Origin of the sequence: Wohlfahrtiimonas chitiniclastica DSM 18708, assembly GCF_000375345.1 — a bacterium.
Classification (GTDB): domain Bacteria; phylum Pseudomonadota; class Gammaproteobacteria; order Cardiobacteriales; family Wohlfahrtiimonadaceae; genus Wohlfahrtiimonas; species Wohlfahrtiimonas chitiniclastica.
In genome coordinates, this window is sequence record NZ_AQXD01000003.1 from 1 (window position 1) to 230,686 (window position 230,686).

Consider the following 230,686-nt stretch of genomic DNA (forward strand, 5'->3'; position numbering starts at 1 on the left):
TTTTTTTCAGCGAGGGAAACTAAACAACCATCTCAACCTCTCAAAACCCTTCAAACTCACCGCTTTTCAGCAGCGCCTCGTTCAGAAGAGGTGCTCATTATAGATAAATTCAGAGAGGTGTCAACACCCTTTTTCAATTAATTTTAAAGTATTTCACAAAGATCATATTTAACAACAAGATAAAGTATAAAAATAATTGAAATTATTGTGCACTGAGTTCTATAAAGCGCGCCACCGTCATCTTTTCTGTGCCATAAAATGCATTTAATGCCTTTAAAAAACGTGCGGCACGGGGCGGAATGTCATCATTTGCCAACATTTTGATCACATTTTGGCGCACACTTTCACGAAATGCCACATGATCAGGCTCAAAATCGCCCTCTAAATTATCGCAACTGACATAAAACGGTACATTCGTCGCCAAACAAAAGAGCCAATCCACCGATTGCGGACGAATCTCCATCCGTTGAAATTGATTTTGCTGATCTTCCGTGCGCCCATCTGGGCAATACCAATAGCCATAATCTTCCAATAAACGGCGCGCCTGCCCTGCAATGCACCAATGTGAGGTTTCGTGCAGCGCGCTGGTAAAATAGCCATGGGCAAAGACAATTTGATGATATGGCACCGCATCATTGGCAGGAATATAAATGGGCTCATCCTCCCCTTTCACCAATAGAGTATTGAATTCATCGTAAAACTCATCCTTAAATAGACGAATCAAATCCTGATAATCATGCACTTTGCCACCTTTATCCATAAAAAAATCCCCAACGAGTGGGGATTATAATCAATTGTTCAATTTGTTACAGTTAGAATGCTGCTTTGAAGATTGCAATCACTTCTGCTTCATCGCCTTTGCGTGGGTTCGTAAAGGAGCAAGCATCTTTCAATGCGTTTTCTGCCAAAATGGTGAAATCTTCTTCTTTCGCGCCTAAATCTTTTAAGCCTGCAGGAATGCCCACATCTTGACTTAATGTACGAATCGCTGCAATTAATGCTTTTGCACCTTCTTCATCACTCATCGCGCGAGTGTCGATGTCAAAGCATGCCGCTAAATCTTTTAAGCGCCCTGCCGCCACTTTTGCATTGTATTCTTGTACGTGTGGCAATAAGACTGCGTTACATACACCATGTGGTAAGTCATAAAAACCACCGAGTTGGTGTGCCATTGCGTGCACATAACCTAAAGATGCGTTGTTAAATGCCATGCCTGCTAAAAATTGTGCGTAAGCCATTTGTTCACGGGCATGCATATTTGCGCCATCATTCACTGCATCGCGTAAGTTTTTATGAATGAGCGCCACTGCTTTAACCGCACAAGCATCTGTGATTGGTGTTGCCGCTGTGGATACATAAGCCTCAACCGCATGCGTCAATGCATCCATCCCTGTGGCAGCTGTTAATGATTTTGGCATGCCTTTCATCAATTCAGGATCATTCACGGATAATAATGGTGTGGTGTGCGCATCCACAATCGCCATTTTAATGTGGCGTGATTCATCTGTAATGATACAGAAATAGGTCATTTCAGAAGCGGTACCCGCAGTCGTGTTAATAGCAATCAATGGCAACTGAGGTTTTGCTGATTTATTGATGCCTTCATAATCGTTGATTTTACCGCCATTCGCTGCCACTAAAGCAATGCCTTTAGCACAGTCATGTGGAGAACCGCCACCTAACGAGATGATGGCATCACAATGTTCTGCTTTTAAAATCTCCAAACCTTCTTCCACATTTTTCGTGGTTGGGTTCGGCTTAGTGCCTGAGTAAACGGCAGATTCAATGCCTTTATCTTTCAAACCTTTTACAACTAAGTCAATGATACCTGCGCCTTTTAAGCCTTCATCACTCACGATTAAGATTTTTTTAAAGCCTTGGGCTTTAATGTCGTCATACGCGAGATCGAGTGCACCTGCACCCATAATATTTTTAGAAGGCATTAAGAATTGTGTGGCCATAATATACTCCTTACGTTTAAAGAGGTGATTGAATAAAACTTTATTATTGTCTGACTACTCTTCACTATACAGAAGTGATCTGCCATTGATCCTGAGCTAGATCATACTTTATGTTAATTTTAGTAACCTTGTGCCCTATACTGTTGATAGTATTGTAACACTTTTGGTACATAATTCATCGTTTCTTTATAAGGCGGAATTTTATTGCCATATTTACGCACAGAGCCTTCACCGGCATTATAGCCCGCTAAGGCAAGCGAAACATCCCCAAAATAATCCAGCAACCAACGCAAATAAGCAGCGCCACCGCGCATGTTTTGAATGGGATCATAAGGATCATCCACCCCAAAACGTGCCGCTGCAGCTGGCATCAATTGCATCAATCCTTTTGCACCCGCATGAGAAATAGCATTTGGATTATAAGCTGATTCCACCGTAATCACCGCATGCAACAGCGCTGGCTGTAAATCATATTGGCGGGCAATCATGGTGATGTAAGGCGCAAAGCTGTCACGCCCTTTCATAGTGGGCAACGAAGGGGGCGGACGAAGAATGGGATTAACCCCTGCAGCTTCAATGCCATGATTGGCAAAGGCGCGAGGGCGCGGGAAATCCCCTTGGAACTCAGAGCCATCAGACACCATCGTCACCGTGCGGCTAAAGCGCGGTGCATTGAGCAATTGCTGCACATCTTCCACCGCATTGTCTTCTTCCATAATGGGCGAGAGTCGTTTCACAAGCGCCCCGCCCTCAATCGGATGATTCACATAATGGGTTTGCCCAAACTCATCTAAATACGAATAAATGTCGGCATACGCAACGAGCGGCATCAACGTCAAGACGCTGGCTCGAAGGATGCTTTTGATGATCATAGAGCGTTGGCTCACAACACTTAACGACGCTTAAACAACAAATCCCAAACGCCGTGACCTAAGCGTTCGCCGCGGGCTTCAAATTTTGTTTTTGGTCTAAAGTCAGGGCGCGGCGCAAAGCCTTCATGACAGTTTTCAAAATCAGGATGCGCCGTTAACACTTCCATCATCTGTTCTGCATAATTTTCCCAATCAGTGGCTAAATGTAAAATGCCGCCTTTGCTCATTTTTGTCGCCAATAAATTCATGAATTCAGTTTGCACCAAGCGACGTTTATGGTGTTTTTTCTTGTGCCAAGGATCTGCAAAAAAGATTTGCACACGATCAAAGCTGCCATCTTTAATTTTATGTTTGAGTAATTCCACTGCATCTTCATTGGCAGCACGTAAATTGGTCAAACCGCGCTTTTCAACTTCTAACAATAAATGCCCAACGCCCGGACGATGCACTTCTACGCCCAAAAAGTCACGTGTTGGCGCAGCTTCTGCCATTGTGGCTAAGGATTCACCATTGCCAAAGCCAATTTCTAAAGTGCGTTCTGTATTCGTGCGCCCAAAGAGCTGATCTAAATCGAGCACATCCCCTAAATCTTCTTCGCGCAATAAATATTCGCTGCTCTCTAAAACGCGCTCTTGCCCTGCTGTCAAACGCCCTTCGCGTTTCACAAAACTGCGCACTTCACGCATATAAACCGGCTTTTCTGTATTATCCATAAGTTCTTTCGACATATTGTTTCACAATCTCTATAAATTCATCTGCAATTCGGTCACCTTTTAACGTCACCGTTTTTTGTCCATCTTCGTACACAGGTGCCACCGGTGCTTCACCGCTGCCGGGCAAACTGATGCCAATGTTCGCTAATTTTGATTCACCAGGACCATTGACCACGCAGCCCATCACCGCAACCACCATTGATTCAACACCTGGATACGTGCCTTTCCATTGAGGCATCACTTCATCTAAGTAACCTTGAATGTCTTGGGCTAAACGTTGGAAGTAATCACTGCTTGTGCGCCCACAACCTGGGCACGCCGTCACTTTCGGTGAAAACAAACGAAGCCCCAAGCTTTGCAAAATGTCTTTACCCACCATCACTTCTTCAGTGCGTGGCGCCCCTGGCAATGGCGTTAAAGAGACGCGAATGGTGTCGCCAATGCCTTGCTGCAAAATCACGGACAACGCCGCCGTCGAGGCCACAATGCCTTTAGTGCCCATACCAGCTTCCGTTAAACCTAAATGGAGCGGTAAATTCGTTTGCATCGCCATGCGCTGATACACGGCGATCAAATCTTGGCATTGACTCACTTTGACAGATAAAATCATCTGATCATCACGAAGCCCCAAAGATTTGGCATACGCAACGCTCTCTAATGCTGACACAATCATCGCCTCACGCATGATCATCTCATTACTCAGTGGCACCGCGCGATCCTGATTTTCGCTGAACAATCTAGCCAATACAGCTTGATCTAAACTGCCCCAATTGACGCCAATGCGCACCGGCTTTTGAAATTTCACCGCCGCTTCAATCATGGCAGAGAACTGCTCATCACGCTTTTGACCGCGCCCCACATTACCCGGATTGATGCGAAGTTTCGCCAACGCTGCCGCGCATTCTGGATATTTCGTCACCAAACGATGGCCATTGAAATGAAAGTCGCCAATGACTGGCGTATCGTACCCGCGCTTTAACAATTCATCGACAATTTTCGGCACAGATTCAGCCGCTTTTTCGGTATTGACGGTGATGCGCACCAACTCAGAGCCCACATCCGCCAATTCAATGATCTGTTGTGTGGTGGCCGCGACGTCTTCGGTATCTGTATTGGTCATCGATTGCACACGGATGGGATAATCCGACCCAATGCCGACCTTCCCAACCATCACTTGCGTGGTTTGACGTCGTACAATTGTATTAGTCATTAGAGAGACAAATCCTACTCAAAATAAAGCGTTTATTATCGCTAAGTGCACCTTATAACTCAAGAAGAGAAAATTCCACAAAGATGATTTCAAGGTTACAATGGGTGACTTTTTACCAACAGGGAGTTGTTTTATGAGTTATTTAGCATTCAAGGCTTGGCACATCATCGCGATGGTGACGTGGTTTGCAGGTCTCTTTTATCTACCGCGCTTATTTGTGTATCACGCCATGAACAAAGATCCACAAACAAATGAAACCTTTAAAGTGATGGAGCGTAAATTGGCCATCATGATGGACATTGGCGCCTTTTTCACCATTGCATTTGGTATCACCATGATTGTTAAAAACCCAGCCCTTTTAAAAATGGCATGGTTACACATTAAATTATTATTGGTGGTATTTTTAGTGGCTTATCATGTGATGTGCCGCATCTATGTGAAAAAATTCCGCTTAGACCTCAACAAGCACACCCATAAGTTCTACCGCTTATTCAATGAATTGCCAACGGTACTCCTTGTGGCGATTGTTTTATTGGTGGTGTTAAAACAACCGATGTCTTTTAGCTAACACTCAATCAGACATAACAAAAAAGCCAAACAATCGTTTGGCTTTTTGATGCGTCATGCATTCATTAATCAATGTGATCTTTTAATAACGCAAGCACGCCTAATGTACAAATCAAAACTTTACCCGTCGTGAGGGTTAAATAGACTTTTTTATCTTTAACATTGATCAAGGTGATGTGTTCAATGGCTACAAATGAATACTGGCTACGATGCGCGGCGCCCACAATAATCTCTCGACCCGTGTCACGGTCAACCGTTCCCAAAATATTAACTGTAACGAATTTCATATAGTTCCTAACCTTTTTGATTTTCTGTTATTACAATTCGTTTAATTCTGTAATACACTTGCCTTTCAATCAGACGATTATAAACCAATCGAACTCAAATATCCTAATGAAATAATTACCTTCCGTAATGATCTCAGTAAGGCGAATTAAAACAAATAGTTATGAAAATTATCGAACCATTGACCTCTAAACTCGAAGGCAGAGTGCTCATTGAGGCATCCGCAGGCACCGGCAAAACATACACCATCACCACACTTGTGATTCGTTATCTGCTGGGCATTGGCGTTGCGCCCCTTCGCTTAGAAGACATTCTCATTGTGACGTTCACTAAGGCTGCCACCGCTGAGCTGCGCGTGCGCATCTACAGCCGAATTTTAGAGGTGCAAGAGGCATTTAAAACAGGCCACAGTGAAGATCAGCTGATTATGGAGATGCTCAAGATCGTCCCACAGACTGAGCATTACAAAGCCCGCCTCATTCTCAAAGAAGCAGAACGCCTGATGAGTGATGCGAACGTATTCACCATTCACAGCTTTTGTCAGCGCTTTTTGAGCCAAAACCCTTTAGATTCCCATTTACCCTTTGATGTGCGCCTTGAAACCTCAGACACGGAACTGAAAACCCAAGCGGCCAAACAGTTTTGGCGCGAGGAGTGTTATTTCTTCTCAGAGCGTTTAGCGGCCATTGCCTTTCCTGTGTATAAAACGCCTGACCATGTACAAACCATGGTGTCGCCTTTTTTATCTGTGGCCGATACTTTAATCGCCCCTGACAATCTCTTTGCTTTAGAAGATGCCGTATTCAATGCCTTTAATGAGGATGGCGAGCAAGACACCAATCAAATCAAAACCTTGCTCTGGAGCTATGCCACCAAAGCTTTTGACCGCATCTTTTTACGCATCAAAGGCAAACATGGCGTGTTGTTTTTCGATGACCTCATTCATGAAACGGCTAAACTCGTCCGACAAGCCACACCAACGCAACTTGCACACATTCAAAAACGTTATCAAGTGGCGATGATCGATGAATTCCAAGATACCGATCACACGCAATATGAGATTTTCTCCACCCTCTTTGGTCACAGCAAAGAACGCACACTCTTGATGATTGGCGATCCTAAGCAATCCATTTATAAATTCCGCGGGGCGGACATTCACACCTATTTACAAGCAAAAGCAGCCGCTGAGCACAGTTATTCGCTGGGCACCAATTACCGTTCAAGCGCCGCCTTAGTCAAAAGCGTCAACGAACTCTTTGAGCAAACGCCCTACCCCTTTTTAAATGAAAACATTCCCTTTCAGCCGGTGAGTACGCCAGAGAAAGCAGCGCTGAGTTATCTCTCCATTGATGATGAGCCTCAAACTGGCATCACGATTGCCCATTTATCGGGTGACAACAATAAAGGCACATTTCAAGCGGCAACAGCGCATTACATTGCACAGCGCATCAAGTGCCTACTCAAAAGCGGTCAAATCCATAAAGATGGCACCCGCCGCTCGATTGAAAACAATGACATCACCATTTTGGTGCGTGATAAAAATGATGCCACCACGATTTTAAAAGCCCTTCGCGCAGAGAATCTACCGGCGGTGTACCTTTCTGATAAAAATAAAGTCTTTAAGAGTGAAGCGGCGCACCTCATTCATCTCTTTTTAAAAAGCTTACTAAACCTACGCAATCAAGAATTAATGAAGCAAACGTTTGCCTCTTTGCTCTATCAATTCACCTTGCAAGATCTACACAATGTGCTCCATGACCATTTGCAATATGAGTCTTTACTCTCCGAGCGCGAACAGTGTTTAGAGGATTGGGAACGCTTTGGCATCATTCCGATGGTGGATAAATTCCTCCATCGCCATGGACGCATTCACCGTTTTCGTAATCATCCGGAATTTGACCGCATCATGACGGACATTCGCCATGTGTGTGAATTACTACAAGCCCAAAGCTTGTTAGCGCCCACAAAAGAGGCATTGCTTGACTGGCTCAATCTACAAATGCAACTGCCCGATGAAGGCGGCGATGAAACCGCCGGTGGCAGCTATAGTTTGCGTTTAGAAAGTGAGATGAATGTCATCACCATCATGACCATCCACAGCTCAAAAGGGCTGGAGTTTCCCATCACATTTGTGCCTTCAAGCCTAGAAACTCGTAACATTAAGCCGCCCTTTATTGTCGATGACCCAAAAGATCCAAACCTAAAAACCATTGACTTTCAAGCCAACCCTGACTTTGAAGCCGATGCCCTCACAGAAATGCAAGCTGAAAACATGCGACTGCTGTATGTGGCGCTCACGCGTGCAAAATATTATTGCGAGATTGCCTTGTCAGAAAATTTTCTGTCTGGCAAAAGCAACATCAATGCCAACATTGTGTATGCCAAGCTTTTTGATCATCCTGGCAATGAACCCTTTACGCTTGAAGCACTCCGTCAACTTCAGTCCATCAATGTCATCACCATCAATGAGACGCCAAGCGTTCACTACGATCCGCCGCCTGTGGTCAACGATGTTTTAAGCGCCGCCCATTTTCATGGACACATTAATCGTCGATGGAACATCTCTAGCTTCACGCAATTGACGCGCCATGCACCGAACTCCTATTTTGCCGATAACCTCAGCGATGAATCCCCCATTGACCCTGACAGTGAACCTGATGTTCTGCCCGATGAAGCGCTGCCTCCTTCCATCTTCACCTTTCCAAAAGGGGCACAAACGGGCACATTCATGCACACTTTATTTGAAAAATATGCACCCCAGGCCATTTTTGAAGACAATCGACTCGCTGACCTCATCACAAAAAGCGCCTTGCCAGAAACCGTCACCACGCAATTAGAGCTGTGGATACCCATTTTAGAAGCCTGGCTCACTAAAATTTTTGCCCATCCCCTGTTGCCTCATTGCACCTTTGGGGATGCGCTGCAGACAAACGCTCTGCATGAATTGGAATTTCTCTTTCCAGTGGCACATTTAACGCCGGAGCGCTTCAATGATTTTTTAAATCAACACCGTGAGCAAACTGCCGAGCTTGATTTTTTCACACTCGAAGGCATGATGAAAGGCTTCATTGACCTCATTTTTATGCACGAAGGGAAATTTTACATCATCGATTATAAAACCAATCACCTTGGCAATACACTTGAGGATTATCAGCACGATGCGCTGCACCAAGCGATGCTTGACAACTATTATGATGTGCAATACCTCATCTATACCGTGGCATTGGTCCGTTATTTACGTTTTCGCATGTCAGATTTTGATTATGATCATCACTTTGGCGGCGTGTTTTATCTCTTTGTGCGTGGCATGACAGATACCGGTGATACAGGCATCTATTACACCTTGCCAAGCCGTGATCACATCAACGCCCTAGATCAATTGATGGAGCAACCATGAGCGATTTATTAACGTATGCCCAATCATCAGGCTTTTTCACAAGCATTGATTGCCATTTTGCCAAAACCCTCAGCAAAACGGATCCAAAATTACAGTTACTGGCCCTCATTGTGAGCCGCGCTTATGGCTCAAAGCACACCATGGTGCCGCTGCACTACATTTATCATGAACGATGGTTCACCGGCTTTGATGCCCAAAAGATGGATGAATGCATGACAACCCTCAAACATTTGGCCGGCATTGACGCCATTGAGGATTGGGCGCCGCTGTTTGCTTGGATCAAGCAACAGCCTCATTATCCTTTAGCGATTGCCAATAATGGCGTTTATTTGGCTAAAAATCTCCATTACGAAACCATCATTGTGGATTTTTTAAAGCGCCATCAAGACAGCGATGCGAACATGCCAAGTGATGGCACCATCGATCTTTTGCATCAACTCTTTCCCCGCAGTGATGAGATTGATCATCAAAAAATCGCCGCTGTCAATGCACTCCTTTCGCCAACCTCCATCATTTCCGGCGGGCCTGGCACCGGCAAAACCACCACGGTGATTCGCATTTTGATGCTGCTCCTCAATGAGCATCCGAATTTACACATTTCACTTGCCGCCCCCACGGGGAAAGCAGCGGCACGCTTGAGTGAATCCATTGAAAAGCAAAAAACTGACTTTACAGCCCAGCGGCCAGAACTGACCCATTTACTGGATAAAATCCCCAGTCAAAGCACCACGCTGCATCGCTTATTGAGTTTTAACCCCAATCAAATCAAGCCGCGTTATCATGCATATCATCCTTTGCCCACCGACCTCATCATTATTGATGAGGCCTCGATGATTGATCTCTATATTTTTAATCTCTTGATTGAAGCTTTACCGCCGCATGTGCGCATCATTATTTTGGGCGATAAAGATCAGCTGGCCTCCGTGGAAGCCGGTGCCATTATGGGGGAGATTTGCCAAAACATCGGTTATGATGCCAAGCGCCTTGCCCTCATTGAAAACATCATGGGGCAATCTTTAGCCGCCGAATTTACCCCAAAGGATGTGCCGCTTAATAATGTGACGCTGTTAACCAAAAGTCATCGTTTCTCTGAGCATTCAGGGATTGGGCAATTGGCAAAAGCTGTCAATGAGCAGCATGCCCGCAGTTTCATGCCAATTGTGGCGCAATTTCCCGCTGAACTCACCTTCATCAATACTGGAGAAGTGGGCAACTGGCGCACGCTCATTCATGCACTACTTGCTGATTATGTTGCACTCTGCCAAAACAAAGCTGAGCCACGCGTGCTCTTTGATGCGTTACAAAAGGTGCGCATTTTATCCGCCATCAATGTGTCAGAGTTCGGCACCCATGCGCTCAATGAATACATCAGCACCACACTGTTTAACGCTGATGGCAATGGGCTTTATCACGGGCAAGCCATCATGATTTTGCAAAATGATTATGTCAATCACATCTTCAATGGTGATGTGGGCATCATCACAGAGGACAATGGGCGCATCATCGCCTATTTTGAAAGTGACAATGGCGAATTAAGGGCGCTGCCAGTGCAGCTCTTGCCCCATTATGAAACGGCTTTTGCCATGACGATCCATAAATCCCAAGGCAGTGAGTTTGATCATGTGATGCTGGTATTGCCTGATTTTTACAGTAAAATCCTCACCAAAGAGCTGCTCTATACAGGCATTACACGCGCTAAAAAACAGCTCACATTGATGGGTACGCCGCGCATCATCGAAACCACCATTCGCAATCATACTGAGCGATTCAGCGGCATTGGGGCGCAGTTAAACAGATACTCATAAAATAGGTTAACAACTTCATATTTTTCAAGTAAGATCAAAAAAAGCCATCAAGCTTTGAATGATCCATATAAATCACTGAAAAATGAGGATAAAATGATTTTACTGCGTTCTGCAACTATTTGTTTATCCATCGCTTTAGCGATGGCTTCAGTGACAACTGCACGTCCGTTGTCTGAAATTAAAGAAAGTGGCACATTAAAAGTCGGAGTTCCTGGCGATTACGCACCTTTAGCTTTTTATGATGAAACTAAAACACTCGTAGGTTTCGATATTGATCTTATCAATGATTACGCTAAAAAAAATAACCTACGCATTGAATTTATGACCACTTCATGGCCAACCCTCAGCCAAGATCTAAAAAACAATCAATTTGATATTGCAGTTGGTGGTATTACATATACAGATAAACGCGCAACAGAATTTTTATTGTCCAATGAAATCCTACCTAATGGAAAAATCGCATTAGCACGCTGTTCAATTTCTGAAAAACTTAACAATTTTGATAACATCAATCAACCATCCATTACATTGGTTGTCAATCCAGGTGGTACAAATGAATCATTTGTAAATGAACGCATTGATCAAGCAAATATCGTACGCGTAAAAGACAATTTTGATAATTTACAAGCCCTACGTGATCAAACTGCCGATGTCATGATTACAGATTTAATTGAAGGAAAATATTATCAACATAATGAGCCCAATGTCCTATGCATGGCCACAACTCAACCATTTGACCAGACAGAAAGCTATAAAGCCTACATGATGAATCAAGATGATGGCGAACTACTGAACAGTGTCAATCAATGGTTAAAAACTACTGACTTATCAATATTTACCCAAAAGTGGGGTATGTAAGGTTAGCTGCTTTAACAATTGAGCACGGGCACGCCAATCCGGTAAAAAATGCGTCATGAGCGCTTTAAAACGGTGATTGTGACTGGCTTCTAATAAATGAGTGAGCTCGTGCACAATCACATACTCTAAACACTCTTGTGGATATGCGGCAAGATAAACATTGAGCCAAATGCGCTGAGCGCGCGGATTGCATGTGCCCCAGCGCGTTTTCATTTTTTTAAGGCGCCATTCGCTTAATGTCACGCCCATGATGAGCAACCACTTTTCTAATAATGGGGGAATCGCCCCATTCAATGCTTTCCGATACAGCGCTTCGATATCCTCGTCCCCCACATAAGGTTGCCCCCAAAGATAAACGCCATCTGTGGTTTTTGCTGCATCAAATGCCGCAAGCTTTGTTAAAACCCAAGGCTCATGATGCAGCAAAGCGGCCTCAAGAACCGCTTGTGATAAATGCTCTGGCGCACTGACGCACACTTGACCATCGCGTTGAATGCGAATGTATAAATGCTTGATGGGCTTTTTGATCACCACCCAATCAATATTGGTCATATTACGCTGGTATACCGCTGTGGAAGCGGAACACAGAATCCGGCGTTAAAATCGCCGCCTTTTCCACTTCTCCAAAGAACGCAATGCGCTCGTCAATCGATTGCCCAGCATATTGCGCCGCTAATTTTAAATAATCCTGATAATGGCGCCCTTCTGATTTAATCAATGCATTGTAAAAATGGTTGAGCTCATCATCTAAATGTGGTGCAACACGGAAAAAACGCTCACACGAACGCGCTTCAATGTAGGCACCGATGATCAAAATATCCGTCAAACGTTCTTTCGCCGTTTTGCGTAAATGCTGACGTAAGCGATCTGCATATTTAGAGGCCTCTAAATAGCGATACGTCACATTGCGCTTTTTCATGATGGCGGCAACTTGCTCAAAATGACGCAACTCCTCACGCGCTAAGCGGGACATTTTATGCTGTAAGTCCTCAAGCTCTGTGTATTTCATAATGAGATTGAGTGCGGTAAATGCCGCTTTTTTCTCACAATTGGCATGGTCAATGAGCAAAATATCCATGTTTTCTGGCTTCTTTGCTTCATCAATCCATGCTTGTGGTGTTTCACACTGCAAAAATGTTTCAATTTCAGGTAACAAAACCGCCATTACACTGCTTCCTTCGCCAAAGTTTGTAAAAAGATGATGATGGCATCGGACTCATATAACCACGTTGTGGAGTTGTCCGGATTGATGATGTACAAGCATGGCACTTGGCGCTTGCCGCCATTTTCCATTAAACGTTTTTCTGCTGCGGGTTCTTTGGCATCAATGAGCTCAATGTTTAAATTCAAACGGCGAATCTCACGGCGCACTTTTACGCAAAATGGGCACGCATGATATTGATATAACTTTAATTTAGCTGTGGCTTCATCTAGTTTTTGTTGCGCTTCTACTGAACGCGCCATCGGCGTCGGTGCTGTGATGGCATCGACAGCTAAAATGATTTTCCCTAAAATCCAACGAATGGCTTTCATCATAATGTTTTCTCCTTATTCATCTCTTGCCACAATGTCCAAGCTTTGTAGCCACCTTCTAAATCGTACACTTCGCTAAAGCCTTCCTCTAACAGGATATTGCGGGCTTTTTCACTGCGATTGCCTGAGCGGCAAAACAGATACACCGGCTCATTTTTATTGAGGGTTTGAATGTTTGCTCTGAAATCATCGGCTAAAAAGTCGATGTTTTGTGCATTGTCTAACGTGCCTTCACTGAATTCTGCGGGCGTGCGCACATCAATCAATTGCTGAGTACTTTTTAATGCCGCATAATCAGAAGGCTGCTGCAAATGACTCTCCGCCATGGCAAAACCCGTTTGCAGGGCAAATGTCGTCATCAACACGCATAATAATCGTTTCATACTCTTTTTCTCCATCCTTCATACAAGGCTGACAATAACATCAAGCTCACCACCACAATGAATGCCGTAAAGATCATCAACATCCATTCTGCCATATTCATGCCCATCAACTGCCATGTGTCTTCCCCACAAATGCCAAACTGCTGAAAATGTGACGGCACCCAACGATTCATCGGCAGCCCAAAAGGGAAATCTGCATTCGTTAACGAGCAGCTGCTTGTGAAGGGATTATAATCAGGGCTCAGGCGATCTAAAATGATGCGCTCTAACTGATAGCTGTAGAGCCAACCTTTCACCAATGCCCACAAAACGCCCACATAACCCACCACTTTACAGATCAGCGCACGGGGATGAATGGCAGCAATCATGGCAAACACAAACGCCGCCACCAAGGCAAAACGGATGTACACACACTTTTCACAGGGATCTTGCTTTAAATGCCCTTGAAAATAGTACACCGCCACCAACTCAAGTCCAAGCGCCATAAAGCCGCCAAACAACCAAAGCCAACGTTGATTTTGCCATGCTGCCAACTGTTTCATTCAGCTTGATCCGTTTTTTGTTGATTCAAAGATTCAATCACTGCTTCTAATGCTTCAACGCGCTGCTTTAATGCATCAACTTCGCTGCGGGTTTTTAATAAAATCTTTTGTTGGATCTCAAACTCATCTTGCTTAGCAAACTTAAAGTTTGGCAAGAGGTTTTCCATTTGCGTTTTGACCATATTTTCGATCTCTGCATGTGTATTTTTGAGGCCTTCAGGTAATGATTCTTGAATTTTACCGGCCATGCTTTGTAAGAAATCTTTTGGCATTGTGTCCTCACATTTCGGATAAAAAAGCCCATTATACGCTAAAGCTTACTGCCATCGTACCAATAAAGATAAAAGTCCTGCGGCAATGAGTGGCCCAACGGGCACACCATTAAAGAGCGCAACGCCGATGATCGTTCCAATCAAAAGTTCTGGCACATACATCGGGCGCGCTTCTAATAACGTTGCACCTTGCGAGCCGAGCCAAGCCACCGCAATGCCCATGATGATTGCCATCACCGATTGCCAATTTTTTAAATTCCCAAGCACCTCAAGCGGATTGATTTTGCCACTTGCCAATGGCGACATGACACCAATTGTGAGCACAATCACGCCAAGCCATAAGCCCTTTTTTTCCACCCATGGCAACAATTGATTGAGCGGCGTTATTTTCATCACAATGAGCACAAGCATCGCAATCAATACAGTGTCGTTTTTACTCAACAGCCCAAGCCCTGCAATGATGATTAAAAACAGTAACGTAAAATCTAGATGTGCCATGGATTTGATCGGTCCTTTTTTCATGAAGTGCGTCTCCTAATGCTGCCCCATTCTAACTGATCCGTTGAGGGCTGCAAAACAGAGATGAAAAATCAATTCTACCGCTGATTCTTCATCATCAAATCGAGGGCTTCCCACACTTTATTGAGGCGCTTTTCTGACACTGGCACCGCCGTTTTCATTGGCTGTGCGAATAAAGAGACAGCAAGTTCCTCAATCATCCAACGATATTCCACCACTTCAGGGATGTTGCCAAACTTCTCCACCGCTTTTGCAAGTTGTGATAGATGGTTGGCAATGATCTTAGCATGAGCCTCATCACGGCTGATGTTTTGGCTAAAGCGCTCGACACGCACCGCCATCGCTTTTAAATAACGCGGCAATTGTGCACGCCAAAAGGCAGGTGTTTCACTGATGAAGCCAGCATAAATGAGGCGATCTTTCGCTTTTTGAATGGGCTTATCAATCAATGCGCGATTCATCGGGTGCAACGCACGCAGCGCATCGGAGACTTTTTCACTCTCCATAAAGATTTCAATCACCAGTTTTGTCAAATCAGTGGCTTGACGCACAATGCCTTTACGCATCGTATCAATGAGCTGATTGAAGGTTTTTGCATCGCGCGGCAACGTGGCTTCATCGAGATAATCGCGAATCACCGCCTTCATCAAATCCTCTTTTAAAATCGTCTCATTGCCCACTTGCCTAAACATCAACGCGAGCTTGCCAAACTGCGGCCATTGCTTTTGTAGGTACTTCACCTCTTGGCGAAGGGCTTTTAAACTGAGCTCAATCAAAGTGTGTAAATGTGCACGGCTCGCTTCACTTTGTCGATCATAAAGTTTTGCTTTGAGTCCATCTTCTGACGCTTCAAGCGCCACGTAACCAACCAATTGAATGCCATTGCGCGTAAATTTCACCTCTGGCTCAATCACCCAATTGTCATCAGTAAAGGGACGAGTTTGCGGTTCACTGTGCACCACCTTTTCAGCCGGCACAGCTTTTTTGCGCTTTTTCGATGGGGATTCTGTCGCCACCAATTGCTGGAAGGCTGATTCTGCCTTGTGGGAGAATTTCTTTTGCAATGCATCAAGCTCGCGCCCTTGCCCAAGGGTTTTGCCACCGGCATCAATGATGCGAATGTTCATCCGTAAGTGCTTTGGTAATGCTTTTTCATCAAATTCATGGGGCTCAATCTCAATGCCACGCAAACGCTGAATGATGGTTTGCAGCTGAAAATAGAGATTGCCTTCGGCAAATTCAATGGCATTAAAAATCTCTGCGGCAAAATCTGGCAGCGGCACAAATTGACGGCGATAACTTTTAGGCAATGTGCGCAGCAACTCCGTAATTTTCTCTAAAATCAAACCATGAGAGAGCCAATCTAAACGGGTTTGATCCAATAAATTCAGCGCGGCTAAGGGCACCAACAGCGTCATGCCATCATCTTCTGCCGCAGGATCAAAAAGATATTGAGCATTGAGTTTTAAGCCATTAAGCTCTAGCACCTCTGGAAACTCTTCTAAATTCAGATCCTCATCATGGGCTAAAATGTCGCGCTCTGAGAAAATCAGCGCATCATTATTCGCTTTGACTTGGCACCATTTCTCCAGCTTTTTAACGCTGTAACAATCCTTTGGCAAGCGCGCATCGTACCATTCATAGAGCACCACTTCTTCCGCTAAAATGTCACGGCGGCGGGTTTTATCCTCCATCGTTTCCACTTTTTCAATGGTGGCACGATTTTTACGATAAAACGCTGCACGCGTGGCAATGTCATCTTGAATCAAGCCTTCTTTGATCATCAATTCGCGGGACAATTCAGGATTAATGGCGCCAAAGCTCACTCGACGATTGCGAATGATGGCTAAATTGAAGAGAAATACCGTCTCTTCTGCCACCGCTTGCCCCTGCTTTTTGCTCCAATGCGGTTCATTGTATTGAGATTTAATTAAATGGCTGCCAATGATCTCTAGCCATTCAGGCTTAATGCCTGCACACATGCGCGCATACACTTGGGACGTTTCCACAATCTCCATCGCCATCAACCATTTTGGTGGCTTTTTATATAAGCTTGAGCCAGGGAAAATGCGGAACTTTTGTCCCATTGCGCCTTGATAAGCGCCCTCTTCACCCAATGCACCAATGTGATCTAACAAACCCACCAATAAGGATTGATGGATCAAATCACTGTTAAAGGCAGGAAAATCATAATCACCCGTTTGTGTTTCTGCCAATGTTGGCAAATCATTGAGGCGCACATCACTTGATTTGAGCATCTCGCGGATCTGCTGATAAAGCTCAAACCATTCACGCATGCGCATAAAAGAGATAAAATGCTGACGGCACAATTCACGCAAATAAGATTGAGAGTTGCCCTTCACCGTGTTTTGATACCAGAACCATAAATTCAAATAGCCCATAAAGTCGGACTGTTTATCCTTAAAAAGGCGATGCTTCTCATCGGCAGCTTGTTGTTTATCAATCGGACGTTCATTTGGGTTTTGGATGGATAATAGCGCCACCAAAATCAACATCTCGTGTGCCACGCCTAGCTCTGCGCCTTTAAAGATCATCGCGCCAAAGCGTGGATCAAGTGGCAGCAGTGCCAATTGGCGCCCTAAGCGCGTCAAACGGCTTTGATCATCAATCGCTTTGATCTCTCGAAGCGCCATGTAACCCTCTTTGATCTGACGGGCTTCTGGCGGTTCAATAAAGGTAAAATCTTCCGGATTGCCTAAGCGCAAATGCGCCATTTGTAGAATGACGGATGCCAATTGCGTGCGCTTAATTTCAGGATCTAAAAAGAGCGGACGCGCCTCAAAATCCTCGCGGCTAAATAAACGAATGGCAATGCCTTCGCTCACACGCCCACAACGACCGCTGCGCTGATTTGCAGAAGCTTGGGCAATCGGCTCAATCAACAAGCGCTGCAAGCGTGAACGCGGGCTATAACGGCTGATGCGCGCAATGCCTGAATCAATCACATATTTAATGCCCGGCACGGTTAAAGAGGTTTCGGCAACGTTGGTCGCAAGCACAATGCGCAGTTTATGATGCGGTTTAAAAATGCGATTTTGCTCAGCATTGCTTAAACGGGAAAAGAGCGGCAACACATCATAATGCCGTGAAAATTCTTTAGACAATACATCGGCAGCATCACGGATTTCGCGCTCCCCAGGTAAAAAGACCAAAATATCCCCAGGTTGCTCTGTGCTCAGCTCATGCACCGCTGCGGTGATGCCTTCAATGAGGCTTAAGTCATCACCTTCGCTCTCTTGAATGAGCGGGCGATAACGAATCTCCACAGGATAAGTGCGCCCTGATACATTGATAATGGGCACAGAATGGTGCGGTGTTTTAAAAAATGTGGCAAATTTCTCAGGATCAATGGTCGCCGATGTAATGATGACTTTCAAATCACGGCGTTTTTCTAAAATGCGTTTTAAAATGCCAAGCAAAAAGTCAATGTTCAATGAGCGTTCATGGGCTTCATCGATGATGATCACTTCATATTGATTCAGATAAGGATCTTTGGTGAGTTCTGCGAGCAAAATACCATCGGTCATGAGTTTGACAGTGGTCTCTGGCGCTGTTTGATCGGCAAAGCGCATCTTATAACCCACAAAGCCGCCAATGGGCACATGCAACTCTTCTGCGATGCGATCGGCAACACTGCGCGCCGCTAAACGTCTTGGTTGCGTATGGCCAATCAGCCCACGCGCACCTAAACCAAGTTCTAAACAGAATTTCGCCAATTGCGTGGTTTTCCCTGAGCCTGTTTCCCCGCACACCACAATGACAGGATGCGCCTCAAGCGCCGCTTTGATCTCATCGCGCGCCGCATAAATGGGTAAAGATTCATTGTAATTAATCTCGGGAAACGCCGCTTTTTTGGCAAGCACGCATTCAGCGGAAGTCATCATATCCGTTGCCAATGCCTCTAAGGCTTGTGGCTCATCACCGCGCGATTTTTTTAATGTGTGTAATGCTCGGCGAAAGGTGTGGGCGCGTTTGCACTCAGTGTTCGGCAACAGTTCAAACAGAGATGATAAAGAAATTTGACTCATGGCTCATTCAATCAGTATGAAAATAAGCCCATAGGATAGCACATAAAAAAACTCTAACTCGAACGTGTCGAATTAGAGCTTGTTCAGATAAAAAAACTAAAAATTATTTAGCTTTTTTTGCAGAACCGTTCACCGCATCTTTCAAGCCTTTACCAGCTTTGAATGCAGGTACTTTAGAAGCTTTGATTTCAATTGTTTTAGATGGGTTACGTGGATCGCGACCTGTGCGTGCTGCACGATCACGTACTGAGAAAGTACCAAAACCGATCAACGTTACGCTATCACCAGCTTGTAAAGTTTCTTTGATTGTTTCCATTACTGCATCAACTGTTTTCGCAGCTGATACTTTGCTAATTTCCGCTTTTTCTGCAACCGCAGCAATCAATTCTGTTTTGTTCATAAAATACCTACCTAGTTTATTATCACATTTGAATGACTGCTCCCCTATTCTGGGGAGCTCAATATGCTTTATACGTTGCAATTACTGGCGAGTCAAGAAATTTTAGCAGTGTTTTTCAACACTCTTGACGTTAGTCACAGGCACAGAAAAGTCATTTAAACCGCTATATCGTTGAAATCCTTCATTTTTCTCGATATTTTTCACAAAAGCATGAGAAACCACCTCATAAAAATGTGACACCGGAATAATGGTCAATTGAGCCTTGATTTCTGTCGGTACGTCTTCTAAATCCTTCACATTTTCCTCAGGAATGAGCACCTTTTTAAGGCCAGCACGGGCAGCCGCGAGAAGCTTTTCTTTCAAGCCGCCAATGGCTAAAATATGACCGCGCAATGTCACTTCACCTGTCATGCCAATGTCCGCACGAATCGCTTGATTCAACAAGGCTGATAAAATGGCAACCGTGATGGCACCACCAGCGCTTGGCCCATCTTTTGGCACAGCACCTTCTGGCGCATGCACATGAATGTCGATCTTATCGGCAAAATCATCCGCTAAACCATAAGATTTCGCGCGGGCACGAATGAGGCTCATGGCGGTGCGCATGGATTCTTTCATCACATCGCCTAAGCTGCCTGTCGTAATGAGATTGCCTTTCCCCGGCATCACTTCCACTTCAATGCCAAGCAATTCACCGCCTAATTGCGTCCAAGCCAAGCCATTGACATAGCCCACTTGATCCTCTTTTTCCTTCACGCCAAAACGGAAACGCGGCACACCTAAATATTGTTCAAGCAATGCTTTGGTCAATACAATGGTTGGATGCTCACTGACCTTCACTTTTGCTTTGCCTTTCCCTTTATGAGCAGCTTCACCAGCTTTAAGGATGTCTTTAATCGCTTTACGGCAGATTTTCGCAATTTGACGATCTAAAGAGCGTACGCCGGCTTCTTTCGTATATAAACGAATGATGTCGAGCAATAGATCATCCGAGATCTCAATGGCATTCTCTTTTAACTTGTGCTCTTTTAACTGCTTTGGCAACAAGTAATTTTTCGCGATGTCGAGTTTTTCAAGTTCTGTGTAACTTGATAATTCGATGATCTCCATGCGATCACGCAAAGGACCTGGAATGTTAAAGCTATTGGCCGTTGCGATGAACATCACTTCTGATAAATCCACATCTACATCTAAGTAATGATCATTGAATGTTGAGTTTTGCTCAGGATCTAACACTTCAAGCATGGCATGGGCAGGATCACCTTTGTAATCAGAACCCATTTTGTCGATCTCATCTAAAAGCATCAACGGATTTTTGGTTTTTGCTTTTGCCAGCATCTGCACAATTTTACCCGGCAATGCGCCAATGTATGTCCGGCGATGACCACGAATTTCTGATTCATCATGCACGCCGCCTAAACTCATGCGCACCAATTCACGCCCGGTGGCTTCAGCAATTGAGCGCGCCAATGTGGTTTTACCCACGCCCGGCGGGCCAATTAAACATAAAATATTGCCCTTCACGCTTTTCGTATGATTCGTGACCGCTAAATATTCTAAAATGCGATCCTTCACTTTATCTAAGCCTGAGTGATCTTGATCTAAACGCTCTTCTGCTTTAGTGATGTCATATTTAAGACGCGAGCGCTGATTCCATGGCATTTTCAATAGCCAATCGATGTACGTGCGCGCAACGGTGCCTTCTGATGACATCGCCGGCATGGATTTTAAGCGTTTGAGCTCAAGCAATGCTTTCTCTTCTGCCTCTTTTGGCATTTTTGCCGCAATGATCTGCTCTTCGAGCTGATCTAACTCAGATAAACCGGTGTCATTTAGATCATCAAGCTCGCTACGGATCGCTTTGATCTGCTCGTTTAAATAGTATTCGCGCTGATTCTTGCTCATCTGTTTTTGCACAGAGGCTTGAATGCGGTTTTGTGTCTCAAGCACATCCACTTCATAGGTGAGCTGAGAGACTAAATTTTTCACCAATTGCCCAATCGTATCCTCTTCAAGGATCTCTTGCTTTTTCGCAATCGATACAGGCAAATAGTTGATCACCTTCACGGCTAAACTATATAAATCTTCTTCATTTTTCAGATGCTTTAAGAGATCTTCTGGCACTTTTGTGAGGCTTGCCACATTGTTAAAGAGATTGCGAATGACATTGCCATACACTTTTGCTAGGTTTTCGGACAAATCTTCTTCAACGGGCACCACTTCATAATCAGCCATACAATGATCATTCTCTTCATCATCTTTTGCTGCCACTTGTGTAATGCCATGTAATTTAACGCGCTCTTCAGTTTCCACGAGCACTTTATAGGTACCATCTTCGATCTGCACTTTTTGGATAATGCGCCCGATCACGCCTGTACCGTAAACACTCTCCATGTTCACAGTTTCGCTATCCATTGAAATATGAGTCACTAAGATAACTTCATTATTAAAATGCTCAGCAGCCTGTAGTGCACCCATAGATAGAGGGCGACCAATTAAAAGTGGTACGGTTAATGTCGGAAACACCACCAAATCACGAATTGCAATCATTGGACGCTGATGAACTTCTGGGGAATGTGACATAATATAATAACGACTCCAAAATAATTTTTAGATAACGATCGGTAAACTTTACCATCGTAACTGATTTTTTAAATCATACAATTTAAATTTCACACTTGTATATGAATGGTGGCAACACCATTAAAATTCAATCTTTATTGAGAATATTTTATCAAAATGAACGCATTTGAACTCAACAGTCACTATCAGCCCGCGGGGGACCAACCGCTTGCCATCCGAAGTTTGATCGATGGATTAAACAATGGCTTAGCGGCACAAACGCTGCTTGGGGTTACCGGTTCAGGCAAAACCTTCACCATGGCGAACATTATCGCACAAACGCAGCGCCCTGCCATCATTTTGGCGCCAAATAAAACATTGGCCGCCCAGCTCTATGGCGAAATGAAAGCGTTTTTCCCAAATAATGCCGTGGAATACTTTGTCTCTTACTACGATTATTATCAACCGGAAGCTTATGTGGCAGCATCGGACACTTACATTGAAAAAGATGCGTCCGTCAATGATCACATTGAGCAAATGCGCCTCTCTGCCACGAAGGCAATTTTAGAGCGCAATGACACCATCATTGTGGCGACGGTTTCCGCCATTTATGGGCTTGGGGATAAAGATCATTATATGAAGATGATTTTGCATCTCTCCGTCGGTGAAGTGATCGATCAGCGCAGCATCTTAAAGCGCCTTGCTGAACTGCAATACACCCGCAATGATACCGTATTAGAGCGCGGGCATTTTCGTGTGCGTGGTGATGTCATTGATGTATTCCCCGCAGAAAGTGAGCGCTATGCTGTACGCATTGAATTGTTTGATGACGAGGTGGAGCGCTTAAGCTTTTTTGATCCATTAACAGGACACATTGAGCGCAAAGTACCCCGTTTAACCGTTTATCCTTCCAGCCATTATGTGACGCCAAGAGAAACCTTGTTAGGTGCGATTGATGGCATTAAGGCGGAACTTGTGCAGCAGCTTGAACATTTACGCGCACAGGATAAATTAGTGGAAGCCCAGCGCCTTGAGCAACGCACGCGTTTTGACCTTGAGATGATTGTGGAATTAGGCTATTGCCAAGGCATCGAAAACTATTCCCGTTATCTCTCCGGCAGAAATCCTGGTGCCGCGCCGCCCACGCTGTTTGATTATCTTCCTGACAATGCGCTGCTGTTCATTGATGAATCCCACGTCACCATTCCGCAAATTGGCGCGATGTATAAAGGGGATCGCTCCCGTAAAGAGAATTTGGTCACTTATGGCTTTCGCTTGCCTTCAGCACTCGACAATCGCCCATTGCGATTTGATGAGTTTGAAAAACTGATGCCTCAATCCATATTCGTTTCAGCAACGCCAAGCACCTATGAAGCTGAACATGCAGACAACATCGCCGAACAAGTGGTGCGCCCCACAGGATTGCTTGATCCCATCATTGAAGTGCGCCCGGCCGATACACAAGTTGATGATGTGTTGAGTGAAATTTACAACCGCGCGGCTAAAAATGAGCGCGTGCTCATCACCACCTTGACCAAACGCATGAGCGAGGATTTGACGGACTTTTTAAGTGAGCATCAAGTGAAAGTACGATATTTGCACTCGGACATTGATACCGTCGAGCGCACCGAGATCATCCGTGATCTGCGCTTAGGTATGTTTGATGTGTTAGTGGGCATTAACCTGCTGCGTGAAGGGCTCGACATTCCCGAGGTTTCCCTTGTGGCGATTTTAGATGCGGATAAAGAGGGCTTTTTGCGCTCTGAGCGTTCGCTCATCCAAACCATTGGGCGCGCGGCGCGCAATTCAGAAGGTAAAGCGATTTTATACGCCAATAAAATCACCAAAGCGATGGCCGTTGCCATTGAGGAGACGGAAAGACGGCGCGCAAAGCAGGAAGCATACAATGCGCTTCATGGCATTACGCCCACAACCGTGCATAAAAAAGTGGCGGACATTATGGAAGGCGCCCGTGACATCACTGAACAAAATGATGAGCGACAAATTTGGTCACCTGACATTGATCTCCATCAAGTGCAAGATCCCAAAACTGTCACCGCTCAAATTGCAGTGCTTGAAAAAGCGATGATGGAACACGCGAAAAACCTAGAATTTGAGGAGGCTGCCCGCGTGCGGGACCAAATCGAGCACCTTAGACGCACGCTCATTTAATCTAAGCAATAAAAAACCCCGCGAAGCGGGGTCTTTATTAATCATAAAACTAATTATTATTGTTCAGCAATTTGAGTACGACAATTCGTTGGCAACCATTTAGTCACAATTGCATCCCCTTTAGCTCTACAAACCCATTTAACAGCGCCTTGGTTAGCAGCAGCATCAGCAATCACAGGTGCGATTGTTAAAACATCGTCACCAGCAGCAGCAGTAGCAGCGGTCTTATGTCCAGCTACACCTTTAGTACCTGTTACTTTCTCATTATATTGGATATAAATATTAGTTACATCGTCAGCAGCAGTCTTTACAGCAGCATCTTTAGCACCTGTATCCAAACCAATATTAACAGAGCTAACTGATTGACCTGTAATTAGATCACCTTCAGGAAGCTGAGCTTCAGCATTATCTTTCGCCCAAGTGCCAGCAGTAGTATATTGCTCAGTTGCAGCAAGTTTAGCAGCTGTAGCCAATGACATACCTTCAGAAACATATGTACGTTTTGTGTAATCTTGGTATGCAGGCAATGCAAACATAGATAAAATACCGATGATGGCAACAACGATCATTAACTCAATTAATGTAAAACCTTTTTGTAACATAACAACTCCTAAATAAATTAGTTTAAAATTAATATTAGTCTGTCAGACATGCTTTTAATAAAGCACAAACCATGCCAATAATATATTTTATATAAATATCAATAAGATAAAAATGAGGTGACTGAATTGCCGCCCAATTTTGGTCTAAGGAGTGACAAATTTTGTCAGCCAATCTTGGATGAGCCACTCTTGTTTGACAGTGGTATCCGATAAATGCATCAAGCGAATGAACGCATCATAAAGTTCCATCAGCTTTTGTGGTGCAATTGCATTGAGCCCTGCAATGTTGCCCTGCCCCTTTAATGCTTGTGAGAGCCACAAATGAATGGCATGACTGGCAAGCGCCCAATTTTTTGTCATGATCTCCACAAGCTCAGGATTATAAATGGGCTGCTGCACAAATTTATCAAACTGTTTTTGCAGTGTTGTCACTGTGTCTAAGCCATCGCTCGCTAACAATGCTTGAGCTTGTAAAGGGCGATTGTAGCTCAGCGCCATTGCTTGCTCGATGATGGGAGGCGCGGTATTTGGCAATGTTTGGCAAAGCCAGTCAAATGCCAAGGCAGTATCATGCAGCGTCAAAGGTAAACGTTGACAACGACTGGTGATGGTGATGGGTAATTTTTTGGGATAATTGCTCACTAAAATCAAGTAGCAATTGGGCGTCGGCTCTTCTAACGTTTTTAACAGCGCATTGGCCGCATTGACATTCATCTCATCGGCATTGTGGATCACGATCACTTTACGCCCCGTTTCACTGGTCATTTGCGCAAATTGAATGAGCTGACGAATTTGGTCAATCTTAATCACTTGGCTTTTTTCTTCCGTCATCACAGCTAAATAATCCGGATGATTGCCGCGCTTTAACCACACACAACTTTGGCACTGCCCGCACGGCTCATGATGGGTGCGATTTAAGCACAACATGCTTTGTGCCACATCTTCAGCAAACTGTTGTTTACCAATGCCTTGCTCACCGAGCATCAAAAGAGATTGCGGAAACTGCCCATGATCATAACGCGCCATTAACTCGGCTAAGGGCTGATCAAACCATGGCAATGAATGAAACGAAAGGGCTTGACTCATAGCAGCGGTTGCAACTGTTTTGTGATTTGCAAAGTGATCTCATCAATGCTTAATGCCGCATCAATGCGTTTAAATTGTGCCGGTCGCTTTGCGGCTTGCTCAGCATAGCCACTACGGACTTTGTCAAAAAAGCTCATGGCTTCTTGCTCAAAGCGATCGAGCGCATGGCGTTTTTCAGCGCGCGCCATACCTTCTGCCACATCAATGTCAAACCACAATGTGCAATCAGGGCGCAATGTGCCTTGCAGCCAATCTTCTAAATAGGCAATGCGGGAGACATCAATGGCGCGCCCTGCGGCTTGATAAGCATACGTTGCCTCTGTAAAGCGATCACACAATACCCAATCGCCCCGCAATAATGCCGGCTGAATCACCTGTTCAATGTGCTCTTTACGTGCGGCGAACATGAGTAATAATTCTGTTTCTGCCGTCATGTCATCATTTAAGAGTAAAGCACGAATCTTTTCAGACAAAGGTGTACCGCCCGGCTCTCTTGTGGTGATGACGGTTTTACTCTGCGATTCAAGCCAAGCTTTGAGCAATGGAATTTGCGTACTTTTGCCCGCGCCTTCCGTGCCCTCAAACGTAATGAAACGTCCTGTTTGCATGTTTAATTTCCATTATTTAAGCGCGCTCGATAATTGCGAACCGCTTGATTATGCTGCTCTAACGTTGCACTAAAAATATGCTCGCCCGAGCCATCGCCTTTGGCCACAAAGTAAAGGCTATTGCCCTCTTTAGGATTCGCTGCCGCATACACCGCCGCAACGCTTGGCATTGCAATCGGCGTTGGGGGCAAGCCATTACGCGTATAAGTGTTATATGGTGTATCGCGCTGAAGATCACTGCGATAAATCGTACCGCGATAGCGATCACCTAAACCATAAATCACCGTCGGATCTGTTTGTAAGCGCATGCCTTTTTGTAAGCGGCGCACAAAGACACCGGCAATTTCTGGGCGCTCATGGGCAACGCCTGTCTCTTTTTCAATGATCGAAGCGAGCGTTAATAATTCATGTTGATTCTTGATGGGTAAGTCTAAATCACGCTTTTCCCACACTTGATTGACAAACTGCTGCATGGATTCATAACTGCGCTTTAAAAGCTCAACATCCGTATACCCGCGCGGAAAGAGATACGTTTCCGGCATGAAGTAACCTTCATACGGCTGCCCTTTGTAACCAATAAATGCCATGATTTCATCGGGCGTCGCATCTTTTGGAATGGTTTGCACAATGTTCGGATGATTGATCATCGCATCGCGCATCTGTTTAAAATTCCAACCTTCCACCAAAGTAAAGCCGTATTGCATGCTGCGCCCTTTGATGACATTCGTCCAAAAATCCGCTGGTCGCATTTGATCGGTGATCTCATACTCACCGGCTTTAATGTCACTGAGTGTGCCGGTTAAGCGGCCATAGATTTTAAGGAAATTAGGATCCGTCGAAGGGATTTTCGCTTTTAATTCACGCAATAATGCATCGCTGTTCATGCCCGGTTTCACTTCCACCAAAATAGGCGTTTCGGTGGTGATCATGGGCGTTTTCATGTACGTTAAAAAGTTGTACCCAAATTGTGCGAGCCACAAAAAGAGCCCCACAAAGACCGCCAATAAAATGGCGCGCGAGAGCACATATTTAACGATGAACAGCAATGCTTTTTGAAGATAATGCAACAGTGATGCCATTAATCTTGCATCCTAGAGAAGATCAACGTGCCATTTGTGCCGCCAAAGCCAAAGGAGTTAGAGATGGCAACATCAATTTTGCGCGCTTGCGCCGTATGTGGCACCAAGTTGAGATCACACCCTTCATCCGGATTGTCTAAGTTAATGGTGGGCGGTGCAACATTGTCACGAATGGATAAAATCGCAAAGACAGCTTCAATCCCGCCAGCGGCACCTAATAAGTGACCGGTCATGGATTTTGTTGAGCTCATGGCCAGTTGATAGGCATGCTCACCAAAAATGGATTTTACAGCAGTTAATTCTGCCATGTCACCGAGCTTTGTGGATGTACCGTGCGCATTGATGTAATCAATGGCATCTGGATTCATTTTTGCATCATTCAATGCCATTTGCATACAGCGCGCTGCGCCTTCACCGTTTTCCATTGGCGAAGTGATGTGATAGGCATCACTGGTGGCACCAAAGCCCACCAATTCACAGTAAATGCGTGCACCGCGTTTTACAGCATGTTCGTAAGATTCTAAGATGATGACGCCGGCACCATCGCCAAGCACAAAGCCATCACGGTCTTTGTCCCACGGACGAGAGGCTTTTGTGGGTTCATCATTGCGAGAAGATAAGGCACGCGCAGCGGCAAAACCACCGATGCCTGTTGGGGTTGTGGCCATCTCTGCACCACCTGCGATCATCACATCGGCATCTCCATACGCAATCATGCGGGCTGCTAAACCAATGGAATGTGTCCCTGAGGCACATGCCGTCACAGCAGAAATGGAAGGGCCTTTAAATCCTGTCAAAATGGATAATTGACCAGGCAACATATTGATGATTGAACGTGGTACATAAAAAGGACTGATTCGATTCGGGCCTTTTTTCAATAAAGTTTCGCAGTTATCTTCAATGCCAGGCAAGCCACCAATGCCAGAGCCGAGCATCGCACCGATACGATCTGCATTGGCATCTGTGATTTCAAGACCTGCGTCTTTAATCGCATCCACCGCAGCGCCAATCCCGTATTGAATGAATAGATCCATACGTTTGGCATCTTTCGGATTCATGTATTTTGATACGTCAAAATCTTTGGTTGATGCCGAAAAAGTGACCGGATACCCTGTTGCATCAAATGCAGTAATGGGTGCAGCACCACTCACTCCAGCTAAAATATTCGTCCAAGCCGATTCCACAGTATTACCCAATGCAGAAACGATGCCTAAGCCTGTGACAACTACTCGCTGTTTCATAACCGATTTCCTTAATGTTTATATGATAAAAAAATAGAACGGTTTCATAAAACCTTTGAGTCCTATGAGAACCGCTCTATCGACAATTCTGACCAGATTATTCAAATTATGACATTGAATAAATTATTTATCTAAGTTTGCTGTCACGTAGTCAATTGCTTGTTGAACTGTTGTGATTTTTTCAGCTTCTTCATCTGGGATTTCACAATCAAACTCTTCTTCAAGAGCCATTACCAACTCAACTGTATCTAAAGAGTCCGCGCTTAGATCATCAATGAAAGAAGATGAATTTGTTACTTGATCTTCTTTCACTTGAAGTTGTTCCATAACAATCTTCTTAACACGTGCTTCGATATCGCTCATAATTTTAAAAATCCTTAACTTAATAAAAAATATAGGTATCAAATTACCAAATTGTATTTTAGAAAAAATGTTGCACAAAGTCCAAGACTTTTTCAAGTCCTGCACTATGGCATGTACATTCCACCGTTCACATGGATCGTTTCGCCAGTGATGTAACCTGACTCATCCGCCACTAAAAACTTCACTGCATTGGCAATATCTTCAGGTTGACCGAGCATATTCATTGGAATATTTTTGAGTAATGACTCTTTCACTGCATCTGGCAGATCTTTTGTCATATCGGTGTCAATAAACCCGGGCGCAACGCAGTTTACAGTAATACCACGGCTTGCAACTTCAATGGCCATGGATTTTGTAAAGCCGATCACACCTGCTTTTGCCGCTGCATAGTTCGTCTGCCCAGCATTGCCTGTTACACCCACGATGGAGGTAATGTTCACAATGCGGCCAAAACGCGCTTTCATCATATCGCGCATCACTGCTTTCGATAATTTATAAATACTGGTTAAGTTAGTCGTGATCACATCAGACCAATCTTGATCTTTCATTCTCATGAGTAACTGATCTTTTGTGATGCCTGCATTGTTCACCAATACAGAGATCGCGCCATGTTTTTCAGTGATGGCTTTTAAGACTGCATCAATGCTTTCGCTCTCTGCAACATTCAATACAAGCGCATCGCCATTGTCGCCTAAGAAGCCTTGAATGGTTGCCACACCATTTTCTGATGTTGCGGTGCCCACCACAAAGTAGTTCGCTGCCACTAAAGCTTCGGCAATTGCTTTACCAATCCCGCGAGTTGCGCCTGTTACCAATGCAATTTTCTTTTCTTGACTCATAAAAAACCTCTATTAACCACAACGTTCAACCACCATCTCTAAATCCTCTTTCACTTGCGTGACAGGATCAAAAGGTGATGTTTGTTCCATTAATCGAATGCTCAATTGCTGCTTATTGCCGCTGAACTCTGGGTAGATCATTTTATCTCCCATGTCTAGGCGCACCAATTCAGCGTCCCATTTTACCGTTTTGTAAAATAGTCCTTGTTTAAAATGGCACACTTCTTGATCTGACAAAGCGCGCAATATCGATAAAACATAATTCAATGCTTTTTCTGTGGGCGCAAACTGCTTAAACCAACGATCCATGTGCTCTAAACGTAATCCGTGCTCAAAACGCAACCAATGATGGAGATTTGGCAAATCAAATGCGCCCAATCCGCCGGTCATTTTCAAACGCTGACGAACCACATTTAAAAAGATGTTTTCTTTGACTTCATCAAAAGCTTTCACGCTGCCAAAGACTAAATCTTGGCTCAGTTCTTTCATCTCTTGACGCTGTGCGTCACTGATCTCTTCTTTATATTGCAAACGATCTAACTGTTTGATCATCTCAATTTTTAAATTATTTTTCGAGATCACTTCCACTAAATCCACCAATGCCGACAATGCTGCAATCGTGCTAAATGGATTGTCATACTCAATGTGCGACTGGCTCTGTTTAAACAGCATCTCCGCACGCAACAAACGGCGAACACCCTCACTGAGAGGAAATTCATAAATCATAAATCATGTCACCCTATTCTTAGATGGTGCTAGACTATACTGTTTATCTAACTGTTTCAATACTTTTTGCGTATATTCAGCATTCGTATTGAGGATGATTGTATTCGCTAAAGCCCTGCGCGCTTGATTGCTTGGTTGAGAATCAATGATGCGTTTTGCCAAGGTTTCATCAATGTGATCACGCGCCATCACGCGCTCAAGCTGTATTTCTTCATCCACTTCAATCACAAGAATTTGATCGGCCAGCGCGACATATGGCGAGCCTGCATGCAATAGAGGCACCACCACTAAATCATATGAGCCATCGCCTGTACCCAATAGATCTTGAACCCGCTGATGAATCAATGGGTGCATAATATTTTCCAGCGTCGTTTTATGGACGGGATCACTGAAAATCAATGCGCGCAATTGAACGCGGTCAATCACACCTTCTTTAAAAATTCCATCGCCAAAGGCAGCTTTAACCGCTGTGAGCGCTGTTTGAGAATAGGAATTGCCATCTTTTTGTAATAATTGACGCGCGATGACATCTGTATCAATCACATGGGCATTGAGCGTGCCCAAATAATTAGAGGCCAATGTTTTGCCAGAAGCAATGCCGCCCGTCAGAACGATGATCTGTCGATCCATCATGAGGCAAGATAGAAAAAGGTGTGGGGCTCAATGCCAAAGAGCACAATCAACAAGGCAGCGAGCGCTAAAAATGGCCCATACGGAATCATACGATTTTTAGAAATCATCATCACCGCAATGCCCACGATCGCACCACTGATGGAAGAGAGCAAAATCACATTAAAGAGATTGCCTAAACCCAGCCATGCGCCAAGGGCAGCCAAGAGTTTAAAGTCGCCATTGCCCATGCCATCACGACGCAAAATAAGGCGCGCCACTTGATTGATGAACCATAAAGATAAATAACCGACGATTGCACCTAAGAAGGCTTCCTGAAAATTGACATGAATCCAACCATAAAAACTCGACAATAAGCCAAGCCACATCAATGGTAAAGTCAATTGATCCGGTAATACATAGAATTTGAGGTCAATCAATGACAACGTCATCAAAATCCACATAAAAAAGACAAAGAGCGCGCCATTTAAATCTAAACCCGTCACGTAAATCACGGCAACTGTTAATAATCCACTGAATAACTCAACGAGCGGATATTGCACAGAAATAGGAGCATGACAGCCTGAACATTTGCCCCTTAAAAAGAGCCAACCTAAGACAGGAATGTTTTCATACGCGCGGATTTTATGCCCACAGTTTGGGCAGCTTGATGCAGGCGTTGCTAAATATAACAATCCTTTTGCCGGCAATACATCGTGCTTTGTTAAGAGTTGATCAGCATTGTTACGGGACAAAATGCGATCTAAAATCGGAATGCCACTTTTAAAACGATCGGGCTTTGCCGCCTCTTCACGCAAAAACTCTGAAATCACACGATAATCTTGATCAAACAGAATTTTAGGCAAACGATAGGCAACAACATTCAAAAAGCTGCCAATGGCAGCTCCGAGAATAAAAATTAAGATGAACAAGGGAATTTCTGCTTGCACTACATACCTTCAGCCATACTAAAGAGCGGTAAATACATCGCCACAACAATACCACCAACGAGCGAACCTAGAATCACAATCAAAATCGGTTCAATCATCGACATCATCGCGCCCACGGCATTGTCGATATCTTCCATGTATAAGTTTGAAACTTTATTTAACATTTCAGATAAGTTACCGGATTTTTCACCAATGCCCACCATGTAGCTCACCATATCGGGGAACATTTTTGATTGACGCATCGCAAAGTTTAACTCTTGCCCGATGGAGACGTTCGCATTAATTTTCTCAATTGCTTCTTTAAATACAGAGTTGCTTGTAGAATCAGCAACCGTTGTTAAGGCTGCAATCATTGGCGTACCTGCCTCATACATCGTCGCCAACGTACTTGCAAAGTTTGCACTGTTAGACAATACAATTAAATTACCGAAAATCGGGAGTTTAAGCACCACTTCATCGAATTTGCGTTTGAATTTTAAATTCGTGCGCAGTAAACGTTTAAAGAGATAAATGAAGACGCCAATGCCCATTAAGGTATAAATGAAGCCCCATGAGCGAATCCCTTCTGAAATGTTTACAACAAATTGCGTTGCGCCAGGTAATTCCCTGCCCTGCTCTTTAAACATGTCCGCAAAGACAGGCACCACTTTCCATAAAATTAAAGCGGTGATGCTCAACGCAATGAAAATAACGATGGCAGGATAGACCAATGCTTTTTTGATGGTCTTTTTAATGCGACTTGATTTTTCTAAGAAATCCGCAAGTTGCGCTAGAATGATTTCAAGTGTCCCTGAACGCTCACCGGCAGCCACTAAGCCCACATAGGTGCGATCAAAGATAAAAGGATGTTTTGCTAAAGCGTTCGACAAGCCACCACCGCGATCAACGTCGGTTTTGACTGTATACAATAATTCACTTAAAGCAATTTTAGATGCGCCTGAAGCCTGCATAGAGAGCGCTTCAGATAACGGTAGACCTGCTGCTAACATCGTCGCCAATTGGCGCGTGAAGAGCATAATGTCATCGGGCTTAACCTTACCGCCCTTACCTTTTTTGACTTTAGCTTTGACAATTTTGAGTGGTTGAATGCCTTGGGCGTTTAATAGAGATCTCACCTTAGTGGGAGACGCTGCTTTTAATACACCCTCAACACGATTACCTAACTTATCACGACCAACCCAATTATAGTCGACTTCTTTTCGATTATCTAAAGCCATAGGTTTCCATTCTTTATTAGTATAATGGTACCGACGCCCGGACTTGAACCGGGAAGCCTTTCAGCACTACCACCTCAAGGTAGCGTGTCTACCAATTCCACCACGCCGGCAATTAACTCAAACAGTATATATTAATTTTTCTATTTGTCTGCATAATTAATGCGCGATTTGCACATTAATTTATTTTGTTGAATTTTCTACAGGATCAACAGAAGGAACAGACAGATCTTCAATCGTTGGCACAATCGATACAGCTGGCACATCTAACACGCTCTCGCCTTCAACTGTGGCTTTTTTGCCATACAAGACCATCATGGAAAAACTGGTGAGGAAAAACACCACCACTAACCATTTTGTCATGCGTGCTAAAAAGTTACTTTTACCGGCAGCACCAAATACTGTACCAGAAGCTCCGCTACCAAAAGCCGTTCCTGCGTCTGCGCCTTTGCCGTGTTGAATCAAAACCAATCCGACAATACACAAAGCCACAATAACGTGAATCACTGTAATGATTGTTGTTAATACCATATTAAACCTTCAATGTTACTCAACACTTCGAATAATTTGTGAAAATACATCTGGTTTCAATGAAGCGCCGCCCACTAACACGCCATCAATATGGCTCATGGCCATATATTGTGCGGAGTTATCAGCTGTGACACTTCCACCATATAGAATACGTAAAGAATCGCGAATACTATCACTTTTACCAATTAATGTACAGAAAATAAACGCGTGCACTTCGTTGGCAATCTCTGCACTCGCTGACTTGCCTGTACCAATTGCCCAAACGGGCTCATAAGCCACAACAACGTTCTCAAATGCTTCCATGCCAATGCGCTGAACAACACTATTTAGCTGCGCTTCAATCACACTTTTCCAAGCATCGCTTTCGCGCTCTTCAAGGGTTTCACCCACACATAAAATTGGCGTCAAACCATTCTTAATGGCAAACTCTACTTTTTCTGCCACCACATCATTGGTTTCGCCAAAATATTGACGACGCTCTGAGTGACCGACAAGCACATATTGACAACCAATGTCTTTGAGCATTTTGCCAGAGACTTCACCGGTATAAGCACCTTGATCAAATTTTGCTAAATTTTGTGCACTGAGCTGAATTTTACTCTCTTTTGCCCACAATGCCACTTGAGGCAAATACACAAAAGGTGGCGCGATCACCACATCGTGATTGCTTTGATCGGCAGCATCTTTAATGCCATCGACGATGGTTTGAGCGAGCGCGATGTCGCCATTCATTTTCCAGTTTCCTGCAATCAACTTTTTCTTTTTCATAAGGCACCTATACATGTCTATTTTTAAAAGCCATTGTATGTTACTGCATTGTCACATTTTTTTATAGCCCCATAGGTTTATATTCCCTCAAAACCATGTAAAATGGGCACCTTATTTTTATTTTCCTGATGGCAGATGGACAAATTATGATACCAAAACGACTAAAGTCACTCTTCTCTTGTGATCTTTCAATCGACCTCGGAACAGCGAACACACTCATCTATGCTCGCGGACAGGGCATCATTTTAAATGAGCCGTCCGTTGTGGCTATGGAAAAAGATAAAAAAACAGGCCGTGAAAGAGTCGCCGCTGTCGGTCATGAAGCTAAACGCATGCTCGGCAGAACGCCAGATGGCATCGATGCTTACCGCCCTTTAAAAGATGGTGTGATTGCAGACATCGAGCGCACAGAAGACATGCTCGGCAGCTTCATCAATCGCGTATTGCATAAACGTGCCTTCATTAAACCCACGCCACGCATCATTGTTTGTGTACCATCAGGTGCGACCCATGTGGAAAAACGCGCCATCAAAGAAGCCACAGAAGCATCCGGCGCGATTGATGTTAAATTGATTCCTGAACCCATGGCCGCTGCCCTTGGCGCAGGCATTCCGGTTCACGAAGCCACCGGCTCAATGATTTTAGACATCGGTGGTGGTACCTCTGAAGTCGCGGTGATCTCCTTAACAGGGATTGTATATGCCAACTCCATTCGCATTGGCGGTGACCATTTTGATGAAGCCATTATTCAATATGTGCGCCGTAATTATGGCATGCTCATTGGTGAGCCAACCGCTGAACGCATCAAGCAAGATGTGGGCACAGCCTATCCACTCAATGAAGTGTTAGAGACACAAGTGCGTGGCCGTAACTTAAGCGAAGGCATTCCGCGCACATTTACCCTCACGTCCAATGAAATTTTAGAAGCCTTGATGGAGCCATTACAAGGCATCGTCAGTGCGGTGCGTTTAGCCCTTGAGCAAACACCCCCAGAATTGGCGGCTGACATCTCTGAACGCGGCATTGTCATCACCGGTGGCGGCGCGCTTTTACGCAACATCGATCTACTCATCTCGGAAGAGACAGGGTTAGATGCCATCATCGCAGATGATCCATTAACCTGTGTGGTGCGTGGCGGTGGTAAAGCCCTAGAAATGCAAGGCATGTATGGTTTAAACGCATTTGCACTTGAATAAATTGAATGACACAATCAAGCGCGCAAAAAAAGCAACTGATTCCGAACCAGAGCATCATCACCATTAAAATGGTGATTGCTGTGCTCGCGTCAGTTGTTTTGTTATATTTAGATGCGCGCACGCTGCACACGATGCCCATTAAATCATCAGTCAATGCGGTCATTTATCCCATTAAATTATTGGCAGAGTTGCCAAGCTCACTCGGCAAGCAGATTAAAATCTGGGCCAGTGATAAAAAAGAGCTCATCGACACCATCGAGCAATTACAAAATCGCCAATATATTTTAGAGTTTGAAGTGCAGCGCAATGCAAGTTTACTGGCTGAAAATCGTCGTTTACGTATGCTATTGCGCTCTTCAAATACGTTGCAATATCCCTCGATCATTGCAGAGATCATGAGCACAAACACCAACCCTTATCGCTTCATTGTTGAGCTCAATCGCGGCAGCAATGATGCCGTTGAAGTGCATCAACCCATCATTGATACCTCTGGCGTCATCGGGCAGATCATTGAGGTCAATCCCCGTTCAAGTAAAGCGATTTTAATCTCAGATCCTCAACACATTTTTTCTGTGCAAGTCAATCGCAATGGCATCCGCGGTCTTGCCCAAGGCACCGGCAACAGTCAATCATTAAACATTTTAAACATCCCCATAGATGAAGACATTAAAGTGGGGGATTTATTGATCTCTTCAGGCTTAGATCAACGCTTCCCACAAGGTTATCCTGTGGCGATTGTCACCAGCATTGAGCATGATCCCACCAATCACTTTGCCAAAATCAGCGCAAAGCCCACCGCAGAACTCAATAAAACGCGCGAAGTCTTGGTGCTCAAATCCATCGAACCTGATTTATCCCCACTGCCTGAGGCTGCGGCACAATGAAGTACTATATTTTATTGATTGTTTCCATTGTATTAGGGTTGTCGTTAGAGCTCATTTCGCTCTCAAATTACCTTGAACCCTTTCGCCCACAATTTTTATTGATGATCACGCTCTTTTGGCTCCATTACACCAAAAAACAATTCAGCATCCTCTCTGCGTGGAGTGTGGGTTTACTCTTAGACATCACCCTCTTTTATCCGCTTGGGCTCAATGCACTCATTTTCGCCATCACCGCTTACATCACAAAGCGCCACAACAAATGGCTCAACAGAATTTCCATCGGTCAGCTATCCTTAGCTTTTATGGGCTTTTATGTGTTACAAGTGTTACTCTCATTGATCATCAATAACATGGTGGGCAACACCAATGAGTTTAACTTCTGGATGTTTGGTTCCATTGTCACCTCCGCCCTCATTTGGCCATTGATTCTGACGTTATTGAACGAAGCTTGTCATATACTGAAGATCCCTTCTCGATAAAAACGTATGGTATTTTTCTCTAAAGTCATTGCGCGAAAAAAACGAAGTAAAGCAAAATTACAGATCATTTTTCGCAATCGCGTCCTGTTCATGCTGATCATCATCATTGCATGCTTTACGCTGCTGCTGACGCAGCTCTTTCATTTGCAAATCAATTTGCACCATAAATATGCCACCATGTCGGACTCTAACCGCATCCAGCTCATTCCGATGCCGCCAACTCGTGGACAAATCTTTGATCGCAATGGTGTGGTGCTCGCCACAAATGTGCCCTCATTTAATCTGACCATCACGCGTCAAAACACCTCAAAACCAGTGGCAGAGATCATCGAAACACTGTCGCAATGGGTGGATATTTCTGAGCAAGAGCTCAATAAATATTATCGCACCGATCGCGTCACTGCTCGCCAAACACCTGTGCCCTTAAAAGAGCAGCTCACTGAAGCTGAGATCAATCGCTTATCGGTCAATCTCTATCAGCTCGATGGCGTGGACATCTCCTCCCAACTCACGCGCTTTTATCCTGAATATAATACGGCGGTTCATGCACTCGGCTATGTTGGGCGGATCGATCAAAACGACATGAAGGACATCGAGGCAAAAAACATCCAAAACCAATACCTTACCCTCACTCACATTGGTAAAAAAGGAGCAGAAAAAAGCTTTGAAGATGTTTTGCGTGGCACCATGGGTTTTGAAGAAGTGGAAACCAACTCCAATGGCCGCATCATTCGCCGTTTAGAACAAACATTGCCAACGCCAGGGCGTGACATCTATCTGACCCTAGACATGCGTCTACAAAAAGTGGCAGAAGAGGTGCTCGGTGATCACACAGGTGCCATTGTGGCATTTGATCCCAAAACTGGCGAAGTGCTTGCGTTTGTCTCAAAGCCTAATTACAACCCCAATCTTTTCGTCAATGGCATCAGCCATAAAGACTTTGATGATTTAAACAGCAATCCTGATAAACCTTTCTTAAATCGAGTCATGCAAGGGCGCTATCCGCCAGGCTCCACCATTAAGCCACAAATTGCCTTAGCCGGTTTAGAGGCAGGCATCATCACGGCAACCTCCCACATCAATTGCCAAGGCTTTTTCCAAGTGCCTGGCAATAAACATAAATTCCGCGATTGGCGCCGTTGGGGGCATGGGAAAGTGAATTTATACCTATCTCTCGTGCAATCGTGCGATGTTTATTATTATGATCTTGCTTATAAAATGGGCATTACACCCATGACGGATTTTTTAAAGCAGTTCTATTTAGGCCAGCCCACTGGCATTGATTTACTGGGGGAAAGCCGCGGCGTGCTGCCGACGCCTGAATATAAACGTTTGAACTTCAATCAACCTTGGTTTGATGGGGAAACCGTCACGGCGGGCATTGGGCAAAGTTACTGGCTGACCACGCCCTTACAAGTCAACCAAGCCACCACAATTGTCGCCCAGCGTGGCAATGCATTTGTGCCCCATATTTTGCATTCCATCCGCAATCCTAGCACCAATGAAATGGTGATCAATGAACCCGTGCCCATTGAACCCATACACGTCAGTCGCCCTGAATATTGGCAAAGTATCATCGATGGCATGGTGGGTGTTGTGCATGACAATAAAGGCACTGCGCGGCGCATCGCCACCGGTTTAAATTATAAGATTGCCGGTAAATCAGGGACCGCACAAGTCAAATCCATTGCCCAAAATGCTGTTTACAATAAAGATGCATTGGCGAAAAAACATCATGATCATGCATGGTTCACAGCCTTTGCCCCAGCGAATGATCCTAGCATTGTGGTGACAGTCTTTTTAGAAAATGGCGGATCGGGCTCAGGCGTTGCCGCGCCGCTCGCTAAAGAGGTGATCCATGCCTGGATGACGCACTTTAAAGCCCCCCTACAAACCCCTAAAACCAATGCAAAGGCAGGTGAATAATGCAACGCTTTGACGCACATCTCGCCCCTAGACCCAAAGGTTTATTGGCGCTTTTTCATTTAGACACCACGCTATTTTTACTGCTATTGACCGTCTGCGCCTGTGGCCTTGCGATTTTATACAGTGCCTCTGGCGGTAACTTTAACATTGTACAAGCCCAAGCGTTACGCATGATCATCGGCATCATCGCCATGATGATCATCGCTTTCATTCCGCCTCATGTGATCAAAAGCCTAACGCCCTACTTTTTTGGCATCACCCTCATTGCGCTTGCCCTTATTTATGTGGTGGGCGTTGAGGTCAATGGCTCACACCGTTGGCTTGATTTAAAGGTGGTGCGTTTTCAACCCTCTGAATTTGCTAAATTAGCCGCCCCAATGATGGTGGCATATTTTCTGAGCAATCGCAGTTTACCACCGAGTTTTATCAACATCATATTGGCACTCATCATCACCCTTGTGCCCTTTGCATTGGTGTTGCGTCAGCCCGATTTAGGCACAGCGCTTTTGATTCTCTTTGCCTGCATCACGGTGCTTTTTTTCAGTGGTTTATTGTGGCGTTACATCATCGCAACCCTTGTGATTGTCGGCAGTGCGCTGCCGTTTGTGTGGGAATTTGGGTTACAAACCTATCAAAAAAGCCGCATTTTAACGCTGCTCAATCCTGAATCTGATCCGCTTGGCAAGGGTTATCAAATCATTCAATCTAAAATTGCCATTGGCTCAGGCGGCATGTATGGCAAAGGCTGGCTGAACAGCACACAAGCCTCCTTAAAATTCCTACCAGAATCCTCCACCGATTTTATCTACGCCATCACCGCTGAAGAATTTGGTTTTGTGGGCATCGCCTTTTTGTTATCCTTGTACTTTATGATCATTTTGCGTGCCTTTTACTTAGTCAATCGATCCACAACGCCCTTTAATAAACTGATTGGCGGATCAATTACGGCATGCTTCTTCTTTTACATCTTCGTCAATGCTGGCATGGTCAGCGGTTTATTACCAATTGTGGGCGTGCCATTGCCCTTCATCAGTTACGGGGGCACATCCATTGTGACCTTGTTCATCTCATTTGGTATAATCATGAGCATTTTCGCCCACCCCGAGCCTAAAAAAGAAAAGGAATACACAACGTGAAACGACTCAATCTATGGTTAGCCTGTTCAACGATCCTATTCATCAGTGCATGCTCAACCGCACCGACACCAACGCGCACAGCACATCCTGAGCAAGCGGTGCCCCGCGCACAAACTCATTTAGCAGAACGGGCAGATGTGGCAAATTTCATTGAAAAAACCCATCAATCCACCGGCATTGATCAAGCATGGCTCACACAAACCATGAACCGTGCATCCATTAAACCCACGATTGTTGAGGCGATGAATCGCCCTGCGGAAAAAATGAATTGGGGTCGCTATCGCCCTATTTTCATGACAGAACAGCGCATCAATCAAGGGGTGGCGTTTTATCATCAATATCAATCCGCCTTAGAACGTGCTGAACGCGAATATGGCGTCTCTGCTTCTGTGATTGCCGCCATCATTGGTGTAGAAACCGGTTATGGCACCAATAAAGGCAATTGGGCTGTTGTAGATGCACTCGCAACCTTGAGCTTTGAATATCCGCGTCGTGCTGAGTTCTTCTCTAAAGAACTTGCCAATTTCCTTAAAATCGCTTACAGCATGAAACGTGATCCCTTCAGCTTTAAAGGCTCCTATGCTGGCGCAATGGGTTATCCGCAATTTATGCCCTCAAGCTATTTACAATATGCGGTTGATTTTGATGGCGATGGCGTGAAAGATTTATGGGACAATCCTGTGGATGCCATTGGCTCTGTGGCCAACTATTTATCTAAACATGGTTGGCAGCGCAATGGTCCATTGATTGCTAAAGTCGATGTCACCAATCCTCAGGCAGTGGCCAGCTATTTCCAACGTGGGCGCGTATTGCCACCGAAAACAAGCCTAGCGAAGCTTAAATCCTTAGGCGTTAAAACCAATCTGACCACCACTCTACCTGTGACTTTGATGGACTTTGAAGTCTCCCCAAATCATTATGAATATTGGTTAGGTTTCCATAACTTCTATGTGATCACCCGTTACAACCACTCAAATATGTATGCGTTGGCGGTTTCTCAATTGGCCAATGCCATCAACGAAAGAAAATAATGATGCGTAAACCTCTGTTACTTGTCGCCGCTTTAGTCCCGCTCATCATTGCAGGCTGTAGCAGTGCACCAAAAACCGAACAAAACAGCCATGGTGCCGTGCCGAAAAAAGAGCCTGTCAGTAAATATGGCAACCCGAAAAGCTATCAAGCCCTTGGGCAGACGTATCATGTCAAAGAAACCTCAAAAGGCTACAGCGAAACGGGCATTGCTTCTTGGTATGGGAAAGATTTCCATGCTAAGCGCACTTCAAGCGGCACGCCTTATAATATGCATGCTTATTCAGCGGCGCATCGCACATTGCCCATCCCCACTTATGTGCAAGTGACGAACCTTGAAAATGGTAAATCCGTCAATGTGCGCGTTGATGATCGCGGACCTTTTGCGAAAGGCCGCATCATTGATCTGTCCTATCAAGCCGCTAAAGATTTGGGCATGATCGGCAAAGGGACAGCGAAAGTGCGCGTGGTGGCATTAAAGCCTTACCAACACTTAAACTCTGAAAAAGCAGCCTATGGGCACACATACATTCCAGAAGCCACCGATGTGATCTCCGATTCCCATGGTGATCCTTTGGTCAATAATGATGCGCCAATCTTGCCAAAGCATGATGCTAATGGCAATTACACCATTCAGCTCAATGCTTACAGCAGCCCTTACAATGCGAGCAATTTTAAAGAGCAAATTCAACAAGCCTATCAATTACCCACCGAAGTTCATTACGACGGACAGTTTTACCGCGTGATTGTTCATCGTTATAATACCCAACAAGCAGCCGATGAAGCAGCATTGGCCCTCAAAAAAGAGGGTTTATCGGCAAAAACCTTCCACATTCAGTCATAAACATAGAGTCGATTCATGAAAAAAATTCTACTGGTTTGTCTTTCGATTTTTTCAACTGCGAGCTTTGCTCAGCAATTGCCCCCGATTCACGTCAATGTCCCCGTCAAAGCATGGGTGATCATGGATTATGACACTGGCGAAATCTTAGCCGATTACAATGGCAAAGAGCGCCTTGAGCCTGCAAGTGTCACTAAAGTGATGACAAGCTATCTCATCGCCGAAGCGTTAGACAAAGGCGTCATTGCGCCCGATGCTAAAGTGAGCATCTCGCCATATGCCCAATCTCAAGAAGGTTCACGCATGTTTGCAGAAGCTGGCACACAGATCACCGTGCATGATTTAGTGCTTGGCCTTGTGATTCAATCAGGCAATGATTCATCGATTGCTTTAGCGGAATATTTACGTGGCAGTGAGCCAAATTTTGCCGTTGAGATGAACAAAAAAGCCAAAGAACTTGGCATGAATGACACCAATTTCATGAATGCTTCAGGTTTACCGCATCCGAATCATTACAGCAGCGCCTATGATCTTGCCGTTTTGTCGCGCCATTTGATTCAAGATTTCCCAGAACATTATGAAATCTACTCACACAAATCCTTCACATGGAATGGCATCACGCAAAAGAACCGCAACACTTTATTGTGGACAGACCCAAGTGTGGATGGCATCAAAACAGGTCACACCCGTTCAGCGGGCTATAACTTAGCCTCAAGCGCCATTCGTAATGGCTTTCGCGTGATTGTTGTGGTGCTTGGCACAAACAGCGAAAAAGAGCGCGCTCAGTTATCGACAGAGCTTTTGAACTATGCGTTTATGAACTTTGAGCACAAAAAATTATACGATGCTGACCAGGTCATTTTACAATCCCCCATTCATGAAGGGGAAAGCAACAGCGTGAATTTAGTGTCGGATAAAAACATCTACATCACTTATCCGCGTGGTCAATATGACAATTTACGTGCAAGCGTTGAGGTGAAAAAACCCCTCATTGCGCCTGTCGAAAAAGGTCAAAAAATTGGCGAATTCATCGTTAAAAATGGCACACAAACCATTTTAAACACCCCACTTTATGCACAAGAAACCGTCGAACAAGCAAGCTTTATGAAGCGTTATTGGGATCAGTTTAAATACAAATTCCAAAACAAATTCCAAAAGCTAAAAGCACAAATCATGTGATCGAAATAACTCGAACTATTTGTAGTAAACTTGTAGCATTCTTGTATAATATTCAACTTTATTATTTAACTTTATTACACTGACACTCATCCTGGAGATTGAAATGATCGATAAGATTAAGGCCTTTTTGCAATCACACAATATTGTAGCATCGGAGATTATTTATAATCCGAGTTATGATGTGCTGTTTGAGGCAGAAATGGATCCATCATTAACTGGCTATGAAAAAGCAACCTTAACCAATCTAGGTGCGCTGGCAGTGGATACAGGTATTTTCACTGGTCGTTCCCCAAAAGATAAATTCATCGTCAAAGATGCAACCACTGAAAACACTTTATGGTGGAATGGTACCGGTGGCGTTAAAAATGATAATGATCCCATTACGCAAGAAGTGTGGACAGAGTTAAAAGATGTGGTCACGCATCAATTGACAGGCAAAAAACTCTACATCATCGATGCATTTTGTGGTGCAAACAAAGACACACGTTTAAGCGTACGCTTCATCACAGAAGTGGCATGGCAAGCACATTTTGTGAAAAACATGTTCATTCGTCCAACGGAAGAAGAGCTCAAAACATTTGAACCTAACTTCACCGTGATGAATGGCGCAAAATGTACTGATGAAAACTGGAAAGAACACGGTTTACACTCAGAAAACTTCGTGGCATTTAACTTAACTGAAAATGTTCAATTGATCGGTGGTACATGGTATGGCGGCGAGATGAAAAAAGGTCTCTTCTCTGTCATGAACTACTTATTGCCATTAAAAGGCATTGCCTCCATGCACTGCTCTGCAAACGTGGGTAAAGATGGCGATGTGGCGATTTTCTTTGGTTTATCTGGCACAGGTAAAACCACATTGTCGACAGATCCAAACCGCGAATTGATCGGTGATGATGAACACGGCTGGGATGATGATGGTGTGTTTAACTTTGAAGGTGGCTGCTATGCAAAAACCATCAATTTATCTAAAGATCACGAACCTGAAATTTATGGCGCGATCCGCCGTGATGCATTGTTAGAAAACGTTGTGGTGTTAGAAGATGGCACAGTAGATTTCAACGATGGTTCTAAAACAGAAAATACGCGTGTGTCTTACCCGATTAACCACATTGAAAACATTGTGGAGCCGATCTCTAAAGCAGGTCCTGCACAAAAAGTGATCTTCTTAACGGCGGATGCATTTGGCGTGTTCCCACCGGTGTCTAAATTAACCCCAGAGCAAACGCAATACTACTTCTTATCAGGCTTTACTTCTAAAGTTGCCGGTACAGAACGCGGCATTACTGAGCCAACACCCACATTCTCAGCATGTTTTGGCGCGGCATTCTTATTGCTTCACCCAACACAATACTCAGATGTATTGGTGAAGAAAATGCAAGAATCAGGCGCAGAAGCTTACTTAGTGAACACAGGTTGGAACGGTACAGGCAAACGCATCTCATTGAAAGATACGCGCACCATCATCAATTCCATCATCAGTGGTGAAATTGATCAGTTGCCTTCTAAACATATTCCTATCTTCAATTTAGAAGTGCCAACTGAATTGCCAAATGTTGACCCTAAATTGTTAGATCCACGTGATACGTATGCCAATGCCGCTGAATGGGAAGCAAAAGCAGATGATTTAGCGAGCCGCTTCATCAAAAACTTTGCCCAATACACAGACACAGATTTAGGCAAATCTTTAGTGGCTGCAGGTCCACAAAAAGATTAATGCATCTCTAATCTAATAAAAAACCCTCAATGTTGAGGGTTTTTTTATGCTCATCGATTGAGCTTTAAGATTTTAAATTGATGATCCTCATCAATCTTCGTCAATTGTAGCCCTGTGCCTTTAATGAGGTGCTCGACTTTTAAAAATCGATTCATCACAAGCCACGCTTGCCCTTTTCTAGTGAGCAAACGCTCAATGGTGGCTAAGAACTTCAATGTTAAGGCTTCAGAGGTGTCAAAACCTTGATGAAAAGGCGGATTACACACAATCATTTCAAAGCTGCGATCAGCTAAAGTCTGCCCGCAATCAGCCAAAATCACTTCACCTTGTACGCCATTTTCTGCAAAGTTTAAGCGGCACATCTCAACTGCGGTGACGTTATTGTCCGTCGCCACATAATGGGTTGCCGGAAAGTGCTGCGCTAAACGCAGAGCAATCAAACCATTGCCGCAGCCTAAATCTAATACTGTCGTTGGCAAAGTCGAAAGATTCTCTAACATCACATCGCACAGCCATGCACTGCCCGCATCGATCTTCTCTGCCCCATACACACCTGCTTTGCCCACAATCATTAAACCTAAATCATTGGCAACATTGAGGGTGTTTTGATAGCCACGATCTTCAATCGCCGCTGCGTTGGCCGTAGTGACGCTAAACTCTGCAATGCGTAGCCCTTTGCCTAATAACTCTTGCTCAATAAGTTCACCGGTGGCTTTTTCAATCTTTTTAAAGGTGTTTTTAATTCCTTCATCGTTAAAGCCCACGCAAATTAAGCGCCCATTTCGCTTTAAGACACGCAATGATTCACGCACCATATGATTGAGCAATGCTTTGGATTTAGGCACGCGCAAATACACTGCATCAATGCTATGATCGGCGTACGATGCGCAATCATAATCCGATAAATTCACCGTGCAATGCTCAGCTAAGTAATCTGCAATGTCAATGCGGTTGGTGATGGCATCTGTCACATTGATCATCAATGGGCGATTTGCCACATCATAATTTTCATCCACAAACCAAAGACTTTGATCAAAGGTTTGATGGGCAGCGCGCTGATAAAGGGCGCTAAATGCATCTTGCATCATGCAAACTCCTCAATCTCTGCTTCTGTTAATACTCGGTAATCCCCTTCAGCGAGATCGCCAAGGGTGATGGCACCAATTTGTAAACGGTGCAAATCAATCACTTCATTGTCCACAGCTTTGAGCATGCGTTTGACTTGATGGAATTTGCCTTCACAAATGGACAGCTCAATTTCATTGTCTGCTAAACGCACCACTGTCGCGGGCAATGTGGTTTCACCATTGCCAAGGGTGACGCCTTTTTCTAAGGCAGCAATGGCCTCATCTGACAATGGCATTTGTGTCATCACGCGATAACGCTTAAAGCAGGCTTGGCTTGGGTGCGCGACTCTGTGCGACCATTGACCATTATTCGTGATGAGCACTAAGCCCGTGGTGTCCACATCTAAGCGCCCTGCGCAATGCATCTCCACATGGCTAAAATCTTCTAACAATTGATAAATGGGAATGCCGCCATCATGAATGTGGCTAGACACATAACCCTTCGGTTTATTGAGCATCCAATAGTAGAATTCTTGGTAAACAAGTGGCTCTTGGCCATAAAAAACTCGATCCACAGCAAGATCGAGTTGATGTTTTGCTTGTTTGACCATTTCCCCATTGACGCTCACTTGTTTGCTTTTAAGAATGCTTCTGGCCGTTTGACGAGAAACCCCTAAAGTCTTTTGTAGGAATTGATCTAAACGCATAAATTATGGGACATACGCAATCAGTTCAACTTCGCACAATACATCTTTTGGCAAACGCGCCACTTCGAAGCATGAACGTGCAGGCAAGCTTTCACCTAAATAATGAGCATAGATTTCGTTAAATGCTGCGAAATCTTCCATATTGTCTAAATAGCAGGTGGCTTTGATCACTGTATCAAAGCTTGCGCCAGCTTCTTCAAGCACGGCACGTAAATTTTCAAATACGCGCTGGGCTTGAGTTTTCACATCATTGCCCACAACAGCGCCGCTGTCTGGATCTAATGGGATTTGACCCGATGTGAACAATAAATCTTTAAACACTTGTGCTTGTGAATAAGGGCCAACGGCTTTTGGCGCTTTTGGTGAATCAATCACTTTTTTCATCATAGTCTCCATATCATTAACTTAAACAAGACCGCATCATTAATCCGTGGTGACACGCAATAACTCATCGATGCTGGTCACCCCTTCTACTACTTTTTTGATGGCAGATTGACGAATGCTATCCACCCCTTCTAAACGAGCCTGTTCTGCAATATCAACGGCACTCGCTTTGTCTAAAATCATGCGCTCCATGGTATCAGAAATGGGCATCACTTCATAAATACCGACGCGACCTTTATAGCCTTTGTTACACATCTCACAGCCCACAGGACCATAAATTTGTCCCGCAGCTTGCATCGCAGAAAAGCCTAAGCTTTCCAACACTTTTGACTCAATGCGCACCGGCTCCTTACAGTAAGAACATAAACGGCGGGCTAAGCGCTGCGCGATGATCAAATGCACAGTTGAGGCAATATTGAAAGTTTCCACGCCCATGTTGATCAAACGGGTGAGGGTTTCAGGCGCTGAGTTCGTATGCAAGGTTGATAACACCAAGTGACCCGTTTGCGCCGCTTTAATGGCAATGTCCGCCGTTTCTAAGTCACGAATCTCACCCACCATGATGATGTCCGGATCTTGACGCAGGAAGGATTTCAATGCCGCCGCAAAGTTCAGCCCCACTTTTGGATTCACTGGCACCTGATTGATGCCCTCTAAGTTGATCTCAACAGGATCTTCTGCAGTGGAAATATTGGTGGTCGGCTGATTGAGAATGCCTAAACAGGTGTAAAGCGTCACCGTTTTACCAGAACCTGTGGGCCCTGTGACCAAAATCATCCCTTGTGGCTTTTGAATGGCTTCTAGAATGTTTTTCTTTTGAATGTCACTGAAACCCAAAATCTCAATGTTAAGGTTCGCAGCCGAGCTGTCTAAAATACGCATAACAATCTTCTCGCCCCAAAGGGTCGGACAGATGCTCACACGAAAGTCAATGATGCGGCCTTTCAAATCCACTTTAATGCGACCATCTTGTGGCACGCGTTTTTCAGTGATGTCTAATTGGGACATGACTTTAATACGCGCCGCAATTTGATCTCTAAAGCTATCTGGCGGTGTATACACCTCTTGCAAGACGCCATCAATGCGAAAGCGCACGCGATAACTGTGTTCATACGGTTCAAAGTGCAAATCCGATACGCCGCGCGTAATGGCATCGGCCAATACGCCGTTAATGAAGCGCACGATCGGCGAATTGTCTTTATCACTCATTAAGTTATAAGTGACCGATGCATCCGGATCTGTGGTTTCTTCTTTCTTTTGCGTCTCCATTTGGGTGAAGATGCTTTGCAACTTCTCACGGTTCACGCCGCCATACGATTCAAAGTGTGCCACCAATTGCATGGGCGCCACTAAAATGGGCTCAATGATGGCGCGTGACTTAAAGCGCAATGTTTCAAGCATGCGGCTATCCGTCGGATCCGCCACCGCCACATAAAGCGTGCCATTTTTCATACGAAGTGGAAACACAAGGTTTTTTTCCATCTCTTCTGTGGACAACAGCTCAGGCGGTTTTGTGCGTAGATCAAACGCTCTAAAGTCAAAACGCGGCAAGTTTGACAAACTTTGCGTCACTTCAAACAGCGCTTGCGGCGCAATGTTCAAGGTGATCAATGCTCGCATTAAGGAGCATTTATCGGCCTGCATGATGGTATCGGCTCGGTCTAAGTGCGCTTCGGTCACCAATCCTTTTTCCATCAATGCCTTCACAAGGCCATTGTGCATCAATCGCATCAATGAAGGACTCTTCGGTTGCGCTGCATCATTCGTATTATTTTGCGTTGGATTTATAGCCACACCAGATTCTCACTTTTAAAGGTCAATCGATTCATGGGTTTGATTATAGCGAATTATTGCCACCTTAGAAATAGAGATGCACTCTTTCTTCTAGGGGCGTTGGGTGTATAATGGTTTCCTTTTGGATATGGTAGATGAATGATTGAGCTGACTTTTCCAGACAACAATGAACGCCTCGCAAATCTCTGTGGCAATTTAAATGCCCATTTACATTTAGTGGAGAGACATTTTGCTGTGGAGATTGCCAATCGTGGCACTCAATTTAAAATCATTGGGGAAGAAAAAGCCGAAGCTGCGGCAAAATTGGTTTTAGAACACCTTTATGATGCCACAGCGGAAGAAATTTTAGATGAAGACGTGGTGCGTTTAACCCTTCATGGCGCGAACTTTGATGTTGCCTCTGCCATCAATACGGCACACACTCAGCGCAAAGAGGTGGTCTTAAAAAATAAGCGTGGCATGATCCGCGGGCGCAGCCTCAATCAACAACAATATCTCAATGAAATTTCAGAAAATGCCATCAACTTTGGCATTGGCCCTGCCGGTACCGGTAAAACATTTTTAGCGGTGGCCTCGGCCGTGGATGCCTTAGAGCGCCAAACCATTCGCCGCATCATTTTAGTGCGCCCTGCGGTTGAAGCCGGCGAGCGTTTAGGCTTTTTACCGGGTGATTTGACACAAAAAGTCGATCCATATTTGCGCCCTTTATATGATGCATTGTATGAAATGCTTGGTTTTGAAACGGTGCTCAAACTCATCGAGCGCAACGTGATCGAGATTGCCCCCCTTGCTTTTATGCGTGGTCGCACTTTAAACGATGCCTTCATTATTTTAGATGAAGCGCAAAACACAACCGTTGAACAGATGAAAATGTTCCTCACCCGTTTAGGGTTTAACTCAACAGCGGTGATCACAGGCGACATTTCCCAAATTGACTTACCTAAACATGTCAAATCAGGGCTTAAAAATGCCATGCATGTGCTTGAGGGCGTCGAAGGCATCTCCATGACGTTCTTTGATTCAAAAGACGTAGTGCGCCATCCGCTTGTGGCCAAAATCATCAATGCCTATCAAAAGGCTGAGGACAACAGTCATGAGTGATTTAGTGTTAGATGTACAAAATGCATCCACCCATCCAAGCATCCCAACGGATGATCAATTGGCTGTTTGGGTCAATAATGCCCTGTCCTTCATCGCCATTGATGAGCCAACTGTAGAGCTCACCATTCGTTTTGCAGATGATGAGGAGATTCAAGCCCTCAACCACACCTATCGCGCCAAAGATAAGCCCACCAATGTACTCTCTTTTCCTTCAACATGTAATCTGCCAGAGAGTGATGTCTATTTTCTTGGGGATTTAATCATCTGTTTGAGCGTGGTGGAAGCGGAAGCCATTGAGCAAGAAAAAACCTTCGACCATCACTTAGCCCACATGGTGACACATGGTGTCTTGCACCTTTTAGGCTATGATCACATCATCGATGAAGAGGCCGAAGAGATGGAAAGTTTGGAAATTGAGATTTTAGAGGCGTTATCCATCAAAAATCCTTACGAAATTTGAGTATAATGTCACCTCCTAGGAGGTAGACATGTCATTTAACCCATTAACCATTACATTTTTCTTATACATATTTGCGATGATCGCCATTGGCTTCATCGCTTATCGCGCCACGCAAAATTTATCCGATTATATTTTAGGGGGTCGCAGCCTCGGCAGTGTGGTCACGGCATTATCTGCCGGCGCCTCTGACATGAGCGGCTGGCTCTTAATGGGCTTACCCGGTGCGATTTATTTAGCAGGCTTATCAGAATCATGGATCGCCATCGGCTTAACCCTCGGTGCGTATTTAAACTGGCTATTTGTGGCAGGACGCCTTCGCGTCTTTACTGAATTCAATAACAATGCCTTAACATTGCCAGACTATTTTCATAGCCGTTTTGAAGATGACAAGCGCTTATTGAAAATTTTTGCTGCCCTCATCATTCTATTCTTCTTTTTGATCTACTGTGCTTCTGGCATTGTGGCGGGTGCGCGCTTATTCCAAAGCACCTTTAACATGAATTATGATACGGCTCTTTGGGTGGGCGCTTTGGCAACCATTTTATATGTATTCATTGGGGGCTTTTTAGCCGTCAGTTGGACAGACACCATTCAAGCGACTTTGATGATCTTTGCCTTGCTTTTATTGCCCACCATGGTGATCCTCTCCTTGTCTGACCTTCCGCAAACGATGGAGATCGTATTAAAAGAAAATCCTAACTTCATGAACATCTTCCACAACATGACCACCATCGGCATCATCTCCCTTTTAGCATGGGGATTGGGTTATTTTGGTCAGCCACACATTTTGGTGCGCTTTATGGCGGCTGAATCTGTGAACACCATTCCAAAAGCCCGCCGCATCTCCATCACCTGGATGGCCTTGTGTCTATTTGGCGCCATCTGCATTGGCTTTTTTGGCCGCGCATACTTCACGCAAAATGCAGCCATTGCTGGCATCGTCAATGGTGATTCTGAAAAAGTCTTTATGGAATTGGCCAAATACCTACTCAATCCTTGGGTGGCAGGCATTGTGTTATCCGGTGTATTGGCAGCAGTGATGAGTACGTTGAGCTGTCAGCTCCTTGTATCATCAAGCGCCTTAACTGAAGATTTATACAAAGGATTCTTTAGACGCAATGCCTCAGATAGAGAGCTTGTGTGGGTCGGTCGCTTTATGGTGTTCATGATTGCAGCGATCGCCATCTTCATTGCCAAAGATCCAAACAGTAAAGTCTTATCCTTAGTTTCCTACGCTTGGGCAGGCTTTGGGGCAGCATTTGGTCCTGTGGTGATTTTATCCCTCTTATGGAAAGGCATGACGCGTAATGGTGCTTTAGCGGGCATGATCGTGGGTGCATTGTCGGTGATTGTGTATAAAAACATCGTCCCGATTTACATCTCTATCACTTATGGCGGCTTAACAGATGATCAATACCAAAACATCAGCCAAGGCCTATTTGACAGCGTGCCGATTTTATCATTGTATGAAATCATCCCAGGCTTCATTTTAGCCACGATCGCCATTGTGGTGTTCAGCAAAATCGGTCAACCTGCATCAAAGTCTATGCAGCAGCGCTTTGATGATGCCACAAAAGCTTACTTACAATAATCCTTGATTTGCCCCTTCATTGGGGCAATTTTTTAATGGAGATTTTTTATGAAAAGTGTTGGCATCATTGTTGTATTTTACAATCTCTCTGATTATGTCACATCTTGCTTAACGGCAATCGCTGAGCAAAGTCATGCAGATTTTACCTGCTACTGCATTGATGATTGTTCCACCGATGACACATTTGTAAAGCTCACGGCCTTTAGCGAAAAAGATCCACGCTTTGTGGCCATACAAAATGAGCGCAATTATGGCTCACCGTGCCATTCGCGCAATGTGGGTCTAGAAAAAATACAACAGTGCGATTACTTCATGATTCTCGATGGCGATGATTTGCTGCATCCTGAGGCTTTACAAGTGAGCTTATCCGTCATTGAATCCTCTGACACCCTCGATTGCGTGGCGTTTGATAAGGTTTTATTCAGTGATGAGGATCACATTCAGCCCGTTGCGATTCCTTCGCCTTTGCCTGTGACGGTTTATTCCGATGGCTTTGTGCGCTTTTTAGATAAAGATGCCCATTCGCCGCAAGCAAATGTTTGGAATAAACTCTACCGAACCGAGCGCTATCGTCATGAGCGCTTTTGTGAAGAGATCTTCTATGAAGATGATGTGCTCTACACACTGCAAATCCTCGCAAACACGCGCGATTATGCCTTCATTGATTTGCCGCTCTATTTTTATCGCAGACACCCAAGCAGTGTGACGTCAAGTTTAAAACACCAACGTTATCTCAATGATGCCACGCGCCGCCTGCAATATACGTATGATTACTTTTTTAAAGCGCCGCGCATTTCTCAAGCAATGGCTGCACGCCTTAAACAACAGATGGCAGAGGATGCGTATCGTATGCTTGTGAGCAAGATCATCCGTAAAACTAAAGAACCTGAACTCAAAGCCGTGCTTTTCCCGATTGCTCAAGCAAACTTTACCCACTTAATCACAGAACAAATGATCGATTTACAGGATTTATCCTTCATCAAACGCATCATTGCCAAGCGCTTTTTAAACAACCACATCAAATCCGCTTGGCTGCTTGCAAAAATTTTTGGCTGATGCATAAAAAAACCGTTGAATCATCAACGGTTTTTTATTCAATTCACTTCATTAACGCTGCTGTAAACGCAAAGCGTCAATGCGCTCTTCTAATGGTGGATGCGTACTGAATAAGTTCGCAACTTTACCAGAGATGCCAAATGCAGCCATATTGCCCGGCAAATCTTCGTTCGCATGACCGCGCTGTAAGGCTTGCAATGCACCAATCATTTTATCGCGCCCTGCTAAACGTGCGCCGCCTTCATCGGCTTTAAACTCACGCTTACGGCTGAACCACGCCACAATGATGCTCGCTAAGAAGCCAAAAATGATCTGCAATACAAAAGAGACAATGAAGAATGTGCCGCTGTTTTCAACTGGTGCTTCATCATCATTATTCCCTTGTAAGGCTGATGTGATGATGTTCGCCACAATGCGTGATAAGAAGATCACAAAGGTATTCACCACGCCTTGGATTAAAGTCAATGTCACCATGTCACCATTGGCAACGTGGGCAACTTCATGACCGAGCACCGCTTCGATTTCATCTCGATTCATTGTGTGCAATAAACCTGTGCTGACAGCAACAAGGGCTGCATTTTTATTCGCACCCGTTGCAAAGGCATTCGGATCAGCTGATTCAAAAATACCCACATCCGGCAAACCAATGCCCGCTGCTTTTGCTTGGCGATGCACTGTGTCCACAAGCCATGCTTCCATTTGGTTAGAAGGTTCCGTAATAATGTGCACACCCATGCCATGGATGGCCATTTTTTTTGACATCAACAAAGAGATGATGGAACCTGTAAAACCCACCACCGCTGCGGCAAGCAACATTGGCAATAAACCTTGACCACCGTTTAACGCACCGCTCAAACCCGTAACAGATAAAATCACTGTGATGACTGCAATCACCGCAACGTTCGTCACTGTCCATAATAAAATACGTTTAAACATACAATTCCCTCTTAAAAACTCAATCGATTCATTAATGCCATCAGTTTAGTCTATTTTCAAGTGCCTCGTCAGCCTTACGGCGTAAAAATCTTTCGCGTAAGCCCAAGATCAAAGGCACCCAAATCAATACTGCCCAAAAGCTGCCATAAAATGCCACATGGGTATTGATCGGCATCATGGCGATGAACGCCACCGCCAACCATACTGAAAAATAGGGGGCAGACAACAACAGCCACAATACACTCAGCACCACAACGAGGTAACAGATAAAGCCCAAAGTACCCGTTTCTGACAATACTTCTAAACCATGAAAATGCGGGAAAAACGCCTCATCATGCGCGCCTTTTAGCTCTTGGGGCTGCTCTGTAAAGGTTTGATGAAAGCTGCCTGTGCCTGCGCCAATCACAGGATATTCTTGATAATGTTTCCAAGCAAATTCCCACAACACTAAGCGTGCCGAAGATAGTTTATCAAACCATTCATAACTGCCAAATTCCACAGTGGCTGCACCATTTGGATTCACCAAGCGATTTTTCACCATCGGAATTTGTGTGATGCCCCCTGCAACAACGACACACAATCCCAATGCCACAATGACACGCTTCCAAGAGATCTTTTGATGAATCAACAACCACAACAGCAATAATCCACCGCTGACCAATAAAGAGACCCAACCTGCGCGCGCACCGGCCACAAAAATGGCGATCAAAGCACAGGCTGTAATGACTAACCATGCAAAGCGTCCGCGCTCTTTAGCCACAAAGCTCTGATAAGTTTGATAGAAGATGATGGGCGTTAATGTGCCGAGCACATAGCCTAAATGGTAAAACTGAAAGAGCCCCATAATGCGTTCGCGATCACGACTCGCGCCCGTTAAATGATAACCGGTGAGCCATTCAATCACAGCATCCACAGAGATCAAGGCAATGAAGCCCAACACGGCCCAGCGAATTTTCTCCACAGAACTTTGTGTTAAGACAATCGCCAACCCGCCAATGAAGAAAAAGCGGCTGATATTGAGCACAGTGCGCCAACTATCTTTCGGGGTTAAACTACCAATGGCAGAAATCACCACCGGCACAAACAGCAGTAAAAACAGCCATAAAAATTGGGATGATTTTAAGTAATTGATCACTTCACAGCGATGGCGAATCAATACATAAATGCCCCATAAGGCCGTGGCGATCACAACGCCATTAAAAATCCCCATCTTGGCAATGTATAGCCAAAACATGGCGGAGAAGAAAAAAATGGCCACCTTTTGTGGTAAGCCGCACGATTTCTCTAATGTCATTCAAAAAGCCCCATTGCTAATAATTGTTGTGCCACGCGCCCCGATTCGTTTAAGCGCGTGCTCATTAAATGTGGTAATTGCTGTAAATTTTCCGCCATTTTACCGGTTAAGCCCGCCACTGCAATCACTTTTGTATCACAGCCTGCACTTAAAGCCTCAAACACCATGGAGACAGAATCTGCCGTTACCCATGCATGTTGACTCTCTAGTAACGTTTTAGGCAGCCAATCACTTGGTAAATTTGCCACATCATGGCACTCAATCGCGGCTTTTAATGCCTCTGGCATCTTGTTTAAAAAGTCAGCAGGTGTGCGCCTTGACGTGGATAAAATCATCCGGCCATCAGCCGTTTTCACCCAATCGATGAGCTGCTGATAAATGTCTTCATTACGCCAAGCGCAATGTTCACTCGGACCACCAATTAGAATCACCGTTTGTGGGATTTTATCGACTGCTTGAAGGGAAAGCACATTCATCGCGCCTTCTGTCACCAATACATTTTGACCGGTCACATGATCATGACGCGGCACAATGCAATGATCAAACCATGATTTTGGCAATGAGGGTTTCATGATGACAATGCTTTTAGCCTGATAACGCAAGCGATAATAGAGTAAGGCAAAATGTGTGCGATGCCCTGCCCCAATGACGATGGCATTTTTCTCAATGGATGATGCGCATTTTCCACCGCTCAATAGACATTGCCATAAGGAAAATACTGGCAACCATGTAATGTTGGCAGGCACGAGCATTTGCAATGCTCTGGCTAAACCTTCCGTTTGGCGCTGATGCCCCATTTTGCCATCTGTGATGCAATAAATTTGTTTGACCATGTTTTTTCGCCCCATAAACAAAAACCCTAGAACAAGCTAGGGTTTTTGCTGAGATGATTCGAAAATTATTTCGCTTTGATTGTAAGTTTCTCTTTAATACGAGCTGCCTTACCTTCAAGATTACGAAGATAGTAAATCTTCGCTTTACGAACATCACCGCGACGTTTAACGCTTAATGATGCGATCAATGGGCTGTATGTTTGGAACGTACGTTCTACACCAACACCATGAGAAATTTTACGAACTGTGAAAGCAGAACCCATACCGCGATTACGCTTAGCGATCACTACGCCTTCGAATGCTTGAACACGTTCACGGTTTCCTTCTTTAACTTTTACATTAACGATAACCGTATCCCCTGTTGAAAACTCAGGAAGTTCACGGTTCATCATCTCTTGCTCTAATTGCTGTACGATATTCATAATTGATAAACCTATTACTCAAAACCAACTATTTGGTAACCATAAAAAGGAAAGCATTGTATACCATTTAAAATTAAATTGCATATTTTTTACATCATACGCAATAAAATTTAAACAAATAGATCAATCGCTCCCTCACCTTCGCGGATAATTTCTGGCACACCAGATGTTAAATCAATCACTGTCGTGGGCAAGTGACTACAGTCACCGGCATCAATGATTGCATCGACGCGTTTTTCTAACAAATCCTCGATCTGATAAATTTCCCGTAAATCTTCCGCCGAATAGTTAGGCAAGGTCACTGTTGTGCTCAACAAAGGCTCGCCTAACGCTTCTAACAAATCCTGAGTGATCTTATGCTTTGGCACGCGTAAACCAATGGTTTTACGTTTGGGCGTCAATAGTTTTTTCGGAATGTCTTTCGACCCCTTTAAAATGAATGTATACGCCCCCGGTAACACCGCGCGCAACAAACGATATTGACTGTTATCCACCATGGCATACGTGGCCAATTCTGATAAATCACGACACACCAAAGAGAAAAAATGGTCATCATCCACCTCACGAATTTGGCGAATGCGTTCCATACCACTTTGATTTCCAAGCATACAACAAAAGCTGTAACTAGAATCGGTCGGATAAATCACAATTCCACCCGCACGCAAAATCTCCACCGCTTGATTGATCAAACGCGCTTGGGGATTGTCAGGATGAATGTGCAAAATCATAATAACCTCAAAATTATTGTGTCTATTTTTGATACGACTGATAATTCAGCGCCAACCATTGTAACGCAATAATGGTGGAAGCGGTTTGAATTTCTCCATTATTGAGACGATTCATGGCTTCGGTGCGGCTGATGACAAAGGCTTCAATGTCCTCTTTCTCCTCACAAAGCCCATAATAACCGCCTGCTGCGGATAAATCACACACCGCTGCAAAAAGATACATGTATTCATTGCTGCCGCCCACAGATGGAAAAAATTCACCAATGTGACGCAAATGTGTCAGCGATAAACCGGCTTCTTCATACGCTTCACGCACTGCAACATCTTTCACATCTTCCCCAGCTTTATCAATGAGCCCTGCGATCAATTCAACCACCCACGGATGCTCAGTGTGCCCGATCGCTGCGATGCGAAGCTGACGAATCAATAACACTTGATCCGTCACAGGATCATACGGCAACACCGCAACGGCATCTTTGCGCACAAAGATCTCGCGGCGCACATCCTCAATCATCTCGCCTTCAAAGGTTGGATGATCAAAAATGAGCTCATCCACTTTATAAAAGCCATCAAACAAGCGTTTATAGGATTTAACGTGAATCTTAGCTTGATCTGGCGCTGACATTTTATACTCCGTATTGTGCGCGGTATGCTTTCATATTTGCCAATGTTTCGGCATGCTCACCGCTTTGTTCTAAATATTGGATCAAATCGCTCATGGTGATCAATGCGCTCACATGTAAGCCGAACGTTTCGCGAATCTCTTGGACGGCAGACAATTCTGTTTTGCCGCGCTCTTCACGATCAAGCATCAACACAACCGCTGTTGGCTTTGCGCCTGCTTTTTCGATCAATTCAATCGATTCACGGATGGCTGTGCCTGCCGTCATCACATCATCGATCAATAACACATTGCCCGTTAATGCAGAACCCACAATCATGCCGCCTTCGCCATGATCTTTCGCCTCTTTGCGGTTAAAGCTCCAAGGATAGTTTTGACCAAATTTGTTATACAATGCAGAAACCGCAGATGAGACCAATGGAATGCCTTTGTACGCAGGGCCAAACATCATGTCAAATGACAAACCTGCCTCGTTGATCATCGTGGCATAGAATTCACCAAGCTTTGCCAATGCTTCACCTGTATTGAATGCGCCTGCATTGAAAAAATACGGGCTGACGCGGCCTGATTTTAAAGTGAACTCGCCGAACTTTAACGCATTGTATTGAATCGCTAATTCGATGAATGCTTTTTGATGATCCTTCATAATAAATCCTAACTCAACTGATACACGAAAAAAAAGCCATGAACCCATGGCTTACAAATTTTTTAACGGATTAGCGACCCCAAGTTCTCACTTGTCCGCTGTCAATGTGGACAAAGTTAGAGCGGCTATAGTAACCGACGCCGCCTGCTTTCAATGAAAGCGCTGCACGTCTGATGTTTGAAGTTGCTGTGCCTGGCATTCTGATGTCAATGGCACGACCACGCATGTGGAAGCTGTTTTTCGCCACACCACCTTGCTGACGGCTAAGCATCGCATTTGTTTGTGGTGAACGATAACCGCTGAGTGCATGTGTCGGCTTGTGATAACCTAATTGCAAGCGAAGGGCATACAATTGATCTAACACGTGTGGGTCATAGAGTTTTGCGCTCTTTGTGCGGCGATCACGCAATGCCCAAGAAATTTCATCTAAGGATTCACGGATGTAACCTTCACCAGGGATCCAGTAGATCACACGGGTGGTTTCCCCTAAAGCAGGCGTATAAATTCTCAACTCGCGTTCTTTTGTCACTGCTTCTTTCGCAAGCGAAGGTTGCATCGCAAACACGCCCATAAGAGATGTTGCGGCCAATGCGCCTGTGGTGAGTTTTAATAAATTACGGCGATTTTCACACACTAATTCATTATGTGCAGTAATGTATTGCTCATAGAACAAGGTGTCATCAACCGTTTCAATGATCGATGGCTGGTTGTCGTTGAGAGTATTCATGCTACCTCTTTTCTAATTTTGAATGTGTCACACGTGTTGAATGATGTCAAAAATGACAAGATGACTTCGCTATAAATTCAACAAATTACGAAGATTCTAACGAGAACGATTCATAGTTGCAAGTAAAAATTCGCAATCGATGCCTGCATAATTAAAATTTCATGATCTATGTTAGAATTATCGCCCTTTATTCAGTCCATCATTAGGAAACCTGTCAGCACCATGGATGATCAACAAATTCAGCAACTTAAAATCCCACCGCACTCCATAGAAGCAGAGCAAGCCTTGCTTGGCGCCCTGCTTTATGATGCAGAAGGTTGGCAACGCATTGATGGACGCATCAGTGCCATTGACTTCTATCGTGGGGATCATCGTTTAATTTTCACCACCATTCAAGCATTGGCTGAAGATGGCAAACCGATTGACATTTTGACGGTGGCCGATCACTTAGCGCAGCAAAATAAATTAGAAGATGCAGGCGGCCGTACTTATTTAGCAATGCTCGCCGCTGAAACAACCGGCGCGACAAACATCACGGCCTACGCTGACATCATTCGTGATCGCTCCATTGTTCGTCAGCTCATAGGTGCTGGTTCAAAAATTGTGGACACAGGTTTTAATCCAGATGGTAAAACCACCGCAGAGATGCTTGAAGATGCCGAAAAAAGCGTATTTTCCATCGCAGAGCAAGGCTCAAAAGCTGGCGAAGGTTTAGTCGGCATCAATACTGTTTTGCAAGCCTCCCTTCAGCGATTAGATGAACTCGGTAAAATTGAAGATGGCATCACCGGTGCACCCACGGGCTGGACTGAGTTTGACAACATGACGTCAGGCTTACAAAACGGCGATATGATTGTGGTTGCAGGTCGTCCTTCGATGGGTAAAACCACGTTTGCCATGAACATTGTTGAGGCGGTTGCCTTATCCACTAAAAAACCCATTGCCGTTTTCAGTATGGAGATGCCCGCAGAGCAACTCGTGATGCGGATGTTCTCATCCCTTGGGCGCATTGAACAAACCAATTTACGTTCCGGCCGTTTAGATGCCCATGAAATGCAGCGCTTGGTTTCTGCCACAAAGCAGCTCAATCAAACCCGCATTTTTATTGATGATCAGGGCGGCTTAAGCCCCTCTGAAATGCGCGCCCGTGCCCGTCGTCTTAAACGTGAAGAGAAAGATTTAGGGCTCATCATGGTGGATTACCTGCAATTGATGAAAGTCCCCGGTTTAGGCGAGCAACGTGTTGCGGAGGTGTCTGAAATTTCCCGTTCACTTAAACTGATGGCGCGTGAATTAGAAGTGCCCGTGATTGTGCTCTCGCAGCTCAACCGAAGCCTTGAGCAACGTCCTAATAAACGTCCAATTATGAGTGACTTACGTGAATCCGGAGCGATCGAGCAGGATGCCGACTTAATTTGCTTTATTTATCGCGATGAAGTATACAATCCTGAGAGTCCCGACAAAGGCGTCGCGGAAGTGATCATTGGTAAACAACGTAACGGCCCAATTGGCACCGTTAAATTAGCATTCCAAGGCAAATACTCTCGCTTTGCAAATTTGACCACCATCGACTATAACAATATGGCGGGTACAGACGAATAACAATGTCAATAACTTAACTTTATGGAGCACTTTTTATGTCAGATAATCAAGAATTAAAACAAACATCTACACAGCGTTCTTCGGCAGTTTATGCATGGTCCCTCGTGGTGTTATTGCTTGCAGGGGCAGGCGTGGCATGGAAAATGGGCGCCATAGAGTTTCGTTCAGCCAATGCTCTAGAAGCAGAATCCACGGTGACAGGCATTGAGACTGATGACATCAACATCATTGAAGAATGCACCGATGACAGCAGCACCGCCCTACTTGAAAAAATTTTAGCCCAAGGCATTCCTGAACTTGTGAAAAGCTCATCACCAAATGCCACCTTAACCATTCAAAATTATGCGTATAATCAAGAGCTTTACTTTGATCCTAATCGCAACAAACGCTTGTGTGGCGTGCTTGCGCAATATAAAGTGGAAGGGCCAAATGTCCCCACAGACGTTGAGAATCCCTCCATCGTCTATGAGGTGATTTATGAGCTTCAAAAAGAGCCGGATCAATCCATCAAACTCAGTACCTTCAGACAGCGCATTACATCCTCGAATTTACAGGGTGAAAAACCGACAAATATTGAGCAAAATTAATTAATTACTTCGTGCAAATACGGATAATTAAAAAAATATGATAGGATGACCCGACTTAATATATTAACTGCAATTTTAAGGTGTACACATGACACAAAATATTATTGTCCTCAAGGAATGTGCAGCTCAGGAGAAGCGTGTTGCGCTTGATCCTTTAGTTGCCAAACGTTTCAGTGATCTCGGATTCTCTGTAACTGTCACGCCAAATGCTGGCAAGCAAGCTTTCTTCCCCGATGAAAGTTACCAAGATGTTGCGGTCAAAGCCCCAACATTTAGTGAAAATGATATTGTCCTTTGTGTGCAATCCCCAAGCTTAGACACCATCGAAGCCCTTGCGCCAAACTCCATTTTAGTGGGTTTACTCAACCCTTATCAAAATGCAGATGTGGTCAAAGCGCTTCAAGCGAAAAACATCACGTCATTTGCGATGGAATTGATTCCAAGAATCACACGTGCTCAAAGCATGGATGCCCTCTCCTCTCAAGCCACCATTGTGGGCTATGAAGGTGTATTGATGGCCGCTTCCTTGTCACCACGTTTATTCCCAATGTTAACCACAGCGGCAGGCACCATTCGCCCTGCAAAAGTTGTGGTCATTGGCGCAGGTGTTGCAGGCTTACAAGCCATTGGTACCGCACGCCGCTTAGGTGCACAAGTGGAAGCCTATGACATTCGCCCTGATGCGAAAGAACAAGTGGAATCTTTGGGTGCTAAACTCATTGATACAGGTGTCAATGCAGCGGGTGAAGGCGGTTATGCCCGTGAGTTAACAGAAGAAGAAGTGGCCATGCAAGCGGCTGCCCTTAAAAAACATTTGAGTAAAGCCCATGCGGTGATCAGCACAGCTGCCATTCCGGGTCGTAAAGCGCCTGTGATCATCACAGAAGATATGGTCGAAGAGATGCCAGCAGGTTCTGTCATCATCGATTTAGCAGCAGAAACAGGCGGCAACTGCGCATTGACGCAAGTGGGTAAAATTGTGCAATACAACAATGTCACCATCTCTGGCCCTGTGAATGTTGCTTCTCGCGCAGCCCTTCATGCATCAGAAATGTATGCAAAAAACATCTTTAACTTGCTCTCACCTTTTATGGCCGAGGGACAATTGACTTTAGATTATGACGATGAAGTGATCGCGCAATGCCTCTTAACGAAAGATGGCAAAATCGTGCATGAACGCGTTCGTCAAACATTGGAGAAATAATCATGATTACACTTTTCGTCATCGCACTTGCGGCGATTGTGGGGTTTGAAATCATTTCAAGGGTGCCTGCAATCTTACACACGCCGTTAATGTCCGGTTCTAACTTTATTCATGGCGTCGTTTTAATTGGCGCAATGATCGCACTTGGCGAAGCTGAGGGCTTTTGGCAAACAACTTTAGGTTTCATCGCAGTGATTTTTGGTGCAGCAAATGCTGTGGGGGGTTACGTTGTGACCGAACGCATGCTCGAAATGTTTAAGCCAAGCGATAAAAAGGGGAAATAAACAATGAGTGGATTATTACAATTTATCGTTAATCTTGGCTATTTTGCCACGGCGATCACTTTTATTTTTGCGCTCAAACGCATGAGCCATCCTTCAACAGCACGTTCAGGGATTGTTTGGGCAGGTTACGCGATGGCTTTTGCCACCCTCATCACCTTCATTCATCCTGATGTGCATAGTAACTACTTACTCATCATCATCGCCATTTTAATCGGTGGCATCATTGCGAACATTACGGCAAAAAGCGTCAAAATGACGGACATGCCACAAATGATCGCCATTTATAACGGTGTGGGCTCAGCCTCTGCAGCATGTATTGCTGCCATCACATTGCTTCGTACAGGCACATTGGTGGAATTACACAGTGGCGCAGACTTTAGAAGCGTACCGCCTATGCTGTTGTTAGCGGGCATTGGTGGTTTAATCGGTGTGATCTCCTTTACTGGTTCCATCATCGCATGGATGAAATTAGACGGTCGCATGAACAAAACCGTGCGCATCAAAGGTCGTAACCTCATCAATGCAGGTTTATTGATGGCAGCCATTTTATTTGTGATCATGCTGGCTAATGTGGCACCCGATGCCACACACCCAGATTACTTCTATGTGGTTTTATTGTTTGTGGTGGCATCTGCATTAGGCATTTTGATCGCCATTCCAATTGGCGGCGCGGACATGCCTGTGGTCATCTCTTTATTCAATGCGTTAACAGGTTTAGCTGTGGCATTTGAAGGGATCGCAACCCATAACTACGGCTTAGTGGTTTCCGGTATGGTTGTGGGTGCAGCGGGTTCTTTATTGACCATTTTAATGGCCAAAGCGATGAACCGTTCATTGTCTAACGTATTGTTCTCTAACTTTGGTGATGCACAAGCCAGTGCTGAAGAGATCACGGGCAGCTTAAAGCCAGTGGGCGCAGGCGATGCAGCGATGACCATGGCGTATGCGCAAAAAGTCATCATCGTTCCGGGGTATGGTTTAGCAGTGGCGCAAGCGCAGCACAAAGTGGCTGAATTGACAAAATTGCTTGAAGATAAAGGCGTGGATGTGAAATTTGCCATCCATCCTGTGGCCGGTCGTATGCCAGGACACATGAACGTATTGCTTGCAGAAGCTGGCATTCCTTATGACTTGATCTTTGACTTAGATGAAATCAACGATGAGTTTAAAGACACGGATGCGGTTTTAGTGATCGGTGCAAACGACGTTGTGAACCCTGTGGCACGTACAGATAAATCCAGCCCAATTTATGGCATGCCAATCTTAAATGCGGACATGGCAAAACAAGTGTTTGTGATTAAGCGCGGTCAAGGCGCGGGCTTCTCTGGCATTGAAAACCACCTCTTCTACCTCGACAATACCAACATGGTGTATGGCGATGCTCAGAAGATGGTCAATGATATGATTGCTGCAGTTAAATCTGTGTAATCAGTTCTGCATCATTAAAAAAGCCGACAATGTCGGCTTTTTTATTGTCTAAATTTCATCAATCAATTTATGCAATGACCATGGGATTGATTAAATCATAACAAAAACGCACCACACTCATCGCAGCTAATTGCGAGGTTTTCGGGTTATCCTTAAGGGGATCACCTTCAATCACCAATGCTAATTGCCCAAAAGCGCCGCGTGCCTTCACTTGATGTTGATTGCGACCAATATTCGGATCTGCAGTGAGCTCCACTGTTGTTTGATCCATGCCAATGCCTGCCAACGCAAGGGTTGCTGCCACATTGGTATTGGCAGGAAATAGCTGAGCAGCCTCCCGAGCAGTCCCACGATAAAATGTGACCGCGTCTGTCAATTCAGATAAATTCACCAAATGCTCCGCATGGCTCCCTTGCCAACCGGCAGGCGGCTTTCTGCCTTGATAGATCACTTCATCTAAGCCTGCATGCTTCGCAGCACTCAATGCATCAACACCTGCAATCGCCCCAGATAAAATATGCAAACGGCTGCCATATTTTTCCGCGGATGCCACCATCGATTGCTGCCATTGATCATCTGCAAATGCACCGACAGAAATGATGCCAATCGGCACGCCAAAGGCAATGGCTTTCGGTAAATGCATTTGTAGGGCACTTTGCCCTGCCACTTCAATCACCGCATCGGGCGCGCCTTGAATGTCATCAATATTTGACACCACTTGAATGTGGCTACCCACTTCATGCTGCACCGCTTGAACCTTGCCCTCACGCACCACCAACCATCGAATGGCCATCTCTTTAGGCAATGCTTGCATCACCACTTTTGCCATTGCACCATAACCCACCATCAGAATTTGCATTCACTCTCCCGCAATTTAGTCGCTCAATCTTTTATGATCTTTGTTAGAATAGCACTTTTGTAATATCACCTCGATCTTATGACTTTGCCTAAATAATGAAGCTGACCCCCGAGCAAGATGCGATTCTTGCAATTGATGCCAACTTAAAAGTGAATGCGGTTGCTGGCTCTGGCAAGACAACCACCATCGTTGCCTATGCAAAATCCCGTCCGCTTGATGCTCGGATCCTCTATTTAGCCTTTAACCAAACCGTCAAACAAGAAGCGATGATTCGCTTTCGTGACGCACAACTGTACAATGTGACGGTGGAAACAGCCCACTCATTGGCCTATCGTTATATTGTGCGCCGCGGTGGTTATCAGATCAAAAATAATGGTTATAGCCTGCCTGAGATCGTTCAGATTTTAGAGCTTGGGCAATCGATGCCCATGCAGCGCGCTTATTTAATGGCGCACCACATTGATCAACTGATGATGCTCTATTGCAATAGTGCCATCCGAAGCGCTTCTGAGCTTGATTACGCAGCCACTTTGAGCGATGCGAAAGCTAAAGCCTTTGTCAATAATAATCACCATGAAATCACTGAACACACGCGCACGTGGATGCGCAAAATGAATCAGGCTGACATTGCCATCACCCATGACTTTTACCTCAAAAAATTCCAATTATTGAGCCCACAATTGCCCTTTGATTACATTTGCTTTGATGAAGGACAAGATGCATCGCCTGTGATGCTGGACATTTTCTTAAAGCAACCTGCGAAAAAAATGATCGTCGGGGATCGTCATCAACAAATTTACAGTTGGCGTTATGCCGTCAATGCCTTGGAGGAGACAGACTTTGTCACCTTCCCTTTAAGTTGTAGCTTTCGATTTTCTTCAGACATTGCCCAATTAGCGCAATCAATCTTGGCATGGAAATCCCATCTACACATCAAAGAAGATGCCAAAATCGAAGGCATGGGCAACCGTGCAAACCAACATCAAAAGATTGTCCTCGGGCGCACCAATTTAGGCTTATTGCGTGAAGCCATTCGTTATATTCATGATCCATCCCTCACAGGTAGCCTTTACTTTGAAGGCAGCATTCATGCTTATACCCATACGGAGGAAGGCACATCCCTTTATGATGTGGTGAATTTACATTTGGGCAAATTCGATAAAATCCATAGCCCGATGATTAAAACCTTCCCAAGCCTTGAAGCCCTTGAGGAATATGCCGAAACCACCAATGATGCACAACTGAAAATGCTGATTGAGCTTGTGAGACTCTATGGCGCGAATATCTTTAATGTCATGAAAAAGCTCAAAGCGCGTTTAGTGGATAAAGAGGACAAAGCCACGGCAGATTTAGTCTTTTCAACGGTTCATCGCAGCAAAGGGCTTGAATATGATGAAGTCTATTTAGTGGAGGATTTCATTACAGAAGATGAAGTCAAACGCTTAGCAAAAAGCGCAGATGCCAGCCAAATCCTTAAAATCATTGAAGAGATTAATCTCTTGTATGTCGCCATCACGCGCACAAAACACACGTTATACATTGCCGAATCAATGTTGCCGAAAGATTTTCCTAAGCTGCCTGGCATTCGCATCATGAGTCCAAAGCAGCGTGTCAATTATTTACAAGAATTTTATCGTCTCGGGAGGCCATAATGTGGACCATTTATCATAATGACAATTGTTCTAAATCTCGTGCAGCATTGGCGCTGCTGACAGAAAAAGGGGTGACATTTAATGTCATCAACTACTTAAAAACCCCACCAAGCCTTGCGACATTGACAGAGATTGCCGGTTACCTTGATCACAACATTGATGCCATGGTGCGCATGAAAGATGATGCATTTGCCCCTGTTAAAGATCAATGGGCAACTTGGTCAGATGCTGAAAAACTTGCCCATTTAGCCGATAACATCGCCCTACTAGAACGCCCGATTGTGGTGACGGATGATCACCGTGCGAAAATTGGTCGCCCGGATCATACAGCGCTCCTAGAACTTTTTGAGGAGAATGCTCATGCGTAGTTTTTTCATCATTGGCGGATTGATGTGCGCCCTTGCCGTTGCCTTTGGCGCATTTGGTGCGCATGCGTTAAAACCGATGTTTAACGAATATCAAATGAGTTTATGGGAGCGCGGCAATTATTATCAAATGATTCATGGCATTGCCATTCTTTTATCGGCATTGGCAGCCTATTTATTTCAAACCCAACGTTATTTTTTCATTGCCAGCGCACTCTTCACGCTTGGCATTGTGTGCTTTGCCGGTAGCTTATATGCGATCGCATTGACGGGCATCACAGCATTCGGAATGGTTGCCCCCATTGGCGGCATCTCATTGATGATTGCGTGGTTATTATTTTTGATCGGCTGTTTTAAATTTTCTTCAAACATTGTTATTCCTAAAGGGGCTTAAATATGTTGGATGCAATTACTGCACTTTCTCCACTCGATGGTCGTTATTCACGCCAAACCTCACCATTACAAAAACTCATGAGTGAATATGGCTTAGTGAAAGCTAGAATCACTGTAGAAATTGAATGGTTCATCGCATTGTCTGAAAATGCAGGCATTCCTGAAGTGCCTGCATTCTCTAATGACACCGTGCAGTTGTTGCGCGACATTTATCTAAACTTTGCGCCAAGCGATGCTAAAGCCGTCAAAGAGATCGAAAAAACCACCAATCATGATGTCAAAGCGGTGGAATATTGGTTAAAAGATGCGTTCCGTTCTGTCCCTGAAGTGGAGCAATACTCTGAGTTTTTACACTTTGCGTGTACTTCTGAAGACATCAACAACTTATCCTATGCATTGATGCTTAAAGAGAGCGTCAATGATGTGATGATGCCAGAATTGGCCAACATCATCGCAACGCTTCGCACAATGGCACACACATTGGCAGACATTCCATTGTTGTCACGCACACATGGACAATCGGCCACACCCTCAACGCTTGGTAAAGAGATGGCCAACGTAGTGTATCGCTTAGAGCGCCAATACAAAGCCCTTGAGAACTTTGAGTTCTTTGGCAAAATCAATGGTGCTGTCGGTAACTACAATGCGCACATGGTGGCTTATCCAGATGTGGATTGGGAAAACCACGCCATGACATTGGTGGAAAAACATTTAGGTTTAAGCTTCATGCCCTATTCAACACAAATTGAACCGCACGATTATGTGGCGGAACTCTCTCACATCATGAGCCGTTCAAACACCATCATGATCGACTTAGCGCGTGACATTTGGGGTTACATCAGCCTTGCTTACTTCAAACAAAAAGTGATCGCAGGTGAAGTCGGTTCATCAACGATGCCGCATAAAGTCAATCCGATTGACTTTGAAAATGCAGAAGGCAACTTTGGCATTGCAAACGCCCTATTCACTCATTTTGCAGAGAAATTACCAATCTCAAGATGGCAACGTGATCTCAGTGACTCAACGGTGTTAAGAAGTTTAGGTTCTGCCTTTGGTTACACCATGATCGCTTATAAAAGCCTACAAAAAGGCTTGTCTAAATTAGAAGTCAATGAAGCGAACATTCATGCGGATTTAGATCACAACTGGGAAGTCCTAGCTGAACCGATTCAAACCGTAATGCGCCGCTATGGCATCGAAGCACCGTATGAAAAACTCAAAGCCTTAACCCGCGGTCAAAAAGTGGATGCGGCAAAATTAACAGCCTTCATCGACACGCTTGAATTACCAGAAGATGTGAAAGTGGAATTGAAGAAATTAACGCCACACAACTACATTGGTCAAGCCGCAGCATTGGCAAAACGTATTTAATATCCAATATTATGGAATCATAAGAGGCTGAATTTTCAGCCTTTTTTATTGCCAATAAAATTAAATGCCGGAAATGAAAAAACCCTGCACAATGTGCAGGGTCTTCATCAATTGGCGCGCCCAGAAGGAGTCGAACCTCCGACCGCCTGGTTCGTAGCCAGGTACTCTATCCAGCTGAGCTATGGGCGCATTCTCAAAAGAGGCAATCATTATAGCGTGATTTTTAAATCTGTCAAACAAATGTTTCGATCATTTTTCATCCGCTCAATACCAAAAAACCCTACACTTTCGTGCAGGGTTTCTATCAATTGGCGCGCCCAGAAGGAGTCGAACCTCCGACCGCCTGGTTCGTAGCCAGGTACTCTATCCAGCTGAGCTATGGGCGCTTGTCTCAAAAGAGGGGCTCATTATAGCGTAATCTCCGGCGCTGTCAAACTTTATTGCGCCTATTTTTTGAGCATGTCCGCCAATCCTGCAAAAGGATTATGTTTTACCTCAACTTTTTCATCTTCGCTGACATGATATTTTGCACGCAAAGCTTCCTCTTGGCGCTGATGCTCATTGTCATGGCAATACAAACACAACAATTCCCAGTTGCTGCCATCAGGCGGATTGTTGTCATGATCATGATCGCGGTGATGCACCGTCAATTCAAATAGATTGCTGCGATCAAACTCACGCGCACAGCGACCACAAATCCACGAGTACATTTTAAGGGCACGTTCACGATAACCTGCGGCACGCTGATCCGCCTCTTTTCTCGCTTTTGCCACAATTTCATCTAAGCGACTTTTTGACATCGTCACCATTACACACTTCCTTTTAACACACGTTGTTTCTCGATGTTCCATTCGCGCTCTTTGATGGTTGCGCGTTTGTCATGATCTTTTTTACCTTTCGCCAAACCAATTTCCACCTTCACCATGCCTTTTTTCCAATACATTGCCAATGGCACGATGGTGTAACCTTTGCGATCCATGCTACCCATCAAGCGATCAATCTCATGCTTATGGAGCAACAATTTACGCGTGCGGATCGGATCAGGATGCACATGGGTCGATGCCGACATCAACGGTGCAATGTGCGCCCCAAAGAGAAACGCCTCACCATTTTTAAAAGTGACATACGCCTCTTTCATCTGCGCTTTGCCGGCGCGAATGCTTTTGACTTCCCAACCTTCTAAGCTGATGCCTGCTTCGATCTTCTCTTCGATGAAATAATCATGAAAAGCCTTTTTATTCGCCGCAATCTGCGGATTGAACGCAGGTTTACTTTTTTTACTCATTGAATTCATTCCTTCAACATTTTAATGCTGTAACATGCTCATAATCTAACATATTGCGCGATCTTTGAGAATTTATCCCCACAAAATTATGTGCTTCTCGTATTTGTGCCTATAATAGGGAATCATCATTTATTGATCAATAAGGATACAGCAGTTGAGAAGCCAACGTTTACACAAAGATGAACGCCATGAACAGTTATTGTCGGTTGCCAATCAGATCATTCGTGAAGAAGGCACCGAAGCCCTCACTTTGATCACATTAGCGGATAAAGCAGGCGTCACAAAACCCATCACCTATCGTCATTTTGGCAATCGTAAAACGCTGCTTCACATCCTTTTTCAGCAAACTTATACACAAGTGGCTGAAACCATGCAGCAACAAATCCTCAAAGATGCCACTTGCCTTAAAGATGCGGTGCGCATTTTTGCCGGCACTTGCATCAATTGTATGGACAATCATGGCAAAGAGTTCTCTGCCATCATCTCTGCCCTCAAAGCGTATCCTGAATATGAACAGATTGATCTAGAAGTCCAAGACTTTTATTGCAATACGCTTCAATCTTCCCTTGCCCCATTTTTACCCGAAGGCTACCAAATTCCAAAGCTCACTTTGATCATGATCTATGGCGCCACCAATGCCGCAGGCGGCATGCTGCTCAATGGCTTGATCACCAAAGATGAGATGGTTCACAATGTCACCCGTTTAATCTGTACGCAATTAGCGCATGGCTGCGACCATGCAATCAACCCTAAGGAGTAATGTTATGGCGGATTTATTGATCACTTTAACGCAACACGAATCGAATGCAAACAATGTCACCATCGCTTTTACGATGGGCAATGAAGCCTTAAATAAAGGCTACAGCGTGGACATTGTGCTGCTCTCGGATGCTGTGGCTTTAGCACAAAAAGGCTATGATGAGAAAATTGACATTGGCGCACCCTTTAAAGCGCTGCATGAGCTCTTGCCTACCTTTTTACAAGCGGGCGGCAAACTGAAAGTGTGTAAGACTTGCATGATCCACAATGGCATCAAAGAAGAGGATTTACTCAAAGATGCCCTCATCATCACAGCGCCAGATGTGATTGATCTTTTAATGGAATCTAAAAAATCATTGCAGCTCAATTAATTGCTAAACTTTAAAGCCATATGAAAAAACCTCAGCATGCTGAGGTTTTTTATCATCTTAAATATATGTTCAATTATAAAAATTCAGGCAATTGTCCTAAATCATCTTTGGCAATCTCAGCGTCATCAATGCGTAAATATTCCGCATCTCCAATGATCACTAAATTCACCGCGTGCATTGGCGTCCACACTTTTTGATTTTTCGCATAATGCGCCGTGGCAAAGGCAATCTTTTGTGTTTTCAATAGATCACACAACAATGATTTGATGGCGTAACGTGAACTTTTCACGGAAATTTTGCCCGCTTGATCAACATCGACACGTCGAATTCTCGCGCCTGCAATGTTACCTTGAGCATCTTTTTTAATTTTATAGATATAAAAATCAGCAGTTGTCATTCTTTTTTTCCTTAAGATGATCTGTCCATTTGGCACAGAAATCATTGTGTCACAATGAAATTTAAATATTAGGCAATAAAAAAGCCCTTGAAACAAGGGCTTAATTACATTATCTGGCGGAGAAGGAGGGATTCGAACCCTCGATACGCTATTAACGTATATCCGCTTTCCAGGCGAACGCCTTCAGCCACTCGGCCACTTCTCCATTAATGCTTGAGGGCAGAAATATACCCGATTTAAAACCAAATAGCAAATTATTGGTTGATCGTATATTTACCACTTCGGATGCCGACATTCGGAACCTTATGATATTTCTCAAAATAATCATACCCTTCTTTCAACTCTAACCAAAAAGCATAATGGGGCGAATGTTTCTCTCGGCTCAAGCGCGCATCCGTCATTTTAAAGGGAAACACATGCACCGGCACAGAGCTTTGACCACGATTCAATGAAGCGGCCACCAACTGATAGATCTCATCCATTTGCTGATCAGTCATCGCATAGCAACCCACAGAGACACAATCGCCATGCACCATCAAATAGTCGCCCGTATAACCTTTAAAACGGTCATATTGATTCGGAAAACCTAAATCAAATGATTTGTAATATTGGCTATAGGGATTGAGCGCGCGACGCGTCACCTGATAAAAACCTTCAGGAGATACCTTATCGCCCTGCCGTTTCTTTGGCCCTAAAGGACCTGAGTAATAGCAAATGGGATAATTGGTCAATTGCTGATATTTGCCATGTTTTTCATACCAAATTTCAAGCATGCGTTCTTCTTTAAAAATGCGCACAAAAATGGGATCACCCTTTTTCGCACGAATGCTCTTTAAGCGCTGCTCAAGGGGTGCATCCGTCATATACGGCGCACGAGAAGGTGTGCTGCATGCGACAATGATCCACACACAGCACAAAATTAAAATGTTCTTCATACAATCCTATGGCGAGCGTATTTATTGAAGATAACTCAATACCGCATCGTGCAATGCGCCATTTGTTGCCACGATGTTTGTGCTCTCTAAGCTCAAAGGCTGACCCGCTAAATCTGTCACTTTTCCGCCCGCTTCCGTCACGATGATGGAAAGTGCTGCAACGTCTAAAATCGTCACATCAGATTCCACCACAATGTCCACTTTGCCAGCAGCTGTGTAATGATAATGCAAGAAGTCGCCAAAGCCGCGCGTGCTGTTGATCGCTAAGAGCAATTGGCCATAGTTTTGCCATTTTGTGCTGTCTTTTGCCAATGATTTAATGTTGCCTGAGGAAAATACGGCATCTTTTAATTCAGTAATGTCGCTCACATGTACGCGCTCACCATTGATGAATGTGCCATTGCCTTTTGTGGCATAAGCCATTTCTCCTTCGCCAAAGCATGGCGCCGATGACACACCTAAAATGATCTCACCTTTGTACATCAACGCAATTTGTGTGGAGAAAAATGGACGGCGGCGAATAAAGGCTTTAGTCCCATCAATCGGATCAATGAGCCACTGATAATCGGACTCTGGATTGATCATGCCACCTTCTTCACCCCAAAATCCATGCTCAGGAAAATTTTCAACAATAATTGATCTGATCAGGGTTTCCACATTAACATCGACCTCGGTAACTGGTGTATAATCACCTTTAATCGTAATGTTAAAACCTTGTGCTTCGTACGCTTTACGAATCATTTTTTTAGACTCTTGTGCGGCTAAAAGTGCAACCTTTAAAAACTGTTCCATATTTTCCTCAATATTAAGATGTAAACTATGACAAAATGACATTACCTTGCCCAATTAAGCACAAAATTAACGATCATTTTTTTACTTTCTGTTAGAATTGAGACCAACTCTTCACAGACAAATGTAAAAAGATAAAAATTACATGGAGTATTATATGTCAACAATCTCTTTTTCAATAGCACCAGACATCGCGCCACAACGTCTACCAGGTTGGTATATCTTTGCGACATGGCTATCAAAACAGATCAACACCCCCATTACAACGACTGACTTCTCATCTTTCGAAAAACAAAAACAAGCGTTATTAGATGGCAAAATAGATTTCTTATACGCCAATCCATACGATGCTGGCTGGCTTGTGCGTGAACAAAAGTTCATTGCCTTAGCCCAACCGACAAGTGATGTGGCAGAAGTGACCATCGTGACGAAGGTCAATGGTGACATTCAAGAAGTGGTGAATATTCCAAAAGGTGTCAATGTTGCAGCGGCAGACAATGCGGATCTTCGCATGTTAGGCGCCATTTTATTAGAACCTGCGAACCTGACTAAAGAAGATTTTACCTTTGTGGATGTGAGCAACCATATTTTAGCCATCAAAGCGTTATTGTCTGGCAAAGCGGACATTGCGATGATTCCCACTAAAATTTTCAATGGCCTCAGTAAAACGATTGCCAATGATCTTAAAGCGTTGGTATCAACCCAAGCACGTGACATCGAAAGCGTTGCCCATTGCTTTGTGCTCTCACCACAAATGGCTGAGTTTGCAGAGCCCATCAAACAAGTGCTCAAAGAGATGAAAAACTTGCCCAATGGTCAATCCATTTTAGATGATATTGGCGTCACGGATTGGAAAATCCTTGAAAATAAAGATGAAATTGCCTTTATGATCGATTTGATCTACGCATTACAAGTCTAATATTCTTCGGCAATAAAAAAGCGATCCATGGATCGCTTTTTTCATGTTCAGATTTTTTTAATCTTTCAACATCGGGAAACCTAAAGCTTCACGGCTGTTGTAATATGCTTCTGCCACTGATTTGGCCAATTCACGCACACGTAAAATGTAAGATTGACGTTCTGTCACGGAGATTGCTTTACGCGCATCTAACAAGTTAAAAGTATGCGATGCTTTTAACACCATTTCATACGCTGGCAATGCCAATTTTGCTTCAATCAAGCGTTTGGCTTCTTTCTCATAAAAACTGAATGCCGTTAATAAGAAATCCACATCCGCATGTTCAAAGTTATAAGTCGATTGTTCCACTTCATTTTGATGGAACACATCGCCATACGTGACGATGCCAAATGGACCTTCTGACCACACTAAGTCATAAACGCTCTCTACATTTTGTAGATACATCGCCAAGCGCTCTAAACCATAGGTGATTTCACCCATTACAGGTTTACACTCTAAGCCGCCCACTTGTTGGAAATAGGTAAATTGCGTCACTTCCATGCCGTTTAACCACACTTCCCAGCCTAAGCCCCAAGCGCCAAGCGTTGGAGATTCCCAGTTATCTTCCACAAAGCGCACATCATGCACTTTGGTGTTGATGCCAAGCACATTTAACGACTCTAAGTAGAGCTCTTGGAAATTCGCAGGCGAAGGTTTGATCACCACTTGGAATTGATAGTAATGCTGCAAGCGGTTAGGGTTTTCACCATAGCGGCCATCGGTTGGGCGACGAGAGGGTTGCACATAAGCAGAAGCCCAAGGCTCAGGGCCTAATGAGCGTAAGAATGTCGCTGAATGGAATGTACCTGCGCCCACTTCCATGTCGTAAGGTTGTAAAACCACACAGCCATGTTCTGCCCAGAATGTTTGTAGTTTGAGGATAATTTCCTGAAATGTTAATACTTTTGACATAATTCCGTTATACCTTAAAAAATTGACGACATTATAGCGAGTTCAACCCCATTTAATCACTTTTTTTGAACAATGATAACTGAACTTCGCGCAGATCATCTTTAAAACTCTTCTCCACTGTATCATCTTCAAAGGGCTTAATGGCCATTGCACTCTTATCTCTAAAGCGCAATTCACTTTGTGGCACAGGGACTTCAATGTTATTGACTTTCAATGCAGTATCAATCGCCCACATATATGCAGCATGTACGCTGTTTGGGCGTTTAACTGCACGCGCGGTGAGCCACACAACGAGCTCAAATTCATAATAATAATCCCCAAAGCGATTGAGCCACACGGCAGGATTGCGCCCTGGAATCCCTTTTAAAGTGTGCGGCACCTCTTCTGCGTATTTAAGCACTGCTTCACGCACCAATTCTTTATCCGTGCCATAGGCCACCCTAAATGGATAACGAATGCGGCGATGGGGCTCTGTGAGCGTCCAGTTGAGCATTTTGGTGTTGATGAGCTCTGAGTTTGGAATCACAATCTCCACATTATCATTGTCCGCAATGATTGTGGCACGCACGTTAATCGCGCGCACTTCCCCACGCAAATTACGGTCTTGTAATTCAATGAAGTCACCCACTTTAATCGAGCGCTCAAACAAAATGATCAAGCCTGACACAAAGTTATTGACGATCGATTGCAACCCAAAACCCAGCCCGATTGCAAGCGCACCGGCAACCAAAGCAAAGTTCGTAAAGTCAATCCCAATGATGGTGAGCCCACCTAAAAATCCTACCAAAATGATGGAATAATAAGTTAAACGCCCTGTTAAATAGAAGGCAGGCAATTTATCTCCGCCATTGCGATTGCCCACACGCAGTAACAATTTATTGAGCCAAAAGGCAATCCACCAAGAGACGAACAATACCACCACAAAGCGCACCAAACCGCTTGCCGTCACGGGCGTTTCACCCACTTTAAAGAGGGATGTGGAAGTAGATTCTTTAGCCGTTTTCCAAGCATCGCTTAAAAATAAGCGCGCTTTGTAATACGTATTGCGCCAGCCGCCACTTAAGGCTAAGACCTTTTCTTTAGTCAGGCGCGAAACATAATTGCTGTCCTCAATCAACACATTCAAACGCTGCAAAGTGATGGAGGTGTCTTGAATGAGATTTGAGCGATCTTGAATGATGTTGCGCAAAAAGAGGGATTGCTCACCATCGGCATGCGATTCAGCCAACAATTCTGTGGAACGAATGCGCTCAATCTCATTTTGCTCTGTACGGCTGATGGCTTTGGCATTGAGCTCACTGAGCTCTTTATCATATCGGCGCACCATTTTCATGGCTTTTTCATTGTCTGAATGGCCATCAAAGAGCAATTGCAGGAGATTTTCTTCCATCTTATACAGCACAATTTGCGCTTGAATGGTGGCCAAATGCACTTGTGTATTGAGGACACGTAACTCACGATAACGGGCAACGGCGGCATCTTCTTTAGTGCCAGAAGAATCCATCAAGGCGGCAAATTGCTGCTCACGGGACAATTTAGCCGACAACTCCTGCATTCGCTGCTCGGATTGATTGATGGCATCACGCAGCTGCTGAATCTCCGTTTCTGAGGTGACCAAGCTATTGACCGCAACACCCATCACCATTTTGACATCATCTAACTGCTTTAAAATGCCTTCAAGCTCAATTTTAATGGCTTTATAGCGCTCATCGATCAACACAGCATCTGTTTGTAACTGAATGATGTTGAGCCCTTCATGGAAGCGGTGACTGTCAGTGCTCGTCATTTCTAAATAACGGGCTAAACTGGTGTTGAGCTGACGATCAAGGGCACGCAACTGCTTTTCATATTCGCTCACTTCTAAGCGAAGGCGCTGGGCATTGCCCTCTAAATCCCGCTCCTGATGCATCAAATCAATGAGCTGTTTAATGCTGTATTGCTGAGCAATGACGATTTTAGCAACGTTGGTTTTCTTCACAGACTTACGTTTAAACGCTTCATAGGCCGTTAAGTTTGCAGAAATTTGATTCACCACCGTTTGATACTGTTTTTGCTCTTCTGCGGGCAATTGAGCAATTTGCTCACTCACATGTTTGGTGAAAGCCTCAATTGCCCCTTTTAAATCATCTTCATTTTTACTTGAAAAATATCCCCACCATGTGGCGCTGAGCTTTAAGGGATCTGGCAATTCATGTTGTTTGGTTTCGCTCTTCTCGCCCCCTAAACCATCTTTGAGAATCGTATTGATGGGTAACGCTTGGCTCATCGCAATATTCGTAGGCAGATCAATGAGTAATCCACAGAACATCAAGGATAGCAAAGCCACGATTCTTTTGTTCACATAACCACCTTATTCAAAATATGAGCGCCCGATAATGATTGCGTTATTCGTTTTTTCTAAAGCAAAAAGACAAAGAGCTAGTATTATATACTTCATTTGAGTAAAATTGCAGAGTTTAACTCTGTCATGACATATGTTTTTGACCATTCCATTACTTTACAATTAACCGAGGAATATTGTGGCAAAACGCAAAACTGGCGATGAAAGCATTGAAAGTAAACTCACCTCAATCGAACAGATGATTGAGCAGCTTGAGTCTGGTGAATTGAGTTTAGATGAGTCGTTAAAACTCTTCACAGATGGCACACTGCTCATTCAAGATTGCCGCACATTATTAGATCAAACGGCTCAGAAAATTGAAGCCATCACCCAAAAAGATGCTGACAAAACACCAAAAATCACGCCACCTTTTAGCGATGATATCTTTGATGATTCCGCCAATCATGATGACATTCCCTTTTAATGAGATAGCCTTTGAGTATAACCATGTTCGAATTTAGAGAAGCCTTCGAGTGCTATCTAGCACAATACTTAGATCAACTGCCCACCGTGCCTTTATTGAAAGAAGCGATGAGCTACAGTGCACTCGATGGTGGTAAACGCATTCGCCCATTGCTCGTCTTTGCGGGCGGACAATTGAGCGGTGCAGACAATACCGCGCTATTGCCAATTGCCGCGGCCATTGAAATGATCCATTGCTATTCATTGGTGCACGATGATCTCCCTGCGATGGATGATGATGATTATCGCCGCGGCAAACTCAGTAACCACAAAGCCTATGATGAAGCCACCGCCATTTTAGTGGGCGATGCATTATTGACCGAAGCCTTTGCCCTCCTTGCCCATGCGGATGTTTACAGTGCTGAGCAAAAAGTTGAACTCTTTAAACTATTGAGCACAGCCTCCGGCGCGCTTGGCATGATCAAAGGTCAATTTTTGGACATGCAAGCGGAGCATCAACCGATCACATTAGAAGGCTTGCAAGAGATTCATCTCCATAAAACCGGCGCACTCATCAAAGCGAGCATTTTAATGGGCCATTTAGTGGGTCCGCAATTTAACCGTGCAGCCTTTGATCAGTTGGCAATTTATGCAGCGAAAGTGGGCTTAATGTTCCAAATTCAAGATGACATTTTAGATGCCACAAGCACCGCAGAAGTGCTCGGCAAAAGTGTCGGTAAAGATGCGGCACAAGAAAAAGCCACATATGTGAATCTTCTTGGCATTGAAACGGCACAAGATTATATGAATCGCTTAACGACAGAAGCCTTGTCGATGCTCGCGCCCTTTGATGCCGCGGCCGATGCCCTCAACACTCTTACTCATTATGTGATCGAAAGGCAGAATTGATATGTCACTTTTGAACCAAATTCAAACACCGCAAGATCTTAAACGCTTATCGATGCCAGAGCTTGAGCAGCTGACGGCTGAGCTGCGCCAATTTTTGATCGACAGCGTGTTGAAAAGTGGTGGACACTTTGCCTCTGGCCTTGGCGTCATTGAATTGACAGTGGCATTGCATTATGTGTTTGATGCGCCGAATGATGCCATCATTTGGGATGTGGGGCATCAAGCGTATCCCCATAAAATTCTGACAGAGCGCCGCGAACAGCTCAACACCATTCGCCAAAAGAATGGTTTAAAGCCCTTCCCTTGCCCGAAAGAGAGTCGTTATGATGCCTTTACCGTTGGGCACTCTTCAACATCCGTGAGTGCTGCCCTTGGCATGAGCATTGCCAATCAGCTTTTGCACAATCCCCATCATGCCGTGGCGGTCATTGGCGATGGTGCATTAACGGCTGGGATGGCATTTGAAGCCCTCAATCATGCTGGCGCCATCAAAGCGGATATGTTGGTGATTTTAAACGACAACAATATGTCCATTTCCCCAAATGTGGGCGCACTGAGCAACATGCTCACCAAGACATTGTCGAACCCCATTTTGCAATCTTTGCGCACAGAGAGTAAGCGACTCATAGAAAAATTGCCGCTGCCGCATGCTTTAGAGCTTGCAAAGCGCACCGAAGAACAGATTAAAAGTATGGTCGCTGGTGATGGCGGTTTATTTGAAGCCCTAGATTTCCAATATTTTGGACCCGTCAATGGGCATGATTTACCCTCATTGATCGCCATTCTCAATAATTTAAAACAAAAGCGTGGCCCAAAACTCCTGCATTTGATCACACAAAAAGGCAAAGGCTATACGCTCGCTGAATCTGCACCCATTAAATTCCATGCGGTCTCTGCACCTGCAACACCGAAACCTGTTGAAGCAAAACCTAAAACCTATACGCAAATCTTCTCCCAATGGATTTGTGATGCGGCTGCGCGTGACCATAAAGTTGTCGCCATCACGCCTGCCATGCGTGAAGGCTCAGGTTTAGTGGAATTTGAACAACGCTTTCCCAAGCGCTTTTTTGATGTAGCGATTGCTGAGCAACATGCCGTCACCATTGCCGCTGGCATGCAAATGAAAGGTTTAAAGCCTGTGGTTGCCATCTATTCCACTTTTTTACAACGTGGATATGATCAGCTCATTCATGATGTGGCTTTACAAGATTTACCGATTGTGTTTGCAATTGATCGCGCAGGCGTTGTAGGCCCGGATGGCCCGACACACATTGGCGCATTTGATTTGGCATATTTACGCATCATTCCCAATATGGTGGTGATGGCGCCTTCAGATGAAAATGAGCAATATCACATGCTCAATTTAGCGCTGACGATTGATCACCCAACCGCTGTGCGCTATCCACGTGGCAGCGCTCAAGGCGTTGCCTTAACAGAAACCTCTGACATCACCTTTGGTAAAGGGCGTACAATTCGATCAGGTCACACAATTGCCATTTTTGCAACGGGCACATTGCTGCATGTGGCCAAACATGCCGCAGAAGTGTTAAATGCCACGTTGATTGATCTTCGCTTTGTTAAACCGCTTGATCAAGCCTTGATTTTAGAGGCGGCTAAAACCCATGATTATCTCATCAGCATTGAAGATGGCGTTGTCACAGGTGGCGTTGGCAGCGCGATTTTAGAGCTTTTAGCCCAACACTTCATCTATAAACCCTTCAAAGCCTTTGGTTTACCCGATGAATTTTTAGAGCATGGTGAACGCAATGAAGTGCTTGAGATGGTGCGTTTAACGGATGAATGTTTCTTAGAGGATATTCAAGCCTTTGTTGAACAAGTCAAATTGGCCTAAATGTAGACAATAAAAAACCCCGAAATTCGGGGTTTTTTTACAGCTGATCTTTATTCGTCAACACTGATGCTAGATAAACGAGTTTTTAACTTTTGACCGACACGGAAAGTCACCACACGACGCGCAGAAACTGGAATGTCTTCACCAGTTTTTGGGTTACGCCCAGGACGTTCCTTTTTGTCACGAAGTTCAAAACTACCAAAACCAGACAATTTGACAGATTCGCCTTTAGTTAAAGCTTCACGAATTTCATTGAAAAAATCTTCAACAAATTGTTTCGCTTCTTCACGCTGAATGTGATTAAAATCATGATACAGATTTTCCACAATCTCAGCTTTTGTTAAAGTCGCCATTTTACCCCCTACGAATTATTGACGCAAAAACACCTGAACCTCACCGAGGTTCTTGAGTATATTGGTTAGTATAGTATCAATCTCTTCATCTTTGATATTTTCCATATCATTTTGGAAAATCAGGCCAAAACTGAATGATTTTTCTGTTTTGTCTTCTTTTGCCAACTGATAAATATCAAAGAGTTGAATGGATTGAAGGAGTGGCGATTGAACTTGACGCATTACATCAATCACAGCAGCGACAGTCATGTGCTCAGGCACCACCAATGTTAAGTCACGACGTGATTGTGGGAACTTAGACAAAGGCTTAAAGACTGTGGGTTGTGTTGTTTTGATGGCAGCTAAATTTAATTCAAACAAATAAATGTCCGCGCTGACGTCGAGCTCTTTTGCCACTTTCGGATGAATCTTGCCCATGTAACCGACAGATTCACCGCGTACAAAAATTTCTGCACTTTGGCCAGGATGCAATAAATCAAATGCTTTGGCCACAAATTGCACTTCGCTCTCGTGAGCGGATAGAGCTAACAACGCTTCCACATCATTCTTCACATCGAAGAAATCCACTTTACGCGCTTTTTCGCCCCATTGTTCTGAGACTACATCGCCCACAACCGCACCGCCTAAATAGGCTTGTTGCGTCACGTTTGCCAATTCACCTTTAAAGGTTAAACCTGTTTCAAAGATGCGCACACGTTTTTGTTGGCGTTTTAAGTTGTAATCAATCGTTGCAATGAGCCCTGCTGCAAGCGTTGTTCTCATCACAGAAAGATCGGCGGAGATTGGGTTTTTCAACGCAATCGGCGCTTGAGTTTTGTCAATGATGGCTTGCCATTTTGGCGCCACAAAACTCATGGTGATCACTTCGTTATAACCACGATCCACCAACACATTGTTAAACGCATTCACAGGCGTTGTGTACTCTGTCATTGGCGTCATGGTGGAGATGCGGTTATTAAAATGCGAATGGATGTTGTCATATCCATCGATGCGCGCAATCTCTTCGATCAAATCATTTTCAATTTCAATGTCAAAGCGATGAGAAGGCGGCACCACCACAGCATGATCCTCTGCCACTTGAGTGTCCCCAATGCGGCTTAAGATTTCTGTGATGCGCTCGATGGCATAATCACGACCCACAAGTTGGCTAATGCGTGCAAAACGCACAGTGATCGCTTCACGTTTTGGCAATAAAGCCACATCTTCAGCAACGGTTACAGCGCCTGCTTGTCCACCTGCCAATGTCACCAATAAATGGGTGGCATATTCAAGGGCAATCATCGGTAGATTAAAGTCTACACCGCGCTCAAAGCGGTGCGATGCATCTGTATGTAAGCCATATTCACGCGCACGACCCGCAATCGCCAATGGATTGAACCATGCAGATTCTAAGAAAATTGCAGTGGTGTTGTCATCACATACGCTGTTATCGGCACCCATGATGCCAGCAAGCGCCACAGTTTTTTCATCATCAGCAATCAACAATGTGTTCGCTTTTAATGTCACTGTATCGCCATTTAGCAAAGTAACGCTTTCACCTTGTGCAGATTGACGAACATGGACATTACCCACCAATTTATCTGCATCAAACGCATGCAAAGGTTGGCCAAGCTCTAACATCACATAGTTGGTGATGTCCACTAAAATTCCATGAGGACGCACGCCTGCGCGGCGCAAACGCTCTGTCATCCAAAGCGGAGAAGGCGCGCTCATGTTTAAGCCGGTAATTTTACGGCCTAAATAACGTGGGCAAGCCACTTTGTCTTGAACATTCACGGCAACTTGATCCGCAATCACGGCATCAACATGATGCTGTGGCAGTGCTTTTAAAGCTGCCCCTGTGCTCAATGCTAAATCACGCGCAACACCATAAATGCTTAAGCAATCACCGCGGTTGGGCGTCAAATCGATTTCGAGGATTTCATCATTTAAGTTGTAATACTCACGGAAATCTTTACCAATTGGCGCATCTTCTGCCAAAATCATCAAGCCGCCGTGATCATCACTTAAGCCCAACTCACGGGCAGAACACAACATGCCGTAAGACTCAACGCCACGCAATTTGGATTTTTTAATTTTAAAATCACCCGGCAATACAGCACCAATCACAGCCGTTGGCACTTTAATGCCCACTGCCACATTTGGCGCACCACACACGATTTGTAATGGATCAGCCTCTCCCACATTCACTGTGGCAATGCGCAATTTATCAGCATCTGGATGCGGTTCAACCGTTAAAACTTCACCCACCACAATGTTTGTGAAAGCAGGTGCTGCCAACGCTTCTGAGTCAACCTCTAAACCAAGCATCGTCAAATGATTGGAAATGTTTTGTGGAATTTCATCAATCCACTCTTTTAACCATGAGATAGATATTTTCATACGATTATTCTTTGTTTAAAATTTAGGATTCGGATGACTATTTGAACTGATTGAGGAATCTCAAATCATTCTCATAAAAGAGACGCAAGTCATTCACGCGATAACGCAGCATTGCCAAACGCTCAACGCCCATACCAAATGCAAAGCCTTGATATTCATTTGGGTCAATATTCACAGCTTTTAAGACATTTGGGTGAACCATGCCGCAACCCAAAACTTCTAACCAACCTGTTTGTTTACAAACGCGGCAACCTTCGCCATGACACATCACACATTCAATGTCCACTTCTGCTGATGGCTCAGTGAATGGGAAGAATGATGGACGGAAACGAAGTTTTAAATCCTCTTCAAAGAATTTTTGCATGAACTCAGTCAATAAACCTTTTAAGTCACTGAACGTGGCAGTTTTATTGATCACTAAGCCTTCCACTTGATGGAACATCGGGCTGTGTGTTTGATCTGAGTCAGAGCGATACACGCGACCATAGCCAATCATTTGAATGGGTGGCTTTTGGGCTTGCATCACATGAATCTGAGTGTTTGAAGTATGTGTGCGCAGCAACATATCTTCATTAAAATAGAATGTATCAAACATTGCGCGCGCAGGGTGATGCGCAGGAATGTTCAAAGCTTCAAAGTTGTAGAACGCCGATTCAATTTCAGGGCCCTCTACAGCTTCAAAACCTAAGGAGCCAAAGAGCGATTTGATGCGATTGAGCGTAATGGTGATCGGGTGTGCTGCGCCCATCATTTGACCGCGACCCGGCTGCGTCACATCCACACGTTCAGATTCTAATTTTTCTTGCAACAATGCATCTTCTAACGCTGTTTTTTTCGCCTCTAATGCGCTGATGATTTCTTGGCGAACGGCATTAATTTCAGCCCCTCTAACCTTTTTCTCTTCTGGGCTTAACTTTCCAAGCTCAGGCATTAATGCAGTGATCACACCTTTTTTACCAAAATGCCCAACACGAACGGCTTCGATCTCTGATAAATTTTTGGCATCAGCAATTGAACTTAATGCTGTCTTAAGAATGTTTTCTAGTGACATATTTATATCCATAAAAAAAGGAAAAGTAGCGCTATGCTTACTTTTCCTTTGATAATATCAATCTTGAAGGTTCAGTATCAATACTGACAGTTAAGCTAAAGCTGCTTTTGCTTGCTCTGCTAAAGCACGGAATGCTTCTTTTTCAAATACAGCAATATCAGCTAATACTTTACGATCGATTTCAACGTTTGCTTTTTTCAAACCATTGATGAAACGGCTGTAAGACAAACCACACTCACGTGCAGCTGCGTTGATACGTACGATCCATAAAGAACGGAAATCACGTTTTTTCTGACGACGATCGCGGTATGCATATTGACCCGCTTTGATAACTGCTTGGTTAGCAACGCGATAAACACGTGAACGTGCACCGTAGTAACCTTTTGCTTTCTTTAAAACCTTTTTGTGACGCGCGTGAGCGATAACACCACGTTTTACTCTTGCCATGATCTAAACTCCTTCAATTATGCGTAAGGCAACATGCGGTTAACCATTTTTGTATCTACTTTCTTGATAACAGAAGCATTACGTAAATGGCGTTTACGCTTAGTTGATTTCTTAGTTAAGATGTGGCTACGGTGTGACGCGTGACGCTTAAAGTTGCCGCCACCGTTTTTGCGGAAACGCTTTTTAGCGCCGCTGTTTGATTTCATTTTAGGCATAGTTTTTTAACTCGCATTTCTCAATCAATAATTAAAACAAATAGGAACAAAATAGACGGGTAGATTACTTCTTAGCAGGTGCTAAAACCATAACCATTTGACGACCTTCAAATTTAGGACGCTGTTCAACCACACCATATTCTTTCAAATCTTCTTCAACTCTGTTCAGAAGCTTCATTCCCAACTCTTGGTGAGCCATTTCACGGCCGCGAAAACGCAGCGTGATCTTGGTTTTATCACCATCACTAAGGAAACGGATCAGGTTGCGTAGTTTTACCTGATAATCCCCTTCATCAGTTCCTGGACGGAACTTGATCTCTTTGACCTGGATCTGTTTCTGCTTTTTACGCGCTTCGTGTTGCTTTTTCTGTTGTTCGAATTTGAATTTACCATAATTCATAATTCGGCAAACAGGCGGAGCGGCATTTGGAGAAATCTCCACAAGATCAAGGTCGCTATCATAAGCCATATTGAGGGCTTCCGCAAGTGGAACAACCCCTTTTTGCTCGCCCTCTGCATCGATCAAACGAACCTCACGTGCAGTGATCTCGTCATTTAACCTATGTTCATTCTGTGTGCTAATAACTCTATCTCCATTAAGTATTAATCTTTATTCATTAAGTCGATGGCAGCTTCTAAAGTCATCGTGCCAAGATCTTCGCCTTCGCGAGTTCTCACGGACACTAAGCCTTCTTCTGCCTCACGCTTACCGACAACTAAAAGGTAAGGGATTCGACCAATCGTAGCTTCACGGATTTTATATCCAATCTTTTCATTTCTCAAGTCAATTTTCGTACGGATGTTCGCTTTTTTGAGCTTCGCTTCAATCTCTTTGACGTAGTCGTCTTGATGACTTGTGATCCCTGCCACAAATGCTTGGACTGGCGCTAACCAGAATGGGAAAGATCCTGCATGATGCTCAATTAAAATGCCAATGAAGCGTTCAAATGAGCCTAAAATTGCTCTGTGAAGCATAACAGGACGTTTACGCGTATTATCTTCATCTACAAATTCTGCGTCTAAACGTTCTGGTAATACAAAGTCTAACTGAATTGTACCCACTTGCCAAGAACGGCCAATGGCATCTTTGATGTGGTATTCCACTTTCGGGCCATAGAATGCGCCTTCTCCTGGCAATTCTTCCCACTCAACGCCCGCAGCTTTCAATGCAATGCGTAAACCTTCCTCGGCTTTATCCCACACTTCATCAGAACCCGCGCGCTCTTCAGGGCGAAGGCTCAATTTGATGGCAATGTTTTCAAAGCCAAAGCGATCATACACACTCATGGCAAAACGGTGGAAGTTTTCCACTTCGCTCACCACTTGATCAATGCGACAGAAAATGTGCGCATCATCTTGCACAAAGCCACGCACACGCATAATGCCGTGAAGAGCGCCCGAAGGTTCATTACGATGACATGAACCAAATTCAGCCAAACGTAAAGGCAAATCACGATAAGAGTGCAAACCGTGGTTAAACACTTGAACGTGACATGGGCAGTTCATTGGTTTAACGGCATAATCGCGGTTTTCAGAAGCCGTCGTGAACATGTTTTCACGATAGTTTTCCCAGTGACCCGATTTTTCCCACAAGGAACGATCAACCACCATTGGGGTTTTAATTTCTAAATAGCCTTCTTCTTTTTGGCGCTCACGCATGTATTGCTCGATGATCTGCCAAAGCTGCCAACCATTAGGGTGCCAAAACACCATGCCTGGCGCTTCTTCTTGCAAATGGAACAACTCTTGTGCTTTACCAATGCGACGATGATCACGCTTAGACACTTCTTCTAAGAAGGCTAAATGTGCTTTCAACTCTTTTTCAGAGGCAAATGCCACCGCATAAATGCGCGTCAACATTTTATTGTTTGAATCACCGCGCCAATAAGCACCCGCAACATTCATCAATTTAAATGCAATGTTCGCTTTTTTAATGCTAGGTAAATGCGGACCCACACATAAATCTGTAAAAACATCTTCCCCATTGTCGCCTTGGCGATACAAGGAGATTTCTGTTTGATCCTCTGGCGCACGCGTAATGATGTCCACTTTATAAGTTTCACCGCGCGCGGCAAAGTATTCGATCGCTTCTGCACGTGGGTGCATTTCACGCGTCACATCTAAACCTTCTTTGATGATTTCGCGCATTTTTGCTTCAATGGCAGGCAAATCTTCAGGCGTGATGGGCGCTTTAAAATCGATGTCGTAATAAAAACCATTATCGATGGTTGGGCCAATGGCCAGCAATGCATCTGGATACAAGGTTTTCACAGCACGCGCTAAAACTTGCGCTGCCAATGTGTGACGAACAACCTCTAAACCTTCCTCATCTTTCGGCGTGAGAATTTTGACCGTTGCGTTTCCCGTTATTACCGTGGAGAGATCTTTTTGGGTACCGTCAACAACCATTGCCACAGCGGCTTTTGCAAGACCTGGGCCAATACTTTCTACAATATCAAAACCTGAAACAGGATTTGGGTACTCTCTTTGACTACCATCTGGCAGGGTAATAACAACCATTCAAAACTCCACGGATTGACTATTTAACAAACCATTAATTATATACCATTTAACAGAATAGCGATATATTTGCTGCATATAAAATTAACAACCGTGATATGATGCGCGCTCAGTCATTAATTTTATATACAACGAGTGTCAAAACATGAAAAAAATCCTTTTATATCCTTTGGTTATCTTATTTTCATTCTTCATTGTTGCCTGTTCAGATGACAATTCTCCTGAAGGCATCACCAAGCATTTCATCGAAAGCACCTATAAAGGCGATGCTGAAGCGATGGTTAAAGCATTAGATTTAGGTAAAGATGGCGAAGATCCTATGGTTCAACAAATGATCGTCGGTAAAATGAGCATGGCAGCGGCTGAAGCTAAAGCAAACAGCGAAGCACAAGGCGGCATCTCTAAAATTGACATCAAAAATGTGAAATATCTTAATGACGATCAATCACGCGCCACTGTGAATTTTGTTGTGATATTCAAAAAAGGTGAAGAAGACGCTGGCGACATGACGACAGTGAAAACAGCCAAAGGCTGGAAAATCGCACTTTAAGATGATCATTGCATCATGGATTAAAATCAGTGTTGTGAGCCTCACAGCACTTTTTTTATGCCCAAGCGTCAGTGCGAAAACACTTGCCCTTGGGGACATTGTGCTGCGTACTGGTAATAATGTTGATAGCCTGATCATCCAAAAATTAAGTGGCGGTAGGTTTTCCCACATTGGCATCATTACCGATCTCAATCCTGTGATGGTCACACATTCCACCACCGATGATGATCCGATGCATCTCAATCAAGTGATCACAACGCCACTGCCAGATTTCTTAGCTGCGCACATGGCCAAAGATTATGTGATCATGCGCCCTGCCTTTTTGTCAGAATCTGAACGCGTGCAGTTGAGCCATCACATCAAAAGGCAACTTGGCAGCCCGTATGTGCTCAAAGCACGCACAGAAGAGAATCTTTATTGCACCACGCTCATTGAGCAGCCTTTGATGAGCCTAAAACCTGAGCTTAAGCTCACTTGGCAATCGATTGATGTCGGGCCTTTTCAAGGTCAATATCTGTTTCCCGATGCTTTTTTGCAGCTGCCAAACATGATGATTGTCGATGAGTTTAGCGAAGAGAGAGAAAATTCAGTACAATAACCATAACCCATCATTTTCATCACTTTAATGGAATAATGATTATGTTACTTTCTCGTTTATGCACAATTGCGCTCATCGGCAGCATCGGCAGCGTTGCCCTTGCCGATTCATTTAAACTGGGTGTCTTAGGCGAAATTGATCGCTCACCCTATAAAGGCATCGATCATGACAACAGCGTGCAGCCTTACATCAACTATGAAAGTCCTGTTTTTTACATCGATGGTTTAGAAGCGGGCGTTTATATTCTCCATTCAGATACGCAGCAACTGACATTGGGCGCACTGTATGATCAAACGGGTTTTAAGCCAAAAGACAGCGATGATTGGCGCATGAAGCAACTCAATCGCCGCAAAGAAAGCGTGATGGCAACCCTTGATTACACTTTGATCACAGATTTTGGCGGCTTTGGCGCAACCCTCAATACTGATCTGCTTGGCCGCAATAAAGGCACAACATTTGCCGTCAATTATTCCGCAGCCTTAACGATGCAAGATTTAACCTTAATGCCTGTGGTTGGGCTTGAGTGGCACAATAAGCGTTACAACAACTATTATTACGGCATCAATCACAGTGAATCGATGCGTTCTGGCTTGCCTGAATACACCAGTAAACAAGGTGTTAATCCCTATTTAGAGCTCAATTTAAGTTATCAAGTGACGCCAAAATGGGAAATTATGGCCACCGGCCGTTATGATCACCTGCATAAAAACATTCGCCACAGCCCAATGGTGGATAAAAGCGATTTATACTCATTTCAACTCGGCGTTGCATATGAGTTTTAACCCAATTTTGGGGTCATGTTACAAAAGTCACACACAATCATAATACACAAACCGCACCATATTTCCGATAATGGTGCGGTTTTAGAACAACAATTGGCAACAATAACAATATTTCATTCATTGACAACATGGAGCTTTGCACATGGAAAAACATTCTATCGATGAACAACAATTACTGAAAGATGAAGCGAAATACTGCTCATTTGGCGACACTGTTCACTATGTCAATCCCCCAAAAATTTTCACGGATTGTAACGGCAGCTATTTATATGATGCCAACGATGTGCAATACCTTGACCTTCAAATGTGGTATTCCGCCGTTAACTTTGGCTATAAAAACGAACGCTTAGACAATGTGTTAAAACATCAAATCGACACATTGCCACAAATGGCGAGCCAATATTTGCACCCAACAAAAATCGAATTGGCCAAAGCCATTGCCACCGATATGGAACGCAAATTTGGTAAAGAAGGCCGCGTACATTTTAACGTGGGCGGTTCTCAGTGTATTGAAGACTCCTTAAAATTGGTGCGCAATGCAACGAATGGTAAAAGCTTAATGTTTGCCTTTGAAGGCGGCTATCATGGTCGTACATTAGGTGCATCTTCCATCACATCAAGCTATCGTTATCGCCGCCGTTATGGTCACTTTGGTGAACGTGCACAATTCATTCCATTCCCTTACCCATTCCGTCGCCCGAAAGGCATGACGGCAGAAGAGTATGGCGAACATTGTGTGAATGATTTTGCACGCCTCTTTGAAACAGAATACAACGGCGTTTGGGATCCTAAAGTTAAAGAAGCTGAATATGCAGCATTTTACGTTGAAGCGATTCAAGGCACCGGTGGTTATGTGATTCCGCCACGCAACTTCTTTAAAGGCTTGAAAAAAGTCTTGGATCAATACGGCATTTTATTGGTGGTGGATGAAATCCAAATGGGCTTTTACCGCACCGGTAAATTATGGGCGATCGAGCACTTTGATGTGACACCAGATGTATTAGTATTTGCCAAAGCCTTAACCAATGGTTTAAATCCACTTGGCGGCTTATGGGCACGCGAAGAACTCATCAACCCAGATGTCTTCCCTCCAGGCTCAACACACTCAACCTTTGCCTCTAACCCACTTGGTACTGCCCTTGGTTTAGAAGTGATGAAGATGACCCAAGAAACTGACTATGAAACCATGGTGATGAAGAAAGGGGAACACTTCTTAGAAGGTTTGCGTGATCTACAAAAACGTCACAAAGAAATTGGTGATGTTGATGGTTTAGGTTTAGCGCTTCGTGCAGAAATCTGTACAGAAGATGGCTTTACACCGAACAAACCATTGTTAGATAAAATGGTGGACATCGGTTTAGCCGGCGACTTAGATTGGAATGGTAAGAAAATGGGCTTAGTGCTTGATGTGGGCGGTTACTATAAAAACGTCATCACCTTAGCGCCATCGCTTCATATTTCAACAGAAGAGATTGATCAAGGTTTAGCCTTATTAGATCAATTATTAACACGCGCTAAAAATAGCTAATCATTGACGCGTTTCAGATGGATCATAAGTCACTTATGATCCATTTGCATTGTAGAACCATCAACAAGGGGGATGACAGTGCAGTACCTCACACAATTAGAACCTGATTCACTCATCAGAGCCTTTGAGCAATCTCCGCCCTACCATTTTGTGGTGCAAACGGACGTGCCCAATGTGCCTGCCTTTCGCGCACCCTTTAATCTATTGACCACGCTTGAGGCCGATGCCCTTAAAAAAATTGCGCGCCTGCCACTCCAAAAGCTGATCCACCGGGCACTGACGTGGCAAACCACGTTTATTGGCACCACAGTGTCTGAATATTGCTTAATCGGTGATGACGATGCCACACAAATCGCTCGCGCCATTCGTGCTGCGTATGGTCAAAAAACCGCACTCACCATTGTCAAAGACATTCCGAATCAGTCGCCCCTATTGAGTGATGAGGCCAACCAAAAAGCCGCTGAATTAAAAGCCGCATTGATGGCAGAAAATTTCATCACACTCTCTGGCCAAGCCTTAGCATGGGTGCCAATTGATTTTAAAAACTCAGAAGAATACATCGCGCGCCTCTCTAAATCCCGCAGAAAAGACATGCGCCGCAAACTCAAAAGTCTTGCGGACATTGAGATTCGCGAAATCAAAACCGGGGATGCCATCTTTCAAGATGACGCCATCCTCAATGAATATTATGATCTGTATCTCAATGTGTTTCATCAAAGTGAGATCCATTTTGATCAACTGAGCCGTGAATTTTTCAAAACCATTTTGCAAGATGCACAAAGTGGCGGCATCATTTTCACCTATCATCACAATGATCAATTGATTGGGTACAACATCTGCTATGTGCTCAATCAGCGCTTGGTGGATAAATATGTAGGCTTTGTTTATCCTGCAGCGCGCGAACACAATTTGTATTACCTCAGCTGGTTTTACAATTTAGATTATGCCGCACAGCATCAATTGACCCATTACATTGCCGGTTGGACGGATCCGCAAATCAAAGCGTATCTTGGTGCCCAGTTCACCTTCACAGAACATGCTGTGTACATTAAAAACCCAATGTTGCGTGCCATTTTGAGCCGCTTGAGCCGCTATTTTGAGAGTGATCAAAAAACTTTGGATCAACTCAATCAGGAGAACCCATGAAAACACCATTGATTCTCGACTTTGATCACAGCGTATCGCTTGAACACGCCACAACGATTGATTTATCGAGTTGGCAAGAAGCCATCCGCTTTGGCTCAAGCCTGAAAACATATCAACAATTGAGCCACTATTTAGCGCGCATTTTGCCATCTAACTATGGCACCGTTTTCATGGGCAGCGGCGATTATCATCACATCAGTACGCTATTGATTGAGCGTATGCCCATCAATGAACCTTTTGATGTGGTGATCTTTGACAATCACCCTGACAACATGCGTTTTCCCTTTGGCATTCACTGTGGCTCATGGGTGGCGCACATTGCAAAATTACCCCAAGTGCATCACATTCATGTGTTGGGCATCACCTCAAATGACATTGGCATTGCCCATTCATGGGAAAATCATTTGCGCCCACTTTATGGCGATAAACTCACTTATTGGTCCATGAAGGTCAATACGCGCTGGGCTCAATGGATGGGGCTGAAAAAATCGTTTCAATCCTTTGAGACAAGTGATGATTTGATCAATACATTTTTGCAAACGCAAGCGAACAGCACGCGCCCTGTTTATCTCTCGATTGACAAAGATGCATTGAGTGATCAGGTGGTGCAAACCAATTGGGATCAAGGAATTTTAGAGGCGCACCACATGATGGCGGTGATTGATGCGATCAAACCCCGTTTGATCGGTTCGGATGTCACGGGAGATGTCTCTGAATACACGTATCAAACCGGTTGGAAACGCTTATTGAGCCGTTTAGATCAACAAGCGCCCATTCCTTTAGACAAACTCACAGCATGGCAAGCGACCCAAAACGCCTTTAACCAAAACATTTTAGATCGCTTAATTCCTTAATCGGCGGAAGTTTTTGCTTTCTCAGCTGCTTCGAGCGCCATCGCTTGTTTTTCTGCAAAGGCCAAACAGATGATGCCAATCACAATCAAAAGCGCCCCTAAAAATCGCCCAAACGTGATGTGATCATTAAAGAGCCAAATGGAGACAATCATCACCGTGACCACTTCCATGTGGGCAGCCGCAAATGCAGGACCAACGGGCGCATGGCGCAGCAATGTCATCCATGCTAGAAAGGTGACAATGTAACCAAAGATCGCCACATACACCCAAACATTCGTAAAGACGCGCACCACCCAATCCATGCTCATCGCTAAAGGTTCTGCGGCCGTTGCCGCCAATTTAAAACTTGTTTGCCCTAAGGTGTCAAAGAGCAACAAAATGCCAAAACCAATCAAATAGAATTTTTTCATCAGAAGATCCCCACAATGGCAACGCCAGCTGTGATGAAGGCAATGCCAATCACACGCAGCGGAATGAGTTTTTCATTGAACAATAAGCGCCCTGCAATCATGATGGTGATGATGTTCATCGCCGCAAGCAACACGCCTTTTGATAAGGGCACCAACGTTAAAAATGCCAACCACAAAAAGAATTCCACAATGTAGGCAATCACGCCAATCCACAGCCATTTTTGACGCAACAATCCTTGCCAATAGCTCGCCATGGTGTCATTTTTCGTTTCGATGGTGGCCGCGTATTTAAAAGCAATCTGCCCTAACGTATCAAAGGCAACATTTGCGATCCATAAAACAAAGATCAATCCGGTCATAATTCTCCTTGTACCACTCGTTCTACAAAGTCCACTGATTGCTCAATCACCACTTTGCGCTCACGGTCAATGGTGATGAGGTGATAGCTGTCATCTAATGGAATGAATACCGTCGGGCCGCTGACATTTTTCTCAATCACGCGGGCATTGGTATTGATGTTCGCAATGTCATCATTGCTTGAATGCATGATGAGGCATGGCGCTGTGACTTTAGGCAGATTTTTACGTACATCTCTCGCTAACCACTGCATCTCTGCCAATGCTGGGTATGGATTGCTCGCTAAACCTGCAGATGCAGCATCGCCGCCTAACATGCTGTCTGACACCACTTTTCGGATTTTCTCATCTTTTAAGCCATAAGGGGGCTCTTCAAAAAAGGCTTTGTGCTGAAAAATGCCGAGTTTTTTAAACCAGGTTAAAAGGAAAAATAGATGCTTGGCATAAAACGGCAAGCTCCAACCATCGTAACGGAAGGTTGTGGCATAAGTCATCACGCCTTTGATCATATCAGGGCGCTCTTCTGCCAATTTCAGGGATAACACTGCGCCCATGGATAAACCTGCCACAAATAGATGATCAACTTTATCATTTAATAATTCTGCGGCCGTTTCAACGCTTTGATACCAATCTTGCCATGTGGTTTTGCACAAATCGGCTTCTGTGCCGCAATGGCCAGCAAGCTGCATTGCATACACTGTAAATCCTGCTTTATTGAGTCCTTTGGCAATGATGCGCATTTCATTCGGCGTTCCTGTTAAACCATGAATCAATAACACGCCAATGTTGCGATCACCTTCGAGCATAAAGCTCACATCTTCAATCATACTTCTACTCTCTTTTCTCTATTATCTATCTGTGTATTGATGTTTAATCATTTTAGCAGCGGCGCGACGTGGGGCAAAATGTCCGCAAATTCTGTAATGGCGTGATGAGGCAATCCATGTTTATCACAATAATGGATGAGTTTGCCTTTTGCATAGACAAAGTCGATCACATGGGAGACACAAAAGTCTGAAGTGCCATCGCCCACATACAGCACTTGATCATAAGTTTGATACAAAATGTCCGCTTGATGACATTTGCAATTGCCGCTCTGTTTCTTACAAAATGTGGTGGCATACGGAAATTCTAAGTGCCAAGCTTCATCCCCATCATACACCAAGTGATTGGCAATGATCGGCACATTCGTGATGCCATGGCGCTGTAAAATATAGTCAATCGCGTAATCTAAACCATCGCTGACGATGGCAACGGGTACTTCAGCTTTGGCCATTGCCTGCAAAAAATCTACAAATGTGGGATCAATCGCAATGGTGTCTAAACATGCATTGAGCGCCGCTGTATCGGCTTTAAGCAACGCAATTTGCCCTTTCATGCACTCAAGTGAGCCGATCATACCAGCTTCCCACGCGGCTTCTAATTCATCACATCCCGCTTGCCCAAAATGTTCGATCAATGTGTCGGTGACATCTTTGAGGCTGATGGTGCCATCAAAATCACACAAAAAAATGCTGCTGATTGTCACAAGTAATTGTCCTATTTGAATAATAATTGTGCTGTATTATCCTAAAAAATCCGCCAGCTGTTGTGATTGTTCTGTGTAGTTTGTGTAACCATTCATCAGCGAGAGCATATCGGTGATGTGCTATACTCAATGGATAACATGACGATAAATCATCGAGTACGAGAAACATTATGTCTAAACATATCCTCATTATAGAAGATGATACACGGCTTGCAGCATTGACCAGTGAATACTTACAAATGCACGGCTTTACCGTGACGTGCCATGCGCGCGGCGATACAGCTGAAGCCACGATTTTACATTTATCACCGGATTTGGTGATTTTAGATGTGCTATTGCCAGGTAAATCAGGCTTTGACATCTGCCGCGATGTGCGCCCTTTTTACACGCAGCCCATCTTAATCTTAACGGCGAGTGAAGATAACATTGACGAAATCATTGGGCTTGAGCTTGGGGCGGATGATTATTTAACCAAACCTGTAGAACCTCGCCGCTTATTGGCCCGCATCCGTGTATTGCTGCGCCGCCAAGTGCCGAATCATCCACAGCGCTTAGTGTTTGGTGATTTAACCATCGATGGCAGCAATCGCACCGTGCAAATCGCCCATGAGCTTTTAGATTTCACCACGGCGGAATTTGATCTTTTATGGTTACTTGCGAGCAGAGCGGGCACCATTTTAACACGCGATGATCTGCTCAATGATCTGCGTGGCATTACATTTGATGGTGATGATCGCTCGATAGATGCAAAAATCTCCCGCGTGCGCAAAAAGCTACAGGAAGATCCGGACAATCCCACGTGGATCAAAACGGTGCGCGGTAAAGGTTATCTCTTCACCCTAGATAATTAAATGTTTCATAAGGATCGCATGGGCAAATCACAACAATATTCTCAGCAGCCATCCCTCACTTCACGCATCATTTTGTATTTACTCATCATGCTTGTGGCGCAAAGCATCATTGTATATGGCGCGCTCCATATTTTTGTGGCATTGCCCCACGAATGGACGGGGCTCAGTGAAGATTATGAGTTCTATCAAAAAATGCTGGGCGAAAGCGCAAAGCTGCTCGCAGAGCAATTCACTGGCGACCCTATTCATGATCAAGAAGTCGTTAATACCATCGCCAATCGCTTTAACTTCAATGTGGAGATTCTGCCGCTTGGCACTGAATTATCAAGTGACGTTTTAGCCCAATTCAACGGGGATAATTTAGCTTATGATGATCGCTTAAATACGCTCTATCTTCGTTATGGTCCGAATGCCCAATTGCTGCAAATTGGTCCGCTTGCCAACAATGACATTTTAGATGCGGACACTTCTGCCCTGCTCATTTTTATTTTGGTCTGTTCTGTGGTCAGCGCTTTGATCTTTGTCTGTTTGCTCTTTATGGCACTGCTGCCCTTATGGCGAGATGCCATGCGCCTACGTTCAACGGCAGCCCAACTCACCATTGGTGATCTCTCTGCCCGTGCACCTAAAGCCCACAGTTGGTTATTTAAAACACTGACAGAAGTGGTCAATACCATGGCAGATCGGCTCGATCAACAAGTGCGCAACAGTAAAATCATTTTCCATGCCATGGCGCATGAACTACGTACTCCGATTGCGCGCCTGCGTTTTGGGCTCACCATGATGGCAGAGTCAGACAATAAAGAGGCATTTAACCGCCAATTGCCCGGCATTCATCATGATCTAGAGGAGCTCGAAGCCCTCATCAATACCAGTCTCAACTTTTTTAAAATGCAGCAGCAAGATGTCTTGCCCAATAAGCAACCGGTGGACATCGTCACATGGGCACATCAATTGTGTGATGCCCTCTCACCCATGAAGCCACACCATGTACGGGCAACATTAGCGATTGAGGATACGACCTTTATGCTTGATCAAAAATTGGCCACCATCGCTGTGAATAATTTACTGCTCAATGCCTTTAAATACACATCAAGCCGCGTGAAACTCGCCATCTTCACGGTGGATGATGAATTACACATCGCCGTCAGTGATGATGGCGCAGGCATCCCAAAAGAGGCTTATGATGAGATTTTCCGCCCATTTTCCCGCTTAGACAACAGCCGCACACGAGAAACCGGCGGCCACGGCCTTGGGCTTGCGTATGTGGAACTCATTGCCAAATCCCATCAAGGCGCCATTGAAGTCAATAAGAGTGAATGGGGCGGCGCAAAGCTCACATTAATCTTGCGCTGATTGTTTCAAATAAAGCTCAGCCCATGCGTGTGCCGTATCATTCCATTCAGGTTGGATGCTACTCAAATGGGCACGCGCTGCTGCTAAATCACCTTGCGCTTGATAATGTTTACCTAAATTCAATTGTGCCTGCCCAAAGCACCATGCTTGATCCTCAAGGGCAATCGCTTGCCAATGGCGCACAGCGTCTACCATATTGCCCTTTGATTTTGCCAAATCTGCCAAATAGAGTTGTGCCCAAGCAAAGGATTGTGCATCATCTTCTCGATGAATGGCACGCCAATAATGTTCGGCTTTCTCTAGGTTACCGCGCTGCTCTTCTAACTCACTTAAATGGAAAAGCGCTTTGGCATAGCAATTGCGATCCCACTCGGCATCAATTGATTGCCAATGGTGAATCGCTTCAGCTTCATGACCGCGATCAAGCGCAAGCTCGCCTAAATTGAGCTGCGCGCGAGCATAACAAGTGGCATCCCAATCTAATGCAATGGTTTGCCAATAATATTCTGCGCCTTCTAAATCGCCCGCAGATTCTGCCAAATCCCCAAGATAAAGCTGCGCCACCGCATAAATGGGTAAGCTCCAACTCATCTCAATCATGCGCCAGGCCACAAAGGCAGATTCTGCATCATGAGCTTTCGCATGCGCCATGCCAAGCAACATATAACGGCGCGCAGAATCAAAGGGAAATTCAGTCTCTAAATCACTCAATAGTGCAATGGCATCAAAATATTTCTCTTCATGCAATAAAGCTTCAGCGCTGTTTAAACGCTGATCAACGGTAGAATTTTGCATCTCTCTCTCCTTAAATGTTGGCGATGATTTTACGTGATTTTAAGCCCAAGCCCTAATGCTCACGCAAGAATGCATAATATGGATAACAATACCACGCATCATCATCGACATCGCACTTCATCAGTTTGGCAAAATAGATACCCTTTTCTGCATCAAAATGCTCCCCATATTCTTGATCTAAATAGAAAGACAACAACTCATGCTTGACAGTGACATCGTCTGATGTTGCAACCCCTTCCTGCAAATGTAGCGCTTGTTTAAGATCTTGTGCCACGCCTTCACCATTAATGTAATATCTTGATAAGCGCATCATGGCTCGTGGATACCGCCCAGCGGCAGCTTTTTTCAAAAACATCAATCCTTGTTGCTGCATGGTGGGATCATCAATCATTAAAGCATCAATCGCCACATTGTATTGCCACTCTGGGGACTGAATGCGTTCATACAGCGCATGTGCTTTGTCTGCATTTTGCGACACAATCGTACCCATTTCATATAATCCGCCTAAATGATAAAGGGCGGGATCATGGTTGAGATTCGCCGCCTTCTCCACAATGCTCAACATTTGCTGCTGCATCGCCACATCATTTTGACTGAAGACATAACCACTCAATGCTTCATACGTTTTCATCAATGCTGAAGGATCACTGCTGTTCACTATATTGGCTAAATGCGTGGCCAACAATGCTTGATGTTTCGGGGCAACGGTTCGGATTGTGCCATTGATCGTAGTGGTTTCTGTCAATAAGCGCTCTAATGCATCAACGTTACCCGCTTCGGCGGCGCGCTCAAGCCACGTATAAAAACGCTCCTCATCCATCTCACTGCCATCATTTAAAGGATTGAGGTAATACCAATCCGGGCTCCATGCAAAGAGTGACATTAAGCGATCAATTGCAGGGGCGCCGCCCATTTTAGCGGAGGACTCAAACAAAGCATCAGCTTTTTTAAGATCCATGGGCACAATTTCCCCCTCTGCATATAATATGCCAAGCATGCGTTCTGCATTGTAATTTCCTGCTTGAGCGGCTTTTTCTAACACAGCGAGAATGTTTTGATCTGTTTCTTTAGATCGCATGTCAGCTTCCACATTAAAATATTGCACGCGCGCCCATTCATACGCAGCATCGGTTGAGCCCAATGCCATCGCGGCTTGCAGTGCTGCCATGCCCGCTTGATATGCGTCATCCATGCCTTCGGCTTGCTGAAAGTGTGCATGTGCCAAACCCATCCACCCTTCTGCATTGTTTTGCTGAGCGGCGGCACTGAACCACTGCTCCCCTGCCAGATAATCCGCATGACTGCACAATGTATCGGCGTCACACTCCACATATTCACGGGGCGTATTGTCTGCAAGGCACTGCCCATAACGCACTTGATCGGCTGCATTGCCAGCATCAGCCGCAGCTTTAAGACTTGCACACTCAGTCAGTGCGACGGCTGAGGCATATCCACCCAGCACAAGCGTGATCGACAACATTAAACCACTGATTTTAATTAATTTCATGACCTGATTCCAATAAAAATGACCATTGATTATCCATGAAATCAATGGTCACCGATAGCGCTTTTGATGGATTTTTTGTATAAAAAAACCGAGCTAAGCTCGGTTTAATTTTATCGCTCTTAAACTAAATGGACACATCCACAAGCTCAAAGGCTTTCACATCGAATAAACCATTGGACGTGAGTTTAATCTCAGGAATCACTGGCAATGTCATAAAGACGAGCGTCATCAAAGGATGAAAAGCATCCGAGAGGGCAAATTTTTCACGCGCTGTGTGAATGAGATGATCAATCACAGTCGCCACGGCTTCTGCACTTTGATTTGTCATCAAGCCACCAATCGGTAAGGGTAAATGCGCCAACACTTTCCCATGTTGTACTAAAGAAAAGCCGCCGCCCATGGCTTCAATGTCTTTAACGGCGCAAAGCATGTCTGCATCATTGTCGCCCACCACCACAATATTGTGGGAATCATGGGCCACAGAAACGGCAATCGCACCATTTTTCAAGCCATAACCAGACAAAATACCCAGCCCCATATTGCCCGTGGCATGATGGCGCTCGATCACTGCCAACTTATTGAGCCCAGGATTTAGATCAGCCTGAAACTGCCCGGCTGCATCACGCGCGACTGTTAATGTGAGATTTTTGGTCACCACACTTTTAGGAATCACGCCGATGGCTCGCACTTGATCACTCGTTAAAGACAAAGCAAAATCCGCTTCACAAATGGGCGCGATGTTGATGGTATTGAGCACATCTTCACAATGATATTCCGGCAACTCCACCAACATTTTGCCATCGCGCGCCACTTCTTGCCCCATGGAAAACACATGGCGCGGCGCAAACTCTATCAGATCATTGACGATCAATAGATCCGCATCCTTACCCGGTGCAATCGCACCTTTATCATACAAGCGGAAACATTCAGCGCCATTGAGGGTTGCCATCGTCACGGCCAATAAAGGATCGATCCCATATTCCACCGCTAAACGCAGACTTTTGTTGATGTGCCCTGTGGTTAAAATGTCATCAGGCTCACGGTCATCCGTACAAAATACGCAGCGGCGCGCATTGCTTGGCGTCACTGCGGGCAATAGATTCAATAAATCCTTACAGGTTGAACCTTCACGCAGCAAAATGTATTGCCCCATCGTCAAACGCTTTAACATGCCTTCTGTGTCCGAGCACTCATGATCCGTCATGATGCCCGCTGCCACATACGCCGTTAAATCCAGCCCTTTCATGCCGGGGCTATGACCATCAATCACACGATTGTGACGCTTCGCCATCATGATTTTGTTCATCATTTTATCTTCATGATGCGTGACGCTTGGATAATCCATCACTTCGCCTAAGCCTAATACGCCATCATCGGCAAACAGTGGCTCAAGATCTTCTGCCTCTAACACAGCGCCCGCAGATTCAAAAGGTGTGGCAGGCACGCAAGATGGCAATTGAATTTTCACATGCAGCGGCAAATTGCGGCTGGCATCGAGCATATATTGAATGCCCTTCACGCCGCATACATTGGCAATTTCATGCGGATCGGCAATGATGGTTGTGGTGCCAAACGGTAAAATGGTGCGTGCAAATTGCACAGGCGTTAATGAGGAAGACTCAATGTGCACGTGCCCATCAATGAGCCCTGGCATCACAATGCCACCTTTGGCATCCACAATGTTTTTGGCATCATAATCATGGCCAACGCCCACAATTTTACCGCGCCCAATGGCGAGCGGTCCTGGCATCAACCTTTGGTTATACACATCCACCACCTGACAATTGATGATGAGGGTATCAACCGGCATGCGCCCGGCTGCCATGTCAATCACAGCATTGAGATTCTCTTTATCCAACATATTCTCCTCCTTAACCTTTGATGCGGCCATGGCTACAGCTACATTTTAAAACAGGTTCTGTCACCGCTTGGGCAGCAAAATCAATGACGCCTAAATCCGTAATGGCAAAATCTGGAATCGCCGTAATTTGTAAACAACACATGTAAAAAAGCGGATCCGGCAAATTGCACCCTAATTGACGGGCAAGCATTAAGAGCTTTTCTTCTTCTTTAGCCATCGCTTCAGGCTCTAAATCAGAGACAATCCCGGCAATCGGTAAGGGTAAGAAGCCTAAAATCTCGCCATCTTTGACGATCACTTGCCCGCCGCCATTGCTGGCTAAATGGTTCACGGCCAATGCCATGTCTTCGCTGTTTGTGCCGATGCACACCACGTTGTTATCATCTGGGGCACACGAGCTTGCCATTGCGCCCGCATTCAATTGCCAACCCGACACAAAGCCCACCGCAGGCTTCACATTCGTGATGCCAAAGCGCTCAATCACCGTGGCATATAACACATCTTGCTCAATGTCTGGCAGGACGATGCCATTTTCGACATTCAATTCCACATCGCGGGCTTTACGCACAAAGGGTACATCAAAATCCACAGCGAGCGATAAAGCATGCACGCGGTCACTCTCAAGTTCTGTGCGCACACACATGTCAACAGCTTGAACAGGTTGCATCTTCATGGTGTTCAATAAGAGAGGGCTACGCACGGGCGGCGTCAATGTTTTGCTCATTTTGCCATCGGTGACCACTGTTTCCCCTTTGGCAATCACGCCATCGATCTCAAATTTCACCAAATCTTCCACCAAGAGAATATCCGCATAGCGCCCAGGGCTGATTGAACCCACTAAATGGTCAATGCGATAAGCTTCGGCTGAGTTCAAGGTGCCCATTTGAATGGCAGTCAATGGATCAACGCCGCTTTGAATGGCCATGCGGATCAATTTATCCATGTGCCCATTGGCCAAGATTTCTGAGGCCACCACATCATCCGTACAAAAACTCACGCGGCGCGCCACACGTGGATTTAAATGGGTGACGATCTTCATGTTCTCTTCTAAAAAGTGAGAAATGGAGGATTCACGAATGATGACAAACATACCTTTACGCACTTTTTCCATCATCTCTTCATGATTATAGCTTTCATGATCAAGGCGTACGCCCGCGCATAAGACTGAATTGAGTTTCTCGCCGCGATTCATGGGCGCACAACCAAAAATGGGCAAGCGATTTTCACGCGCAAGCTCTAAAGCACGCATCACATCCGGATGCTTATTTTCCACAAACTCGGACACAGTTTCCCAAACACCATACACTTCTGGCCATTTTTGTACCGTTTCATGCACTTCTGCCGTCACATTGAACGCCACATTGCTTTGCGGCAATGTATACGGCGTGAAAAAAGGTAAGCCCCAAAACACATGCAGTGGTAATTCATCAATCTCTGCCAAAACCTCTTTGATGCCTTCTAAACCTGTGGTCACCACATATTGATCAAGCCCCGAGACAATGCTCGTGGTTCCATGTGGAACCACCGCTTTAGCAAAACTGGTCATGGACAATTTGCTGCATTCAATGTGCAAATGCCCATCAATTAAGCCCGGCACCAAATATTTGCCTTTGGCATCGATGATTTCTGTGGATTGCCCAATGTAAGCATCCACATTGCCAGTGGCAACAATTTGTGTTTTGTAAATGGCCACATCCGCAGGATAAATCTCGCTTGATGTAACATTCACCAATAAACCGTTTTTAATGACACGATCTGCGGGGATTTTTGCAGCACCTGCATCAATCATTTCTTGAATGGATTCTTTTCTCATTATGAACTCCTAACAATCAATACTTATAAAAAAATGTAGCGCAACAAAAATAAGAGCGCCATTAAACCGGTACAAACCGTAATGTCTTTGAATTTTCCTGCCACCAATTTCAGCACCACATACGTGATGAAACCTAAGGCAATGCCTTCTGTGATGGTGAATGTAAAGGGCATCGCAACAGCTGCGACAAAAGAGGGGGTGGCTTCTGTAAGATCATCCCAATCAATTTTAGAGAGCTCGGAAATCATCAAAACGCCAATGTAAAGCAATGCCCCTGTGGTGGCATACAGGGGAATCATCTTCTCAAGGGGTGAGAAAAAGAGGAGCGCCAAAAATAAAATGCCCACTGCAAAAGACATCAAACCAGAGCGACCACCGACCGCAACGCCTGAGGCGCTTTCAATGTATGCCGTCACCGCAGATGTGCCCATGTATGAGCCCACAGCAGAAGCACTACTGTCAATCAATAGGGATTTTTGTTGATTTGGATAATGCCCTTTGTCATCGGCTAAACCGGCTTTGGTGGTCACGGCAATGAACGTGCCCGATGATTCAAATAAGTTAATCAACATGATGGATACAATGACGCCCACCATAGAGAAACTTGCGATCTCTTTAAATTCCAATTGCCCGGTGACTGGCGCAATGGAAGGCGGCATACTGACTAAACCATGATAAGAGACTTCAGGATCCACAACTAAAGCAATGGCTGTGATCACCACAAAGGAGATCAATACAGAGGCATACACATTGCGCTGCGCTAAGGCAATCACAATCAGGAAACCTAAAGATCCCAAAATGAATGACAAACTTTTTGGATCACCAAGTGCCACCATCGTGTCAGGATTCGCCACAATGATGTGAGCATTATGCAGACCAATCAACGTGATCAATAGCCCACAACCCACACTGATGCCAATGCGCAGCGAGTGAGGAATGTTTGAAACCATCCAATAACGGATTTTAAAAAGCGACAATAGAAAAAGAGAGACGGCACTTAGGAAAATGAGCGTCATGCCTGTTTGCCAAGTGAGGCCATTTGACCCCACTAATACATACGCAAAATAAGCATTGATGCCCATACCGGGCGCGAGCGCAATTGGCAGTTTTGCCACCACACCCATCAACACAGAGGCAATGGCAGTGATTAACACCGTGGTGACAAAAACAGCTTGTGTGTCCATACCGGCGGCGCCCAAGATTTTTGGGTTCACAAACGCGATATAGACCATCGTAATGAAGGTGGTGAAAGCAGCGATGAGTTCCTGCTTGAGGGATGTATTGTGGCGCTTTAGTTCAAAGTATCGCTCAATAAAAGCTAACACGGGTGACTCCTAGATAATAGATGTTGCATCATGTGTGATGCGCGAGAAGGTAACTTAAGTTTGTTTTTCTTATGGGTATGTCTTTAAGTCACCTCCTTCACCTATTTAATCTAGCGTCGCCTAGCGAATGTTAGAAAGGAGGAGGATACAGCGATGCTGATCCCGCGGTCGCGGTATCTTTGGGGGTATCAAAATGCGATAGAACATTTTCTTCCTTGTGCGCTGTATTCAGTGAAAAATAAGTTTCGTATTTTATGCCTCTTTTTTCGAAAGTCAATCATAAAAAAAAGCCACAACCCCGAAGATTGCAGCCTTAATTGACCATTAAATCCATCAATTGATGGCAATGAAACCTGCCGCAATTAGCAATAAACTCCCTGAAAATCCTTCCACGACTCTGCGGCGCGTATCGCTTGGCGCACCCTTATTGCCAAGGCTCGCTAAGCTTAAACCGATTAAACTATAAACAACGGCGCAGCTCACAATGAAGATGCCTGCGAGCATTAAGGCTTGCAATGCATAAGGCTCTGAGGATTTAATAAAATTCGGTAAAATCGCCAAATAAATGAGCAAACCTTTCGGGTTTAAAAAGCTCGTTAAAAAGCCCTTACGAAAAAGGTGCTGCGTGATTTTGGCATCTTTGGCAATCTCTAAAATCCCACGCTTCATGGCAGAGCGGATCATGCATGCCGCTAAATATAGTAAATACGCAACGCCCACCCAACGGATCACATTAAATAAAATTGGGGAGGCTGCCACCAATGCCGCCACGCCAAGGGCGCTTAAAATGGCATGCACACAATAACCGGTTAAAATCCCTACATTGGCAATCATCACCGCGCGCTTCCCTGCTGTTAAACCTTGAGAAGCAATGAATAAAACATCGGGCCCTGGCGTACACACCAAAGGAAAAACCGCGATCCCAAATAACAACACATTATCAAAAGCCATGAGTTCCACCCCAATACAAAACGGCTGCTATTGTAGTCTTTCATTGTTGAAATTTTTGATTGTAGTTATCATTCATCAATGATATTTTGCCATTTTATTTCAAATATTGATGAAAAATTAGCATATGACACCGATAAAATTAGACAGCATTGATCGCCGCATTTTAAGGGCATTACAAAAGGATGCAAGCTTAGCGAATACTGATCTTGCCAAACTTGTGGGATTATCCCCTTCTCCTTGCTTGCGCCGCGTGAAATTACTGCAAGAAGCTGGCGTGATTAAGCGCTATGTGGCCATCATTGATGGCGCAAAAGTGGATGCAGGCTTAACCCTTTTTTCCCGCGTGTGGTTTAAAGCACAAGATGCGAAAACCATCGACAGTTTCATTGATGCCATTCAAGACATGCCAGAGATCATCGAGTGTCATTTAATGGCGGGCGAATGTGATGCATGGCTTCGCATTGTGACAAAAGATTTGGACAGTTATCGCCATTTTCATGCCAATAAGCTCACCACCATCAAAGCGATTTTGAGTGTCAAAACTGATGTGCCGATGGATACCGTCAAACTTACCCACAGTTTGCCAATTTAGCAGCATAAAAAAAGCGCCTTTCGGCGCTTTTTCATCATCCATTAAACAAAGTCTAAAGTCGGTGGTGTCGGCTCAGCTGCTGAACCGCCATCATCTTTTGGCTTACTGTTTAATGAAGAGTTACTGAGTTCGCGATCATGCATGATGTCATCCACTTGCTGTGCATCGATGGTTTCCACATCTAACAACACATTCGCCATACGGTGTAAGCGCTCGATGTCATCTTCTAACACTTTTTTCGCACGGGCATAGTTTTCGTTCACAATGCGGCGCACCTCTTCATCGATCAATAACGCTGTCTCATTTGACATTGTATCCTGACCTTGAGATGGGCGACCCATCATGCCACCATCACCATCGGGTGCATAAAATAGGAAACCTAACTTGTCAGATAAACCCCATTTTGTCACCATGTTACGCGCCATGTTGGTGGAATGCTGAATGTCACTCATTGCGCCAGTGGTCACTTTGTCATAACCAAAAATAAGCTCTTCGGCAATGCGGCCACCAAAAATCATCGCCATTTTGTTGTTGAGCCATTGACGTGAATTGCTGACGCTGTCATTTTCTGGCAATGTCCAAGTCACACCCAATGCTCGGCCACGCGGAATGATGGTCACTTTATACACAGGATCAGATTTTAAGCGATACGCCACAATGGCATGCCCAGCTTCATGATACGCTGTTAAACGCATTTCATCTGCCGTCATCATCAATGAGCGGCGTTCTGCCCCCATGAAGATTTTATCTTTGGCAGATTCCATATCATCCATGCCCACATCATTTTTATTTTGACGCGCTGCAAAGAGTGCTGCTTCATTGACTAAGTTTGCTAAATCCGCACCTGAAAAGCCTGGTGTTCCTTTTGCTAAACTCAATACATCCACATCTGCAGCTAACGGCACTTTACGCAAATGCACTTTTAAAATCGCTTCACGGCCTTTAATGTCAGGCAATGGCACAACCACTTGACGGTCAAAACGACCTGGGCGCAACAATGCAGGATCTAAGACATCCACACGGTTTGTCGCTGCAATGATGATGATGCCTGAGTTATCGCCAAAGCCATCCATTTCCACAAGCATTTGGTTCAAGGTTTGTTCACGCTCATCATGACCACCGCCTAAACCTGAGCCACGATGGCGACCGACCGCATCAATTTCATCGATGAAGATGATGCAAGGGGCATGTTTTTTCGCTTGTTCGAACATATCACGCACACGTGCCGCACCCACGCCCACGAACATCTCCATAAAGTCAGAGCCTGAAATCGTGAAAAATGGCACGCCCGCTTCACCGGCAATGGCTTTAGCCAATAAGGTTTTACCGGTTCCAGGTGGGCCAACCATCAAAATACCTTTGGGCATTTTACCGCCTAAACGCTGGAATTTAGTGGGATCACGTAAGAATTCCACCACTTCGCCCACTTCTTGCTTCGCTTCATCGGCGCCCGCAACGTCTGAAAAACGGGTTTTCACTTCATCGGCGTTGAGCATCTTCGCTTTAGATTTACCAAAGCTCATCGGGTTTTTACCACCGCCCCCTGATTGACGCATCATGAACATGATGAGGCCAAATAAAATCAATACAGGCAATAAATTCAAGATAATGGAGAGCAAAATTCCGCGTGAACGCATCTCTTTACCCACGATCGTTACATCTTTTGCACGCAACAAATCGATCAACATACCATTATTGGTTTCAGGATTATATGTGGTAAAACGCTGACCGCTGCTGTAGGTACCATTGATTTCCGGTCCTGCAATTGTCACTTCTTTCACACGCCCGTCATCGATGGCATTCAAGAACTCTGAATACGCCATGCCTTGCCCTGGGGTGCTGCCAAAGTTTTGAAACACCAACAATACACCAAGTATTGCGACGATCAAAACAATGATATCTCTTCCGTTATATTTCAAAAGATTAACCTCTTGCTAAGTTAAAAAATTGTGGTTTATGAGAATAAATTTCAAACTGCAACTATACCGAATATCTTGAATTTAGTCACCATTGACACATGAATGGGGCTAAATATATTAAATTCAATGGCTGCATTACTCTTTGCGACCTTTAAAGCCGCGCGCTAATAAATAAATCTCTGAACTGCGAGCACGTGAGGCTTTTGGCTTACGCGTGAGGACTTTGTCGAAATTCTCGCGCAATTGCTTTAAATACTCCTCAAAGCCTTCCCCTTGAAAGATTTTCATTAAGAAATCGCCGCCCGGTTTTAAATGGTGATAAGAGAAATCAAACGCTAAATCTAACAAATACATCATGCGCGGCTGATCCACACCTTTCATGCCGCTTGTGTTTGGCGCCATGTCCGAGATCACCACATCAATTTTACGACCATCTAATAAGGCTTCTAATTCATGTAAGACGCTCTCTTCACGAAAGTCTCCAGTAATGATGTCCACGCCTGCCACAGGATTCATTGGCAAAATGTCTAAGGCGAACACCTTACCATTGTGCCCCACTTTATGCATCGCGTATTGCGACCAACTGCCAGGCGCTGCCCCTAAGTCCACAATCGTCATGCCCGGTTTAAATAAACGATCTTTCTCATCCATTTCTGAAAGTTTATAGATCGCGCGTGAACGCCAGTTTTCCTTGCGTGCACGTAATACATATTCATCATCATGATGCTCTTTAAGCCATCTTGAACTGCTTGGCGTACGTTTTTTACCCATAATTATTCACTTTAATATTGCAATTGGGCACAATCCCAGAGCATTTTGACCTCACTTGGCGTCAATGCCCGAAATTGTCCCGGTTGTAAATCATGGCCCAAACAAAGTGGACCATACTCAATGCGTTGAAGCTCTAGCACGTAACGATCAACCGCTAGAAACATCTTTTTCACTTGATGAAATTTGCCTTCTGTTAAGGTTACAAAAGCTTCGCTCATCGTTTCACTGCTGCTTATAATATCAAGTTTAGCAGGCGCACAACAAATCCCGCCGATAAACTCAATGCCCTGCATAAATTGTGTCACCATTTGTTCAGTCAACGCACCATTGACCACCACGCGATATTTTTTGGTCACATGATATTGTGGCAATGGCAAGCGGTAACACAGTTGTCCATTGTCCGTTAAAATTAATAAGCCTTCTGTATTGCGATCAAGGCGGCCAATGGGCACAACGCCTTTTGGCAATCGATCACACACCGTCGGATGCGCAGCATCTTTGACGGCACACACAACGCCTTTAGGTTTATTCATTAAATAATAGTGATGCTGTTTAAGGGAAAAAGGCGCGCCATCTACTAAAACCTCATGCAATTGCCCATCCACTTCAATGGCATCATCATACACACATCGACCATTGATGAGGACTTTGCCCCCTTTAAACAATTGATGAATGCGCTTTTTAGCGTAGCCGCCATCTAACAACAGTTGAAACAATCTCATTAATGTTTCGAGGTTTTATTTTGTTTTAATGTAAAAGAACGCGCCCTGGCCATTAAGAAACCGCCACTGACCAATCCATAAAAGATCAATAGAATGAATTCATCTCGTTTTGATAAAGAAAAGAATGGTAAAATGGCCACCAAGATTATGCCCGCAACCAAAAATGTCACGGCAAGCATTCTTAAGCTTAAGAAAAGCTGTTGGATTTTGTGAGGTTGCGATAAGCTTGCCTCCACTTTTTTTTGACTAGGATCGTTACTCATGACTCAAATGAAATTAACCAAAGAACACATTCACTCTTTAAAAGGTCTTGCTCACTCCATGAAGCCAGTTTTAATCATGGGCGAGAAAGGCGTGACAGAATCATTCTTAGCAGAAGCAGAACGTGCGTTAGAATACCATGAATTGATCAAAATTCGTATCGCTGGCGATGATCGCGATGCGAAAAAAGCCATTGCTGCACAAATCACGGAAGCCTTAGGCGCAACGATGATTCAACACATCGGCAACGTGATCACCTTGTTTAAGCGCAATCACGAAGAGCCAAAAATTTTCTTTAAATAAACAATTAACCCCTCACATAGGGGTTAATTTTTATCCACATTATGGTTTTTTCGCTGGCTGAGCCGGCGCTGCCATCACTGAACTGATCACAGTAAAGGTATCGAGCACCTGCGCAATGATTGTGGTGCGATACATGCGATAACGCTTTTCATCTGGATTTAAGCCCAAATTTTGGATCACATAATACACTTGTCCATTGCCAGAAAACGTCCCTTTCATCGCGAGGTTTTTCCACTCTCCACCATTATCAATCTTTGAAGGCGCTTTACCTTCTCGCATCTCTGTCACAGCTTTATTGAGTGCATTTTCTGAAATGGCATCACACAAAACACCTGTTTTTGTTGTGCACGCTTTCCATGCATTGTCTACGCTGATTTGAGTCTCTTCAATCTGATTCAAAGCGCGCATCGCAAGATCTTCCGTCTCTTGCTTAAAGCTCACATACTGAACACTTCGAGTGGCGCTGGTGTTTTGCTGATACAAACCTAAACCAATGATGGCAAAAATGATCAACATGATCAACGTAATGTATAAGATGAATCCTTGTTGTTTTTGAAGTATACGCATTATTTATTCGGCTCCGGTTCACGACGGCTATCATCAAGCACCACTGTATAAGGTGTTTTAATGGCGGGATCATCTAAATCAATAATGGTGATGGTTGGGCCATTCACTGTCACATCTTTTAATAATGCATTGGCCGTCTTTTTCAGTGCCGCAACCGACGCAGGATCTAACACATTATTGTCTTTTGGCTGTAAATTGAGGCGATCTGTAAAATCGGCAATCAAAATGGGCACTGCCATCTCTGTGCGAACTTCACCAAGATCCTTGACTGCTCTGTTTTGTAATTTCACAAGCCCCACCAATGCGATGGAAAAAATGGCCAGCGAGATTAAAAACTCCAACAGAAATGAGCCTTGTTGTCTTTTTATTGTCATCTTACCCTCTGAGTATAATTCGGCATACGGCGGCTATGATAACAAAAATTAATCACCTTCGTCATCACTGTGACGCTCACAGAATGAAAGATCAAATGCCACACCATAGCTGTCGCAATCATAGGCAAGATTCACCGCCTCAATTTGCCGTAAGGTTTTGCTCATTTCTTGATTTATCTCATGAAATAATGCGCCACATCCCTCATCATCTTCAAGGCTCAACCCACGAAACTTAGCCTCATAATCACGCAATGATTGTGCCCACAATGACTGATGATGCAGCTCATGGGCTTTGAGGGCAGCATACTCTTTTGCAAACGCCTTTTCATCAATTGAGCCCTTCTTTAACATGGGCAACACCATCTCTCCATCGAGGGTCAGTGTTAAATCTGTTAAGACGCAACGCTGATGCTGCGCATCATAATGATGATCTAGGGATTGAAGGGCCACCGATGCGGCATAACTGCTCACAGCGTGGTGATCATGCCCAAGATCTGACGCCGCTAGATTAGGCACTGACCGCGCTGCTTTAAGCATCGCATCATCTAACGATTGCCCCGACTCAATCACCACAGGATAATGATGGATGGACAATTCAACCTCCAACGCATTAAGAGGCGCACACATGCTCAGCATGAAACCTAAACTCAAGCGTCTTTTCATGTGCAATGACATCTTAAATGAATGAACAGCCCCACAACGCCGAGCATAAAAAAGAGACCAAAGCTCACCATAAGTGCCAACACGGGCACCTGTTGCGCCGCCAGCACGCCAAAGATCACCATCATCATGATCATCACGCTGTTTTCAGCAAAGTTCTGTACAGCAATCGCCGTGCCTGTACTTTCAAAGGATTGACCGCGGGTTTGCAATAATGCATTCATGGGAATCACAAATAATCCTCCCATCGCACCAATGCAGATCAATAAGCCATACACCATGATGGTGTCAGTCTGATACGCAAACACCACACATAAAATGCCCATCATCAAACCTGCCCATAAACAATATCTTAAGCGTTCAATTGTTATGAACAATGATGCCAGGAGTGCACCCACCACAATCCCGATGCTGACAATCGCACTTAAAGCGGCCACCATTTCTGTGCCACCGCCTAACACTTCGCGCACCCAGTCATTGAGCAATAAACGTAACGTGGTGGCAGCGCCCCAAAAAAGGCTGGTGCCCAAAATGGCAAAACGCGCGCCAGGATCTCTCAGTAAGCGCCATAAAATCTCACCAAAGCTTTTGAGCAATGCGCTAGGCGTAAAGCTGTCATGACGCGCACGTTTAATTTTCGGAATGAACACATTAAAGATTAAAGCAACGCCATACATTAAGCCTGCAAATAAAAAGGCCATCGTCATGTTCCATTCTGCCAATAAGCCGCCCACATACGCGCCCAATAATATGGCTAAAATGGTCGAGCCTTCCACCAATCCATTGACTTTGACCAACAAGCGCGTTGTCACCAATTCGCTTAAAATGCCAAATTTCGCCGGTGAATAGATCGCCGCGCCAATGCCCACAATGGCATATGCCACAAATGGTGATGCCCCAACAAATAACAGTGCGACACCCAATAGTTTGGCGCCATTGCCCAGCATTAACACCCTGGATTTTGACTGATTGTCCGCAAATAATCCCACAAAGGGCGCAAGCAAAATATATGCCGCTAAAAAGCACGCTTGCAATAGATATGTGCTCTCTTTTAATGCACCTAAATGGTCGAGCAATTCTAGGAGGGCAAAAAAGAGTGCATTGTCCGCCAATGCTGAGAAAAACTGCGCATTGACCACACTCAATACGCCCCGATTGAACAAACGATCCGACACCATTGTCATGCACCCTCTTCCATCACTTGTTCGGTTAAGCCTGCATAATCGACTTTCCCAGAACCTAACAGCGGAATTTCTTTCACAGCGCGCACATCTCGCGCCACTGACAATTCAGATAAACCGAGCTCTTTTGCCAATGTGCTCACTGTTTTGCGATCAATTTCATCCGCTGTTGTGAATAAGACAATCGCCTCACCTTTGCTCGCATCTTTACGCACCACAGCTGCATGATCATGCTCAGGATATGCCAATTTAAACAATCGCTCTGTGGTTTCTAATGTCACCATTTCACCCGCAATCTTCGCAAAGCGTTTGACGCGCCCTTTGATGGTTAAATACCCTTCATCGTCCATCGCCACAATATCGCCTGTGTTGTACCAACCCTTTTCACCTTGATATTCCGTTGGCACCAACTGATTCGGCGCATTGTAAAAGAGATAACCTTTCATCACATTGCCACCTTGCACGATCAATTGTCCGCCTTCTGCGATGCCGTCGATGGTTTCTAATCGGGCGCGCATGCCCGGCAAGATTTTACCAATCGTATTCTCTTTATAGCTCATCGGCACATTGATCGAGATCACAGGTGAGCATTCAGTTGCGCCGTAGCCTTCTAAAATACGGATGCCAAATTTTTCTGACCACACATCACGCACCGATTCAGATAAGCGCTCTGCCCCAGCCACCACATAACGCAGCGTGCGAAAATCATACGGATTGGCAAAGCGTGCATAATTTTGTAAAAATGTGGAGGTGCCAAACAGCACCGTTGCGCCTGTGTCATACACCATTTCAGGAATGACGCGATAATGCAGCGGCGATGGATACAAAAAGATGCGGCAACCCGAACGCAACCCCAAAAGCGTGCCTGCCGTTAAACCAAAAGCATGGAAGATGGGCAATGCTGAGAAAAAGATATCTTTAGTTGTAAAGTCTGCCACCGTAAAGAGCTGCTCCACATTCGTCAATAATGAGCGGTTGGTATGCACAACGCCTTTAGGTTTACCTTCAGAACCTGAGGTGAATAAAATCACGGCTTCTGCATCTGGATCAGGCTCAGGTAAATAACGCTTGGGCATGAGTTTTGCTTTCACCACCCAAAGTTTATCCTCGGTTGTGATCGCTTTACGTAAATCTTCTGCATACACCCAATGGATCTCAGGAAATGCCGCGACTAAATGGGTTAAATTGCCTTTCTCTAAAAAGATGCGTGAGGTTAACACGGTTTTCACATTCGCGGCTGTGATCGCAGCATTCATCCCATCCACGCCCGCGGTGTAATTCAATAATGCACAGACGCGCCCCGTTAAATTCAGCGCCATAATCGTCGCAATTGAGCCGCTGGCGTTTGGTAGTAATACGCCCACATGTTCATGTTTTTCTGTCAAGCGCTCAACAATGCGGCTGATGCCTAAAATTTTGGTGATCAATTGTCCATAAGATTCAGGTTTACGCTGAATGTCTTCTAAACAGATGGCATCCATGCCAAAGCGACGCGCCGATTGCACCACCATGTCAAATAAAGAGGTGGGCGCAAAAATCTCAATGCGCATGTCCATCATCAATTCATGCGTGTATTTTGCCAAATATTGGCGGCGCGCTTTGCCGTGTAAATGCTCTGGCGTTGGCACATTAATCGGCGCGCCCATTGTGATGGTGATTGGCGTAAATAAACGCTGCTTCACCAATCCTTTTAAGCGGCTGAAATATGAGTATTCTGCGCCTTCAAGCATCACAGGAATCAAAGGCACTTTTGCTTTACTCGCCACAAAGGCTGCCCCTTCATAAATTTTCATCAGGCTGCCTGTTAATGTAATGCGCCCTTCAGGGAAGATCACAATGGTGCGGCCACTGGCCACCACTTTTGTCAGCAATTTAACAGACATCGGGTGCAAGGGATCAACAGTTACATGGTCAATGAATTTTAAAAAGGGTTTAAAGTACCAACGATTGGCAATGTCTGTATTGATCACAAACAACGGGCGCTGTGGCAAAAAGACGCCAAGAAGTACACCATCTAAAAAGGACTGATGGTTACACACCACAACGCCATGGGTTTGACATGCTTGTGGGTCGAGCTTTGTTTGAATGTTAAAGAAAAGCTTAAAAATGACTCTTAAAATTGTTCTCATAAATTTGACCATGCAGAATAATAAAACAGTGTTTAGTTTAAAAGATTCTAAATATTAATCAATGTTTATTTAAAGATTTTTTGCCTTTACGGCCACCTTTCCATGCAAGCACTGTAATCTAATTGCCCAGCATCGGCATTATATTTTCAGCATAACTTCAGTATAATCGCGCCTCACCCATTATTTATGAGGATCATATGTCGTCTTCAACCCTCTCTTTGATCGTAGCGATTGCCAACAATGGCACCATCGGCATCAACAATAGTTTGCCCTGGCATTTGCCCGATGACTTAGGATTTTTCAAACAAAACACTGTGGGTAAACCCATCATCATGGGTCGCAAAACCTATGAATCCCTAGGTCGTCCGCTGCCTAAGCGCCCAAACATCGTGATCAGCTCGCAAAGCGCCCCTGAAAATTTGCCAGAGAATGTCCATTACTTTACAAATTTAATGACGGCGATAGAAACTTTTAATGACGCGCCTGAGATCATGATCATTGGCGGCGCCCAGCTTTATCGCGCAGCCATCCCGATGATGAATCGCTTATATGTCACGCGTGTGGATGCGGACATCGTGGGCGATACACAACTGCCTGAAATCCTTAATTTACCGTTTGAAACGGCAACACTCGTGAGCCGTGAGCATCATCTTATGGATGAAAAACATGCCCACCCATTCACCTTTGAAATCTGGGATTTTCCCTCACAAAACTAATTTGTAAACCTTCTGTAAATTGACGGGGAATCCGTTTTTAGCTACTGCAAAATTTAGCAACTTCGCTATAATTGTGCATTATGTTTTTAAATCGAGTGAATTATGGCTGTGACCACCAAAAAAGTCAGTTGGTATAAGAAATATGCCAGCTATAAATACTATGTGCCCTTGGCCAATGCCATTGCGCCTTATTGCTTATGGCTCAGTTTAATCTTGGGCATTGTGGGTTTAACATTGGGCTTAGGCTTTGCCCCAGCTGATTATCAACAAGGCAACAGTTTTCGCATCATCTACATTCATGTGCCTGCCGCGATGCTCTCTACTGCACTTTACATCACCATGGCGGTGATGAGTTTATGCTTTTTGATTTGGCGCGTTAAACTGTTAACGTTAGTGGTCAGAAGCATTGCCGTTGTGGGCGCAACCTGTACGCTCATCGCCTTGGTCACCGGTGCCATTTGGGGCGCACCGACTTGGGGCACTTGGTGGGTTTGGGACATTCGCTTAACTTCAGAGTTGCTCTTACTCTTTTTCTACATTGGCTACATTGCCTTTGACCATGCGATCGAAGATCGCCAAACAGCAGACATTTTCACCTCCATCCTCGCAGTGATCGGCATTGCGGTGGCCATTTTGGTGAAAGTTTCTGTCTTTTTCTTTAACTCGCTTCATCAAAAGAGTACAGTCTTTGCCTCTGGCGGACCGTCGATTCAGATGGAGATGTTTTTACCACTGATTTTAATGATCTTAGCTTATGGCCTCTTTACTTCAGGGTATGTGCTCAAAAAGAGCGTGAACCTCATCTATAAAGAGAAACTCATGAAGCACTATTTAAATCAATAACCCACGGAGTATCTATGACATTTGCATTTGGGAGCTTTGCAGAATTTCTGCAAATGGGGAAGCATGGTCTCTACGTCTGGTTAAGCTACGGATTCTTTTTGATCTGTCTGCTCAGCCTTGTGGTTCCGCTATTGAGCGAGAATAAAAAATTACGCAACACTATGAAACAAGAGGGGATTGACTCATGACGCCAAAGCAAAAACAACGTGCCATCATTGTGGTGGGTTTAGTGGTGATTACCTTAGCCGCCATTGGTTTACTCATTTATGCATCAAGAAGTGAACTCAACTATTATTATTCGCCTGTGGAAGTTAAAGAAGGCAAAGCGCCGGTGGATCGCTCAATTCGCATTGGCGGACTTGTGGCACCGGGTTCATTGGTGAAAAGTGACGAAGTGATTGACGTGGCGTTTGACATCATGGATGGTCAAGATCGCGTGCATGTCACCTATGACAAAATGTTGCCAGACTTATTCCGCGAAGGCCAAGGCGTGATTGCAACAGGTGTATTAGATGACAATCATCACTTCACCGCCACAGAAATCCTTGCAAAACACGATGAAACTTATATGCCACCTGAAGTGAAAGCTTCACTTGAAAAATCTGGCATCGTGATTGATGAAAACTCTAGACACCCCGGCGCTCCGAAGGAATAAGCATGCTACCCATTGGTGAATTAACACTTTACGTTGCGCTCGCGACAGCGCTTTTATTGCTCTTTCTGCCGTTGATCGGACTTGTGACACACAACACAAAACTGATGCAAACGGCCAAACCTCTAACCTTATGGCTCTTTGTGCTGCTGCTCACCTCGTTTGTGAGCTTAGGTTATGCTTTTTATACCAATGACTTCAGTTATGCGTATGTGTTCAGCAACTCAAACACGCAACTGCCCGCCATTTTCCGCCTAACAGCGATTTGGGGCAGCCATGAAGGCTCGATGTTATTGTGGGTCTTCACGCTCTCTTTATGGATGTTCGTGGCGATCTTCTTTATGCGTAAATTGCCCATCGAATTGACGGCAACCACGCTAGCAATTTTAGGCGCCATCATCGCCTCTTTCATCGCCTTTGTGATCTTCACATCGAATCCATTTGAACGCGCGATCAACAGCATTGTGTTTGATGGCCGTGACTTAAATCCATTGTTGCAAGACGTTGGGCTCATCATCCATCCGCCTTTACTCTATATGGGTTATGTGGGCTTTGCCATTCCATATGCATTTGTGTGCGCCATTTTGATCAATGGTTACATTGATCGCACCACTGTGCGTTGGTTGCGCCCTTGGGTATTGGCGGCTTGGGGCTTTTTAACCCTCGGCATCACCGTTGGCAGTTGGTGGGCTTACTATGAATTGGGCTGGGGCGGCTGGTGGTTCTGGGATCCTGTGGAAAATGCCTCCCTCATCCCTTGGATTTTATCCACCGCTTTATTGCACTCATTGATCACCACAGAAAAACGCCAAGTCTTCTCCGTTTGGTCTGTGCTGATGGCCATTCTTTGCTTCTCATTGAGCGTTTTGGGTACATTCTTAGTGCGCTCAGGCGTTTTGACTTCGGTGCATTCATTTGCTGCCGATCCTCGCCGCGGTGCCATCATCCTCATCATTTTAGCCTGTGTTGTGATCTTCGGAATTGCGTTGTTACTCATGCGCTCAAGCCGCATTCGTCAGCACAATGGTGTCGCATTATTATCGCGTGAAACTGGCATTTTACTCAATAACATCTTCTTATCTGTGGTCTGTTTTATTGTGGTGCTTGGCACACTCTATCCGCTCATTGTGGACATGTTACAAATCGGTAAAATCTCTGTGGGACCAAACTTCTTCAATAAAACCGTCAATCCATTAGCGATGATTTTATTGGTGATCCTTGGCATCACACCACTTGTGCGCTACAAGAAAGATCAATTGAGCCGCATTCGTAAACCGCTCATCATCATGGCGATTGCTGCGGTGATTATGGGTCCTTTATCGAACGCTGCCTATGTTTTATATGTCAATGGTTTATTGCCAGAAGGTCATGCTGATCGCATGCCGCTCATCAACCCGATGGTGACATTGAGCCTCATTTTATGTTACTGGGTATTTTTCGGCATTTTGGCAGAAATTGCGATGCATAAACCCCGCAATGCCAGCTTCATCAAAGGCTTCTTTACGCAGTCAATGTCCCGCGTTGCCATGAACTTAGGTCACTTAGGTGTGGTGGTCACCATCGTGGGCATCACGATGACCAGTTACTACAGCGTTGAAGCGGATCGTTTACTCAAAGTTGGGCAAACGGAAGTGGTGCAAGGCTATGAATTTAAACTTGAGAATTTAGAAAACATCAAAGGGCCAAACTACTTTGCCACCAAAGGGACATTCTCTGTGAGCTATCAGGGCAAATTCTTACGCATGATGCATCCTGAAAAACGCATCTATGCCGCAAGTGGCATGCCCATCAGTGAAGTTGCGTTGCGCGCTTCCCTCTTTGATGATCTCTACATTGCATTGGCAGAAGAGCGCCCCGGTCAAAGCTGGGCGATTCGCTTGTATGTCAAACCTTTCATTCGTTGGATTTGGTTAGGCGGCGTGATCATCTCGATTGCAGCATTGCTTGCCATGTTGGCATTGCGCCGTCCTGAACGTGCGGAAAAATAGGAGAATTGTATGAAAAAGCCTGTCATCATCGCCATCACCGCGAGCGTATTGGTTGTGATTTTTGCCTTCTTCTTCATCACCCTTGGCAATGATCCGAGCAAATTGCCTTCCACGCGTGAAGGTAAACAAGTGCCTGAATTCAGTGCCAGTAAATTGGTGGAACCTGGGCACATTGCGGAAATCATCACCAATGAGGACATCAAAGGCCCTGCCCTACTCAATGTTTGGGCAACATGGTGCCCAACATGCCGTGATGAACATGCCACCTTGAATGTGTTAAAAGATCAAGGCGTCAAAATTTATGGCGTCAATTACAAAGATGATCCTGAAAAAGCATACGAATGGCTTGAAGAGCTAGGTAATCCTTATCTCTTTAACTTTTTAGACATGAGCGGTGCAGTTGGCATCGAGCTTGGCGTTTATGGTGCACCTGAAACTTACTTCATCGATCAAAACAACGTGATTCATTATCGTCACGTGGGCGCGATTTTGCCGGAGATTTGGGACACGCAGCTTAAAGCCATCTATGAAGAGATCATGCAAACAGGAGATCCATCCTAATGAGACGATTGTTAACAATGCTATTCCTCATGAGCAGCTTTGCCTTGGCAAATGTGAATGTGTATGACTTTTCAGACAAAGTGCAAGAGACCCGCTTTAACCACTTAATCACAGATTTACGCTGCCCGAAATGCCAAAATCAGAACTTAGCGGATTCAGATGCACCGCTTGCAAAAGATTTAAAAGATCGCGTCTATTTGATGATCAACGATGGCCGCAGCGACAGTGAAATCCTCACCTTTATGGTGGATCGTTATGGTGATTTTGTGCTCTATACGCCCCCTGTCAAACCCATCACTTGGTTTTTATGGTTTGGCCCTGCGGTGATCTTATTACTTGTGCTCATCATCGTCTTTGCGCGCCGTAAAAAGCCGACTGAGGAAGTTGTTCAGCCCTTATCACCTTCAGAAGCCCAGCAACTTTCTGAGCTGTTAAATAAAAAGGATTCGCACCAATGATTCTCTTTTCCATCATCCTATTTGTCTTGACGATGCTCATCATCTTTTATCCGCTGTTTCAACACAAAACAGCCGCAGAGCCGACGCTGCAAGATATCTATACCCAAAATTATCTGGCCACCGAAACGCGCTTGAAAAAGAGTTTAGACAATGGCGTGATCACGCAAACTCAGTATGAGCAAAAGCAAGCGGAAGCTGCCCGTGATTTATTAAAACTCACGAAAAAACATCAAAGTCAATTGTCAAATGGTGCGCGCACTGTGATTTCTGTGGTGGCATTGATCTTCCCTGTGGCAGCCATTGGCGGCTTTTGGGCGCATTCATATACACAAGATGTGCAAGAATATGATCAAAAACGTGGCGAACTCACGCCTGAGTTACAAGCGTGGTTAGATCGCATTCCAGACAGCGAATTAGAAACCTTCAAAAGCATCGTGGAAGTTGAACCTCAGCCACCTAAACCTGAATTGTTTGAAGATTTGCGTTATGTGTTCCCAACGCTCTTTTACATGAGTGCAAAACAGACCCATGACAATCCAAAGTTGTTAAAATTGCTCGGTAAACTGGCATACAGCGCACAATGGACACCGGGCACTTTAGATGCTTATAACCGTGTATTAGAGCTTTCACCCACCGATTACATCGCCAATGTTTCTGTGTTAGAAGCTGACCTTCAAAGTGCGAAAAAGAAAATCCCTAAACGCCTTGTTGAGCGCTTAGATCACTTTTTCACCATGTATCCTAACGACACATATTTACGCATTTTGTACGCAGAAGCCCTCTATGAGCGCGGACAATTTAAAGAGTCCATCGCCCAATGGAAAGAGATGCGTGACTTATTGGCAAAAAGCGCCAAAGGCAATCCGCAAGGTGAGCAAGCGCTCAAAACTTTGGACACTTTCATTGCTTCAATCGAACAAGGCATGATGGAAACAGCGCAAGTGCGTAACTTTGATGTCAAAACTGTGCTTGATGCTCCGATTGATTGGCAAAACATCACTTCCCCACTCATCATGACGCTGTATATGATGGACTTTGAGGACAATACACCGATTGCCTTTAAAGAGAGCTTAATTGCACCGAATCAAACAGTGCCTGATATGATAGTGCTCAATGACTTTAACCGCTTTGATACAGTGACGACGCCCATTCGTAATTTTGAGCATTTAGCTGTGTTTGGTACATTAAAGCCCATCGATAATGATGAGATTCTTTATCTCACGGATGTGGTTGAATTGCCAAAAGGTGCCTATGAAAGCGCAGTTGCCTTCATGCCAAGCAGTGAAGCCGATGCCATCAATGATGTGATGCAAAAAACCATCGATGCTGCAAAAGCAAAAACGGCTGCCCGTTATTTAGTGCAAATCAATGCGCCGGATGTGGATTTAAGCTCATTGCCTGACAGCGCACGTTTAACCCTCTTCATTTCCCAAGAAGGTTCACGCATGCCGCTTGCCGCAAAAGCCATTGATTCAGCGAACAGCTTAACCTTCCCTTTAACCCTTGAGATCACGGATCAAGATCGCTTAATGGCTGGTAACCCAAGCTTATTTGCCACCCCGAATTTAACCGTGGGCGCGCGTTTAAGCCAAGGCTCTGAAGCCGTTGGTCAAACCGGTGACATCGAAAGCGTGAAAATGCCGATTTCACCTGAGCATTCAAGCGTTGTTTTAATGCTTGATCAAATCCGTGAAACCTCTAAAACCTCACCGGTGGCCCCATAATGTTTGCTGATTTCACCTTACAGATTGATCAAGTGAGCGCAACGCGCAATTATCGCAAAGTGTTTTCCCCCGTCACCTTGACCCTCAAAAATGGCGACAGCGTCTATATTGAAGGAGAAAATGGCGCAGGTAAAACCACATTTTTACGCGTGATTGCAGGTTTAAACAGCATCTATCAAGGTGACATCAGCTTCAATGGACTCAATCGCAAAGAGCTTGCCCACACATATCATCGTCACATTTTGTATGTCGGGCACGCCCTTGGCTTAAAAGATGATCTCACCGCCTATGAAAACATCGATGCAATGCTCAAAATTCAGGGCATTCATCGCTCTGAGGCGGAGATTTTATCGGTGTTTGAAACGTTATTGATCCCCACACAAAACCGCGCGATGCGTTACTTATCCGCAGGACAAAGACGCCGCGTTGCCCTCTCTCGCTTATGGCTTGAGCCAAAAGCCATTTGGATTTTAGATGAACCCTTCACCGCTTTAGATAAGCGCTCTGTGGCGATTTTAGAAGCCGCCATTACAGAACATCATCAACAAAATGGCGCAATCCTCTTCACTTCTCATCAAACGCCTTCAGAAGGTGTGTATAATAAGCACGAAATGATAGAGAGTTATAGGAAATAAATCAGCCTCATGAGTGTTTTTACTGCGGTCATCAAGCGTGACCTTCAATTAGGCATGCGCCAACGCTCGGAATTGCTCACCCCCATAATCTTCTTTTTGATTGTGGTGAGTCTCTTTCCGCTTGGTTTAGGGTTAGATAATCAAAAAGTGCTCCATGAAGTTTCGCCCGCCATTTTATGGATTGGCGCGCTGCTCTCAAACATGCTCATTATGGATCGCCTTTTTAAAAGTGATTATGATGATGGCTCCCTTGAACAGTTGATGATTTCAGGCTCGCCACTTGTGGTTGTGGTGCTCGCTAAAATCGTTGCCCATTGGTGTTTAACGGCGCTGCCCCTCATCATTGTTTCCCCGATTTTGGGCTTAATGCTCTATTTCTCGGTGCCAGATGCCCTTGAAACCACATTTTTACTGCTCATTGGCACACCTGTCTTGAGCTGCATCGGTGCCATTTGCACCGCACTCACCCTACAATTAAAGCGCGCAGGTTTACTCCTTAGCATCATCGCCTTGCCGCTCTTTTTACCTGTTTTAATTTTTGGTGTGCAAGCCACATTACGCATCATCGAAGGCCATTCTGTGGTTGGTTTTTATGCCGTATTCGCCGCCCTTGATTTGATCGCCCTTGCTGCTGCACCATTGATTACAGCTTTTGCGTTACGCATCAGTCTTCATTAAAATTTCGAGTGTTACATGACAACCAAAAAAACTACCACGCCCGCTTTGGACTATCCACAACAATTGTCGCCAATTGTGCATGCTTGGATTTTGACCACCATTTTAGATTTAGGTGGGCACCGTGAATTCATCCATAAAGATTTTTTCAGTGATGATCAACTCGCCACCGCCATCGGCTTAGATAAATGGCTCAACTGTAAGCCGCCGTTGAATCGTGCGGACATCCTCAAAACATTGCGTGATCAACAACAAAAATTATTGAATGATCCGGCAACGTTTGCCACGCCATACAATCTTGATCTGACCCACAACTTAGACAATCTCAAAGCCCTCATTCATTTATCGGATGTGGAATGTGCGCTCTTAGAGTTCACGCTCATCACATACAATGAGCCTTTGCTTAATAATGCGTTAGATCAACTTGGCGCAATCAGCTCAGATCAACTCAATCGCATTTTGGCATTTTTATTGCAAAAAACGCCGCAAGAAATTCAAGCGGCGCTCTCCTCAAATGGTGCCCTTGCCCGCACAGGTTTAATGCGCGTGCATCATGGTCCTTCGCTCTTTTTCCGTGGCAAAATTGATTTGTTGTCCCGCAATTTCATTGAAGCGATGTTCTCCCATGAAACGACGCCTTATAACATCCTAAAAGATGTGGTGTCGAAAAGTAAGCCTGCGGCTTTATCTTTAAACAACTTTGGTTACTTAAACACTGAACTCAATATTTTAGTGCCTTATTTACAGCACGCGCTTGATCACAACCAAAAAGGCGTCAATATCCTCATTTATGGTGAGCCCGGCACGGGTAAAACAGAGCTTGCGCGCACGTTGGTGGAACACTTTAAAGTGGCGGCTTATGAAGTGGTGTCTGAATCCATTCATGGCGAAGGCGTGGAAAAAGGCGAGCAACGCTTATATGCTTATTTAGCGGCACAAAACTTCTTTTGTAATCAAAAATCGCTCATCATTTTTGATGAAATTGAAGATGTCTTTTTTGATGCAGGCGCAGATGGATTACCAAATTTCTCTAAAGCGTGGTTCAACCATATTTTAGAAACCAATCAGATCCCCACCATTTGGATCTGTAATGATACGTACGACATTGATCCTGCCATCATTCGCCGCTTTGACTTTACTTTCCACTTAGCTTCTCCGCCAAAGTCTGAACGTAAAGCGATGCTTGAATCTGCCTTAAAAGGCAAACTCAGCCCCAATACATTAAATACGCTTGCCCTTTCTAAAGCATTGGTGCCTGCCATCATTGATCGCACGGCAAAAGTGCTCAACACCATTTATGATGACGTGGCAGAAAACTTTGATGAAGCGGCCACCACAATCATCAATGGCACCTTAAAAGCCCAAGGCAATCCTGAAATTCGCGTGGCAAAAATTGGTGGGCTCAGTGATATTTATAATCCTGCCTTCACCAATACGGATTCAAATTTAGCGCTCCTTGCAGAACGCTTAAAAGTCTTCAACGAAGCGCGCATTTGTTTATATGGTGCTTCCGGCACCGGTAAATCTGCATTTGCGCACTATTTAGCGGACTATTTGAATAAGCCATTACTCATCAAAAAAGTGTCTGATTTGATGGATAAATATGTGGGCGAGACGGAAAAACAAATCGCCGAAGCCTTTTATGAAGCCACCACCACAGGCGCCATTTTATTGATGGATGAAGTGGACAGCTTTTTAAGAGATCGCCGCTCTGCTCAGCAAAATTACGAGATCACGATGGTCAATGAGATGCTCACTCAAATGGAAGAGTTCTCTGGCATTTTCATCGCCACCACCAACTTAATGGATCATCTTGATCAAGCAATGCTCCGCCGTTTTGATTTTAAAGTGAAGTTTGATTACCTAAAAGCGGATCAAGCTTGGCTCCTCTTTAACGAGCAATGCCGTTATTTAGGTTTTCAATCTGTGGACATGAATTTAGAGGCTGAGTTTAAGAAAATGACGCGTTTGACGCCGGGGGATTTTGCCATCTCTGCCCGTCAGGCAAAATTGGGCGTGATCACAACGCCAGAAGAGATCATCACGCAATTGGTCAAAGAAAATAAACTCAAAGAATCAAAAGGCACCACGATTGGATTTGTGCAAAATAAATAGATCATACAATGAAAAATCCCCCGCAATGCGGGGGATTTTTTTAGGCTCATGTCAAATCATTCATGAATTAATTATAAGAAACTTTTGCCAACAAACCTGTGCCTTCCAATTTCTTAATTTTAAATGGCCCGTAGAAAATCAACGCGATCAATACAATGCCCACATAACCTGCGATTGGATAGAAGTAACCCATCAACTGAATGAAACCCACAAAGCTGATGCCATAACCCATCGTCAATACACCCAATACAATCCAACGTGATTTTGGCGTTTCCATCGGTACATAGCGAGAGATGAACACATAAAACATGCTCACCGCTGTGCTATAAATCATCGCAAGGGCAACCAAGGTGAGTAAACCACTTAAATGCGGCACATATGTATTCATGATCTGTAATGATGGCATTTGTGCCAACGTATCCACCGTGGGCGCAATCGTTTTGATCTGTGCAAAGAGTGCAAAGTGACCCATTGCCAATACGCCGCCAATGATCAAACCACCCAATGCACCGCCCCAACGCGCCACTTTTGGATCTTTCTCTTCCCCGCCAATCACCAATGACATGCCAACGCCTGCAACCGTCATCATCGTGACATGGTTAATGGCAGCCACCCACCAATTTGGCAAAGTATCTGGCAATGTGTCACCCACTGCAATGACGTAATCATTGAGTTCTGCAAAGCTTTCCGTTTGATTTGATAAGCCCTGATAAATCACGATGGACAATAAGCCAATCAATATCGGCGTGATCATGCCAATCACCAAAATGATTTTACGTAAACGCAACATCAATGTGCCCACCACTAACAATGTCATGATGAGAGAACCTTGCCACAATGGCATATTGTACTGCTGCAGAAAGAGCGAGCCGCTGCCTGAGAGCATGATGATACCCGTGCCAAGCATCATGATGATGATCAATGCATCCACAAAACCGCCCACGGCTTTACCGCCCACTAAATAAGCGGCTTCCTTATAGTTTTTTGACTGTAAGCGCTGCCCTAAACCTGTGACAAAATAGCCCACAATGCCATAAAGCACTGTGGCTAAAATGACGCCAGCGGTGCCTTCAACGCCAAAAGATGTGTAGTAAAAAAATGGCTCCATGCCTGAGGCATTTCCTGCTCCGACAACGACACTGGCATATGCAAATGCCACGATTAAAACCTCTAAAACCTTCTTCATTTCAATCCTCCTAAGTGATGTGTCCCAGATACTTTTTGCAGGATGCCATCAAGCATCTATTTGTTATGAATACAGTTTTTATACAAAACGGTATCAATGGGGTTGCCTTGATAGTCGCTTTTATGACCAACAAGTGTCAAAAGATATGAATTCAGAAGGTAATGAATTTTTTTCCATTTTCTTCGTGCACTAAAACTATTCCTTAAAGGAATGAAGCTGTGCATTTAGTTCGTTTGTCAGCCCGATGGGCTTCCATGTAGCATCGATTCATGCCTTGATTTGGCAAATCACAATAACGAATCACTCACGTCATAACCATTGAATTGAAAAGGATGATTACCATGAATATTTCTGTACTCAACCAATTAGGTCTGTCTAACGAATTATTAAATGGCGGCGATCACGCCATTCGTAGCCCGATTGATGGCTCAACATTGGCAAAACTTGCCTTCATTGATGCCACACAAACAAATGCCATCATTGATGAAGCGCACGATGCATTTTTACAATGGCGCACAGTGCCTGCCCCAATCCGCGGTGAATTGGTGCGCGTGTTAGGTGAATTACTTCGCGAACACAAAGAAGCGTTGGCCACTGTCATTACATTAGAAGCCGGTAAAATTCAGTCTGAAGCGTTAGGCGAAGTCCAAGAGATGATCGACATCTGTGACTTTGCGGTGGGTTTATCGCGTCAGCTTTATGGTTTGACGATTGCCTCAGAACGCCCGGGTCACCACATGCGTGAAACATGGCATCCACTCGGTGTTGTGGGTGTGATCACTGCATTTAACTTCCCGATGGCGGTTTGGTCTTGGAATACTGCGCTTGCCCTCATTTGTGGTAATGCGGTGGTGTGGAAACCTTCAGAAAAAACACCATTGACGGCTTTAGCCTGCCAAGCAGTGTTTGAAAAAGCTTTAGCATGCTTTGGCAAAGCGCCGAAAAACATCGCCCGTTTAGTGGTCGGTGCCCGTGATGCAGGCAATGCCATGGTGGAAAATCACAAAGTTGCTTTAGTCAGCGCCACAGGCAGCACGCGCATGGGTCGTGAAGTGGGGCCAAAAGTCGCCGCGCGTTTTGGCCGCTCCATTTTAGAATTAGGTGGCAACAATGCCATGATTTTGACAGAATCAGCGGATCTTGATTTGGCGGTTCGTGCCATTGTCTTCAGTGCTGTAGGTACAGCAGGACAGCGCTGCACCACGCTTCGCCGCCTCATCATCCATAAATCTGTCAAAGCTCAAGTGCTCGAACGCCTCAAAGCATCATACAGCACCATTCCTGTGGGTTCGCCATTAGACACACAAAATCTTGTGGGGCCACTCATGGATGAGGATTCCTTCAACGCCATGCAAAAAGCATTGAGCGATGCAAAAGCCACAGGTGGCGTTGTGCATGGTGGCGAGCGCGTCTTAGCGGATCAAATGCCGAATGCTTACTACGTCAAACCTGCCATTGTGGAAATGCCCACACAAAATGAAGTGGTGGCAACAGAAACATTTGCCCCAATCCTTTATGTGATGGAATATGAAAACTTCAGCGATGCCATGGCGATGAACAACGATGTGCCACAAGGCTTGTCCTCTTGCATCTTCACAAACGATGTGCGCGAAGCTGAATTCTTCCAAAGCGCAGCCGGCAGCGATTGCGGCATTGCCAACGTTAATATTGGCACAAGTGGCGCTGAAATTGGCGGTGCATTTGGTGGTGAAAAAGAGACGGGCGGCGGTCGTGAATCTGGTTCTGACTCTTGGAAAGGCTACATGCGCCGTCAAACGAACACCATCAACTATTCACGTGAATTACCACTCGCACAAGGCGTGAAATTCGATTAATCTCAAATTGTGACACCGAGAGATGGCTTTGCCATCTCTTGTGCCCTCTGGGCTTATTAAAAAGAGCTTCAACAAAGCCAAAGCATACTAATCACCAAGGAGGAGAGCATGAAAATCTCTATTGATCAATTGCAAACATTGGTGCATGAGATCTTAGACAGTCGAGGATTCTCACGCGCGCACCGCGATGCCATCACAGATAATCTGATGGCGGCACAAATTGCTGAATGCCATTCTCATGGGGTGTGGCGTTTGATCGCGCTGATGGATAATTTAGATAAAGGCATGTTAAACACAGAAGCTGTGCCCATTGTGACTCACAATAAAGGGGCGATCATTCGCATCGATTGCCAAATGGCAGCGGCGCAATATGGTCATCATGTGGGCATGCCCTTGTTAATTGAGCGCGCTCAAGAATTTGGCATTGCGCTTCTTGCCATCAATCATTCCATCCATTTTTCTGCCTTATGGGTTGAGCTTGAGATGCTGGCCAAAGCCAATCTTGTGGGCTTATGCATGACCACAAGCCATGCTTGGGTTGCCCCTTGTGGGGGTAAAACGCCGCTCCTTGGTACCAATCCCTTTGCCTTTGCTTGGCCGCGTGCGGATCAAAATCGCCCATATATTTTTGACTTTGCCACCAGCGCCACAGCGCGCGGTGAAATTCAGCTCTTAGCTAAACACAATCAACCGTTGCCAGATCACTGCGCCATTGATGCAGATGGCAATCCCACCAATGATCCTCATGCTGCCCTTAAAGGCGCCATGCGCACCTTTGGCGAACACAAAGGCACAGCCCTTGCCACCATGATTGAATTGATGGCGGGTCCTTTAATTAATGATTTAACGAGCCAAGGCTCAGAGCAATCAGCAAATGGCGCCGCATTGCCTTATGGCGGTGAGCTCATCATTGCGATTGATCCGACCCTTTTACTTGGGGATGAATACAGTGAAGCAAGCGCGCGCGCTGAAGATTACCTCAACCAATTTACCCACCACGGCGTGCGATTGCCCTCCGAACGACGATTCACTGCCCGCGATGAAAACTTACAAACAGGCGAGCTCACCCTCGATGATGATCTCATTGAAGAACTCAAAGCCCTCATCCATCCTCGCACTGAATCTTTTAAGGAGGCGATATGACCCTCAAACATGAAAATCTTTGGCACACATTGGTGTCAGATCAAGTCAATTTCCCAGCCCTCAATCAAGATGACACCGCAGATGTGTGCATTGTGGGTGCAGGCTTTACCGGTTTATCCGCAGCCATTCATTTGGCGGAAAAAGGCAAAAAAGTCGTAGTGCTCGATGCCCATCATGTGGCATATGGCGGCAGCGGTCGCAACGTCGGCTTAGTGAATGCAGGCACATGGAATAAACCTGATTTCATGGTGCAAATTCTCGGTAAAGAGATGGGCGAAAGCCTCATTTCTGCGCTCGGTGATGCGCCAAAGCTTGTGTTCTCCCTCATCCATAAATATGGCATCGATGCCCAACAGCAAGAAGTTGGCACGCTGCACATGGCACACAGCAATCAAGGCATTGCAGAGATTGAAGATCGCTATGAGCAACTCACCCGCCGCGGCGTGAATGTGGAATTACTCAAAGGTGAACGCATTGCAGAATATTCTGGCAGCCAAAAAATTCCGGCAGCACTGTTAGATCATCGTGCGGGCACGGTCAATCCTTATGCGTATGCCACAGGTTTAGCAAAAGCCGCCGCATCCCTTGGCGTGAAGATTTATGAGAATTCCCCTGTCTCTGCCGTCAATTGCACAACGCCCGGACAATGGAGCGTCACTGCGCTCAATCACACCATCAAGGCTGAAAAAGTGATCATTGCCACAAATGCTTATGCCGAAGGGGATTTGGCCACGTATCGACAATCCATTTACAGCGGCTATTACTATCAAGTGGCGTCTGAGCCTTTAACGGGCGATGCGGGCAAAACTGTTTTGCCATACAAGCAAGGCTCTTGGGATACACGTTTGGTGCTCAGCAGCATTCGCCTGGATAAAGACGGACGCCTCATTTTAGGCAGCATGGGCAAAGCCATCAATAAACCAGCTTGGTATTTGAAAACTTGGGCAGATCGCATTCAGCAGCACTATTTTCCACAACTTGGCAAACACATGACGTGGGAATACAGCTGGTGTGGGCGCATTGGCTTTACGGATAACCATACGCCAAAAATCTTTGAACCGGCCAAAGGGCTGATTGCAGCGATTGGCTACAATGGCCGCGGCATCACAACGGGCACATTGATGGGTAAACTCTTTGCAGAGCATTTAACAGATACTGAGGCTGCGCCCATTCCTGTGCCATTTTATTCAGCTGTGGATCAATCAAAGTGCAACTATGCACAAGCAAAATCCCTCTTCATTGAGTCAGGCTTTACCTTGTATCACTTAGGTCAGTGCTTAAAAGTCATTCGCTAAATTCATCCAATCCATCGACCCCTTTTGCCCAATTTCGATTGGGCCTTTTTTTGTACTTATTATCAAGATGATGAACAAAAAAAGCCGAGGCATTCACCTCGGCAACACGTCATCACAACGTCTAAAACAGAGACAATCATAAGCGAAGGGGAACGCTTATCATTGGGATAATGAGCTCATCACCTCCTTTTGTATTAAGTTGCATCCATCGGTGAGTGTATGCAGCGGCATTCTGGCATCATCTGTGAATAGACAATGGAGGATCACAGGTGTACCACGCGCTGCCCGTTCAATGGCAGCTGCCGAAGCGGCGAAAAATTCATCCATCGTATGACAAACATATGCCGCATTCACAGACATCTGCCCACATACAATGATCACAATTCCAAGAGCATGATTTTGAGCACTCAATAATGCTTCTGATGACACTGAGCATTCATGATCATCCATCAAGCACACAACAGTGCGCGTCGGATGCAATGCTTTAGCTGCCATTGCCGCAGCGATGCCATAACCTGTTGTTTTTAAGGCTGGGGCAACATGTGTGCCCGGATGTTTAAAATGATAAAAGCGGTGCAATGCAGCCACATACGCACCTTGACCATGAGTGATGATGGCATCATCTGGCAATACTGTATTGAATGCTTGCATCCAGCGATCCATGGAAACATCATCATGATCTTCTGTTCGATTGCACTGCCACGCATCATAATCGGCACGATCTTTTTGTAAAATGTCGAGCCAATTGTTGTATAAACGGATGCCCAGCAATGCCTGTGTGAAGGCTTCTGGCGTTGCATTGATGGCTAAATCTGCATGATACACAGCATTGAGCGCATTGATGTCCGGATGAATGTGAATCAAGGTTTGTAAAGGCACCGGCGCATTGAGCCACGCATCATGCAGGGTGCCACCACATATGATCACCAAATCGGCATGATCAATGCGCGCCATTAAGGCTGGATGATCAAGCCCCACTTCACCAATGAATGCTTCATGCGTGGTGTCAAACAGCACCGAGTGATGCCCTTCCACTGCAGTGGATAGAGCATAGCGCGCGGCAAATTGCTCAATACGCGCCACTGCGTTTTCATGCCATTGGCTGCCACATAAAATTAAAATGGGATTGCGAGCAAAATTGAGCATCTGTTCAAATTGCGCCAAATCATTCATAGAGGGGGCAATTGTTACAGGGGCAATCGGAATGCCATCGGGAATGCAGGCGCATTCAGTGAGTACATTCTCGGGCAACATCACCACCACAGGCCCGCAGCGCCCGGAAGATGCTTGATGAAATGCGCGCCCAATGATGGCAGGCATTAACCTAGCTTCATCGATGATGGCAGCCCATTTAACGGCAGGATAGACATCGTTCAATACAGTTAAGCCTTGCTCATGGGTGCGTGTTTTGACAAATACAATCATAGGCGTGGCCGCTTGCATCGCGATGTGAAACCCATTGATGACATCTAACATCCCATCATGACTCATCACAAAGGCAATGCCAGGATGACTGGCGAGTTTCCCATAGGCTTCTGCCATCATTAAGGCTGCGTCCGTTTGCCAAGCAGTGATGAGCTCAATGGCAGCCTGTAATGGCATCAACAGCGCATCATCATTCTGACTTGGCACATAAAAGCCCTGCTTGATGCCTTGAATCAGCAGCTGATCCACCAATATTTCACCACCTGTGCGCGGCATTCTCGTTTCATGCATAGGGCTTTTTCCTTATGGGATAGAGCTTTAGTATGACGAGCCCTCCCCATAAAGAAAAACGAAATTTAGCAATGAGGTGATGAGTTTTTTTCTTAAAAAAGTCTTTAAATTTTAGCCAATTCGCTGGGCTTACCCAAATAATTGAGCACCCAATCGCGCACCATTTTGACTTTTGGCTCGGCTGAATGGCTCTTTAAATAAGCCATGTAATATGAGCCTAACCCCGTCAAACGGTGGCTTGAAGCTGCCACTAATGACCCTGCATCTAAATCAGGTTGCACCAAAATTTTGGGCACCAAAGCAATGCCGCATCCTGTTTTTGCCGCGCTGATGCATGATGACCAACGTTCAAATAACAGTGATCGATAACCATTGGGATAAATCTGATTAAAGCGCTCAAAGAATTGATCCCACGTATTTAAACGGGAGCGACACTCAATGAGGCGTGTTTTAAAATAGATGTCGATCTCCTCTTGTCCTGCATTATTTGCCAATACATCCGGATGACACACAGGCACCATCTCTTCATCAAAAAGCTCCACCGCTTCCATGCCATGCCAGCCGCCATAGCCATAGACAAATGCCACATCGGCATCCACATCCGAGGGATCATACGGAATCACTTGTTCATAAAATGAGAGTTGCACATCACCATAATGGGCTGTAAATCCCTTTAACGCTTTGACAAGCCACGCAGCACACAATGATGGATGCGATGCAATGCGGATCACCTCTTCAAAAACGCCATAAGAGAGCATCTCTTTTGAGGTTTCCTCAATTTTTCTTAAAATTGAATTCACATGGGATAAATAGGTGCTGCCCGCCGGTGACAACTCAAGCTTTTGGCGATGACGAACAAATAATTGCACCTGTAAACTACTCTCTAACAGCGCCACTTGCTTACTGATGGCGCTTTGCGTCAGATTCAGCTCCTCTGCCGCTAGCGTAAAACTCAAATGCTTAGCCGACACCTGAAAACAACGCATGGTATGCGTTGTCGGTAAATATAAACGACTCATGTTTCCTCCATTCCTTCGGTACTCGATCGGTGTTATTTGTGTGTTTGATCGATTAAATTAACTTACCAAAGTTTTGGGGCTCACATCAAAAAAAGTTACATGCAACACTCAACCCACTGTTTTTGAGCATAAAAAAAGCGGCCAAAGCCGCTTTCATTATGTTTAGGTTAGGTCATTACTCTTGATAGCCTTTATAGGCCAAGGGTAAAAATGCCACCACAATGCCCACGATCGCTACAAAACCAATGTACCAAGCCGCACCTAATGCTGTTTGACCCAATAACCAAATCGTCAAGGCTGGCGTAATAGCACTGAAAGCTGCATAGGCTAAGTTATAAGAGAAGGATAAACCTGAATAACGGATTTTTGCAGGGAATGCACGCGTTGCAATGATTGGCGTAATGGCAATTGCCCCTGTGAATAAGCCCATAATCCCCGCACCAATGTAGATCATTTCAATGGTGGGTTGCTCTGATAATAGATTGTAAAACCAAAATGATGAGATCGCCAATCCACCCCATGCGATGATGGAAACTGCACGAGTTTTTACCACATCTTCTAGATAACCAAACAAAATACAACCGAATGTCAGCATCAAGGCCATGATGCAACCTGTAATGCGCGCATCAATCGGTGGCAATTGATACATGCCGCCCAAAATTTTCACAGGTGTCATCAAAATCCCCACCATCACTGTTGTGGACAATGACCAGGTGAGCAATGCCACAATGATGCACGCCCATTTGTGCTTTTTCATCACGGTGACCACAGGAATCTCTTTAGATAACTCTTTGCGCTCTGCCATCTCTTGGAAAATCGGCGTTTCAGATAAATAACGGCGTAAATAGACAGACAACACACCAAATAAGCCACCCACGATGAATGGAATGCGCCATGCGTAATCTAAAATTTCTTCACGCGTGTAGACAACATCGATCAAAATGGACATTAAAAAGCCGAGTAAAATCCCGCCTGTGATGCCACTTGTCAATACGCCAATGCCCAAACCATAACGGTTTTTCGGCGTGTGTTCTGCAATGAAAACCCAAGCACCCGGCATTTCACCACCGATTGCCGCGCCTTGGAACATGCGCATTAAAATCAAAATCACAGGTGCCAACAAACCAATGTTTTCATACGTTGGCATCACACCGATGACAAATGTTGGCAATGCCATCATTGCAACGCTTAACGTAAACATTTTCTTACGACCCAAAATGTCCCCAAAATGCGCCATGATGATCCCGCCAATCGGACGCGCGATGTAACCGGCGGCAAAACCGCCCCACGCATATACATCTCCCCAAACGGTGCCCAGCAGATCAGCCGGCAGGAACAGCTTTTTGACCACGGTTTCAATATAGAGCGCATAGATGACGAAATCATAGAATTCCAGAGTTCCGCCAAGAGATGCTAAGCTCAATGTTTTATAATCTTCTTTATTTAACGGACGCGCTGAGGGGGCGCCCATGGTCGTTTCGCTGCTTGCTGACATACTGTATTTTTCCTAATCGTAATTCATTAATTATTAACTCGATCTCAAATCGATCCTCATTATTCCTATAAATTTTTACAAAATTCAAGGCTTGCTTGAGAATATTTTGCCTTTTGTACTTTTTTATCTGGCACTGTGAATTTTTCCATCAAAATCAAAATGTTTTAGCGTTATTCACTGCATAAACAGCGCTAAATACATTGATCTATTTATCAATATTGATCTACAAAAAGATTACAAAATTATCGTTTCAGCCCTAGATTAATTCAAAAATCCATTGTATTGTATGTTGCATACTGGTTATTTATGGTGCATTGATGCTTGAAAAGCTCAGCAAATTTGTGATGAACAAAAAAATGTGCTTTAAATATCTACAAAATAACTACCAAAATAATAAATGGTTGTATCATTCGACTGGAGGAGAGTTTCATGTTTAAGATTATACAAATGGCGTTCGCCTTTGTGGGCGTGATCGTCGGTGCGGGCTTCGCATCTGGCCAAGAGATCTTGCAATATTTTACAAGCTTTGGCACCTGGGGCACATTTGGTGCCGCCGTCTCTACAGGTTTATTTGCCTATTTGGGCATGATGCTCATGAAAATGGGCAGCCGCTTACAAACAGCCTCGCATGATGAAGCCATCTACAAATTAAGCGGCAAATTCTTAGGTACAGCAGTGGATTACATCATCATCTTCACACTCTTTGGTGTGGGCGTTGTGATGGTCGCTGGTGCAGGCAGCATGCTCAATCAACAATATGACGTGCCAGCATGGTTAGGCAGCTTATTGATGACCATCATGGTGGTTTCAACGGTTCTATTGCCAATCAACCGCGTGATTGCATTGATTGGTGCGATCACACCATTTTTAATCATCGCGCTTGCCATCATCTGCGTGTATAGCTTATTTACACATCACGCCACCATTGAAGAGTTAGAGCCTGTGGCAACCTCCGTGAAAAGTTCATTGCCAAACTGGTTCATCGCTGCCATTAACTACGTTTCCTTTAACGTGGCGGTGGGTGCGGGTATGGCACTTGTGATGGGTGGCAGTGAAAAGAACGAAAAAATTGCCACATGGGGCGGTTTAATCGGTGGCTTATTGATCGGTGCATTGATTGTGGTGGCTCATTACGCCATCTTCTTAAACATCCATGATGTCAAAGATGTGGGCTTACCATTATTGAAAATCATCCAAGATTTATCCCCAACGTTGGGCATCATGATGACGATTGTGTTATTCGGCATGATCTACAACACAGGCGTTGCCATGTACTATGCATTTGTGGCGCGCTTTACCACCATGCAAACGAAGCGCTCTTACATGTTTGCAGGGGCTACAGGTTTGGTGGGCTTTGTGGCAAGCTTCGCGGGCTTTACAGGTTTAGTGGCGTACTTCTACCCATTGATCGGTTACTTAGGTTTATTGTTGATCGCCATCTTAGTGATCGCACCATTTAAAATCAAAAAAGAAAAAGCCACTGAGTATCCTCATTGCAATGTTGCGGATGCGCCGATTGCATAAGTTCCTCAGTGACTGATGTTTTAGAAAGCTTTTGAGTTACTCAAAAGCTTTTTTATTTGCGCGCTTACGCAGTGTTTCTAAGCTCACCACTTTATTGACGCGCTGGGCAATGATCACACCGATCAAACAGATCGCCCCGCCAATGATGTGATAAGGTTCAAGGTTTTCATGCAAAAACAGAATCGAAATGATCGCTGTAAAGAGCGGCGATAAGTTCATAAAGAGCGATGTTTTGCTCGCACCTAAACGCGCCACACCTTGTAACCATAAAAATGGTGCAATAATCGATGCCGGAATGCCTGCAAATAAAATCAAATTCACATTCTCACGCGTGATGGCAACATTGTCCGTCATCGCAAACAACGGCACTAAAATCAACACACCAAAAATCACCTGCCAATAGAGAGATTGCCATGTTGAAACTTGCGCTTGAATCTTCCACTTCATGGTCAATACGCCATAGAGCGCATAAGCAGAGGCGGCAATCAGCATCATCAATTCACCTTTACCAATGCCGATGTCCAGTAAAATCGCAGGATTGCCCCCGCTGATTAACCATGTAATTCCAAAAAAAGACAACCCACTACCCACCAACAATCCGACAGTCAATGGCGTACGTAGGATAAGTAAACTCAAAATGATGGTGAGTAGTGGTGTCAAGGAAAGGAATATCCCAATCATCGTGGCGGAAATGGTGTACGCCGCGTAATACGCTAAGCACTGATACACCGCCATGCCAAGAAAACCCAGCACCGCGAACTTCCATAGCAATGGCTTTAACTGTTGCCAGTTGCGCCATGTGCCCACAATACAAAAAGGTGTCAGAATTAAAAAAGCCAACACCCAACGATAAAAAGAGATGGCCGCAGGTTCAATCACACCCGCAGACAATTTATTGACGACCGCATTCATCGCCCAGATCATTACCGCAACTAATGGATACAGCATTGCAGCCCAATTCATAGTTTCCTCCATTCATTCGGGGTCTGAGAGTATAGATTGTCAGATATAAAGTATATAATGGTAATCAGACATCTTGATCCACTTTTCTGACAATCCATTAAAATATGAAACAACTTTGCATGCGTCCCACCGAATTTCACACCGATCAACTCATCGCCCTTGCAGATGAAGAGATCAATGAAGCGAGTGAATATCTCCCCCATGAGCACAATTGGGGGCAGATCATTTTTGTTAAATGTGGCGTCATCACCTTAGAAGTTGAGGGTGAGCGTTTCATTGCACCGCCTGGCTTTGCCATTTGGATTCCGCCGGCCTGTACGCACGCATGCCACAGCCATCAACCCACGCGCTTTCGCGCCATCAATCTTTCCATGCATGCCTCGGCTTTTTTAACCGATCACCCTTCCCTATTAAAATTCAGCGACATTGCGCTTGGCATTGTCGATCACTATTTTGATGCCAAAATACAGATGCCCATCACACCGCAAGATCAGCGCAAAGCCCAAGTTTTGATTGATGAATTGCAAGGTGCAATGATTGGGCACACTTATTTACCCACCTCAGAGCACCGCCTCTTAAAGCCCATTTTAACGACTTTAGAGCAAGCGCCCGACAATCGTTTGACCTTAAAAGAGTGGGCGCACAAAGTCTTTAGCACCGAGCGCACGCTCGCGCGCCACTTTCAAAAGGAGCTTGGCATGAGTTTTAATGAATGGTGCCAAAGGCTGCGCTTTATTCATGGCACCGCCTTGCTTGAACAAGGCGAAACCATTGAAGAGATCGCCTTTAAAGTGGGCTATCGTTCAGCGTCGAGTTTCATCGCAATGTTTCAGGCACTCTCTGGCACAACACCAGATCGCTATCGCCAATTGCACACGCATCCATCGACTTCACAATGTCAAAATTGAGAAATAAACGCACATTCTCTAAATAAGTGCGTTTTTTAAGAGCGACATACTTATCAAATACACGATTTGAATATTTAAAGGTGGCATCATCTTTGCTGCCATTGTAACGATGGAGTGCCGCCCGAATGTTGCCCTCTTTTTTAAGGTATTCCACCAAAATCGCCGTGCCGATCTCAATGTTTGTTGGAATGTCATACAACACATCCACATCGCCATATTGGCTGATTTTATCTAAATGCCACTTTGGCGTCACTTGCATGAGCCCAATGGCGCCTTTATTGCTTTTCGCAGCGGGATTATAGGTGGATTCTACAAAAATGATGGCGAGCAAAAACTCTAAGTCAAGCTGATTTGCCCATGCAGCTTTTTGCGCACTGCGCACTAAAATGCGCGCATTTTTCTCATCAATGCCATAATTATTGACCAAATATCGCGTCATGATTTGGCGCTTTGTGCGGCGCAATGAGTGGCGATATTGGATATTATCTAAAGTGTTGTGAGCAATCTCTAAATCATGCCCATGCAGCATGCGAAGCGCGCCCGTTAAACCAAAAAATCGGCTCATGTCCACTTGCATTAAAGCGCGCGGACGCTCCTGAATTACATCAACCCGCGCACTTTTTGGCAGGTTAATGGTCAATAGATACGGCAAACCGTACCCAAAAATAATCATCGGCAGCATCACCATTGTCATCACAATGCGCGAATGCTGCTGAATCATGCGCCAAATGGGCGCAATTTGCGTACAAAAAGTAGAAGTGTGATGATCCATGCAAAATCGTTATACTGAATAATTCAGAAATTATACAGTAGAATCATTGATATGTATCAATTCGATTGTGCCAACCGGCCAACCATCTTTCTTCATTGCGCTCTTTTGGGGCATTTTTCACGCGGTTACTCATGACCGTTTTCGCCGCCGTTCTAAAGCTCTGCATCAAATCTTTTTGGGCAACGTTAGGGTCCATGGTTTCCAACACTTGCAACAATCCCCAGCCTTGCCCTTGATAACGCTCATTTTGATTGATGCCTTCACCTTTAAAATTGATGTAATCAATGAGCGCATATAAGCCGCTTGGCGTATTCAATAGGCGATTAAAATTCTCTTTAACCCGTTTTTTTTGCGAAGTTGCCGCTAAAATTTTGGGCAATGATGCATTAAGACGCTCCGCAATGAACTCAATTTGTACCGCTTGCGTGTTGTACAAAAAGTTTTCTAAATCTTTAAAAGCAGGATCATTGTGTTTGGCACTTAAAAACTCGGCTTGCGTTTTCCACGGCGCATAACGATACATGCGCAACAGCCACGGCAACTCGATGTTTTTAGTTTTATAAAACGTCACAAGCGCAGGAAAACTCTCTTCAAAGCGCTCAGGTTCATTGTATTTGTACCAAATGAAATGCCCAATGCCAAGGGATGGAAAATTCTCTCCATTGTTCCAAACCACTAAATTTTCGCGCTTGCCACCTGTTTCGTTGCGATAGATTTTACCTGCGATCTCATTGAGTGCAGCGGGCGGAATGTTAATGTCCGCCGCCGCAATGCTCACACTGCATAATGCAATGCATAACCACTGTTTAATCATGCTGCTTGAGTCCTTCATTGATGCCTAAAAATTTGAAAAGTTTAGCATCTTTAAACTCGCCCGTGGCATCGCCTGAGAAGATGTTCATTTGATTTTTTCCTAAATCCAACTTTTTGACTTTCCCGGTTGCTTCACTGAAATCCACTTGCTTTAAATCCACCCAAAATGTGTTTGGCGTTAAGGCTGATTCAAAGAAATACACCAATGATTTTTGATCCACCACAGAGCGCCAACGGGTCGATGAGATGTTCGGCTCATTTTCTGTATTCAAGCCATAAGGCACAGAGACATTGCGGATCACGCTAAAGACGCTCGCAACCGATGTGCGCATGTCTTGATCTTTGGGAATGGCATTGATGTAAAACGATGCACGCGCAAAGCGATCCGCCGCACGATTGGTGCCCGGCAACATCACTGTACCGCCAATTTGCTGCCAATAAGTGTTGAGCGCCAATTGTTTCTCAAAAGTTGGAGAGTTGGTCATCACTTGATAATCACGATTGTGATGAATCACTTGTTTGCCCTCAATGTATTCAATGATGGCGCTGTCGCCCGTAGCATCTGAAATGGAGAGATGCAAAGTGGCTTTACGATCTTCACCGGGCACATTGTCCGTCACCACAATGAATTCCTCTTTTGCCAATGCATTGACGGCTTCTTCAACTGTGGCAAAGTTATCGAGCACATATTGTGCCCAAGCGGAAATGGAGAGCAATTTTTTATCGTCTGTGGGCGTTGGATATTCAGACTCCACAAGCCACAACATATTGGCCACCAAACCCTTTTCATTGACGCCATCCGTGGTGGCAATGTCAAAACCTGAGGCAATCACGCTGCCATATTTCGATGTCCACTCAATCGAGTTCGGGCCTGCGCCCCCGTGTTGATGAATGCCTTTGGGCAAAATCCATAAATTGGTGCCCACATCCACTTTCCAATCCATGGATCGACCGGTGATGACGCGATCATTGTCACCTAAAAACACTGCGCGCGTACAAGCATGGGAAAAAGTTGCCGTTAAACTCGCCGCTAAAAGTGCGGTGGCCACTAAACGATGGGAAAATTTTTTCATACAATCACCTTTGATAAAGTCAATGCCAATGCTTTGAGTATAGCACCTTAAAACATCCTCTTGATGCACAGACAAAAACACCTTCATCAATGACTGATGAAGGTGTGGCATCATGCATTTAAGAATGATCCATTATTTTGCAGGGGCTTGCGCTGCTTCTTTTGCTTGACGCTCTGCCATGATTGCTTGGGAATCTGCAATCTCTTTTAAGGTCAAAGCAAAAGGCACATCCGGATCGCTCTCGCACACTGTACGCACTTGTGAAGAGATGTTTTCAATGCCTTCTAAATCTAAAATGGCATCTTCAATTTTGCCCTGTTTATTGAGCATGTCCACAACAGCAACCGCCACAGGGCGATAATCGGTTTTCACTTCTAAAAAGTCAGCACACGTCCATTCAAACAACGGTTTATTCGGTTTCACTTTAGCGGTTTCAGCATTGGCCATGCCTAAACCCACAACAGAAAGTACAGCGGTCAATAAAACTAATTTTTTCATGCGAGCTCCTTATTATTATCGGATTGTTCGATATCAATCTATACTTACAAGAAAACAGTTAAAATATAATATTATGTATTTTATTAAATAAAACAGTAATATTATATGTATTCACTATAGCATATTCATTTCAATATTGTATTGACTGAGCCATCAGGAGTTGCCATGAAAAAACAGTTGTTGATCACCCTTTGCTTATCGAGCCTCTTTACCCACGCCATTGCAGAGGACATTGCTTATCAAGACAAAAACCTTGCACCCATTGCAGTGAGCTATGCACCGACACCACTGTTGGCAGTATTCAGTCTCGATCCGATTCATGAGAAAGCTGAGCTTTCTAGCCTAAATCTGACTCAAAGCATCAATGCCGTGGAAAACCCCACCGAAGCCATCATCACCCTAACAGAAAGCAATCTGCCAGATGATGCGATTGAAGCCACGCAAAACACCTACTTTGTCAATAAAAGCGAACAAGGTTGGGCGGTGATGGGCGTTGAGCATGCTTATAAATGCCGCCGAGGTGAGCATACAATGGAATTCATCAACACAAAGTGCCCATAAATCATTTAATTAGAGCAACTCAGTTGCTCTTTTTTTTTGTGGATTTTGCATAAAAAGATTTCTCATCCCCAAAAAATAACATAAAATGTGCGCCCGATATTTCATGCAATGTGAGGTGATGAATGAACACTTCGACACAACGCACTTTAAAAGCGTTATGCACGCCAATTTTAGCGGCTTTAATTGTGGCAGGCTGTGCCTCTAACGATGCCGAAGCCCTCTTTAAACAACGCAATTATATTGGCTCAATTGAGGCCATCACAAAAGATCTCAATCAGCGCCAATCTTATCCTTCTGCAAGCACAAAACAGCGCTGGGTGACACTTGTTAATCAATCCATCGAGCAGATTGAGGCAATGCCACAAATCTCCTTTGAGCAGCAAACGCGCCGTTTAGAGCTGTTGCTCAAAGCACGCACGCTCCTTGAGCAAGGTTTTTATCGCACAGAATTTGCAAGCTTTACTGAACGCTACCAGACAAATGAGCTTAAAAACCAATTGGCTAAACTCTATTATGATTGGGGTCAATCCATCACCGGGAATGATCAAGCGGCGGATCAAAAACGTGCCCAAGTGTACGGGCGCGGCGCGGCATTGGCGAACTATAAAAACATGCAAAAGCTCGCTGAAAAATATCAATTGTCTTATGATCAATCCGTGGCAAAAAGCGCCTACGAACGCGGTGTGATGCTTGAGCGCGAGCAAAATCATCAAGCGGCAAGCGAAGCTTTTAAAGAGGCGCTTAACGCTTATCAAGCCCATGGCAATTATAAGGATGCATCGCAGCGATTTCGCACCAATGACCAAAAATGGCGCAAAGCCCGTGCAGATCAAGCCATCATGCAAGCAAAATCCATCGAGCAATCGAGCTATGGCAAAAAAGCCGGTTACCGCCAAATGGCCAAAGCCTATCAAGAAGCTGCCGACATCTATCAACCTTATGGCGACTATCAAGGCAGCCAAGGCTTAGCCAATCAATATCGTAATTTAGGCACTGTGCGTTACAATTACCGCATCAATGCTTATTCTGGCAATGCACAATGTGGTTTTTATGGCAATCGCGTCTCGGATCAATTGGGGCAGATGATTCAAAACACCGTCAAAGGCGAAGGTTTTACGTATGGCGCGAATCCCGATTGGATGATCACCATTAATTACACGATGGATTATCAAGATCAGCAAAATAACCAAGACAATCAGATCGAAAGCTATGTGGATCAAGCTGGCAAAGAGTGGCGTTACAACCGCACCACCACAAGCCGCGCACAAGCCTTTACCATTCGTGCCACCATTGAAAGCCGCGGGCTCGTCAATGATCAACAAACAGTGGGCACGACGCTGCGCAATCAGCAAACCCGCGTACAATACAGTGGCAATGTGCCAGCGCACATCAAAGGTTACACCAATGGCCAATTCATGAGCCAAGAAGCTTTGTGTGAAGCGGCAGAACGCGACATTCGCCAAAAGATCAATTACGTGATCGAGCGCCTTGCAAACGAGGCAAAACAGCGTTGATGGCAACAAAAAAGCGCCCATTTCGGGCGCTTTTTTATGATCAATCTTTAGCTGTAGATTTGGCTGTCATTGTCTAAGAACTCTTTTGATTTCTCTTTCATGCCCTCTTCAATCGCCTCTTTGGCAAAAGTGCCATCTTGATCTTTTAAGCGAATGTCTTGAGAGATTTTCATGCTACAGAATTTAGGGCCGCACATTGAGCAGAAATGTGCCACTTTCGCACCGGCTGCCGGCAATGTTTCATCATGATATTCACGAGCTCTTTCAGGGTCTAAGCCTAAATTAAACTGATCTTCCCAACGGAACTCAAAGCGCGCTTTAGAAAGTGCATTGTCACGGTCTTGTGCATTTGGGTGACCTTTGGCTAAGTCAGCCGCATGCGCTGCCAATTTATAAGTGATCACGCCCACGCGCACATCTTCACGATTTGGCAAGCCTAAATGCTCTTTTGGCGTGACGTAGCACAGCATTGCTGTGCCATACCAACCAATCATTGCCGCGCCAATGGCTGAGGTAATGTGATCATAACCCGGTGCAATGTCTGTGGTCAGTGGGCCAAGGGTATAAAATGGCGCATCATCACAATACTTCTCTTGCATCTCCATGTTCTCTTTGATTTTGTGCATGGGCACATGTCCCGGACCTTCAATCATGGTTTGCACATCGTGTTTCCATGCAATTTTGGTGAGCTCGCCTAATGTCATCAACTCTGCAAATTGTGCTTCATCGTTCGCATCGGCAATCGAACCTGGGCGCAAGCCATCCCCTAATGAAAAGGCGATGTCATATTGCTTCATGATCTCGCAAATCTCTTCAAAATGCTCATAAATGAAGTTCTCTTTATGATGCGCTAAGCACCACTGTGCCATGATCGAACCCCCGCGGGAAACAATGCCAGTGACGCGTTTTGCCGTCATTGGAATGTAGCGCAATAAAACGCCCGCATGAATCGTAAAATAATCCACGCCTTGCTCTGCCTGCTCGATCAATGTATCGCGGAACACTTCCCAGTTTAAATCTTCAGCAATGCCGTTAACTTTTTCAAGGGCTTGATAAATTGGCACTGTACCAATCGGCACAGCCGAGTTACGAATGATCCATTCACGGGTTTTGTGGATGTCTTTGCCTGTGGATAAATCCATCACGTTATCTGCACCCCAGCGCGTTGCCCACGTCATTTTTTCCACTTCTTCTTCAATGGAAGAAGTCACTGCAGAGTTCCCGATGTTGGCATTGATCTTGACATGGAAGTTTTTACCGATGATCATCGGCTCAGATTCAGGATGGTTGATGTTATTTGGAATGATGCCGCGCCCTGCTGCCACCTCATCACGCACAAACTCTGGCGTCATGCCTTCACGGATCGCAATGAACTCCATTTCAGGCGTGATGATGCCTTGGCGCGCATAATGCATTTGCGTCACATTTTTACCCGCTTTTGCGCGTAAAGGTTTGCGTTTTAAGCCCGGAAATGAGCCTTCAAAGTTACGAGGATCATTAATGTCTTTATAACCATTGTCCACCGCTTTGATCTCGCGGCCATCATACTCTTCAACATCACCGCGCTCTAAAATCCAATTGCGACGCAGTGCCGGTAAACCTTGCGTTAAATCCACTGTATAATTGGCATCTGTATAAGGACCACTGGTGTCATACACACGAAAGGGTGCATTTTCCTCGATGATTTGCCCTTTCGTATCTAAGGTTGGATCGAGCGTGATTTCGCGCATTGGCACACGAATGTCTGGGCGAGAGCCTTCCACATACACTTTTTGACTGCGCGGAAAACTCGATTTAATCTCAATTTTGGTGGTTGTTGTCATGAAACTCTCCATAATCTAATTGTCAAAACAAAAATGACGAGAGTCTGGCAACGTAATGAAATATGAACGATGATTTTTAGACAATAAAAAAGCCCCGCTTCCCAGTGGAAACAAGGCTCATCGAGTCGTTCGGATATACTTCCCTACGCTGGTATGAGCCAGATCAGGTCCAAAGGGTTTAAAAGCACATTTGCCTTAATCTCAGCCCACAGCGTGGACACCCCCAGTGAAATCTGCCTCATTTATAGCGTTTATTGTGGACAATTGCAACTTATACCGGATGCGTCTGCCCGTGGATTTCTTGATGGGCAACATCATCAATGCGATTGTCATGATCCACAAACACCACTTGTTGCTGCAATGTTTTCGCTTCCTCAGGCGTCACAAGGGCATAAGCAATGATGATCACCACATCATCGACTTGTGCATAACGCGCCGCCGGGCCATTTAAACAGATGACGCCAGATCCCGCTTCTCCGCGAATGGTATACGTTTCTAAACGGGCACCATTATTGACATTGACCACCTGAACTTTCTCACCTTCTAAAATATTCGCCGCATCGAGCAATTGACCATCGATGGTAATGCTGCCCACATAATTAAGATTCGCTTCTGTGACGGTGGCGCGGTGAATTTTTGATTTCATCATTGATAACAACATGTTTCACTCTTTCCTTACATCATTAAAAACATCAAACATATCCTGCGGCCGCATGCGCTGAAGCCCATGCCCATTGGAAATTAAAGCCGCCTAAGTGCCCAGTGACATCGAGCACTTCGCCAATAAAATAGAGCCCTTTTTGATGATTGCTCTCCATGGTTTTTGAAGAGACTTCTGTCGTATCCACGCCGCCTAACGTCACTTCTGCCGTGCGATAGCCTTCTGTGCCTGCAGGTCTCACCTCAAAAGCTTGCAATTGCTGCCCAAGTCTTCTTAAGCGCTCATCACTCCATTGCCCTAAAGGCTCATCACGCGCCGTTGCCCAGATGAGCGCTTGCAACTCAAGCACTACACTTTTTGGTAAATGTTCCGTCAATTGCGTTCTCAAGACAGATTTAGGGTGCGTGCGTTTAATGGACAATAGCCAATCAACCGCATCAATGCTTGGCAATAGATCAATCGTGAAGGGTTCACCATCTTGCCAATAGTTTGAGAGTTGCAAGGCCGCAGGCCCACTCAATCCACGATGCGTGAACAGTAATGCCTCTGCAAAGCTTGCCCGCTGATTGCTGAGCACCACATCCACCGCTGTACCACTTAAACGGCTGGTCAATGCTTTAAAGCCATCAGAAAATGTAAAGGGTACCAAGCCTGCACGGCGCGGCAATACCGTGTGCCCAAATTGCTTGGCAATCTCATAGCCAATGCCAGAGCCGCCGAGCGTTGGGATCGATAAACCGCCTGAAGCCACCACCAAAGATTCTGCCTGCACATTGCCAATGCTTGATTGCACCACAAAGCCACCGTTTTGATGCGTGACGTTTGTCACCTCGGCATGGGTTTCAATGGTGACATTACGCGTTTTTTCGCACTCTCTTAGGAGCATCGCTAAAATCTGTTTAGCGCCCTCTAACGTGAATAACTGCCCATGTTTGCGCTCTTCATAGGCAATGCCATGATCATTGATCAAACCCAAAAAATCCCACTGCGTATAGCGCGCCAATGCCGAAACGGCAAAGTGCGGATTGTGTGAGAGATAGTTCTCTGGCGTCACATACAAATTGGTGAAGTTACATTTTCCACCGCCAGACATCAGAATCTTTTTGCCCACTTTATTCGCTTTCTCAAGCACCAACACAGAGCGCCCACGCTGCGCCGCCATAAACGCTGTCATCAGGCCAGAAGCGCCTGCACCGATGATCACCACATCATATTGTTTCAAAATCATTTAACCCACATAACCGATTGCAGCGTCCATTATAAGAAATGCCCAAAGAAAAACTCTAATTTCTTCATGATTTAAATTGTTTATTTTGATCAATTGCGTTAGGATTGCGAAACCTTGACCTATATCAAATTTTAATCATTAATCAATTAGGGACAACGATGGAAAATACGCTCATCACACTGGCAGAAATTCATTACGATCTCGGCCTGATTGGCCATGATGAATACAGTGAACGCTTAAGCATTGCCTTGTGGCTCTCCGGCAAATACGATGACAATGACCCAAGACAATCGCCCACTGAAAAACCACAAAACCAAGAATTTATCTCGCTACTTGGCGAGAGCCGAATGCTCAGAGCCATCGATACACAGCAATCGTTCCTCTGTATGGGGTTATGGCTCTTTACCCGTGATGAAGCGAATTCTTACCCATCTGTGCCCTTTGGTTATTATAAAAATCCTAAGCAGCCGTGGCCAAAGCTCGATCCCTACACCGGCCGCGTGTACGTTTCAAAGTATCAAGAGAGTGCTAAGCACCGTTTATCCAAAGCAGATTTAAAAAAATTATGGCAAGATGAGAAAATCAAAAGCTTTTGCCGCGAAATGACCATTTGGTACCAAGAACAATTTCGCTCCCTCTCCTTTCCCGTCCGTAACCATATGCGCGCCCATAAATATCGCATGTAAAAAAAAGCCCAATCACGACAATTGGGCAAACTAGGGATTTGTATCGAATGGTTCAAGCAAAAAATTATTGGTTGCTCGCATCAATGACGATGTTGTCAGGGTTGATGTTATCGCCATAAAAAGGCTTCATGGTTTTGTCATATGCTTGATGGAAAAATTCTTGGCTCTGTAGGGTTTTGATCTCATCGTTGATCCAATTTAACAATGCTGTGTTGCCCTTTTTCACCGCAGGTGCAATCACATCTTCATTGCCAATCACTTGGATGGAGACATCAAATTCAGGGTTGTTTTTCGCCCATGCATACAGCAAAGTATTATCATGCGCCAATGCTTTTGCGCGGCCATCTTTAAGGGCAGCAAAGGCCTCTGAGTTGTGATCATACTTTTGCAATGTCACTTTTGGGTGATGCTGGGTGAAATAACTTTCTGATGTGGTGCCCTTATTCACGATGAGTACATTGCCATCTAATGCCGCAACATCCGTCACTGGCGAATTTTTAGGGGACACAATGCCAATGGCTGTTTTCATATAAGGATGACCAAAATCCACTTGCGTGCTGCGTTCAGGTGTCACCGTAAAGTTCGCAAGCGTCACATCCACTTTGTTGGCATCTAGCACATTGATGCGGCTTTGTGCCTCTGTGAGCACAAATGTCACTTTACCATCGGTGCCAAAGAGTGCCTTGCCCAATGCTTTAGCGAGCTCAATGTCATAACCTTGGGATTGCCCTTCGCGATCCACATAACCAAAGGGCGGTTTATCACTGAATACTGCCACGCGAAGCTCTCCGCGATCTTTAACAGCTTGTAAACTGTTGTCTTCTGCCACAGCATAATTGGATAAAAAGGCAGCGCCTGCCAATAACAATGCAGCTTTATGGTGACGATGTTTCATGGTGTTCTCCTCATAAATTATATTTAAAAATCAAAGACGTTTAAAAATTGACGGGCGCGATCACTTTTGGGTGATGAGAAAAACTTCTCAGGCGCAGCCGTTTCTACAATGTTGCCTTGATCCATAAACACAATGCGATCGGCAACTTTACGGGCAAAATTGAGCTCATGGGTGACGATCAACATCGTCATGCCATCGGTGGCTAAATTTTGCATCACTTCCAACACTTCCCTCACCATTTCAGGATCAAGGGAGGCGGTCACTTCATCAAACAACATCAATTCTGGGCGCATCGCTAAAGCACGTACAATGGCAATGCGCTGCTTTTGCCCGCCAGATAATTGACGCGGATAGGCACCTTTGCGATCAATGAGCCCCACTTTGGTCAGCAATTGATCCACTTCTGCCATCACTTCTGCGCGATTGCGCTTTTGCACCTTCAAAGGCCCAAGGAGAATGTTCTCTAAAACTGTCATGTTCGGAAACAGATCATAACTTTGAAACACCATGCCAATGGCTTGGCGCACTTTTGTCCAATCAGTTTTTGCATCGAGCCGCTGATCTTTAAAGATGATCTCACCTGAATCAATCGCTTCTAATCCATTAATGCAACGCAATAATGTAGATTTGCCGCAGCCCGATGGCCCTAAAATCACCACCACTTCGCCTTGCGTCACGCTTAAATCCACACCTTTTAAAATGGCGCGATCCCCAAAGGTTTTATGCAAATTATGTATCGAGAGCTGAGTCATATCATCCTTCATGCGTTGTGCGGGCTAAACGAGCAGCTAAACGTGACAACGGATAGCAGATCAAGAAAAAAGTGAGCAAAATGACGCCATAAATCCAAAAAGGCGCCATGGGATTATTCATCATGGTGGCGTATTCGATGATCTCTTTACCCACTTTCGTGATGTCTTGCACGCCGATGAGCACCAACAATGATGTGGTCATGATGATGCGCGCCGCTAAATTCAAAGCAGCCGGCAATGCGCGCACCAGCGCTTGGGGCAGCAATACATACCAAAAGAGTTCGCGCTGATTTAAGCCCAATGCCAAACCTGAATCACGCTGATGTTTTGGAATGGAGATGAGGCTACTGCGAATGATGTCGCTCATTTCAGCAGCGCCCCAAAAAGTGAAGGCAATGATGCCCACCACGCGCCCATTGATGTCCACATGCAATACGCTTGGCAAAATGTAATAGAGCACATACAAAATCACCAACGTGGGTAGAATGCGCACAATCTCTAAATAGCCTTTAAATACCCAATTCAATGGGCAATTGTTTAAAGTCCTGAGCCAGCCAAAGACAATGCCCAAAACCACGCTTAAAACAATCGCGATCACAGCCACTTCTAGCGTGTAATAAAGCCCCACCGCTAAGCGCTTAAAGGTGATCCAATCTAAAACATCAAGCCCCAAATTCTGCATGGCGCACCCTCTTTTCAATGATATGGAGGAGCATTGCCATCGGAATGATCACCACCATATAAGACAACACAAGCAGCGTTAAATTAAGATCCGTATGCCCAACACTGCTGATTTGATTGATGAGCACCGTGGTGATGTCTGTCCCTGCAATTGCGGTGAATACGGAGGTTTCTTTAAACAAAAAGATGGCATTCGCGCCAAGCGCTGGCACAGAATAGGATAAAGCTTGCGGCACCAATACATAGCGCACCAATTGCCAGCGATTCAATCCCAAGGCTTTTGCCGCATCTAACTGAATCGGTGCAATGGCGGATAAACCACTTTTAAAAGCTTCTGCCATATAAGCGCCGCCTAATAGGGATAAGCCCAATAATGCAGTGGTTTCAAAACTCAATAAAATGCCAAAGGCGCGCGGCAAACCAAAATAGAGAAAAAATAGATGCAGCAACAGCGGCGTATTGCGGAAAAAGGCCACATAACCATTGCCAAGCGCATGCAAGATTGGCACACGCAAAAAGATCACAAGGCTCACCACTAAGCCCAATGCCAAGGCAATCACAATGCCCAAGGCTGAGATTTTTAAAGTCACCCATAATGCACTGAGCACTAAAGGTAAAACATGTTGCAAGGCATCCATCATCATTTTATTACATACTTTATATATATGTTTAGTTAAGATCTAATAAAGTAACAGAAGATTTGCCCCCTTGTCAATCACCCTCCATAAATGATTGCCATAAAAAAAGCCCGAAGATGATCGGGCTTTCATGCTAAATACAATCGCTTATTTGCGTTCAAAAAGCGGCGTTGAGAGATATTTCTCTCCGCTGTCTGGCAAAATCACCACAATGTTTTTATGCTCATTGCCGGGGCGTTTGGCAATCTCAACGGCGGCTTTGACGGCGGCACTGGCTGAAATGCCAATCAATAAACCTTCATTCGCGGCCACTAAAGGCGCCATCACAAAAGCATCGCTGTCAGAAACCGTAACCACTTCATCATAAATTTTTGTGTCCAATGTTTCTGGCACAAATCCCGCGCCAATGCCTTGGATTTTATGTGGGCCTGCGCTGCCTTTTGACAACATTGGTGAGGATTCCGGTTCCATCGCGATGATCTCAATGGCTGGATTTTTCGCTTTCAAATAACGACCAATCCCAGAGATGGTGCCGCCTGTGCCAACGCCTGCCACCACAATGTCCACTTTGCCTTCGGTGTCTTCCCAAATCTCTGGGCCTGTGGTGTCCACATGCGCTTGAGGGTTCGCAGGATTGACAAATTGCCCGAGAATCACGCCATTTTCAATGGTTTGTGCCAATTCATCGGCTTTCGCAATCGCCCCTTTCATCCCTTTGCTGCCTTCAGTGAGGATCAACTCTGCACCATAAGCTTGCAATAGATTGCGGCGCTCAATGCTCATGGTTTCCGGCATCGTTAAAATGATGCGATACCCTTTTGCAGAGGCCACAGAAGCTAAACCAATGCCTGTATTGCCGCTTGTCGGCTCAATGATGACAGAACCTTCTTTTAAAATGCCCGCAGCTTCTGCCGTTTCGATCATCGCGCGCGCCACGCGATCTTTAATGCTGCCGGCCGGATTTAAATATTCTAATTTTGCTAAAATGGGAGTCGCGAGCCCTTGCGCCTTAGAAAAACGATTCAATTTCAATAAAGGGGTATGACCAATCAACTCCGTTACACTGTCATAAATTCTTGCCATCACTATTGCCTCGCTATAAAATTTTACTTGCATCTGATCAAACATACTTTTAATATATGCTTTGTATGTATACTAATTTACCAAATCATCAGCTCGATTGTCAATCGAATAATCTTTAGGGGATCTTATGAAACTGTCTGCAAAATAAAATCACGTTATGCGTTAGCCTCCGTCATCAAAATGGCCACATTATATGACTCAAAAGCCACCATGACGGTGTTAGAAATTGCAACGGAACTTAACATCTCAAAAATCTATTTAGAGCGCGTCTTCTCTCAACTCAAGCAAGGCAACGTTGTCTCTGCCATTAAGGGCTCACAAGGCGGTTACTTTTTAACTGATGTGCCAAGCGCCTTAACATTGTACGACGTTTTAAGCTGCGTTGAACCTGCATTATTTGCCAAAAATGATGCCACTGTCGAAGAGATCGCCCCCACCATTGAAAATACGCTTGAAGAACTCATTTATGCGCCCCTTGATCAAGCCATTGTGAGCACATTACAAGGCATTACTTTAGAGATGCTCGCGCAAAATGCCCAAAAAAGCAATGCTGATTATATGTATTATTTGTAGTGGTTTTGCAACTTCGCATTTTTTCCAGATGACAATAAAATTAAAGGGCTTACAATAATGAGCGCTGAAATTTTATCCACACAAATCATCCATCATAAAGGGGAAGACATGCGTACAGAAGTCGATCTATTAGGCAGCAAAGAAATATCAGATGAGTGCTACTACGGCGTGCATACACAACGGGCGATGGAGAACTTTAACATCTCCAATCAAACCATCAGCGATATGCCAGAAATCGTGCGTGGCTTAGCGCTCACGAAAAAAGCGGTGGCGCTCGCGAACAAAACATTGCGCGTCATTGAGCCACACAAAGCCGATGCGATTGTCACTGCATGTGATTTAATCTTAAATGAAGGGCGCTGTTTAGATCAGTTCCCCATTGATGTGTTTCAAGGGGGCGCGGGCACCTCATCAAACATGAATGCGAACGAAGTGATCGCCAATCTTGCCCTTGAAGTGTTAGGGGAAGCGAAAGGTCGCTATGACATCATCAATCCAAACAATGATGTCAACCTCTCCCAATCCACCAATGATGCTTATCCTTCTGCCCTGCGCCTTGGCTTTTATGAAAAAATGCAGAGCTTACTCACTGCCCTTGCTTATTTAAGAGATGGCTTAGCGATTAAAGCCGCAGAGCATCAAGATGTATTAAAAATGGGTCGCACACAATTGCAAGATGCTGTACCAATGAGCGTTGGCCAAGAGTTCAATGCCTTTGCGGCGATGCTCAACGCAGAAATCAAAGCCCTATCCATCGCCGCCGATGATTTATTGACCTTTAACCTAGGGGCAACCGCCATTGGCTCAGGCATCAATACACCTGCAAATTACCCAGAAACAGTGGTCAAACACTTATCTGAATTGGTGGGTAAACCTTGCCGCAGCGCAGAAGATCTATTTTCCGCCACATACGATTGCTCAGACTTGGTCACCTTGCATGCAGGACTCAAGCGCTGCGCCATCCGTTTAGGCAAAATCTGTAACGATTTACGCTTACTGACGTCAGGCCCACGCACGGCACTCAAAGAGATCAACCTTCCTGAATTGCAAGCTGGCAGCTCCATCATGCCTGCAAAAGTCAATCCTGTCTTGCCAGAAGTGATCAATCAGTTATGCTTTAAAGTGATGGGCAATGATGTCACCGTTTCCCTCGCCGCTGATGCTGCACAATTACAGCTCAATGTGATGGAACCTGTGATCGTGCAAGCCATGTATGAATCCATGAGTTTATTGCACAATGGCTGCCACAACTTGCGTGATCGTTGCATTGATGGCATCACCGTCAATACCGATCGCTGCCGTGATTTTGTGCTCAACTCCATCGGCATCATCACCTATTTGAATCCTGTCATTGGTCATGCTGAAGGTGACATTGTGGGTAAAATCTGTGCCCAGACCGGTAAAAGCATCAAAGAAGTGGTGCTTGAACGCGGTTTAATGACTGAAGCTGAACTCGATGAATTGTTATCTGAAGAGAATTTATTACATCCGCATCACGTTGCGCCTAAATTCTAAGATCATCCACTGAATCAATCTCAATCCCAAAGTTGCGGCTTTGGGATTTTTTTGTGCATTTTTCATTAAAACACCTTTTTTCAGTAGGTTATCTCAATAAAATCTGCTAATTTCAAGAATAATATCCCATAAAATACCTAAGGAGGACCCCCATGATTTTGGAACAGTTAAAAGCATGGCAACCTGATGCCATCAAAATCCGACGAACGATTCATATGCACCCTGAAATTGGCTTTGAAGAGTTCAAGACCCAGCGCCTCATTGTCTCGGAGCTCATGCGTTATGGCATCACAGAGATCAACACAAGCTTTGCCAAAACAGGGGTCGTGGCTGTGATCAACGGCAATCGCCCAGGGCCATCGATTGGCTTAAGGGCGGATATGGATGCCTTACCAACGACTGAACGCAATACCTTTGCCCACGCCTCCACCATCGACCATTGCATGCATGGCTGCGGGCACGATGGTCACACCACAATGTTATTAATGGCGGCGCGTTATCTAGCCACGTTCAATGATTTTAGCGGGCGCGTGGTGCTCTTTTTTCAACCGGGCGAAGAAGGCCATGGCGGCGCGGAAACCATGGTGGTCAAAGAGCGCGTGTTTGATCACTATCCTGTGGATGAAGTCTACGCTTTGCACAATTGGCCGGGTTTACCTGTTGGCACATTTGCCTTTAAAACCCACAACATCATGGCCAGTTCTGATCGCTTGTTCATCACGGTTCGCGGTAAAAGTGGCCATGCGGGCTTGCCTCATAAAGCGCAAGACCCTCTATTGGTGGCCACACACATTTACCAAGGCATTCAAGGTTTAGTGAGCCGCATGTTTGATCCTTTAGAGCCGCTTGTGGTTTCCATCACGCAGATTCATGCCGGGCAAACCAATAATGTCATCAGTGATGAAGCAAAGCTCTCTGGTACCTTTCGCACTCACTCAAAAGCGGTGCGCGAATCTTTAATTGAAAAACTCACCACATTGGTCACACACATGGCAGAAGCCTTTGGCATGACTGCCACCCTTGAATTGGGTCCCATTCATCATCCCGTCACTTATAACAGTGATGCAGAGACAGAGCGCGCGATTGAGGCTGCTGCAAGCATTGTGGGGTCAGAAAATGTCCTCACAGAGATCACGCCAATGATGACAGCAGAGGATTTTGCCCATTTTTTAGATCATCGACCGGGCTGCTATGGCTTTATTGGCAATGGCATAGAAAAGCCCCACAGCGTTGATCTTCACAATGCCCATTACGATTTTAATGATGACATCATTCCCTTTGGCGCTGCCTATTTTGTGGCGCTCATTTTTGCACACTCCCAATAGATTGTTAAAGGAGCCTTTATGACTCAACTTTCCACCAACAGCTGGTTTGATCGCCTTGAAACCCTTGGCAATAAAATCCCGCACCCTCTGTATCTGTTTGTGGGCTTATGCGCCCTCATTGCCATCACATCATGGGTGATGAGCCTCTTTAACCCCACTTTAATTAACCCCGTCAATGATCAAGTGGTGCCCATTCGCACCATTTTAAGCCATGAAGGCTTAGTGTATGTGCTGCAATCAACGGTCAATAACTTTGTGAACTTCAAGCCTTTAGGCTTGGTGCTCTCGATGATGATCGCCGTTGGCATCATGCAGGAAGTGGGCTTAGCGGATGCCACCATTAAAACATTGCTCCTCAATGCACCGAGGCGATTCATTACCATGATGGTCTTTTTTGTGGGCATCGTGGGCAATCTTGCCTCGGATGCGGCCTTTGTCTTAGTACCACCTTTAGCCGGCATCATTTTTGCGGCCACAAAACGCAATCCGATTGTGGGAATTTGTGCAGGCTTTGTGGCGGTCGCCGCAGGCTTTACCGCCAATATTTTCATTGCAGGCACAGATGTGCTCCTGTCGAGTGTGACCAATGAAGTGCTTGTCACTGTTTCCACCGAAGAGATCACGCCAGCTGCGAACTGGTATTTCATGCTACTTTCTGTGCCATTTTTAATGATCACAGGCACTTGGATCACTGAAAAAATCATCGAGCCGCGTTTTTCTGCCAAAGATGACATTGATGCTGCCCATCTTCAACAAGCCACTGATCACTATCAAGTGACGCCCATTGAAAAACGTGCCGTCAAATTCACTGGTATTTATGCGTTGCTGTTCATTGTGGGTTTAATCGTAGCCATTTTACCTTCAGATTCACCGTTTCGTAATGGTAATGGTGGATTGGTGCCCTCGCCTTTTTTAAGTGGCATGATTCCCATCATTATGGCGTTTTTCATCAGCTGCTCGATTGTCTATGGCATCCTTGCGAAAAAGATCACGCGGTTAGATGATGTGCCCATTTTAATGACACAATCCCTAAAAAACGTGGGCGGCTACATCATTTTGGTATTCTTTGTGGCGCAATTCATCGCTTGGTTCAATTGGACGAATCTCTCCCTATATTTAGCCATTGGCGGCGCAAATATCCTCTCAGCCATTGCAGTGCCCAATGTCTTTATGCTCGCGCTTTTAATGGTGCTCGCAGGCTTCATTAACCTCATTATTTTCAGTGGCTCTGCTCAATGGTCGTTGATGGCACCTGTGTTCATTCCGCTCTTTGTGCTCCTTGGCATTGAACCTGCCGCCATTCAAATGGCCTACAGAATTGGCGACTCCACCACCAATGTCATTTCTCCCACCAATCCCTATTTGCCAATGGTATTGGCCGTGATTGCGCAATACAACCCGAAATTCAAGTTCGGCACCTTTTTATCCATCATGATGCCGTATGCCACCATTTTACTCATCACTTGGGGCATTTTATTTTTGATCTATTACAGCTTAGGTTTACCGCTTGGCCCTGCTTAAGCCCATCGTTTGAGTGATCCACAGCCTTGAGCTGTGGATAACTTTGTGAGTAAGTTTGTAAGCATTTTGATACAATGGGCGCCTTCATTTACCCTTGGATAAAAGCATTATGAGCAATCAAATCGATGCCGTTTTGGTGGTTTATCAAAATCGCCAACATGCGCAAACCATCGCCCAAATGGTCAGATCCCTCAATTTTTACTGTGAATTGATGCCAGCCATCAAAGCGGATCAAGCCGCCATTGATCAAGCCCCAGCCATCATCAATTTAAGTGATGCCAGCCATTTACCGAACGAAAAAACATTCGCAGTGACAGAAGATGCTTTAAACAGCATCCACTTAAAAACAGAGATCGCGGACTTTTTAAAAACCACATGTGCATTGACGCCTAATTGGACAGTTGAAGCCTTTGCAGAACTTGAAACTGCACGTTTAAAAGAGATCGTAGGTACAGATGAAGTGATCCTTGCCCTTTCTGGCGGCGTGGATTCTTCTGTGGTGGCAGCACTCTTACACAAAGCGATTGGCAAACAATTGACCTGTATTTTTGTGGACACAGGTTTAATGCGCTTAAACGAAGGCGATCAAGTGATGCAAGTGTTCCATGAGAACATGGGCGTGAATGTGATTCGTGTGAATGCAGAAGATCGTTATTTAGCGGCATTAGCCGGTGAAAATGATCCTGAGCGTAAGCGCAAAATCATCGGTGAACTTTTCATCAAAATCTTTGAAGAAGAGGCACAAAAACTCTCTCACGCCAAATGGCTCGCACAAGGCACCATCTATCCTGACATTTTAGAATCGGGCGATCATCACGGCGCAAGCAATGTGATCAAATCACATCACAATGTGGGCGGCTTGCCAGAAGACATGAAATTTGAGCTCATCGAACCGCTTAAATATCTCTTTAAAAATGAAGTGCGTGAACTCGGTGTCTCTTTAGGTTTGCCGGCTGAAATGCTCTATCGTCATCCATTCCCAGGTCCTGGCCTTGGGGTGCGTATTTTGGGCGAAATCAAAAAAGAGTATGCAGACATTTTACGTGTGGCCGATGACATCTTTGTTCAAGGTTTACGCGCACATGGCTTGTATGACAAAACCTCCCAAGCATTTGCGGTGTTTTTACCTGTGAAATCTGTGGGCATTAAAGATCACAAACGCACGTATGAATACACCATTGCCCTACGCGCCATTGAAACGATTGACTTCATGACGGCACGCGCAGCTCGCTTACCGTATGAATTCATTGAAGAGATTTCTACAAAAATCATGTTAGAGATCCCAAAAGTGACACGCGTTGTCTACGATGTGTCTAATAAACCACCAGCAACAATTGAGTGGGAATAAAAAAATAGTGTAATATGAATAATATGTATGAACTACATATCAATATGAAATTAGGAGAATAACATGCGTATCGTATTATTAGGCGCGCCAGGATCAGGTAAAGGTACTCAAGCCACCAATTTAGTCGAAAAATATGGCATCACTCATCTTTCCACTGGAGATATGTTGCGTGCAGAAGTCAGTGCAGGCACCGCGCTTGGCGTTGAAGCGAAAAAAATCATGGATGCAGGTCAATTGGTATCCGATGACATCGTATTAGGCATGATCAAAAACAACATCGAATCCATCGAAGGTGGTTTCTTGTTAGATGGTTTTCCACGCAACTTAAATCAAGCAGAAGCGTTAGACGAATTGCTTGCACAAATCGGTGAGCCGATTGATAAAGTGATCTTCTTTGATGTGCCATTTGACATCATCAAAGAGCGTTTGATGTCTCGTGGTCGTTCAGATGATACTGAAGAAACCATCGAAAAACGCCGCAAAGTCTATGAGTCAGAAACTGCACCACTCATCAATTACTACACCAAACAAGGTAAACTTGTAACGGTTGAAGGCGTTGGCGAAGTGAACGAAATCAGTCAGCGCATTTTTAAAGCGTTGAGCTAATCACCTCTAAAGAAACAAGTGGCAGCGCAAGCTGCCATTTTTATGATTATGAAGAAAGAAACATTATTTACCTTTGCTTGTATTATTTTTGTGGCTGCTTTTGCCTACTTTGGTTTGCCCATGTTCACCCCGCGCATTGCGAACCCGAGCCATGAACCTTTTTGGTCCACCTCTTTGTCAGAACAGCAGGATTTACAAGTCTTTGACCTCACCTTGAATTCATCGACATTGCAAGATGCCATCGACCGTTTTGGCAATCGCATCACCTTAACGCTCTATGAAACGGATCAAGGCGATCAAGTGGAAGGCTACTTCAGAGAGACACAAGTCGGTCCATTTGTGGGCAGAATGGCGTTTACGCTCAATGCTGATCCCATCCATATGGATGAAGTTAAAGAAAAAGCCGAAGCTGAGAAGGCACCGATGAGCCGACATAATAGCTACAAAGTTCCGCCGGAATTGGCGAATTTGTTCAAAACCGATACACTCTTTAGCTTAGCCTTCATTCCCACGCATGTGGTCTTAACGCCAGAGGATGTCAAAGGTCGCTTTGGGGAACCTGCTTTAATCATCGAGGAGACTTTTGAGGGGAAAAATACAGGCACTCAGCACTTTCTCTACCCAGAGAAAGGTGTTGATGTCTCTTTAGATCAGGAAAAGCGTTCAATTATTCAGTATATCTCACCGCGCTTTTTTGCGGATAAGATTATTGCACCGATTCAAGGCAAAAATTGATACCGATCAAAAAAAGTTTGACAAGTGCCACAGAAGTGGTAATTTATATGTAGCTCCTGAACAAAGAGATCCTAAATAAAAGCTCTTTCAGGATCTTAAGCAAAATAACTACATAGAGGATATGACAAAACCCGCGATAGATTACTATCGCGGGTTTTTATCATGCCTCATACAATTAAGCTTGTGGCACCAAAGTTTCGAGCACTTGCTCTAAACGGCTGACCATCACATCAATGTGATCAAGCGTGACGTTTAAAGGTGGGAAGAAGCGCACCACATTATCGCCTGCCCCAACGAGCAATAAACGGTTCTCAAACGCAGCTTTCACCACATCTGAAGATTTGACCACCGATTCATCAAATTTAATGCCAAGCAACAAACCTGTGCCACGAATCTCTTGAATGAATGGATAACGCACGCGCAATAAATTGAGTTTCTTTTGTGTATATGAGCCGCGCTCTTTGACTGCTGCCACAACGCCATGATCCACCAATTCTGTCAAAACGGCATTGGCAATCGCGCATACAAAGGGATTGCCGCCATATGTGGAACCATGATCACCCGGTACAATCACATCATTCGCTTTGTCTTTCGTTAAACAAGCAGCTATCGGCACGCCGCCGCCAAGGGCTTTCGCTAGCGTCACCACATCTGGCACCACATCAAGCTGCTGATACGCAAACAGTGTGCCCATTCTGCCCATGCCACATTGAATCTCATCGAACACCAATAAAGCATCGTGTTGATCCGCTAAATCACGCAATGTTTGTAAAAATTCTGGTGTGGCTGCACGAATGCCGCTTTCTCCTTGCACGGGCTCAATGAAAATGCCACAAAAGTCATCATTGACCAAAGCTTTGGCCATCTCGACATTATTGAATTCACACTCAACCACCTCGCCCATCAACGGACGAAATGGCTCTTGATATTTCTCTTGCCCAGTAATGGCTAAAGCACCTGTACTGCGGCCATGAAAGGAATCCTTCATGTAAAGGATTTTGCTCTTTGTTGGCGCAGTTTTATGGCCATATTTACGGGCAATCTTCACCGCCAATTCATTCGCTTCTGTGCCTGAATTACAGAAAAACACTTGCTGATGAAAACTATTGCGAATCAATTTTTGCGCCAATGCCGTTTGTGCATCATTGTGATACAAATTTGAGATGTGAAAGAGCTTCTCACTTTGCTCTTTTGCCGCTGCAACCATCACAGGATGCGCATGCCCTAAACAATTAACCGCAATCCCTGAAACACAATCGATGTATTCCACATTTTGATCACTGTATAAAAATGGACCTTTCCCGCGCACAAATGTCACAGGAAAGCGTTGGTATGCATTCATTAACATGTTGTCGCTTCCTTTTTAGCTTCTTTAATCAAAGTGCCCGCCCCTTCTGCGGTGAACACCTCTAACAATATGGCGTGCAATGTTTTGCCATTTAAGATGATGACGTTTTTCACGCCGCGATCAATGGCATCTAAACATGTGCGCACCTTTGGCAACATTCCGCCTGAAATGATGCCATCATCAATGAGTTTTTCCACTTCATCGTAAGTCACTTCTTGCAATAATGTGGAGGGATCTGTGTGATCCATCATAATGCCATCCACATCCGTCAAGAAAAAGAGACGAAAGGCATTGAGCTCCGCGGCAATTGCCCCTGCCACATAATCGGCATTGATGTTATAGGTATTGCCCTCTTCATCCATGCCAATCGATGAAATGACAGGAATATAGTTTTCACGCGCCATTGTGGTGATCACATCCGGATTGATGGATTCAATTTCCCCCACAAATCCAATGTCAATTTGTTCACCCGCTTTGTGGGCAAACTTTTTACGCGCCGTGATCAAGCGACCATCTTTCCCACTTAAACCAATGGCTTTGCCGCCTTGGCGCTGAATGTCTGCCGCAATGCCTTTGTTGATCTTTGCGGACAACACCATCTCTGCAAGTTCCACCGTCTCTTTGTCGCTGATGCGCAGCCCTTCGATGAATTCTGTAGACTTATTGACGCGCTCAAGCATCTGATTGATCTCAGGCCCACCGCCATGGACAATCACCGGGTGGATGCCCACATATTTCATCAAAACAACATCTTTGATGAACTCTTGGCGAATCTTTTCATCCACCATTGCGCTGCCACCATATTTGATGACCACTGTTTTGCCGTGATAACGACGAATAAAAGGCAGTGCTTCCACCAAAACGGCTGCCTTTTCTGTATTGCTAACCATGATCCATCCTTAAGTTCTATAATCTGCGTTAATTTTAATGTAGTCGTAGGAAAGGTCGCAGCCCCAAGCCACGGCATGTTGATCTCCGTTGTGTAGATGAATTTCGATCTCAACTTTCTTTTCGCTAAAGATCGTTGCCAAAAGGGATTCATCAAACGCAATGCCCGCACCTTGTGCCACGATTTGCACGCTCGCATCGCCGCCTTTGACAAAAATTTCGATTTGATCCACCAATAAATCTGCCGCAGAATAACCCACTGCACACAAAATGCGTCCCCAGTTGGCATCGCCGCCAAAAATGGCTGTTTTCACTAAGCTTGAGCCAATCACTGATTTAGCCACTTTACGGGCATCATTTAATGTTTTGGCATTGTAAACACGCGTTTCGATGAGTTTTGTGGCGCCTTCTCCATCTTCAGCAATCTTCATGGCAAGGGTTTGATTCACAAAACGCAAGGCCGCACGGAAAGTTTCAAAATCCGCATCTTGCTCAGACACAAGCGGCGCATTGCCTGCTAAACCATTGGCTAAAATGATGGCAGAGTCATTTGTGCTCGTATCGCCATCGACAGAGACCATGTTATAGCTCTCATCGACACTTTCTAAAAAGGTTTTTTGCAATAAAAATGGATCAATCGCCACATCGGTTGTGATGAAACCCAGCATCGTGCCCATATTCGGATGAATCATGCCCGAACCTTTAGCAATACCGCCAATGGTGACAATGCGACCTTTGATCATGACTTCCACAGCGATGTGCTTTTGCGTCAAATCTGTCGTCATGATGGCTTGCGTGGCATTGTCGCCATCACGCGAGAGTTGATCAAGTGCCGCCGTTGCTCCTGCAATGATTTTATCCATCGGCAATGGAACACCAATGATGCCTGTTGAAGCCACCGCCACTTCATCGGTGGCTAAATCTAAACCATTGGCCACCACTTCACACATGGTGCGTGCATTATGAATACCCGCTTCCCCTGTACATGCATTGGCATTGCCGCTATTGATGACAACCGCGCGCACTTTACAATCTTTCAAATGCGCTTCAGACACTTGTACCGGCGCTGCACGCACTGCGTTGCGCGTAAATGCGCCAGCAGCCACTGCGGGCGCTTCTGAATAGATCACAGCCATGTCAAGCTTACCGCTTGCCTTAATGCCTGCCTTCACACCTGCGGCCACATAGCCGAGTGCAGATGTGACGCCCCCCTCTTGAATGATTTTCATAATTGTTATTCCATTGTTATGTTAGATGTACATCGATAGTTGATGAATACCGGTGGTTTCTTTAATGCCAAACATCAAATTCATGCATTGCACCGCTTGCCCACTCGCCCCTTTAATGAGGTTATCAATCGCGGACACCACAATCACTTTTTGGCGTGCTTCATCGACGCGTAAACCGACTTCACACAGATTACTGTTTTTCACATGAGAAATTTGTGGCAACTGATTCACAACGCGCACAAATGGCTCATCTTTATACATCGCGATGTACTGCTGATACACCTCGGCTTCTGTCATGGGCTCTGTGATGTCTAGATAGATCGTCGATAAAATCCCACGGTTAATGGGCAACAAATGTGGCGTAAAAGTGACATCCATGGGTGCATGCAAAAGTTTGCTCATCTCTTGGGCAATCTCTGGCGTATGACGATGAGAAAATAAACCGTAAGCTTTAAAATTTTCATTGAGCTCTGCAAAGATCAATTCTAATTTCTCGCTGCGCCCTGCACCGCTGACGCCAGATTTTGCATCAACAATCACAGAAGGTTTCACTGCTCCTGTCTTTAAGAGCGGCGCAACGCCTAAAATGGCAGAAGTTGGATAACAACCCGGGCATGCCACTAAATTGGCATCGGTGATCTCATCGCGATACAATTCGGGCAAGCCATACACCGCTTGACGATTGATGGCAGGATCATCATGCTCTGTGTTGTACCATTTCTCGAAGATTTTCTCGTCATCAAAACGGAAATCTGCGCCTAAATCAATCACCTTAATGCCAGCTTCTAAAGCTTTTTTTGTCAAAGGTTCTGATAAACCATGAGGCAACGCTAAAAAAAGTAAATCGATGGATCGCAGTCGTGGCTCGACCTCTTCTAAATTGATGAGTCGTTTATCAAAAAATGATTCATAGTTTCGGTACACTTCCGAAAACTGTTTTGCACTGTGGCTGTGCGATGCGACAAAGTTAATCACCACGTTAGGATGTTGATGCAAGAGCCAAACCAATTGCTGGCCTGCATATCCCGTGGCACCGATGATACCGACCGAAATACTTTTTTGTGACATATTTTCCTCCTTGAACATCATAATGTAGCAAGGAATCTTCGGTTAAAGAATAGGCAATTCCATTTTTTTGATGATTTGAAAAATAAAAGATGACTTTCCCCTTTTTCATCAAATCGCTACCATACTCTAATGAGTCATTGAACAATGTAAGGAGATTCATGAAATATTTCTATCGCACCCTCTTATCCCTCGCAGTGTTGACGCAATTGAGCATCGCCCTTGAGTTGCCTAAAGAGATGACGCTTGAATACAGCGGCCCTTATGGCATTCCGGCCACCTTAAAATTTCAACACGATGATAAAAATTACACCATCATCACCAACATCAACATTCCATTTAAAAACATGCGATTTGTCACCAAAGGCATCATTAAAAATGATCAATTGATGCCGACGCAATACAGCGTCTATCGCAGTAATGATCTCTATTCATCGGCGCAATTTGATTATCAAAAAGGCACCATCACATATGGCAAATTGCCCACGCAAAAAAGTGAGTCGTTGCCACAATTGACCCAAGATTTATTCTCCATCGCTTGGCAAATGAGCATCAACCAAAATGCCCCTAAAGCTGGCACCCATGCCACCAATGGTAAAAAACTCTATGCCCTGCAAGCCCTTGAGAAAAAAGCCGACAAGCAACACTATGTGAACAATAAAAAAGAGGTGTCTGCCTATTATGTCGGCGGTGAAGGCGATAAAAAGATTGAAGTGGGTTTGGCAAAAAATCTCTACTTTGTGCCCTCCTTCATCGTCTACTACGATAAAGGCAAGCGCTATGAGTTAGAGCTTCGCCGCCTAACCACTCAATAAATGCCCATAAAAAAAGCCCTGCAATGCAGGGCTTCATTCATTTTAGAATCAGCTCGCTGGCGTATATAAATATGCACCTTCAATGCCAAGTGGTAAACCTAAGCCCCACCACACCAACAAAAAAACAATCCATGTCACTAAGAATGCCAATGTGTATGGAATCATAGTGGAGATCAATGTCCCAACGCCTGTTGATTTCACATAACGCTGACAATACACCACCACTAAGGCAAAGTATGTCATCAATGGTGAAATGATATTCGTTGTGGAGTCACCGACGCGATAGGCCGCTTGTGTCAATTCTGGCGCGATGCCTAAATGCATCATCATTGGCACCAAAATTGGGGACAACAATACCCATTTTGCTGAAGCCGAACCAATGAATAGGTTAATGAATGCGATGAATAAAATCGCCAATACAACGGTGGTATAAGCCCCCACACGTAAACCTTGAAGGCCTTCAGCGCCTGCCAATGCAATGATGCGTCCTAAACCTGATTGCGTGAATGCTTCGATGAAAAACGCACAAAAGAACATCATCACAAGGAAGCTGCTCATGTCTTTCATATTTTCCATGAGCGATGCGATCACATCATCCGCTTTTTTGTAATAGCCCACCAAATAGCCGTACACAATGCCCGGAATGATGAAGCCAATGAAGATGATGGCCACAATCGAACGCATCAAAGGTGCGCGCGCACTTGTTAAAGAGCCTTCTGTACGCAGTAATGAATCTGCCGGAATCGCCCAAATGGTGAAAACCGCTAAAATTGCAATCATCACGAAAGAGGCAATCCAGAATGCACGGTTCTCTTTTGGCGTCACATCACGGCGCTCTTCAGCTTGTGTGTCGCCGTCGATTTTAACGCCTGCTAAGCGAGGTTCGACGATTTTATCCGTCACAAACCAGCCCACAATCACCAAGAAAAAGACCGATGCACTGCCAAATGCCCAGTTAGAGAGCACGTTTACTGTATATTCAGGATCAATGATGCGCGCGGCTTGTTCTGTAATGCCTTGCAATAAAATGTCGTTTGTTGAAGGGATCAAGTTTGCAGAGAAACCCGCAGACACACCGGCAAATGCTGCGGCAATCCCCGCCACAGGATGACGACCTGCTGCATAGAATAAAATCCCGCCAATTGGAATCACGACGATGTAGCCGGCATCTGCCGCAAAGTGGCTGAGCATCGCCACAAAAAGCACCATCGGTGTTAACAATTTGTTTGGCGTAATGTTGAGTAATTTTTTCAATGCCACATCAATGTAGCCGGTGCGTTCTGCCACGCCAATGCCGAGCATTCCCACAACCACAACGCCAAGCGGTGCAAAACCAATGAAGATTTTGACAAAATTTTCTAAGAAGTAGACAATTTTCTCGCCAGACAATAAATTATGTACATGCTCCACAGAAGTATTGATTTCACCGGAAGCATTGGCAATCGAAAACGAGAAATTCACGTAGGACAATGGCCACGATGCCACCATGATCAACAACATCGAATAAAAGAATAACAATGAGGGTGAGGGCAATTTATTCCCCACCCACTCAATGCCATTGAGAAATTTATTGACCAATCCCACGGATCGATCTTTAACTTTAGGCTCCGCCATCAGTTGCTCCTTAGCTTTTTTGAATACAATAAACGCCCAATATTACTAAAAAGCTACATTTTTATCTTGAGTTTTGTCCAAATAAAATAATTTTTTTCATTTATTTTAAAAAAATTTCCAAATAATTTATTTATATTTTACTTTACACCGTTCATTGGGCAGTCATTGGTAGTTTTTTTGTTTCCCAATAGAAAATTTTTAATGACAATTTTTCGTCAGACGTTTAAAAAAGTGTTGACATTCATCACACAATGGCTATAATGCGAATCCTTAATTCCTCGATAGCTCAGTTGGTAGTAGCACTTGACTGTTAATCAAGGGGTCCCTGGTTCGAGCCCAGGTCGAGGAGCCAAATTAAAAAACCTAGCCTAGCTAGGTTTTTTTTTGCGCCAAATTTGCCATCGTGCTAAATTTGATGTTTCGAGTTGTCTGAGGTTGATAATCATGATGAAAAAAATTCGCTCGATTGCTGCACTGTGCACCCTCATCTTTGCGCCAATACATGCCGATGAGCTTCGAAACATTACAGTGGGCTACAGCGATACATTAGACATCACCAAAGAAGCCACAAACCTTGTTTGCTTTGGCTTTGAAGCCGATCACCCGAATAATCACTGCGCCACACAATTTGTGGATTCTGAAGTGATGTGGGATCGACTCATGAACAACGACATTCAAATTGCTTTGATGCCTGAAGAGGTGCTCATTGCCAATCAAAAACAAAAGCGCCAACCCATCATCATTACCCCGCTCTATCAGCAATATCTTCTGTTGGTGGGCAGCCATGATGTGACGCTCGAATCTGTGGCAAGCTTTCGCGATCGCACCATTGGCGTCACCGATTGGGCCACAAAAGAACACCGTGGCAAACCGTTGGCCAAATCTTTAGGATTGACGGAAAAAGATGTCTATTTTCCCATCAGCAATGGTTTATCCCAGCTCTCTGATCTGTTTTGCAGCTTTTCCATTGATGGCGTGATGATCATGTCCAATCCATCGAGTGCATTGGTGCGCGAGCTCACCACCAGTTGCGATGGACAAATTCTCTCGTTTACCGATGATCAAATCCAAAAGATCATCAAAAGCAGCCTTGGGCTGTACCCTGGCACCATTCCAAAAGGCATGTATTGGCGCATGCCAAAAGACATCAATACACTACGTTCACGCACATTTTTGGTGGTCAATCCAACGCCAGATGTGACCGATGCCGTGTTAGAGAGCCTTGAGCACATTGAGGATGAGATCAATTTAACCACGGTGCGCACCAACATCACGCCGAAAACCATTGTGGATACTTACGACATCAATCCGATTAAACTCCATCCGTTAGGGCAATCAATGATCGAGCAGATGCGAGAAAATCTCGCACCTAAATTGCCGCCCGTTACGGAAGAAGCGCCGCCTCAATCCGCTGAATGATGGTTTGATGGAAATTTAAGGTTTCCACATTCACCGGCAACAGCTCCGTTTCACTTCTAAGCCACGTGCGCTGGCGTTTTGCGTATTGGCGCGTGGCGATGATGGCGCGCTCAATGGCATCTTCTTTCGTCATTAAACCCTCTAAATAATCCCAAATTTGACGATAACCCACCGCACGCTGCGATGGATAATCTCCATTGAGTTCAGGATATTTCTCACGTAAATGCACCACTTCATCCACAAAGCCTAACGCCATCATTTGCTCAAAACGCAGTGCCATGCGCGCATTTGCCCGCGCAATGTCTTGATAAGTTAAAGCAAATTTAAGGTATGGATATGGTAATGCTTCTTTCGGTGGCAATTGCCAGAAATGATTCAAGGTTTGCCCTGTACTCAACACCACTTCTAAAGCGCGGAGAATGCGCTGCGTATCGGCAGGTGCTAAACGCGCGGCACTTTCAGGATCTAACAATGATAATTGAGCATACAAAGGCTCAATACCTTCTGTTTGATGACGCTGTAACAACTCCGCACGCACATCATCTTTAACGGGCGGAATCGGCGAAATGCCTTCAATCAACGCCTTCATGTATAAAAATGTGCCGCCCACAATCACCGGCATTTTGCCTGCCGCACGGGCAAGCTCAATTTCAGCACGGGCATCTTGCCTAAATTGCTCCGCAGAATAGCGCGCCATTGGGGATAAAATGTCCACCAATGCATGAGGATAACGTTCAAGGGTTGCGCGATCTGGCTTTGCAGTGCCAATGTCCATATCACGATAAATGAGCGCAGAGTCGCAGGAGATTAAATGGCAAGGAAAATGGTCAGCTAAGGCGAGTGCGGTGTCGGTTTTACCGGAAGCCGTCGGCCCCATCAAGAAAATAACTGGAAAATTCGGCATAATATCGGTTTAGACTATACAGTTGCGAAAATGGACTGTATCATTTTTTCCTTTCACAATAAACCTCATCAGACGATTATGGCTCGATACTGGACAACCCTCAAAGATTTACAGCAAGCAAACATGATTGACAACCCTGCGGATCTTTCAGGCGTTGCCGAACACTTTCAAATTCGCATCTCTCCTGCAATGCAAGCATTGATGGATGGCGATGCCAAAAATCCCATTCATCAGCAATTCATCCCCTCAAGCAAAGAAGGGATCATTTTAGAAGATGAAGTCAGTGATCCAATTGGGGACATTCCTTATACGCCAGTCACCGGCATTGTGCACCGTTATCAAGATCGTGCTTTATTGAAAGTGACGCAGCTGTGCGCTGTTTACTGCCGCTTTTGCTTTCGTAAAGAGATGATTGGTCAATATGGGGAATCTTTAAGCCGCGATGAATTAGAGGATGCCTTTACCTACATTGAATCCCATCCTGAGCTTTGGGAGATCATTTTAACCGGTGGCGATCCGCTCATTTTGTCCGTCAATCGTTTGACGCACATTTTAACGCGCTTAGCTCGCGTGCCCCATCTACAAAACATACGCATTCATACGCGCATTCCTGTGGTTGCCCCAGAGATGATCACCGATGAATTACTCTCACTCTTTTCAGAGATTCAAGCGATGGGCAAAACGCTGACCATCGTGATTCACGCCAATCATGCCGATGAACTGACGGACACCGTTGCCGCAACCATGAAGCGCTTACAACAAAATGGCATCATGCTCATTTCTCAATCAGTGATGCTGCACGGCATCAATGATGATTTTGAGACGCTTGCCGCCCTCATGCGCCGCTTCATTGCCGTACACATTAAGCCCTATTATCTACACCAACTCGACTTTGCCCGCGGCACCAGCCACTTTCGCGTGCCCGAAGAAAAAGCCGTGGCCCTCATTCGAGAACTACGGCTGAAACTGTCTGGCATTTGTGTACCAGTTTTAATCCAAGAGATTCCACATGGCAAAAAACCGCTCTTTTGATTATTGTGTGATCTCTACTAAAATCTGACGTGCCTCATTGGCCACTTTGTGATACCCAAAGAGGCGTTTAAAAGTCGTGCCGCCATATTGATGCCATAAAATGCCCGAACGAACGCCAGACAATAACAGCGTGCGGATCATCGCGGCATTGCGCTCACTCATGAGAAAAGATTGATCTGAGCCTTTAACATAAATGCGCGGATTGAGTTTACTGACGGTTTGAGAATACAAATCCGCCAGTGCCATTTGAATGTTTTCATGCATCATCGGAAAATGCACCAAGCGCCCTTTGATGTTTTCAATGCCGCTGCTCATGATGTTGAGCAATGCTTCATTTTGACGCAAACGCTTTTGCAACACGAGCACAGCATTAAAGTACGTCATCACCTCGCGGGATAACTTCTCTTGGCTCGCTAAAGCATGCAGCCCCATGGCAATGTTGGCATAGTTGCCATACACAGCTTCTAAGCCATCAGGATCGGTCTCAAAAATGCTGTGAATCAAGCCTGTGGCGTATTCGGTTAAATATTCGTGATCTTTTGCAAAGCGATCCACTAAAATCGCGCTTTGCATCGCACCGGCAAGGCCGATGGTTTGTCCTCTTAAATCATTCATGATCCATTACCTTTGTTGATGATTCACCCTACGTTATCGGATGCGCCCACAAATGGCAATCGATGCGTGATGGAAATGCCACTTTCATCCATCGTGGTGCCATACACCAAGGGCTTAACGCCTTCGCGCACCGCTTCATTAAACGCGCTTGCATAAGCGGCATCAATTTCTGATGCCACACGCACGCCTTCAATGCCCGATAAATTCACACAATAGAGAATGTAAGCCTCCGTTGTGTCTGACTGAATGTTCATGAGTTCACGCAAATGCTTAGCGCCACGTGTTGTCACCGCATCCGGAAAGGCAGCAATGTTGCCATCTTCAAAACCGAGCGTCACGCTTTTGACTTCAAGATACACGGTGCGCCCATCTGCATATTCGAGATAAAAATCGATTTTAGAATTTTCCGCGCCATACTTCACTTCGCGTTTTAATCGCGTAAAGCCCGTAAGTTCCGTGATGATGCCATTATTAAGCGCCTCTTCCACCAACGCATTCGCTAAGTGTGTGTTAATGCACGCTGTGCGCCCTTGAGGCGTTGTTGACAATGTCCAACTGCCCTTCGTTTTGCGGCTCGGATCTTGAGAAGGCTCATACCAAATCTCACCGTTTGGCACAAAGCAATTGAGCATCGAGCCAGTATTTGCACAGTGAATGGTGATGGTTTCATCGCTATTTTCCGGCACCACATCAGCTAAAAAGCGCTTATAGCGCTTTAATAGTGTGGCTTTTTGTAAAGGAACTTTAAAGTCCATTATGCAAAACACGCCTGTTGTTTTTCGATGATCTGGGCAATGCTTGCTCTGGCAAAGGCAATCATTTTTGCCAATTCCTCATCGGTGAAGGCTGCTTCTTCTGCTGTTGCTTGTAGCTCAATGAAGCGGCCTTCGCCATTCATCACCACATTCATGTCTGTTTGAGCGGCTGAATCTTCAATGTACTCTAAATCAGAGATCACATTGCCTTCATAGATGCCCACAGAGATTGCGGCAACATTTGAGATGATGGGATTTTCTGTGATCAAACCTTGCTTAAGCATTGAATCAATCGCCATTTTGAGTGCCACAAAACCACCAGAAATCGCTGTGGTGCGTGTGCCGCCATCGGCTTGTAGAACATCACAATCGATTGTAATGGTAAATTCGCCAAGGGTTTCTAAATTCACCGCAGCACGCAACGAGCGACCAATCAAGCGCTGAATCTCTTGCGTACGCCCCGATTGCTTACCTTTTGCCGCTTCACGCGCCATTCTTGAGTGAGTTGAACGTGGCAACATGCCATATTCAGCCGTAATCCAACCACGACCTTCACCACGCATGAAAGAGGGGACTTTGTGCTCGATCGATGCTGTGCACAATACTTTTGTATCGCCAAAGCATGCCAACACAGAGCCTTCTGCATGTTTTGTATAGTCAGTAATGAATTCTACGGAGCGCATTTCATCGAATGCTCTATTAGACGGACGCATGAGAAACCCTTATATTTTTTTGAAGATGAGAAAAGATTAGCCATTTATGATAATTATTATGGCAGAACACAGAGTGAGTGAAAGCTAATCTTTTTAAAGAACTTTGAAGCTTGATATTAACGACCGCGGAATACGATGCGCGCTTTGCTTAAATCGTAAGGTGTTAATTCTACGCGTACTTTATCGCCGGTTAAGATACGAATGAAGTTTTTGCGCATTTTTCCAGATAAATGAGCCGTCACAACGTGGCCATTTTCTAACTCTACTTTAAATGTTGTATAAGGAAGCGTTTCAATTACAACGCCTTCCATTTCGATATGATCTTCTTTAGACATAATTTCCTATAAGGCAAAATGTTGACAATTAAAAAAGCCTTAAGATGATCTTAAGGCTAGATTTGGTCGGGATAGCAGGATTTGAACCTACGACCCCTTGCACCCCATGCAAGTGCGCTACCAGACTGCGCCATACCCCGTTATGTGCGTATTATACAGTGTCTGTTTAATTTTGCAATCAGGAGCTACTTTACTTCTTCAAACATGGGCTCAGTATTTGAGACCGTATCCTCGTACAAGCCGCCGCCAAGCGCCACATACAACGAGATGCCATTTAAAATTTGTTCTTGATAGGTACTCAATAAACCATTACGCGCTTGGAAGTGTGAGCGCTGTGCATCTAATACGTTCAAATAGCTTGCAATCCCGTTATCATATAACAATTGAGCTAAACGCAAGCTCTCTTTGGTGGTGGCCACTAATTTCACTTGTGCCGCTAACTGACGTTGCAACGGTTTTTGGGACTGCAAACCATTGGCCACATTCGTAAAGGCGGTTTGGATCGCTTTTTCATAGGTGGCAATGCCCACATCTTTACGCACTAAAGATAAGTCGTAATTCGATTTAATTTTGCCCCAGTTGAAAATCGGGATGGAAATTTGTGGCACAAAGCTCCATGTTTCACCGGGTGATTTAAAGAGGTCAGAGAATTTTTCTGACATTGAACCAATCGTCGTCGTCAATGAAATGCTCGGGAAGAAGGCCGCACGCGCTGCGCCAATGTTGGCATTCGATGCCATCAATTGATATTCTGCTGCCATCACATCAGGATGGGATAACAACACTTCTGACGGTAAACCTGCTGGCAATTTACCCAAGATTTTCTGGCTGCCAATGGCATAACCACGTGCATGCGGTGCAATGGTTTTACCCACCACTAAATTTAACGCATTATTTAATTGCAATACCGCGCGCTCAGCACTCGCGACCGCAACTTTAGATGAATACAATTGTGCTTCAGACTGTGCTAAGTCAAGATCATTGGCAATCCCTGCCTCCACTTGTTGTTTCACCAATTGATACGATGCGTTATAAGTGCGAGATGTTTCACGCGCAAGATTGAGCTGCTCTTCTGCCGTTTTCAATTGAATGTAGCTGCGTGCCACTTGTGCCACCAATGCAATGTGCGCCGCTTTTTGCCCTTCAACAGAGGCTAAATATTGGTTTTGTGCCGCATCACTTAAGGATGCAAACTTACCAAAGAAGTCCAATTCAAAGGCAGAAATACCGCCGCCAATTTTGTAGCCATCTGTAATATTTGATCGACCCGTTAATGGATTATCCCCATTTTTAGCGCGTGAATAGCCACCTTGTGCATTGATGCCCGGTAAACGATCACTGATGGTGATGCCATACGCAATGCGAGCTTGTTCTACATTGAGCATCGCAATTCTTAAGTCGCGGTTATTTGCCAATGCCGCACTGATGTATTCTTGTAAACGAGGATCTTTAAAGTATTGTTTCCAACCAATTTCGGCAGCCTTCACTTTAATCTCATTGGCTTTCGCAGGCTCACCCGGGAAACTATTGGCCACAGGCAATGGCGGACGCTGATAATCTGGCGCAAGTGAACAGGCACTGAGCACCGCTGTTAACATAAGATAAAGAGGTAACTTTTTCATAAAGCTATGGGCTCCAAAATTTAAAATTCATCATTTATAGTCTTATCGCTCAAAATTATAGCAATCCACCGATAAGAAAACAGTAATTTTACAACAATTCGACAACCTTGTTGTCAAAAATTTTTTAAATCACGTTTCCTAGAAAAACTCTTTCGGATCAAATGTCACCTCAATGCCCTCTTTCACAAGCTTATTGATGGCATGTTGATTGTCTGGCATGCGGATTTTGCCGGTGCGTAAAATCGCCGCTTTGACAGAATCATCAAAGGCAGTATTGCCGCTATATTTTGATTTTCTATCATCAATTTTTGTGATGTTGCCTTGGGCATCCACATAAAATACGATCGTTGCGGTTAAACCACTTGAACCTGTCGGCACACGCCAATGGCTATAAAGTGCACTTTGAATCGCGCCTAAAAATCCGCCGCTCATCAAATAAGCAGTGGCAATGCGATCATTTTCCGCAGCCGCGGCTGCATCGGCTTTTGCCTTACGTTCTGCCGCAGCTTTATCCGCTGCTGCTTTATCGGCCTTGGCCTTTTCATCGGCAATGCGTTTTTTCTCAGCGGCGGCTTTGTCGGCAGCTGCCTTATCGGCTTTTGCTTTCTCATCTGCCAGGCGTTTCTTTTCAGCGGCTGCTTTGTCTGCCGCGGCTTTATCAGCTTTGGCCTTTTCATCCGCTAAACGTTTTTTCTCAGCCGCCACTTTTGCCGCTTTTTCTTCAGCTGCTTTTTGATCTGCCAATTGCTTTTGACGCTCAGCTTCTTCTTTTTTCTTCTGCTCTTCGGCTTGCTTTTTCTTTAAGGCAATCTCCTCTAGGCGTTTCTTTTCAGCAGCGATGGCTTTTTGTTTCGCCTCTTCCTCTGCTTTTTTCTTTGCGGCAATTTCAGCTAAACGCTTTTTCTCAGCCTCTGCGGCTTTGCGCTTTTCTTCAGCAATTCTTTTACGCTCTAACTCTTCTAGGCGCTTTTTCTCTTCTAATTTATCCCTAAAAGCAAACTTTTTGAAATAATCATCGGTTTGATATTGATCCGGCTGATTCATTGCAGTCTGATGTTGAGCCACTGTATTTAACTCAGCTGTTAATGCGGGTGCTAATAACTCAGGTAAATCTGGCGCTTCATTATGAGATGAAGCATCAGACATAAAAAACATCAGCTCCTTTTTCTGCATATAATAAATCACGCACACAGTCACAATGACTAAAGCACTCGTCATTACGGTACTGACAATATTTGCAAAAACTGTTCTTTTAGGATTACTCATAGCGATTTATTTCACTGGCGTTGTCAATTGAACATTTTTTCCTGTTGCCTGACCTAAGCGACTCATGGCATCAATCAAGCTACCATAAGGCGCATCTTTGTCAGACTGCAAGAAAATTCGTGCATTCGGCTTTTGCTGCATAAAGGACTGAACTTCAGCTGTAAGCTGCTCAAGACTCAAAGCTTGATCAGGCTCTTCTAGCTCGCTGAAATAATATTGTCCAGATTTATCAATACTCACCATCAAGTAATCATCCACAACTTCCTCATAATCAGAATCCGATTCCATTTCTGGGGCATCAATATCTACACCTAATGGAATCGTCGTTGCGGTGACCATAAAAATGGTGAGTAACACGAACATCACATCCACATAGGGGACAATGTTCATCTCTGCCTGTAGGCCTTTGCCATTACCCTTTCTACGTGATCGACGCATTATTGCGCTCCATTTTGACGGTTGATCTGCATTTGACCATATTGTCTTGCCAAAATATTGGCAAACTCTTCAATGAAGACATCATAAGCATCGGAGATTTTGCCAATCGCATTGACAAAGGAGTTGTAAATCATCACCGATGGAATCGCCACCAATAAGCCAAGCGCCGTTGCAATCAATGCTTCCGCAATGCCGGGCGCCACTTGGCTTAATGTCACTTGTTTAACCGCGCCAAGCGCCACAAATGAGTTCATCACACCGATCACCGTACCGAATAAACCAAAATAAGGGGCAACCGAACCTGTGGTTGCTAACCATGATAAAGATTTATGAAGACTATTCTCTTCTCTTTGGGCGCTCGCTTCCATTGCGCGGCGCACATTGTCCACCACAAATTCAGGTGAATAAATGGGCGTGGTGCGTAAACGATTAAACTCATGAAAGCCTGAAACAAAAATGTACTCTAAACCTTCGGTGTATTTTTTTTGGCTCGCATTGTGATAGAGCTCTTGAATGTCCGCCCCTGACCAGAATTTATTTTCAAATTTTTTCGCATCACGCAGCGCTAATTTTAACAAAATCCACTTGCGCCAAGCGATGAAGATCACGGAAATCAACATCATAACCAGCAACAACATCACGATTTGTACGATGATGTTCGCCTCGACCACAAGGGTCCATAGATTTAACTGTGAATGTGCGTTCATGTGTATCCTTATGAAAAAATGGGTGGCAATGGAATTGGGCGGCGTGAATCGGTGTCTAAACAGACCAATTGTACGCGCGCAGATGTCAAAAGCATCTCACCCCTGAAGATTTGTTGTTTGAAATATACCCGTGTTGCGGTGAGCTTTTCAATCGAACTTTCCACCACTAAATCATCACATAAATGCGCGGGCTGTTTATAGTCCACCTCAATGGATTTGACCACAAACATCTTATGTTCAGTGGCAGCATACGTGTTTAAGTTAATGTTTCGGGCAAGCATCCACTCGGTGCGGGCACGCTCCATAAAATTTAAATACGTTGAGTGATAAACTACACCACCGGCATCGGTGTCTTCATAGTAGACACGAATCGGTAAGCGAAACACGGAGGCTTTTTGTTCTGTCATTGTCGTCATGTTCCATAATGATTGACTCTCTGCCGATTATAGCAGTGGATTTGTAAATCATTGTAGCAGAGCGGTGTTATTTTTTTCTGACAGGCAATAAAAAAACCTAGCAAAGCTAGGTTTCTTTAATTTGGCTCCTCGACCTGGGCTCGAACCAGGGACCCCTTGATTAACAGTCAAGTGCTACTACCAACTGAGCTATCGAGGAATGAAGGATTGCAATTATATCTATTTTTCAAAGGTTGTCAAATTTTCAATTGATTATTTTTTATACAACACTAAGAATCATTGTTTGATTGCTTATTCGGTTCCACTTCTAACTTATCCAGCATCTTGCCATCATACGGTAAGACTTTGAATTTTAATTCATCAATCACCACTTCTGAATGGGCATTCGGTAAAAAGCCCACTTGTGTCATCACAAGCCCGCTGATGGTTTCCACTTCATCTTTCACAAAGTGCGTGCCAAAGCGCTCATTGAACTCTTCAAGGGACATTTTTGCATCCACGATGTAATGATTTTCATCCACTTGCTCCACTTCAATCTCTTCATCGGCGGGAATGAAATCGTGCTCATCATCAATTTCCCCGACAATCTGTTCAATGATGTCTTCAATGGTGACTAAACCTGACACCGCGCCATATTCATCCACCACCAATGCCATGTGTGAATGTTTCGCTCTAAACTCATTGAGCTGGGCAATCACATATTTACCTTCTGGCACATATTCCACAGGACGCAATAATGTGGCCACATCAATGCTTGGATCACGCATTTTATGCAACAAATCTTTGGTCAATAAAATGCCCTGAACCTCTTCATGATCTTCCGCTAACACAGGGATGCGAGAATGCCCAGATTGAATGATTTTTTGTAATGACTCATCAAAGTCATCATCAATCGCCACAGAGATCATGTGGGCACGCGGCACCATAATGTCACGCACAGTGAGGGTTTGCGAGGACAAAACAGAGCGGATCATGCTCACCGCTTCTGAATCAATCTTCCCTTCCTTTTGCAGCAAGGTCAGCTCTGTATTCCAATTATTTAATGTAACATTCTTACGTTCTAATCCTAATCGAGATAACCAACTCTTTCGGCTCGGCGAAGGATCGTCTGACATAATTTTTATTTTTTCCTCAAAATGATAAAATTACACTATTTTATTTGAATAGCGATTTAAGGCATGAAAGATTAAATTTCCCTTTCACCTTAAACTTCGTCTAGTATAGCAAGCAATTATTCACAGCAAAACTCCTTAAACTACTTCATACTTTTATCATGAAATTAACGCTCAAGAAAAGAACAGTTGGATCAAGGATCAACGCAGCCCTGCGTTATTTCTTGCGCCTTGTCATTTATATGATCGTGGGTGGTGCATTTTTAATGGTCCCCATTTTCTTTTATTATCTCATCAAAACCAATCAAGAATTGGGCACACAATTTGAGGATCGCAGTTGGTCGATTCCTGCGCGTGTTTATGCGCGTCCTTTAGAGTTGTATGTGGGTAAACCCATTAAAAAAGCGGATCTATTGCTTGAGCTTGAAATGCTCCATTACAAAAAGACCGCCCAGCTCAATCAACCGGGCACATATAACGATAAAGATGGCACCATTAATATCTACTTACGTGAATTCACTTACAGCGATCAACACGATCCTGCACAAAAAATTCAAGTGACCATTGCAGGCAATACGGTTAAAGATTTAAAGAGCAACCAAGAAGATCAAGCCAAGAAAATTGACTTGATTCGCGTGGAACCTTTACACATTGCCTCCATTTATCCTGCCCACAATGAAGATCGTATTTTATTAAAGCGCGAAGAAATCCCTCAATTATTGGTGGATACGTTACTTGCGATGGAAGATCGCCAGTTTTACGATCACATGGGCGTCAATCCTAAAGCCATCATTCGTGCGATGGTTGCGAACATGAAGGCGGGACGCAAAGAACAAGGCGGCTCAACATTAACCCAACAGCTCATCAAAAACTATTTCTTAACGCCCGCACAAACGTATGAGCGTAAGATTCAAGAGATGTTTTATGCCCTCATCATCGACTGGCGCTATCCGAAAGATGATGTGCTTGAAGCGTATATGAACGAGATCTATTTAGGTCAAGATGGTGCACGCGCCATTCATGGCTTTGGGCTTGCGAGCGAATTTTTCTTTGGTAAACCCGTCACAGAACTCAGCATTAACAACATTGCCACATTAGTGGGCGTGATTCCAAGTCCTTCGGCGTATAATCCACGCAAGAACCCTAAACTTGCCCTGAAACGCCGCAACTTAGTGTTAGATGTGATGGCCAAACAAAATCTTCTCTCAGAAGCAGAAGTGGAAGCCTTAAAGCAAGAGCCGCTTGATGTGTTAGAACAAGCGCCCTCTTCTGGCATCACAAAATATCCAGCCTTTGTGGATTTAGTGACCCGCCAGCTCAAAGAGTTATATGCCAGTGAAGATTTAACCACTGAAGGCTTAAAAGTCTTCACCACGCTTGATCCGATTGTGCAAACCTATGCAGAAAAAGCAGTGATTGACACATTGCCCGTGATTGAAAAAACACGCGGCGTGAAAAATATTCAAGCCGCCATCATCATCGCGCAAAACAATACCGGTGAAGTGGAAGCTTTAGTGGGCGATCGTCAAGTGCGTCAAGCGGGCTTTAACCGTGCATTGAGCGCTAAACGTCAAATTGGTTCACTCATTAAACCCTTCATTTATCTGCGTGCGTTAGAAGAGCCGCAGCGCTTCTCTTTGGCCACATTGTTAGACGATGAAACGCCTTTTGAGATGAACTCAGGCGGCAAAAAATGGTCACCGAAAAACTATGATCGCCGTTTGCATGGTTGGATTCCACTCATCACAGCTTTGGCAAAATCATACAACATCCCCACCATTCGTTTAGGGTTAGATGTGGGCGTTGACAGCGTGATTGATACGTTATATCGCTTAGGTTTAAATCCGACTGAATACAACTTCCCTGCGGTGCCATCAACCTTGCTTGGCGCCATTGACATCACGGTGTTTGATGTGACGCAAATGTACTCAACGATTGCCAATGATGGTTATTACATTCCATTAAAAGCGATCCGTGAAGTGACACAAACAGATGGCACGGTGCTGGCACAAAACTTAGTGGCACCGAAACAAGCGATTTTCCCAGGACCGAACTACCTCATCACACGCGCAATGCAAAATGTTGTGGATGCAGGCACAGGCGGTGGTTTACGCCGCGCTGGCATCAAAGCACGCGTGGCAGGTAAAACAGGGACGACAAACAACTACCGCGATGCATGGTTTGCAGGTTTCTCGGGTGATCGTACAGCCGTTGCGTGGGTTGGGAAAGATGACAACACACCTGTTGGCCGCGTTGGTGGCGCCACAGGTGGCTTGCCTGTTTGGGCTGCTGCCATGAAAAACCTCATTTTAGAGGACATTTCAAACACGCCACCTAAAGACATTGTCAATGTGCGCATCAACACGGCAACGGGCTTACCACCACCAAATTATGCTTGCCCTGATATGAAAACCATGACATTACCTTTCATTCGTGGCTATCAACCTACGTATCCTGGGGATTGTGATTTTTATCCACCGGACACTGATTTTAACTTCGATGATGCATTTGGCGAATTCAACTTTGATGATTTTCAATAGTGGATATCCGCAATAATGCAGCTACTCGTTTTACTGAATTTGTGATAAATTAGCGGTTCTGATTTTTGAGATCTAACCCAATTTAAAACATCGTTATATAGGAAAATATAGTGAGAACTACCACCTTTCTAATATTAGCGCTTATTGTCATCAGTGGCTGTACCTCTCGCACCGATGGTGGTGCGCGTGTCCGCCCGTTACCTAACCAACCGGCATCTTCAACGTCTGGCGCCATTCCTAGCGGCATTCCTTTAGATGATGGCAGTGCACCCGCTGCACAAGCCACACCTTATGGCGGTACCAATGAAGTGCGCTTCCCATCGTACCCGATGGACCAATCCTCAGGCTTCCCTGTAGAAACCCCTAAAGCGCCGAACGCGCCGCAAGCCCCTGTCTTTCCAAATACAGCGCAAGCACCCGTTTCTGCACCAAAACCCACAACCACTCAACAGCCAACCTACGCGCCAAATGCGCCGATGATTCCTGGCCAGAGCACAACCACTGCATCGGCAGATAAAGGAACGTACAAACCGTCACAGAATCAAAACAATGCGGTGCAATCTCTCTTAGATGAGGCAAATTCAGCTGTTAAAGCCAACCAATTAGAAAGAGCTGCCACTGCATTGAATCGTGCTGTTAGATTAGAACCAAACAACGCAAGTATTTGGTACGATTTAGCACAGATTCGCCTGCACCAAGGAAAATATGAACAATCTGAACAGTTAGCAAACAAGTCCATCAGCTTTGCTAAAGGTAATCAAGATTTAGTCAATAAGAATTGGCGCGTCATCTCTTCTGCTCGTCAAGCAAAAGGAGATACCGCAGGTGCTCAAGAAGCGATGAGAAACGCTCAATAAATCTTTTGAATGATCACTCACAAATTTCACACATCATTGCCTATCCATCCTTTGTGATGGATGGGTTGAGCTGTGCTCAAAAAATGGTGTGCATTTTTCAGAATTTAAAAAATTTGGCCACGACAAGAGACATGACAGCACTAATATCAATCACTGCGTGCATCACTAACCATATTAATAAATGATGGCGTACATTATATTATTGAGAATTATAGAGTGATCTCTGTGATGCTCATTGCAAAGGCCTGGAGAAGAGAATGAAACGCATGTTAATTAATGCGAGCCAACCCGAAGAGACGCGCGTCGCGTTAGTGGATGGCCAACGCTTATACGATTTAGACATTGAAAACGCAACGAACATTCAGAAAAAAGCCAACATTTATAAAGGCGTCATCACCCGCATTGAACCTTCATTAGAAGCGTGTTTTGTGGACTATGGTGCAGAGCGTCACGGCTTTTTATCTTTCAAAGAAGTGTCCAAAGAATACTATACAGAAGAGGCAAAAAGTCTCTCTAAGCCTTCCATCAAAGAAGCCTTAAAAGAAGGCATGGAAGTGATCATCCAAGTGGAAAAAGAAGAGCGCGGCAATAAAGGCGCAGCACTCACCACGTTCATTACATTGGCCGGTCGTTACTTAGTCTTAATGCCAAATAACCCTAAAGCGGGCGGTGTTTCCCGTCGCATTGAAGGTCAAGAGCGCGTGGCCATTCGTGAAGCGATGAGCCACTTAACCATTCCTGAAGAGATGGGCGTCATTGTGCGCACCGCTGGCCTTGGCCGCACAGCCGAAGAGTTACAATGGGACTTAGATTACCTCTTAACCTTATGGGGTTCGATTAAAACTGCCTCTGAAGAGAAAGCCCCGTTTTTGATCTATCAAGAGAGCAACATCATCATCCGTGCCCTACGCGATTACTATCGCAATGACATCGGTGAAATCTTGATCGACAACAAAGAGATTTTTGAAGAAGCGGCACTGTTTGTGAGCAGAACCATGCCACAAATTCGCCCAAAAATTAAACTCTATGAAGATCAAATTCCATTGTTCACCCGTTATCAGATTGAAAACCAAATTCAATCTGCCTACCAACGTGAAGTGAAATTGCCATCCGGCGGTGCTTTGGTCATCGACTATACAGAAGCCTTGATCTCCATTGACATCAACTCAGGCCGTGCAACCCGCGGAGCTGACATTGAAGAGACGGCATTAAACACAAACTTAGAAGCCGCAGAAGAGATTGCTCGTCAATTGAAATTGCGTGACTTAGGTGGTTTAGTGGTCATCGACTTTATCGACATGCTCGAGTCAGATCATCAACGCCAAGTGGAACGCACATTTCATGAAGCCTTATCATTAGACCGCGCACGCATTCAGACCGGGCACATTTCACGCTTTGGTTTATTAGAAATGTCTCGTCAGCGTCTTCGTCCATCGTTAGATGAAACCACACACATTGTGTGCCCACGCTGTTCGGGTCACGGTACAATTCGCAACATCAAATCATTGGCCTTAGAAGTGCTTCGCCTCATTGAAGAAGAAGCTTTAAAAGAGCGCACCAGCGAAATCATCGTGCAATTGCCAGTGGATGTATCCATCTTCTTGTTGAATGAAAAACGCGAAGATGTGTCAAGCATCGAAAATCGCCTCAATGTACGCATTGTGATGATTCCAAATCAAAACTTAGAAACGCCACATTTTGAAATCTCACGCCATCGTTCAGATCAAGCATTGTTGAACAACAAAGTGAGCAATGAGCACAGCATCATTGAGCAACCATCGAACGAAGCGCTTGTCAATCAAGCATACAACCCTGCAAAGCCACAAAAGAACATCCCTGTGGTGAGCAACATGGTGCCAGCAACGCCGCCACCTGTGGTTGAAAAGCCGGTTGAAGCGCAACCCACCCTTTGGCAGATGATTGTGGATTGGTTAAAATCCTTACTCAGTCATCCTGAAGAAGCGAAAAAAGAGACGGTTAAACGCAGTGAGCAACCTAAACAGCGCCAACGCACTAATCCGCGCCGCAAGAGCAATCGCCGTGTGACAACGCGTGCAAATGCCCCTGAGCACAATGAGATTGCCACAGTGACACGCATTACGGAAGATCGCCCTGATTTTTCTGGAAAAAATGGTGACAAGCCTGCCGATAAAGCTGAGACAAAAGAGAAACGCAACACCAATGAAACGCGTGAGAATCGCGAACCGCGTGAAAACCGTGACAATGGTGAAGCACCTAAATCTCGCAATCGCCGCTCACGCAATCGCAACAACCAAAACACAGGTGATGCAAAAACTGACGTAAAAAATGATGCACCTGAAACTTCAGAAAAGCCTGCAAAACAAGAGCGTGCCCCACGTGCTGAACGCACGGACAGAAACAACAAGCAAGACAAAGGCAATGATGCGGTGAAACAAGAACGCACGCCACGTCCTGAATTTGTAGAAGTTGAAGTCAATGGCGAAACTCGTAAGCGCCGTGTGCGTAAGGGTCGTCCTCGTGTTGAAGAGGCTGCACCTGAAACCATGACGCCAGCAGATACAGCGCCAGCACCAAAAGCAGAAACAGCCCCAAAAGCTGCAAAGCCTGAAGTGATTGTGGTGGCCGATGCTGTGGCTGAAACTGTGATTGAAGCTGTACCCGCTAAAGTTGAAGCTGCGGTTGAAGCGGTGATCGAAGCAGAACCTGTCGCGACCGTAGTTGAAGCCATTCAAACGACTTCTGATCGCGTGACGGAAGTGGTTGATCAAGTGGAAGCAAAAGTGGACGCTGCGGTAGAAGCTGCCACAGAAGCTGTGGAAGAGATCATCATTGAGCACACGCCAAGCGTTGAAACCACCAATGTTACGGCAACGGCTGAAGTTGAGCCGGAAATTGTGATTCAACACACCATTGTGGACACACCAGAAGAAAAAAGTGCGCCTGAAGAAAAAGATGTCGCAGACGTGATTGAACCCACAATCGTGGTGGAAGATGAAGTGGTCACAGCACCTGCTGCACCTAAAGCCACCCTCAGCGTTGAAGAAGATTTAACCGTTGTGATTCCAAAAAGCGAACCTGAAGAGAGCCGCTTTAAGATCATCGTGGAAGATGATGCCCCTGAGAAAAAATAGGGTCATCACACGCCATTAATCTTTGAGAAAAAGCACAGTTCCTGTGCTTTTTCTTTGTTTGTACAGGTATAATCAACCCACTATTATCCATTTAAGGAGTGCATCATGAGTCGATTGAAGTCTGCCCCACTTGCCGCAATGGTTTTATTGTCCACCTCAGCATTCGCTGATTCTTCCGTGATCATCAGTCAAGATCAGCAACGAGAAGCGCTTTCCATCACCATTTATAATGATGCACTCGCTTTAATCAATGATACACGCACCGTTCCCATGACAAGCGGCCTCAATCGCCTTGAGATGCAACATGTCTCAGCACACATTCGCCCAGAAACTGCACACTTAACCTCACTGTCTGACATGCCTTTTAACGTGATCGAACAAAACTTTGATTACGATCTGCTCTCCCCACAAACTTTATTAGACAAAAGCGTTGGGCAAACCATTGAAGTGATCACCCGCGACCCTCAAACGGGGAAAACCACGCGTGAACAAGCAACCCTTTTATCCAACAATGGCCAACCGATCGTACAATTTGCCGATCGCATCGAAGTGGGCAATTTAGACAATTTTGCCTTCTCGTCCCTGCCCACAAATTTGCGCAGCCACCCCACCTTATCCATGGTGCTCAACAGTGAACGCGCCGGCAACAACACAGTGCAGCTCACCTATTTAAGTGGTGGATTCAGTTGGCGTGCGGATTACACAGCAACGCTGTCACCGGATGAAACCTTTGTGGATCTCTCAGGACTCATCACATTAAACAATCAAAGCGGCACCAGCTTTAAAAATGCCCATCTACAATTGGTGGCCGGTGACATCCATCAAGTGCAACAAAACATGGTGCGCCCAATGTATAAATCTGCCATGCCTGTTGCCATGATGGAGATGGACACGATGCCCGAAAGCGAAGCATTCAGTGATTATCATCTCTATAAAATCCCCTTTAAAACGGACTTAAACAACCAGCAAACCAAGCAAGTGGCGCTGTTAAATGCCAGCCACGTGCCCGTACAAAAAACGTATCAATTCAATCAATATTTTGATGCCACCACCGCTGAAGGACAAAACTTAAAAGCGAGCATCCTTTACCGCTTTAAAAACAGCCAAGAGAACCATTTAGGCATGCCTTTGCCTAAAGGCATCCTCCGCATGTATAAAAATGATCAATCTGGCAATGCATTGTTAGTGGGCGAAGACAGCATTCAGCACACGGCAGAAAATGAGGTGTTTAAAGTGGCCACGGGACAAGCTTTTGATGTCTCTTTAACGAAAAAACGCACCAAGGTCACCAAGATTAGTAAAGAGACCACGCAATACAGCTATGAAGTGGTGTTTAACAATGCCAAAGATGAAGCCGTGACCGTCGATTACAGCGATTTTATTCCCTTTAATACTTGGCAAGTGACAGCATCATCCATCGCCGTGACAACGCAAGGCAGTGATCAAGCAAATTGGCAGATCATTGTGCCTGCAAAAGCACAACAAGCCCTCACCTATACATTGCAAGTGACGCAATAGGTCAGTTATTATAATGCGTTGTTCTTTAACTCATCATAAGTAGGTCGTTGTGGATACTTCTCTTAGCATGCTCACACCGCATTCTGTGCCGCTCATCAATCGGGAGCGCTCGATTCTTGCATTCCAAGAACGCGTGCTTGCACAAGCGAAAAATCCACAACTGCCGCTGTTAGAACGCTTAAAATTCATCGCCATTGTGGCCTCAAACATTGATGAATTTTTTGAAGTGCGCATGGCAAACATGCAAGAGCAGATTCAATCAGGGCTTGACCGCGTGGAGAATCAATCGGCGCACGAATGGCGCTTAAGTATTCAGCAATATGCCCTTTACATCACCAAAGAGCAACATCGACTCTTTTTTGATGATTTACTGCCCTTATTGGCGCATGAGCACATTACCTTGCTTGATGAAAATCAGTGGAGCGATGCACAACATGAATGGCTGTATCATCTATTCATGCAAAACATGCTGCCTGTGTTTACACCCATTGCCTTGGATTTGGCGCATCCGTTTCCACACATCACCAATAAATCCTTAAATTTCATTGTGGATCTCAAAGGCGTGGATGCTTATGGCCGCAACATTGACACTGCCATTTTGCCCATTCCTGAGAATTTACCCCACATCATTGAGCTACCCTCCGAAGATGGCAGCACGCAATTGACCACCATCCAATCTGTGATGGCGGCATTTGTGTCGGACATTTTTCCAGGGCTTGAGATCCTTGGGCTCTATCAATTCAGAGCCACCCGCAACAGCCATTTATACATTGATAAAGAAGAGCTGACCAATTTACATCAAGCGCTGCGTGGTGAGTTGAAACAGCGCGGCTTTGGGCATGCGGTGCGTTTAGAGATTGATGACAGTTGCCCGACTCACTTAAAGCACCTGTTGCTCAAAGAATTTGGTTTAGCCCCCGAAGATCTCTATGCACTGCCCCATTATTTTGATTTTTCCCAAATCTATAATGTGCTCGATTACATTGATAAAAAACCACATTTAGTCTTTGAGCCCATTGAGCGCCACATCCCTGATCGTTGGGAAAAGCGCCGCGATGCTTTTAGCGAAATTGATCGCCAAGACATCTTGCTCCATCATCCTTATGATCGATTTTTACCGGTGGTGGATTTTTTACGCGAAGCGTCTGAAGATCCTGATGTGCGCGTCATTCGCATGACAGTGTATCGCACAGGCGATGATTCTGAATTGATGGAATTATTGGTACGCGCCGCTCGCCTTGGTAAAGAGGTCAATGTGGTGGTGGAATTGATGGCGCGTTTTGATGAAGCCACCAATTTATCGTGGGCATCGCGCTTAGAAGAAGCCGGCGTTAAAATTGTCTATGGCGTGTTTGGTTATAAAACGCATGCAAAAATGCTCCTTGTGATCCGTGAACAGAAAAATCATAAAGGCGAAAATTATCTGCGCCGTTATGCGCACGTAGGCACGGGCAATTATCATCAAGGCAATGCGCGCTTATACACTGATTTCAGCTTATTGACCTCAAATAAAGAGATCACGGCAAGCATCTCGGAGATTTTTTTAAACCTCTCGAGCCTTGCGAAAATCCCGAAACTCAAAACCGTATGGCAATCGCCTTTTAACTTCATTGATCGTTTATTAGAAGAGATCGAATTTGAGATGAATGAAGTCAAAGCCGGCCGCAAAGGGCGCATTGTGGCACGCATGAATGCGTTGATGGAACCGATTGTCATCACTGCCCTTTACAATGCCTCTCAAGTGGGCGTTGAAATTGATCTGATTGTACGTGGTGCTTGCGCCTTAAAACCTGGCATTCCTGGGCTTTCTGAAAACATTCGCGTGCGCTCCATTGTCGGGCGCTTTTTAGAGCATTCACGCGTGTATTACTTTTATCATGGCGGCAAAGATCACACTTATATTTCAAGTGCAGATTGGATGAATCGCAATTTCTTTCGTCGCATAGAGATTGCGGTGCCCATTTTTGATAAAGTGATTCGTGAACAATTAATTGAAGAAGGGTTATTGTGGTGCTTAGAGGATCAAAGTGCCTGGTGTTTAGAGGGTGAAACCGGTCACTACCATCAAGCCGTCACCATTGATCCACAAACCTCATTACAACATCGTTTGATACAAAAACGTCTACGTTAGGATTTGCGATGCTCAATTATCTCCATGTACAGCTTATTCCCTATTTGACCAATGATCAGTTGGCCGCTTTGACGGTGCTCATTTTGGCATTTTTAGCCTTTTTATCCGGGCGCATTCGTTATGATTTTGTGGCCCTTGGTGCTCTGCTCGCACTCGTTATTTTGGGCATTGTGCAAATTCCGGATGCTTTTAAAGGCTTTAGCCATCCTGCGGTGATTTCTGTTGCATCTGTTTTGGTGCTCAGTCTCGCCATTGGTAAAACGGGCATCACCTATCATTTATCAAAGCGATTGAGTTATTTTTCAAGCAGCCCATCGATGCTGATTCTGACATTGGCTGGGCTTGTGGCATTTTTCTCTGCCTTTATGAATGACGTTGGTGCCCTTGCCCTCATCATGCCAATTGCCATTCAGCTGTGTCAGCGCTATGACATTTCACCAGCTAAGGTATTGATGCCCATGGCGTTTGCCTCCCTGTTAGGCGGTACAATTACCGTGATCGGGACGCCGCCTAACCTCATTGTCTCAAACTATCGTGAATCCATCGGGTTAAAAGCCTTTAGCATGTTTGACTTTGCGCCCACAGGCATCGTGATCACCATTGTGGGGCTCATCTATTTAGCTGCATTTGGCTGGCGATTGATTCCCAATCGCCGCTCAGAAAGCGCCCACAATAAATTCACCACGGATAATTATCTCCTCGAAGCCAAAGTGGAACAAGGCAATAAAATTGCCGATCAAACGGTGGCGGATTTAGAGGAAATCTCTGAAAATACCGTCAAAGTGGTGGTGATCATTCGTGGTGCGCGCCGCATCATCGCCCCAAGCCAAGAAGAGTTGATTCGCGCCAATGATACTTTATTGCTTGAAGGGCAACCTGAAGAACTCAAGCAATTAGAGTTATTAACAGGGCTCAATCTCACACGCAGCAGCGCCAATAAAAACATTCCCCACGATAAATTAGAAGTGCTTGAAGTGGTGATCAACCCTGGTTCGCGCATGGCGGATCACACCTTATCTGATCTTCAGTTTAGAGAAAAATATGGCCTCAATGTCATTGGTGTTGCCCGTCAAGGTGAAAACATCCGTAAGCGCTTTAGCCGCATCACATTAAAAGTGGGCGATGTGCTGTTAGTGCAAGGTCATGCCGATGAATTGCCAGACACCTTGCGTTATTTAGGCTGCTTTCCGCTCGCTGAACGCGACATTAGCCTCAAAGCCTCTTACCGCTTAATGCCAACTTTGCTCATCTTCACAGCTTCCATCATTTTGGTGGCCACACAAACATTGCCACCACAAATCAGCTTTCCATTGGCGGTCTTTTTATTGGTGATCTTTAAGCTTTTACCCATTCGCGATGTGTACCGCAGCCAAGAAGGTCCTTTAATCATGTTATTAGGCTGTTTCATTACAGTGGGCGCTGCCCTTCAACAAACGGGCGCCACAGAAATCTTGGCCGCAAAATTGGTGGGTTTGATTGGTGATCTACCAGACATTTTCATTTTAGGTGCCATTTTGGTCATCACCTTAGCGATGACGGACATCATCAACAACTCAGCCGCCGCAATGATCATGTGTCCGATTGCCTATGGCGTTTCTCAACAGCTTGGCCACAATCCCGATGCTTATTTGATGGGCATTGCCATTGCGAGCTCCTGCACCTTCAATACACCGATTGGCCATCATTCAAACACCTTAGTGATGGGGCCTGCCGGTTATCAATTTGGTGATTATTGGCGTGTTGGCTTAATTTTAGATATATTAATTCTTATCACCGTTACACCAACATTATTGTGGGTGTGGCCGCTTTCGTAAAATCTCACGATGTTTATTAATAAGGAAATCGATATGAGCGTTTTCAATGATGTTGTATTGGCACCGGATGATCCTATTTTAGGATTGGTGGAAAAATTCAAACAAGATCCACGCGAGGATAAAATTAACCTCACCATCGGTATTTATGCCGATGAAAATGGAAAAGTGCCAGTGCTTAATGTGGTGAAAAAAGCCCAAGCGGCGCTTTTTGCAGAAGAAAAACCACACATCTATTTGCCAATGCATGGTTTACAAACGTATAACTTATCTGTTCAGCGTTTGTTGTTTCAAGAGCATCATTCTGTGATTGCAGAAAACCGCTTAGCCACTGTGCAAACATTAGGTGGCACCGGTGCATTAAAAGTGGGCGCAGATTTCTTAAGCCAATTGTTTAAAGATAAATTGCCAACCGTGCATGTGTCTGACCCAACGTGGGACAATCACAAAGCCATCTTTAAAGGGGCAGGTTTTACGGTTAAAGCTTACCCTTATTTTGATGAAGCCACAGGCGGCGTGAATTTTGAAGCCATGGTGGATTACTGCAAAACATTGCCAAAAAATGACATCTTAATTTTACATGCATGTTGCCATAACCCAACCGGTGCGGACTTAAATGAAGCACAGTGGACAGCGCTTACCCAGCTCATTAAAGAAAAAGAGTTGATTCCATTTTTAGATATGGCATATCAAGGTTTTGCCAAAGGCGTTGAAGAAGATGCCAAAGCGATCCACATCATGACCAATGCAGGTTTACCTGTATTGATCGCCAACTCATTTTCTAAATCCTTCTCCTTATATGGCGAGCGCGTCGGTGCATTGTCTGTGGTGACCACATCGAGTGATGAACAAGTGCGCGTCACCTCACAATTGAAAAAAATGGTGCGTGCAAACTACTCATCCCCACCTGCATTTGGTGCGGCAATCGTGGGTCACGTATTGAGCAATCCGACCCTTCGCCAAGAATGGTTTGATGAACTGAGCGAAATGCGCCAACGCATTCACGCCATGCGTGAAAAATTTGTGGCACTGCTCAATCAAGGTCAAACGAAAAAAGATTTCAGCTTCATTAAAGCCCAACAAGGCATGTTCAGCTATTCAGGCTTAACAAAAGCACAAGCAGAAAAGCTGCGCAGTGAAGAAGGTCTATACATCTTAGATACGGGCAGAATTTGTATTGCCGCCTTAAACGAGTATAATATAACATTAGCAGCGCATGCTATTATCAAAGTTTTATAACGCTTATGGCATCGGAGGATGTATGATGAAATTTATTGAAAACCAATTACCTCTTACCATTATTTGGACGCTATGTATTGTTGGTTATATCGCTGTTTTTTCTGTAGTTTTCTTCAGCTAAGACAGATGTAGTGACACAGAGAAAAGTGCTTGTTGGCACTTTTTTCTTTTATTGACTGTAGAAAAATTTATGTCCCCACTTGCAAAAGAACTCTTTTACTTGCTTCAAACCGGCGAATTACACAGTGGCGAAGCCTTAGCGCAGCGCTTTAATGTGACGCGCCAAGCCATTTGGAAAGCCATCAATGAGCTCAAAAGTAGCCACCTTGTTGAAACCATTGGCCGACAAGGTTATAAAGCGCGTTTTCCCTACATTCCTTTAAATCGTGATGCGATTTTAAGCCGCTTGCCTTCTGGCACCATTGACGATGTCATTGTGCTGTTAGATGTCGGTTCCACCAATGAAGAGATTGCAAAATTACCCCTCAATCAATCACTGGTGATGGTCAGCGAGATGCAATCGCAAGGTCGCGGTCGCAATGGCAAAGTGTGGATTTCCCCTTTAGCGCGCAATCTCTATTTTTCGATGCGCATCCAATTTAAAGCGCAAGCCCTTGCCAATCTCACAAGCTTTAGCCCTGCACTTGGCATTCAATTGGTGGAATATTTACAGCGCCAAAATGTGCCCGCGAAAATCAAATGGCCGAATGACATTTGGGTCGATGGCGCAAAATTGGCGGGAATTTTGATCGAAACGCACGCAAGATCAGAGCACGATGTGGAGATGATCATTGGCATTGGCCTCAATAACTTACCGCTTGCCGATGACAGCGTGACACAAAATCGCCCCACTTCCATTTATGAAGTGCTTGGTCACTCTTTAGACCGCAACCAAATTATTGTTGATTTTATTGAGATCATCTCTAAACTCAGAGATGATTATGAGTCCTTCAATGTGCCCAATATCGTTGAGCAATGGAACCACAACAGCGCCCTGTATCATCAAAAAGTGCGCCTGTTCTCTCCACTGCGCGAAATTATTGGGACAGAAGTGGGCATTGCAGATAACGGTGCGCTTCTGATTCAACATGAAGATGATACTGTTTCGCACTATTTTTCCGGAGAGCTTTCGCTGCGTGCCTATGCCTAAATTTCTGTTTGATTGTGGTAACACTTGCATTAAATTCGCCTTATATGACGAGGCAAATGGGTTATCGGATCATCAATTTTTAGATTATGCGGCGCTGCCGACGTTCATTCCGCAGCTTTTTGAGGCGTATCCTAAGCCAGACAACATTAAAATTGCTTCCGTCACACAAAAAGAGCGCCTGCATCTGCTTGTGGAAATTCTCAAAGAGAATACGGATTTAGAGCCTGTGATTGCAACATCACAAGCCTCTGCCCTTGGCGTTACGAATACTTATTATGAGCCGAAAGCACTTGGCGTGGATCGTTGGTTGGCTCTCATTGCCGCTTGGGATCTCTATCATCAATCTTCTTTGGTGATAGATTTGGGCACAGCGCTTACGGTTGATCATTTAACCGCAGAAGGGGAATTTGAAGGTGGCATGATTTTGCCTGGCATTAAATCCCTGCGCGATGCCCTCATTAAAGATACGGCGATTCGCGACATTACAGATTTACCCTACACCAGTGAATTAGGGCACAATACAAGCTTATGCATCTCTTCAGGCATTCATTACGCGATTGTCGGCTCAGTGCTCGCGCTGTATCAAACATTGCCGCACATTGAAGCCATTGTATTATCCGGTGGCCGCGCAGAATGGCTTAAATCCATTCTGACGCCTGTATTGCCACCAAATACGCAGTTTTATGTCCATAAGCACTTAGTGCTCGAAGGTTTAGTGCGCTTTGAAGAGGCGTGATCACTTCGCCCATTCAATGGTGCCATTAGGCATCGAAAATTCATAACCTTGCGCTGGTTGTTTTTCCCACACACGTAAATTGTCAGGCAAATTGAGATTCACAAACTCCACGATGGTTTGAATGCCTTGCATTTTAAAGAATAAAACGTCTGACCAAAACAGTAAATGCAATGTCACAATGCCCCAAAATACCACTTGATAACTCACCTTGCGAGTTTTATGGCGATAAAACCATTGCGCCCAAAATGCTGTCACCCAACCACCGAATAACTCAAAAAGGTGTAGCGTGTTTTCTGCCACGCGCCATTGTTCTGTACGGGCTGCTTTCTTATCTTTTGCGTATAAAATCAGCGTAATGACGCTCGCAACGCCATACACAATCGGTAACCATGTGATGCCATACTGAACATAAAAGGTGTAAACGCCCGCACTTGTCACGGTCAATGCGCACAGATAATAAATCATTTTTAATGCATTGCTCAACAAGCGTTTAGGCTTTACTGGTGGCGAAGCGCGTCTATTTTGCCCATAAGTTGCGCGATTTGAGCGTTGATTGTATGGTCTTCTATTTGTGTGGTTTGATGGTTCGTTTCTCATAGTTTGTGCATGATTGTTAGAATTTTAAACGCACCACTATACCATTGACGCCGTTTTTTGCATAAATTTGCTATGATGGAATTCTCTCATGAATTGATTCATAAGGTGACAGCATGAAAAAATATTGGCTCATCGCAACCCTGTTACTCTTACAAGGCTGTGCTTCAAATTTCTTAGTCAATCAAGCAAATGCAAGCAACGCACTGCGTTATGAGGCGATCGCTGATCTCCCGAAAAAAGAGGTGATCGGACAAATGGCTTATCTTGGCGGGCAGATCGTCACCATTGATCGTGCTAAGCGACAAATTGAGCTTGTGGCACGGCACATCAATGCTTCAGGTTACCCAGAAGCCGGCACCAATCAACAAAATGCACGCATTTTTGTGAACATTCCAATGTCTGTGCAAATCAACTTTTATGATCTCACCATTGGTGATCGCTTAGCAGCACTTGGCCCTGTCAAAGAAGTGCAATCACTAGACATTGCCGGCAACCCGATGACAATTGTCGAGATGACCGCCGATGATTACCGCACATGGACCAATCAACGCTTTGAGCCTTGGGATGATGATCCTTGGCTTTGGGGTCCACGTTTTGGGCCGCGCTATTATCGCCCTTGGTACAACTAATCAAAATCCCAAGGATCAATCTCACAAAAATGGCGAATGTGGCTTGGCAACTGCTGAGCCGCCACTGCCATCACATAATCAATCCATTGATGCAGCACTCGGCGATCCGCACTTTGCAGCACCACATAAAAACGATAAAAATTCTGCCGTTTTGACAAAGCATTCGGATAAACGGGCGTGATGGTGATGGGGCAATTTTGCCCTTCAATGAAGGCCATCAATGCTTCAAAGCGCCGCAATGTTTCGGCTTCATTCACCCCTTCCACCTGAAACAATGCTTGATGGGCAAAGGGTGGAAACTCAAAGTCTTCACGCTGCGCCAATAAAGTTTTGGCAAATTTGCCATATCCCACTTTCGCAAGCTCTGTAAACAGTGCATGATCGGGAAAATGGGTTTGAATCATCACGCGGCCATGAGACACATCGCGCCCTGCTCTGCCTGAGACTTGCATTAACGTTTGCGCCAATTTCTCTTCCGCACGAAAGTCAGACGAATACAAAATGCCATCAATATCCAGCATGCCCACCAAGGTCACTTTTGCAAAGTCATGACCTTTCGCAATCATTTGTGTGCCGATGATGATGTCTGCTGTGCCATCGATCACATCATTCACAGCCGCCGCAAAGGCATTTTTTGTGCGCAGCTGATCACGATCAAAGCGCACCACATTCGCCTGCGGAAATGCATCAGACAATGCTTTTTCAATGCGCTCCGTGCCTTGCCCCATCATTTTTAACAGATGGCTGTCACACGATGGACACGTCTGCGGTAAACGTTCACGGTGCCCACAATGATGGCAGCGCAAACTGTGGGATTTTCGGTACACCGTCAAACGGTATTGGCATGCCGTACACTCTGGCACCCAACCGCAGGATTCACACATCAATACAGGCGAATAACCACGACGATTGATATAAATGATCACCTGCTCTTTGCGCGCTAATGTCTCTTCAATGGCATCTAACAGCTCAGAGGACAAGCCATCCATCACCATCGCTTCATTCATGTCCACAACTGACCATTTTGGCGGTGCACCTTTTGCTCGCGAAGCTAAGGATAGATGCTGATAACGTCCGCGTGCCACATTATTCACCGTTTCTAAAATGGGGGTCGCTGAACCGAGCATAATGGGAATCTTTAAAAAATGGGCACGCGTAATGGCAGCATCATGAGCAGAATAACGCACCGTATCACGCTGACGATAAGAGCCATCATGCTCTTCATCAATGATGATGAGCCCTAAATTATCAAACGGCGTAAAGAGCGCTGAGCGTGTGCCAATCACCAACGGCACCGTATGATGGCGCGCTGCCTCCCACGCTGCCATTTTTTGCGTTTCATTGACCTCAGAATGCACCACCACAAACGGAATGTTTAAAATGCGTTCCACACGCTCAATGAATTGCGGCGTTAGGCCAATTTCTGGCACTAAAATCAGCACTTGCTGCCCTGCGGCTAAAACTTTTTTCACCCATTCTAAATAAACAGCCGTTTTCCCTGAGCCTGTCACGCCTTCTAATACCGTGGTGGAAAATTGTTTCAGCTGTAATGCATCGACGGCCGTTTGCTGCTCAGTATTAAGCACATATGGCAAGGGAGGAAAGGCATGATTTGAATGATCCACCGCTGGCGCATACGCCGATTGATGAATGATGACGCCTTCATCTAACAACAATTTCTCATGGGATTTAAGTGCACTGTGCGCTTTAAAAAACGCTGTGCGTTCAATGGGCACTACAGGACTGAGCGTTTCTAACAGCGTCACTTTTGCAGTTTTGCCCGCATTGTTCGCCATCCATGTTTGATACTGCTCACTGAGTGTCAGAAGCGTCACGACGCTGCGCTGATAGAGCTCAAGCTTACGGAGCTTTTGTGGGAGCATCATGCGGTACACAAGCCCAATGGGCGCATGATAATAGTTGGCAATCCATTGCCCAAGGCGCAATAAATCCTCGGTAAACGCGGCAGATTCATCCAAGCATTCTGCTGTTTTAAGCCGATCATATTCGCTTTTTTCAACCGTGCCCACCACAATGCCCACCACGCGCCGTGGACCAAAGAGCACATTCACACGATGACCAATGGGCGCTGTTTCCACCGCCATTTCATAATCAAAGAGCGAATACAGCGGGCATGGCACCGCAACTTGAACAATCATATCAGTACGAAAAACGCGATTGTAATTTCGCCAACATCTTCAACATGCCGCTGCGTAGGCTTTTACGCTCCACATACGCCACATGAATCACGCGAAAATCTGTCAATTTCGACAATAAATAATCATCACTGGTTTGCAACGCATCCACAAGGTTTAAATTCAATGCTTGAGAACCGAGCCAATGTTCACCCGTAGCAATTTTCTCAATGTCCACTTGTGGGCGATGCTTGGCCACATACTCTTTGAAAATTACATGCACATCTTCTAGCTCTTCTTTGAACTTCTCGCGCCCTTCTTCTGTGTTTTCGCCAAACATCGTAACGGTGCGTTTATATTTACCGGCTGTGAATTGCTCATAATCAATGTTGTATTTTTCCAATAAGCGATGGAAATTTGGCAACTGCGCCACAACGCCAATGGAACCGATGATGGCAAACGGTGCCGCCACAATGCGATCCGCCACACATGCCATTAAATAGCCGCCGCTGGCTGCCACTTCATCCACCGCAACCGTTAAATTGAGTTGTTTGGCAGAAAAGCGTTCAAGCTGCGCTGCGGCTAAACCATAACCATTCACAACGCCACCTGGGCTTGTCAAACGCACCAACACTTCATCCTCAGCTTTTGCCACACTGAGCACGGCATTCACTTCTTGCTTTAAGTTTTGTGCAGCGTGTGCAGCGGTATCACCATCAAAATCGATCACAAAGAGCTTAGGTTGTGGTTTTTTCTCAGAGTCGGCCGCTTCTTGCGATTTTTTCCAAAACTGCCACCATTTTTTATGTGGCTTTTGTAGATCCTCTACCGCTTCATCCTCAATCAAATCTTGATAAGATGCTTTTAATTCTTCAAAAGCATCTGAGAGATCATCAAACTGAATCTCCCCTTTTTTCTTTTTTAAATCACGGCCACTTTTGAGCACAATCAAAATCATCACCAATGCCACAACAATGGTGGTGAGCTTTAGGAAAAATAAAAAATAGTTGGCTAAAAAATCCACTCGCTGCTCCTTGTGTTATTCAATAAAAAAGCCCAAATCAAGGATTCAGGCTTTTCGGTGTCATTGACTCAAGCAATGCTTATTGCGCTTTATACTCGATTTTAATTTTTTGCTGAATCGCTTCAATTTTATCACGAAGCTTTTGCTCTGTGAGGGATTCTTTGATGCGATCTTTAGACTCATCTAAAGTGGCTACAGGGGTTTCACGCACTTCTTCTAAATTGATGATGTGGTAACCAAACTGTGTTTTCACAGGTTCAGCTGACACCTCACCTGGCTTCATGGTTTGTAACGCTTCACCAAATTCAGGCACCATCACTTGTGCACGGAACCAACCAAGTTCACCGCCATTTGCTTTTGAGCCCGGATCTTTAGAGTATTTCTTCGCAGCCTCTGCAAAAGACAAAGATTTTTTCTTCGCTTTTAACTCAGCAAGCACTTTATCGGCTTCTTCTTTTGAATCCACTAAAATGTGCGCCGCGCGATACTCATTTTTATCAAGGGCTTTGACTTGTTTGTCATATTCAGCTTTCATTTCATCATCTGAGATCTGAATGCTGTCTAATGTTTTTTTCAAATACGCTTGGGATAAACCTAAACGCTCTGCATGTTCGATGAATTTTTTATACTCAGGGGTTTCATCTAACTGTTCTTTTTTCGCTTTAGCGGCCAATTTTTCTTGCAATGCATATTGTGCAATCAAATCATTGAGCTGCTGTGAGTTTTGTAAAAAAGATAAATCATCCGTACCCACAACCGGTTCAATGGCTGCTTGAAACGCTGCTTTAGACAAAGGCTTACCATCAACAATCGCCACAGGATCTGGCACTTCGAATGTTTGGGCAAAGCTTGCGCCTACAAAACTGCTCATTACCAATGCTGCACTAATCAATGTTTTTTTCATAATCATGTCCTTATTCTGTCGGAACGGTTGCATCAATACTCAATGCGTGGATGTCGCTGTCCATCATTGACGCTAACGCTGCATAGACCATTCTGTGACGTTTGATGGGGGTTTGCCCAATAAATGCACGCGAACAGATCTTCACAGAGAAGTGGCCTGCACCATTTTGTGCGCCAGCATGTCCTGCATGATGGTGGCTATCATCCTCAATTTCAAGGAACTCTGGGGATAAATTTTCACGAAGTAACGCTTCAATGCGCTCAACTCTTTGAACATTCATGCTTATGACTCCTTTGCTTGATTGTGTTTTTTGTTCTCACGGTAAAGATAACCGATCATCACCAATGAGAAAATTGTGGCTAAAATTGGGCCAATCACGGTTTTGTAGAGCACCCAACCTTCATTTGACACATTCATCACCACCAATGCAGTGTTAATGAGCCCGCTGATGAAGAAATAGGTCATCCAAATCAAGTTTTGTTTGAGCCAAACATGATCAGGAATATTGAGCTCTAAATGCTTGGCAAAGAAGTATTTAAATGGCATCGTTTTAGAAAAATACATCACCAACAAAGCAATACAGAGCACTGCATTGATCACCGTTGGCCGCCATTTAATGAAGGCTTCATTGTCAAAATAGACCGTCAAACCTGAAAACAATAACAAGCTGATCAGCATGCCCCAAGTTTTCATATTCGTTTGACGATAACACACAACGCAAGCTGCAGCCGCAACAATTGCGCTGATGAGTAGAACTTTCGTGGCAAAAATTAAATCTTTACCACCAAAAAAGAATGCTGCTAAAAATGCAACCGATGTTGCACCGAGGGCAATTTGTGGAATATTAATTCGACGCAAAATTCTCTACAACCTCATTCAATGTTGCTTCACTGTCAATGTTATAAGAGGTGAGCCCCTTATCAATGCGCTTATTTAAGCCTGTTAATACTTTACCTGGGCCACATTCAACTAAACGCGTCACACCAGCTTTGGCCATCGCTTCGATGGTTTCTGTCCAGCGCACTGGTTGATACAGCTGCTCAATTAAGCACGTTTTAATGGTTTGTGCATCTGTGTGGCTTTGTACGTCCACATTGTGTAAGACTGCAATGCTTGGTGCATTAAAAGTCAATGCTGCCATGTCCACAGCTAAACGATCTGCCGCAGGTTTCATCAGCATACAATGAGAAGGCACAGACACAGGCAATGGCATCGCTTTACGTGCGCCTTTTTCTTTGGCCAAAACACTTGCGCGTTCAACCGCAGCAGCTGTACCTGCAATCACCACTTGACCGGGTGAGTTAAAATTCACCGCTGATAAAACATCGCCATGGGCCGCTTCTTCACACAAGGCAACCACTGCGGCATCATCCATGCCTAAAATCGCAGCCATTGCGCCTTCACCTGGTTGCACGGCTTCTTGCATGTATGATGCACGTTTAGACACCAATTGCACAGCATCTTTAAACGATAAAACGCCTGCCGCCACCATCGCTGAGTATTCACCTAAGCTGTGACCGGCTAAAAATTGTGGACGAACTTCTGTGGATTCACACCACAAGCGCCACAATGCAATGCTCACCGTTAAAATAGCCGGTTGCGTGATCACAGTTTTGCTCAATTCTTCTTTTGAGCCTTCCAAAATAATGGTGCTTAAATCAAAGCCCAATGCTTCGTTTGCTTCTGCTAACGTTGCAGCCACCACAGGATGATCTTTCACATCACTGAGCATGCCTTCTGTTTGTGAGCCTTGTCCTGGAAAAATAAAAGCCAAATCATTTTGAATCATAAAAACCTCTTGTATTACATGCGAATGAGGGCAGAACCCCAAGTGAACCCGCCGCCAAATGCTTCTAATAAAACCAATTGTCCTTCTTTGACGCGACCATCACGGCGCGCCGCATCTAATGCCAATGGAATGCTCGCTGCGGATGTATTCGCATGCTGATCCACAGTGATGACGATTTTACTGGAATCTAAGCCCATTTTTTTCGCCGTCGCATTGATGATGCGAAGGTTGGCTTGATGCGGAATCAACCAATCCACTTCGCTTGGGTCAATATTGTTGTGCGTCAATGTTTCGGAGACAATTTGATGCAATTTAGAGACCGCGTGCTTAAACACTTCGCTGCCCTTCATTTGTACATACGGATTACCATCCACATCATCGACATACGGACGATCCACCATCAATAAATCTGCATGGCGACCATCGGAATGGATGTGTGTGGACAATACGCCAGCGGTTTCGCTCGCCTCTAAGATAATGGCTGCTGCCCCATCACCGAACAACACGCAAGTTGAGCGATCATCCCAGTTCAATAAGCGTGAATAGACCTCAGTTCCGATCACTAAGGCACGTGTTGCTGAACCGGCTTTGATGAAATTATCCGCAACACTCAAGGCATAAATAAAACCTGAACATGCTGCGGTGACATCAAATGCAGGTGCAAAATGGTTGCCTAACTCTGCTTGGATCAATGTTGCAGTCGATGGATACACTTTATCGGGTGTGGAAGTTGCCACAACGATTAAATCAATGTCCTCTGCGCTCAAACCTGCATTTTCTAATGCAGAACGCGCCGCATTGGCACCAAAACTTGTCGCTGTTTCGCCTTCCTCTGCGATGTAGCGCTGATGAATCCCTGTACGCTCTACAATCCAGTCATGACTTGTTTCAATCTTTTTTGCTAAGTCATGATTGGTGACCACGTTGTTTGGCAAGTAGTGACCTGTTCCAATAATCTTAGAGTACATGCTTTAACCTTTAACTTGTTCCGAATCGGATGTTATACCATCTTCCACTGAAAATTGCTTCTCGATCTTGCCCACAACGTCCTGATCTGCAAGCTTGATGGCAATATTGATGGCATTGGCAAATGAAATGCGATCGGCATTTCCATGAGATTTAACCACGATACCACGTAACCCTAATAAACTCGCGCCATTATAATTGCGCGGATCCACTTTGCTCTTTAAAGAACGCAAGACAGGCTTTGAAATCAAGGCTGCCATTTTCGTGAAGATGTTCTGTTTATAGGAGGCTTCTAAATACTTCGCCACCAATTTGCATGAGCCTTCCAATGTTTTTAATGCCACATTGCCCGAAAAACCATCACAAACGACAACGTCTACATCATCAAAGAAGATGCCATCACCTTCCACAAAACCAATGTAGTTAACATCTGTATTTTGTAATAATTTCGCAGTTTCGCGCACTAAACTGTTGCCCTTAATGGCTTCTGAGCCAATGTTAAGGAGCGCCACTTTAGGGTTTTCATTCTTATCCACAGCCGTTGCAATGAGCGAACCCATCATGGCAAATTGCTGTAAATGTTTTGGTTCTTCATCCACATTTGCCCCTAAATCGAGCATATGCACATGTTTATAAGGCGAACGAATCGATGGCAACACCGTACAAATCGCAGGACGATCAATTCCGGGCATCGTTTTTAACACAAAACGCGCCGTCGCCATTAAAGCCCCAGTATTACCCGCTGATACACATGCCATCGCTTGACCATTTTTCACTAAGTTAATGGCCACACGCATTGAAGAATCTTTTTTGTTCTTAAGCGCACTTTGCGGTTGTTCATCCATCGCCACCACTTCGCTTGCGTGATGAATCACGATGCGTCCTGAGGTCACCATAGGATGATTGCCAATGTGCGCTTTTAACTGCTCTTCTTGCCCAACGGCAATCACAGTCAGTTGATCATGTTCTGTAACAGTTGAAATAACGGCAGGCAATAGCTCGGCTAAGCCTTTATCGCCACTCATTACATCCACTGCAATCGTAATTTTTTGATTAAGCACCGTACTATCCAATAGAATTATTTAATAAAAAAACCCACGCAAATGTACATTTACGTAGGTTTTACTTTATCAACAATTGAGCGTAATTACTCTACAGTTGGTACATTTTTATCAAAATTTAATACTTGGCGACCACGGTAAAAGCCGTTAGCAGTGATGTGGTGACGACGATGTAATTCACCGCTTGTCGCATCAGTGCTTAATTGTGCACTTGTTAAGAAGTCGTGTGCACGACGCATATTACGCTTTGAACGTGTTACTTTTGATTTCTGAACAGCCATGTCTATTTCCTCTTAAAATTTACTAAAGAAAAACTATTTTTTTAGTAATTCAGCAAGCTCTGCAAAAGGTTGTCTTGTTTCCTCTTGCGGTTGGAGCTTTTCTAAATAATCCTTTCCTTCGCAATCCTCATTTAGGTCATGCTTTGGCACTAAAGGTAAAGCTAATAATAGCTCGTCCTCTAATAGTTCTAAGAGATTCACATCATCTTCGTCAACTACTAAAATGGCCTCGTCATCGCCAATGAACTCTTGCTCAGACTCATCTTTGACAGGAATCCAGTGAATGGGCAAATCAAACTTTGTCTCGAAAGGTTCTAAACATCGTTGGCAAATTTGTGAAAGGGTCACTTCCACATTACCATTGATCTCTTTTTGCCCTAATGCATTGGTTTCACCTTGAATTCGAAAACGAATGGGCGAATCGACCGAATGCACTGCATCTCTCAATCGAGGAAAAAGCTCGACATCGAGCGCATCATCGTAAACCCGTCCTTCATTGACAGTTTTTCTGAGGGGAAACTCTGCGTATTTCACTTAAAATACCCTGCTAATATTCTCAAAAAAGATTGCTATTCTAATCTTTGCTGATTTTTTTGTCAAAAATTCTTCACTTTTCAGTGAGTTTATAGTGTCCGCTCTTGCCACCGATTTTTTCTAGGAGCTCGATTTGACTCAACACCATGGATTTATCCACAGCCTTTAGCATATCATAAACGGTCATTAAACCCACAGAAACTCCTGTGATGGCTTCCATTTCCACCCCAGTTTTGCCCACCGTTTCAGTTTGCACGATGATCTCTAAGGTGTTGCCTTCACACAACTCAAACTCAACAGACACATGCGTTAAAGGCAGCGGATGACACAGCGGAATCAACAATGATGTCTGTTTTGTGGCTTGAATCGCAGCAATGCGCGCAATGCCAAGCACATCCCCTTTTTTGCTCTCGCCTTGCGTTAAAGCTTTAAACGCCACATCATTCATGGTGATTTTGCCATGGGCGATGGCAATGCGCTTGGTGTCACTTTTTTCAGCAACATTAACCATATGGGCTTCGCCTGCTTGATTAAAGTGTGTTAATTCATCATGACTCACGGACCAAATCTCCTTCAATCACATAGTAATACAATGGCTTTTTCGCCGCTTTTTCGTGGATGAGGCGCTGCCCACAATCCACATATTCACGTACAGTGTCACGGCTACCGGTTAATAAATGGTGCCATTTTGGTAAAGGCTGATTGTGATAACGACGAATGTATGCGCAGCTCTCCGGCAACCATTCAATCTCTTGAATCATCTCATAAGTGAGCTTAATGCAATCGGGTACAAAGCGCTTACGATTGACATAATTGGTGCATTGGCAGCTTTTTAAGTCCAACAAATCACATGCCACGCGCGTGGTGTAGATGTCGCCGGTGTCAATGTCCTCAATTTTATTTAAGCAACATAAACCGCAGCCATCACACAATTGCTCCCATTCATCGCTGCTCAATGTCTCTAAAGGGGCTTCCCAAAAAGGTGTTTGCTTATCCAAGGGCTTTCTCCTTCTCTGTTGCAATCGATTGAACGATCCACTCTTCACCAAGTTTATCTTTTGGCGCAATGGTTAAAGTAATGCTTTGCGGTACACTTCGGCTTTGCTCACCCTCTTGCTTCATCAACTGCTGTGGATATTGCAACAAACAGGTCAAGCGGTTGCCCAACAAAATCACAAGCCACGTTAAATCCATCCAAATAAAGAAGAGAATCACACTGGCAAAACCTGAATAAATGCCAGAATATTTGCTCGATGTGGCAATAAAATCCGCAAAAACTTTACCCATAAAGTGCCAAGCAATCGCCGCCACTAAACCGCCAATCAACGCAGGGACAATCTTCACTTTTGCATTCGTCAGTAAAAAATAGACCGCTGAAATCACCAATGTCAACAATCCAATGGTGAGCCCTTCACTGGCATATTTTGTGAGCCACATCGGTACCGGCACTTGAAAAGCCTGCACAATCACCGTGCTTGAAATTAACGAAATGAGCGAGAAAATCAACACAGGACCAAAAAGCACCGCCACCAAATAATAGGCAAAACGCTGCGCAAAAGAACGATTTTTCTCAACACCCCACGCAGAGTTAAAGGCGCTTTCAATGGTGCTCATCAAACTCACCACCGTATAAAACAGCACCACAAAACCTATACTGCCAAGGAGCCCCACTTGCACATTGTCCACAAAGCCAATCAATGTATCCATCAATTGTGCATCGTGTAAACCAATGGCATCAAAGCCTTTATGAAGCATCGGCACAAATGTTTGATACACGCCAAAGCTTTTCAAAATGGAAAAACTCACCGCCATAAAAGGGACGATGGATAAAATCGTGGTGTAAGCTAAAGCTTGGGCTTGCGTGCGAATGCCCTCTTTAGAGACGCTCTCTAGCAAACGATACAATAAACGGCAACTCCATTTGAGCGGCGTATGTTCACCTTGCCACAGCCATGCATTGGCACGTTCAACTAACTTCATAACACCTCAACCAATGCCGCTTGTAATTTTTTCACTAAGGCCGCTGCCTCTGCTTCACTGTATGCAATCGGTGCACTGAATTTGCCCCAAATGGGATCTGGCCATGCAGCATCCGTTGCAAAACGCGCCACCACATGAATGTGCAATTGCTTGACCACATTGCCTAAATTCGCCACATTGAGTTTATCTGGGCTGAATAAGCCTTGCATCACGCGAGCGGTGAGCGCCATCTCACGCATGGCTTGTTGTTGATCCACTTCCGATAAATCAATGAGTTCAGCCACATCATCACGACGCGGCACCAAAACGAGCCACGGAAAACGCGACTCATTTTGTAAATAGACATTGCAAAGGGGCAATTCAGCCACAAAAAACGTGCTTTGCTCAATGCGGGCATCTAAAATCATTACCCTTCCTTTGTCATTAAGGCCGCATCTAATTTCTCATTGAGAGAATCTAAATGACCCACCCAACTTGAACGAATGTTTTCTAAATCCGCTTGTGCTTGCAGTAATTCATCCGATAAATGCAAGCCCACCATGATTGCCGCTTGCTCTGGGGACATTTTGCCACTTGCGCGCATGGCAGCTAAACGGCTGTCTAAGGCGGCGGCTGAGCGTTTTAAAGAATCCTCTTTGTCGGGCGGACAAGAGATTTTATAGTCGATGCCTAAAATGGTAATGGTAATCGGTTCCACGTTCTTCTCCTATTGAATGCCTAAAGACTCTAAACGGCTCATGATTTTTTTCAAATGGTTACTGAGCTCAACATTGCGCGATTGAATCTTTTCATTCTCCGCTTCTAAGGCTGCAATTTTCTCACTTGTTGAGGCTTCTAAAGCAGAGAGCTTTTCAGCCGATTCATGTTCAAACGCTGCCAATTTTGCGGCCGCATCGTGTTTTAATGATTCAATCGTCGCCACCGCTTCTGATTTATGCTCATTGAGGGTTGTGTTGAGCACCAACAATTCTGCGCGTAAGGTTTGATTTTCACCCAACAATTTAAACACTTTTGATTCTAATAACTTGAATTTCTCTTCGATCATTCTCATTTCCTTATGGATTAAGGTTTGACAAATTTAGGGACATCGCCGTAATAACCCATCGCAAAGCGTGCCAATTCACGTTTGCCAAAAGGGACTTTGTCCGCAAGGCTCAAACCAATGTTGCGAATTTTGTTCACCAAAAAGTGATCCGATCCGCCGCTGCGTTTGAAGGCATCCATTGCCCCCATCACCAATAAATTATGTTTTTTGCGGCGTTTTTCATAACGTTTTAAAACGGATTCATCATACAGCGCAATGCCATCATTACGGGCATTGATGAGCTCTTCAACCAAGGTTGCGGCATCTAAAAAGCCGATATTGACGCCAAGCCCTGCCAACGGATGAATGTTGTGCGCCGCATCACCTGCCAAGACAAAATGGTCACGGTAATAATTGCGTGCATGATTCAAACGAAGGGGAAATGCCCCAAGCGACCAATTGGCCTCGATATTGCCAAAGCGACCATCAAAGGCTTCGGTTAAACGACGGCTAAAGGTTTCGCGATCAAGCGCCAATAATTCATCAGCTTCTTGATGCGTGGTGTGCCATGCCAAGGAGCAGCGCCCATCATTTAAAGGCAGGAGTGCCACTGGACCATTTGTAGTGAATTTTTGCCAACATGTATTGTCATGACCACGCTCTGGCTTCACTTGCCCCACGATGGTTTTTTGTCCATAACTCCAGCCCGTGCACGCAATCCCTGCCCAATCACGAATGAGGGAACGTCCACCATCTGCGCCCACCACAAGTTCCGCCTGAAAGGCTTCGCCTTTTTCTGTATAGACAACAACGTGATCCGCAAAATTCTCAAAGCGCACCAACTTGCTTTGATCCATCAAGACGATGTTTTGATGCATTTTAACGCGATCAATCAAGGCACCTTGAGTGGCTTCATTATCTAAAATCCAACCTAAGGCATCTGAGCCTGTGCCATCGGCATCAAATTGCAAAGCACCACTGCCTGATCCATCCCACACATACATGTGCAAAAATGGTGTCATACGGCCGCTGTGGAGCAACTGATCCCACACGCCCACATGCTCTAACCATTTACGGCTCGATGGAGTGAAGGCTGAAACGCGTAAACCGTAATCATCTTTTGGGTATAATTTTTCAATCGGTGCATATTCAACAATCAACACCTGTAAACCCGCCGATGCGAGTGCTAAACCAATGCTTGAACCAACTAAACCTGCACCATTAATGATGACATCAAATTTTTGCATAGCATCTCCTAGTAGCCCATGCCGACTGTGGCAATTTTCTTTTTCACAAATGGGAGGAATTTGACGCCAAGCAAACCTAAAGAACGCGCCGTTTGTGCGGCTTGCCCTTCGATACCAAACGCATTGACTAAAAAGTCCGTGGCTCCCACTATTTTAATAATGTCTTTATGTCGCACTGCGTTAAATGCCGCTAAATCATGGGCATTTGGGTGATGATTTTGTGTAAAAAGATCCACGATCGCCTCACAATCACGAATCCCTAAATTGAGCCCTTGTCCGGCGATCGGGTGCAAACCATGCGCGCTGTTGCCTGCCAATAATAGGCGCCCTTCCACCACTTTTTTGGGTACCATTAATGTCAATGGCCAAATCTGGCGCTCACTCACCTCTGTGATGTCACCTAAACGCGCCCCAATGCGGGACAAGACTTCTGCGGCATATGTTAAATCAGAGGCACGCTGCCAGCGGTCGCGCTCTTTGCGGTCCGTGATTAAAACCACTGCCATCTCTTGCTCATTGACGGGCAATAATGCCAAAGGTCCTTCTTGCGTGAAGCGCTCATAGGCAATGTTGTGATGTTTTTTCTCAAATTTTGCACGCGCAATGATCGCCATTTGATCATAATCACGAATGAAGGTTTCAATGCCAAAGTGTTGGCGCAAGACTGAGTTCACGCCTTCTGCAGCAATCAGCCAATCAAAATGTTCTGTGCGCGTTTGCCCCTGGTGTTTAAGAATCACATCACCGTCAGCTAAACCTGAACTTGGCACAATCGATGTGGCAAAGGCGACGGTAATCTCAGCCATTTGCATCACATGTTCATACAACGCCAAAATGATGCGCCCTTGGGGCACTAAAAAGCCGAAGTGATCAATGTCGTGCGATTTTGCCTTCATCAACACTTCCACTTTGCAATGTTTTTGCGACACATGCACCGCATCAATCGGCGTTGCATGCATCGATAATTGATCCCACACACCTAAACGCTTAAAAAACGCAACGGTGCGATGGGACAAAGCCAACATGCGACGATCATCTAACAATATCTTCGGATCAATGCGCTCTTTTTGATCAAGGAGCGTAACCTTAAAGCCCGCTTGCCCCAATCCTAACGCCAATGCAAGGCCAATGGGCCCTGCGCCTGATACACAAAATGACACCTTAGAATGATCGTTCATAATTATGCTTTTTTAGGTAAAGTTAAAATTTCATGACCTGTGGCTGTGACTAAAATTTGATGCTCCCATTGTGCGGATAATGAGCGGTCACGCGTCACAACCGTCCAACCATCGGACAACACTTTACAGGTGTGCTTGCCCACATTGAGCATGGGTTCGATGGTGAAAATCATGCCTTCCGCCATCACATCCGTCACTTTTGGCGAATCATAATGGAGCACTAAAGGTGCTTCATGGAACTCAATGCCAACGCCATGGCCACAGAAATCTTCCACCACAGAAAAATGGTTCGCATGGGCATGTTTTTCAATGGCTTGACCAATTTCACGGAACGATGCGCCTGGCTTCACAGTTTCGATGCCAAGCATCATGCACTCGTAAGTGGTGTCAATCAAACGGCGTGCCAATGTTGACACTTCACCTGCCGTATACATGCGGCTGTTATCACCAAAATATCCGTCTAAAATCACCGTCACATCAATGTTAAGGATGTCGCCTTTTTTGAGCTTTTTGTCGCTCGGAATCCCGTGGCACACCACGTGATTGACGGAGATACATGTATATTTTGGAAAACCTGGATCACCATAACCGTAGCAAGCAGAGATGCCGCCATTGTCCAAAATGTATTGATTCATGATGTTGTCAAGCTCAAGAGTTGTGACCCCAACTTTGACATAATCACCAATCATATCCAAAACATCCGCAGCTAAACGGCAAGCTTTACAAATGCCTGCGATCTCTTCTGCGGTTTTAATTCTAATGTTAGACATTACAATCCTTATTCTTAAGTTCTAGGAAGTGTGACGCCGGTTTGGCCTTGGTATTTACCACCGCGGTCTTTATAAGAGGTTTCACACACTTCATCGGATTCAAAAAAGAGCATCTGTGCAACGCCTTCGCCTGCATAAATTTTTGCAGGTAATGGTGTTGTGTTTGAAAACTCAAGCGTCACGTGCCCTTCCCATTCAGGTTCTAAAGGCGTGACATTCACAATGATGCCACAACGCGCGTAGGTGGATTTACCTAAGCACACCGTCAAAACATTGCGCGGAATGCGAAAATACTCAATGGTTCTCGCTAAGGCAAAGGAATTTGGCGGAATGATGCACACATCGGATTCGACATCGACAAACGTGCCAGCTTCAAAATTTTTCGGATCTACAATCGTAGAGTTGATGTTGGTAAAAACTTTGAACTCATTGCTACAACGGACGTCATAACCATAGCTTGAGGTACCATAGCTGATGATGCGATTGTCATTGTCATCATAGCGCACTTGCCCTGGGGCAAATGGTTCAATCATGCCATATTTTTCGGCCTGTTCGCGGATCCAACGATCTGATTTAATGCTCATAATTTAGCGATTCTCTACAACAATTTTAGGGAATTTGCCGGCAACATCCTTCGGACGCTGAGACAAATGTGACACCATTTTAAGTGCAATTTCTTGATAACGCAAAGCGATATCGGACTCATCTAACACATGCACTTGACCTTGATCGAGGGCTTGACGCACACGAATATCAAGCGGTAATTGTCCCAACAATGGCACATGGCTATCTGCCGCTAAGGCTTTACCGCCATCAGCGCCAAAGATCGCCTCTTCATGACCACAATGAGAACACACATGCGTGCTCATGTTTTCCACAACGCCTAAAATTGGCACATCCACTTTATTGAACATGTCGATGCCTTTACGCGCATCAATCAAAGCGATGTCTTGTGGCGTGGTGACAATCACACTGCCCGCCACCGGAATTTTTTGGGACAATGTCAATTGAATGTCGCCAGTGCCCGGAGGCATGTCGATGATTAAATAATCAAGATCACGCCACATGGTGTCATTTAATAATTGCGTCAATGCGCCCACAGCCATGGGGGCACGCCAAATCATGGCATTTTCTTCATCCACTAAAAAGCCGATGGACATTGCTTGTAAGCCATCAACATCAATCGGCTCCATGCTTTTATTATCGCGTGAACGTGGACGTTCATTGGTGCCCAACATTTTTGGCATGCTTGGGCCATAAATGTCCGCATCTAAAATACCCACCGTAAAGCCTTCATTTTTTAACGCATGGGCTAAATTGATGGAGGTTGTGGATTTACCCACGCCGCCTTTCCCTGAACCCACTGCAATGATGTTTTTGATGTTGTCCATCGGTTTTAAGCCGTTTTGCACTTTATGGGCAACATTTTTTGCATTGATCACAAAGCGTGCGCTTTGACCGCGTTGCAATAAAGGCTCAATGGCTTCGCTGCAAGCTTTGACCAACGCATCATTATACGTTTTGCTTTCAAAGTTGAGGGCGATCGTCACGGTATAAGATTGATCACTCTCTTGCCACTCCACAGACTTGATGCGCAAAAGCTCACCTAAACGCTTGTTGTCATAAATCACTTTAACGTCATTTAAAGCATTAATGATCTGTTCTTTCATACAACCCTCAATGTTCATCTAATCAATTGCAACATTCTACCACGCACAACAAATATGAATAGAACCAATTCGAACGAGGCATTCAAATAAACCTTTGCATCTCTTGATTCTCGGTCAAATGTGAGACGGTTATTTCATAAATTTCCGTGATATACTTTTGCGCTGAAGACTTCTCAAAATAGTGTAATTGATCAATCTAATAATTGAATAGAGACAGGATAATGATGAAAAAAATGATCCCCATATGTGCTGCGAGCATGGTTGTGCTCACAGGTTGTATTTGGCCGGCCGTTGAAGGCGCCCCTGTATTTGGCGTGCCGTATGATCTACCGATCGCCGCCCAACCTAAATATGACTATGAGCATTATCAAAACTTCAACATTGAAGCGGTGGAAGTGACGCCAATGGGCGGCAATGCGCTCGCGTATGAAACACAAGCCTCTTACAATATGCAAGAAGCGATGCGTAAATCTGTCATCGACGTGAAGAAAAAATACCCAAGCATTTTCAATGATCACACGACATTCTTAGTGGGCGCATTTGTGGATGTGAATGATTTAAATAAAAGCGATAAAGCTGGCCGCATCTCTGCGATGGGCTTAACAAATGTGATTGGTAAAACAGCACAAGCTAAATACATTCGCTACAAGCGTGACATGATCACCGTTGCCAACCATATGGTTGCCCCAACAGTTCAAGCCACGAAAGCGGCTGAGATTTTCAACTCAGAAGTGATTGTGATGGGTGTTTATAAAGTACAAAACGAAGATTTAAATCTTCGTTATGCATTTTATGATGCCAAAACCCGCGCCTATTTAGGCGAAGGTTTTGTGAGCATTCCATTAGATCGTAAAGTGTCTAAATTTGCCTTAGACATTTAATGCGCTGAGCACCTGTTGCCCGAGCTCTGTTTCGGGCAATAGATGCATCGTCAAAAATTCATCGCGCTCAAGGGATAACAATAAATCAGGCGCAGGCAATGAGTCGCCGCCCTTTTCTGGCCACTCAATCAGCCACACTTTATGATCATCTTCTAAAAAGCCAAGATCATACAAATCTTCTTCATGAATGCGATATAAATCAATGTGATCCACCGCAATGTCACCGGCTTGATAACTTTCAATGATGGTATAGGTTGGGCTTTTGATGGTTTCATTCACCCCAAGCGCGGTTAAAAAGTATTTGGAAAAGGTGGTTTTGCCTGCACCTAAATCACCAGAGAGATAAATTTTAATGCTGTTGTGACGAAACTCTTGAATGAGCACCGCAAGTGCACGCGCAATTTCCGCGGTGTCCGCCTCAGAGTGTAATTCAATCATTTTTGGTTCCATGATTTACTCCTTTAATTTCGCAATTGCTTCAGGTAAAAACTCAATGACATCCGTTGCAATCACAGAGCGATAACCATCTTTCGCGCATAAATCGCCCGATAAACCATGAAGCCACACACCTAAACGCGTGGCACGACGAATGGACACGCCTTGCACAATCAAACCGCCAATGATGCCGCTTAACGCATCACCCATGCCGGAGCTTGCCATAGCAGGATTGCCCGTTGTATTGATGCTTAAAAAGTCAGAGTCGCACACCAATGAACCGGCACCTTTGAGCACCGTAATGCCAAAGCGCGAAGAGAGTTGATTCGCCGTCACTAAGCGATCGGCTTCCACATCATTGACTGTGCCATGCAGTAAGCGCGCAGCCTCGACAGGATGCGGCGTGATCACCATATTGTCGATGTTTTCATCCAATAACTCTTTTGACACAGCGCCTTTGGCGATCAAGTTTAAACCATCGGCATCAATCACAAGTGGCTTGCCGGATGCCAAAACAGCATTCATCAAATCAATCGACCATTCATTGGTGCCAAGCCCACAGCCCACCACAATACACGTGGCGATGTCTAACAGATGCGCCATCTCTTCACTGTTGTGTACGCCATGTACCATCAATTCAGGATGATAAGGAATCATGGCTGTGGCATGATGTGGATGCGTGGCAATTGATACACGCCCTGCACCGATGCGCAGCGCCGCATGCCCTGCGAGCAATGCTGCGCCCGCCATGCCAATGTAACCGCCCACCACCAATACATGCCCAAAATTGCCTTTATGGTTGAACTTTTTACGATCCGGAAACCATTCCGCCATCGCAGGTAAATTAAAACAGCAAGACGCCGCGCGCACAGATTCAAAGCACGCTTGCGGGATCCCTAAATCTGAACAGATCACCTTCCCCACATATTCAGGACCTTTACCGGTGTATAAACCTGGTTTTTGGGCAATGAATGTGATGGTTTCTGTGGCTTTGACCGCTTCACTTAAAATCGCGCCTGTGTTCGCATTCATGCCTGATGGCACATCGATGGAAATCACAGGTTTGCCGCTTCGATTAATGAGCATGGCCGCCCCTAACCATTCGCCGGACAACGCACGGTTCACACCGGTACCCATCATGGCGTCGATGATGAGATCTGCATCATCTAAACTTGATGATGAAAAGGATTCACAAGGCACGCCCATGCCTTTAGCTGCTAAGTAAGCTTTACGCACATCGTCCACTAAGTTATTCGGCTCTGCAAGATAGTACACCTTCACATCAAAGCCAGCGCTCAATGCCTGCTGTGCAAAGAAATAGCCATCCCCACCGTTACGCCCTGCGCCCACAATGACGGCAATTTTTTTCACATCCGGGTACGACTTATAGAGATATCCTAAAATAAAGAGCGCCGCGCGCTGCATCAAGGTGATGGACGCAATGTTTAACGTCTCAAGCGCTGTCTGCTCGATCTCTTTAATGGCTTTAATATCATACAAAGGTGTTGAAGTGCTATTCATAATGTTGAACAATCCTACAAAAAAAATAATTGAGTGATCCGAAATGGTACTAAAATAGTCCTAAGCTTACCCGCTGTATAGCTGTCGATCATTATTCATACAGATGATCAATGTAACAAATGAATTGCATCGCACAGGAAAATCAAAGTGCTCGTTGATTTAAATCAAAGGGAGTTTTTTGGTCAATTGCTTAAACTGCCATTCTAAGCGCAAATTCGAGAGAATCGCAGAACAAGTCAAGCCCACAATCAAACCAATCCAGACCCCTTCAGCCTGCATATTTTTCACAACTGCCAAATAATAACCTGTGGGCAACGCAATGCACCAATACGCAACAATGCCAATCATCATTGGTGCTTTGGTATCCTTCATGCCACGAAGTCCACCTGCGGCTGCAATTTGTAATCCATCCGGCAATTGGAAAATAATGGAATAAATCAATAGGTGCGCGCTCAATGCCAAAATGCTTGGATCATCTGAGAACACCATCGGCAGATAAAAACGAGCGGTGTATAAATAGATGCCCGTACAAATCATGATGGCAAAACAGGTTCGACGCCCCATGCGTGCAATGCGCATTGCGCCTTCATAATCTTTGCGCCCCATGCGTTGCCCCACTAAAGCCGTTAAAGCAAATGAGGTGCTAAGGGGAATCATGAACGATAAACTTGTGATGTTCAGCGCGATTTGATGGCTATTGATCACAAGCTCGCCAAAGCGCCCTAAAATTAAACCTGAAACGGAGAACATTGCCACTTCTGCAAAGATCGAGGCACCATTTGGCAAACCCACTTTCAATAAAGCGCGAATTTGCTTCAAAATGCGCGCACGATATTTAAAAAGTTGCAATGCTTTTAATCGAGGTTCCACCCTAAAAAAGAGCAGCATACAGATCAACATGCACCACATTGCGCTCGCTGTGCCAATCCCTGAGCCAATCACGCCCAAACTTGGTAAACCAATGGGGGCATAACCATTGACTAAAAAATAGTTCATCACGCCATTGACCACAAAACCCACACAGGTCACCAACGTCACAGGCAATGGCTTAGCCACGCCTTCACACACACAGCGCAATGTATTGAATAAGAATATTGCAGGTACACCTAAAGAGAGCGCACGCAGATAATCCACCGTTAAAGGAATCACCGCTTCTTGCACTTCAAAAAGGCGCAAAATGCCTTCTGAATGCCACATGATGAACATCGCAATCACGGCAAACACCATCGCCATCATCGTGCCGCCTTGAAAGACTGTCGGGATGCGTTTAATGCGATTTGCCCCAAAAAAGTGCGCCGTCAAAATGGTGATGCTCATCAAAGTGCCCGATGAGAAAAGTAAAATGGGGTTCCACACAAATACACCCATCGCAACACCTGATTGCACAAGGGGATCAAAATGCCCAGTAATCGCAATGTCTGTGGTGCCCATGCCCACTTGCAACAGCTGAGTACATAAAATGGGCAGCGCTAAGAAGATGAGCGCTTTAAATTCAGCGCCCACAAAAACTTTTTTCATGCAGTGTCCTCGTCAAAAAGAGGTGATTTAAGATTGTGTGTGATGCAGTAATTCCACCACACCATTGATGCAAAATTGTACGCCCATGCAGACGAGTAAAAATCCCATCACGCGTGAGATCACTTCGATGCCGCTTTGTCCTAATTTACGGATGATGAATTCTGAACTTCTTAAACAAAACCACAAAAATAGGCACAATGCGATGAAGGAAAACACAGGCGCAGTCAGTGTTACCCACGTTGGCGCACCAAAATTTGGCAATGTTGAGGCAATGGAGATCACCATCGCGATTGTCCCTGGCCCTGCAAATCCCGGCATGGTTAATGGGATGAACGCAAGATTCATGGCGGCTCTGTTTTTCAATTCATCTTTTTTACTTTCAAGCTCAGGCGTTGAGCCATAATTTTGTGGCGGAAAGAGCATCTGAAAGCCAATCACCATCACAATTAAACCGCCAGCAATGCGCAATCCCGGAATCGAGATACCAAAAATCTGCATCACCAATTGCCCACAATAAAAACTGATGAGCATCACAATCAACGAGTATTTAGCAGCATCCTTTGCCTGCTTATGTTTTTCTTCGGTTGAGAGTCGTGCCCCAAGGCTCATCATCAACGTGACCGCCACCAAAGGGTTCGCCAATGGAATCAGCATCAAGAAAACCATCGCGATCACTTTCACAAAATCAAACATGTCACCTCCTCAAAATTAGATAAGGCAGGGATTGCCCTGCCTTATGGAAATGAATTGTGACACGATCTTATTCGTTCGTTGTCACCACTTCTTCAGCATCCGGTGTTTCTGCTGCATCTTCTGGCATCTCTTCCATCTCTTCTTCAGCTTCAACCGCCGTTAAGCCCACCAATTGATCCGATTCATCTAAACGAATCAAACGAACCCCTTGCGTGTTGCGACCTAAAATGGAGATTTCAGAAACGCGCGTGCGCACCAATACGCCGTTACTTGAAATGAGGATCACTTCCTCATCTTCTTTCACTAAACAGGCACTGATCACAGAACCATTACGCTCTGAGGTTTGAATGCCGATCATCCCCTTACCACCGCGACGGTGACGCGTGAACTCTTCAGCGCGCGTGCGTTTACCATAACCATTTTCTGTGGCGATCAAAATCACGCTGTCCGCTTCAGGAATGATCATGGAAATGATGGTTTGTGCATCCGTCAGATTCATGGATTTCACACCACGAGCACCACGACCGGTATCACGCACATCCGCTTCACTGAAGCGATTGACTTTACCATCAGAGGTGAAGAGCATGATGTCTTTCTCACCATCTGTGATCGCTGTGCCAATGAGTTCATCGCCTTCATCTAACGTTAAGGCAATCACACCCGTTGAACGCTGGCTTGCAAACTTATCTAAGCTTGTTTTCTTAATCACGCCATGGCGCGTTGCCATCACAATGAATAATTCAGCGCTGTACTCTTCCACCGGTAAAATGGAGGTGATGCGCTCGCCTTCAGACAATGGCAACATGTTCACAATCGGGCGCCCCGATGAACCACGCCCTGCTTCTGGCAATTCATAAGTGCGAAGCCAATATACGCGCCCAATGGATGAGAAACACATCAATTGTGCATGCGTACTTGTGGTGATGAGGTTGACAACGTGATCTTCATCTTTCACTTTCGCAGCTGACTTACCGCGACCGCCACGTTTTTGTGCTTGATATTCACCCAATTGCTGATACTTAATGTAGCCGCGGTGAGACAATGTCACCACCACTTGTTCATCGGCAATGAGGTCTAAAATGTCAATGTCTTCAGCGGATGGACGAATCTCTGTACGGCGCGCATCATGGAAATCAGCACGCACTTTTTCTAACTCTTCTAACACCACTTCTTTTAAGCGATCAGGATTCACTAAAATTTCAATGAATGCGGCAATCGCTTCTAATAAGATTTGGTATTCATCATGAATCTTATCTTGCTCTAAACCGGTTAAGCGCTGTAAACGCATGTCTAAAATGGCTTGGGCTTGTACTTCTGTGAGGCGATAACCGCCATCGATCAAACCATATTCGCCATTTTGATCAAGGGCAGCGGCTTCATTGAGCTCTGCGGCGCGCTCAAGCATCGGGATCACATCACCAGCTGTCCAGATTTTATCAAGCATTTTGACTTTAGCCGTCGCGCCATCTTTTGAAGAACGAATCAATTCGATCATCTCATCGATGTTCACAAGTGCCACTGTCAAACCTTCTAACAAATGTGCACGTTCACGCGCTTTACGCAAATCATAGATGGTGCGACGTGTGATCACTTCGCGGCGATGGGCAATGAACGCTTCAAGCACTTGCTTTAAGTTCAACAATTTTGGCTGACCTTGATCAATCGCCACCATGTTGATGCTAAAGCTGCTTTGTAACGCTGTGTGCTTATACAATTGATTGAGCACCACCATGCCAGATTCACCACGTTTTAATTCGATGACAATGCGCATGCCGTCTTTATCGGATTCATCACGCAAACCATCAGGCGCAATGCCTTCAATGATTTTATCGCGGTGCAATTCCACAATTTTCTCAATGAGACGCGCTTTGTTCACTTGATACGGTAATTCTGAAACCACAATCACTTCGCGATTGCGTTTTTCATCAATCTCAATGTCACAACGGGCACGCATCACAACGCGACCACGGCCAGTGTGATACGCTTCACGCACACCTTTTGTACCATTAATGATGCCTGCCGTTGGGAAATCTGGGGCAGGAATGTGTTCCATCAACTCATCAATTGTCACCTCAGGATTTTGAATGAGGGCAACACATGCATTGATGGTTTCTGTTAAGTTGTGTGGCGGAATGTTCGTCGCCATCCCCACCGCAATACCGGATGATCCATTGACCAATAAATTCGGGATTTGCGTTGGCAATACAGATGGCTCAACTTCTGATCCATCATAGTTTGGGATAAAATCAACGGTTTCTTTGTCGATGTCTTGTAATAATGTATGGGCAATGCGGCTCATTCTCACTTCTGTATAACGCATCGCCGCTGGGGAATCCCCATCCACCGAACCGAAGTTACCTTGACCATCCACCAACATATAACGCATTGAGAAGGGTTGCGCCATGCGCACAATGGAATCATAAATTGCACTGTCACCGTGTGGATGGTATTTACCCATCACATCACCCACGATGCGCGCAGATTTTTTATAAGGCTTATTCCAATCGTTATGAGTTTGGTTCATCGAGTGTAAAATTCGACGATGAACGGGTTTCAAACCATCTCGCACATCAGGCAATGCACGTCCGATAATGACGCTCATGGCATAGTCGAGATAAGATTTTCTCATCTCTTCTTCTAAGTTAACCGAAACTATCTCTTTGGCAAACTCACTCATTGAATTTCCTTTGTGTAATAATTAACCATAAAACTACAAAATCATATCACAAAATAGGATTTTCTGCCTGTAATTCACATAGGTACCATGACAATTTCAATGAGTGGCTCACTCACCGCCAAAAATGGATAATGCATGCGCATTAGGATGGTTTGCATTGTTCAATTGTATGAAGGGAATTTGGAAAACTTGCCCTAAAATCGCCCCATCTTTTAAGGATTCGGCAGGATACACACCTTGCAATTCACCTTTTGCCAAAATGATGCAATCATCCGCCGCATGCAGCGCTTGATTGAGGTCATGCATCACACACACAATTGTCATTTTGCGCGCCCGCAAGCAATCGAAATATTTCAGCAAATGTTTTTGATGATACAAATCTAAATGGTTAAAAGGTTCATCTAACAGCAACAAGCGATCCTCACCGGCTGTTTCAAGCTCAAAGAGCGACTGCACCAACACGCGCCCAATTTGCACGCGATGCTGCTCACCGCCCGACAATGCTTGATAGGTGCGATCTAATAAATGGCTGAGCTGTAAACTCTCTGCCACTTCAGCAATGAGCGCTTTGCCTTGGGGATGCTGCTCATTGATGCCATAGGGCATTAACCCCATCGACAAAATCGCCATCACGCTGATGGCAAAAGGAATGTGCTGCAATTGTGGCAATACAGCGCGCTTTTTCGCCAAATGTTCAATCGGATAATGCTGTAAATTGCGTCCATCTAACTCAACGCGCCCGGTTGTCGGTTCAGTATCGCCCGATAACAAATGCAGCAGCGTTGTTTTCCCTGCGCCATTAGGACCAATGAGCGCCGTTAATTGATGCTTTTGAATGCTTAGGCGCGGAATGTTCACCAAAGTGCGCACGCCGTGACGGGTTTTAATGTCATAAGTTAAATCATGAATCTCTAACATCATCTCAGCCCCGCTTGTCGATAGACTAAATAGCCCAAAAATGGTGCGCCAATGAAGGCGGTGAAAATGCCAATCGGCACTTCAGCGGGAGCCGCTAATACACGCGATAAACTGTCAGCAATCAGCAGCAACAATCCACCCATTAAAAAGGAGAGCGGCAGAACAAAGCGGTGATCAGAGCCAAACAGCATGCGCACTAAATGCGGAATCACTAAGCCCACAAAGCCAATGCCGCCTGAAAATGCCACCGCACTGCCCGTTAGAATCGCAACGCCCCAGATCTGCTGTTTCTTTAAGCGCTCCACATTGATGCCCAAATGGCGCGCTTCTCGTTCACCTAAGAGCATCGCATTCATCGCGCGAATTCTCAAAAGGAAAAAAGGCACCACCACAAGCTGAATCACCAATAATACGAGCAGCTTTGAGTAATCAAATCCACCTAAGCTGCCCAATGACCAAAAGGTCAAAGAACGCAATTGATCATCGGTTGCCACAAAGCTCAATAAGCCCAAGAGCGCGCCAATGAAGGCATTGATGGCGATCCCCACCAATAACATCGAACTGACGCTCACATTTTGATTGTGTCTTGAGACATAGTATAAAAAAGCTGTCACAGCCCACCCACCAATGCAGGCTGCGACAGGCAGCGTATAATCGTTTAAGTAATCTATTAGTGCAGGAAATAGCTTGCCACCCAAAACAATCGTTAACGCTACAAAAAACGCCGCACCACTTGAGACCCCAATAATGCCGGGCTCCACCAAGGGATTGCGAAATAAACCTTGCATCACAGCACCTGAGATGGCAAATGCGCCACCGACTAAAAGTGCTGCGAGAATCCTTGGCAGACGAATCTGCCAGAAGATGTAATTGTCTAAACTGCCTGTGTTAAAAATCTCTGACCATGAGATGCTGAGCGCACCCACATAACTTGAGATCACAACCGTACAGATGATCAAGCCCACCATGATTAGCAGGCTCAACGATAATGATCGTTCCCCCACAACTACTCTTCCCCTAGGCACTCATTGACTAAACCATTGAGGGCGAGCGCATCATCATATAAATGGATGCCATAGACGAGCATGTGGCTGATGTCCACTTCATAGACGCATTTAGGCGCAACGGGCGCAGGCCAACCTAAAGCAGCGCTGTCTAAACGCACAATGGGTGGCACTTCTGTTTTGCCATCATAGCGCTTGCCGATGAAGACAATATCCGCCCCTTGCTGAATTTGTGTTTCCACGTTCACCGCTTTATAAGCGCTGAATTGTTTTGCAAAGGGATTGTCCATGCCCAAGAGCTCAATTAAAGCATTTGCACTTGTGTCATTGCCGGCAAAGTTTTGGCTGCTGCCATTTTTGCCTTGCCCCATTTCATTCATAATAAAGAGGGCTTTTTTCTCACCGCGCGCAGCAATCGCTTTTTGCAAAGTTTGATGTTTCTCTTCTAACTCGGCATTGATCAGTTCACTTTGTGAAGCGGCGTCTAATGCTTCACCGATTTGACTGACCATGGTTTTTAATTCAGCCATGTTCACCGGTTTTTTCACGGTGAGATTTTTAATGCCTGAGCCATTGACCTGATCAATGGTGGTTTGTGGTCCTGAATCCGATGACCACAACACCAATGTGGGCTTTAAAGAGAGCATCCCTTCTGTCGAAAGGGCAATGCGATAGCCCACATCTGGCAACGCTTTTAAATCATCGTTGTAACGGCTTGTGGTGTCTGCACCCACCAATTCTGGCGCTTTGCCTAAAGCTTCCACCACTTGTGTAATGTAGGCTGATGTTGTGATGATGCGTTCATTGGCAAAACTTGAGGTGAGCATTGCCGCTGCACACGCAGCCGCAAGAGTCATTGTCTTAATCATGGGTAATCTCTGCACTTAAAAACTGATGGTGACGGATAATCCTGCATTGATGCCAGGCTCAGTCCCACGCACCACATCACGCGGTGTGGTTTGATTCATGCGATTGCCCCAGTTCCAATGCTTTTTATCCAATAAGTTATAAATCCCCGCATTGATGCGGATGTTATCATTCGGGCGATATTCGCCCACTAAATCAAGCGTTCCGTAGCCAGGCATTTTGGTGACGCCATTGTCACGCAACGCAGTTGAAATATCTTTAGCCTTTTTCGGTGCCACAAGCTTTAAATTGAGCCCCACAAATGCTCTATCACTGTAGCCATAGCTCATACCGATGATGCCTGTTAAAGGCTCGACGCTGTCAATCGGCTCTTTGGTTTGATTGTCTTTGCCTTTTGCATAAGCGGCATTGAGATTTAAGCGCAACTCAGCATCGTTGTTTTGTAACTCAAGCACACGAATGCTCGCTTTACCTTCTAAGCCATAAATGTGGCTTTTATCTAAATTCACAGATTGATGTAAACGCACGCCATTTCGATGCCCCACCACTTTAAGCTCTTCAATGAAGTTGTCATATTTGGTGTAAAACGCCGCAACAGACGCTGAATTGATCTCATCATTAAAGTTCCAACCGAGCTCAAAAGTTTTGCTCGTTTCTGGTTTTAAATCAGGATTTGAGATCGCGGTGTAACCATGGGCAAGGTTCGAAAATCCAACATTGACCGCATTAAAACTCGGGGCTTTAAAGCCTTCCGCATAGTTTGCATAGATGGTGTGATGATCATGGGGATAATACAGCACCGCTAAACGCTTCGATAAATGCCCTTTATTTAAGCCAACAGGCGCCAATACACCCGGATTGGCTTCTAAAAATGGTCCGCCTTGCTGAACTTTTAAAGAATAATGATCATAACGCAACCCTAAAATCACCTCTAAACGATTGTCTAAAAATCCGATGCGATCTTGTGCAAATAAACCATATTCATGAATTTTAGAATCTGGGAAGCTTTTATTCGGGAAGGTTTGCGTTTCTGTGGATGCACCTGTTTGACGATTAAAAGAGTGACCTAAACGCAAAGTCTTCACTTTCGTGTGTTTATAATTTGCGCCATAGCTCAATTCATGGGAGATTGAACCCGTTTCCAAGGCTTTATAGAACTCTGTATTAAAGCCCACTTGCTCATTTTTAAAGTGAGATTGTCTGAAGCGATCTTCGGTAAAAACGCCGCGTGCTGTATGTTCACGCGCTTCTGTCACCGATTGACGCGCTTTGGTAGATTGGTAATATCCCATCACATGCCCACGATCAAACATTGGCGTTTCTACATTAAAGTCATAACGTACATTCACTTGCTGACGAATGTTGAGCATATTTGTATGGTGCGCAGAAAACGTTGGCATGCCGGGAAATGCCATAGGCTTTTCACCTATTCTATTGGCAGCATCATCCCAAGCGTGACTGTTAAAATACTCATAACTTAAAGCAAAACGATGTGCATCACTTGGCTCAAACGCCACTTTAGATAAAATATTTTTAACATTCGCTTCTGCAGGATTCGGATGCGTGCGACCTGCGCCTAATAAATTTTCGCTATAGGCTTTGCCTTCATAGTTGCGGCGCTCGTAATGTTTACGAAATGAGGCGCGCACAAATGCAGATAAAGTATCGGTGATTTTTGCCGCAGCCGTTGCCGTCACCAATTGATCACGATCTGCCGTGCCATAGCCAAATTTAACTTCACCGCCATAGCGCTGCCCTTCACGAATAAAATCGCTCGGATCTTTCGTTTCCATAAAGATGCCGCCTGCTAAGGCACTGCTGCCATATAACATTGAAACAGGGCCTTTAATGATGTCAATGCGCTTCATGGCATCGACATCAAAATAACCTTGCCCCATGTCTGTATAACCACCGCCAAATTTAAATGCCATCGGAATCGGTGCGCCATCAATGGCAATCATCACGCGATCATCACCCACGCCGCGAATCCGCACATTGTCCATGCGCCCTGTGGACGTCATGTCCACATTCACGCCTGCTTCATAACGCAAGGCATTGCTTAAATTCGTTGCCCCAACGCGTTCCATGGTTTCACTGTCCACTTGAGATAAACTCGTTGCGGCTTCTTCGGCAACGCGCTCATCTTTCAGGGCTGCCACCACAACACGCGTGGTGCCCACATCTTTTGGGGTTGAGGATTCTGCGGCGGCAGTGCCGATCAATGACATTAAAACAGTGAACAAAATGGTGCGCTGATGCATGACTTTCCTTCAATGTAACTAAAAGTGAATACCAAATGATATTAATTCCTATTTGCTTATTATTAGTATTTATCACTGATTGTCAATAATATTTTATGATTCTCTTTTAAATTATTTATTGAGCATTGTTTCAAAGGGGACAAAAATGGTCCTCAACACCGCACGAGCCCGGTAACAGCAACGGATTTTGACAAGCATCAACTTTTGATGGATAAAAGGTCAAAAGTTGTAAATATTTGCCATTAATTTTGTAAATTACGGTATACATATAGCTGATTTCGATAACAAAAAACATGAGGATAACTATGAAAAAATTACTCATCCGATTGGCGATTCTTGGTGCTGTCGGCGTCACCGCTGCGGTGGCTGGCTCTTTTATGATCATTAAAAGCCGCACCCATGACATTGACACATCCACACAAGCCACGAGCCCAGAACAACAACAAGCTTTAATCGCTCAGGGTGAATACATTGCAAGGTTATCCGACTGCGCGGCGTGTCACACAGTGCCAGGTGGCACAGAATATGCTGGTGGTTTAGCGATGCAAACACCCTTTGGCGCCATCTATTCAACAAACATCACACCAGATAAAGAGACAGGAATTGGCAATTACACGCTGCAAGAATTTGCCAATGCTGTCAAACATGGTGTGCGTAAAGATGGTGCGCCGCTTTATCCTGCGATGCCTTATGCCTCTTACACCATCATGCCCGATTCAGACATGGTGGCGATGTATGAATACTTTATGAATGCGGTGCCCGCTGTGAAGCAAGAAAATGCACCCACAACTTTCCCTGCCATCATGAGCATGCGTTGGCCAGTGGCTTATTGGCAGATGCTTTTTGCTCCCATCCGTGAATTTAAAGGCAACAGCGAATTAAGTGGCATTGAAAATCATGGTGCGTACATTGTCGAAGGTCCAGGTCACTGCGGCGCTTGCCATACACCACGCGGCATTGCGTACCAAGAAAAAGCCCTCACGAATGATTCAAGTGATCTCTTCTTATCCGGTGCACTCATTGATGGTTGGCGTGCAAAAAGTTTACGCGGCGAAGGTCAAGGCTTAAAAACTTGGTCTGAAGATGAAATTGTGGAATTCTTAAAAACAGGTCGCACAGATAAAGTGGCTGCCTTTGGTGCAATGGGCGATGTGGTTGAACACAGCTCGCAATATTGGACAGAACAAGATTTAAATGCTGTGGCCAGCTACTTGAAAACATTGTCCCCAGCGCCTGGTAAATCCTTAGAGTTAAAAACTCAACCCGATACCACAACAGATCTTCTCTTAACCGATACATTCAGAGCGCCGGGCGCCGTATTGTATATGGAACATTGTACAATTTGTCACCGCGTTGATGGTGAAGGTGTGCCACGCATTTTCCCTGCGTTGAACCAAAACACTGCCATCACGGCACAAAATGCACAATCGGTCATTCAAATCACCTTAGAAGGCGGCGTGATGCCTGCAACACCGGCAGATCGCATGGCATTTGGCATGCCCTCATTTGCACACTTAAGCGATGAAGAAGTGGCAACGGTCATCAACTTCATCCGCAACTCATGGAACAACGTATCCCCTGAAGTGAGCCCACAAGATGTGGCTGAGATTCGTCATTTCCTTGCCAATAAAGCCCCAAACATTTCCTCAGTGAAGGAGGATAAATAATGAAAAAACAACTCATTTTATCACTCAGCACCCTTGCCCTCTTCGTTGCGACTGCTTCAGCATCTGCGTATACATTAACCCCCGCTGATCCACAAAAATATCCAATGGTGAATGCAGAAGGTCAACCTTTACCCGATTATGTGGTGCCATCCGATTTAGACATTGAAAAAGAGCCAAATGCTGATCAAATCTTTTACGGTAAAGAGCTCTTAAACGCCACAAAACGTTTATTGCCTGACAATGTTGGCGCGATGATGAACTGTAACAGCTGCCACATTGACGAAGGTAAAGCAGAATATGGCGCGCCTTATTTAACCACGGTGCATCAGTATCCTAAAGTGATGCCGCGTGCAGGTAAATTGGTCACCATCGAAGGACGCATCAATGGTTGTTTCCAGCGCTCTATGAATGGTAAACCGTTAGATCCTGAATCAAAAGAGATGAAAGCCATGGTGGCTTACATGACATGGCTCAGCGCTTCTCAACCAGAAGGTGCTAAAGTTAAAATCATGAATGCAGGGCCAATTGATGAATCTTTAGTGCCTGATCCTGTCAATGGTGCACGCATCTATGCTGAACATTGTGCCTCTTGTCATGGCAATGATGGCGAAGGCTTAAAAGATCAACGCGGCAACATCATTTTCCCACCACTTTGGGGCGATGAATCCTTCAACATCGGCGCAGGGATGGCGCGTACTTATAAGGCCGCCGCTTTTGTGAAATACAATATGCCCATGGGCGTGAGCACACACGGTGATTGGGGACAAGGCAATGGCGGTACATTGACCGATCAAGAAGCTGTGGATGTGGCTGAATTCTTCACCCATCAACCGCGCCCTGACTTTGCAGGCAAAGTCAATGACTGGCCAAATGGTAAAAAACCAAAAGATGCCCGTTATTAATCTTTAATTTAATTGCTAAGCCATTCTCTGAATGGCTTTATTTTTTGGAGATCCACTATAATACAAGGACAACTCACCAAGACGGGTCACATCCATGAAAAAATTACTTTTACCGATTGTTTGCGCAGTGCTCCTCGCGGGCTGCCAATCCATTCCCAGCCACGAATTGACCGATGAAACCGCAGATAGCCTCTATCATAAAGGGATGCAAGCGCTTTCCCCCATCAATCGTGATGTGAATCCAAAACGTGCTAAAGCCTATTTTGAAGCCGCCAGCGAGAAAGGTTCAGCTGAGGCAAACAATGCCCTTGGCGTCATGTATGATCAAGGCATTGCCATCAAACAAAATAAAGTGCGCGCGTTAAATTATTACAAAGCCGCAGCGGACATGGGCTTAGCCGCAGCACAATACAATCTTGCGGTGCATTATTATGAAAATGATCCAAAAAATCCGGCGCTGATGCATTACCTCAATCAAGCCTTGAAACAAAATAACAGCAGCGCACAACTCTTTTTAGGTCAAATTCAGCTCGAACAAGGGGATGTGAAAAAAGCGTATCGTAACCTTTCTAAAGCCGCGGCCCAAGAACAACCGGATGCTTTAATGCTGATCGCGATGATGAACAAAGAAGGCAAAGGCACGCCTAAAGATTCAGCAGCGGCACGCCATCATTTAATGCAAGCGACAGAGCTCGGTCAGCCGGATGCTGCCTTCATTTTAGGCTCCATGTATTTATATGGTGATGGCGCACCCAAAAATCCCGCTAAAGCATTGAAGTATTTTGAGAAAGCTGCCGAGCTTGGGCATACGAAGGCGCTAGTAAACTTAGCGATCATGCATGTGAAGGGCGAAGGCACTGAAATTGACCTCGAAAAAGCCGCAAAATTGTTCAAAATTGCAGCAGATCGCGGGGATGAGCAAGCTAAACTTGTGATGCTCTCTTTACAAAATAAAAAATAAATCATTGATATTTATTATTTTTATGGATATTACTCTAAAATGATTGCCGTCATGCTTACCCATTAATTGACTACATTTTAAATACAAAATTATGGTCAAGTTTTTAAGTAAAGGCGGCAATTTTATTTAATTTCAAATATTTAATAAATTTAACAGACCAATTATGTGTAATTTGTCCTCAGAAAATGTTTAAAAAAATACATTTATTAACATTTCTCACAATAAAAAATTGACATTTACGCATATCCTGATAATATATCACTCGACATCTAGAAATTCTGGATGTTCTCCTCCATATCCTCCTTTGGTGGTTATTTTGCCGAAATTCAGTTTTCGGCTTTTTTTTGCCCAAAATTTACCCACCATGCGCCACATTAATTTGAGAATGAGAGTTGTTTCTCATTGATGCCATTAAGAATGGTCAAGCGATTTGGCGGAATCAAACATAAAATGCGAGTAATCATCATTATTAGACGATAATCATACGCAAATAAGTAATAATATTATCAATCACTTATATTATTTGCCCGCTATGATTTTTCAGGCAATCATGTATAATTGATGCGTTAATTAAAGAAAACCTAAGGAGAATACTCATGAAAGGAAGCCAAAAAGTCATTGATTACTTAAACGTATTATTAGCCGGTGAATTGGCCGCGCGTGATCAATACTTTATTCACTCATCGATGTATGAAGAATGGGGTTATAAAAAATTGTATGAGCGCATTCATCACGAAATGCAAGATGAAACCGAACATGCGCAATTGATCATTGCACGTTTATTGTTGTTAGAAGCCACGCCAAACATGGTGCCTGAAAAAATCAACATTGGCTCCACTGTAGAAACCATGTTGCAAAGCGACTTAGATCTTGAGCTCAGCGTGCGTGACGCCCTCAAAAAAGGCATCAAATTGTGCGAAGAAGAGCAAGATTACGTGACGCGTGACATGCTTGTGGTGCAATTGAAAGACACGGAAGAAGATCATGCTCATTGGCTTGAAAAACAACTTCGCCTCATTAAAACGATCTCTTTACCGAACTATCTTCAAGATCAATTGAACGGTTAAGGAGGCGCTATGAAAGTTGACCGCGTGGTGATTCAACACTTAAACAAAGTGCTTGGCCAATACTTAATTTCCATCAACCAATACTTTTTACATGGTCGCATTTTAAAGAATTGGGGTTTTGAGTCATTGGGCAAAACCATCTATAAAAAATCCATCGAAGACATGAAAGAGTCGGATGATTTGATCGAGCGCATTTTGCTCCTTGAAGGTTTACCGAATCTTCAAGATCTTGGCAAAATCCTCATCGGCGAAGATGTGCCAGAAGTGTTAAACAGCGATTTAGCCTGTGAATACAATAAGCGCACAGTGCTTATCGATGCCATCAAATTGTGTGAAGAGAAAGAGGATTATGTCTCTCGTGATTTGTTAGAGCATTTGCTTGAAGAGAGCGAAGAGTACATCGATTATCTTGAAACACAACAAGAACTCCTCGCTGAATTAGGCTCAGAGAAATATCATCAATCCATTATTTAATGATGAGTATAAAAGCGCCGCACTGCGGCGTTTTTTTTGCCTTCAAAAACACATCGATCAAGACACAAACTTGCGCAATTACGCTACAATAACGGGATCAACATCACATTATTTTGAGGATTGATCCATGAAGAAAATTGCACTCGCCCTTTTATTTCTAACGCCAATGAGCGCGATGGCGCAAGAACAATACAGCCTTGGCTTAGGTGTGGGCTATCAACAAAAACCGTATGTGGGTGACAATTCAAGCTGGGTACCTGTGCCCCACTTTGAATATCAAAATGGCCGCTTTTTCATCAAAGGATTAAAAGCAGGTTTATTCATTGTGGATACGCCCACAACGAAAGTGGACACCCATTTACGTTATCAATCCCTTAATTTTAAGCCAAAAGATTCAGAAGGTGCATTGCGTGATCTCAATCGCCGTAAATCCACCATTGAGCTCGGTGTGGGCGCAATGCACATTTTCCCCAGCCAATTTTTCGTGAGTGCAGACATTGATGCAGACATTCTAGGGCGCAGCAAAGGCGTTAATATTGATGCTGGCGGCGGGATCATCCATAATTTTAATGATCACTTTAAAGTGATTCCGAAAGTTGGCGGCATTTGGTCAAGTAAAAAACACAATGATTATTACTATGGCGTCTCTCGTGAGGAATCTGCGCGTTCGGGCGTCACTGAATACAATCCTGACAGCAGCTTTACACCTTATGTGGGCGTTGGCACGGTGATTGATGCGACAGACAATCTCCATCTTTTTGGTGGCGTGCAGGTGAAATTTTTACCCAGCGAAGTCAAAAATAGCCCCATGACCAATCGCTCTGCCCTCTCTAGCTTCGCCCTTGGCATTAACTATAACTTTTAATTGTTGATCATGAACGAAAATCAAAACAACACACACAATCGCGGCGGTTTACACTACTTTACGGAAGGCTGGCGCTTAATGCTCCATCCCGGATTAAAGCGCTATGTCTTTTTGCCCATTTTGGTGAATATCCTCATCATTGGCGGCGCATTCTATGGCATCTATACGCAATTGAGCGGCTGGATGACTTGGGTCATGGGTTATGTCCCAAGTTGGCTACAAT

The 230,686-nt window shown here is 44.8% G+C and carries 227 protein-coding genes, 7 tRNA genes, 1 pseudogene and 1 riboswitch (1 of these 236 cut by a window edge); of the genes and pseudogenes, 91 read left to right on the forward strand and 144 right to left on the reverse strand.

Annotated features, from left to right (window positions below):
* Positions 1–202 precede the first annotated feature (202 nt).
* From B143_RS0106505 to ispG, 5 genes are all read right to left on the reverse strand, one after another.
* Positions 203–760, reverse strand: a complete 558-nt coding sequence (locus B143_RS0106505) for an elongation factor P hydroxylase (RefSeq protein WP_018122656.1) — start codon at positions 758–760, stop codon at positions 203–205.
* Positions 761–812: 52 nt separating this feature from the next.
* Positions 813–1,961, reverse strand: coding sequence for an L-threonine dehydrogenase (gene yiaY / locus B143_RS0106510; protein WP_018122657.1), 1,149 nt, complete (start codon positions 1,959–1,961; stop codon positions 813–815).
* Between the two features lie 119 nt (positions 1,962–2,080).
* Complete coding sequence (locus B143_RS0106515) at positions 2,081–2,833, reverse strand: lytic transglycosylase domain-containing protein (RefSeq protein WP_018122658.1); 753 nt, start codon at positions 2,831–2,833, stop codon at positions 2,081–2,083.
* A gap of 20 nt (positions 2,834–2,853) precedes the next feature.
* The gene (trmB, locus tag B143_RS0106520) at positions 2,854–3,546 is read right to left on the reverse strand and encodes a tRNA (guanosine(46)-N7)-methyltransferase TrmB (RefSeq protein ID WP_008315310.1); all 693 of its coding nucleotides are present in this window, start codon (positions 3,544–3,546) and stop codon (positions 2,854–2,856) included.
* Entirely contained in the window at positions 3,539–4,756 is a 1,218-nt protein-coding gene (gene ispG / locus B143_RS0106525) for a flavodoxin-dependent (E)-4-hydroxy-3-methylbut-2-enyl-diphosphate synthase (RefSeq protein ID WP_018122659.1), read from the reverse strand. Before ispG ends, trmB begins: the two co-directional genes overlap by 8 nt.
* A gap of 133 nt (positions 4,757–4,889) precedes the next feature.
* Here ispG and hemJ point away from each other — a divergent pair, with 133 nt between their 5' ends.
* Positions 4,890–5,324, forward strand: coding sequence for a protoporphyrinogen oxidase HemJ (gene hemJ, locus B143_RS0106530; protein ID WP_018122660.1), 435 nt, complete (start codon positions 4,890–4,892; stop codon positions 5,322–5,324).
* Between the two features lie 64 nt (positions 5,325–5,388).
* Here hemJ and B143_RS0106535 read toward each other — a convergent pair whose 3' ends face one another.
* Positions 5,389–5,610, reverse strand: coding sequence for a hypothetical protein (locus tag B143_RS0106535; protein ID WP_008315313.1), 222 nt, complete (start codon positions 5,608–5,610; stop codon positions 5,389–5,391).
* A gap of 161 nt (positions 5,611–5,771) precedes the next feature.
* Here B143_RS0106535 and B143_RS0106540 point away from each other — a divergent pair, with 161 nt between their 5' ends.
* From B143_RS0106540 to B143_RS0106550, 3 genes are all read left to right on the forward strand, one after another.
* Positions 5,772–9,005, forward strand: a complete 3,234-nt coding sequence (locus B143_RS0106540) for a UvrD-helicase domain-containing protein (RefSeq protein WP_018122661.1) — start codon at positions 5,772–5,774, stop codon at positions 9,003–9,005.
* Positions 9,002–10,810 (forward strand): exodeoxyribonuclease V subunit alpha, encoded by a 1,809-nt coding sequence (gene recD, locus B143_RS0106545; RefSeq protein WP_018122662.1) that lies wholly within the window; start codon positions 9,002–9,004, stop codon positions 10,808–10,810. Before B143_RS0106540 ends, recD begins: the two co-directional genes overlap by 4 nt.
* Positions 10,811–10,903: 93 nt before the next feature.
* Positions 10,904–11,668 (forward strand): transporter substrate-binding domain-containing protein, encoded by a 765-nt coding sequence (locus B143_RS0106550; protein WP_018122663.1) that lies wholly within the window; start codon positions 10,904–10,906, stop codon positions 11,666–11,668.
* Here B143_RS0106550 and B143_RS0106555 read toward each other — a convergent pair.
* From B143_RS0106555 to lon, 10 genes are all read right to left on the reverse strand, one after another.
* On the reverse strand, positions 11,639–12,220 hold the full coding sequence (locus B143_RS0106555; protein WP_018122664.1) for a M48 family metallopeptidase: 582 nt from the start codon (positions 12,218–12,220) through the stop codon (positions 11,639–11,641). The two genes, B143_RS0106550 and B143_RS0106555, sit on opposite strands and share 30 nt — an antisense overlap.
* A gap of 1 nt (position 12,221) precedes the next feature.
* Positions 12,222–12,833: a MiaE family protein gene (locus tag B143_RS0106560; RefSeq protein ID WP_018122665.1), complete on the reverse strand. Its 612-nt coding sequence runs from the start codon at positions 12,831–12,833 to the stop codon at positions 12,222–12,224.
* Complete coding sequence (locus B143_RS0106565; RefSeq protein WP_018122666.1) at positions 12,833–13,204, reverse strand: glutaredoxin domain-containing protein; 372 nt, start codon at positions 13,202–13,204, stop codon at positions 12,833–12,835. The genes B143_RS0106560 and B143_RS0106565 overlap by 1 nt, the downstream gene beginning before the upstream one ends.
* Positions 13,201–13,584 (reverse strand): rhodanese-like domain-containing protein, encoded by a 384-nt coding sequence (locus B143_RS0106570; protein ID WP_018122667.1) that lies wholly within the window; start codon positions 13,582–13,584, stop codon positions 13,201–13,203. Before B143_RS0106570 ends, B143_RS0106565 begins: the two co-directional genes overlap by 4 nt.
* Positions 13,581–14,126, reverse strand: a complete 546-nt coding sequence (locus B143_RS0106575) for a disulfide bond formation protein B (RefSeq protein ID WP_018122668.1) — start codon at positions 14,124–14,126, stop codon at positions 13,581–13,583. Before B143_RS0106575 ends, B143_RS0106570 begins: the two co-directional genes overlap by 4 nt.
* Positions 14,123–14,398, reverse strand: a complete 276-nt coding sequence (locus B143_RS0106580; protein ID WP_018122669.1) for an accessory factor UbiK family protein — start codon at positions 14,396–14,398, stop codon at positions 14,123–14,125. Before B143_RS0106580 ends, B143_RS0106575 begins: the two co-directional genes overlap by 4 nt.
* Positions 14,399–14,443: 45 nt before the next feature.
* The gene (locus tag B143_RS0106585) at positions 14,444–14,896 is read right to left on the reverse strand and encodes a DUF441 domain-containing protein (protein WP_026165754.1); all 453 of its coding nucleotides are present in this window, start codon (positions 14,894–14,896) and stop codon (positions 14,444–14,446) included.
* A 98-nt stretch (positions 14,897–14,994) separates the two neighbouring features.
* Positions 14,995–18,966 carry an ATP-dependent RNA helicase HrpA gene (hrpA, locus tag B143_RS0106590; RefSeq protein WP_018122671.1) on the reverse strand — a complete coding sequence of 1,324 codons (3,972 nt, stop codon included), beginning with the start codon at positions 18,964–18,966 and terminating at the stop codon, positions 14,995–14,997.
* Positions 18,967–19,069: 103 nt separating this feature from the next.
* On the reverse strand, positions 19,070–19,366 hold the full coding sequence (locus B143_RS0106595) for an HU family DNA-binding protein (RefSeq protein ID WP_008315325.1): 297 nt from the start codon (positions 19,364–19,366) through the stop codon (positions 19,070–19,072).
* A gap of 102 nt (positions 19,367–19,468) precedes the next feature.
* Positions 19,469–21,949, reverse strand: a complete 2,481-nt coding sequence (lon, locus tag B143_RS0106600) for an endopeptidase La (protein WP_018122672.1) — start codon at positions 21,947–21,949, stop codon at positions 19,469–19,471.
* A 156-nt stretch (positions 21,950–22,105) separates the two neighbouring features.
* Here lon and uvrB point away from each other — a divergent pair, with 156 nt between their 5' ends.
* Positions 22,106–24,100, forward strand: a complete 1,995-nt coding sequence (gene uvrB / locus B143_RS0106605; RefSeq protein ID WP_018122673.1) for an excinuclease ABC subunit UvrB — start codon at positions 22,106–22,108, stop codon at positions 24,098–24,100.
* A gap of 56 nt (positions 24,101–24,156) precedes the next feature.
* Here the strand turns inward: uvrB and B143_RS0106610 are convergent, their stop codons facing one another.
* The 14 genes from B143_RS0106610 to tpiA form a co-directional block, all read right to left on the reverse strand.
* The gene (locus B143_RS0106610; protein ID WP_018122674.1) at positions 24,157–24,702 is read right to left on the reverse strand and encodes a pilin; all 546 of its coding nucleotides are present in this window, start codon (positions 24,700–24,702) and stop codon (positions 24,157–24,159) included.
* Positions 24,703–24,846: 144 nt separating this feature from the next.
* A complete protein-coding gene (gene holB, locus B143_RS0106615) occupies positions 24,847–25,788 on the reverse strand; it encodes a DNA polymerase III subunit delta' (RefSeq protein WP_018122675.1) in 942 nt (313 codons plus the stop codon).
* Positions 25,785–26,396 (reverse strand): dTMP kinase, encoded by a 612-nt coding sequence (gene tmk, locus B143_RS0106620; RefSeq protein WP_018122676.1) that lies wholly within the window; start codon positions 26,394–26,396, stop codon positions 25,785–25,787. Before tmk ends, holB begins: the two co-directional genes overlap by 4 nt.
* Before the next feature lie 2 nt (positions 26,397–26,398).
* Positions 26,399–27,475, reverse strand: coding sequence for an endolytic transglycosylase MltG (gene mltG / locus B143_RS0106625; protein ID WP_018122677.1), 1,077 nt, complete (start codon positions 27,473–27,475; stop codon positions 26,399–26,401).
* Positions 27,475–28,716: a beta-ketoacyl-ACP synthase II gene (fabF, locus tag B143_RS0106630; RefSeq protein WP_008315333.1), complete on the reverse strand. Its 1,242-nt coding sequence runs from the start codon at positions 28,714–28,716 to the stop codon at positions 27,475–27,477. Before fabF ends, mltG begins: the two co-directional genes overlap by 1 nt.
* 123 nt (positions 28,717–28,839) lie before the next feature.
* A complete protein-coding gene (acpP, locus tag B143_RS0106635; protein WP_018122678.1) occupies positions 28,840–29,079 on the reverse strand; it encodes an acyl carrier protein in 240 nt (79 codons plus the stop codon).
* A 104-nt stretch (positions 29,080–29,183) separates the two neighbouring features.
* Positions 29,184–29,918, reverse strand: coding sequence for a 3-oxoacyl-ACP reductase FabG (gene fabG / locus B143_RS0106640; protein ID WP_018122679.1), 735 nt, complete (start codon positions 29,916–29,918; stop codon positions 29,184–29,186).
* A 12-nt stretch (positions 29,919–29,930) separates the two neighbouring features.
* Positions 29,931–30,644, reverse strand: coding sequence for a cell division protein ZapD (gene zapD / locus B143_RS0106645; RefSeq protein WP_018122680.1), 714 nt, complete (start codon positions 30,642–30,644; stop codon positions 29,931–29,933).
* Between the two features lie 3 nt (positions 30,645–30,647).
* On the reverse strand, positions 30,648–31,277 hold the full coding sequence (gene coaE / locus B143_RS0106650) for a dephospho-CoA kinase (protein WP_018122681.1): 630 nt from the start codon (positions 31,275–31,277) through the stop codon (positions 30,648–30,650).
* The gene (locus B143_RS0106655) at positions 31,274–32,203 is read right to left on the reverse strand and encodes a prepilin peptidase (RefSeq protein WP_018122682.1); all 930 of its coding nucleotides are present in this window, start codon (positions 32,201–32,203) and stop codon (positions 31,274–31,276) included. Before B143_RS0106655 ends, coaE begins: the two co-directional genes overlap by 4 nt.
* Positions 32,203–33,420: a type II secretion system F family protein gene (locus B143_RS0106660; protein ID WP_008315339.1), complete on the reverse strand. Its 1,218-nt coding sequence runs from the start codon at positions 33,418–33,420 to the stop codon at positions 32,203–32,205. Before B143_RS0106660 ends, B143_RS0106655 begins: the two co-directional genes overlap by 1 nt.
* Before the next feature lie 25 nt (positions 33,421–33,445).
* Positions 33,446–33,530 (reverse strand) — tRNA-Leu (locus B143_RS0106665).
* Between the two features lie 70 nt (positions 33,531–33,600).
* On the reverse strand, positions 33,601–33,948 hold the full coding sequence (gene secG / locus B143_RS0106670; protein WP_008315341.1) for a preprotein translocase subunit SecG: 348 nt from the start codon (positions 33,946–33,948) through the stop codon (positions 33,601–33,603).
* 15 nt (positions 33,949–33,963) lie between these two features.
* Positions 33,964–34,716, reverse strand: a complete 753-nt coding sequence (gene tpiA / locus B143_RS0106675; RefSeq protein ID WP_018122683.1) for a triose-phosphate isomerase — start codon at positions 34,714–34,716, stop codon at positions 33,964–33,966.
* Between the two features lie 149 nt (positions 34,717–34,865).
* Between tpiA and B143_RS0106680 the strand changes: the two genes are divergently transcribed.
* From B143_RS0106680 to pckA, 9 genes are all read left to right on the forward strand, one after another.
* Positions 34,866–35,912, forward strand: coding sequence for a rod shape-determining protein (locus B143_RS0106680; RefSeq protein ID WP_026165755.1), 1,047 nt, complete (start codon positions 34,866–34,868; stop codon positions 35,910–35,912).
* Positions 35,913–35,917: 5 nt separating this feature from the next.
* Entirely contained in the window at positions 35,918–36,796 is an 879-nt protein-coding gene (mreC, locus tag B143_RS0106685) for a rod shape-determining protein MreC (RefSeq protein WP_008315344.1), read from the forward strand.
* Positions 36,793–37,275 (forward strand): rod shape-determining protein MreD, encoded by a 483-nt coding sequence (gene mreD / locus B143_RS0106690; RefSeq protein WP_008315345.1) that lies wholly within the window; start codon positions 36,793–36,795, stop codon positions 37,273–37,275. The genes mreC and mreD overlap by 4 nt, the downstream gene beginning before the upstream one ends.
* 90 nt (positions 37,276–37,365) lie before the next feature.
* Entirely contained in the window at positions 37,366–39,201 is a 1,836-nt protein-coding gene (gene mrdA / locus B143_RS0106695; RefSeq protein WP_246534919.1) for a penicillin-binding protein 2, read from the forward strand.
* The gene (gene rodA, locus B143_RS0106700) at positions 39,201–40,337 is read left to right on the forward strand and encodes a rod shape-determining protein RodA (protein WP_018122684.1); all 1,137 of its coding nucleotides are present in this window, start codon (positions 39,201–39,203) and stop codon (positions 40,335–40,337) included. Before mrdA ends, rodA begins: the two co-directional genes overlap by 1 nt.
* Entirely contained in the window at positions 40,334–41,368 is a 1,035-nt protein-coding gene (mltB, locus tag B143_RS0106705) for a lytic murein transglycosylase B (protein WP_018122685.1), read from the forward strand. Before rodA ends, mltB begins: the two co-directional genes overlap by 4 nt.
* Complete coding sequence (locus tag B143_RS0106710) at positions 41,368–42,210, forward strand: septal ring lytic transglycosylase RlpA family protein (RefSeq protein WP_018122686.1); 843 nt, start codon at positions 41,368–41,370, stop codon at positions 42,208–42,210. The genes mltB and B143_RS0106710 overlap by 1 nt, the downstream gene beginning before the upstream one ends.
* 15 nt (positions 42,211–42,225) lie before the next feature.
* The gene (locus B143_RS0106715; RefSeq protein ID WP_008315352.1) at positions 42,226–43,386 is read left to right on the forward strand and encodes a D-alanyl-D-alanine carboxypeptidase family protein; all 1,161 of its coding nucleotides are present in this window, start codon (positions 42,226–42,228) and stop codon (positions 43,384–43,386) included.
* 103 nt (positions 43,387–43,489) lie between these two features.
* On the forward strand, positions 43,490–45,103 hold the full coding sequence (pckA, locus tag B143_RS0106720; RefSeq protein ID WP_008315353.1) for a phosphoenolpyruvate carboxykinase (ATP): 1,614 nt from the start codon (positions 43,490–43,492) through the stop codon (positions 45,101–45,103).
* A gap of 50 nt (positions 45,104–45,153) precedes the next feature.
* Here pckA and B143_RS0106725 read toward each other — a convergent pair whose 3' ends face one another.
* Genes B143_RS0106725 through pilB form a run of 4 tightly spaced genes read right to left on the reverse strand, consistent with a single transcriptional unit; the run spans position 45,154 to position 48,992 of the window.
* Positions 45,154–46,191, reverse strand: coding sequence for a methyltransferase (locus B143_RS0106725; RefSeq protein ID WP_018122687.1), 1,038 nt, complete (start codon positions 46,189–46,191; stop codon positions 45,154–45,156).
* Positions 46,188–46,877: a pseudouridine synthase gene (locus B143_RS0106730; RefSeq protein ID WP_018122688.1), complete on the reverse strand. Its 690-nt coding sequence runs from the start codon at positions 46,875–46,877 to the stop codon at positions 46,188–46,190. Before B143_RS0106730 ends, B143_RS0106725 begins: the two co-directional genes overlap by 4 nt.
* A gap of 3 nt (positions 46,878–46,880) precedes the next feature.
* Positions 46,881–47,264 carry a RidA family protein gene (locus B143_RS0106735; RefSeq protein ID WP_026165756.1) on the reverse strand — a complete coding sequence of 128 codons (384 nt, stop codon included), beginning with the start codon at positions 47,262–47,264 and terminating at the stop codon, positions 46,881–46,883.
* A 36-nt stretch (positions 47,265–47,300) separates the two neighbouring features.
* A complete protein-coding gene (gene pilB, locus B143_RS0106740; RefSeq protein ID WP_008315358.1) occupies positions 47,301–48,992 on the reverse strand; it encodes a type IV-A pilus assembly ATPase PilB in 1,692 nt (563 codons plus the stop codon).
* 201 nt (positions 48,993–49,193) lie between these two features.
* On the opposite strand from pilB, the gene B143_RS0106745 reads away from it, so the two are divergent.
* The 4 genes from B143_RS0106745 to B143_RS0106760 are packed head-to-tail and all read left to right on the forward strand — an operon-like array spanning position 49,194 to position 53,263.
* Positions 49,194–50,156 carry a PhoH family protein gene (locus B143_RS0106745; protein ID WP_008315359.1) on the forward strand — a complete coding sequence of 321 codons (963 nt, stop codon included), beginning with the start codon at positions 49,194–49,196 and terminating at the stop codon, positions 50,154–50,156.
* Positions 50,149–50,616, forward strand: coding sequence for an rRNA maturation RNase YbeY (gene ybeY / locus B143_RS0106750; RefSeq protein ID WP_018122690.1), 468 nt, complete (start codon positions 50,149–50,151; stop codon positions 50,614–50,616). Before B143_RS0106745 ends, ybeY begins: the two co-directional genes overlap by 8 nt.
* Positions 50,617–50,644: 28 nt before the next feature.
* On the forward strand, positions 50,645–52,207 hold the full coding sequence (gene putP, locus B143_RS0106755) for a sodium/proline symporter PutP (RefSeq protein WP_018122691.1): 1,563 nt from the start codon (positions 50,645–50,647) through the stop codon (positions 52,205–52,207).
* A gap of 48 nt (positions 52,208–52,255) precedes the next feature.
* Entirely contained in the window at positions 52,256–53,263 is a 1,008-nt protein-coding gene (locus tag B143_RS0106760; RefSeq protein WP_018122692.1) for a glycosyltransferase family 2 protein, read from the forward strand.
* A gap of 51 nt (positions 53,264–53,314) precedes the next feature.
* On the opposite strand, the gene htpX is transcribed toward B143_RS0106760, so the two are convergent.
* From htpX to mepK, 8 genes are all read right to left on the reverse strand, one after another.
* A complete protein-coding gene (gene htpX, locus B143_RS0106765) occupies positions 53,315–54,199 on the reverse strand; it encodes a protease HtpX (RefSeq protein ID WP_018122693.1) in 885 nt (294 codons plus the stop codon).
* A 40-nt stretch (positions 54,200–54,239) separates the two neighbouring features.
* Positions 54,240–55,493, reverse strand: a complete 1,254-nt coding sequence (locus B143_RS0106770; RefSeq protein WP_018122694.1) for an O-antigen ligase family protein — start codon at positions 55,491–55,493, stop codon at positions 54,240–54,242.
* Positions 55,490–56,326 carry an ELM1/GtrOC1 family putative glycosyltransferase gene (locus B143_RS0106775; protein ID WP_248647512.1) on the reverse strand — a complete coding sequence of 279 codons (837 nt, stop codon included), beginning with the start codon at positions 56,324–56,326 and terminating at the stop codon, positions 55,490–55,492. The genes B143_RS0106770 and B143_RS0106775 overlap by 4 nt, the downstream gene beginning before the upstream one ends.
* 65 nt (positions 56,327–56,391) lie before the next feature.
* Positions 56,392–56,748: a 50S ribosomal protein L19 gene (gene rplS / locus B143_RS0106780; protein ID WP_008315375.1), complete on the reverse strand. Its 357-nt coding sequence runs from the start codon at positions 56,746–56,748 to the stop codon at positions 56,392–56,394.
* 110 nt (positions 56,749–56,858) lie between these two features.
* A complete protein-coding gene (locus B143_RS0106785) occupies positions 56,859–57,476 on the reverse strand; it encodes an L-threonylcarbamoyladenylate synthase (protein ID WP_008315376.1) in 618 nt (205 codons plus the stop codon).
* Between the two features lie 22 nt (positions 57,477–57,498).
* A complete protein-coding gene (locus tag B143_RS0106790; protein WP_018122696.1) occupies positions 57,499–58,101 on the reverse strand; it encodes an NUDIX domain-containing protein in 603 nt (200 codons plus the stop codon).
* Between the two features lies 1 nt (position 58,102).
* Positions 58,103–58,744, reverse strand: a complete 642-nt coding sequence (gene pyrE / locus B143_RS0106795) for an orotate phosphoribosyltransferase (protein WP_018122697.1) — start codon at positions 58,742–58,744, stop codon at positions 58,103–58,105.
* 70 nt (positions 58,745–58,814) lie between these two features.
* Positions 58,815–59,471, reverse strand: a complete 657-nt coding sequence (mepK, locus tag B143_RS0106800; protein ID WP_008315379.1) for a peptidoglycan L,D-endopeptidase MepK — start codon at positions 59,469–59,471, stop codon at positions 58,815–58,817.
* Positions 59,472–59,693: 222 nt separating this feature from the next.
* On the opposite strand from mepK, the gene dnaB reads away from it, so the two are divergent.
* The 5 genes from dnaB (at position 59,694) to B143_RS0106825 (ending at position 64,576) form a co-directional block, all read left to right on the forward strand.
* A complete protein-coding gene (dnaB, locus tag B143_RS0106805) occupies positions 59,694–61,073 on the forward strand; it encodes a replicative DNA helicase (protein ID WP_018122698.1) in 1,380 nt (459 codons plus the stop codon).
* 35 nt (positions 61,074–61,108) lie between these two features.
* Entirely contained in the window at positions 61,109–61,660 is a 552-nt protein-coding gene (locus B143_RS0106810) for a hypothetical protein (RefSeq protein WP_018122699.1), read from the forward strand.
* 88 nt (positions 61,661–61,748) lie between these two features.
* Positions 61,749–62,864 (forward strand): NAD(P) transhydrogenase subunit alpha, encoded by a 1,116-nt coding sequence (locus B143_RS0106815; RefSeq protein ID WP_018122700.1) that lies wholly within the window; start codon positions 61,749–61,751, stop codon positions 62,862–62,864.
* 2 nt (positions 62,865–62,866) lie between these two features.
* Positions 62,867–63,148: an NAD(P) transhydrogenase subunit alpha part 2 gene (locus tag B143_RS0106820; protein WP_008315384.1), complete on the forward strand. Its 282-nt coding sequence runs from the start codon at positions 62,867–62,869 to the stop codon at positions 63,146–63,148.
* 3 nt (positions 63,149–63,151) lie between these two features.
* Entirely contained in the window at positions 63,152–64,576 is a 1,425-nt protein-coding gene (locus B143_RS0106825) for an NAD(P)(+) transhydrogenase (Re/Si-specific) subunit beta (protein ID WP_018122701.1), read from the forward strand.
* Positions 64,577–64,643: 67 nt separating this feature from the next.
* On the opposite strand, the gene B143_RS0106830 is transcribed toward B143_RS0106825, so the two are convergent.
* Complete coding sequence (locus B143_RS0106830; protein ID WP_018122702.1) at positions 64,644–65,435, reverse strand: aspartate dehydrogenase; 792 nt, start codon at positions 65,433–65,435, stop codon at positions 64,644–64,646.
* A gap of 95 nt (positions 65,436–65,530) precedes the next feature.
* Here B143_RS0106830 and B143_RS0106835 point away from each other — a divergent pair, with 95 nt between their 5' ends.
* Genes B143_RS0106835 through purB form a run of 4 tightly spaced genes read left to right on the forward strand, consistent with a single transcriptional unit; the run spans position 65,531 to position 69,216 of the window.
* Positions 65,531–67,087: a UvrD-helicase domain-containing protein gene (locus tag B143_RS0106835; RefSeq protein ID WP_018122703.1), complete on the forward strand. Its 1,557-nt coding sequence runs from the start codon at positions 65,531–65,533 to the stop codon at positions 67,085–67,087.
* Positions 67,087–67,455: an ArsC/Spx/MgsR family protein gene (locus B143_RS0106840; protein ID WP_018122704.1), complete on the forward strand. Its 369-nt coding sequence runs from the start codon at positions 67,087–67,089 to the stop codon at positions 67,453–67,455. Before B143_RS0106835 ends, B143_RS0106840 begins: the two co-directional genes overlap by 1 nt.
* Positions 67,448–67,846 (forward strand): DUF423 domain-containing protein, encoded by a 399-nt coding sequence (locus tag B143_RS0106845; protein WP_018122705.1) that lies wholly within the window; start codon positions 67,448–67,450, stop codon positions 67,844–67,846. Before B143_RS0106840 ends, B143_RS0106845 begins: the two co-directional genes overlap by 8 nt.
* A 2-nt stretch (positions 67,847–67,848) precedes the next feature.
* Positions 67,849–69,216, forward strand: coding sequence for an adenylosuccinate lyase (gene purB, locus B143_RS0106850; RefSeq protein WP_018122706.1), 1,368 nt, complete (start codon positions 67,849–67,851; stop codon positions 69,214–69,216).
* A gap of 112 nt (positions 69,217–69,328) precedes the next feature.
* On the opposite strand, the gene B143_RS0106855 is transcribed toward purB, so the two are convergent.
* The 4 genes from B143_RS0106855 to smpB form a co-directional block, all read right to left on the reverse strand.
* Positions 69,329–69,405: transfer RNA gene (locus B143_RS0106855), tRNA-Arg, on the reverse strand.
* A gap of 120 nt (positions 69,406–69,525) precedes the next feature.
* A tRNA-Arg gene (locus B143_RS0106860) sits at positions 69,526–69,602 on the reverse strand.
* Positions 69,603–69,662: 60 nt separating this feature from the next.
* Complete coding sequence (locus B143_RS0106865) at positions 69,663–70,025, reverse strand: YajD family HNH nuclease (protein ID WP_008315399.1); 363 nt, start codon at positions 70,023–70,025, stop codon at positions 69,663–69,665.
* Positions 70,025–70,501: an SsrA-binding protein SmpB gene (gene smpB, locus B143_RS0106870; RefSeq protein WP_018122707.1), complete on the reverse strand. Its 477-nt coding sequence runs from the start codon at positions 70,499–70,501 to the stop codon at positions 70,025–70,027. Before smpB ends, B143_RS0106865 begins: the two co-directional genes overlap by 1 nt.
* Before the next feature lie 154 nt (positions 70,502–70,655).
* Here smpB and B143_RS0106875 point away from each other — a divergent pair, with 154 nt between their 5' ends.
* Positions 70,656–71,261 (forward strand): TetR/AcrR family transcriptional regulator, encoded by a 606-nt coding sequence (locus tag B143_RS0106875; RefSeq protein WP_018122708.1) that lies wholly within the window; start codon positions 70,656–70,658, stop codon positions 71,259–71,261.
* A 4-nt stretch (positions 71,262–71,265) separates the two neighbouring features.
* The gene (locus B143_RS0106880) at positions 71,266–71,631 is read left to right on the forward strand and encodes a DsrE family protein (protein WP_018122709.1); all 366 of its coding nucleotides are present in this window, start codon (positions 71,266–71,268) and stop codon (positions 71,629–71,631) included.
* Positions 71,632–71,704: 73 nt separating this feature from the next.
* Here B143_RS0106880 and B143_RS0106885 read toward each other — a convergent pair whose 3' ends face one another.
* From B143_RS0106885 to B143_RS0106900, 4 genes are all read right to left on the reverse strand, one after another.
* Positions 71,705–72,028 carry a hypothetical protein gene (locus B143_RS0106885; protein WP_018122710.1) on the reverse strand — a complete coding sequence of 108 codons (324 nt, stop codon included), beginning with the start codon at positions 72,026–72,028 and terminating at the stop codon, positions 71,705–71,707.
* 114 nt (positions 72,029–72,142) lie between these two features.
* Positions 72,143–72,233: transfer RNA gene (locus B143_RS0106890), tRNA-Ser, on the reverse strand.
* 49 nt (positions 72,234–72,282) lie between these two features.
* Entirely contained in the window at positions 72,283–72,963 is a 681-nt protein-coding gene (locus tag B143_RS0106895; protein ID WP_018122711.1) for a L,D-transpeptidase family protein, read from the reverse strand.
* 21 nt (positions 72,964–72,984) lie between these two features.
* Positions 72,985–73,755: an inositol monophosphatase family protein gene (locus B143_RS0106900; protein ID WP_008315405.1), complete on the reverse strand. Its 771-nt coding sequence runs from the start codon at positions 73,753–73,755 to the stop codon at positions 72,985–72,987.
* A gap of 154 nt (positions 73,756–73,909) precedes the next feature.
* Between B143_RS0106900 and B143_RS0106905 the strand changes: the two genes are divergently transcribed.
* Positions 73,910–74,671: a PhnD/SsuA/transferrin family substrate-binding protein gene (locus B143_RS0106905; protein ID WP_018122712.1), complete on the forward strand. Its 762-nt coding sequence runs from the start codon at positions 73,910–73,912 to the stop codon at positions 74,669–74,671.
* Between the two features lie 57 nt (positions 74,672–74,728).
* On the opposite strand, the gene glyQ is transcribed toward B143_RS0106905, so the two are convergent.
* Positions 74,729–75,622 (reverse strand): glycine--tRNA ligase subunit alpha, encoded by an 894-nt coding sequence (gene glyQ / locus B143_RS0106910; RefSeq protein ID WP_018122713.1) that lies wholly within the window; start codon positions 75,620–75,622, stop codon positions 74,729–74,731.
* Positions 75,623–75,674: 52 nt separating this feature from the next.
* Positions 75,675–77,963 (reverse strand): mechanosensitive ion channel domain-containing protein, encoded by a 2,289-nt coding sequence (locus B143_RS0106915; protein ID WP_018122714.1) that lies wholly within the window; start codon positions 77,961–77,963, stop codon positions 75,675–75,677.
* Between the two features lie 178 nt (positions 77,964–78,141).
* On the opposite strand from B143_RS0106915, the gene xseB reads away from it, so the two are divergent.
* The 3 genes from xseB to dxs are packed head-to-tail and all read left to right on the forward strand — an operon-like array spanning position 78,142 to position 81,165.
* Positions 78,142–78,426: an exodeoxyribonuclease VII small subunit gene (gene xseB, locus B143_RS0106920; protein WP_018122715.1), complete on the forward strand. Its 285-nt coding sequence runs from the start codon at positions 78,142–78,144 to the stop codon at positions 78,424–78,426.
* 23 nt (positions 78,427–78,449) lie between these two features.
* The gene (locus B143_RS0106925; RefSeq protein ID WP_018122716.1) at positions 78,450–79,313 is read left to right on the forward strand and encodes a polyprenyl synthetase family protein; all 864 of its coding nucleotides are present in this window, start codon (positions 78,450–78,452) and stop codon (positions 79,311–79,313) included.
* 1 nt (position 79,314) lies between these two features.
* A complete protein-coding gene (gene dxs, locus B143_RS0106930) occupies positions 79,315–81,165 on the forward strand; it encodes a 1-deoxy-D-xylulose-5-phosphate synthase (RefSeq protein ID WP_018122717.1) in 1,851 nt (616 codons plus the stop codon).
* Positions 81,166–81,215: 50 nt separating this feature from the next.
* Here the strand turns inward: dxs and B143_RS0106935 are convergent, their stop codons facing one another.
* From B143_RS0106935 to thrS, 7 genes are all read right to left on the reverse strand, one after another.
* Positions 81,216–81,518, reverse strand: coding sequence for an integration host factor subunit alpha (locus B143_RS0106935; RefSeq protein WP_008315417.1), 303 nt, complete (start codon positions 81,516–81,518; stop codon positions 81,216–81,218).
* A 15-nt stretch (positions 81,519–81,533) separates the two neighbouring features.
* Complete coding sequence (pheT, locus tag B143_RS0106940) at positions 81,534–83,900, reverse strand: phenylalanine--tRNA ligase subunit beta (RefSeq protein ID WP_018122718.1); 2,367 nt, start codon at positions 83,898–83,900, stop codon at positions 81,534–81,536.
* A gap of 37 nt (positions 83,901–83,937) precedes the next feature.
* On the reverse strand, positions 83,938–84,951 hold the full coding sequence (pheS, locus tag B143_RS0106945) for a phenylalanine--tRNA ligase subunit alpha (RefSeq protein ID WP_018122719.1): 1,014 nt from the start codon (positions 84,949–84,951) through the stop codon (positions 83,938–83,940).
* 90 nt (positions 84,952–85,041) lie between these two features.
* Positions 85,042–85,398, reverse strand: coding sequence for a 50S ribosomal protein L20 (gene rplT / locus B143_RS0106950; protein WP_008315421.1), 357 nt, complete (start codon positions 85,396–85,398; stop codon positions 85,042–85,044).
* A gap of 17 nt (positions 85,399–85,415) precedes the next feature.
* The gene (rpmI, locus tag B143_RS09875; RefSeq protein WP_081600416.1) at positions 85,416–85,613 is read right to left on the reverse strand and encodes a 50S ribosomal protein L35; all 198 of its coding nucleotides are present in this window, start codon (positions 85,611–85,613) and stop codon (positions 85,416–85,418) included.
* Between the two features lie 64 nt (positions 85,614–85,677).
* Positions 85,678–86,196, reverse strand: coding sequence for a translation initiation factor IF-3 (gene infC, locus B143_RS0106955; protein WP_213398296.1), 519 nt, complete (start codon positions 86,194–86,196; stop codon positions 85,678–85,680).
* A gap of 20 nt (positions 86,197–86,216) precedes the next feature.
* A complete protein-coding gene (gene thrS, locus B143_RS0106960; RefSeq protein ID WP_018122720.1) occupies positions 86,217–88,133 on the reverse strand; it encodes a threonine--tRNA ligase in 1,917 nt (638 codons plus the stop codon).
* A gap of 145 nt (positions 88,134–88,278) precedes the next feature.
* Between thrS and B143_RS0106965 the strand changes: the two genes are divergently transcribed.
* The 6 genes from B143_RS0106965 (at position 88,279) to B143_RS0106990 (ending at position 93,591) form a co-directional block, all read left to right on the forward strand.
* On the forward strand, positions 88,279–88,683 hold the full coding sequence (locus B143_RS0106965; RefSeq protein WP_018122721.1) for a DUF4878 domain-containing protein: 405 nt from the start codon (positions 88,279–88,281) through the stop codon (positions 88,681–88,683).
* 1 nt (position 88,684) lies between these two features.
* Positions 88,685–89,281, forward strand: coding sequence for a C40 family peptidase (locus B143_RS0106970; RefSeq protein WP_018122722.1), 597 nt, complete (start codon positions 88,685–88,687; stop codon positions 89,279–89,281).
* A 41-nt stretch (positions 89,282–89,322) separates the two neighbouring features.
* Positions 89,323–90,063 (forward strand): MipA/OmpV family protein, encoded by a 741-nt coding sequence (locus tag B143_RS0106975; RefSeq protein ID WP_008315426.1) that lies wholly within the window; start codon positions 89,323–89,325, stop codon positions 90,061–90,063.
* A 142-nt stretch (positions 90,064–90,205) separates the two neighbouring features.
* On the forward strand, positions 90,206–91,591 hold the full coding sequence (locus tag B143_RS0106980) for an aspartate aminotransferase family protein (protein ID WP_008315427.1): 1,386 nt from the start codon (positions 90,206–90,208) through the stop codon (positions 91,589–91,591).
* A 72-nt stretch (positions 91,592–91,663) separates the two neighbouring features.
* Positions 91,664–92,737, forward strand: coding sequence for a GNAT family N-acetyltransferase (locus tag B143_RS0106985; protein ID WP_018122723.1), 1,074 nt, complete (start codon positions 91,664–91,666; stop codon positions 92,735–92,737).
* On the forward strand, positions 92,734–93,591 hold the full coding sequence (locus B143_RS0106990; RefSeq protein ID WP_018122724.1) for an arginase family protein: 858 nt from the start codon (positions 92,734–92,736) through the stop codon (positions 93,589–93,591). The genes B143_RS0106985 and B143_RS0106990 overlap by 4 nt, the downstream gene beginning before the upstream one ends.
* Here B143_RS0106990 and B143_RS0106995 read toward each other — a convergent pair.
* The 4 genes from B143_RS0106995 to B143_RS0107010 are packed head-to-tail and all read right to left on the reverse strand — an operon-like array spanning position 93,588 to position 95,885.
* Positions 93,588–94,001, reverse strand: a complete 414-nt coding sequence (locus B143_RS0106995; RefSeq protein ID WP_018122725.1) for a DMT family transporter — start codon at positions 93,999–94,001, stop codon at positions 93,588–93,590. The two genes, B143_RS0106990 and B143_RS0106995, sit on opposite strands and share 4 nt — an antisense overlap.
* Positions 94,001–94,360 (reverse strand): DMT family transporter, encoded by a 360-nt coding sequence (locus tag B143_RS0107000; protein ID WP_008315435.1) that lies wholly within the window; start codon positions 94,358–94,360, stop codon positions 94,001–94,003. The genes B143_RS0106995 and B143_RS0107000 overlap by 1 nt, the downstream gene beginning before the upstream one ends.
* Positions 94,357–95,184: an alpha/beta hydrolase gene (locus tag B143_RS0107005; protein ID WP_008315437.1), complete on the reverse strand. Its 828-nt coding sequence runs from the start codon at positions 95,182–95,184 to the stop codon at positions 94,357–94,359. The genes B143_RS0107000 and B143_RS0107005 overlap by 4 nt, the downstream gene beginning before the upstream one ends.
* Before the next feature lie 47 nt (positions 95,185–95,231).
* Positions 95,232–95,885 carry an MtnX-like HAD-IB family phosphatase gene (locus B143_RS0107010; RefSeq protein WP_018122726.1) on the reverse strand — a complete coding sequence of 218 codons (654 nt, stop codon included), beginning with the start codon at positions 95,883–95,885 and terminating at the stop codon, positions 95,232–95,234.
* Positions 95,886–96,055: 170 nt separating this feature from the next.
* Between B143_RS0107010 and B143_RS0107015 the strand changes: the two genes are divergently transcribed.
* Both B143_RS0107015 and B143_RS0107020 read left to right on the forward strand, forming a co-directional pair.
* Complete coding sequence (locus tag B143_RS0107015; protein ID WP_018122727.1) at positions 96,056–96,736, forward strand: winged helix-turn-helix domain-containing protein; 681 nt, start codon at positions 96,056–96,058, stop codon at positions 96,734–96,736.
* A gap of 18 nt (positions 96,737–96,754) precedes the next feature.
* The gene (locus B143_RS0107020; RefSeq protein WP_018122728.1) at positions 96,755–98,092 is read left to right on the forward strand and encodes an ATP-binding protein; all 1,338 of its coding nucleotides are present in this window, start codon (positions 96,755–96,757) and stop codon (positions 98,090–98,092) included.
* Here the strand turns inward: B143_RS0107020 and B143_RS0107025 are convergent.
* From B143_RS0107025 to B143_RS0107050, 6 genes are all read right to left on the reverse strand, one after another.
* Complete coding sequence (locus B143_RS0107025) at positions 98,078–98,887, reverse strand: tetratricopeptide repeat protein (protein ID WP_018122729.1); 810 nt, start codon at positions 98,885–98,887, stop codon at positions 98,078–98,080. The two genes, B143_RS0107020 and B143_RS0107025, sit on opposite strands and share 15 nt — an antisense overlap.
* 52 nt (positions 98,888–98,939) lie before the next feature.
* Positions 98,940–100,394 carry a tetratricopeptide repeat protein gene (locus B143_RS0107030; protein WP_018122730.1) on the reverse strand — a complete coding sequence of 485 codons (1,455 nt, stop codon included), beginning with the start codon at positions 100,392–100,394 and terminating at the stop codon, positions 98,940–98,942.
* 124 nt (positions 100,395–100,518) lie between these two features.
* Positions 100,519–102,255: an adenine deaminase gene (ade, locus tag B143_RS0107035; RefSeq protein ID WP_018122731.1), complete on the reverse strand. Its 1,737-nt coding sequence runs from the start codon at positions 102,253–102,255 to the stop codon at positions 100,519–100,521.
* A gap of 10 nt (positions 102,256–102,265) precedes the next feature.
* On the reverse strand, positions 102,266–104,068 hold the full coding sequence (locus B143_RS0107040; protein WP_018122732.1) for an adenine deaminase C-terminal domain-containing protein: 1,803 nt from the start codon (positions 104,066–104,068) through the stop codon (positions 102,266–102,268).
* Positions 104,069–104,091: 23 nt separating this feature from the next.
* A complete protein-coding gene (locus tag B143_RS0107045; protein ID WP_018122733.1) occupies positions 104,092–105,393 on the reverse strand; it encodes an NCS2 family permease in 1,302 nt (433 codons plus the stop codon).
* A gap of 333 nt (positions 105,394–105,726) precedes the next feature.
* The gene (locus tag B143_RS0107050; RefSeq protein ID WP_018122734.1) at positions 105,727–106,344 is read right to left on the reverse strand and encodes a LysE family translocator; all 618 of its coding nucleotides are present in this window, start codon (positions 106,342–106,344) and stop codon (positions 105,727–105,729) included.
* Between the two features lie 124 nt (positions 106,345–106,468).
* Here B143_RS0107050 and B143_RS0107055 point away from each other — a divergent pair, with 124 nt between their 5' ends.
* The gene (locus B143_RS0107055) at positions 106,469–106,936 is read left to right on the forward strand and encodes an Lrp/AsnC family transcriptional regulator (RefSeq protein WP_008315449.1); all 468 of its coding nucleotides are present in this window, start codon (positions 106,469–106,471) and stop codon (positions 106,934–106,936) included.
* 41 nt (positions 106,937–106,977) lie between these two features.
* On the opposite strand, the gene ftsH is transcribed toward B143_RS0107055, so the two are convergent.
* The 3 genes from ftsH to B143_RS0107070 all read right to left on the reverse strand — a co-directional run bounded on the left by ftsH (position 106,978) and on the right by B143_RS0107070 (position 110,348).
* Positions 106,978–108,825 (reverse strand): ATP-dependent zinc metalloprotease FtsH, encoded by a 1,848-nt coding sequence (ftsH, locus tag B143_RS0107060; RefSeq protein ID WP_246781931.1) that lies wholly within the window; start codon positions 108,823–108,825, stop codon positions 106,978–106,980.
* 165 nt (positions 108,826–108,990) lie between these two features.
* The gene (gene rlmE / locus B143_RS0107065; protein ID WP_008315452.1) at positions 108,991–109,626 is read right to left on the reverse strand and encodes a 23S rRNA (uridine(2552)-2'-O)-methyltransferase RlmE; all 636 of its coding nucleotides are present in this window, start codon (positions 109,624–109,626) and stop codon (positions 108,991–108,993) included.
* 11 nt (positions 109,627–109,637) lie between these two features.
* The gene (locus B143_RS0107070; protein WP_026165760.1) at positions 109,638–110,348 is read right to left on the reverse strand and encodes a 16S rRNA pseudouridine(516) synthase; all 711 of its coding nucleotides are present in this window, start codon (positions 110,346–110,348) and stop codon (positions 109,638–109,640) included.
* 261 nt (positions 110,349–110,609) lie between these two features.
* On the opposite strand from B143_RS0107070, the gene yhbY reads away from it, so the two are divergent.
* Positions 110,610–110,912, forward strand: coding sequence for a ribosome assembly RNA-binding protein YhbY (yhbY, locus tag B143_RS0107080; protein ID WP_018122738.1), 303 nt, complete (start codon positions 110,610–110,612; stop codon positions 110,910–110,912).
* Positions 110,913–110,951: 39 nt separating this feature from the next.
* On the opposite strand, the gene B143_RS0107085 is transcribed toward yhbY, so the two are convergent.
* Genes B143_RS0107085 through aas form a run of 5 tightly spaced genes read right to left on the reverse strand, consistent with a single transcriptional unit; the run spans position 110,952 to position 115,823 of the window.
* On the reverse strand, positions 110,952–111,479 hold the full coding sequence (locus tag B143_RS0107085; protein WP_018122739.1) for a hypothetical protein: 528 nt from the start codon (positions 111,477–111,479) through the stop codon (positions 110,952–110,954).
* The gene (locus B143_RS0107090) at positions 111,479–111,853 is read right to left on the reverse strand and encodes a type IV pilus modification PilV family protein (protein WP_246781929.1); all 375 of its coding nucleotides are present in this window, start codon (positions 111,851–111,853) and stop codon (positions 111,479–111,481) included. The genes B143_RS0107085 and B143_RS0107090 overlap by 1 nt, the downstream gene beginning before the upstream one ends.
* Before the next feature lie 48 nt (positions 111,854–111,901).
* Positions 111,902–112,516: a DUF922 domain-containing protein gene (locus B143_RS0107095; protein ID WP_018122740.1), complete on the reverse strand. Its 615-nt coding sequence runs from the start codon at positions 112,514–112,516 to the stop codon at positions 111,902–111,904.
* Positions 112,513–113,697 carry a lysophospholipid transporter LplT gene (lplT, locus tag B143_RS0107100; protein WP_018122741.1) on the reverse strand — a complete coding sequence of 395 codons (1,185 nt, stop codon included), beginning with the start codon at positions 113,695–113,697 and terminating at the stop codon, positions 112,513–112,515. Before lplT ends, B143_RS0107095 begins: the two co-directional genes overlap by 4 nt.
* Positions 113,694–115,823, reverse strand: a complete 2,130-nt coding sequence (gene aas / locus B143_RS0107105; protein WP_018122742.1) for a bifunctional acyl-ACP--phospholipid O-acyltransferase/long-chain-fatty-acid--ACP ligase — start codon at positions 115,821–115,823, stop codon at positions 113,694–113,696. The genes lplT and aas overlap by 4 nt, the downstream gene beginning before the upstream one ends.
* A gap of 197 nt (positions 115,824–116,020) precedes the next feature.
* On the opposite strand from aas, the gene B143_RS0107110 reads away from it, so the two are divergent.
* The 11 genes from B143_RS0107110 (at position 116,021) to B143_RS0107160 (ending at position 126,190) form a co-directional block, all read left to right on the forward strand.
* Entirely contained in the window at positions 116,021–116,539 is a 519-nt protein-coding gene (locus tag B143_RS0107110) for a dihydrofolate reductase (RefSeq protein ID WP_018122743.1), read from the forward strand.
* A gap of 102 nt (positions 116,540–116,641) precedes the next feature.
* Positions 116,642–117,382 (forward strand): heme ABC transporter permease CcmC, encoded by a 741-nt coding sequence (gene ccmC / locus B143_RS0107115; protein WP_008315463.1) that lies wholly within the window; start codon positions 116,642–116,644, stop codon positions 117,380–117,382.
* A 53-nt stretch (positions 117,383–117,435) separates the two neighbouring features.
* On the forward strand, positions 117,436–117,570 hold the full coding sequence (ccmD, locus tag B143_RS09880) for a heme exporter protein CcmD (RefSeq protein WP_248647520.1): 135 nt from the start codon (positions 117,436–117,438) through the stop codon (positions 117,568–117,570).
* The gene (gene ccmE, locus B143_RS0107125) at positions 117,567–118,037 is read left to right on the forward strand and encodes a cytochrome c maturation protein CcmE (protein WP_008315465.1); all 471 of its coding nucleotides are present in this window, start codon (positions 117,567–117,569) and stop codon (positions 118,035–118,037) included. Before ccmD ends, ccmE begins: the two co-directional genes overlap by 4 nt.
* Positions 118,038–118,039: 2 nt before the next feature.
* Positions 118,040–120,022, forward strand: a complete 1,983-nt coding sequence (locus B143_RS0107130) for a heme lyase CcmF/NrfE family subunit (RefSeq protein WP_018122745.1) — start codon at positions 118,040–118,042, stop codon at positions 120,020–120,022.
* A 9-nt stretch (positions 120,023–120,031) separates the two neighbouring features.
* Complete coding sequence (locus B143_RS0107135) at positions 120,032–120,583, forward strand: DsbE family thiol:disulfide interchange protein (protein WP_018122746.1); 552 nt, start codon at positions 120,032–120,034, stop codon at positions 120,581–120,583.
* A complete protein-coding gene (locus B143_RS0107140; protein WP_008315468.1) occupies positions 120,583–121,041 on the forward strand; it encodes a cytochrome c-type biogenesis protein in 459 nt (152 codons plus the stop codon). Before B143_RS0107135 ends, B143_RS0107140 begins: the two co-directional genes overlap by 1 nt.
* A complete protein-coding gene (gene ccmI, locus B143_RS0107145; protein ID WP_018122748.1) occupies positions 121,038–122,765 on the forward strand; it encodes a c-type cytochrome biogenesis protein CcmI in 1,728 nt (575 codons plus the stop codon). Before B143_RS0107140 ends, ccmI begins: the two co-directional genes overlap by 4 nt.
* Positions 122,765–123,400: a cytochrome c biogenesis heme-transporting ATPase CcmA gene (gene ccmA / locus B143_RS0107150; RefSeq protein WP_018122749.1), complete on the forward strand. Its 636-nt coding sequence runs from the start codon at positions 122,765–122,767 to the stop codon at positions 123,398–123,400. The genes ccmI and ccmA overlap by 1 nt, the downstream gene beginning before the upstream one ends.
* A gap of 9 nt (positions 123,401–123,409) precedes the next feature.
* Complete coding sequence (ccmB, locus tag B143_RS0107155; protein ID WP_018122750.1) at positions 123,410–124,078, forward strand: heme exporter protein CcmB; 669 nt, start codon at positions 123,410–123,412, stop codon at positions 124,076–124,078.
* Between the two features lie 15 nt (positions 124,079–124,093).
* A complete protein-coding gene (locus B143_RS0107160; RefSeq protein ID WP_018122751.1) occupies positions 124,094–126,190 on the forward strand; it encodes an ATP-binding protein in 2,097 nt (698 codons plus the stop codon).
* Between the two features lie 67 nt (positions 126,191–126,257).
* Here B143_RS0107160 and B143_RS0107165 read toward each other — a convergent pair whose 3' ends face one another.
* Entirely contained in the window at positions 126,258–127,376 is a 1,119-nt protein-coding gene (locus tag B143_RS0107165) for a YkvI family membrane protein (protein WP_018122752.1), read from the reverse strand.
* Positions 127,377–127,717: 341 nt separating this feature from the next.
* Between B143_RS0107165 and amaB the strand changes: the two genes are divergently transcribed.
* The 3 genes from amaB to amaA all read left to right on the forward strand — a co-directional run bounded on the left by amaB (position 127,718) and on the right by amaA (position 131,649).
* The gene (gene amaB / locus B143_RS0107170) at positions 127,718–129,211 is read left to right on the forward strand and encodes an L-piperidine-6-carboxylate dehydrogenase (RefSeq protein WP_018122753.1); all 1,494 of its coding nucleotides are present in this window, start codon (positions 127,718–127,720) and stop codon (positions 129,209–129,211) included.
* Positions 129,212–129,319: 108 nt separating this feature from the next.
* Positions 129,320–130,354: an Ldh family oxidoreductase gene (locus tag B143_RS0107175; protein ID WP_018122754.1), complete on the forward strand. Its 1,035-nt coding sequence runs from the start codon at positions 129,320–129,322 to the stop codon at positions 130,352–130,354.
* Positions 130,351–131,649: an L-pipecolate oxidase gene (gene amaA / locus B143_RS0107180; protein ID WP_018122755.1), complete on the forward strand. Its 1,299-nt coding sequence runs from the start codon at positions 130,351–130,353 to the stop codon at positions 131,647–131,649. Before B143_RS0107175 ends, amaA begins: the two co-directional genes overlap by 4 nt.
* Positions 131,650–131,808: 159 nt before the next feature.
* On the opposite strand, the gene B143_RS0107185 is transcribed toward amaA, so the two are convergent.
* The 3 genes from B143_RS0107185 to B143_RS0107195 all read right to left on the reverse strand — a co-directional run bounded on the left by B143_RS0107185 (position 131,809) and on the right by B143_RS0107195 (position 135,879).
* Positions 131,809–133,365, reverse strand: coding sequence for a thiamine pyrophosphate-binding protein (locus B143_RS0107185; RefSeq protein ID WP_018122756.1), 1,557 nt, complete (start codon positions 133,363–133,365; stop codon positions 131,809–131,811).
* A 104-nt stretch (positions 133,366–133,469) separates the two neighbouring features.
* A complete protein-coding gene (locus tag B143_RS0107190) occupies positions 133,470–134,384 on the reverse strand; it encodes a LysR substrate-binding domain-containing protein (protein ID WP_008315482.1) in 915 nt (304 codons plus the stop codon).
* Positions 134,385–134,559: 175 nt separating this feature from the next.
* Positions 134,560–135,879, reverse strand: coding sequence for an MFS transporter (locus B143_RS0107195; protein WP_018122757.1), 1,320 nt, complete (start codon positions 135,877–135,879; stop codon positions 134,560–134,562).
* Positions 135,880–136,308: 429 nt separating this feature from the next.
* Here B143_RS0107195 and B143_RS0107210 point away from each other — a divergent pair, with 429 nt between their 5' ends.
* A complete protein-coding gene (locus tag B143_RS0107210) occupies positions 136,309–137,403 on the forward strand; it encodes a YkvI family membrane protein (protein WP_018122758.1) in 1,095 nt (364 codons plus the stop codon).
* Positions 137,404–137,439: 36 nt separating this feature from the next.
* On the opposite strand, the gene B143_RS0107215 is transcribed toward B143_RS0107210, so the two are convergent.
* Positions 137,440–138,366, reverse strand: coding sequence for a DMT family transporter (locus B143_RS0107215; RefSeq protein WP_018122759.1), 927 nt, complete (start codon positions 138,364–138,366; stop codon positions 137,440–137,442).
* Between the two features lie 119 nt (positions 138,367–138,485).
* Between B143_RS0107215 and B143_RS09745 the strand changes: the two genes are divergently transcribed.
* A complete protein-coding gene (locus tag B143_RS09745) occupies positions 138,486–139,274 on the forward strand; it encodes an AraC family transcriptional regulator (protein ID WP_018122760.1) in 789 nt (262 codons plus the stop codon).
* Here the strand turns inward: B143_RS09745 and B143_RS0107225 are convergent.
* From B143_RS0107225 to hdeA, 4 genes are all read right to left on the reverse strand, one after another.
* Positions 139,183–140,046 carry a lytic transglycosylase domain-containing protein gene (locus tag B143_RS0107225; RefSeq protein ID WP_018122761.1) on the reverse strand — a complete coding sequence of 288 codons (864 nt, stop codon included), beginning with the start codon at positions 140,044–140,046 and terminating at the stop codon, positions 139,183–139,185. The genes B143_RS09745 and B143_RS0107225 overlap by 92 nt on opposite strands.
* Positions 140,047–140,089: 43 nt before the next feature.
* Entirely contained in the window at positions 140,090–140,860 is a 771-nt protein-coding gene (locus B143_RS0107230; RefSeq protein WP_018122762.1) for a hypothetical protein, read from the reverse strand.
* The gene (locus tag B143_RS0107235) at positions 140,853–141,932 is read right to left on the reverse strand and encodes a linear amide C-N hydrolase (protein WP_026165762.1); all 1,080 of its coding nucleotides are present in this window, start codon (positions 141,930–141,932) and stop codon (positions 140,853–140,855) included. The genes B143_RS0107230 and B143_RS0107235 overlap by 8 nt, the downstream gene beginning before the upstream one ends.
* A 132-nt stretch (positions 141,933–142,064) precedes the next feature.
* The gene (gene hdeA, locus B143_RS0107240) at positions 142,065–142,430 is read right to left on the reverse strand and encodes an acid-activated periplasmic chaperone HdeA (protein ID WP_018122764.1); all 366 of its coding nucleotides are present in this window, start codon (positions 142,428–142,430) and stop codon (positions 142,065–142,067) included.
* A gap of 165 nt (positions 142,431–142,595) precedes the next feature.
* On the opposite strand from hdeA, the gene B143_RS0107245 reads away from it, so the two are divergent.
* Both B143_RS0107245 and B143_RS0107250 read left to right on the forward strand, forming a co-directional pair.
* Positions 142,596–142,991, forward strand: a complete 396-nt coding sequence (locus B143_RS0107245; RefSeq protein ID WP_018122765.1) for a hypothetical protein — start codon at positions 142,596–142,598, stop codon at positions 142,989–142,991.
* A gap of 122 nt (positions 142,992–143,113) precedes the next feature.
* The gene (locus B143_RS0107250) at positions 143,114–144,505 is read left to right on the forward strand and encodes a hypothetical protein (protein WP_018122766.1); all 1,392 of its coding nucleotides are present in this window, start codon (positions 143,114–143,116) and stop codon (positions 144,503–144,505) included.
* Positions 144,506–144,552: 47 nt separating this feature from the next.
* Here the strand turns inward: B143_RS0107250 and thiC are convergent, their stop codons facing one another.
* The 3 genes from thiC to B143_RS0107265 form a co-directional block, all read right to left on the reverse strand.
* Positions 144,553–146,328: a phosphomethylpyrimidine synthase ThiC gene (thiC, locus tag B143_RS0107255; protein WP_008315498.1), complete on the reverse strand. Its 1,776-nt coding sequence runs from the start codon at positions 146,326–146,328 to the stop codon at positions 144,553–144,555.
* A 123-nt stretch (positions 146,329–146,451) separates the two neighbouring features.
* Positions 146,452–146,563: riboswitch (TPP riboswitch) on the reverse strand.
* A gap of 36 nt (positions 146,564–146,599) precedes the next feature.
* Positions 146,600–146,989, reverse strand: a complete 390-nt coding sequence (panD, locus tag B143_RS0107260) for an aspartate 1-decarboxylase (protein ID WP_018122767.1) — start codon at positions 146,987–146,989, stop codon at positions 146,600–146,602.
* A 31-nt stretch (positions 146,990–147,020) separates the two neighbouring features.
* Complete coding sequence (locus tag B143_RS0107265; protein WP_018122768.1) at positions 147,021–148,217, reverse strand: BaiN/RdsA family NAD(P)/FAD-dependent oxidoreductase; 1,197 nt, start codon at positions 148,215–148,217, stop codon at positions 147,021–147,023.
* 158 nt (positions 148,218–148,375) lie between these two features.
* Between B143_RS0107265 and B143_RS0107270 the strand changes: the two genes are divergently transcribed.
* Positions 148,376–148,903: a hypothetical protein gene (locus tag B143_RS0107270; RefSeq protein ID WP_018122769.1), complete on the forward strand. Its 528-nt coding sequence runs from the start codon at positions 148,376–148,378 to the stop codon at positions 148,901–148,903.
* A gap of 64 nt (positions 148,904–148,967) precedes the next feature.
* On the opposite strand, the gene B143_RS0107275 is transcribed toward B143_RS0107270, so the two are convergent.
* The 5 genes from B143_RS0107275 to cysK form a co-directional block, all read right to left on the reverse strand.
* Positions 148,968–149,798 (reverse strand): transporter substrate-binding domain-containing protein, encoded by an 831-nt coding sequence (locus tag B143_RS0107275; RefSeq protein ID WP_018122770.1) that lies wholly within the window; start codon positions 149,796–149,798, stop codon positions 148,968–148,970.
* A gap of 23 nt (positions 149,799–149,821) precedes the next feature.
* Positions 149,822–150,550, reverse strand: coding sequence for an amino acid ABC transporter ATP-binding protein (locus B143_RS0107280; protein ID WP_018122771.1), 729 nt, complete (start codon positions 150,548–150,550; stop codon positions 149,822–149,824).
* Position 150,551: 1 nt separating this feature from the next.
* Positions 150,552–151,232 carry an amino acid ABC transporter permease gene (locus B143_RS0107285; protein WP_018122772.1) on the reverse strand — a complete coding sequence of 227 codons (681 nt, stop codon included), beginning with the start codon at positions 151,230–151,232 and terminating at the stop codon, positions 150,552–150,554.
* Entirely contained in the window at positions 151,213–151,875 is a 663-nt protein-coding gene (locus tag B143_RS0107290) for an ABC transporter permease subunit (RefSeq protein ID WP_018122773.1), read from the reverse strand. Before B143_RS0107290 ends, B143_RS0107285 begins: the two co-directional genes overlap by 20 nt.
* A 141-nt stretch (positions 151,876–152,016) precedes the next feature.
* The gene (gene cysK, locus B143_RS0107295) at positions 152,017–152,952 is read right to left on the reverse strand and encodes a cysteine synthase A (protein WP_018122774.1); all 936 of its coding nucleotides are present in this window, start codon (positions 152,950–152,952) and stop codon (positions 152,017–152,019) included.
* A 144-nt stretch (positions 152,953–153,096) separates the two neighbouring features.
* On the opposite strand from cysK, the gene B143_RS10040 reads away from it, so the two are divergent.
* The 7 genes and pseudogenes from B143_RS10040 (at position 153,097) to B143_RS0107330 (ending at position 160,575) form a co-directional block, all read left to right on the forward strand.
* Complete coding sequence (locus B143_RS10040; protein WP_026165764.1) at positions 153,097–153,525, forward strand: RrF2 family transcriptional regulator; 429 nt, start codon at positions 153,097–153,099, stop codon at positions 153,523–153,525.
* Between the two features lie 57 nt (positions 153,526–153,582).
* On the forward strand, positions 153,583–155,040 hold the full coding sequence (aspA, locus tag B143_RS0107305) for an aspartate ammonia-lyase (RefSeq protein WP_018122776.1): 1,458 nt from the start codon (positions 153,583–153,585) through the stop codon (positions 155,038–155,040).
* 152 nt (positions 155,041–155,192) lie between these two features.
* On the forward strand, positions 155,193–156,365 hold the full coding sequence (locus B143_RS0107310) for an amidohydrolase (RefSeq protein WP_018122777.1): 1,173 nt from the start codon (positions 155,193–155,195) through the stop codon (positions 156,363–156,365).
* Positions 156,366–156,383: 18 nt separating this feature from the next.
* Complete coding sequence (locus B143_RS0107315) at positions 156,384–157,886, forward strand: AbgT family transporter (RefSeq protein WP_018122778.1); 1,503 nt, start codon at positions 156,384–156,386, stop codon at positions 157,884–157,886.
* A 361-nt stretch (positions 157,887–158,247) separates the two neighbouring features.
* A pseudogene (gene guaA / locus B143_RS0107320) lies at positions 158,248–159,234 on the forward strand (glutamine-hydrolyzing GMP synthase); the annotation flags it as partial.
* A 63-nt stretch (positions 159,235–159,297) separates the two neighbouring features.
* Positions 159,298–159,840, forward strand: a complete 543-nt coding sequence (locus B143_RS0107325) for an adenylate kinase (RefSeq protein ID WP_008315515.1) — start codon at positions 159,298–159,300, stop codon at positions 159,838–159,840.
* 18 nt (positions 159,841–159,858) lie between these two features.
* Positions 159,859–160,575 (forward strand): hypothetical protein, encoded by a 717-nt coding sequence (locus B143_RS0107330; RefSeq protein WP_018122780.1) that lies wholly within the window; start codon positions 159,859–159,861, stop codon positions 160,573–160,575.
* Between the two features lie 175 nt (positions 160,576–160,750).
* Here the strand turns inward: B143_RS0107330 and B143_RS0107335 are convergent, their stop codons facing one another.
* From B143_RS0107335 to argC, 4 genes are read right to left on the reverse strand one after another with little or no spacing between them, the layout of a single operon-like run.
* Positions 160,751–161,923 carry an aspartate aminotransferase family protein gene (locus B143_RS0107335; protein WP_018122781.1) on the reverse strand — a complete coding sequence of 391 codons (1,173 nt, stop codon included), beginning with the start codon at positions 161,921–161,923 and terminating at the stop codon, positions 160,751–160,753.
* Positions 161,917–162,813, reverse strand: coding sequence for an acetylglutamate kinase (gene argB / locus B143_RS0107340; RefSeq protein ID WP_018122782.1), 897 nt, complete (start codon positions 162,811–162,813; stop codon positions 161,917–161,919). Before argB ends, B143_RS0107335 begins: the two co-directional genes overlap by 7 nt.
* Before the next feature lie 9 nt (positions 162,814–162,822).
* Positions 162,823–164,049: a bifunctional glutamate N-acetyltransferase/amino-acid acetyltransferase ArgJ gene (gene argJ, locus B143_RS0107345; protein WP_428837381.1), complete on the reverse strand. Its 1,227-nt coding sequence runs from the start codon at positions 164,047–164,049 to the stop codon at positions 162,823–162,825.
* A gap of 12 nt (positions 164,050–164,061) precedes the next feature.
* Entirely contained in the window at positions 164,062–165,108 is a 1,047-nt protein-coding gene (argC, locus tag B143_RS0107350) for an N-acetyl-gamma-glutamyl-phosphate reductase (protein WP_018122784.1), read from the reverse strand.
* 158 nt (positions 165,109–165,266) lie between these two features.
* On the opposite strand from argC, the gene B143_RS0107355 reads away from it, so the two are divergent.
* Complete coding sequence (locus B143_RS0107355; RefSeq protein WP_018122785.1) at positions 165,267–165,920, forward strand: hypothetical protein; 654 nt, start codon at positions 165,267–165,269, stop codon at positions 165,918–165,920.
* Positions 165,921–165,968: 48 nt separating this feature from the next.
* Here B143_RS0107355 and B143_RS0107360 read toward each other — a convergent pair whose 3' ends face one another.
* Positions 165,969–167,534, reverse strand: coding sequence for an AbgT family transporter (locus B143_RS0107360; RefSeq protein ID WP_018122786.1), 1,566 nt, complete (start codon positions 167,532–167,534; stop codon positions 165,969–165,971).
* 275 nt (positions 167,535–167,809) lie between these two features.
* Between B143_RS0107360 and B143_RS0107365 the strand changes: the two genes are divergently transcribed.
* Together B143_RS0107365 and B143_RS0107370 are read left to right on the forward strand one after the other, a co-directional pair.
* Positions 167,810–167,886, forward strand: a tRNA-Asn gene (locus B143_RS0107365).
* Positions 167,887–167,978: 92 nt separating this feature from the next.
* Positions 167,979–168,953 carry a TAXI family TRAP transporter solute-binding subunit gene (locus B143_RS0107370; protein ID WP_018122787.1) on the forward strand — a complete coding sequence of 325 codons (975 nt, stop codon included), beginning with the start codon at positions 167,979–167,981 and terminating at the stop codon, positions 168,951–168,953.
* Here B143_RS0107370 and miaA read toward each other — a convergent pair.
* Positions 168,919–169,857, reverse strand: a complete 939-nt coding sequence (gene miaA / locus B143_RS0107375) for a tRNA (adenosine(37)-N6)-dimethylallyltransferase MiaA (RefSeq protein ID WP_008315527.1) — start codon at positions 169,855–169,857, stop codon at positions 168,919–168,921. The two genes, B143_RS0107370 and miaA, sit on opposite strands and share 35 nt — an antisense overlap.
* A 78-nt stretch (positions 169,858–169,935) precedes the next feature.
* Here miaA and B143_RS0107380 point away from each other — a divergent pair, with 78 nt between their 5' ends.
* On the forward strand, positions 169,936–170,889 hold the full coding sequence (locus tag B143_RS0107380) for a KamA family radical SAM protein (protein WP_018122789.1): 954 nt from the start codon (positions 169,936–169,938) through the stop codon (positions 170,887–170,889).
* Here B143_RS0107380 and B143_RS0107385 read toward each other — a convergent pair whose 3' ends face one another.
* From B143_RS0107385 to B143_RS0107440, 12 genes are all read right to left on the reverse strand, one after another.
* On the reverse strand, positions 170,890–171,504 hold the full coding sequence (locus B143_RS0107385; RefSeq protein WP_018122790.1) for a DUF489 family protein: 615 nt from the start codon (positions 171,502–171,504) through the stop codon (positions 170,890–170,892).
* A 23-nt stretch (positions 171,505–171,527) separates the two neighbouring features.
* A complete protein-coding gene (sfsA, locus tag B143_RS0107390; protein ID WP_018122791.1) occupies positions 171,528–172,259 on the reverse strand; it encodes a DNA/RNA nuclease SfsA in 732 nt (243 codons plus the stop codon).
* On the reverse strand, positions 172,259–172,972 hold the full coding sequence (gene rph, locus B143_RS0107395) for a ribonuclease PH (protein WP_026165766.1): 714 nt from the start codon (positions 172,970–172,972) through the stop codon (positions 172,259–172,261). The genes sfsA and rph overlap by 1 nt, the downstream gene beginning before the upstream one ends.
* A 116-nt stretch (positions 172,973–173,088) precedes the next feature.
* Positions 173,089–173,307 (reverse strand): translation initiation factor IF-1, encoded by a 219-nt coding sequence (gene infA / locus B143_RS0107400; RefSeq protein WP_008315533.1) that lies wholly within the window; start codon positions 173,305–173,307, stop codon positions 173,089–173,091.
* 63 nt (positions 173,308–173,370) lie between these two features.
* Positions 173,371–173,447 (reverse strand) — tRNA-Pro (locus B143_RS0107405).
* A gap of 45 nt (positions 173,448–173,492) precedes the next feature.
* Entirely contained in the window at positions 173,493–174,929 is a 1,437-nt protein-coding gene (locus tag B143_RS0107410) for an efflux transporter outer membrane subunit (protein ID WP_026165767.1), read from the reverse strand.
* A 138-nt stretch (positions 174,930–175,067) separates the two neighbouring features.
* Positions 175,068–176,075: a cell envelope integrity protein TolA gene (tolA, locus tag B143_RS0107415; protein WP_248647513.1), complete on the reverse strand. Its 1,008-nt coding sequence runs from the start codon at positions 176,073–176,075 to the stop codon at positions 175,068–175,070.
* A 126-nt stretch (positions 176,076–176,201) separates the two neighbouring features.
* A complete protein-coding gene (locus tag B143_RS0107420; protein WP_018122794.1) occupies positions 176,202–176,633 on the reverse strand; it encodes an ExbD/TolR family protein in 432 nt (143 codons plus the stop codon).
* Complete coding sequence (tolQ, locus tag B143_RS0107425) at positions 176,633–177,340, reverse strand: protein TolQ (protein WP_018122795.1); 708 nt, start codon at positions 177,338–177,340, stop codon at positions 176,633–176,635. The genes B143_RS0107420 and tolQ overlap by 1 nt, the downstream gene beginning before the upstream one ends.
* Before the next feature lie 8 nt (positions 177,341–177,348).
* Complete coding sequence (gene ybgC / locus B143_RS0107430; RefSeq protein ID WP_008315538.1) at positions 177,349–177,747, reverse strand: tol-pal system-associated acyl-CoA thioesterase; 399 nt, start codon at positions 177,745–177,747, stop codon at positions 177,349–177,351.
* Between the two features lie 131 nt (positions 177,748–177,878).
* A tRNA-Asn gene (locus B143_RS0107435) sits at positions 177,879–177,955 on the reverse strand.
* Between the two features lie 70 nt (positions 177,956–178,025).
* Positions 178,026–178,871 (reverse strand): transporter associated domain-containing protein, encoded by an 846-nt coding sequence (locus tag B143_RS0107440; protein WP_008315539.1) that lies wholly within the window; start codon positions 178,869–178,871, stop codon positions 178,026–178,028.
* A 263-nt stretch (positions 178,872–179,134) separates the two neighbouring features.
* Between B143_RS0107440 and mrcB the strand changes: the two genes are divergently transcribed.
* From mrcB to B143_RS0107485, 9 genes are all read left to right on the forward strand, one after another.
* Positions 179,135–181,408: a penicillin-binding protein 1B gene (gene mrcB, locus B143_RS09750; RefSeq protein ID WP_051063864.1), complete on the forward strand. Its 2,274-nt coding sequence runs from the start codon at positions 179,135–179,137 to the stop codon at positions 181,406–181,408.
* A 110-nt stretch (positions 181,409–181,518) separates the two neighbouring features.
* On the forward strand, positions 181,519–182,265 hold the full coding sequence (locus B143_RS0107450; RefSeq protein ID WP_018122797.1) for a tetratricopeptide repeat protein: 747 nt from the start codon (positions 181,519–181,521) through the stop codon (positions 182,263–182,265).
* 257 nt (positions 182,266–182,522) lie between these two features.
* The gene (locus B143_RS0107455) at positions 182,523–185,378 is read left to right on the forward strand and encodes an Rne/Rng family ribonuclease (protein ID WP_018122798.1); all 2,856 of its coding nucleotides are present in this window, start codon (positions 182,523–182,525) and stop codon (positions 185,376–185,378) included.
* 105 nt (positions 185,379–185,483) lie between these two features.
* Complete coding sequence (locus B143_RS0107460) at positions 185,484–186,896, forward strand: DUF4139 domain-containing protein (RefSeq protein ID WP_018122799.1); 1,413 nt, start codon at positions 185,484–185,486, stop codon at positions 186,894–186,896.
* A gap of 49 nt (positions 186,897–186,945) precedes the next feature.
* Positions 186,946–189,027 carry a polyphosphate kinase 1 gene (gene ppk1, locus B143_RS0107465; protein ID WP_248647514.1) on the forward strand — a complete coding sequence of 694 codons (2,082 nt, stop codon included), beginning with the start codon at positions 186,946–186,948 and terminating at the stop codon, positions 189,025–189,027.
* 8 nt (positions 189,028–189,035) lie between these two features.
* Positions 189,036–190,841, forward strand: coding sequence for an SLC13 family permease (locus B143_RS0107470; RefSeq protein ID WP_018122801.1), 1,806 nt, complete (start codon positions 189,036–189,038; stop codon positions 190,839–190,841).
* Positions 190,842–190,874: 33 nt separating this feature from the next.
* Positions 190,875–192,077 (forward strand): amino acid aminotransferase, encoded by a 1,203-nt coding sequence (locus B143_RS0107475; protein WP_018122802.1) that lies wholly within the window; start codon positions 190,875–190,877, stop codon positions 192,075–192,077.
* 190 nt (positions 192,078–192,267) lie between these two features.
* A complete protein-coding gene (locus B143_RS0107480; RefSeq protein ID WP_018122803.1) occupies positions 192,268–193,227 on the forward strand; it encodes a biotin--[acetyl-CoA-carboxylase] ligase in 960 nt (319 codons plus the stop codon).
* Positions 193,220–193,963, forward strand: a complete 744-nt coding sequence (locus tag B143_RS0107485; protein ID WP_018122804.1) for a type III pantothenate kinase — start codon at positions 193,220–193,222, stop codon at positions 193,961–193,963. The genes B143_RS0107480 and B143_RS0107485 overlap by 8 nt, the downstream gene beginning before the upstream one ends.
* On the opposite strand, the gene B143_RS0107490 is transcribed toward B143_RS0107485, so the two are convergent.
* A complete protein-coding gene (locus B143_RS0107490) occupies positions 193,964–194,428 on the reverse strand; it encodes a DUF1294 domain-containing protein (protein ID WP_018122805.1) in 465 nt (154 codons plus the stop codon).
* 245 nt (positions 194,429–194,673) lie between these two features.
* Between B143_RS0107490 and B143_RS0107495 the strand changes: the two genes are divergently transcribed.
* On the forward strand, positions 194,674–195,189 hold the full coding sequence (locus B143_RS0107495) for a Slp family lipoprotein (RefSeq protein ID WP_018122806.1): 516 nt from the start codon (positions 194,674–194,676) through the stop codon (positions 195,187–195,189).
* Here B143_RS0107495 and B143_RS0107500 read toward each other — a convergent pair.
* The 21 genes from B143_RS0107500 to apbC form a co-directional block, all read right to left on the reverse strand.
* Complete coding sequence (locus B143_RS0107500; RefSeq protein WP_018122807.1) at positions 195,186–197,348, reverse strand: primosomal protein N'; 2,163 nt, start codon at positions 197,346–197,348, stop codon at positions 195,186–195,188. The genes B143_RS0107495 and B143_RS0107500 overlap by 4 nt on opposite strands.
* Before the next feature lies 1 nt (position 197,349).
* Positions 197,350–198,348: a protease SohB gene (gene sohB, locus B143_RS0107505; protein WP_018122808.1), complete on the reverse strand. Its 999-nt coding sequence runs from the start codon at positions 198,346–198,348 to the stop codon at positions 197,350–197,352.
* 79 nt (positions 198,349–198,427) lie between these two features.
* Positions 198,428–199,252, reverse strand: a complete 825-nt coding sequence (locus B143_RS0107510; RefSeq protein WP_018122809.1) for a peptidylprolyl isomerase — start codon at positions 199,250–199,252, stop codon at positions 198,428–198,430.
* A 10-nt stretch (positions 199,253–199,262) separates the two neighbouring features.
* Entirely contained in the window at positions 199,263–199,532 is a 270-nt protein-coding gene (locus B143_RS0107515; RefSeq protein ID WP_018122810.1) for a BolA family protein, read from the reverse strand.
* Positions 199,533–199,534: 2 nt separating this feature from the next.
* Positions 199,535–200,110, reverse strand: coding sequence for an inner membrane-spanning protein YciB (locus B143_RS0107520; protein WP_008315560.1), 576 nt, complete (start codon positions 200,108–200,110; stop codon positions 199,535–199,537).
* Positions 200,097–201,038, reverse strand: a complete 942-nt coding sequence (fabD, locus tag B143_RS0107525; protein ID WP_416236265.1) for an ACP S-malonyltransferase — start codon at positions 201,036–201,038, stop codon at positions 200,097–200,099. Before fabD ends, B143_RS0107520 begins: the two co-directional genes overlap by 14 nt.
* A 17-nt stretch (positions 201,039–201,055) precedes the next feature.
* Complete coding sequence (locus B143_RS0107530; protein ID WP_018122811.1) at positions 201,056–202,009, reverse strand: beta-ketoacyl-ACP synthase III; 954 nt, start codon at positions 202,007–202,009, stop codon at positions 201,056–201,058.
* Positions 202,010–202,012: 3 nt separating this feature from the next.
* A complete protein-coding gene (plsX, locus tag B143_RS0107535) occupies positions 202,013–203,068 on the reverse strand; it encodes a phosphate acyltransferase PlsX (protein ID WP_018122812.1) in 1,056 nt (351 codons plus the stop codon).
* A gap of 86 nt (positions 203,069–203,154) precedes the next feature.
* Positions 203,155–203,349, reverse strand: a complete 195-nt coding sequence (rpmF, locus tag B143_RS0107540) for a 50S ribosomal protein L32 (protein ID WP_008315565.1) — start codon at positions 203,347–203,349, stop codon at positions 203,155–203,157.
* A 33-nt stretch (positions 203,350–203,382) separates the two neighbouring features.
* Complete coding sequence (locus B143_RS0107545; RefSeq protein ID WP_233491555.1) at positions 203,383–203,883, reverse strand: YceD family protein; 501 nt, start codon at positions 203,881–203,883, stop codon at positions 203,383–203,385.
* Between the two features lie 73 nt (positions 203,884–203,956).
* A complete protein-coding gene (moaC, locus tag B143_RS0107550) occupies positions 203,957–204,442 on the reverse strand; it encodes a cyclic pyranopterin monophosphate synthase MoaC (RefSeq protein ID WP_008315569.1) in 486 nt (161 codons plus the stop codon).
* Entirely contained in the window at positions 204,432–204,881 is a 450-nt protein-coding gene (locus B143_RS0107555; RefSeq protein ID WP_018122813.1) for a YcgN family cysteine cluster protein, read from the reverse strand. The genes moaC and B143_RS0107555 overlap by 11 nt, the downstream gene beginning before the upstream one ends.
* Positions 204,874–205,863, reverse strand: a complete 990-nt coding sequence (locus tag B143_RS0107560; protein ID WP_018122814.1) for a YihY/virulence factor BrkB family protein — start codon at positions 205,861–205,863, stop codon at positions 204,874–204,876. The genes B143_RS0107555 and B143_RS0107560 overlap by 8 nt, the downstream gene beginning before the upstream one ends.
* On the reverse strand, positions 205,860–206,270 hold the full coding sequence (locus B143_RS0107565; RefSeq protein WP_018122815.1) for an HIT domain-containing protein: 411 nt from the start codon (positions 206,268–206,270) through the stop codon (positions 205,860–205,862). Before B143_RS0107565 ends, B143_RS0107560 begins: the two co-directional genes overlap by 4 nt.
* The gene (locus B143_RS0107570; protein WP_018122816.1) at positions 206,270–206,560 is read right to left on the reverse strand and encodes a cell division protein ZapA; all 291 of its coding nucleotides are present in this window, start codon (positions 206,558–206,560) and stop codon (positions 206,270–206,272) included. The genes B143_RS0107565 and B143_RS0107570 overlap by 1 nt, the downstream gene beginning before the upstream one ends.
* A gap of 9 nt (positions 206,561–206,569) precedes the next feature.
* On the reverse strand, positions 206,570–206,908 hold the full coding sequence (locus B143_RS0107575; RefSeq protein ID WP_008315574.1) for a hypothetical protein: 339 nt from the start codon (positions 206,906–206,908) through the stop codon (positions 206,570–206,572).
* Positions 206,909–206,925: 17 nt separating this feature from the next.
* Positions 206,926–208,134 carry a UbiH/UbiF/VisC/COQ6 family ubiquinone biosynthesis hydroxylase gene (locus B143_RS0107580; RefSeq protein WP_008315576.1) on the reverse strand — a complete coding sequence of 403 codons (1,209 nt, stop codon included), beginning with the start codon at positions 208,132–208,134 and terminating at the stop codon, positions 206,926–206,928.
* Between the two features lie 8 nt (positions 208,135–208,142).
* A complete protein-coding gene (locus B143_RS0107585; RefSeq protein WP_018122817.1) occupies positions 208,143–209,312 on the reverse strand; it encodes an FAD-dependent monooxygenase in 1,170 nt (389 codons plus the stop codon).
* Between the two features lie 2 nt (positions 209,313–209,314).
* Positions 209,315–210,082, reverse strand: a complete 768-nt coding sequence (gene map / locus B143_RS0107590) for a type I methionyl aminopeptidase (RefSeq protein WP_018122818.1) — start codon at positions 210,080–210,082, stop codon at positions 209,315–209,317.
* Positions 210,083–210,096: 14 nt separating this feature from the next.
* Complete coding sequence (dcd, locus tag B143_RS0107595; protein ID WP_008315579.1) at positions 210,097–210,666, reverse strand: dCTP deaminase; 570 nt, start codon at positions 210,664–210,666, stop codon at positions 210,097–210,099.
* A gap of 3 nt (positions 210,667–210,669) precedes the next feature.
* Positions 210,670–211,752, reverse strand: coding sequence for an iron-sulfur cluster carrier protein ApbC (gene apbC, locus B143_RS0107600; protein ID WP_018122819.1), 1,083 nt, complete (start codon positions 211,750–211,752; stop codon positions 210,670–210,672).
* A gap of 233 nt (positions 211,753–211,985) precedes the next feature.
* Between apbC and B143_RS0107605 the strand changes: the two genes are divergently transcribed.
* Entirely contained in the window at positions 211,986–212,633 is a 648-nt protein-coding gene (locus B143_RS0107605) for a hypothetical protein (protein ID WP_143695672.1), read from the forward strand.
* Here the strand turns inward: B143_RS0107605 and tsaE are convergent.
* From tsaE to B143_RS0107650, 9 genes are all read right to left on the reverse strand, one after another.
* Positions 212,622–213,083, reverse strand: a complete 462-nt coding sequence (tsaE, locus tag B143_RS0107610) for a tRNA (adenosine(37)-N6)-threonylcarbamoyltransferase complex ATPase subunit type 1 TsaE (RefSeq protein ID WP_018122821.1) — start codon at positions 213,081–213,083, stop codon at positions 212,622–212,624. The genes B143_RS0107605 and tsaE overlap by 12 nt on opposite strands.
* A 3-nt stretch (positions 213,084–213,086) precedes the next feature.
* Positions 213,087–214,589 (reverse strand): bifunctional ADP-dependent NAD(P)H-hydrate dehydratase/NAD(P)H-hydrate epimerase, encoded by a 1,503-nt coding sequence (locus B143_RS0107615; protein WP_008315583.1) that lies wholly within the window; start codon positions 214,587–214,589, stop codon positions 213,087–213,089.
* Between the two features lie 159 nt (positions 214,590–214,748).
* Positions 214,749–216,107 carry an MATE family efflux transporter gene (locus B143_RS0107620; protein WP_018122822.1) on the reverse strand — a complete coding sequence of 453 codons (1,359 nt, stop codon included), beginning with the start codon at positions 216,105–216,107 and terminating at the stop codon, positions 214,749–214,751.
* Positions 216,108–216,134: 27 nt separating this feature from the next.
* Positions 216,135–216,800 (reverse strand): MarC family NAAT transporter, encoded by a 666-nt coding sequence (locus B143_RS0107625; RefSeq protein WP_018122823.1) that lies wholly within the window; start codon positions 216,798–216,800, stop codon positions 216,135–216,137.
* 67 nt (positions 216,801–216,867) lie between these two features.
* Positions 216,868–219,477, reverse strand: a complete 2,610-nt coding sequence (gene gyrA, locus B143_RS0107630; RefSeq protein WP_018122824.1) for a DNA gyrase subunit A — start codon at positions 219,475–219,477, stop codon at positions 216,868–216,870.
* A gap of 108 nt (positions 219,478–219,585) precedes the next feature.
* A complete protein-coding gene (locus B143_RS0107635) occupies positions 219,586–220,398 on the reverse strand; it encodes an ATP-binding cassette domain-containing protein (RefSeq protein ID WP_018122825.1) in 813 nt (270 codons plus the stop codon).
* A complete protein-coding gene (locus B143_RS0107640; protein ID WP_246782456.1) occupies positions 220,395–221,399 on the reverse strand; it encodes a FecCD family ABC transporter permease in 1,005 nt (334 codons plus the stop codon). The genes B143_RS0107635 and B143_RS0107640 overlap by 4 nt, the downstream gene beginning before the upstream one ends.
* A gap of 2 nt (positions 221,400–221,401) precedes the next feature.
* The gene (locus B143_RS0107645; RefSeq protein ID WP_248647515.1) at positions 221,402–222,268 is read right to left on the reverse strand and encodes a heme/hemin ABC transporter substrate-binding protein; all 867 of its coding nucleotides are present in this window, start codon (positions 222,266–222,268) and stop codon (positions 221,402–221,404) included.
* A 15-nt stretch (positions 222,269–222,283) separates the two neighbouring features.
* Positions 222,284–224,527, reverse strand: a complete 2,244-nt coding sequence (locus tag B143_RS0107650) for a TonB-dependent hemoglobin/transferrin/lactoferrin family receptor (protein WP_018122828.1) — start codon at positions 224,525–224,527, stop codon at positions 222,284–222,286.
* Between the two features lie 305 nt (positions 224,528–224,832).
* On the opposite strand from B143_RS0107650, the gene B143_RS0107655 reads away from it, so the two are divergent.
* The 7 genes from B143_RS0107655 to cysZ form a co-directional block, all read left to right on the forward strand.
* On the forward strand, positions 224,833–226,194 hold the full coding sequence (locus tag B143_RS0107655; RefSeq protein WP_018122829.1) for a c-type cytochrome: 1,362 nt from the start codon (positions 224,833–224,835) through the stop codon (positions 226,192–226,194).
* Positions 226,194–227,096: a c-type cytochrome gene (locus B143_RS0107660; protein WP_018122830.1), complete on the forward strand. Its 903-nt coding sequence runs from the start codon at positions 226,194–226,196 to the stop codon at positions 227,094–227,096. Before B143_RS0107655 ends, B143_RS0107660 begins: the two co-directional genes overlap by 1 nt.
* A 94-nt stretch (positions 227,097–227,190) precedes the next feature.
* Complete coding sequence (locus B143_RS0107665; RefSeq protein WP_018122831.1) at positions 227,191–228,057, forward strand: tetratricopeptide repeat protein; 867 nt, start codon at positions 227,191–227,193, stop codon at positions 228,055–228,057.
* 596 nt (positions 228,058–228,653) lie between these two features.
* Positions 228,654–229,124 carry a bacterioferritin gene (gene bfr, locus B143_RS0107680; RefSeq protein ID WP_008315599.1) on the forward strand — a complete coding sequence of 157 codons (471 nt, stop codon included), beginning with the start codon at positions 228,654–228,656 and terminating at the stop codon, positions 229,122–229,124.
* Positions 229,125–229,133: 9 nt separating this feature from the next.
* On the forward strand, positions 229,134–229,598 hold the full coding sequence (gene bfr / locus B143_RS0107685; RefSeq protein ID WP_018122834.1) for a bacterioferritin: 465 nt from the start codon (positions 229,134–229,136) through the stop codon (positions 229,596–229,598).
* A 127-nt stretch (positions 229,599–229,725) separates the two neighbouring features.
* The gene (locus B143_RS0107690) at positions 229,726–230,463 is read left to right on the forward strand and encodes a MipA/OmpV family protein (RefSeq protein WP_018122835.1); all 738 of its coding nucleotides are present in this window, start codon (positions 229,726–229,728) and stop codon (positions 230,461–230,463) included.
* A 9-nt stretch (positions 230,464–230,472) separates the two neighbouring features.
* Positions 230,473–230,686 carry the beginning of a sulfate transporter CysZ gene (cysZ, locus tag B143_RS0107695; RefSeq protein WP_018122836.1) on the forward strand. 545 nt of this gene lie beyond the right edge of the window, so only the first 214 of its 759 coding nucleotides appear in the window; the start codon lies at positions 230,473–230,475; its stop codon lies beyond the right edge, outside the window.

What these genes read in the sequence shown, in the direction of transcription:
- panD (WP_018122767.1), bottom strand. Translation starts at nt 146,989, where the DNA reads ATGTTGTTATCAATGATGAAATCAAAAATTCACCGCGCCACCGTCACA.
- B143_RS0107575 (WP_008315574.1), bottom strand. Translation starts at nt 206,908, where the DNA reads ATGATCGAAGAGAAATTCAAGTTATTAGAATCAAAAGTGTTTAAATTG.
- B143_RS0106540 (WP_018122661.1), top strand. Translation starts at nt 5,772, where the DNA reads ATGAAAATTATCGAACCATTGACCTCTAAACTCGAAGGCAGAGTGCTC.
- B143_RS0106830 (WP_018122702.1), bottom strand. Translation starts at nt 65,435, where the DNA reads ATGCAAATTCTGATGGTGGGTTATGGTGCAATGGCAAAAGTGGTGATG.
- B143_RS0107210 (WP_018122758.1), top strand. Translation starts at nt 136,309, where the DNA reads ATGTTTAAGATTATACAAATGGCGTTCGCCTTTGTGGGCGTGATCGTC.
- B143_RS0107140 (WP_008315468.1), top strand. Translation starts at nt 120,583, where the DNA reads ATGAGACGATTGTTAACAATGCTATTCCTCATGAGCAGCTTTGCCTTG.
- B143_RS0107030 (WP_018122730.1), bottom strand. Translation starts at nt 100,394, where the DNA reads ATGAAATTAATTAAAATCAGTGGTTTAATGTTGTCGATCACGCTTGTG.
- B143_RS0106715 (WP_008315352.1), top strand. Translation starts at nt 42,226, where the DNA reads ATGAAAAAAATTCTACTGGTTTGTCTTTCGATTTTTTCAACTGCGAGC.
- tolA (WP_248647513.1), bottom strand. Translation starts at nt 176,075, where the DNA reads ATGTCTGATGCTTCATCTCATAATGAAGCGCCAGATTTACCTGAGTTA.
- B143_RS0107195 (WP_018122757.1), bottom strand. Translation starts at nt 135,879, where the DNA reads ATGTCAGCAAGCAGCGAAACGACCATGGGCGCCCCCTCAGCGCGTCCG.
- sfsA (WP_018122791.1), bottom strand. Translation starts at nt 172,259, where the DNA reads ATGGACTTTAAAGTTCCTTTACAAAAAGCCACACTATTAAAGCGCTAT.
- B143_RS0107070 (WP_026165760.1), bottom strand. Translation starts at nt 110,348, where the DNA reads ATGAGATTGTTTCAACTGTTGTTAGATGGCGGCTACGCTAAAAAGCGC.
- B143_RS0106725 (WP_018122687.1), bottom strand. Translation starts at nt 46,191, where the DNA reads ATGATGCAAGATGCATTTAGCGCCCTTTATCAGCGCGCTGCCCATCAA.
- B143_RS0107270 (WP_018122769.1), top strand. Translation starts at nt 148,376, where the DNA reads ATGGAAAATACGCTCATCACACTGGCAGAAATTCATTACGATCTCGGC.
- B143_RS0106785 (WP_008315376.1), bottom strand. Translation starts at nt 57,476, where the DNA reads ATGATTTTGCACATTCATCCTGACAATCCCCAAGCGCGTTTGATCAAT.
- B143_RS0107135 (WP_018122746.1), top strand. Translation starts at nt 120,032, where the DNA reads ATGAAAAAGCCTGTCATCATCGCCATCACCGCGAGCGTATTGGTTGTG.
- map (WP_018122818.1), bottom strand. Translation starts at nt 210,082, where the DNA reads ATGTCTAACATTAGAATTAAAACCGCAGAAGAGATCGCAGGCATTTGT.
- B143_RS0107290 (WP_018122773.1), bottom strand. Translation starts at nt 151,875, where the DNA reads ATGATGATGGATGCCTTGCAACATGTTTTACCTTTAGTGCTCAGTGCA.
- ybgC (WP_008315538.1), bottom strand. Translation starts at nt 177,747, where the DNA reads ATGACAGAACAAAAAGCCTCCGTGTTTCGCTTACCGATTCGTGTCTAC.
- B143_RS0106585 (WP_026165754.1), bottom strand. Translation starts at nt 14,896, where the DNA reads ATGGCACATCTAGATTTTACGTTACTGTTTTTAATCATCATTGCAGGG.
- B143_RS0107370 (WP_018122787.1), top strand. Translation starts at nt 167,979, where the DNA reads ATGATGAAAAAAATTCGCTCGATTGCTGCACTGTGCACCCTCATCTTT.
- B143_RS0107585 (WP_018122817.1), bottom strand. Translation starts at nt 209,312, where the DNA reads ATGAACGATCATTCTAAGGTGTCATTTTGTGTATCAGGCGCAGGGCCC.
- lon (WP_018122672.1), bottom strand. Translation starts at nt 21,949, where the DNA reads ATGTCACATTCCCCAGAAGTTCATCAGCGTCCAATGATTGCAATTCGT.
- B143_RS0106745 (WP_008315359.1), top strand. Translation starts at nt 49,194, where the DNA reads ATGATTGAGCTGACTTTTCCAGACAACAATGAACGCCTCGCAAATCTC.
- B143_RS0107580 (WP_008315576.1), bottom strand. Translation starts at nt 208,134, where the DNA reads ATGCAAAAATTTGATGTCATCATTAATGGTGCAGGTTTAGTTGGTTCA.
- B143_RS0107495 (WP_018122806.1), top strand. Translation starts at nt 194,674, where the DNA reads ATGAAAAAATATTGGCTCATCGCAACCCTGTTACTCTTACAAGGCTGT.
- B143_RS0106575 (WP_018122668.1), bottom strand. Translation starts at nt 14,126, where the DNA reads ATGAAACAGTTGGCAGCATGGCAAAATCAACGTTGGCTTTGGTTGTTT.
- B143_RS0107490 (WP_018122805.1), bottom strand. Translation starts at nt 194,428, where the DNA reads ATGATTTATTATCTGTGCGCATTGACCGTGACAAGTGCGGGCGTTTAC.
- B143_RS0107500 (WP_018122807.1), bottom strand. Translation starts at nt 197,348, where the DNA reads ATGATTGTTCAAGTTGCGGTGCCATGCCCGCTGTATTCGCTCTTTGAT.
- holB (WP_018122675.1), bottom strand. Translation starts at nt 25,788, where the DNA reads ATGAGTCAAGCCCTTTCGTTTCATTCATTGCCATGGTTTGATCAGCCC.
- acpP (WP_018122678.1), bottom strand. Translation starts at nt 29,079, where the DNA reads ATGAGCGATATCGAAGCACGTGTTAAGAAGATTGTTATGGAACAACTT.
- mepK (WP_008315379.1), bottom strand. Translation starts at nt 59,471, where the DNA reads ATGAATACTCTCAACGACAACCAGCCATCGATCATTGAAACGGTTGAT.
- B143_RS0106660 (WP_008315339.1), bottom strand. Translation starts at nt 33,420, where the DNA reads ATGGCTTTAGATAATCGAAAAGAAGTCGACTATAATTGGGTTGGTCGT.
- B143_RS0106550 (WP_018122663.1), top strand. Translation starts at nt 10,904, where the DNA reads ATGATTTTACTGCGTTCTGCAACTATTTGTTTATCCATCGCTTTAGCG.
- B143_RS0106560 (WP_018122665.1), bottom strand. Translation starts at nt 12,833, where the DNA reads ATGGCGGTTTTGTTACCTGAAATTGAAACATTTTTGCAGTGTGAAACA.
- B143_RS0107020 (WP_018122728.1), top strand. Translation starts at nt 96,755, where the DNA reads ATGGGCAAATCACAACAATATTCTCAGCAGCCATCCCTCACTTCACGC.
- B143_RS0107660 (WP_018122830.1), top strand. Translation starts at nt 226,194, where the DNA reads ATGAAAAAACAACTCATTTTATCACTCAGCACCCTTGCCCTCTTCGTT.
- B143_RS0107090 (WP_246781929.1), bottom strand. Translation starts at nt 111,853, where the DNA reads ATGACAATAAAAAGACAACAAGGCTCATTTCTGTTGGAGTTTTTAATC.
- B143_RS0106980 (WP_008315427.1), top strand. Translation starts at nt 90,206, where the DNA reads ATGGAAAAACATTCTATCGATGAACAACAATTACTGAAAGATGAAGCG.
- fabG (WP_018122679.1), bottom strand. Translation starts at nt 29,918, where the DNA reads ATGAGTCAAGAAAAGAAAATTGCATTGGTAACAGGCGCAACTCGCGGG.
- B143_RS0107230 (WP_018122762.1), bottom strand. Translation starts at nt 140,860, where the DNA reads ATGATTAAACAGTGGTTATGCATTGCATTATGCAGTGTGAGCATTGCG.
- B143_RS0107285 (WP_018122772.1), bottom strand. Translation starts at nt 151,232, where the DNA reads ATGCAGAATTTGGGGCTTGATGTTTTAGATTGGATCACCTTTAAGCGC.
- miaA (WP_008315527.1), bottom strand. Translation starts at nt 169,857, where the DNA reads ATGCCGAATTTTCCAGTTATTTTCTTGATGGGGCCGACGGCTTCCGGT.
- B143_RS0106970 (WP_018122722.1), top strand. Translation starts at nt 88,685, where the DNA reads ATGATCATTGCATCATGGATTAAAATCAGTGTTGTGAGCCTCACAGCA.
- B143_RS0107485 (WP_018122804.1), top strand. Translation starts at nt 193,220, where the DNA reads ATGCCTAAATTTCTGTTTGATTGTGGTAACACTTGCATTAAATTCGCC.
- tsaE (WP_018122821.1), bottom strand. Translation starts at nt 213,083, where the DNA reads ATGGAACCAAAAATGATTGAATTACACTCTGAGGCGGACACCGCGGAA.
- secG (WP_008315341.1), bottom strand. Translation starts at nt 33,948, where the DNA reads ATGGTATTAACAACAATCATTACAGTGATTCACGTTATTGTGGCTTTG.
- B143_RS0106565 (WP_018122666.1), bottom strand. Translation starts at nt 13,204, where the DNA reads ATGATGAAAGCCATTCGTTGGATTTTAGGGAAAATCATTTTAGCTGTC.
- B143_RS0106935 (WP_008315417.1), bottom strand. Translation starts at nt 81,518, where the DNA reads ATGGCGACTTTAACAAAAGCTGAGATTGTGGAAAATCTGTATCATGAT.
- B143_RS0107650 (WP_018122828.1), bottom strand. Translation starts at nt 224,527, where the DNA reads ATGCATCAGCGCACCATTTTGTTCACTGTTTTAATGTCATTGATCGGC.
- B143_RS0107385 (WP_018122790.1), bottom strand. Translation starts at nt 171,504, where the DNA reads ATGAATGATTTAAGAGGACAAACCATCGGCCTTGCCGGTGCGATGCAA.
- B143_RS0107160 (WP_018122751.1), top strand. Translation starts at nt 124,094, where the DNA reads ATGACAACCAAAAAAACTACCACGCCCGCTTTGGACTATCCACAACAA.
- ccmA (WP_018122749.1), top strand. Translation starts at nt 122,765, where the DNA reads ATGTTTGCTGATTTCACCTTACAGATTGATCAAGTGAGCGCAACGCGC.
- B143_RS0106505 (WP_018122656.1), bottom strand. Translation starts at nt 760, where the DNA reads ATGGATAAAGGTGGCAAAGTGCATGATTATCAGGATTTGATTCGTCTA.
- B143_RS0106865 (WP_008315399.1), bottom strand. Translation starts at nt 70,025, where the DNA reads ATGGTGACGATGTCAAAAAGTCGCTTAGATGAAATTGTGGCAAAAGCG.
- B143_RS0107190 (WP_008315482.1), bottom strand. Translation starts at nt 134,384, where the DNA reads ATGAGTCGTTTATATTTACCGACAACGCATACCATGCGTTGTTTTCAG.
- B143_RS0107635 (WP_018122825.1), bottom strand. Translation starts at nt 220,398, where the DNA reads ATGATGTTAGAGATTCATGATTTAACTTATGACATTAAAACCCGTCAC.
- apbC (WP_018122819.1), bottom strand. Translation starts at nt 211,752, where the DNA reads ATGAAAGAACAGATCATTAATGCTTTAAATGACGTTAAAGTGATTTAT.
- B143_RS0107055 (WP_008315449.1), top strand. Translation starts at nt 106,469, where the DNA reads ATGACACCGATAAAATTAGACAGCATTGATCGCCGCATTTTAAGGGCA.
- B143_RS0107165 (WP_018122752.1), bottom strand. Translation starts at nt 127,376, where the DNA reads ATGAAGAAGGTTTTAGAGGTTTTAATCGTGGCATTTGCATATGCCAGT.
- B143_RS0106975 (WP_008315426.1), top strand. Translation starts at nt 89,323, where the DNA reads ATGTTACTTTCTCGTTTATGCACAATTGCGCTCATCGGCAGCATCGGC.
- B143_RS0106965 (WP_018122721.1), top strand. Translation starts at nt 88,279, where the DNA reads ATGAAAAAAATCCTTTTATATCCTTTGGTTATCTTATTTTCATTCTTC.
- argB (WP_018122782.1), bottom strand. Translation starts at nt 162,813, where the DNA reads ATGGTTAGCAATACAGAAAAGGCAGCCGTTTTGGTGGAAGCACTGCCT.
- B143_RS0107510 (WP_018122809.1), bottom strand. Translation starts at nt 199,252, where the DNA reads ATGAAAAAAACATTGATTAGTGCAGCATTGGTAATGAGCAGTTTTGTA.
- B143_RS0107355 (WP_018122785.1), top strand. Translation starts at nt 165,267, where the DNA reads ATGAAATATTTCTATCGCACCCTCTTATCCCTCGCAGTGTTGACGCAA.
- mrcB (WP_051063864.1), top strand. Translation starts at nt 179,135, where the DNA reads ATGGTCCCCATTTTCTTTTATTATCTCATCAAAACCAATCAAGAATTG.
- B143_RS0107185 (WP_018122756.1), bottom strand. Translation starts at nt 133,365, where the DNA reads ATGCATGAAACGAGAATGCCGCGCACAGGTGGTGAAATATTGGTGGAT.
- B143_RS0106835 (WP_018122703.1), top strand. Translation starts at nt 65,531, where the DNA reads ATGAAGCTGACCCCCGAGCAAGATGCGATTCTTGCAATTGATGCCAAC.
- rph (WP_026165766.1), bottom strand. Translation starts at nt 172,972, where the DNA reads ATGCGTCCGTCTAATAGAGCATTCGATGAAATGCGCTCCGTAGAATTC.
- gyrA (WP_018122824.1), bottom strand. Translation starts at nt 219,477, where the DNA reads ATGAGTGAGTTTGCCAAAGAGATAGTTTCGGTTAACTTAGAAGAAGAG.
- ccmB (WP_018122750.1), top strand. Translation starts at nt 123,410, where the DNA reads ATGAGTGTTTTTACTGCGGTCATCAAGCGTGACCTTCAATTAGGCATG.
- ccmE (WP_008315465.1), top strand. Translation starts at nt 117,567, where the DNA reads ATGACGCCAAAGCAAAAACAACGTGCCATCATTGTGGTGGGTTTAGTG.
- pheS (WP_018122719.1), bottom strand. Translation starts at nt 84,951, where the DNA reads ATGTCACTAGAAAACATTCTTAAGACAGCATTAAGTTCAATTGCTGAT.
- B143_RS0107265 (WP_018122768.1), bottom strand. Translation starts at nt 148,217, where the DNA reads ATGATTTTGAAACAATATGATGTGGTGATCATCGGTGCAGGCGCTTCT.
- mreD (WP_008315345.1), top strand. Translation starts at nt 36,793, where the DNA reads ATGAAGTACTATATTTTATTGATTGTTTCCATTGTATTAGGGTTGTCG.
- B143_RS0106790 (WP_018122696.1), bottom strand. Translation starts at nt 58,101, where the DNA reads ATGTCAGCGCCAGATCAAGCTAAGATTCACGTTAAATCCTATAAACGC.
- B143_RS0107560 (WP_018122814.1), bottom strand. Translation starts at nt 205,863, where the DNA reads ATGAAGTTAGTTGAACGTGCCAATGCATGGCTGTGGCAAGGTGAACAT.
- B143_RS0106730 (WP_018122688.1), bottom strand. Translation starts at nt 46,877, where the DNA reads ATGCGTTTAGATCAATTCCTACAAAAGACTTTAGGGGTTTCTCGTCAA.
- B143_RS0107690 (WP_018122835.1), top strand. Translation starts at nt 229,726, where the DNA reads ATGAAGAAAATTGCACTCGCCCTTTTATTTCTAACGCCAATGAGCGCG.
- B143_RS0106990 (WP_018122724.1), top strand. Translation starts at nt 92,734, where the DNA reads ATGAAAACACCATTGATTCTCGACTTTGATCACAGCGTATCGCTTGAA.
- B143_RS0106735 (WP_026165756.1), bottom strand. Translation starts at nt 47,264, where the DNA reads ATGATGAAAAAAGTGATTGATTCACCAAAAGCGCCAAAAGCCGTTGGC.
- dxs (WP_018122717.1), top strand. Translation starts at nt 79,315, where the DNA reads ATGTCACTTTTGAACCAAATTCAAACACCGCAAGATCTTAAACGCTTA.
- ccmD (WP_248647520.1), top strand. Translation starts at nt 117,436, where the DNA reads ATGGGGAAGCATGGTCTCTACGTCTGGTTAAGCTACGGATTCTTTTTG.
- rlmE (WP_008315452.1), bottom strand. Translation starts at nt 109,626, where the DNA reads ATGGGTAAAAAACGTACGCCAAGCAGTTCAAGATGGCTTAAAGAGCAT.
- ispG (WP_018122659.1), bottom strand. Translation starts at nt 4,756, where the DNA reads ATGACTAATACAATTGTACGACGTCAAACCACGCAAGTGATGGTTGGG.
- purB (WP_018122706.1), top strand. Translation starts at nt 67,849, where the DNA reads ATGTTGGATGCAATTACTGCACTTTCTCCACTCGATGGTCGTTATTCA.
- B143_RS0107455 (WP_018122798.1), top strand. Translation starts at nt 182,523, where the DNA reads ATGAAACGCATGTTAATTAATGCGAGCCAACCCGAAGAGACGCGCGTC.
- B143_RS0106515 (WP_018122658.1), bottom strand. Translation starts at nt 2,833, where the DNA reads ATGATCATCAAAAGCATCCTTCGAGCCAGCGTCTTGACGTTGATGCCG.
- cysK (WP_018122774.1), bottom strand. Translation starts at nt 152,952, where the DNA reads ATGGCAAGAATTTATGACAGTGTAACGGAGTTGATTGGTCATACCCCT.
- rpmI (WP_081600416.1), bottom strand. Translation starts at nt 85,613, where the DNA reads ATGCCTAAAATGAAATCAAACAGCGGCGCTAAAAAGCGTTTCCGCAAA.
- pyrE (WP_018122697.1), bottom strand. Translation starts at nt 58,744, where the DNA reads ATGAAGGATCATCAAAAAGCATTCATCGAATTAGCGATTCAATACAAT.
- tpiA (WP_018122683.1), bottom strand. Translation starts at nt 34,716, where the DNA reads ATGAAAAAGAAAAAGTTGATTGCAGGAAACTGGAAAATGAATGGCGAC.
- yhbY (WP_018122738.1), top strand. Translation starts at nt 110,610, where the DNA reads ATGACTCAAATGAAATTAACCAAAGAACACATTCACTCTTTAAAAGGT.
- B143_RS0107605 (WP_143695672.1), top strand. Translation starts at nt 211,986, where the DNA reads ATGATCCCCATATGTGCTGCGAGCATGGTTGTGCTCACAGGTTGTATT.
- hemJ (WP_018122660.1), top strand. Translation starts at nt 4,890, where the DNA reads ATGAGTTATTTAGCATTCAAGGCTTGGCACATCATCGCGATGGTGACG.
- B143_RS0107335 (WP_018122781.1), bottom strand. Translation starts at nt 161,923, where the DNA reads ATGTTAATGAATGCATACCAACGCTTTCCTGTGACATTTGTGCGCGGG.
- recD (WP_018122662.1), top strand. Translation starts at nt 9,002, where the DNA reads ATGAGCGATTTATTAACGTATGCCCAATCATCAGGCTTTTTCACAAGC.
- B143_RS0107040 (WP_018122732.1), bottom strand. Translation starts at nt 104,068, where the DNA reads ATGAGAAAAGAATCCATTCAAGAAATGATTGATGCAGGTGCTGCAAAA.
- mltG (WP_018122677.1), bottom strand. Translation starts at nt 27,475, where the DNA reads ATGGCATCACTGTTGCATTATCTTCAAAAAGCATTGCTGTTCATCGTT.
- aspA (WP_018122776.1), top strand. Translation starts at nt 153,583, where the DNA reads ATGAGCGCTGAAATTTTATCCACACAAATCATCCATCATAAAGGGGAA.
- B143_RS0107250 (WP_018122766.1), top strand. Translation starts at nt 143,114, where the DNA reads ATGAACACTTCGACACAACGCACTTTAAAAGCGTTATGCACGCCAATT.
- rpmF (WP_008315565.1), bottom strand. Translation starts at nt 203,349, where the DNA reads ATGGCTGTTCAGAAATCAAAAGTAACACGTTCAAAGCGTAATATGCGT.
- B143_RS0107360 (WP_018122786.1), bottom strand. Translation starts at nt 167,534, where the DNA reads ATGGCGGAGCCTAAAGTTAAAGATCGATCCGTGGGATTGGTCAATAAA.
- pilB (WP_008315358.1), bottom strand. Translation starts at nt 48,992, where the DNA reads ATGCGATTGATGCACAATGGCCTTGTGAAGGCATTGATGGAAAAAGGA.
- ade (WP_018122731.1), bottom strand. Translation starts at nt 102,255, where the DNA reads ATGTTGGATAAAGAGAATCTCAATGCTGTGATTGACATGGCAGCCGGG.
- B143_RS0107615 (WP_008315583.1), bottom strand. Translation starts at nt 214,589, where the DNA reads ATGAATAGCACTTCAACACCTTTGTATGATATTAAAGCCATTAAAGAG.
- bfr (WP_008315599.1), top strand. Translation starts at nt 228,654, where the DNA reads ATGAAAGGAAGCCAAAAAGTCATTGATTACTTAAACGTATTATTAGCC.
- amaA (WP_018122755.1), top strand. Translation starts at nt 130,351, where the DNA reads ATGACCCTCAAACATGAAAATCTTTGGCACACATTGGTGTCAGATCAA.
- B143_RS0107460 (WP_018122799.1), top strand. Translation starts at nt 185,484, where the DNA reads ATGAGTCGATTGAAGTCTGCCCCACTTGCCGCAATGGTTTTATTGTCC.
- B143_RS0107000 (WP_008315435.1), bottom strand. Translation starts at nt 94,360, where the DNA reads ATGACCGGATTGATCTTTGTTTTATGGATCGCAAATGTTGCCTTTGAT.
- pckA (WP_008315353.1), top strand. Translation starts at nt 43,490, where the DNA reads ATGATCGATAAGATTAAGGCCTTTTTGCAATCACACAATATTGTAGCA.
- B143_RS0106775 (WP_248647512.1), bottom strand. Translation starts at nt 56,326, where the DNA reads ATGGTCAAACAAATTTATTGCATCACAGATGGCAAAATGGGGCATCAG.
- ccmC (WP_008315463.1), top strand. Translation starts at nt 116,642, where the DNA reads ATGGCTGTGACCACCAAAAAAGTCAGTTGGTATAAGAAATATGCCAGC.
- fabF (WP_008315333.1), bottom strand. Translation starts at nt 28,716, where the DNA reads ATGAAACAGCGAGTAGTTGTCACAGGCTTAGGCATCGTTTCTGCATTG.
- B143_RS0106535 (WP_008315313.1), bottom strand. Translation starts at nt 5,610, where the DNA reads ATGAAATTCGTTACAGTTAATATTTTGGGAACGGTTGACCGTGACACG.
- putP (WP_018122691.1), top strand. Translation starts at nt 50,645, where the DNA reads ATGTCATTTAACCCATTAACCATTACATTTTTCTTATACATATTTGCG.
- smpB (WP_018122707.1), bottom strand. Translation starts at nt 70,501, where the DNA reads ATGAGTAAAAAAAGTAAACCTGCGTTCAATCCGCAGATTGCGGCGAAT.
- htpX (WP_018122693.1), bottom strand. Translation starts at nt 54,199, where the DNA reads ATGTTTAAACGTATTTTATTATGGACAGTGACGAACGTTGCGGTGATT.
- B143_RS0106595 (WP_008315325.1), bottom strand. Translation starts at nt 19,366, where the DNA reads ATGAACAAAACAGAATTGATTGCTGCGGTTGCAGAAAAAGCGGAAATT.
- B143_RS0107620 (WP_018122822.1), bottom strand. Translation starts at nt 216,107, where the DNA reads ATGAAAAAAGTTTTTGTGGGCGCTGAATTTAAAGCGCTCATCTTCTTA.
- tolQ (WP_018122795.1), bottom strand. Translation starts at nt 177,340, where the DNA reads ATGAACGCACATTCACAGTTAAATCTATGGACCCTTGTGGTCGAGGCG.
- bfr (WP_018122834.1), top strand. Translation starts at nt 229,134, where the DNA reads ATGAAAGTTGACCGCGTGGTGATTCAACACTTAAACAAAGTGCTTGGC.
- B143_RS0107225 (WP_018122761.1), bottom strand. Translation starts at nt 140,046, where the DNA reads ATGGATCATCACACTTCTACTTTTTGTACGCAAATTGCGCCCATTTGG.
- B143_RS0107130 (WP_018122745.1), top strand. Translation starts at nt 118,040, where the DNA reads ATGCTACCCATTGGTGAATTAACACTTTACGTTGCGCTCGCGACAGCG.
- B143_RS0107440 (WP_008315539.1), bottom strand. Translation starts at nt 178,871, where the DNA reads ATGTCAGACGATCCTTCGCCGAGCCGAAAGAGTTGGTTATCTCGATTA.
- tmk (WP_018122676.1), bottom strand. Translation starts at nt 26,396, where the DNA reads ATGCAAACAGGACGTTTCATTACGTTTGAGGGCACGGAAGGCGCGGGC.
- B143_RS0107315 (WP_018122778.1), top strand. Translation starts at nt 156,384, where the DNA reads ATGACTCAACTTTCCACCAACAGCTGGTTTGATCGCCTTGAAACCCTT.
- B143_RS0107475 (WP_018122802.1), top strand. Translation starts at nt 190,875, where the DNA reads ATGAGCGTTTTCAATGATGTTGTATTGGCACCGGATGATCCTATTTTA.
- ccmI (WP_018122748.1), top strand. Translation starts at nt 121,038, where the DNA reads ATGATTCTCTTTTCCATCATCCTATTTGTCTTGACGATGCTCATCATC.
- B143_RS0106825 (WP_018122701.1), top strand. Translation starts at nt 63,152, where the DNA reads ATGAGTGGATTATTACAATTTATCGTTAATCTTGGCTATTTTGCCACG.
- glyQ (WP_018122713.1), bottom strand. Translation starts at nt 75,622, where the DNA reads ATGTCAAAAGTATTAACATTTCAGGAAATTATCCTCAAACTACAAACA.
- B143_RS0106880 (WP_018122709.1), top strand. Translation starts at nt 71,266, where the DNA reads ATGGCGGATTTATTGATCACTTTAACGCAACACGAATCGAATGCAAAC.
- thrS (WP_018122720.1), bottom strand. Translation starts at nt 88,133, where the DNA reads ATGGTTGTTATTACCCTGCCAGATGGTAGTCAAAGAGAGTACCCAAAT.
- zapD (WP_018122680.1), bottom strand. Translation starts at nt 30,644, where the DNA reads ATGATTTATGAATTTCCTCTCAGTGAGGGTGTTCGCCGTTTGTTGCGT.
- aas (WP_018122742.1), bottom strand. Translation starts at nt 115,823, where the DNA reads ATGAGAACAATTTTAAGAGTCATTTTTAAGCTTTTCTTTAACATTCAA.
- B143_RS0107565 (WP_018122815.1), bottom strand. Translation starts at nt 206,270, where the DNA reads ATGATTTTAGATGCCCGCATTGAGCAAAGCACGTTTTTTGTGGCTGAA.
- yiaY (WP_018122657.1), bottom strand. Translation starts at nt 1,961, where the DNA reads ATGGCCACACAATTCTTAATGCCTTCTAAAAATATTATGGGTGCAGGT.
- B143_RS0107310 (WP_018122777.1), top strand. Translation starts at nt 155,193, where the DNA reads ATGATTTTGGAACAGTTAAAAGCATGGCAACCTGATGCCATCAAAATC.
- B143_RS0106770 (WP_018122694.1), bottom strand. Translation starts at nt 55,493, where the DNA reads ATGACATTAGAGAAATCGTGCGGCTTACCACAAAAGGTGGCCATTTTT.
- B143_RS0107410 (WP_026165767.1), bottom strand. Translation starts at nt 174,929, where the DNA reads ATGAAAAAGTTACCTCTTTATCTTATGTTAACAGCGGTGCTCAGTGCC.
- B143_RS0107110 (WP_018122743.1), top strand. Translation starts at nt 116,021, where the DNA reads ATGTCGTCTTCAACCCTCTCTTTGATCGTAGCGATTGCCAACAATGGC.
- dnaB (WP_018122698.1), top strand. Translation starts at nt 59,694, where the DNA reads ATGGATGATCAACAAATTCAGCAACTTAAAATCCCACCGCACTCCATA.
- B143_RS0107095 (WP_018122740.1), bottom strand. Translation starts at nt 112,516, where the DNA reads ATGAAAAGACGCTTGAGTTTAGGTTTCATGCTGAGCATGTGTGCGCCT.
- B143_RS0107655 (WP_018122829.1), top strand. Translation starts at nt 224,833, where the DNA reads ATGAAAAAATTACTCATCCGATTGGCGATTCTTGGTGCTGTCGGCGTC.
- B143_RS0107420 (WP_018122794.1), bottom strand. Translation starts at nt 176,633, where the DNA reads ATGCGTCGATCACGTAGAAAGGGTAATGGCAAAGGCCTACAGGCAGAG.
- rplT (WP_008315421.1), bottom strand. Translation starts at nt 85,398, where the DNA reads ATGGCAAGAGTAAAACGTGGTGTTATCGCTCACGCGCGTCACAAAAAG.
- rodA (WP_018122684.1), top strand. Translation starts at nt 39,201, where the DNA reads ATGCAACGCTTTGACGCACATCTCGCCCCTAGACCCAAAGGTTTATTG.
- hdeA (WP_018122764.1), bottom strand. Translation starts at nt 142,430, where the DNA reads ATGAAAAAATTAGTTTTATTGACCGCTGTACTTTCTGTTGTGGGTTTA.
- mreC (WP_008315344.1), top strand. Translation starts at nt 35,918, where the DNA reads ATGACACAATCAAGCGCGCAAAAAAAGCAACTGATTCCGAACCAGAGC.
- B143_RS0107280 (WP_018122771.1), bottom strand. Translation starts at nt 150,550, where the DNA reads ATGACTCAGCTCTCGATACATAATTTGCATAAAACCTTTGGGGATCGC.
- B143_RS0106995 (WP_018122725.1), bottom strand. Translation starts at nt 94,001, where the DNA reads ATGAAAAAATTCTATTTGATTGGTTTTGGCATTTTGTTGCTCTTTGAC.
- B143_RS0106905 (WP_018122712.1), top strand. Translation starts at nt 73,910, where the DNA reads ATGTCAACAATCTCTTTTTCAATAGCACCAGACATCGCGCCACAACGT.
- B143_RS0107175 (WP_018122754.1), top strand. Translation starts at nt 129,320, where the DNA reads ATGAAAATCTCTATTGATCAATTGCAAACATTGGTGCATGAGATCTTA.
- B143_RS0107645 (WP_248647515.1), bottom strand. Translation starts at nt 222,268, where the DNA reads ATGATTAAGACAATGACTCTTGCGGCTGCGTGTGCAGCGGCAATGCTC.
- B143_RS09745 (WP_018122760.1), top strand. Translation starts at nt 138,486, where the DNA reads ATGCGTCCCACCGAATTTCACACCGATCAACTCATCGCCCTTGCAGAT.
- B143_RS0106815 (WP_018122700.1), top strand. Translation starts at nt 61,749, where the DNA reads ATGACACAAAATATTATTGTCCTCAAGGAATGTGCAGCTCAGGAGAAG.
- B143_RS0106895 (WP_018122711.1), bottom strand. Translation starts at nt 72,963, where the DNA reads ATGAAGAACATTTTAATTTTGTGCTGTGTGTGGATCATTGTCGCATGC.
- infA (WP_008315533.1), bottom strand. Translation starts at nt 173,307, where the DNA reads ATGTCTAAAGAAGATCATATCGAAATGGAAGGCGTTGTAATTGAAACG.
- B143_RS0106885 (WP_018122710.1), bottom strand. Translation starts at nt 72,028, where the DNA reads ATGACAACTGCTGATTTTTATATCTATAAAATTAAAAAAGATGCTCAA.
- B143_RS0106820 (WP_008315384.1), top strand. Translation starts at nt 62,867, where the DNA reads ATGATTACACTTTTCGTCATCGCACTTGCGGCGATTGTGGGGTTTGAA.
- B143_RS0107025 (WP_018122729.1), bottom strand. Translation starts at nt 98,887, where the DNA reads ATGCAAAATTCTACCGTTGATCAGCGTTTAAACAGCGCTGAAGCTTTA.
- B143_RS0106845 (WP_018122705.1), top strand. Translation starts at nt 67,448, where the DNA reads ATGCGTAGTTTTTTCATCATTGGCGGATTGATGTGCGCCCTTGCCGTT.
- B143_RS0107625 (WP_018122823.1), bottom strand. Translation starts at nt 216,800, where the DNA reads ATGTTTGATTTTGTGAAAGTGATCGCGATGGTTTTCTTGATGCTGATT.
- B143_RS0106985 (WP_018122723.1), top strand. Translation starts at nt 91,664, where the DNA reads ATGACAGTGCAGTACCTCACACAATTAGAACCTGATTCACTCATCAGA.
- B143_RS0107665 (WP_018122831.1), top strand. Translation starts at nt 227,191, where the DNA reads ATGAAAAAATTACTTTTACCGATTGTTTGCGCAGTGCTCCTCGCGGGC.
- B143_RS0107480 (WP_018122803.1), top strand. Translation starts at nt 192,268, where the DNA reads ATGTCCCCACTTGCAAAAGAACTCTTTTACTTGCTTCAAACCGGCGAA.
- argC (WP_018122784.1), bottom strand. Translation starts at nt 165,108, where the DNA reads ATGTCACAAAAAAGTATTTCGGTCGGTATCATCGGTGCCACGGGATAT.
- lplT (WP_018122741.1), bottom strand. Translation starts at nt 113,697, where the DNA reads ATGACAATGGTGTCGGATCGTTTGTTCAATCGGGGCGTATTGAGTGTG.
- B143_RS0107275 (WP_018122770.1), bottom strand. Translation starts at nt 149,798, where the DNA reads ATGAAACATCGTCACCATAAAGCTGCATTGTTATTGGCAGGCGCTGCC.
- B143_RS0107235 (WP_026165762.1), bottom strand. Translation starts at nt 141,932, where the DNA reads ATGAAAAAATTTTCCCATCGTTTAGTGGCCACCGCACTTTTAGCGGCG.
- B143_RS0107380 (WP_018122789.1), top strand. Translation starts at nt 169,936, where the DNA reads ATGGCTCGATACTGGACAACCCTCAAAGATTTACAGCAAGCAAACATG.
- B143_RS0106610 (WP_018122674.1), bottom strand. Translation starts at nt 24,702, where the DNA reads ATGTTACAAAAAGGTTTTACATTAATTGAGTTAATGATCGTTGTTGCC.
- trmB (WP_008315310.1), bottom strand. Translation starts at nt 3,546, where the DNA reads ATGGATAATACAGAAAAGCCGGTTTATATGCGTGAAGTGCGCAGTTTT.
- B143_RS0106580 (WP_018122669.1), bottom strand. Translation starts at nt 14,398, where the DNA reads ATGCCAAAAGATTTCTTACAAAGCATGGCCGGTAAAATTCAAGAATCA.
- B143_RS0106760 (WP_018122692.1), top strand. Translation starts at nt 52,256, where the DNA reads ATGAAAAGTGTTGGCATCATTGTTGTATTTTACAATCTCTCTGATTAT.
- B143_RS0106900 (WP_008315405.1), bottom strand. Translation starts at nt 73,755, where the DNA reads ATGGAACAGTTTTTAAAGGTTGCACTTTTAGCCGCACAAGAGTCTAAA.
- dcd (WP_008315579.1), bottom strand. Translation starts at nt 210,666, where the DNA reads ATGAGCATTAAATCAGATCGTTGGATCCGCGAACAGGCCGAAAAATAT.
- B143_RS0107005 (WP_008315437.1), bottom strand. Translation starts at nt 95,184, where the DNA reads ATGATTGAAGATGTGAGCTTTATGCTCGAAGGTGATCGCAACATTGGC.
- B143_RS0106810 (WP_018122699.1), top strand. Translation starts at nt 61,109, where the DNA reads ATGTCAGATAATCAAGAATTAAAACAAACATCTACACAGCGTTCTTCG.
- B143_RS0106925 (WP_018122716.1), top strand. Translation starts at nt 78,450, where the DNA reads ATGTTCGAATTTAGAGAAGCCTTCGAGTGCTATCTAGCACAATACTTA.
- B143_RS0107470 (WP_018122801.1), top strand. Translation starts at nt 189,036, where the DNA reads ATGCTCAATTATCTCCATGTACAGCTTATTCCCTATTTGACCAATGAT.
- rplS (WP_008315375.1), bottom strand. Translation starts at nt 56,748, where the DNA reads ATGAATATCGTACAGCAATTAGAGCAAGAGATGATGAACCGTGAACTT.
- B143_RS0107245 (WP_018122765.1), top strand. Translation starts at nt 142,596, where the DNA reads ATGAAAAAACAGTTGTTGATCACCCTTTGCTTATCGAGCCTCTTTACC.
- B143_RS0107050 (WP_018122734.1), bottom strand. Translation starts at nt 106,344, where the DNA reads ATGGCTTTTGATAATGTGTTGTTATTTGGGATCGCGGTTTTTCCTTTG.
- mrdA (WP_246534919.1), top strand. Translation starts at nt 37,366, where the DNA reads ATGCTGATCATCATCATTGCATGCTTTACGCTGCTGCTGACGCAGCTC.
- B143_RS0106840 (WP_018122704.1), top strand. Translation starts at nt 67,087, where the DNA reads ATGTGGACCATTTATCATAATGACAATTGTTCTAAATCTCGTGCAGCA.
- coaE (WP_018122681.1), bottom strand. Translation starts at nt 31,277, where the DNA reads ATGATGGATCGACAGATCATCGTTCTGACGGGCGGCATTGCTTCTGGC.
- pheT (WP_018122718.1), bottom strand. Translation starts at nt 83,900, where the DNA reads ATGAAAATATCTATCTCATGGTTAAAAGAGTGGATTGATGAAATTCCA.
- B143_RS0107215 (WP_018122759.1), bottom strand. Translation starts at nt 138,366, where the DNA reads ATGAATTGGGCTGCAATGCTGTATCCATTAGTTGCGGTAATGATCTGG.
- uvrB (WP_018122673.1), top strand. Translation starts at nt 22,106, where the DNA reads ATGAACGCATTTGAACTCAACAGTCACTATCAGCCCGCGGGGGACCAA.
- ybeY (WP_018122690.1), top strand. Translation starts at nt 50,149, where the DNA reads ATGAGTGATTTAGTGTTAGATGTACAAAATGCATCCACCCATCCAAGC.
- B143_RS0107325 (WP_008315515.1), top strand. Translation starts at nt 159,298, where the DNA reads ATGCGTATCGTATTATTAGGCGCGCCAGGATCAGGTAAAGGTACTCAA.
- amaB (WP_018122753.1), top strand. Translation starts at nt 127,718, where the DNA reads ATGAATATTTCTGTACTCAACCAATTAGGTCTGTCTAACGAATTATTA.
- B143_RS0107015 (WP_018122727.1), top strand. Translation starts at nt 96,056, where the DNA reads ATGTCTAAACATATCCTCATTATAGAAGATGATACACGGCTTGCAGCA.
- B143_RS0107515 (WP_018122810.1), bottom strand. Translation starts at nt 199,532, where the DNA reads ATGAATGTTCAAAGAGTTGAGCGCATTGAAGCGTTACTTCGTGAAAAT.
- hrpA (WP_018122671.1), bottom strand. Translation starts at nt 18,966, where the DNA reads ATGAGTCAAATTTCTTTATCATCTCTGTTTGAACTGTTGCCGAACACT.
- B143_RS0107530 (WP_018122811.1), bottom strand. Translation starts at nt 202,009, where the DNA reads ATGTACTCTAAGATTATTGGAACAGGTCACTACTTGCCAAACAACGTG.
- B143_RS0107085 (WP_018122739.1), bottom strand. Translation starts at nt 111,479, where the DNA reads ATGCGTATACTTCAAAAACAACAAGGATTCATCTTATACATTACGTTG.
- thiC (WP_008315498.1), bottom strand. Translation starts at nt 146,328, where the DNA reads ATGACAACAACCACCAAAATTGAGATTAAATCGAGTTTTCCGCGCAGT.
- B143_RS0106570 (WP_018122667.1), bottom strand. Translation starts at nt 13,584, where the DNA reads ATGAAACGATTATTATGCGTGTTGATGACGACATTTGCCCTGCAAACG.
- B143_RS0106710 (WP_018122686.1), top strand. Translation starts at nt 41,368, where the DNA reads ATGATGCGTAAACCTCTGTTACTTGTCGCCGCTTTAGTCCCGCTCATC.
- B143_RS0106555 (WP_018122664.1), bottom strand. Translation starts at nt 12,220, where the DNA reads ATGACCAATATTGATTGGGTGGTGATCAAAAAGCCCATCAAGCATTTA.